Genomic DNA, 224,298 nt, shown 5'->3' with positions numbered 1-224,298 from the left:
GGATCATGGCGCGCATCAGAAGGTGTACCCCACCTTGGCTTCGCGATTGTCGAGCTGGTCAAGCAGGCGCAGTAGCGGCTTGAACACCCCGTAGCGCTGCGCCACCTGGCGGACGTAACCGTTCACGCGCGGGATGTGCGCCAGGTAGGCCGGCTTGCCGTCGCGATGATGCAGCCGCGCGAAAACACCCAGTATGCGCAGATTGCGCTGCAGGCTCATCCATTCGTAGGCCTGGTGGAAGTTCGCGAAGTCGCTGTCTACGGGCAGGCCGGCCGCGCGCGCCATTTCCCAGTAGCGTACCGCCCAGTCGAGCTGTTGCGGTTCTTCCCATGTGGTGCGCGCATCGGTGACAAGCGAGGCCAGGTCATAGGTCAGCGGGCCCGCCAGGGCATCCTGGAAATCCAGCACGCCCGGGTTGGGGCCGCAGGCGGGATCGTCGCACACCATCAGGTTGGGCGAATGGAAGTCGCGATGCACCAGTACCGTGCTCTGCGCGCCGTTGGCGCGTGAGAGCAGGGCGAAGATCTGTTGCAATGCCGCAGAGGTCTTGTCGTCCAGCTCCACACCGTGGTGCCGCTGCACGTACCACTCGGGGAACAGGTCGAGTTCGGCCGCCAGGCGGCCCTGGTCGTAGACGGGCAGCCCATCGGTGCGGGCCTGCTGCATGCGCACCAGCGCAGCCAGGGCGTCGCGGTACAGCGTCTGCAGGTCAGCGTCGGCCAGGCCGTCCTGGATGCGTTGATAGTAGGTGTCGCGCCCGAGGTCGGACAGCAGCAGCAGGCCCCGCGGCGGATCTTGCGCGAGCACCTGCGGCACATTCAGGCCCGCCTGCCGCAGCAGGCCGCCAACGTGCAGGAAGGGGGTCACGTCTTCATGGGGCGGGGGCGCGTCCATGACGATCAGCGTCCGTGCGCCCGCGTTCAGGCGAAAATAGCGCCGGAAACTCGCGTCGCTGGACGCCGGCTGCAGGGTGTCGAGGTTGAGTTCCAGGCTGGCGGGCAGGGTGCGCAGCCATGCAAGTAGCTGTTCCAGGCGGGGATCGTGGTGAGTGCTCAAAGTGCCGTCTCAGAGTGCTGTAGAGTTTCGTTGCGGCCATTGGCGCCCCCATTGGAGGCGATGGCGCGCGGCTTCTCTATAATACCGGGTCGCTCCCGTTGGCACGCTGACCCGCGTGCAGGGCTGGGTCGCCCGTTGCCATGCGCATCCGCGCCCGGGCGGGAAGTTCTATCGATAAGGTTTTCATTCACGGTGCGTATGGTCCGGTGGTTGATCCTCTCTGCTGTCAGCTTGGCCGGGGCCGTGCATGCCCAGGGCAGCCAGCGCACCGTTCCTGTCTCCGATGCTCCGGCAGCGGCGCCATCGTCCGAAAGCATTCAGTTGCGCAGCTCAACGGGCTTGCGCATGCATCGCCTGCCCGACGGCCAGATCCCTGCCTATACCGAATCCGACCAGCTGCAAGGCGACCCCGACTCCAACGTCACGCTGACGGGCTTGGCCCAGGTGCGCCGCATCGACGGCGTGGTCAAGGGTGACCGCATCGAATATGGCAGCGCCACGGGCGACGTCGACATCGAAGGCAACGCGCGCATGATGCGCGATGGCACCCTGGTCACGGGCCCCCGTGCACAGTTCAATCTCGACACCGATAGCGGCGAGATCGAATCCCCCGACTTCTGGATAGGCGCAAGCGGAGGCCACGCACGCGCCGACCACGCCCAGATCTTCAGCCGTTCGCAAATGCGGCTGACCACGGTGCAGTACAGCGGCTGCCCATGCCCCAATCCGTCCTGGTATATCAAGGCCGACAGCGTCGACCTCGACTTTGACGAGAACGAAGGGGTGGCGCGCAACGGGGTGCTGTACTTCAAAGACGTGCCCCTCCTGGCATCGCCTTACCTGACCTTTCCGGTCAAGAAAGAGCGCAAGTCGGGCTTCTTGGTGCCCACCTATGGCATTACCAGCAATAGCGGACTGGACCTGTCGGTACCGTATTACTTCAATCTGGCGCCCAACTACGACCTGACGCTGCAGCCGCGCTACCTGAGCAAGCGCGGGCCGCAACTGGGCGGCGAGTTCCGCTACATGGGCCGTACCTACAACGGCAACGTGGTCGGCACTTATTTGTCCAGCGATGCGCAGACCGGCGAATCGCGCTGGATGTTCCGTTCGCAGCACCAGCAGTTGCTGGGGGGCGGGTTCTATACCGACTGGGATGTCGCCAAGGTCTCCGACGACGATTATTTCCGCGACTTTTCCACCTTGGGCCTGAACGAGGCTTCCACGACCTATCTGCCGCAACGCGGCCGGGTGGGCTGGAGCAGCCGATACTGGCAAACCTACGCGCAGGTCTACAAGTACCAGACGCTGCAGGATCCCGACGCCCCCCTTGCGCCGCCCTACGACAAACTGCCCGAGCTGTACCTGAAGGGCGCGCGCTACGACATGAACGGCTTCGACGTCGAGTTCACGAACACCGCTGTGCGCTTTCGCCAGCCGCTGCTCGATGGCCGGCGCCTGGGGCCCGATGGCGATCGTTTCCAGTCCTATCTGAGCGCTGCCTATCCGATCGTGCGGCCGGGCTGGTTCCTGACGCCCAAGGTCGGCCTGAACTACACCCAGTACCAAACCGACTGGTACAGGCTTTCCGACAATCCGCGCACGATGTCCCGGTCGCTGCCCATCTTCTCGGTGGACGCGGGCCTGGTCTTCGAACGCGACACCACCCTGTTCGGCAACGATTCCATCCAGACCCTCGAACCTCGCCTGTACTATCTGCGCGTGCCGTACCGCGACCAGTCGAAGATGCCGGTGTACGACACCACGCTGGCCAATTTCAGCTTCGACCAGGCCTTCGAGGAAAACATCTACACCGGCGGCTGGGACCGCATCGCCAACGCCAACCAGCTCACCGCGGCCCTGACCACGCGCTGGCTCGACGCGGACACGGGTTTCGAGCGGCTGTCGCTGTCGGCGGCGCAACGCCTGTATTTCGAAGACCAGCGCGTCACCCTGCCGGGTGAAACGCCGCGCGACAACGTCCGTTCCGATTTCCTGGTGGCCGCCAGCGCCGCCCTGACGGACACGCTCAGCACCGAAGTGGCTGCCCAGTACGACCCTTACCGCAACAACTGGTCCCGCGGGCTGATCAGCGCGCGCTGGCGCCCGCAGCGCCTGACTTCGGTGGCGCTGTCGTATCGCTACCAGCGCGACCCCTTGCCCGGCGTGGCCTATCAGCCGCGCGGCCAGGATCAACTCAGCCTGGCGTTCCAGTGGCCCTTCACCGACCGCTGGTATGGCGTCGGGCGCATCGACTATTCGCTGCGCACCGAAGATGCCACCGACACCGCGGCGAAGGAATCGCCTCGCGTGACGCAGGCGATCGCCGGGGTCGAATACAAAGGCGATTGCTGCTGGACCGGCCGCGTGGTGTTCCAGCGCTACGCGGTGTCGGCCAACGACGCCAACACCGCCGTGTTTTTCCAGCTTGAACTGACCGGCCTGGGTTCCCTGGGCACCGATCCCATGAGCCTGCTGAACAAGAGCATCCCGGGCTACCAGTCCGTCACGCCCCCGACGCCTCAGGGCACCACATTTGAAAGGTATGAATGATGCGTAGCTTGCACCTCTTGCGCCGGCTGCCCGGTAACCTGCTGGTCGTGGCTGCGTGCACCGGCGTCAGCGCCGTGCAGGCGCAGAAGCCGCCTGCTCCGGCCGCGGCGCCGGCCGCGCCGGCCCAGCCTCGCGAGCAGTTCGTCGACGGCATTGCGGCGGTGGTCAACAAAGACGTGATCACCCTTCGCGAGGTCGAGAACGCGTCGGTGAGAGCCGCGGGCGACCTGAAGCAGCGCGGCATCCAGGTGCCGCCGCAAGACATCCTGCGCAGGCAGGTGCTGCAAAGCCTCATCATGGACCGCCTGCAGAAGCAGGAAGCAGACCGCCTGGGCATACGCGTCAACGATGCGCAGATCAATCAGGCTGTCGAGACCATTGCCGAACGCAATCGCATTTCGGTGGCCGCGATGCGCGCCGAAATCGAGAAAACCGGCATCAGCTGGGACTACTACCGCCAATCCATCGGCAACGATATCCGCATGAACCGCCTGCGGCAGCGTGCGGTCGACTCGAACATCATCATTACCGACGCCGAAGTCGACGCCTTTCTGAAAGACCGCGCCCATAACCCGGCGCTGGGCGCCAACAGCCCCGCGCAAGGCCGGCCGGTGCCGCAGGCGGCGCCCGCCGCGGCGGGTGGCCCCGAGGTCGTCGCGCTGGCGCAGATTCTGGTACGCGTGCCCGAAGGCGCCAGCCCCAGCGAAGTGGCGAGCCTGCGTAAAAAGGCCGAGACCCTGCTGGCCCAATTGAAGCAGGGCGGCGATTTCGCCAGCCTGGCGGCAGCATCGTCCGACGGCCCCGAGGCCTTGCAGGGCGGCGTGATGGGCGCCCGCCCGGTCGACGGATGGCCGGACCTCTTCGTGCAGGCCATTTCGTCGGTGCCGCAAGGCCAGGTCAGTGGCATCATCCAGAGCGGCAATGGCTTCCATATTCTGAAGGTGCTCGAACGCGCCGGCGGCCGGCAGGCCGCGGCCCAGCCCGCACCGGCGCCGCAAGCCCCGCTGCAACCGCAGCCGGGCGCGGACATGCCGCCGGCCAATCAGGGTCCTGTCCAGGTTACGCAGACGCACGCACGGCACATTCTCATCAAGACCTCGGCCGTCATCAACGACGACCAGGCCCGGCAACGCCTGGCGCAGATACGCCAGCGCGTCGCCAACGGAGGCGCATCGTTCGCCGACATGGCCCGCCAGTATTCGCAGGACGCCAATGCGCCCCAGGGCGGCGACCTGGGCTGGGTGAATCCCGGAGAAATGGTGCCCGCCTTCGAACAAGCCATGAACGCACTGCCCGAAGGGGGCATCAGCGAACCTGTGTTGTCGCCATTCGGCTGGCACCTCATCCTGGTCGAGGGGCGTCGCGAGCACGATGTCAGCGACGAGTTGCAACGCATGCAGGCGCGGCAGATTCTCTTCGAACGCCGCGCCGAGCCCGCCTTCGAAGACTGGCTTGCACAGCTGCGCAACGAGGCCTACATCGACAACCGTCTCGAAAAGCAAGAGCAGATCGAGCAGAACAACCGCTGACCGAGGCTGCGAGCCACCCATGAGCAGGCACCAGGCGCGCAAGCGCTTCGGACAACACTTTCTGACCGACGAAAGCGTGGTCGAAGGCATCGTGCGCGCCATCGCGCCTGCGCGCGAAGACCGCGTGGTCGAGATCGGACCGGGCCTGTCTGCGCTGACCCAGCCGTTGCTGCGCAGCCTCGACCACCTCACCGTCATCGAGATCGACCGCGACCTGGCGGCGCGCCTGCGCAAGCAGCATCCGCCAGAACGGCTGACCATCATTGAAGCCGACGCCCTGACCATTGACGTCGCGACGCTGGGCGCCGGCCTGAGGGTGGTGGGCAACCTGCCCTACAACATCTCGAGCCCGTTGCTGTTTCACCTGATGGCGGCCGCGGACACCGTGCGCGACCAGCATTTCATGCTGCAGCGCGAGGTCATCGACCGCATGGTGGCGCTGCCTGGCGCGGCCGATTACGGCCGCCTGTCAGTGATGCTGCAATCGCGCTATCGCATGGAGAAGCTGTTCGACGTTCCGCCCGAGGCTTTCGATCCGCCGCCTCGCGTCGTCTCGGCCGTGGTGCGCATGGTGCCGCTGCCCGCCGACCGGCTGCGCCCGGCCAGCGATGCGGCCCTGCAGGCGGTGGTGGCGCGCGCTTTCGCCCAACGTCGCAAGATGCTGCGGCGTGCGCTGGGCGACTGGGCCGTGCACGTGCCCTGGGAAGCGCTGGACATTGCACCCACTGCGCGCGCCGAAGAAGTGTCGGTCGAGAAATTCATCAAACTGACCGACGCCTTGATGCAGGCAGGCATTTCTCCGGTTTCGGCGTAGCGCTGCAGGTGCGGTTCGGGCCGGGCTGATGCGCGGCGTGTCGTGCAGGCAGGCGCATCGGGGCGGGCCAGGCCGCGTGGTGGCGGCTCGACTACAGCCGGCGCTTGCCGGCTGCCAGCCATAGTTGCATGATGTCTCGCGCGCGGTCGCCCAGATATTGGCCGGCGTTGTCGCACGCCTGCTGCAAGGTGACCGGCCCGGGCGCCAGACTGAATGCCGCGGTGATGCCCCCGGCATGCAAGGCCTGGTATCCGTCGCCCAGCGACCCGGCCAGCGCGATGACCGGCACACCTGCCCGCTGCGCAATGCGCGCCACGCCTGCGGGCGTCTTGCCGCGCAGGGTCTGCGCATCCATGCGGCCTTCGCCGGTGAAAGCGAGAGCCGCCCCTTGCATGGCCTGGGCCAGATTGCCAAGCTCTGCCACGACTTCCACGCCGGGACGAAAGTCGGCGTTCAGGAAGGCATGCGCGGCGTAACCCAGACCGCCTGCCGCGCCCGATCCCGGGGTATCGCGCACGTCGCGACCGAGCGTTGCCGCGCAGATGTCCGCCAAACGTGCCAGGCCACGGTCCAGCAATTCGACTTGCTCGGGCGATGCGCCCTTCTGCGGGCCGAAAGTGTGCGCGGCGCCTTGCGGGCCGCACAATGGGTTGTCGACATCCGAAGCGATGACGATTTCGACTTGAGCCAGGCGCGCGTCGAATTGCCGTAGGTCGACGCGGTGCAGGTGAAGCAGGCCGCCGCCGCCCGGCGGCACGTCGCGGCCGTCGGCGTCGAGAAAACGCACACCCAGCGCAGCCAATAATCCGGTGCCGCCGTCAGTGGTGGAGGATCCGCCCAGTCCGAGGATCAGGCGGCGTGCCCCGGCGTCGAGCGCGGCACGCACGAGTTCGCCCACCCCCCGGCTGCTGGCCCGTAGCGGCTCACGCTGCGCCGCCGGCGTTTGTTCGAGCCCCGCCGCGGCGGCCATTTCGATCACGGCAGTGCCATCGGGCAGCCACCCCCAGGCCGCTTGCAGCGACTCGCCGAGTGCGCCGTGCACAGCTGCCGTGCGCCATTGGCCGCCAGTGGCGGCCAGCACGGCGGCGACGGTGCCTTCGCCGCCGTCTGCCATGGGTACGCACAGGGTCTGCGCGCCAGGGCAGGCCTGCTTGACGCCGCGCTCGATGGCGGCGGCGGCGTCGGGCGCGGAAAGGCTTTCTTTGAAGGAGTCGGGGGCGATGACGATTTTCACGGGTAGGGTGGTCCGGTTGCAACGCGGCCGTAGAGATTATTCCCATAATACCCGCGGTATCGGTGCCCGTCGTACCATAGCGCTTTGTTTGTCAGCCTGAGGGTGATCCATGTCCGTTATGCGCCGCACCAAAATCGTTGCCACGCTGGGGCCTTCCACGTCCACGCCCGAACAGCTAGAAGCGCTGGTACGGGCCGGCGTCGACGTGGCGCGGCTGAATTTCTCGCATGGCACCGCCGACGACCACCGCGAGCGTGCGCGGCTGGTTCGCGAGATCGCGGCGCGCCAGGGCCGGTTCGTCGCCATCATGGGCGATCTGCAGGGGCCCAAGATCCGCATTGCCCGCTTTACCGACAAGCAGGTCGTCCTGCGTGCTGGCCAGCCCTTCATCCTGTCGAACAGCCATCCCAAAGACAGCGGCGACGCCAGTATCGTCGGTATCGATTACCCCGAACTGGTGCAGGACTGCAAACCGGGCGACGAACTGCTGCTCGACGACGGCCGCGTGGTGCTGGTGGTCGATCGCATCGTCGACGATGCGGTCCACACGACGGTCACCGTGGGCGGGCCTCTGTCGAACAACAAGGGTATCAATCGGCGCGGCGGCGGCCTGTCGGCTCCCAGCCTCACCGACAAAGACCGCGCCGACATCCTGGTGGCAGCCGAGCTCGAACTCGACTACGTGGCCGTCTCGTTCCCCCGCTATGGCCGCGATATCGAAGAGGCTCGGCAACTGGTGCGGGCGGCCGGCAGCGAGGCCTGGATCATTGCCAAGATCGAGCGCGCAGAGGCTGTGGTCGACGACGAGGCGCTCGACTCGCTGGTGCGCGCCAGCGACGGCGTCATGGTGGCGCGCGGCGACCTGGGCGTGGAAGTGGGCGATGCCGAACTGGTGGGCATCCAGAAGCGCATCATCCAGCACGCGCGCACACAGAACAAGGTGGTCATCACGGCCACGCAGATGATGGAATCCATGATTTCGAGCCCCTTGCCTACGCGGGCCGAGGTGTCGGACGTGGCCAATGCGGTGCTGGACTACACCGACGCGGTCATGCTGTCGGCGGAAAGCGCGTCGGGGCAGTATCCCACTGAAGCCGTGCAGGCCATGGCGCGCGTCTGCCTGGGCGCCGAGAAGCATCCCACGACGACGCGATCCCATCACCGGCTGGGCGAGACCTTTACCCGCTGCGATGAAACCATCGCCCTCGCGGCCATGTACGCGGCCAACCATTTTCCGGGGGTCAAGGCCATCATTGCCCTGACCGAAAGCGGGCACACGCCGCTCATCATGTCGCGCATACGCTCGGGCGTGCCCATTTATTGTTATAGCCCGCATCCCAAGACCCAACATCGCGTGGCCATGTTCCGCGGTGTCTACACCGTGCCGTTCGATGCGTCGATCTACGACCCTGCCGACCTCAGCAACGCCGCCATCGACGAACTGAAAAAGCGCGGCCGTGTGCAACCCGGGGATTGGATCATCCTGACCAAGGGCGATTTCTACCGAGACAGCGGCGGCACGAATGGCATGAAGATCCTGATGGTCGAATAACGGTCAGGCGCCGTCCCGAGGCCGGCTCGCGCGTCGAGCGCGGCCAGCCGGGGTCGCAGGCGCTATCGTTATCGGCCCCGCAGTCCGACCGGGCCTTCGTCCAGCGGCGCGGCCAGGTGAAAGAGGCCGTCGCCGCGCGCGCATAGCGTGGGAAAACGGCGGCATGACACGACGCCGTCTGCACTGAAGTGCAGGGTCAGCGGCTCCGCCAGCGGGTCTTCCAGGTAATGCAGGCGCAGCGCGGGCTGGCCCGCCCGCACGCGTTCGCCCACTTTTGCAAGCGGCTCCATCATGCCCGCGCAGGGCGCATAGATGGCATGGCGGGGGCCGAGCGAGCTCAGCAGCTGGGTGGCGGGGGCGGGCTCGCATGCCAGCCCGGGTGCGATGCCGTAATGGCGCAGCACGCGTCTGACCCCCTGTTCGGCAATCGCCAGGCCCTGGGCATCCAGCGTGGCGCCGCTGCCCAGTTCAGTGGTCAGCGCCGGAATGCCGCGCTTCGATGCCGCCGCGTACAGGGTCGTGGCGCCGCCGCCGCCCGATCCTGAAGTCAGTACGCTGTGCGGCGCGCCAAACGTGGCCAGCAAAGTGCGCAGCGCCTGATCCTGCGAAGCATCGGGCACGCGCTGCGCCAGGGCAGTGTGCGCGTAATCGAGCGAGCGGCCTCCCGAGTGCAGGTCGATCACGACGTCGGCCAGCGGGAACAGCACCGTGTCGACGTAGTGAGCAATCATCTCCGTTGCCGTGCCGTTGGCGCGGCCGGGGAACAGCCGATTGAGGTTGCCTTCGTCGACCGGCGAGGCGCGTCTTCCAGCCTCGACGGCGGGGTAATTCAGCGACGGCACGATGATGACGCGGCCGCTCAGATCTTCGGGGCGCAGTGCCTGTGCCAGCTTGCGCAGCGCGATCTGGCCTTCATATTCGTCCCCGTGGTTGCCCGCGGTGAGCAGGGCCGTGGGGCCATCGCCATTGCGGATGCAGACGATAGGCACCTGGATCATCGCGTAGGCCGACAGGTCTATGGAGTGCGGCACATGCAGATTGCCCGCCTGCTTGCCGTCCTGGTTGAAATCGATTTGGGTCCAGATGCGACTTGAGTCCGCCATGGGGAGTCCTTGCTTTGCGGTGGGTTGCCTGGCCTACAGAAGCTGGCTCAAGAACTGTTGGGCGCGAGGGTGCGCCGGAGATTCGAAGAAGGTCTGGGGGTCGGCCTGTTCGACGATGCGGCCGGCATCCATGAACACCACTCTGTCGGCCACGGTGCGAGCGAAGTTCATCTCGTGGGTGACGCATATCATCGTCATGCCTTCGCGCGCCAGGTCGGTCATGACGTCCAGCACTTCCTTGATCATCTCCGGGTCCAGCGCGGAGGTGGGTTCGTCGAACAGCATGACTTTCGGGTTCATGCACAGGGCTCGGGCGATGGCCACGCGTTGTTGCTGTCCGCCGGATAGCTGGCCCGGATACTTGTTCTGCTGCTCGGGTATGCGGACCCTGTGCAGATATTGTCTGGCCACCTCCTGGGCCTGAACCGGGGTCATGCCGCGCGCTTTGCGCAATGCAAGCGTGCAGTTCTCCAGTACGGTGAGGTGCGGGAACAGGTTGAAATGCTGGAAGACCATGCCGATATCGCGGCGTACGATATGCATCCGAGGGGTGGATCTGCCGACCGGCTGCCCATTGACTTCAATGGTGCCCCGGTCGTGGGTCTCCAGCTGGTTGATGCAGCGTATCAGGGTCGATTTGCCCGAGCCGGACGGGCCGCAGATAACGATGCGTTCATTGGCCTGCACGGTCAGATCGATATCGTGCAATACCTGGAAATTGCCGTACCACTTCTGCAATCCGTCGATGCGTACCGCGGGCGCGCGAGTCATAGGGGTCATGGTCTGGGTCCTTGGCACAGCTCAGCGCTCATGTGCAGTCTGCAGCCGGCGTTCGAGCCGGCGTACCAGGAAATTGATGCAGAGCGCGAGAATCAGGAAGATGATGCCGACCGACACCATGGGCTCGGCATAGCGGAAGGAATTCGCGCCGACTTCCATGGCGAGCCCGAGCATCTCGGGAACCGCAATCACGGCAAGATAAGGCGTGGCTTTCAGCGCAGAGACGAAGTAATTCCCCATGGGGGCGGCTACATTGCGCAGCATCTGCGGCAGTATCACCGATAGGATGACGTCGTGCCGGCGCAGGCCCAGGGCCTTGCCTGCTTCGAACTGGCCTGAGTCGATGCTGTCGATACCGCCCTTGAATACTTCGGCCAGATAGCCGCTGTAATAGATGGACAGGCCCAGCACGCCGGAAGCCACCGCCGGCAAGGTCAGGCCATAGACGGGAAGCACGAAGTAAATGAAGTACAGCTGCACCAGTACCGGCGTGGACCGGATGGCGTCGATGATGAAGCGCATCACATAACCCACCCAGCGGTTACTGCGCCTCAGGATCTCCAGGATGAAACCCAGCACCGCTGCGCCCAGGGAGGCCGCCACGGTGATCCAGAGCGTAGTGCCCAGTCCGGTCAGGATGGTAGGCACGACCGACACCGCGAACTCAGGATCAAATCTCACGGCGGCCCCGGCCCTTGATCTGAACGCGATTCTCCAGATGCCGCCCCAGCAGGGTGGCCGGGTAGCACACGATCAGATATGCAATCATCAGCGCGGTATAGACGCCCACCGGGTTGTACTGGAGTTCGGCGATCTGCTTCGCACGGAAAGTCATGTCGGTCAGCGTGATCAGCGACACGATGGCGGTGCCCTTTACCAGCTGGATGAACTGATTCACGAATGTCGGCATCATGGCCGACAGGGCTTGCGGCAGCTCGATCAGCCAGAGAATATGCAGGCGATGCAGCCCCAGGGCGCGGCCCGCCTCGACCTGGCCGCGATCAAGCGATTGCAGCGCCGCCCGCACGGCCTGGCTGCCGTATCCCCCGATGTTCAGGCCCAGCGCCATGGCGCCCACCGTCATGCTGGACAGCCGTATGCCGAAATCGGGCAGCGCGTAGTACAGCACGAACAACAGGATCAGCACGGGCGAACTGCGCCAGAACTCGATCACGCACGTCACGGCGAAGCGGATGCCGCCCCGAGTGAAGTACTGCAGCACGCCCATGATCAGGGCAAACGGCACGGCCCACATCATGCCGTACAGGGTTACCAGCGCGGTCACTCGAAAGCCCTCGAGTATGCCGGCCAGGATGTCGAAACCTTCCATGGGCGATGCCGGTGCCGGAATCAGTATTTGCCGGCGCAGACCTGCTCGGTCGTCACGGCCGGGTCGACCTTGTCGTCGTCGGTGAAGCCGTACTTGTCGCGCAGTCTGTCCACGGTGCCGTCAGCCTTCAGGGCTCTCAACTGTTCGTCATAGGCATCGCGCAGGGCGGTGTCGTCGGAGCGGAACGCGATGGCCGTGTACATCATCGCGGGCACGCCGTTGCGTACCAGCCCGGTGAAGGGGCTGGCCCTCTCGACGCCCTGCAGCTTGGGATCCTGCAACAGGCCTGCGACGCTGGGCGCCGACAGGGTGGCGGCGTCGACGCGGTTGGCCAGCAGCGCCGACAGCATCGCCTGGGCATCGCCCAGATACGTGATCTGCGAGGTGGGCACTCCGGCGTCGACCGCATTCTTGGTGTTCAGGGTGCCTCGGCCTCCGGCCAGCCGCACCTTCGGGTTCGCCACGATATCGGCATAGCTGTGCAGGTTCAGGGGGTTGCCCTTCTTGACGATCAGGCTGTCGCCGACGGCGAGGTCGGGCTCGCTGAAGATCACCACCTTGCAGCGCTCGGGCGTGATGGCGATTCCCGAGGCAACCATGTCGAACCGTCCCGCGTTCAGCCCGGGAATCAAGGCGCCGAACTCGGTGATGACGAAATCGACCTGCTTCACGCCCAGACGTTCGAAGGCGGCGCGGATGATGTCCGGGTGAAATCCGGCGGCAGACCCGTCTTCGGCGCGAAAACCCCAGGGCTGGCGGTTGTGGATGCCGATGGTGACTTTCTTGCTTTCAAGAATGGTGTTTTTGGTGTCGGCGACGGCGGGCGCGCTCGACAGCGACATTGCCACGGCCAGGCCGGCAGCCCATTTGGCGTAGTGATTGATCATGATGGTTTCCTCTTGATTTGTGATTATGGCGGCAGGGCAGGCCCCGCCGGTAGGTCGTCAAGCCTGTTCTCGGGCCTTGGCGTACGCCGCCAGCGCGCTTTCCAGGTCGGACTGGAGGACATCGCGATCTTCCAGCCCGATCGACAGGCGCACCAGCGGCTGGTCGGTCGCCGGGTACTGCCGGCTGCTTTGCAGTTCCGCAGGATAGAAGGCCGCCAGGCTATGCACACCGCCCCAACTGGCCCCGATCGCGAAATGTCGCAGGCTGTCGAAAAATGCGCGGTACGCCGGCTCACGGGCGGGCGACAGCTGTAAAGAGAACAGGCATCCCTTGCTGCGGAAATCGCGCTTCCACAGGGCGTGGCCCGCGTCGGTCGGCAAAGGCGGATACCAGACCCGATCGACCAGCGGATGCTGCGCGAGCCATGCAGCAATCGCCGCGGTGGATTCGCCTTGCGCCTGCACGCGCAAGGAAAGCGTTTCCAGGCCGCGCAGGACGAGGAAGCAATCGTCGGGGCTGACCTGCTGGCCCAGCGTGCTCTGCGCGTCGCGCAGCACGGCGTAATGCTCAGGGTCATTGGTGGCGATGCTGCCCATCAGCACGTCCGAATGACCGCTGAAGAACTTTGTTGCGGCCTCGACACTGAAGTCGACTCCATGGTCCAGCGGTCGGAATCCCAGCGGGCTGGCCCAGGTGTTGTCCATCATGGTCAGAACGCCGCGTTGCCGGGCGACAGCGGCAATGGCCGGCACGTCGCACATTTCCATGGTGAGGCTGCCCGGCGATTCAAGGCAGATCATGCGGGTATTGGGGCGTAACAGGGCCTCAATGTCGGCGCCGATGCCGGGCGCGTAGTATTCGATCTCGACTCCCAGCGCGGCGAGCCATTTGTCGGCGAATGATGCCAACGATCCATAGCAGGCCGCGGACAGCAGCAGATGGTCGCCCGCGCGTACGAACGCCATTACGGCGGTCATCAGCGCCGCCGCGCCCGAGGGCGTGATCACGCAATGTCGCCCGTTTTCGAGCGCGGCGATGCGGTCTTCCAGCAGCCGGGCGGTGGGGGTACCCGTGACGCCGTAGCTGTAGCCATCAGGTTGGCGGTGCTTGCGCGCGGCGAAGTCGTCCAGTGAATCGAACACCACGGTCGAGCCTCGCCAGACGGCAGGCGAAAGGCTGGAATAGGCGCGACCCGCGCTGGCGGGGGTGTCGGGGGAAAAAGGCATCGGGACAGACCGCGCGGGCGGCTTCATCAGTTTTGATGGCGCAGTGTGTGTCGTCCATACTATTATTTCAATGCTAATTACTACTTAAACGATAAGTAGCTGTTATGGAAATGCGGGACATCCAGATTTTTCGTGCCGTCATGCGCGCCGGCACGACCAGCAAGGCGGCCGTGCTGCTGAATATCTCGCAGCCTGCCGTCAGCCAGGCAATACGCCGCCTGGAAAACCATGCGGATCTGCGGCTGTTCGATCGCGTGCGCAACCGCCTGGTGCCCACCCAGGAGGCCGACGCGTTGTTGGTGGAAGTTGATCGGTGCTTCGCCGGTTTCGAGCAGATTGAACATCGCATTCGCAGCCTGAAGTCGTTCGGCGTCGGCCGCATGATCATCGGCTCGCTGCCGGCGCTGGGGGTGGGATTCATGCCGCGGGCCATTGCGGCTTTCAACCCGCCTTCGCGGGGCGTGCAGATGTCCTTCCAGATCCTGAGCTCGCGCGAAGTGTTGCAGCAGGTGGGCGCCGGGCAGCTCGACTTCGGGTTGATGGCCGATGAAATCGAAGTGATCGGCCTGGAGCATTCTCCGTTTATCGAAATGCCCGGGGTGATCGCGATGGGGCCGGGGCATCCTCTGGCGCAGTACCAGACCGTGTCGCCGGAACGGCTGGTGGCGCACGACTTCATCGCGCTGAACCCCGAAGATGCCAGCCGCCGCCGCCTCGAGGCCATGCTGTGCGAACGGGGGCTGACGCTGCGACCGGTCCTGGAAACGCCTTATGCGTTCTCGGTGTGCGAACTGGTGCTGCAGGGCATGGGCGTGGGTCTCATCCACCCCATGACCGCGGTGGACTACCTGCCGCGCGGGCTGGTCATCAGGCGCCTTGCGATAGACGTCGCCTTCCGGTCATTGCTGGTGTTCAGGCCCGGCAAGCCGCTGTCGCAGAATGCTCGCGACCTGCTCAGCCAGATGCGCATCCAGGCCGGGCATGATCTGACGCGGATCGAGGCCGCGCTGCGCTGACGCAGGCGGCGGGCTGGCATGCAGCAAGGCCCCGCCGCCTGCCCGCAGCGCCGGGGCCGGCGGCGTGCCGGGGGGGCGACTGATTACCGGTTCAGCCGAAGAACCAGTAGCATACGCCGATGGCGGCCAGCACGCCGGCCAGGTCGGCGATCAGCGCGCACCCTACGGCGTGGCGGGCGCGCAGGATGCCCACCGAACCGAAATACACCGCCAGCACATAGAACGTGGTTTCCGTGCTGCCCTGCATGACGGCCGCGAGCAGGGCCGGGAAGCTGTCGACTCCGAAATGCCCCATGGTTTCCAGCATCATGGCCCGCGCGGCACTTCCCGAAAACGGCTTTACCAACGCCGTGGGCAGGGCGTCGACGAAACGCGTGTCCCAGCCGGCGGCGTGCGCCATCCAGCGTACACCATCCAGCACCATGTCGAGGGCGCCCGAGGCACGCAGCACCCCGACGGCGCACAGCATGGCCACCAGATACGGCAGCAGGCTCTTTGCGACATCGAAACCTTCTTTGGCGCCGGCGATGAAGGTCTCGTAGACGGGCACGCGCTTGCAGGCTCCCACCAGCAGGAAGGCGAGCAAAACGCCGAACAAAGTGACATTGCCCAACAGCGACGAAAGGTTGGCGATGGCGGTGGCCGACAGGCCCGCAAGCAGCGCCATGAAACCCCCCAGCAGCAGCGCTGCGCCGCCCAGCCATGCCAGGGCCACCGGATCGTGCAGCCTGAGCCGTTGGCAGGCGGCCACCGAGAGCAGGCCCGCCAGTGTCGATGCGCTGGTAGCCAACAGGATGGGCAGGAAGACCAAGGTGGGATCGGCGGCGCCCTGCTGGGCGCGGAACATGAACAGGGTGACTGGCAGCAGCGTGAGTGATGAAGCGTTGAGTACCAGGAACAGGATCTGGGCGTTGGTGGCCGTTTCGGGCGCGGGATTCAGCGTTTGCAGTTCGCGCATGGCGCGCAGGCCGATCGGCGTGGCCGCATTGTCGAGGCCCAGGCCATTGGCCGCGAAGTTCAACGTGATCAGCCCTATGGCCGGGTGCCCGCGGGGCACTTCAGGCATCAGCCGCGCGAACAGCGGCCCGAGCAGGGCGGCGAGTTTCTCGACAAGTCCGGCGGCTTCCGCGATGCGCAGGAATCCCAGCCAGAGTGTCAGCGTGCCGAACAGCAGCACCATGACTTCGACCGACACGCGAGCCATGTCGAACAGGCTGGCGACGATTTCGCGGAACACATCGACATCGCCAAGCGCGAACCAGCGATACAGGCCCGCCGCGGCGGCGGCCAGAAAGAAACCCAACCAGAGCTTATTGAGCATGACGGAACACAAGGGCTGCATGGAAACCGCCGGCAGCGGCGACGCTCATTGTCGCAGACTTGGCCCGCGGGGGATGCCCGCCAGCCGCCAATTCTGTTAACTTGCGCCGGTAAGTGCACTTCCATAAAAGGTTGACATGGACTTCAACGCATGGCGACGCCGCCGCATCTCTGATCCTGCCTACCGTTGGGCCCGGCGAGCCATGCCGGGACTGTCCGACACCGAGCGCGACGCCATCGAGGCGGGCGATGTCTGGTGGGATGCCGACCTTTTTACGGGCGACCCCAGCTGGACCAAGCTGCTGTCCGTGCCGCCGGCCGCGCTCACGCCGGCCGAGCAGAAGTTCATCGATGGTCCCGTGGCCCAGCTCTGCGCCATGCTGAACGAATGGGACATCACCTGGGAACACGGCGACCTGCCCGAGCCCGTATGGCGCTTCATGCGCGAGCAGCGCTTCTTCGGCATGATCATTCCCGAGTCGTACGGCGGCCTGGGGTTCTCGCCTTACGCGCATTCCGAAGTGGTGCGCCGCATTTCGGCCTACTCGGTCACGGCAGGCGTGACCGTGATGGTGCCCAACTCGCTGGGGCCCGGCGAACTGCTGCTGCAGTTCGGCACGCCCGCGCAACGCGACTACTGGTTGCCAAGGCTGGCCGATGGCACCGAAGTGCCGTGCTTCGGTCTCACCAGCCCCGAGGCTGGATCCGACGCCGCGTCGATGACCGATACCGGCGTGGTCTGCCGCGAAATGATCGACGGCCAGGAGGTCCTGGGCATCCGACTCAATTGGCACAAGCGCTACATCACGCTCGGGCCCGTGGCGACCGTGCTGGGGCTGGCGTTCAAGCTGCAGGACCCTGACGGCCTGCTGGGCGGGCCCGCCGAGGTTGGCATCTCAGTGGCGCTGGTGCCGACCGAGGCGCCCGGCGTCACTATCGGCCGCCGCCACCTGCCATCCATGCAGGCGTTCCAGAACGGACCCAACCAGGGCAAGAATGTCTTCGTTCCCATCGACGCGCTGATAGGCGGTCCGGCGAAGGCCGGGCAGGGCTGGCAGATGCTGATGAGTGCGCTGGCTGCGGGCAGGGGTATTTCGCTGCCTTCACTGTCGGCCGCGGCAGCGGTCTATTGCGCGCACGTCAGCGGCATGTACGCCCGCGTTCGGCAGCAGTTCGGTATTGCGGTGGGCCGATTCGAGGGCGTGCAGGAAAAACTGGGGCGCCTGGCCGCCAATGCGTACCTGGTCGAGGCCGCGCGCCGCCTCACCTGCGCGGCCCTGAACCAGGGCCAGAAGCCGGCGGTGGTATCGGCCATCATGAAGTACCACGCCACCGAACGCATGCGCGAGTCCGTGAACGACGCCATGGATATTCACGGCGGCAAGGCAGTCATCGACGGGCCGTCGAATTACCTCGGGCCGCTGTATCGGGCGGTGCCCATCGCCATTACCGTCGAGGGCGCCAACATCCTGACGCGCTGCCTGATCATTTTCGGGCAGGGGGCCATACGTGCGCACCCCTACCTGATGCGCGAGGTGATGGCCCTGGGTGACCCCGACGACGATCGGGGAGCGCAGACTTTCCACGAAGTGTTCTGGAAACACCTGGGCCACGCCGTCAGGAACGCCATGCGTGCTTGGGGCCGCGCATGGACCGGCGGGCTGCTGGCGCGCGCGCCCGTGGCCGGGCCCACGGCGCGTCACTATCGGCGGCTGAGCCGCTATGCCTCGGCGTTTGCGTTGTTGGCCGACGCAGCCCTGGGTTCCATGGGCGGGGCGCTGAAACGCCGGGAAATGCTGTCGGCGCGGCTGGGCGATATTCTTGCCGAGCTCTACCTGTTGTCGGCCGTGCTCAAGCGCTGGGAAGATGAAGGCCGCCGCCATGTCGACCTGCCTCTCGTGCACTGGTGCATGGATGACGGCTGCGCCCGCCTCGAGACCCGCATCGACCAGGTGCTGGCCAATCTGCCGGCGCGCCCCCTGGCCTGGGTCCTGCGGGCCATGGTGCTGCCCGTGCGCCTGAACCGCGGGCCCAGCGATGCCCTGACTCGCGAATGCGCAGACCTGCTGCTGGCGCCGTCGCCTACGCGCGACCGCCTGGCAGCCGACCTGCAGCGGGGTGAGGGCACCGATGTGCTGGCCCAGCTGGAACGAGCCTTTGCTCTGGTGAACGCCGTCCAGCCCTTGCACGATCGGCTGCGCCGCGAAGGCGTGCGCGACTGGCGTGACGCGCATCGCGGCGGGGCCATCACCGATGAGCAGGCGCAGCAGATCCAGGCCGCCGAAGCCGCGGTGGCGCAGGTGGTGGCGGTCGACGACTTCGCGCCGGGCGAGTTCGTGCGCCGGCCGGCGCGGCCCGAAAGCTAGGTCGTCACCCCCAATTGCCACGGCACGAATTCGTTCTGGCCGTAGCCGTGCTGCTCGCTGCGAGTCTTGCGTCCCGAAGCGGTGGCAAGCATGGCCTGGAAGATGAGTTCGCCTGCCTGTGCGAGGCTTGCCGTTCCGTCGAGCACGGTGCCGCAATTGATGTCGATGTCGTCCTGCTGCCTGCGCCACAGCTCTGTGTTGGTGGCGAGCTTCAGTGATGGCGCGGGCGCGCAGCCGTAGGCCGAGCCCCGGCCGGTGGTAAAGCACAACAGGTTCGCGCCACCCGCGACCTGCCCCGTCGCCGAGACGGGGTCGTAGCCGGGCGTATCCATGAAAACCAGCCCGCGCGCGGTGACCGCTTGCGCATACTCGTAGACTTCCATCAGGGCAGTGGTGCCGCCCTTTGCTACCGCGCCCAGGGACTTCTCGAGAATCGTGCTCAGGCCACCGGCCTTGTTGCCCGCCGACGGGTTGTTGTCCAGGCTGGCGCCGTGCTGTGCGCAATGCGCTTCCCACCACGCGATGCGTGCCATCAACTTGTGGGCAATGTCCGGGTTGGCCGCTCTTTGCGTCAGCAGGTGCTCCGCGCCGTATATTTCGGGGGTCTCCGACAATATGGCCGTACCGCCATGTTGCACAAGCATATCGACGGCCACGCCCAGGGCGGGATTCGCCGTGATGCCGGAGTAGCCATCCGACCCGCCGCATTGCAGGCCCACCACCAGATGGCTGGCCGGCACCGCGACCCGCCGTGCCTGGTTGGCCTTCGGCAGCAGGCTACGCACCTGTTCGACGCCGGCCTGCACGGCGGCCGTGGTGCCGCCCGCCTGCTGGATGGTGTACGCATGCAGCAGGGGGCCTGCCTCCAGGGAATGTTCGGACATCAGGCCGGCGATCTGGTTGGTTTCGCAGCCCAGGCCGACGATCAGCACCGCGGCGAAGTTGGGATGCCGCGCGTACCCGGCCAGCGTACGCCGCAATATCGCCAGCCCTTCTCCGTCCGCATCGACCGCACATCCCTGCGCATGGGTCAGCGCAACCACGCCGTCCACCTGGGGGTAGTCCGCCAATTCATGCGGGTACAGGTCGGACCTGAAACGATCGGCGATGGCTCGAGCCACTGTAGCGGAGCAATTCACCGAGGTCAGCACGCCGATATAGTTGCGCGTGGCGACCCGGCCGTCTGCGCGCACGATGCCTTCGAACCGTGCCGGCTCCGTGGGGGGCGCCACGGAATGCGGCTTCGGCGCGGGCAGGGCGTCGCGGTCGTGGGGGGTCATGGCCATATTGTGGACATGCACGTGCTGCCCGGGCGCGATATCGCGCGTGGCCACGCCGATGATCTGGCCATAGCGCCGTATCGCCGTGCCGGCCGGCAGGCTGCGGACAGCTGCCTTATGCCCCGCGGGTATCAGCCCGGCGACGGTCAGTTGCGGAGCGACGCACTGCGTGCCGGCAACCAGCTGGTGGCGGGCGATGGCGACATCATCGTCGGGGTGCAGCAGGATCAGGGGTTCGAGTCGGGACATGACGGCTTCGCGAACGGGAAAGGCGCGGCTCAGCGCAGCGGCGAATAGGGCGTGGGTTCCAGCAACTGGTTCTCGATGCGCGCCACGATGGGGCCTTCGGCTTCGTAGCGTTCGCGCGCCTGCAGCCATTCCGGGTCTTGCGAGAACGCGTTCCATATGCGCTCGCGTTCGGCCAGGCTGTTCCAGCGCAGCATGAAGGTCAAGGACTGGTTGGTAGGGCCTACCACCGTCGTCCAGAACCCGATGGCCTGCACGCCGTGCTTGCGCCACAAAGGCAGCGTGGCATCCTGGAAGCGCGCGTGCAGGGCCGGCAGGCGACCCTGCGCGCAATGGTAGATGCGCAGCTCGTGGATCATGGTTGATTGGGGGCCGGCAGGTCGACCCCGTTGTACTTCTTGAAGATGGCGTTGAGCTTGCCGTTGGCCCGGTTCTCGGCCACCCAGCGGTTGACCCAGTCCAGCAGCGCGGGTTCCCCCTTGCGCATGCCGATTCCCAGGTCGAAATTCTTCACCACGAATTTGGTCTCGAGCTGGGCATTGGGATTCTTGGCCTGGATCTCACGCAGCAGGGTCGTCGCCGTGGAGACGATGGTGGCCTGGCCCGTGATGCCGGCCGTGACCAGTGTGGCGTCGTCGTCGTAGCGCACGATCTGCGCACCCACGGCGCGCTTCATCAGTTCGGGCTCTTGTACGTTGCCGCGCGTGATGGCGATCGACTTGCCCTTGAGATCAGCGAAATCTTTGATAACCATATCTTTGGGGGCGGCCACGACAATCTGCACCGCGGAATACGGTGCAGAAAAATCAATGACCTTTGCCCGGGCCGGGCTGATCGACAACGTAGCGATCGCAAGGTCTGCCTTGTTGGTTTGCAGGTAGGGAATGCGGGTCGGGCCGGTGACGGGCACGATTTCCAGTGCCACGCCGAGGTCATTCGCTAGCTGTCGTGCCGTGTCCACATCCGAGCCGGTGGGTTCCAGCGCACTGTTCATCATGCCGTATGGAGGCAGCGACAGCTCGATGGCCACGCGGATTTTCTTGGCTTTCTGGATGTCGGCCAGCAGGTCGGCGTGAGCCGGGGCAGCGGCCATGGCGGCCAGGCCAAAGGCTAGGCCGCACTTGAGTGCCTGTTTTGCGATGAAGTGGTGCATGGTCTGTCTCCTGTGTAGGTATAGGTGCGAATCCTTGCTGGGTACCGCCATGCGCGGCCGGTGGCGGGCCTAGAGGCCGCCGCCGACGAACTTGCGCAATTCCTGGGTCTGGGGCGCGCGCAGAATGGAAGCGTCGCCCGCTTCATGGACCTTGCCGTCGTGCATATAGATGACCTGGTCCGCGACCTTGGCGGCGAACGCCATTTCGTGGGTTACCAGAATCATGGTCATGCCTGCGCGGGCCAATTGCTCCATGACCTGCAGCACCTCGCCCGTGAGTTCCGGATCGAGCGCGGAGGTCACTTCGTCGAACAGCATCAGTTGCGGTTCCATGGCCAGCGAACGGGCGATTGCCACGCGTTGCTGCTGGCCGCCGGATAATTGTTCCGGGTAGCTGAGCGCCTTGTCCTGCATGCCGACCTGCGCAAGCACGCGTGCCACGATGGTCGCCGCTTCGGCGCGCGCAAGCCTGCGCACCAGTTTCAGCGCGAGCGAGATATTCTGTTCCACCGTCAGGTGCGGGAACAGGTTGTAACTCTGAAACACGATGCCGACGTCGCGGCGCAGGGTCTTCAGGTCTAGATCGTTGTCGTGCAGGCGGTGGCCGCACACCGTGATACGGCCGCTGTCGATCGACTCGAGCCGATTGATGCAGCGTAGCGCGGTGCTCTTGCCCGATCCGCTCTTGCCGATGATGGCCACGACCTGTCCTTTGGCAACCTCGAAAGACACTCCTTTCAGAACCGGTGTGGGCCCGAAGCATTTGTGCAGGTCTTCTACTTTGACGATGCTGGTCATAGCGGTGATTCCTCAGGGAGCCAGGCGCTGGCGGCGGCCGGTTTGCAGGCGCCGCTCGAGTGCCCGGCTCCAGCGCGACAGCGGATAGCACATCGCGAAATAAAGTACGGCCATCAGGCTGAACACCAGGAACGGTTCGAACAGGGTGTTGTTCACCATTTGTCCGGCCCGGACGAGTTCGACAAAGCCCACCACCGACGCCAGCGATGTGTTCTTCACGATCTGCACCAGGAAGCCCACCGTGCTGGGGGTGGCGAGGCGCAGGGCTTGCGGCACGACGACACAGCGCATGCGCTGCAGGGACGACAGCCCAAGGCATTCCGCCGCTTCCCATTGGGCGCGCGGCACGGCTTGAAGGCAGCCGCGCCAGATCTCGCCCAGGTAGGCGCTGGCGTATACCGACATGGCGCACCCGGCCGCCACCAGGGGCGGCACGTTGAGCCCCATCAGTCCCAAGCCGAAGTAGAAGAGGAACATCAGCACCAGCAGCGGAATGCCCTGGACGATCTGGATGTACAGGGCGGCCAGCCATCGTACGGGCGCGCGGCGCGATATGCGCGCGAGCGCGACCACGGCGCCCAGCAGGCCGCCTCCGGCAAAGCCCAGCGCCGATAGCCCGATGGTCCATGCGGCGCCTTGCAGCATGTATCCGAAGTAAGCCAGGTTGAAGCCCGAATCTTCCATGTTGCCCGCCTCAGATCGGGGTGCCGAGTTTGCGGCGACGCGGGAACAGCACGAGGCCGAGCATCGCGAAACCCGCGCGCATCAGCAGCGCCAGGCACAGGTAAAGCGCTGCCGTGACCAGGTAAGTTTCAAACGCGCGGTAAGTCATGGATTGGACGAGATTGGCCACGGCCGTCAGTTCCTCGGTCGAAATCTGTGACGTGATGGAGGTCGCGAGCATCATCAGCACGAACTGGCTGGTCAGTGCCGGGTACACGCGTTCCATTGCGGGGCGCAGGATGACGTGCCAGTAAACCTGCAGGCGCGAAAGGCCAAGGCATTCCGCGGCTTCGATCTGGCCCGGCGGCACCGAATCCATGCCGGCTCGCATGATTTCCGTGGTGTAGGCGCCCACGTTGACCACCAGCGTGGCCATCGCCGCCACCGTGGCGGTCAGCGGCAGTCCGATGCTCGAGAGGCCGAAGTACACCAGGAACAGCTGCACCAGCAAGGGCGTATTGCGTATGACCTCGACGTAGGCGCCCACCACGCGCGACAGCCAGCGCGACCGGCCGTTGGCGGCGGCGGCGCAGAGGGCTCCCACGGCAAATCCCAGCACCGTTGCGCCGAACGACAGCTGGATACTGAGCCATGCGCCGTGCAGGAACTCTGGCCAATATTCCAGTACGCCCGAATAGTCGAAGCTATACGCCATGACGCTACACCGTCGCCACGGGGGTGGCCGGCGAGCCCACCGCGCCCGGCAGGCGCAGCGGCGGGGCCGTCAGCAGAAAGCGATATCGGTTTTGCCGGCGCAGGTAGTGCGCCAGCGGAGTCAGGTGCCACAACTCGCCCAGGTGTATGCCCAGCTTGAAGAGGCAATGCGCGTGCAGCGGCAATGCCGCGCAGCAGCCGTCGGCATGGCCGGCGGGCAGCGCCTCGACCGCAATATTGTCCGAGATCAGGGCCGCCAGGCCGCTGTCGGTAATCCAGTTCAACAGCCGGGTGTCGCGCCCGTCGAGTTCGGCGCCGATACCGTCCAGCAAGGCAGCGCTGGGCCGGCGGTCCTGCGCCAGCAGCGCATCGGCAAACCCGGTGTGCAGGCACACCATGTCGCCCACCTCGATTTCCAGCCTGTCGTGATCGATGATGCGCATGAGCGCGTCATAGCCGACGCGCGTGCGCCGTTCGCCCAGGTGGGCGTGCAGATCGATCAGGGCGGCGCGCCCCTGCACGCAGCGCTCGGCCATGTTCTCGATGCCCAGGGCATGCGCGGCAGAGGTGGACTGCGATGGCATGCCCCGCGGAACGCCAGCCGCGTCGGCCGATTCGGGCCCGACGATATCCACCCCGGCCCGATAGCCGTTGTAGAACACCGGTTCCGGCACGCCGTCGCCATCGGCGTCGAACATCTGGCCGATATGGGCCAGCGAGTCCCACTGCGTCGAGTATTGAAGGTGCAGGATGGCCAGGTCGTCGCACACCACGTCAGTGAGATGACTCTGCTCGTCCTGCATGCGGTAGTTCATGTTGGGGTGGCCGTTGCGCAGAGTGGGCCGCAGCACCGGCGGATGGCGTTTCTCGTTCAACGCATTGCCGCCTGGAAAATCGAGCGGCAGGCTCAGGCAGAAAGTCTTGCCTTCCCGCACTTCCGCCAAGCCCTGCAACACTTTCTCTCGCGTGACGAGATTCATCCGCCCGGCCTGATCATCGGCACCGAAGTCCCCCCAGTTGGACCCTTCAGGTCGATGCTTCCAACGCGTGGTGCGAGTAGGGGGCGGGGCAGAAGTGGATAGCACGATTGTCTCAATTTTTATACTTGATCTAATTATTGATTGACCGCGCTACCGCCGTAATAGGTATTAACCCGCGCTCGTATAGTGATCGCTCTATCGGCTGCCCGGCGGTTTTTGATTGTGGGCCGGGTAGGGAGCGCATGCACCCGGGGCAAGATGATGTCTTTTTTTTGATACAGTGTGAAGGTTCCGAGATCGTTCACGAACGCCGCCAAGGCGGACAGGCATCGAAGCATGGGTATGGGATTCAATCTGGCCGAGATCGGCGCGCGGGTGCGCGCATACCGATTGGGGGCGGGCTATAACGCCGACCAGCTGGCCTCGCGCCTGGGCGTGTCGCGCGCGGCGTTGTACCGCATCGAGCAGGGCGATATTGTCAAAGTCGATGTGCTCGAAAGCATTGCTGGCATTCTGGGCACCAGCCTGGCGTCGCTGTTGGGCGCCGGGGCCGAATATCATTCCAATGCGTCCAGCTACCAGGCCCGCATGCAGCAGCTGGAAGAAAACGCCAGCCATATTGTGGCATTGTTCAGCCCGCTTTCTTATCTGCTGACCACCGAACACTACGACCACGACCTGGCTGTGATGCTGCAGGAATCCGTCACTGACGCCGAGCAGCGCGCCGACCGCCAGCTCGAGCAGCGCGCGCTGCTGCGCACGCTGAGCGAACGGCGCAAACAGGCGCGCGAGCGCAAACCCTCGATCACTTGCCTGACCTCGCTGGAGGAACTGCGCCGCCTGGTGACGCTGGGCCTGGTGGGGCGCCTAGGCCTGCCCGACGAGGTGGTGGCCCAGCGGCGACAGGCCGCGCGCCGCGAAGTGCAGCATCTGGCCAATATGATGAAGTCCGAGCCCGTTGGCGTACAGATAGGCCTGGTCGAGGACATCGTGCCGAATGTGGCGTTCCAGCTGTTCTACAAAGGCAATGAAGTGCTGCTGGGCACCAGCCCTTTCCGCATTGCCGAGCTGCCCAACCTGCACGTCGGCGTGGCCAGCATCACTTCCAACCCCGAGGCTGTGGAGCTGCATGTGCAGCTGTTCGACCGTCTCTGGAGCATCTGCAAGCGGGGTTCGGAAGGCGCGCGCCTGCTCGAGAACATGCTGGCGCAGCAGCCCTGAGTCTGCGTGCGGCGGGCTCAGTCGTCGCGGTTCGGGTCCATGCCCGGGAACAGCACTTCAGTGAATCCGAACTTCGAGAAGTCTTCGATGCGCGAGGGGTACAGGCGCCCGATGAGATGGTCGCATTCGTGCTGCACGACGCGCGCGTGGAATCCCTCGGCGACGCGCTCGATGGGGTTGCCATGCGGATCGCGGCCGGTGTACCGGATGTGCCGGTAGCGCGGCACGACGCCCCGCAGGCCCGGAACCGACAGGCAGCCTTCCCAGCCTTCTTCGCGCTCGTCGGACAGCGGCGTGATCACCGGGTTGCACAGGACGGTCTGGGGCACGGGCGGCGCGTCGGGATAGCGTTCATTGTGCTCGAAGCCGAAGATCACCAGTTGCAGGTCGATGCCGATCTGGGGAGCGGCCAGGCCCACGCCCTGGGCGTGCACCATGGTGTCGAACATGTCGGCGACCAGGGCGTGCAGCTCAGGGGTGTCGAAATGCTCGACGGGTTGCGCGACCCGCAGCAGCCGCGGGTCGCCCATTTTGAGGATGGTGTGGATCATGGCCGCAACCTGTCAGTCGTTGCGGTCTTTGCGCTGGATGAACTCGATCTTGTAGCCGTCGGGGTCTTCAACGAATGCGATGACCGTGGTGCCATGCTTCATCGGGCCGGCTTCGCGCGTGACCTTCCCGCCTTTCTGCTTGACCTTTTCACAGGCGTCGTAGGCGTCCTCGACTTCCAGCGCGATGTGGCCGTAGCCGTTGCCGAGGTCGTAGCTGGCAGTGTCCCAGTTGTGGGTGAGCTCGATGACGGCGCCTTCGCTTTCGTCCTGGTAGCCCACGAAAGCCAGCGTGAATTTGCCGTCCGGGTAGTCTTTGCGGCGCAGTACCCGCATACCCAGGACGTTGGTGTAGAAATCGAGGGATTTGTCCAGGTTGCCGACACGCAGCATGGTATGCAATAGACGCATGGGTAATTCCTTGTGCTAGAGAGGGGCCTGGTAAGAGGCCAGGCCCCCATCGTAGCAAAACTGCCCCATGCCGATGGCCCGGGCGCGGCTTCGCGCTCAGTTGGCCGTGGCGCCCGAGGCGTCGACCGCTTTGGCCCAGGCTTCGATTTCCTGCTTGATGAAATCTCCGAAAGCGGCGGTGTGCAGGCCGGCGGCTTCCGCGCCTTCTTCCATCAGCCGCTGCCGCACCTGTTCCGAGGCAAGCGCCTTCGAGAAAGCCTGGTTCAGCGTGTCGACCACGGCTGGCGGCGTACCCGCCGGCGCAACAATGCCATGCCAGGAAATCGCCTGGAATCCCGGCAGTCCGGATTCGGCCGTGGTGGGCAGTTCGGGCAGCGCCGGCGACCGGCGCGGCGATGTCACGGCCAGCGCCCTCAGGGTGCCGGCCTTGATGTTGGGCAGAGCGCCGGGAATCGTGGTGAACAGGAACTGGACCTGGCCGCCGATGAGATCGGCAATGGCCGGGCTGCCTCCCTTGTAGGGCACATGCACGAACTCCAGCCCCGCGCGCTGCTTGAACATTTCGCCCGCCAGGTGGCCCGGTGTGCCCGCGCCGGCCGAGGCCATGTTGAAGGCGCCGCCGTCGGCCTTGATCTCGGCGATGAGCTCCTGCACATCGGTGGCCTGCACCTGGGGATTGACCACCAGCACGTTGGGCACGGTGGCCAAGAGAGTGACGGGGGTGAAGTCCTTGATGGCGTCGTACTGCAGCTTCTTGTACAGCGCCGGGTTGATGCCGTGCGTGCTGGCCGTGGCCAGCAGCAGGGTGTGGCCATCGGGTGCTGCCGTGGCCACAGACTTGGCGGCAATCGAGCCGTTGGCGCCGCCTTTGTTGTCGATGACAATGGTCTGACCCAGTGTCTTGGCGACGACGCTGGCGATAGTGCGGGCCAGAATATCGGATGTGCCGCCGGCCGAGTGCGGCACGACCAGCGTGATGGTGCGTTCAGGGAAGGTTTGGGCACTGGCCGCCCCCCCGGCACACGCGGCAGCCGCCAGGGCCGCCGAGCAGGCGGTCCGGGTCAGGAATCTCTTCATTGGTGTCTCCAGTATCGAAGTGAGAATGCGCGCCCGCGTTGCGGGCGCAGGGGTCAGTCGGAACCCAGCTTCAGGTGATCTGGCTGGCGTTTCTCGATAGACCATTTCAGCAGCGCGGCGCTGCGGAAAATGCCGTGGGCGAATTTGCCGTAGGGCAGGGTCAGGAACAGCGCCATCACGACCCCCAGATGCACGGCCAGCAACAGGCCCATGGCCCGCGTATCGCGCAGCGCCAACAGCACCAGCCCCGTGAGGCTGACCAGGAACAGCAGCACGATGAAGCCCCGGTCCATGGGGCGCTGAGCCGCGTCGCCGTGCTCGGCGGGGCGCTTGAAGTTCAGCCACAGCAGGCCCGCCGGGCCGATCAGCAACCCCACTCCCCCTACGGTGCCCAGCATCACGGGCAGGCTCAGCACCGGATAGGGCGCCTGCCAGCCGAAGGCATAGTGATACAGCGTGGCCACGCAGGTGGCCGCGAAGCACAGCATGAACCCGTAGAACGTCAGGTGGTGATAGCGGCGGCGTGCCAGCGTGAACGCATCGTCGGCCTCGTTGCAACCCTTGCCATGGCCGCCGTCGAGGTACTTCAGGCGCAGGACGTCGTGAGTGGCCTCCGCCACGGCGGCTCCGCTGGCTTTCCCCGGCGACACATGGCGCCAGAAGCGTGTGACGCCCACGCCAAGCGCCAGCATGGCGAACCCGAACACGGCGCCAAACATCAGGGCCAGGGTGTTATGCGGAAATATCGCGTAGAAATTGCCCTGCAGCGGCTCGTGAAGCAGGCCTCCGGTGGACGCGACCGCCAGCACCAGGAACAGCGCCAGCGCGGCTGCCGTGGCCAGGGACAGCGTCAGGCCGTTGCGCTGGTACAGCCTGCCCATGGCAGCCGGCCAGGCGTAATCGGTATAGGTCTGGATGCGGACGCGCGCCATGGCTTGCGAGACGTTCACGGCGAATTCGTGCGGCGGCGCGTACTGGCACGCGTGCAGGCAGGCGCCGCAGTTGTGGCACAGATTGGCCAGGTAATGGATGTCTGCCTTGCCGAATTCCAGGCGCTTGGTCATGGCCGGGAATACCGCACAGAAACCTTCGCAATAGCGGCATGCGTTGCAGATCTGCATGACCCGTCCCACTTCGGTTTCATCCTTGCCAAGGGCGGCGGGCATACTGTCCGCCCGGCCATGCCAGTGCACGGTCTGTTCTGCGGGGCCGCCGGATCCGGCGGTGGCGCGCGCCTGTCGGGCGAGTTCTTCAAGCTGCTTCACGTTGTGCTCCGTTTGCACGCTGCGCCCGCGCGGCGGCGGCGGCTCTTGTGCCGGCAATGCGGCCAAACGCCGTGCCGATGGACATTCCAACGCCGGCGGTGTAGCCCTTGCCCAATACATTGCCGGCCATCATTTCGCCCGCAACGAACAGGTTGCCGCTGGGGCGGTCGTTGAACCGCACGGCAGCCGTCTCGTCGACCTTCAGCCCGAGATAAGTAAAGGTGATCCCGGGACGCAGCGCATAACCGTAGAAGGGCGGCGTGTCGATGGGCCGCGCCCAGTGTGTCTTGGCGGGTTGCACACCCTCGGTGTGGCAATCGTCCAGCCGGGTGTGATCGAACGTGCCGACCCGGCAGGCGCTGTTGTAGGCGTCGAGGGTCTGCATGAAGCGTGTTTCGTCGAGCCCCAGCCTTCGGGCAAGTTCAGGCAGGCTGTCGGCCTGGACGCCCGGGAATACGGGTGGCATGAAGCGCCCGACCGCCTTGGCGTCAATGATCGAATACGCGATCTGCCCGGGCTGCATGGCGGTCAGGCGGCCCCAGATGGCGTAGCGCTTGGGCCAGAAGTCTTCACCTTCATCGTAGAAGCGCTCGGCTTCGCGATTGACCACTACGCCAAGCGACACGCAGTCGATGCGTGTACAGATGCCGCCGTCGTACAGCGGGGCGCGCGCATCGATGGCCACGCAGTGCGATTGCGATGGGTCGCCGATAACATCGGCGCCGGCGTCGATCATGAACTTAAGCAGCACGCCGGTATTGAATCGCGTGCCCCGGATGAGGAAGTTGTCGGCCGGCCATTCACCGCGCTCGTTCTGGCCCCAGGCTTCGCGCAGCCAGTCGCGGTTCGACTCGAAGCCACCGGCGGCCAGTACGCACGTCCGCGCCGCGAAGCGCTCGTTTCCCGCGCGCGCCGCGATGAACTGCCCATTGTCGAGTTCCAGCGAGTCGACCAGTGTGTCGTAGCGGATCTGTACGCCCAGGGCCTCGGCGCTGCGGTAGTAGGCGTTGACCAACGCTTTGCCGCCCCCCATGAAGAACGCGTTGGTGCGTGCAACGTGCAGGGCGCCGGACAGTGGAGGCTGGAAGTTGACCCCGTGCTTGCGCATCCAGTCGCGGCAGGTGGACGACGCCCGTATCACCAGCCGGGCCAGATGCTCGTTGGTGAGGCCGCCGGTCACCTTGAGCAGGTCCTGCCAATATTCTTCTTCGGGATAGGACTCCACCAGCACGTCCTGCGGAGCATCGTGCATGCAGCGCAGGTTGCGCGTGTGCTGCGAGTTGCCGCCGCGCCATTCGCGGGGCGCGGCTTCCAGCAGCAGGACGCTGGCGCCGGCTTCGCGCGCCATCAGCGCCGCGCACAGCGCCGCGTTGCCTCCGCCTATCACCAGTACATCGATCATTGAAGCTTTCCTAGAGTCGGTGGCCGACTATAGGGCGGCAGCGTACTGGCCCGCTACACCGGTATCGTCAACGGCTGTTCACGGTTTGTGAAGAGTGGCCCCCGGCCAGCCTCCGGATCGCACCAGCTCATCGGCCGTGCGCGCCAGCAGCACGCGAGCCGCCAGTGCGGCCGGCGACAGCTCGTCGTCGGACAGGCTGACCAGCAGGTTGTGGCGCCTGAGGTGGCGATCGGCGATCAGGCGCAATGCCAGCGGCTCGCCCTGCAGGCGCACCGTGGCCGCCCCGGGCTGGATGGTGGCGCCGAATCCATTGCGCACCAGATCCATCAGCACGTCCAGGCCATCGATCTCGGCCACGAGGTTCGGCTCGACATGAAGCCGGTTGAAGCCGGTGTTGACCAGCGCCCGCAGGCCGTGCGATATGCCGGGCAGCAGATAGGGCAGGGCGGCGACGTCCCGCATCCGTACCGGACCTTCGGGGGGCAGGCCGGGCAGGTCGGGGCGTGCAATGAGGAACAGGCGTTCGTCGACGAGCGGCAACACGCTCCAGCGACGAGCCGATTCGGCGCCGAAGACAATGGCCAGGTCGAGCTGCCGCGCATTGAGCATGCTGGTCAGGTAGCCCGACAGGGTCTCGACCAGCCGCACGCGTACATCCGGATAGCGTTCGCGCATGGCACGCATGAACGGCAGGGCCAGTACCGAGGCCGTGGTGGCCGGCAGTCCGATGCTGACCTGCCCGGTCAGCCGGGATTCCTTGGCAGCCTGTGCGGCGGCGTCGGCATGCCGCAGCGCCAGCTGGGCCTGGCGCAGGAAGGCCAGCCCGGCGTCGGTGGGCGTCACGCCGGTAGAGGTGCGCGTCAGCAGCCGCGTGGACAATTCGCTTTCCAGCCGGCTGATCTGTTGGCTGAGCGCCGATGTGACCACCCCCAGGTCGGCGGCGGCGCGCCCCATGCTGCAGCATTCGGCCACCTTGGCAAAATAGCGCAGCTGCCGCAGCTCCATGTGCGCCTCTAGAATTGCGGAAGCGTGGCGGGATCATGCCGCCGCAGCACGTTCTTGGCGGCTTCGAAGTCGGGCATGATGTTGCCCACTTCGGCCCAGAAATCGCGGCTGTGGTTCATTTCGCGCAAATGGGCCAGTTCGTGCGCGATGACGTAGTCGATGATGGACGGCGCGAAATGGATCAGGCGCCAATTCAGCATGATGTTGCCGTCGCTGGTACATGACCCCCACCGCGTGGCCGCGGACGACAGCCGCCAGCGGCGTATCTTCAGGCCGCTGACCTGCAGGAAGTGCGCCAGCCGGGCACCGAACACCGCCCCCGCGCGCTGCTGCAGCCAGGCCTGGGCGGCGTCGCGCACGCGCGACTGATCGGCATCGGCCGGCAGGGGCAGCCAGAGCGTGTCGCCGTCGTTGGGCGCGTCGGCATCGCCGGTGAGGCCGGGTTGCCGATGATCTGCTCCCAGGGCCAGCACGATGCGCTTGCCCAGGTAGGGCAGTTCGCCGCCATGTTGCCAGCGGGTCTGGGCCATGGCCAATTGCTCTTTGCGCGCCTGCCATTCGCGCAGCTTGGCCAGAATCCAGCGGGCTTTTTCGCGCACCGCGTCGTCGATCTGCCCGAGCGTGACCCAGTTCGGCGCCGTGACGCGCAGGCCGTCGTCGGCGATAACGAAGCCGATGCTGCGCCGGCGGGAGCGAAGCAGCACGAAGCCTATGGTCTGCTGTTCGGTGGCGACCTCGCGCCAGCGAGCGCCGGCGGGCAGCGGATCGGGCCGCGGCGTGGCGACCAGGGCAGGGCCGGGAGGGGGGGAGGCCGCGGGCGGGGCCGCGGCCGGCGTAGGGAGGATGGGCGCGGTATCGACCGTCGCGGTGTCGACCGCCGCGGTATCGACCGCCGCGGTATCGACCGCCGCGGTATCGACCGCAGCGGTATCGACCGCAGCGGTGCCCGCCGGAGGCGGGCTTAGCGGGCGGGCGGCCTCTGGCGCGCAGGGCGCCGGGCCTGCGGGGGCGGCAAACAGCAGTTCAAGCTGACCGTTGGTCGACATACCTTTCGGGATTGAGTTGGCGCATCTCGCCTTCGATCCAGGCCTGGACCTTGGCGTTCAGCGCCTCAGGGGTAAGCCCCTCTGATTCTATCGCGGGCCCGAAAGAAACCGTGACCATGCCCGGCTTCTTGACGAAGGCGTTACGGGGCCAGCATTCGCCCGCGTTGAGTGCAACGGGAACCACGATTGCGCCCGTGCGCGAGGCGAGCAAGGCGCCGCCCATCTTGAAGCGCGCTGTCTGCCCCGGGGCAATGCGGGTGCCCTCCGGAAACAGCAGCGGCCAGCGGCCTTCCTGCAGACGTACCGAGCCCTGGCGGATGACCTGCTCGAAAGCATCGCGGCCCTTCGCGCGATCGATGGGAATCATGCGCAGCAGGGCCAGCCCCCATCCGAAGAAGGGCAGCATATGCAGTTCGCGCTTGTAGACGTAGCAAACCTCGCGCGGCATGTGCGCGGGGAAGAACAGGGTTTCCCAGGCCGACTGGTGCTTGGATAGCAAGATGCAGGGCCCGTCGGGCAGGTTTTCGGCACCCTTGATCTGCCAGCGTATGCCGCAGAACACTTTCGCGCCCCAGATGGCCAGGCGGGGCCAGCCTACCGTGAGCTTGTAGCGCCAGTGCTGGGGAAGCGGTGCCCACAGCATGCAGGCGAAGGCATACGGGATCACGGTGACGATCAAGAACACCATGTACAGAAATGAACGCAACCAGGCCATGGATCAGGCTTCCTGCAGCAATGCATCGGCAACGGCCGACAAGTCGTTGGCAATACGGGTGCCGGGGGGCAGGCCGGCTTGCTGGGTCTTCGCCCCGTTACCGGTAAGCACCAGCCACGGTGCGCAGCCGGCCGCGGCGGCTGCCTGCAGGTCGCGCAGCGAATCGCCCACGGCGGGCACGCCGGCCAAGTCGGCGTCGTAGCGATAGGCGATGTCGTGGAACATGCCTGGCAGAGGCTTGCGGCAGGCGCAGCCATCGTCCGGGCCATGCGGGCACAGGAAGATGGAGTCAATGACCCCGCCAGCCTGGGCCAGTTCGCGGTGCAGCTTGGCGTGGATGGCGTTGAGCGTGGCCATGTCGAACAGTCCGCGGGCCAGGCCAGACTGGTTGGTGGCCACCACCACCGTATAGCCCGCCTGCGACAGGCGGGCTATGGCGGACAGGCTGCCGGGCAGCGCGATCCATTCGTCGGGCGATTTGACGAAGGCCGCGCTGTCCTGATTGATGACGCCGTCGCGATCGAGAACGATGAGCTTCACTGTGCCAACCTGGAAATGTCGGCCACCTGGTTCATCAGGCCATGCAGCTGGGCCAGCAGCGCCAGCCGGTTGGCGCGCACGGCAGGGTCGTCGGCCATGACCATGACATCGGCGAAAAAGGCATCGACCGGTTCGCGCGCCTGCGCCAGCGTGCTGAGGCTGCCTGCGAAGTCGCCGGCCCGCAGCTGAGCCTGCGCCTGCGGCTCAAGCGTCGCCATCGCGGCGGCGAGCGCCTGCTCGGCGGGCTCGGACAGGCGGGTGGCGTCGACGGCAGCAATCTCGCCTTCGGCTTTCTTGAGCAGGTTGCCTATGCGCTTGTTCGCGGCGGCCAGGCTGGCCGCCTCGGGCAGTTGGCTGAAAGCCGTGACGGCGCGCACGCGCGCGCCCAGCTGGTGCAGCGGCGGCGCCAGCGCAATGACGGCATCGACGGCGTTGCGGTCGAATTCGGCGGCCAGCTGGTTGCGATAGCGCTCGTAGATAAAGGCGCGCACTTCGGACACGGTGCTCGGCGGGATCTTGTCGGCGGCATAGGTACCGGCGGCCAGGGCCAGCAGGCCGTCGAGCGTGAGGGGGCCATCGGCGCTGGTGGCCAGCATGCCACCAGCGGCCAGTTGCTCGAATGCGCTGATCAAACCCAACGCCGCGCGGCGCAGGCCGAAGGGATCGCGTTCGCCGGTGGGCGCCAGCCCGATGCCCCAGATGCCGACCAGGGTTTCCGCGCGTTCGGCGATGAACAACGTGGCGGCGATCAACGACTCGGCCGTGACCGGGGCGTCGAGGCGGATACGGTATTGTTCGCGCAGCGCCCGCACGACGCTGGGCGCTTCGCCGTCACCTGTCGCGTAGTAGGCGCCCATGACGCCCTGCAGTTCGGGGAATTCGCCCACCATGTTTGTGCCAAGGTCGGCCTTGGCCAGCAGGGCGGCACGGTCGGCCGCGGCCACGTCGCCGCCCAGTTGCTCGGCCACGCCGCGGGCGATGGCCCGAACGCGTTCGACGCGTTCGAGTTGGGTACCCAGCTTGTTGTGATAGACGATGCTGCCCAGCTGGGGCACGCGGGCGGCCAAGGGCGTCTTGCGGTCGGTGTCGAAGAAGAACTGCGCATCGGCCAGGCGCGGGCGTACCACGCGCTGGTTGCCTTCGACGATGTTGGTGGGATCGTCGGTTTGCATGTTGCTGACGATGAGAAAACGGTGCGTCAGCTTGCCCGAGTCCGGGTCGAATAGCGGGAAATACTTTTGATTCAGCCGCATGGTGAGAATCAGGCATTCCTGCGGCACCTGAAGAAACTGTTCGTCGAACTGGCCCACGTAGACCGTGGGATGTTCGACCAGCGCGGTGACTTCATCGAGCAGCGCGGCCACGTCTGGGTCGGTGCCCAGGGTGGCGCCCAGACGCGCCGCGTGTTCCTGCAACTGGCTGTCGATGGCGGCGCGGCGCACCTCGAACGAAGCAATCACGCGGCCCAGCTCGGCCAGCATGGCTTCGTAAGCATCGGCGTGCGCCACGTCGATGGGGGCGTCGGTCATGAAGCGGTGGCCCAGGGTGCGGCGGCCCGCCGTGAGGCCCAGGGCAGTGACGGGCACTACCTGACTGCCGTGCAGGGCAATGAGCCCGTGCGCCGGACGCACGAACTTCACGGTGGTGACGCCATCGGCCAGCTGGTAACGCATGACCTTGGGGATGGGCAGGCCATCTATGGCCGCCTGCAGGCCTTCCTGCAGGCCGTCGGCCAGGCGGGCGCCGGGTGCGGTGCCGCGGGCCACCAGGTAGTCCTGTTTGCCGTCTGATTCGCGCGCCAATTGGCCGGGCTCGGTATTTTCGAGGCCCTTGGCGGCCAGCTTCTTCAGCAGGGCGGGCGTGGCCCGCCCTTCGGCGTCGAGCCCCACCTTCACGGGCATGAGCTTTTCGGCGTAAGTCTGGTCGGGCGCCTGCGCGCGCACCTGCGACAGGTGCACCGCCAGGCGGCGCGGGGTGGCGTAGGCAGCGATTGCGCAGTCATCGGCCAGCAGGGCGTGTTTTTGCAGCGTGGCGCGCAGCCCTTCGGCAAATGCCTGGCCCAGTTTCTGCAGGGCCTTGGGCGGAAGTTCTTCGGTCAGCAGTTCGACCAGCAGGGGTTGTGGGTTCGTCGTCATTTCAGCGGCCAGCCAGCATGGGAAAGCCCAATCGTTCGCGGGAATCGTAATAAGCCTGCGCCACTGCGCGCGACAGGTTGCGTATGCGGCCGATATAGGCCGCGCGCTCGGTGACGCTGATCGCGCCGCGCGCATCGAGCAGGTTGAAGGTGTGCGCCGCCTTCAGCGCTGCCTCGTAGGCCGGCAGGGCCAGCGGCACTTCCATCAGGCGCTTGGCTTCGGCTTCGTAATCGGCGAAGTGCGAGAACAGCATGTCGGCCGACGCATGCTCGAAGTTGTAGGTGGACTGTTCGACTTCGTTCTGGTGGAACACATCGCGGTACAGCACGCGGTTGCCGTTCACGCCTTCTGTCCAGACCAGGTCGTAGACGCTTTCGACGCCCTGCAGGTACATGGCCAGACGCTCGAGGCCGTAGGTGATTTCACCGGTGGTGGGGGTGCAATCGAGCCCGCCCACTTGCTGGAAGTACGTGAACTGGGTGACTTCCATGCCGTTCAGCCAGACTTCCCATCCCAGACCCCATGCGCCCAGGGTGGGGTTTTCCCAGTCGTCTTCGACAAAGCGGATATCGTGCTGAGCGGGGTCGATGCCCAACGCTTTCAGCGAGCCTATGTAAAGGTCGAGGATCTCGGGGGGCGCGGGCTTGAGCACGACCTGGTACTGGTAATAGTGCTGAAGCCGGTTGGGGTTTTCGCCGTAGCGGCCGTCTTTGGGACGCCGAGAGGGCTGCACGTAGGCCGCACGCCAGGGTTCGGGCCCGATGGCGCGCAGGAATGTGGCGGTGTGGGAAGTGCCCGCGCCGACTTCCATGTCGTAGGGCTGCAGCAGGGCGCAGCCCTGCTTGTCCCAGTAGTCCTGGAGCGTGAGGATGATTTGCTGAAAGGTGAGCATAGGATTCTTGGAATTCGGAGCACCGTGCGAAGTGGCCGGCGCACGGGCGTGCAACGACCCCTGGCGCAGGAAACCGGCCATTTTAACTGGCCTGGGGCCGGGCGGGGATGATGGGGCGCGGGGTGCGCAATGCCGGCGGCGCCGGCGGCAATGCCGCGGGCCGGCGCGGGCCGTTTCGGCAGGGCGTGGGCAGTCCGTGCGAGCGCTCAGTCCGGCTCGGGGCCCGTGTCGTCGAGTTCGAACCGCGGCAGCAGCCGATCGCCGGCGGGCTCGTAGCACATGCGCACGCCGCGGCCGATCCAGTCTCCGGGCCCGGGCTCGGCGCCGGACAGGTTCGATATCATCACGGGGCCTTCATCCAGGGCGACCGCGATCACCGTGTATGGCGCAGGATATGCGGGCAGATAGGTGCGGTGGAAACGCGTCCAGGAAAGAATGCGACCGCGTCCGGACAGCGCCCGCCACGGCAGGTCGAACCGCAGACAGCGCGGGCAGCAGGAGGCCGGCGGATAGATCGCCCGGCTGCAGTCCGGACAATAAGGCAGTTCCATGGCCCGCATCGACACCGACTCCCACATGCGGTCTTCCAGCAGGCCGCCCACCGGGGCGGGAAATTCCGAGGTCGCGTTCATGCTGCCTCCCGGGCGGCGAGGATGATTGATATGGCCTTGCCGGCGACGTCAGAGGTGTAGTGGGCGTGTCGGGCGCGCGCCACCTGGCGCGCACCGGCCTGTCGCCGCAGTTGGCGCACGCATTCCACGTAGTGGCCCCAACCCTGCATGTACGAGTCCGACAGATGCCCGCCACTGGTGTTCGTGGGCAGCCGGCCATCCGGCCCTATGCCCGATTCGGCCAGGAATCGCGCCGCGTCGCCGTGGCCGCAGTAGCCATAGCCTTCCAGCGCCAGCACCACGTGCATCGAGAAGCTGTCGTAGACCGAGAACACGTCGATGTCCCGCTGTGACACGCCGGCCATCGCGAATGACGCCTCGCCGGCGATGCGCTGGGCATCGCGGTAGAAGCCCGCAAGCCGGGGCGCCAGGCTGCTGGCCTGCTGGTTCAGGTCGTGTCGACCGTACCCCGTGATGTGCACCGGCTCGGACGCCAGCCGCGCGGCCCGGTCGGCGCTGGTGACGATCAGCGCCACGCCGCCATCATTGACCATGCAATAGTCGTACAGGCGCAATGGCTCGCAGATGTAGTCGGCCGCGAGGTAGTCGTCCAGCGTGATCGGTTTGCGCAGGATCGCTTCCGGATTCAGGCCCGCCCAGCCGCGTTGCGCCACGGCCACGCGTCCCAGGTCGGCCTCGCGCATGCCGCTTTCGTGCATATAGGCGTGTGCCGTCAGGGCATAGAGCGCGCCCTGCGAAGTCAGGCCCCACGGGGCGTGATACACGTAAGCGAGAAACAGGTCGCCGCCCATCGCGCCGGGGCCGCCATACTGGACCTTGGCCGAGCGCTGGTTGTTGCCGTAGACCAGGGCCACGGTGTCGGCCATGCCCGAGCGGATCGCGGCGATGGCCTTGAGCAGCGCGGTGGGTGCGTCGGCCTGGTCGCCCCAGCGCACGTCCAGCCCCAGGACTTCGGCCGTGCGTTCGTAAGCCGTGGACTGGCCGACAATCAGGCCGTCGATGTCGCCGCGTTGCAGGCCGGCATCGTCCAGAGCGCTCGCGAATGCCCGCGCGGCGTAGCCGTACTGGTCAAAGCGCACCTTGCCTTCACGCACGGTGCGCCAGTCGGCCGCCCAGTCGGTGGTGCCGATGCCGACGATGCTGCCCAGCGCCTCAGCCATTTCCGTCCTGCGCCGCGAATACCACGCCCGCGCTGATCAGGGCGTCGATCTCGTGCTCCGGATGGCCGGCTTCACGCAATACTTCGACCGAGTGTTCGCCGAAGTCCGGCGGCGGCCGCGAGACGCCGGTACGCAGCGCGCTGTTGATCGGGAACGCAGGCACGCGGAACTCCTTGCCCTGGCGGGTCTGTACGGTCTCGACCAATTTCAGGTGCGCCAGTTGCGGGTTCTGTTCCAGGTCACGGTATGTGGCGACGCGGCCGCAGATGATGTCGGCCGACGACAGGACCTCCAGCCAGTGATCGACGCTGCGGCGGGCGAATGCCGGCCCCAGCAGCTCGCGCATGCGGGTACGCTGCTGGACGCGCGTATCCAGGTCGGCAAGCGCCGCTGCGTCCGGGTGGTCTGCCACCCCCAGGGCCTGGCACAGGCGTTCCCAACGCCCGCCGTTGTAGGCGGCCACCATGAGCCAGCCGTCGGCGGCCTCGAATGCTTCGTTCGGCGCGGCGTAGGGCGCGGAACTGCCGGCCTTCACGGGCAACTGTCGCGAGCCGAAGTACTCCGTCAGCGCCGATTGCTGCAGCGCGACGGCCGATGCGAACAAGCTGGTATCCAGCCGCTGGCCCACACCGCTGCGCTCGCGCTCGAACAAGGCCCCCAGCACCCCCACGGTGGCCACGATGCCGGTGGTCACATCGGCAATGGGAGCTTGTACCTTGCAAGGCTCCTGGCCGGGAAAACCGATCAGGCTCATCAGGCCAGATTCGCCCTGCACGATGCCGTCCACACCGGGCTTGGCGGCGTCCGGCCCCGTCTGGCCAAACGCCGAGACCGAGCAATAGACCAGCCGCGGGTTGTAGGCACGGACCTCTTCATAGCCCAGGCCCAGGCGGGCCATGACGTCGGGCCGGAAGCTCTCGACCAGGACGTCGGCCCGCGCGACCAGCCCGCGCACCAGCTCTCGGCCCCGAGGCGATTTCATATCGATGGCGATGCTGCGCTTGTTGCGATTGAACGCGACATGCACCGGACTTTCGTCCAGGACCCACGGCCGTCCCAGCTTGCGGCCGAGGTCGCCCGCCGGGGATTCGATCTTGACGACATCGGCGCCCATGTCGCCAAGGTACATCGAGCAGGTGGGGCCGGCGCCAATCTGCGAAAAGTCGACGACGCGTACCCCTTCCAGGCTGGCATTCAACAATTGATGCTCCTTACTCTACCTTGATGCCCACGTTCTTGATGATCGCGGCCCACTTGGCTTCGTCGGAGTCCATGACCTGCTTCATGGCGTCCGGATCCAGGTAGCGGGTTTCATAGCCCAGCTTGCTGAGCTGGTCCTGGAACGACTGCGATTTGACGATGCGCTCCAGAGCGTTCGCGTACACCTTGATGACGTCGTCCGGCGTCTGGGACGGTGCCAGCAGGCCGTACCAGGTGGAGGACTCGTAGTCTTTCACGCCCGATTCGGCCAGCGTGGGTACGTCGGGCAACAGGGCCGAGCGCGCCTTGCCGGTCACCGCGAGGGCGGTGAGCTTCTGGGCCTGCACGTGCGGCGCGACGGCCGGCAGTGTGGCGAATGCGAGCTCGATGTGGCCGCCCAGCACGTCGGCGATCGCCGGGCCCGAGCCTCGATACGGCACGTGGGTCAGCGGCGCCTTCGCCAACGCGCCGAACAATTCGGCCGACAGGTGTTGCGGCGTACCGTTGCCCGGCGTGCCATGGTTGATCAGGGCGCCGCCCTTGACCCGTTCAATGACGTCGGATGCCTGCTTGAGCCCCGTGGCCGGGTTGGACACCAGCAGGAACTGGACGTCGGCGATCATCGACACCGGCCGCAAATCCTTGTGCAGGTCGAAACCCACGTCCGTATAAAGCGAGGTGTTGATGACGACCTGGTTCGATGCAATCACCACCGTGTAGCCGTCGGGCTTGGCGCGCGCCACCAGTCCGGTACCGATGTTGCCGCCCGCACCACCCTTGTTTTCAATGACGACCGGTACTTTCAGTTCCTTGGACAGATGCTCGCCGACCAGGCGGCCGATCTGGTCATTGCCACCGCCGGGAGGGAAGGGCACGACCAGTGTGATGGGCTTGGTGGGGAATGCCGCTGCCAGCATGGGCGCCAGCGCGCAGGCCGCGGTGGCGGCCCATTTCAGGAAGCGGTGTTGAGGGATGCGACGCATATTGGGTCTCCTGTGTATGGATGGCTTTATTTGCCCGTGTAGCGAGGCGGGCGTTTTTCTGCGAAGGCCTTGCGGCCTTCGATGCGGTCTTCCGAGGCATGCAGGTGCCCCCAGACCAGTTCTTCGATTTCCAGGGCCTCTTTGACCGGCAGGTCCAGCGCCTTCTGCGCCAGATACTTGAGTGCGCGCACCGCCAGAGGTGCATTGGCGGCGATCTGCCCGGCGATCTCCTCGGCCCGCTGCAGCAGCGTCCCCTCGGGGGCGATCTCGGCCGCGATGCCGTACGCCTGCGCCGTGTTCGCGTCGATGATTTCACCGGTCAGCAACAGCTTCATGGCCAGCGGCCGGGGCAGGGACTGCATCAGGCGCTGAATCCCCGACACAGCGGGAATGCTGCCCACCCGGGGTTCGGTCAGCCCGAAGCGGGCCTTCGGGGAACAGATGCAGATGTCGGCATTGAGCGCCAGTTCCATGCCGCCGCCCACCGCCACGCCATTGACCGCCGCGATCACAGGCTTGGTCAGACCCAGGCGGGGCAGCGACAAGTTGCGCACGTACAGCGGGTGGCCGGCGTCGACCTCGCGGTCGAACAGGCCCGACACGTAAGGACGGGTCGGCAGCGTCTGCTTCAGGTCTGCGCCCGCGCAGAACGCGCGTTCGCCGGCCCCCGTCAGAATGGCCACACGCAGATCGGGATCCTGCTCGAACGCCAACAAGGCGTCGCGCAGCGCCACCATGCTGCCCGGGTCGAGCGCGTTCATGCTCTCGGGCCGGTTGATGGTGATGGTGGCGATGTGTCCCTGCGCCGAATAATCGATGGCCATGCGCGTCTCCCCGTGCTTGTGCCTGTAAATGGCGGCATCTTAGGTCTAAAATTACATTGGATAAATCAATTTATTATCATCAATAAACATTTGAAAATCTTATGTTCAAGCCCACGCTGGTGCACCTGGAAACCGTCGTCTGGATCGCCCGTCTTGGCACCTACGCGGCCGCCGCGGCCCGCCTGAACACGACCCAGCCGACGGTGTCGCTGCGCGTCAAAGAGCTCGAAGATCGACTGGGGATCGAGGTGTTCGAGAAGGTGGGCCGTCGGATGGTGCTTACCGTCAAGGGGCGCACCCTGGTCGACCGCTACGCGCCCCTGCTCGATGAAATGGAGAATGTGCTGCGCAGCGTGACCGACACGCGCGACATGCGCGGCACGGTACGGCTGGGATGCGGCGAGATCTATGCCCTGACCGGAATGCCGGCCCTGCTGCGGCATGCTCGCGTGGCCATGCCGCACGTCCATTGGGAAGTCGATGTCGATCTCACCATCAACCTGTCCGGCAAGCTGTCGCGCGCCGTGCTGGACCTCGCCATCATGGTGTCTCCGCAGGACCGCACGCTCGAGACCGCATGCCTGAGCCGCCTGAACCTCACGTGGATGGCGCACCGTTCTATGGTCCGGGAATTGCGCCTGCGGCATGGGCGCGACGACCTGGCGCGGGTGCCCGTCTGGACCCTGTCGCGACCCTCGCTGCAATACGAACTGACCACCGCCTGCCTGCCCGGCCAGGGCGTGCACGCGCAGCTGAACACCTGCAACCATGTCAAGGCCCTGATAGAAACGATTGCCGGCGGGGCAGGCGTGGCCATGCTGCCCGACGTCCTGGTCGACGGCAATCCGCGCTACCGCGACCTGACCCGGATTTTCCCCGACCTGCAGCCGGTGCCCATCGAGTTCCACCTGGCCCGGCGGCGCGATACCCACGACAGCCTGGTGCTCGCGGCCTACGATCTGATCCGCGGCCAGGCGCACTGAACGCGCTACGATGGCGATGGATATCCCGGGATCTCGCCGGCCGCGGCGCAAGGAGCGGCCGGGCGGGTCTGCAACGCTTCGAGAGGTGATTTCATGTCTTCCGCGATCAGCGAACGGGTCAGGGCGCTGGGCCTGACCCTGGAACCCGCCGGCAGCCCGGCCGCCAATTATGTGTCGAAGGTGCAGGTCGGCGACCTGCTGTTCATTTCGGGGCAGGTGCCTCGCCAGGATGGACAGGCGGTGTGGCTGGGGCGCGTAGGCGATACCCTCACCGAAGACGAGGGGCGCCAGGCCGCGCGGCAGGCTGCCCTGGGCGTGCTGGCGCATCTGGCCGACGCGGTGGGCGACAATCTGGCGCGCGTGGTACGCGTGGTGAGGTTGGGCGTGTTCGTGGCGTGCACGCCCGATTTCCAGCGGCAGAGCATGGTTGCCGACGGCGCCTCCGATCTCATGGTCGACGCCCTGGGCGAAGCCGGCCGGCATTCCCGGACAGCGGTGGGCGTGGCGTCGCTGCCGCGCGGAGTGGCCGTCGAGGTCGAGGCCATCATCCAGATCGAGCCCTAGCATGCAAGCGCGCCAGTCCGCACTTACCGACGCCGATGTCGAACGGCTGCGCCAGGCTACGCCGGGCCTGTCGCAGGTCGTGCACTTCAACCATGCGGCAGCCTCGCCGTCGTCGGCCGCGACTGTGCGCGCCGTGGTCGAGCATTTGCAGCGCGAATCCTGTATGGGCCCCATGGAAGCCGCGCAGGCCGCGCAGGAAACGCTGGACCTCGTCCGCCAGCGCGCCGCCCGCCTGATAGGCGCCCGGCCAGACGAAATCGCCTACGCCGCGGGTTGCTCGGACGCCTGGGGCCGCGCCTTCGCTGCACTCGGGCCATGGGCGCCGGGCGACCGCATCCTGGTGGGGCGGCACGAATGGGGCGGCAACCTGGCCACCATGCAGCAAGTGGCCGGCCGGGCGGGCGCGCGCATCGAGCCGATTCCCTGCGATGCCGACGGGCGCGTCGATCCCGCGGCGCTGCTTGCCATGCTGGACCGTCACGTCAGGCTGATTTCCCTGACCTGGCTGCCCGCCAATGGCGGCCTGATCAATCCCGCCGCCGAGATCGGCGCCATCGCGCGCCGGCACGGCATTCCCTATATCGTGGATGCGGCCCAGGCGCTGGGTCAGCTGCCCATCGATGTGACGGCCCTGGGCTGCGATGTGCTGGTGGCCCCGTCGCGCAAGCATCTGCGCGGCCCGCGCGGGCCGGCCCTGCTCTATGTCCGCCATGATGCCGCTGCAAAGCTGGCGCCGGCCTTTGTGGACACTTCGTCGGCGCCGATCGGCCTGGATGGGTCGTCGACGCTGCGCGCCGGCGCACGGGCCCTGGAATCCAGCGAACAGCCCGTGGCCTTGCTGTGTGGCCTGGCCAACGCCTTGCAGGAAGCGCTGGACCTGGGGGTCGACGCCATCCGGGCGCGTGTGGACGCCAATGCCAGCACGCTGCGGTCGAGGCTGGGTGAGATTCCCGGCCTTACCGTGCACGACCTCGGGCCGGCATGTTCGGGGCTGGTGTCGTTCAACCTGGAAGGCTGGGCGGCGGCCGATATGCGCCTGGCACTGCGCGAACAGAGTATCAACATCGCCGCCAATGGCGTGCCGTACACACCGCTAGACATGCTGGCGCGCGGCCTGGACAGCGTGGCGCGGGCATCGGTCAGCTATCTGACCTCCCCCGCCGAGCTCGACCGGCTGGTGGCCGCCATCAGCGCGCTGCAACGGCGCTGACGCCCCGCCGGATCGCCGGCAAGTGGAAGGGCCGGCGCCCTGCCGCGCCGGATGGTCGTATGATTAGGCATCCCTCAGTCTTATAGATAACCGCGGGCGCCATGCCCGCCAGGAGTCCTGCATGTCCGAGCTGATCAAGGTGGAAGTGGTCGACGGTATCCAGATCATCACCATCAACCGTCCCGAAGCCAAGAACGCCATCAATCTGGAAACTGCCCAGGCCATGGCGGCCGCGCTGGACCAACTGGACAGCCGCGACGATATCCGCATAGGCATTCTTACCGGCGCCGGCGGCACGTTCTCTTCCGGCATGGATCTGAAGGCCTTCGCGCAAAGCCGCGAACGCCCGCTGGTGGAAGGGCGCGGCTTCGCCGGGCTGAATGAGCGTCCGCCCCGCAAGCCTCTGATTGCGGCGGTGGAGGGTTATGCCTTGGCCGGCGGCTGCGAAATGGCGCTGGCCGCCGACCTGATCGTCGCGGCGCGCAATGCCACGTTCGGCCTGCCGGAAGTCAAGCGCGGCCTGGTGGCGGGATCCGGCGGCCTGCTGCGTCTGCCGCGCCGCTTGCCGTATCACATCGCCATGGAAATCATTCTTACGGGCGATATGTTCAGCGCCGAACGCGCCCACGGCTACGGGCTGGTGAACCGCCTGACCGAACCGGGCCAGGCGCTCGAAGGTGCCCTGGAACTGGCGCGCGTCATTGTGCAGAACGGGCCCCTGGCCGTGCAGACTGCCAAGAGTATCGTGTCGCAGGCCACCGACTGGGAACAGGAGGGCATGTTCGATCGCCAGCGTCCGCTGATCGCCCATATTTTTTCGTCGGCCGACGCCAAGGAAGGCGCCACCGCCTTTGCCGAAAAGCGCAAGCCCGTGTGGCAAGGCAAATAGGCCATCGTGCAGCAGTCCTAAAATAGGCTGTTTGTCGCGCGCTGCCTGGCCTCCCGCCAGGCTTGCGCCATGGCGCCGTCCCGCCTTCACCAGTGGGTCTGCGGCGCTTCTCTTTCAATTACTGCTTCGGCTTCCAACGTCATGTCCGTCCTCATCAAAGAAGAAGACTTCATTCAGTCTATCGCTGATGGCATCCAGTTCATCAGCTTCTACCATCCGGTCGATTACATCCGCCACCTGGCGCGTGCCTACGAACGCGAAGAAAGCCCGGCCGCGCGTGACGCGATGGCGCAGATCCTGACCAACTCACGCATGTGCGCCGAGGGCAAGCGTCCGCTGTGCCAGGACACCGGCATCGTCAACGTCTTCCTGAAAGTGGGCATGGACGTGCGTTTCGAGACGCGCCGCACTCTGCAGGAACTGTGCGATGAAGGCGTGCGGCGCGGCTATACCAATCCCGACAACCCTCTGCGCGCGTCGGTTCTCGACGATCCCATCTTCGCCCGCAAGAACACGCGCGACAATACGCCCTGTATCCTGCACGTCGAACTGGTGCCCGGCGACAAGGTCGACGTGCAGGTCGCCTCGAAGGGTGGCGGCTCTGAAAACAAATCGAAGTTCGCCATGCTGAATCCCAGCGATTCGCTGGTCGACTGGGTGCTCAAGACCGTGCCGACCATGGGCGCCGGCTGGTGTCCGCCGGGCATGCTGGGCATAGGCGTGGGCGGCACTGCCGAGAAAGCCATGCTGATGGCCAAGCAGTCGCTCATGGACGACATCGACATGTACGAACTGCTGGCCCGCGGCCCGCAGAGCAAGCTCGAAGAACTGCGCATCGAGCTCTACGAGAAGGTCAACGCGCTGGGTATAGGCGCACAGGGCCTGGGTGGGCTGACCACGGTGCTCGACGTCAAGATCAACACCTACCCCACGCACGCGGCGTCCAAGCCGGTGGCCATGATTCCCAATTGCGCGGCTACGCGCCATGCGCATTTCGTGCTCGATGGTTCGGGCCCCGCACGCCTCGATCCGCCGTCGCTGTCCGAATGGCCGGAAGTGCACTGGGCGCCCGATTACAACAAGTCCAGGCAGGTCGACCTGAACACGCTGACGCCGGCCGAAGTGGCCAGCTGGAAACCCGGCCAGACCCTGCTGCTGTCCGGCAAGATGCTGACGGGGCGCGACGCCGCGCACAAGCGCATCCAGGACATGCTGGCCAAGGGCGAGCCCCTGCCGGTCGACTTCACAAACCGTGTCATCTATTACGTGGGCCCGGTCGATCCGGTGCGCGACGAAGTGGTTGGTCCGGCCGGCCCCACCACCGCCACGCGCATGGACAAATTCACCGACATGATGCTGGCCCAGACCGGCCTTATTGCCATGATCGGCAAATCCGAACGCGGCCCGGTGGCCATCGAGGCCATTCGCAAGCACAAGTCGGCTTACCTGATGGCAGTGGGCGGCGCGGCCTACCTGGTGTCCAAGGCCATACGCGAGGCCCGCGTGCTGGCCTTCGACGACCTGGGCATGGAAGCCATATACGAATTCGACGTGAAAGACATGCCGGTCACCGTGGCCGTCGATTCGCAAGGCACCTCGGTGCACACCACCGGCCCGCAAGAGTGGCAGGCGCGCATCGGCAAGATACCGGTGGCGGTGGCCTGAGGCGCGCCGGGGCGTCGATGGCGCGGCCCCGCGTCCTCCCGATTGCCACGGCGCCGCCGCGTTTCGGGGGCGCCAGGCGTCGGCCCGGGCATGGCGGCGTGCAAGCCGTCGCGAGGCGCCGTCCAGGCCGAATCTGTGGCGGCGCGGCCCTCGCACGCTTTGCAGGGCCTCGTTATTGACGTAAAAAGTCGGAAAGCCGATTGCGTTCGATGCTCGGCTTGCCGCACGGCGCTGACCGGCGGAACCCTGCCTTCGGCACGCACCCGGAAGAGACGCCATGACCGCCCCCACGACCCGCCGTCGTTCTGCATCAAGTCAACCCCTCGGCACGGCCGAAGGCAGGAAGCCTGTCGGTTCACCCGGCAAGAGTGCAGGGTCGCCGGCCGGGGCTTCGCGCGATGGCGCGGCCGCGCCGCGGCTGCTGTCCGGAGGCAATCCGCAAATTCCGAAAGGCGCGGGCGACGCACCGGTGCAGGCTTATATTGCCGCCATGCCGGGATGGAAACGCGCGGTGGGACGCCGGCTCGACGAGCTGATCGTGCGCGCCGTGCCCCAGGTGAGCAAAGCCGTCAAATGGAATTCGCCGCTTTACGGCCTGGAAGGCCAGGGGTGGTTCCTGAGCATGCATTGCTTCACGAAGTACATCAAGGTGGCTTTCTTCCGGGGCACATCGCTGCAACCCATGCCGGACGTCGAGTCCCGCACTCCGGAAACTCGATATCTGCACATCCACGAGCACGAGGCCCTGGATGAAGCGCAGTTTTCCGATTGGGTGCGGCAGGCCAGCCGTCTGCCCGGCGAACGTATGTAGGCGTCGGGTGCGCCGCGCGCTTATTCGGGCATGTCGGCCTCTGGCTGCACCACCGCGGCCAGCAGATCGTCCGTGTGCACCATCAACGCCCGGGCATCATGCAGCATGGGGTATTGATGCAGCACTTTCCGCCAGGCCGGTGCGTGCAGCAAGGTACGCCATACCGGTTTGAGCAGGCTCGCGTCCGCCGGCAGACCCAACGCCACGCGGCTGGCGTAGTGCAGGCTCGGCGGGGCGGACAGCAACTGCATGCGGCTGGCCGCGCCCAGCAGCCGGGCCCCGTCCGCGGGTGCATTGCAACAGTACAGCACCGATCCGGCCAGGTCGCCGATGGCCGTGGGAAGCGTGCGCAGCGAATCGCCCCGCAGTTTGACCACCCCTTCGCGGCTGGAAAATGCGTAGGTGCCGCCAGCGTCGGCCTGGGCCAGCAGGCGCAGGCCGCGCAGCAATCGCGGCAGATCGGTCGCGGCGGCATCTGGTGAGGCCTTGGCTTCCAGCAGCAGGCAGACGTTCCACCCGGCGGGCGCCTGCCGGGCGCGGCTCAGCAGCACGGCGTCCCACTCGCTCTTTGCCCGCTGCGCGCTGGCGGGCATGGACGCGGGCACGCGCAGCGACGTCACGACGCGCCAGGCGGGTGCGGCACCATGGTCCTGGTTCAATCTGGCCGCCACGGCCTGCAGGGCCCGTGTCGCCAAGGCCTCGACGTCGGCGCCGCGCCTTCGCGCGACCGCGCCTTGCGCCGTGGCGGCGGCGCTGCCTTGCCTGGGGCCGTTCTGGTCGCACAGTGCCTGATAACGCTGTACCTCTGGGTTGGCCAGCAAGACTTCCAGCCGCTGCAGCCGTACGATCGCGCGATCTTGCAGCAGGCGGTCCAGGCCGGCAATAAGGCCGGGAATCTCGGCCGCTTCCGGAACGTCGCGGATGCGTTCAGCCTGGTCGGCCAGCGCGCCATATGACGCCGTGGCATGCAAGGCAGCCAGGGTGTCTCGCATGGGCGAGGGCGCCATGCGCACCTGCCGGGCGGGGTGCGCCACGGCGTCGATTGCGATACGGATGGAACGCCGGTCCTGCCGCGCGCGGGCCAGCAGCGACGCGTACTCGCGTACTGGGTCGGACATGTGCCGCATTACCAGCGCCTGGTAGGCCGCGTCTCCAGGCTCGTCGCCCATCGCTTCGTCGATCAGCCGGGCCAGCGCCTCGGCAAACTGGGTTTCCAGCTGCCGGTCCGGCACCTCGTGTCGGGTGGCCGCCATGCGCGCCTGTTCGATCAGAGCGGCCAGCGCCGTGGCCGGTCCGGACAGTTGCCAGGACGTGGACGCGTGCAGTGTCTGCGGCAGGCGGTATCGACGCGCCACGCGCTGCAGTACCTGCGTCAGCAAGGCGGACGAAAGGGGCGGTGACATAATGATTTAGCATACTGCCAGCCGCCGGTTCGCGCGTGCCTGGCGCGCGAGTCCGGCGGGCCGGTGGGGGCGGGCGGCGCGGGCGGGGTTTTGCGGCAAGCGCCCGGATAACGCGGCCGCCGCCCAGGCAGCCGGCGCCGGCATGCGCTGGCTGGCGGGCATGGAACCGCGGCCTTGCACCTTCAGCTGTTCAGCCCTGCCGCCGCTTGAGCACCAGCACCTCGCTGCTGCCATCCTGGACCGTGTCGCCGTGCTGGTTCAGCAGCCGCATGCGGCGGTCGATGGCGCCGACACGTGCGCTGGTTCCCGGCTTGACCTCCAGAATGTCCAGCACCAGGTGCAGGGTGTCACCCACCAGTATCGGCTTGAGGAATTTCCAGTCGCGCAAGGACAGCATCGCCACGACGGAGCGGTGAAAAATGCCCAGTTCGTGCATCATGCCGGTGGCGATGGCAATGCCCAGCGTGCCGTGCACCAGCCGCTGCCCGAACTTGGTGCCGGCCGCGAACACGGCGTCGGCGTGTATCGGATTCCAGTCACCGGAGACCATCGAGAACATGGTCAGGTCGGTCTCGGTGATCGTACGGCCCCCGCTCTGGAAGGTCTGGCCAGGCTGGAAGTCTTCGAAGTAAAGCGTGTGGTCTGTCATGGGGCATCCGATCGGTGCCGGGTTTCAGGCCGGCATTTCCTGGCGCAGGCGCTCTTCGGCCATCTGCCTCAGCCGTGCGCGCTGGATCTTGAAACCGTTGGCGCTGGCCGCGGTGGGGAATTCATTCACCAGCCAGAGCCGCGCAGGCACCTTGAAGGGCGCCAATGTTGCGCCGAGATGTGCAAGCAGATCGTCTCCGTGAACTCCGGCGGCGGCAATGACGAAGGCGGCGGCGCGCGGCTGGCCATCCAGCGTAATGCCCACGACCTGGGCGTTCTGCACCCCCGGCAGCATCGCCAATGCGTGCTCGATTTCCGCCGGATCAACCAGGAAGCCTCCCAGGCGCAGGGCATCGCCCATGCGCGCCAGGTACACGAAGCTGCCATCGGGGCGCAGATAGCCGAGGTCGCCTGTACGGAAATAGCCGTCGTCAGTGCATGCGGCGCGTGTGGCCTCGGGGTTGTCCAGGTAGCCCAGAAAGTTGCCCGGCGCCAGGATCTCGATCTCGCCCTGCACGCCCGGGGGGCACAGCGCACCGGTCGCGGGGTCCCGCACGCGGACGCGGGCGCCGGCGTCGGCGGGCATGCCTCCGCCCAGCGCGCGTTCGGGCACGGGCAGGTTGCCGGATTGCAAGGAGAACAGCGCCTGCACTTCGCTGGACCCGTACAGGCCGCGCAGCGGCATGCCCCGCTGTTGCAGCGTGTCGACCAGCTCGGCAGCGCCCGGGCTGAAGCTGGCGAAGCCGAAGACGCGCGCTGCAGGGAAGGGGTGTGCGACGGGGGCCGCGTCGGCGATTCGGCGCATCATCTCGTCGCTGCCGAATGCATGCGTGATGCGCTCCGTGTGCAGCAGTTGTGCGGCGCGCGGCGCATCGAACAGATCCATCATCACCACGGTCGCGCCGCCGTGCAGCGCGGCCAGCACCCCGTTCAGGCCGAATACGCCGCACAGCGGCAGGGCGGCCAGCAGGCGGGCGCCGGGCTGGTCCAGGCCATAGGCCTTGCTGACGGCGCGGTTGTGCGCCAGCAGGGTGCCGACGCTGTGCATTACCAGCTTGGGGCCCTTGGTGGTGCCCGAGGTCGTGAACAGGATGACCGGCCGTGCAGGGTCGTCCGGTGCCGCCATCGGAGCGTCGTGCGTGAACGGCTCGGGCCGGCATGCAATCGTGGGGCGTTCCAGCACAGGTTCGGGCGGCGCCTCGCCGGCATCGACGATGGCAACGCCAAGCAGATCGGGCAGGGCGGAAGGTTCCACCGCCGACAGCACGGCGGGAAAGTCGATCTTGCGGAACGAGGGCTGCATGATCAGCAGCCGCGATCGCGAGCGGCCGAGGATGTATTCGAGTTCGGCGCTGCGGTAGCGTGTGTTGATGGCGACCAGCGTGGCCCCCAGTCGCGCCAGGCCGAAGAGCAGTGCCAGCCATATGCGGCGGTTGGGCAGCCACACCGCCACCCTGTCGCCCGCGCCGATGCCCTGCGCGGCCAGCCAGGCGGCCGTGCTGGCGCACAGGGCGTCGAATTCGCGGTACGACATGGGCCCGTCGTCGTCGATCAGCGCAATGTCGTCGGCCCGTGCGGACAGCTGCGAGTGGTACAGCTCGGCCAGCCCGGCACATCCCGGCAAGGCGGGTTCCGGCATCAGTACAGCTCCATCAATTCGGCATTGTCGGCGAAATCGGCAGGCACGCCGCTGCGGATCAGCACGCCTGACTTCATCACAATGACCCGGTCTGCGATTTTCAAGGCCTCGCGCACGTTCTGCTCCACGATCAGGATCGACATGCCGCGTTGCTGCTGCAGCGCGCGCACGGGCCCCATCAAGTCCTGGAACAACTTGGGCGCGAGCCCGATCGATGGCTCATCCAGCAGCAGGCAGCGCGGCTGGCTGAGCAGGGCGCGCGCCAGCGACACCATTTGCTGCTGCCCGCCCGACAGCGTGCCGGCCCGCTGGCTGTAGAACTTGCGCAGGGCGGGCAGTACCTGCATCACCCATTCAAGGCGGTCGGCGTGGTCGGCCTTGGGAACCCCCGCCGACCACAGGCCCAGGCGCATGGTTTCCGCCACGGTCAGGCCAGGAAAAATGCCTCGCCCTTCGGGCACCATCGAAATGCCGGCGGCGGCGAGGCGGCGCGGATCGCTGCGCGTGACGGGCTGGCCGTCCAGCAGCACGCTGCCTCCTTCCGGCACGATCAAGCCGAACAAGGCCTTGAGCAGGGTGGATTTGCCGGCGCCGTTGTGCCCGATCAGGCAAAGCACTTCGTTGGCGTCCAGCCGCACATCCACGCCGTCGAGCACGGGCCGTTCGCCATAGCCGGCGCGCAGCCCGCGCGCCTCGAGTACCGGGGGCGTGACGGCGTTCATGCGCGTTCTCCGAAATATATGGCGGCCAGCTGGGGGTCTTTCAGGATGCCGGCGGGGTCGCCGCAAGCCAGCAGCTTGCCCTGGTCGAGGAACGCCACGCGGTCGGACAGCTGCGTGACGAGGTCCAGGTTGTGTTCGATGATGCAAATGGTGATGCCCCGGCCGGCATAATTGCGCAGCAGTGCCACGAAGCGGTCGAACGAGCGGGGGTCCAGCCCCGAGGCCGGCTCATCCAGGAGCCAAAGCGAGGCTTCGCTGGCCATGATGCGGGCCAGGCTCAGGAACTTGCGTTCCGCATAGGCGAGGTCCGCCGCCCGTTCATGCCGCTTGCTCCATAGCCCCGCGTCATTCAGCACGGCCTCGATCCGGCCCGCATCGCTGCGCCGCTGCCACAGCCAGCTGCTGCGTTCGGTCACCGTCATGACATTTTCCAGCACGCTCATGTGCGTGAACAGACGCAGGTCCTGGAACGTACGGCCCACGCCACGCCGGGCGATCTGCCACGGCGCCATGCGCGCCAGTGGTTTGCCATGCAGGTGCACTGTGCCGGCCGTGGGCGCCAGATGGCCGGTGATCATGTTAAACAGTGTGGTCTTGCCTGCGCCGTTGGGGCCCACCAGGGTGGTGATCAGGCCCGCCGGCAGATCCATCGACACATCCGTGATGGCCTGCAGTCCGCCAAAACGCTTCGAGAGGCCCTGCATGCGCAGCAACACGGGCGCGTCGGATGCCGCGCCGGCGAGGGCGGCGGGCTGGCGCGCGGCCTCGGGTGCGGCAGGAATCGATTGTGACGAGTTCATGCCTTGCTCTCTTTGCGGCGCCCGCCGCCGACCAGGCCGCCCGGGCGGAACATCATCAGCAACACCATGATGGTGCCGTACACGATCTGCTGTACCGTGCCCAGTTCAGAGGGCGGCAGAAAAGGCAGATACGTCAGCGCGGCCGGCAGCAGCATCAGCAGGGCTGCGCCGATGATGGGGCCGAGCACCGTGCCCGTGCCGCCGATGATCACCATTGCCATCAGCAGGATCGAGGTCTCGAGCATGAAGCCTTCGACGTTGATGAAGCTCATGTAGAACGCATAAATGGTGCCCGCCACGGCGGCAAGCCCCGAAGATACGGCCACCGACAGGGTCTTGATGGCGGCCACCCACTTGCCGGCCGCCTGGGCTGCCGACTCGCTGTCGCGGATCGCCATGAGGCTGCGCCCGAAGCTGCCCCGCAACAGGGCCGTCGTAATGACCAGCACGGCGGCCAGTCCCGCGACTGCCAGGCCCAGAAACTCTGCAGGAGTCGTGAGCGCATGGCCGAACACTGTGGGGGGCGGTATGCCTACCAATCCGCCCAGTCCGCCTGTGACGCCTTTCCATTCCGAGAAAATCGTCACGCCGATGACTTGCAGCCCTAATGAGGCAGCGACGAAATACTCGCCGCGCACGCGCAGCGCCGGCAGGGCCAGCATCATCGACAGCGTGCCCGACACCATTACCGCCGCGCCGATGCAAACCAGCAGCGAATCGCTGAAGTGCATGGCGATGTTGGCCGCGGTATAGGCGCCCACGCCAAAGAAAATGGCATGCGCAAGCGAGAAAATGCCCGCGTAGCCCATGATGAAGTTCAGCGTTACGGCCAGCATGGCGTTCACGCAGAAGAGCACGGCAATGTTCAGGAGGTAGGCCAGCATGTGTTGCCCTGTAGACGAACCTATGACGTGACCGCGCGGCCATACACGCCGCCGGGCCGGAACAGAATGAACAGGAACAGCACCACGAAGGTGACCGCCTCGCTCCATTGCGGATCGATCCACGCCAGCGACAGGTTTTCGGCCATGCCCAGCAGCAGGCCGGCGACTGCCGCGCCACGCAGGCTGCCGACGCCTCCCACGATCGTCGCGGCGATGCTGATCAGCATGATGTGATGTCCCATCGACGGATTCAGCCCGGACGTGGTCGCGGTGAGTATCGCCGCAGGCACGGCGAGCAGCGAGCCGATCAGGAACACATACTGAGACAGTCCGCGCGGAGTCAGGCCGTAGACGCGGACCAGTTCGGGGTTTTCACCCAGCGCCCGCAGCGCCAGGCCCAGGTTGGTGTGCGAGAGCAGCCAGTGCAGCACGCCAAAGGCCGCGATGGCGCACAGCACCGCAACCGCGGCCATGGGCGCCACATACAGGCCGGGCACCAGTTCAAGGCTCTTGCTCAACGGTGTGGGCACGGTGACCAGGCCGCGGCCGAAACCGATGGCGATCAGGTTCTGCACCACGATGGCCAGGCCGAACGACGCCACGAACACCGTGAAGAAAGCCCCTTCGTGGCGCTGTATTACCGAATACACGTAGCGGTCGACGAGCACCCCGAACAGGGCGGCGGCCAGCGCCGCCCCAAGCGCGGCCAGTGGCCAGGCCCAGGCCAGCACCGTGTACAGCTCGTAGAAAATAAAGCCGGCCAGGGTGAAGGTGGCGCCATGCGCCACGTGGAAGACGCGGGTAGTGCCGAAGATCAGCGAGAAACCCGCGGCAATAAGGGCATACAGGGCGCCGGTCTGTATGCCGTTGATGAAAAGCTGGATAAACAGCATGGCCGGTCGGGACAGGACTTATTGGGCCGCGTCGGCGACGGGCTTGGGGCCGCCTTCGCCGATCTCGTTGATCTGTATGGGGGCCTGTATCGTGCCGTTGTCGGCAAACGAAACGGTGGCGCCCACGAAATCGAAAGTCTTGGTCGCCTTGCGTTGTTCCAGCAGGTTCTCGCCGGTGATGGGCTTGCCGGCCTTCTCGAGCGCCGCGGCCAGCACGCCGAACGTACGGACTGCGTTGTAGTAATTCAATACGTACATGTTGGGCGCCTTGCCGTGCTGCTTCTTGTAGTCTTCCAGCATGCGCTGCGTAATGTCGTCGGCCTTGTCCCAATCCACTTTCTGGCTGGTGAAGAGCGCTCCGCGCGACTCAGGCAGCGACAGCGTGGAAGGAATGGCGAACGCCGAATAGCTGGCAATCTGCTGCTGCGACACGCCGTTGTCGCGCAACTGCTTCATGATCTGGCCCTGCTGGCTGCCGTACGAGGCAATGTATACGGCGTCCGGCTTGACATCGCGCACCCGGGCGGCCACGCCCGAAAACTGCTGTGCCGTGGCGGGCACCGAAAAACTACCCACCAGTTCGCCGCCGGCCTTGCCAAGTTCGGACTCCAGCTCCTTCACCACCGACTGCCCCAGCGGGTCGTCCACATACACCAGCGCCACGCGCTTGAAACCGCGCTCCTTGACCAGGTAGGGCACCATTGCGCGAACTTCGAAGTCGACCAGCGGGATGGTGTTCCAGAAGTATTCGCCCAGCTCGGCAAGGTCGGGTCCCACGCCGCCGCCGTTGACCATCACGGTCTTGGTGCGCGTGCCGATGGGAGCAATAGCCTTGGACACGCCGGTGAATGCGCTGAGCACGAAAGGCACTTTGGTCACGTTGACCAGCTTGTTCATGCCTATGACGCCCTGCATGGGCAGGGCCTGGCTGTCTTCGTACACGATGGTCAGCTTGCCGGACAGCATCTTGGAAGCATTGATGTGCTCAACCGCCAGATTGGCGCCGGAGCTGAAGATCTGGCCGTATTCCGCGTTGCTGCCGCTCATGGGGATCAAGCCCCCTATGGTCAGGTCGGCCGCCGTGGCCTGCGAGAAAACTGTAAAGCTCTGGCAAAGCGCCAGCCCGACAAGCAGCTTCTTCATGAATGTCTCCACACGGTGTCGTGGTTTATTGTGCGCCGCAGCGTCTGGCAGGGCCGCCGGCGGCTGTGAAAATGCTAGCCAGACTCCATCATGCGACCTATTCGGATTTGCTTAACTGCGGGTTTTCCCGCCCGGAGCGGGCGCGACGCCGGCAAGAGTGTTCGAAAAGCGAACGCCCATGGCGCTCGCGCGCGGCTCGGACATCGAAGGGCCCACCGTCGGCCCGGTGGCATTGCTACGAGGCGCGATAGGCGGCGATGCCGGCTTCGTCCTTGCCCAGCACTTCACGCAAGATCTCCGCCGTATGCTGGCCCAGCAAGGGCGGCGCGTTGCGATAAACCACCGGAGAAGCCGAAAAGCGTAGCGGGCTGGCCGTCACGCTGGCCGTGCCGCCCAGCGCGTGCGGCAAGTCACGGCGCAATTCGCGCGCCTGGGCCTGCGGGTGCGCGAAAGCCTGCGCGATGTTGTTGATGGGGCCGCAGGGCACCCCGACGGCTTCGAGTCTGGCGATCCAGTCGTCGCGCCGGCCCCGCTTCATGATGTCGGTCAGCAGGGCGATGAGTTCGGTACGGTGGGTGACGCGCAACTTGTTCGTGGCAAATCGGGGGTCGTCGCCCAGCTCGGGCGCGCCTATGGCTTTGCAGTAGGCACGGTACTGGGATTCGTTGCCCGTGGCCACGATCAGGTGGCCGTCGCTGGCGGCGAATACCTGGTAGGGCACGACGTTCTGATGGGCATTGCCTGCCCGCGTCGGGGCGATGCCGGAGGCGAAGTAATTGGAATTCTGGTTGGCCAGCATGGCCACGTGGCAGTCGAACAGGGCGATGTCCAGATGCTGGCCCAGCCCGCTGCGGTGGCGTTCCTGCAAGGCCGCCAATATCGCCACGCTGGCATACATGCCGGTGATGATGTCGGTGACCGCAACGCCCGCCTTCTGCGGCCCGCCGCCGGGAAGGTCGTCGCGCTCGCCGGTGATGCTCATCAGGCCCCCCAGCCCCTGGATCATGAAATCGTATCCCGGAAGCTGGGCGCACGGACCGTCCTGGCCGAAGCCGGTCACCGAACAGTAGATCAGGCGGGGGTTCAGGTCGCGCAGGCTGGCGTAGTCCAGGCCGTACTTGCGCAGGCCGCCCACTTTGAAGTTCTCGACAAGGATGTCGCAGTGCGCGACCAGCTCGCGCACCAGCGCCGCTCCTGCCGGGGTGGAGATGTCGGCCTCCAGCGAACGCTTGTTGCGATTGGCGCTGAGGTAGTAAGCCGCTTCGGAGGTGTCATGGCCCTGCGCGTCTTTCAGGTAGGGCGGCCCCCAGTGGCGAGTGTCGTCGCCGGTGCCGGGACGCTCGACCTTGATGACGTCGGCGCCCAGGTCGGCCAGGTTCTGGGTGCACCAGGGGCCAGCCAGGATGCGGCTGAGGTCCAGCACGCGGATGCCTTCAAGAGGAGGAGGACGTGTCGCCATGGAAATGCCGCTCTTTGCGCCGACGGGCGCTGCTAAGGTGTGATGGTGGCGGTGCCGTGGCTCATGACCACGACATCGCGCGCGCTGGCGCGCACGATGAACTGCAACGCGCCCGGGTCGTCTTGCCACATCTCGAACTGCAGGGCTTCGCCCGGAAACACGGGTGACGAGAACCGTGCATTCAGGGTGGTGAGCCTTGCCGCATCGTAATCGCACCAGGTTTTCACGATGGCGTGCGCCGCCATTCCATAGGTGCACAAGCCATGCAGAATCGGTTGCGGATACCCGGCTTTGCGGGCCACCTCCGGGTCGGCATGCAGGGGATTGCGGTCGGCGCTGAGCCGATACAGCAAGGCCGCGTTGGGTGCGACGCTGAGCGTGCAACGGCGGTCGGGACCGCGCGACGGAGCCGCGGGCAGCGGCGCAGGGCTGGTGTCGCCGCCGCCGAAGCCGCCGTCGCCGCGGCAGAAGGTGGTTTGCTGCAAAGTGGCCAGACACCCGCCCGCTTCGTCGTGCAAAGTGCGTTCGGTGATCACCAGCGCGCCTTTGTCGGCACCCTTGTCGATGACATGGGTCACGCGGCTCTTGCCAACCACCGTGCCGGCAGCCGGCAATGGCGCATGCAAGGCCAGCCGCTGCTCGCCGTGAACCAGCCGCACCCAGTCTATGCCCGCCCGAGGGTCGCTCATCCAGAAGCCGGGGTATCCCAGCACCGTGGCCTGGGTGGGAAAGCATTGCAGACCCTGTTCATATACGTAGCGCAACTGCCCCGCGTCGAGCGGGTCGTGGCCCAGGCCTATGCCCAAGGCGTAAAGCATGGTGTCCTTCTCATCGTAGCGGTGATGCACATCCTCGAACCGCCAGTTCCTGATCGTGTCGTAATCCATGTGGTGCAGCCTCAGATCGGGTCCCAGTCGATGACGTCGGGTGAGCGTTCCAGGGCGTGGAACTGCTTGCGCATGGCGGGTATGGCGATTTCGCCGATCGATTCAGGGGTCCAGCCCTCGCTCTGGTGCACGCTGCGTACGGGCCGGGGCTGGCTGAACAGCATGATTTCGTTGGCGCGCACCGCAAAGATCTGGGCGGTGACTTCGCGCGCTTCGTCGCTGGCGAGATATACGGCCAGCGGCGCGACCTTGCCCGCCTCCATTTTCTTCAGCTTCTCGACGCGCGCCTTCTCGGCTTCGGTCTCGGCGGGGATGGAGCTGGTCATGCGGCTCCAGGCGAAAGGGGCGATGCAGTTCGAGCGCACGTTGTACCGGGCCATGTCCAGCGCAATGGATTTCGACAAGGCCACGATGCCCAGCTTGGCGGCGGAATAATTCGCCTGGCCAAAATTGCCGATGAGCCCCGAGGTGGACGTCATGTGTACGAAGGCTCCCGACTCCTGCTCGCGAAAATAGGGCGCGGCCGCTCGGCTCATGAAGAACGTGCCGTTCAGGTGAACGTCGAGCACTTGGCGCCACTCTTCTTCGCTCATTTTGTGAAAGACGCGGTCGCGCAGATTGCCGGCGTTGTTCACGACGGCATCGATGCGTCCGAATGCGTCCACCGCCGTCTTGATGATGTTGTGCGCGCCTTCGTAGCTGGCCACGCTGTCCGTGTTGGGGCAGGCCTGGCCGCCGGCGGCCAGGATCTCGTCGACCACGGATTGCGCCGGCCCGGCTCCGCCGCCTTCGCCCTGCAGCGAGACGCCGATGTCGTTGACCACTACCTTGGCGCCCGCTGCCGCCATCGCCAGCGCGACCCCCCGGCCGATACCGCCGCCCGCTCCCGTGACGACAACGACTTTTCCTTCAACGATACCGCTCATGATGTCTCCTGTGCGGGCCGTATCGGCCCCAATTGTGTGCATGGTAGATTCCAGGGCAGGGCAGCGGAATTCAATATTCAAGACACCCCCCTTTTGTGTGGCGGAACATGAGACACGACCTCACCGACCTGCGCTTGTTTGTCAACGTAGGCGAAACCCTGAACCTGACCCGGGCGGCCGAACGCACTTTCCTGTCTTTGCCCGCGGCCAGTGCGCGCATCAAGAACATGGAAGAGGCCTTCAAGGCCCGGCTGCTGGTGCGTCAGGCCACCGGCGTGGCGCTGACCCCCGCAGGTGAGGTTCTGCTCAGGCACGCCCACGCGGTATTCCGTCAGCTCGAATGCCTGAACGCCGACCTGCAACCCTATGCCAGCGGCATCAAGGGGCGCCTGCGCCTTCTGGCCAATACTACAGCCACCAACTCGTTCCTGGCCGATGCAATGTCCACGTTCCTGGCCGAGAATCCCGACGTGGACATCGAACTCGAAGAAAAGATCTCGGGCGATATCGTGCTGGCCATCCGGGCCGGGGCCGCCGACCTCGGACTGGTGGCCGGCAATATCGACGTCGAGGGCCTGGACGTCATGCCCTTGTTCCGCGATGAACTTGCCATCGTGACTTCACTGGGGCACCCGCTCGCGCAAATCGAATCGGTGCGCTTCCTCGACGTGATCGACTCTTATCAGTTCGTCGGCATCCATCCCAACAGTGCCATCCAGACCTTTCTGGAAGATATCGCGTCCGGGCTTGGCAAACGCCTTTGCCAGCGGGTGCACGTGGGCAGTTTCGAAGCGGTTTGCCGCATGGTCGAGGCGGGGGCGGGCATTGCGGTTATCCCCCGGGCCTGCGCGGTCCGCTACAGTCGAGCGCAGGCCTTGCACGTGGTGCGCCTGCAGGACAGCTGGGCGCAGCGCGACCGGCTGCTGTGCCGCCAGCGCGGCCGAGACCTGCCTCGCTTTGTCGAGGAATTCATCGCCCACGTGCAGGCCGCGGCGCGCGCCTCGTGAGGTCGGCGGGCCGGGCGCGGCGGCACCGCTGCGGCGCCGGGGCGAAAGGCCGTTTCCGGCGGGGCTGAACAGGGGGTTCGGCAAATAAGAATCGGCAAGCCGCCAGAGCCGCGCGAATAATAGCGGCACGCGCTGCGCAGCACCACGCGTGCCTACAAAAAAACCGGAGACTCACCTATGCATGATCCGCAACGCCGCCGCCTGATGGCGGCGCTGGGTGCCGCCTGGGCGGCTGCCAGCCTTCCCCTGCAGGCCAGTGCGGCCAAGTGGCCCGAGCGGCCTGTCAATTTCATCGTGCCCTTTCCGCCCGGGGGGCCTGTCGATACCACTGCCCGCCTGGCGACCCAGCCCATAGGCAAGGTCTGGCAGATGCCCGTGGTGGTCGACAACAAGGCCGGCGCCGGCGGCATCGTGGGCGCGCAGGCGGCGGCCAAGTCCGAGCCGGATGGCTACCATTATTTCTTTGCATCCATCCACCACGCGGTGTTGCCCAGCTTGCGCAGCAACCTCAGCTACGACATCACGACCGACTTCGTGCCGGTGGGCATGGGGGCTGTCTTCCCCATCGTCCTGGTCGTGCACGAATCATTGCCGGTGAAGACGGTCGAGGAATTGATCGCATATGCCAAGCAGAATCCGGGCAAGCTGTCGTTTGGTTCTTCAGGCACCGGCGGTGGCACGCACCTGGCCGGAGAGCTTTTCAACAGCATGACCGGCACGCGCATCCAGCACGTGCCCTACCGAGGCAGTGCGCCAGCCATGCAGGATCTGCTGGGCGGACAGGTGCAGGTGATGTTCGCGGATGGGCCTTCGGCGCGCCCGCATCTGGAAGGCGGCAGGATCCGGCCTTTGGGCGTGGGCAATCCGGAACCGTCGGCCCTGTTCCCCGGCATTCCGACCATCGCCTCGTCGGGCGTGCCCGGCTACGAGGCGTACTCGTGGACCGGCCTGCTGGCACCCCGTGGCACGTCCCCCGAGGCTGTCAGGCAGGTCAACGCCGACCTGGTGCGTGCGCTCAGCGATCCTGAAACCGCCAAGAGCATGCTGGCCGCGGGAGCCGAGCCCAAACCCGGGACGCCAGACGAGTTCGGCGCCTTCCTGCGCGCCGAAATAGACAAGTGGGGCAAGGTCATCAAGGAAGCCGGCGTCAAGATGGAATGAGCCGTCGAGGCGGCTCATTCCGAGTGCGCATCGCGCGGCACGTTCCGCCGCGCGGTGCGGCGTGTGCCTCGCGAGCGCCAATGGGCCTGCGCTTCAGGCCGGCGCCCGCCCGTTGATGGCCTGTCGCGCTTCATTGAATTCACTGGCCAGCTGGTCCACCAGCGCCCGGGCCGACAGGACTTCCTGCACGGCGCCCACGCCCTGTCCGGCGCTCCAGACCTCTTTCCAGGCCTTGGGCCGGTTGCGTTTGGCCAGGTCTATGCCCGGACCTTCGCGCGGCCCCAACGCCGCCGGGTCCAGCCCCGCGGCCACGATGCTGGGAATCAGGTAGTTGGCGGGCACGCCCGAGAAGAACGGCGTGTAGAGCACGTCGTCCACGCAGGCCTTCAACACCATTTCGCGATAACGGTCCGAGGCGAGGGATTCTTGCGTGGCGATGAAACGCGTGCCCATGTAGGCAAAATCGCAGCCCATGGCAAGCGCCGCCAGCACGTCTTTGCCGTGACTGATGCACCCCGACAATGCGAGAGGGCCGTCGTAGAAGGCGCGCACCTCGTTGACCAGGGCGATAGGATTCAACGCGCCGGCATGTCCACCGGCGCCCGCCGCCACGAGTATCAAGCCATCGACGCCGGCCTCGAGGGCGCGCCGCGCATGCCGCACCGTGGTCACATCATGAAAGACCAGTCCGCCATAAGGGCGTACGGCCTGCACGACAGTATCAGGGGCGTGCAGCGAGGTCACGATCAGCGGCACTTGGTGAGCCACGCAGATGTCCAGGTCGCCCCGCCAGCGCGGGTTGGACGGGTGGACGATGAGGTTCACGCCATACGGGGCCGGCACGGCACCGGGGTGGTCCCTCCGGTATGCAGCCAGCCCGGCCTCGATGCGCGAAAGCCAGTCGTCCAGGGCTTCCTGCGGCCGCGCGTTCAGCGAAGGAAAGGTGCCCACGATGCCCGCCGTGCACTGGGCGATGACCAGGTCGGGACCCGATACCAGGAACATCGGCGCTCCGATCACTGGCAGGCGGGTGTGAGCGCGCAGGAAGTGCAAGGCGGACATCGGCAAAGCCTGCAATCAGTTGGTCTGGATATTGGCAGACTTGATCACGTCGGCCCACATGGCATATTCGCGATCGATGCGCTGCTGTACCGCATTGCCATCACCGTCATTGACGGTGTAGCCGCCGTCGATCATGGCCTTGCGGAACGCCGGGTCGGACGACACCTGCGACAGGGCTGCGGCGAGCCGCGCGCGGATGGCGTCGGGCAATTTCGGCGGGGCCATCAGTGCATACCACCCCACCACCTCGTAATCCTTGAGGCCGGCCTCTATCATGGTCGGCACGTCAGGCAGTTCTGCATTGCGGGTGCGCGACGTTACGGCCAGCGCGCGCGCCTTGCCGCTCTTGATGAACGGAATGGCCGTGCTGGTGATATCGAACATGAAGGTGATCTTGCCGCTCACCACGTCCATCATGGCGGGCGAATTGCCCCGGTAGGGCACGTGCAGCATGGGCGCGTTCGCCTGCAGTTTCAGAAGCTCGGCGGACAAGTGGTTCGACGCGCCGACCCCGGCCGATCCGAAACTCACGGCCTCAGGGTTCGCTTTGGCGTGGTCGATCAGTTCGGCCACGCTCTTTGCGGGAATCTGCGGCCCGACCAGCAGCACATTGGTGTAGTCGACCACCATGCCTATGGGGGTGAAGTCCTTGCGCGGGTCGAACAGCTTGCTGTTCTGCACCAGCGGAGAAATCGTCAGCGTGGGGCTGGCCGCGAAGCTCAGCATATAGCCGTCGGGCGTCGCCTTCGCGGTGGCATCGGACGCGATCATCCCGCTGGCCCCCGCGCGGTTCTCCACAACGACCGGTTGACCGAGTTTGTCGCCCAGGTACTTGGCGAAGACGCGTGCGGTGGTGTCCACCGGGCCGCCGGGCGCATAGCCCACCAGCAGGCGCAGCGGGCGCTCCGGGAACTGGCTGTCGGCGCGCGAGCCGGCCGCGACGCTGCAAAGCGCCAGGGCCAGGGCGCCGCCCTGCAGCAGGGATTTCATGTTCATGCCTGTCTCCTTGTTGTGCTGTTATTGCGAGGGGTACTGTATTGACTCAAGCCGTTCTCGCAGCGGCTGTTTAAGGATTTTCCCGCTGACCGTGGTGGGCATGGCGTCGATGGGAAGAATGCGCGCGGGCCGCTTATAGGGCGCCAACTCGCCGCGCAGGTGTGCCATCAGCGCCGCAGTGTCGATGCGCACGCCGGGCTGTGCCTCGACAAATGCCACCACCTCCTCGTTCTGGTCGGCTTCGGTTCGTCCCAGCACCGCCGAGAGGCGCACGCCGGGAAATGCGTTGATCACGGCTTCGACTTCGGCGGGATACACGTTGAAGCCCGACCGGATGATCAGGTCTTTCGAGCGCCCGGCAACGAACAGCGCACCCCCGTCGTCGACATAGCCGATGTCGCCGGTGTTCAGCCAGCCACCCGGCAGGAGCGCCTGCGCGGTCTGTTCGGCATTTCGGTAATAGCCCAGCATGACGCCCGGGCCCCGCACCAGGATGTCGCCTCGTTCTCCAGGCCGGGGCGGACCCGCATCGGGGGCGCCCAGCCTCAGTTCGACCCCCTCGACCGCGTGCCCGGTGCCGCAGTCGGACCGTGGCGCGTCGATATCGGTGATGAACAGCGAGCCCGCATATTCGGTTATGCCGTAGCCATGATGCAGCGGCAGTCCGAAATGGCTTTCCATCTGCCGCTTCAGCGTGGGGTCGAGCGCCGCGCCGCCGGTGTACAGGTAGCGCAGCCGGGGCGCATGAGCGGCGGTGCCCTGCGCCACCGCGAGCAGGCGGGTGAACATGGTGGGCACGCCCTGCAGGATGCTCAGGCCGGGTGATGCCAATGCGCGCAGTACGTCCTGCGGATCGTAGCGGCTGCGCAGCACCAGGCTGGCGCCGCCATGGACTGTGGCCATCAGTACGGTGGCAATGCCGAAAATGTGTGACAGCGGCAAGGCCGCGTAGCCGATGTCGTCGGGCGTGAGCCGGCGGGACGCGGCCGAGATTCGCGCGAAGTGCAGCAGCCCGCGATGCGGCACCATGACTCCCTTGGGTGCGCCGGTGGTGCCTGATGTATAGATCAGCGTGGCGACCTGGCTGGCCAGGCCGGTTTCCGCGCTGGGGCGCTGTGTGGGCAGAGCGTATTCGTTGCCGGGCCCCCAGACTTCGGCAGGGGCCTCGGTGGCGTCCGCGCTGCGCGCATGCGTGGCGGCCGAACTCGAGATAGCACTGGTGTACAGCGTGAGCGCCGGCTCGGCATGCCGCAGGATCACGTCGACTTCACGCCTGCTCAATCGCGCGTTCAGGCCGACCGGCCATGCGCCAAGCAGGCTGCAGGCGAACAGGGCCTGAATCATTTCAGCGCAGTTTTCGCCGACGACCGCGACGCGGTCACCGGGCCGCACGCCGCGCTCGTTGAGCCAGTCGCGCGCTTTTTCAACGCGGGTCCACATTTCGCCATAGCTCAAGGTGGCGCCGCTTTCTTCATACAGGAGCACAGCATCGGGCTGTTGCGCCGCCTGTTGCTGCAATAGTTGGTGGATACGCTCGGGCATCTGGACGGTTCGGTGTTGTACGCAGGATTAATGCGGCAAGTGTCCGGCGCGCAGGGGCACTTGACCATTCTTCATTGCCGAAGCAGGGGTTTTGCCCGGCGAGACGCTGCCGAGGGGCCGCGCTTCATTTGCGCGGAAGCCCCGCTTCCACAGAGGCAGATTGCCGTGCGGTCGAGCCCGTGGCTAGATACGGGCTGAAGGAGACATCTATGGACTTGAGCTGGACGCCCGAAGAACGCAGCTTTCGCGACACCGTGCGCGCGTTCGCACAGGAAAAGCTGCCGAGCGACATACGTGACAAGGTTTTGCGCCACCAGCGCCTCGAGCGCGATGACTACATCCGCTGGCACCGCATCCTCGACGCCCAGGGCTGGGGCGCTCCGACCTGGCCGGTTGCCTTTGGCGGCACCGGCTGGAACGCCATCCAGCGCCTGATCTTCGAGGTCGAGTGTTTCAAGGCCGGCGCGCCGCGCCTGCTGCCCTTTGGCTTGAGCATGATCGGTCCCGTGCTGATGAAGTACGGCAGCCGCGAGCAGCAGCAACGTCTGCTGCCTCGCATTATCCGTGTCGACGACTGGTGGTGCCAGGGCTACTCCGAGCCTGGCTCCGGGTCGGACCTGGCGTCGCTGAAAACCCGCGCCGAGATCGACGGCGAGCACTACGTGGTGAATGGCCAGAAAACCTGGACCACGCTGGCCCAGTATGCAGACTGGATGTTCTGCCTGGCGCGCACCGATCCCGAGGTGAAGCCGCAATGCGGCATTTCGATGCTGCTGATCGATATGCGGTCTCCGGGCGTCACCGTCAGGCCCATCCGCACGCTCGACGGCGGGCACGACGTGAACGAGGTGTGGCTGGAAGACGTGCGCGTGCCGGTGGCCAACCGTGTCGGTGAAGAAGGGCAGGGGTGGACCTACGCCAAGTACTTGCTTGGCCATGAACGCACCGGCATTGCCGGCCTGGGGCATTGCCACCGCGAACTTGCGATCCTGAAAGACATGGCGAGCCGCACGCAGTCGCGGGGCCGGCCCATTCTCCTGGACACCCGCATGCGTGATCGGATCTCTCGCGTCGAGGTCGACATCATGGCGCTGGAAATGCTGCTGTTCCGCGTGGCGGCGGCGCGCGGAGACACGCCGGGGCCAGAGGCTTCGGTGCTGAAGATCCGCGGCTCCGAGATCCAGCAGGATCTTGCCATGCTGCAGATGGAGATCGCCGGGCCCGACGCCTGGCCGTATGACCCCGACTGGATGCATGCGGACGCCACTTTCCACGGACCCGGGCCGGATATGGCGGCCGCCGCGGGCGCCGGCTATGCCGACATGCGCAAGACCACGATCTATGGCGGCACCACTGAAGTGCAGAAGGGCATCATCGCCCGCATGATGCTGGGCCTGTAGGGCTCGTTACGCAACGGAACACGACTATGGATTTCGCGTATACCGAAGAACAGCGCATGCTGGCGGACAGCTTGCGGCGGCTGGTGCAAGACCAATGGAGTTTCGCCGCGCGGCGGGCGCGGGCGGCCAACCCACAGTTCGATGCCGGCGCCTGGGCGCAGCTGGCGGGGCTGGGGGTGCTGGGCCTGAACATCGCGGCCGAACATGGCGGGTTCGGCGAGCCGCCCGCCAGCCTGCTGCCGGTGCATCTCGAACTGGGCCGGGGCCTGGTGTCGGAACCCGTCATACCGAGCGCGGTGATGGCGGCGGCGCTGATCGCCGCGTGCGCCGACGAGGCCACGCAGCGCGCCTGCCTTCCGGCGCTGGCTGCCGGTGATGCCATCATGGCGGTGGCCTACCAGGAACCGGGCCGGCGCTACGACACCGAGCCCGAGCTGTGCCGCGTACGCCCGGCGGCCGACCGCATCCTCGAGCTTTCCGGGGCCAAGCACCTGGTGTGGCATGGCGCGGCGGCGCACGCCTGGATCGTGTCGGCCCGCGATATCGACGACGAGCTAGTCCTGTTGAAGGTGCCGGCCGATGCGCCGGGCGTGACGCTGCTCGACACGCCCACCCTTGATCGCGCCCGGTGTGCACGCATCGATTTCGATCGGACCCCGCTGCAGGCCGATGCGGTGCTGGCGCAAGGCCTGCAAGCGCGCGCAGCCCTGGGCACCGCGCTGGACTGGGGCGTCGCGGCCCTGTGCGCGCACGCCGCCGGCGCCATGGAGCGCTTGCTCGAGATCACCACCGATTACCTCAAGACGCGCCGGCAATTTGGTCAACCGCTGGCCGCGTTCCAGGTGCTGCAGCATCGCCTGGCCGATATGCTGGTGGCCAAGGAAATGGCGCTTTCCATGGCCTATGTCGCGGCCGCGGCGCTCAGCGAACCCGATGCGGCCCAGCGTCGCCGCATGCTGGCGGGTGCCAAGCTCGAAGCGGCGCGCGCCGGCCGTTACGTCGCCCAGAGCGCGGTGCAGTTGCATGGCGGCATGGGCATGACCGATGAACTCGAAGTCGGCGACTACTTCAAGCGCCTGACCATGATCGACCAGCTGCTGGGCGACACCGCCGAGCAATTCGCCGTGCTCGAGGAACTGGCATGACGCATCCCTTTGAACAGATCCGGTTCACCCTGCAAGACGGCGTGGGCATGATCACGCTGAACCGTCCGGAACGCCTCAACAGTTTCACCGCGGTCATGCACGCCGAACTCGCGCGTGCCCTCGACACTCTCGAGGCCAGCCCGCAATTGCGTGGCGTGGTCATCACTGGCGCGGGGCGCGGTTTCTGCGCCGGCCAGGACCTGGGCGAGCGCAAACCGCTGCCGGCGGGGCAGCGCCGCGACCTGAGCGAGGGCTTGCGCAATTACTATCGGCCGCTGGTGATGCGACTGCGCGCCTTGCCGGTGCCGGTCGTGTGCCTGGTCAACGGGGTGGCTGCGGGGGCAGGGGCCAGCCTGGTGCTGGCCTGCGATGTGGTCTACGCGGTGGAGTCGGCACGCTTCGTCCAGGCCTTCAGCAAGATCGGCTTGCTGCCCGACGCAGGCGGAACCTGGTTTCTGCCAAGGCTGGTCGGCTCGGCGCGCGCCATGGGCGCCGCGCTGTTCGGCGATGCGATCTCCGCGCGGCAGGCCGAGCAATGGGGCCTGATCTGGCGGTGTATTCCCGATGAAGAGCTCGATGCCACACGCGCGCAGGTGCTGGCCACGCTGGCGAACGGCCCCACGCGCGCCTATGGCGCCACCAAGCGTGCGCTGCAGGCTGCCAGCGGCAATACGCTGGCGCAGCAGTTCGATCTCGAATGCGAACTGCAGCAGCAATTGGGGTATACCGACGATTATCTCGAAGGCATGAGGGCGTTTGCCGAAAAGCGTCCACCGGCGTTCCAGGGCCGCTAGCCCGGACGGGCGGATTCCGGCCTCTTGAACCCCGCCTTGTAGAAATACGAATTCACAAACGTCCGAGGGGCGGGCATGCTTGCGGTTGCAACGACATTGCCAAGGAACCCAACATGACGTCATCCAACCCCGCGGCCTGGATCGGCCGCGGCGAGTCCGTGGCCGACAACCTCGACGCCGGCCATGCCGCCCGTATCGCCGCCACGCTGGGCGGGGCCGCGCCGGCCGTGGGCGCGCCCTTGCCGCCGCTGTGGCATTGGGCATTTTTCATCAGCCCCGTCGGCCTCGATGGCGTGGGGCCGGACGGCCACCCGGCCCGCGGCGGTTTCCTGCCGCCCGCCGACGACCGCAACCGCATGTGGGCCGGCGGCCGGGTTGACTTCCATGCGCCGCTGCGGGTCGGCGTACCCGCTGAACGCCGTTCCACCGTAGCCGACGTCCGCGAAAAAACCGGCCGGACCGGCGCGCTGCTGTTCGTTACCGTGCGGCACGAATACCACCAGGAAGGCACGCTGGCCATCCAGGAAGAACAAGACATCGTTTACCGGCAGCCTTCTCCGCCCAAGCTGGTCGGCACTGACGCGCCGCCGGCGCCGCAATGGCGCGAATCGGTCGATCCCGACCCCGTCCTGCTGTTCCGCTATTCGGCCGTGACCTTCAACGGGCACCGCATCCATTACGACCACCCCTATGTGACTGGCACCGAAGGCTATCCCGGACTGGTCGTGCATGGCCCCATGATCGCCACCCTGATGGTCGCCGCATTCCGCAATGCCCATCCGGGCGCCACGCTGCAGCAACTGTCGTATCGGGGCTTGCGGCCGCTCATCGCTCCCAAACCCTTCGACGTCGCCGGTCGCGTGGGCGAACCGGGCCTGGCGGAGCTCTGGGCCGAACAGGACGGCACGCTGGCGCACCAGGCGCAACTGAGGTTCTCCGCATGAATGCCGCTGCCTCCGTCCGTCCGCTCGACGGCATCACCGTCATCAGCCTCGAGCACGCCATCGCGGCCCCGTTCTGCACGCGCCAGCTGGCCGACATGGGCGCGCGGGTCATCAAGATCGAACGTCCTGGCGCAGGAGATTTCGCGCGCGGCTACGATGAGCGCGTGCGCGGAATGTCGTCGCACTTCGTCTGGACCAACCGTTCCAAGGAAAGTCTCACGCTCGACCTCAAGCATCCGGATGCCGCCGAGGTCATGCAGCGCCTGCTCGAGTCGGCCGACGTGCTGGTTCAGAACCTCGCCCCCGGCGCCGCCGATCGTCTCGGCCTGTCGTTCGATACCCTGCACGCCCGGCATCCCCGGCTGATCGTGTGCGACATCTCGGGCTACGGCGAAGGCGGCCCTTACGAACGCAAGAAAGCGTACGACCTGCTCATCCAGAGCGAAAGCGGCTTCGTGTCGGTAACGGGTTCGGCTGCCGAGCCCGCCAAGGCCGGCTGCTCGATCTCCGACATCGCCGCAGGCATGTATGCATATTCGTCCATCCTGAATGCGCTACTGCTGCGCCAGCGCACGGGCCTGGGCAGCCGGCTCGATGTGTCCATGCTCGAAAGCATGGTCGAATGGATGGGCTACCCCATGTATTACGCGTTCGAGGGCGCCACGCCGCCCACGCGCGCCGGCGCGGCCCATGCCACCATCTATCCGTACGGGCCGTTTCCGGTGGGCGACGGCGCCACCATCATGCTGGGCCTGCAGAACGAACGCGAGTGGCGCGTGTTCTGCGATCGCGTGCTCGCCCAGCCCGAGCTGGCCGACGACGAACGCTTCGCGTCCAATTCCCGGCGCGCGGCCAATCGCGATGCCCTGCGCGCCCTGATCGTGCAGGCCTTTGCCGGCATGACCATCGAGCAGGTCACCGAGCGCCTGGAATCCGCGCAGATCGCCAACGCGCGCGTGAACGAGATGAAAGATGTCTGGGCCCACCCGCAGTTGCAGGCACGCGATCGCTGGCGTGAAATCGACAGCCCCGCGGGCAGGCTGCCGGCACTGCTGCCGCCGGCTTCCAGCAGCGCGTTCACGCCACGCATGGACCCGGTGCCCGATGTAGGCGAAAGCACCGACGCGGTGCTAGCATCGCTGGGATACGCGCCCGCCGATGTGGCGCGCCTGCGAGCCGCGGAGGTCGTCTGATGCAAGCTGTAGTCCGTACCGCCCTGTTCGTGCCCGCCAGCCGCCCGGAGCGCATCCCCAAGGCCCTGGCCAGCGGCGCGGACACGGTCATCGTCGACCTCGAAGACGCGGTCGAACACCTGGCCAAGGCCGGCGCCCGCGAGGCCCTGTGCGATTTCCTGGGCACCCAGCCGGGTGTGCGGCTCTGGGTCCGCGTGAACGACGCTTCCACGCCCTGGCACGACGACGACCTCAAGGCCTGCCGCAACCATCCGGGCGTGGCGGCCATCGTCCTGCCCAAGGCCGAGACGGCCGCTCAGGTGCGGCATGCCGCGCAAACCGGCATCGCCATCGTGCCCATTCTGGAAACCGCCGACGGCGTGCTGAACACCGCCGAGATCGCCGCCACGCCCGGGGTGCAGCGCCTGGCGTTCGGCAGTCTCGACTACGGCCTCGACCTGGGGCTCACCACCGATTCAGAGGGCGCCGAGGTCGTGCTCGATCACGCCCGCGTGCAGGTCCTGCTGCACAGCAGGGCCGCGGGCCTGGCGCCGCCGCTCGATGGCGTCTTCCCGGGCGTGCAAGACACCACCGGCATGCGCGCCGCCGCCTGCCGGTCGCGCGACATGGGCTTTGGCGGCATGCTCTGCATACACCCCACGCAGGTCGCCATCATCCACGGCGCCTTCGCGCCGCCGGCCGCCGACCTGGAATGGGCGCGCCGCGTGGTGGCCGTGCATCGCGACAGCGGTGCGGGTACGTTCATGCTGGACGGAAAGATGGTCGATGCGCCTGTCATCGCGCGTGCCCGCCAGCTGTTGCAGCGGGCCGGCGAACAGGCCTAGCGGGGCCTGGCGGCCAGCACGTCCGGCTTCAGCCCGGCAAGCGCTCGACAGGCTGGTCGCCCAGTCGCGAAATGAGCGCGGGCAGGGGTCCGGCCGGCAATACGAGATCTGGCGTAAGCTCGGCCAGCGGCACCAGCACGAAGGCGCGCTGGTGCATGCGCGGATGCGGCAAAGCGAGTCTGGGCGTATCCATGGTGGAATTGCCATGCAGCAGCAAGTCCAGATCCAGCGTGCGCGGTGCGTTCCTGTAAGGCCGCTCCCGGCCGTGCCGGGTTTCAAGGGCTTGCAGCACGTCCAGCAGCGCCAGCGGCGCCAGGGTGGTGTCCACGCACGCGACGGCATTGATGAAATCAGGCCCGTCGGCGTCCACCGGCGCGCTGCGATAGAAGCTCGAAGGGCGGCAGCCCACGATGCCCGGCGCGGCCGCAAGTTCGTCCAAGGCGATGCGCAAGGTGGCGACGGCGTCGCCCAGGTTGGCGCCCAGGCCGACGTAGGCGCGGGCGGGGCGCGTCATTCGGTGGCTTGCGGCGCAGCGGCGCGGCGAGGGCGGCGGCGGCGTTTGCGCGGCGCGCCGGCTTCGGCCGGATCGCGCGGCAACTTCGAGAGCGCTTCGATCATGTCGGCGCGGGTGGCATCATCGCCATTGGCCAGGTCCATCCACCACTGCGCCAGCACGCTGTCGAATTCGCCTGCGGCGGCACGCAATTGCAGGAAATCGCAGGCGGCGCGAAAGCGCGGCTGTTCGATCATGCGGTAGATGGTCTTGCCCGAGCGCCGCTCGAAGCGCGGCTGCATGAACCAGATCTCGCGCATATCCGAAGAGAACCGGCGCTGGATCGCCAGCTTTTCGGTTTGTTCGTCGAGCACCGAATCGGCCGCGCTGACCAGCGCCGGAATGGTGTGTTCGCCGTCGGCTCGCAATTGCTTCCAGCGCGAATCCACCTGCTGCCACAGCAGCGCCGCAAACAGGAAGCTGGGGCTGATGCTCTTGCCGGTACGTACGCGCTTGTCGGTGCGTTCGAGCGCCAGTTCCACGAAGTGCTCGCCACCCGGCTGTTCAAGCACCACGTCCAGCAACGGCAGCATGCCGTGATGCAGGCCATCGGCGCGCAACTGCCGCAAACAATCCATGGCATGGCCGCAGGTCAGCAGCTTGAGCATTTCGTCGAACAGGCGCGACGCCGGCACGTTCTCGATCAGCGACGCCATGGTGCCGATGGGCTGGCGCGTGGCCGGATCGATGGTGCCGTTGAGCTTGGCGGCGAAGCGTACCGCCCGCAGCATGCGCACCGGGTCTTCGCGGTAGCGCTGCACCGGATCGCCGATGATGCGCACCTGGCGCTTCTTCAGGTCTTGCACGCCCTGGTGGAAGTCGATGACCTCTTCGGTGTGCGGGTCGTAGTACAGCGCGTTCATGGTGAAATCGCGCCGTGCGGCATCTTCTTCGTGGGTGCCGAATACGTTGTCGCGCAAGATGCGGCCGTGTTCGTCGGTCTCCTGGTCTTGCGAGGCCGGCGCCCGGAACGTCGACGTTTCAATGATTTCGGGTCCGAACACCACGTGGACGAGCTGGAAGCGGCGGCCGATGATGCGGGCCCGCCGGAACAGCGGCCGGATCTGTTCGGGCGTGGCGTTCGTGGCCACGTCGAAGTCCTTGGGTTCCAGGCCGACGATCAGGTCGCGTACGGCGCCGCCGACGATATAGGCGGCATAGCCATGCTGGCGCAGGACGTCGCATACCTTGATGGCATGCCGGGACACATTGCGGCGATCAATGCCGTGCTTGTCGCGCCCGATGCGCTGTGGCCCCCGGGCGGCCGGCATGAACAGCCGGCCGACGAATTTTTTTATGGTGTCGGTGATCATTTAGGATTTAGCGTCTTCCATGTGCTCGAACAGATCGAGCACCTGCCAGCCGCGGGCTTGGGCGATCTCTCGCAACGACGGGCTGGGATTGGTGGCTATCGGCCGGGTGACGGCCTCGAGCAGCGGTACATCGTTGGTCGAATCGCTATAAAAGAACGATTCGGAAAAATCCGCAAGCGTGAGCCCCATTCCTGCGAGCCACTCGTTCACGCGAACGACCTTGCCATGCTGAAAGCTGGGCGTGCCGTAGATGCGGCCGGTGTAGCGTCCATTGAGGTATTCAGGGTCGGTGGCGATCAGGTGCGTGACGCCGAATGCGCGCGCGATGGGCGCCGTGACAAAACTGTTGGTGGCCGTGACCAGTGCGCACAGGTCGCCTGCCGCCAGGTGCCGATCGACCAGTTGCAGGGCCTGAGGCGTGATGTCGGGCCGCACCACTTCGGCCATGAACTCTTCGTGCCAGGCGGCCAGATCGAATGGTGTGTGGGCGGCCAGCAGGCCCAGCATGAATTCGGCGGCCTGGTCGGCGGTGAGCTGCCCCTGGTTGTAGCGCACCATGAGGTCGTCGTTGCGCCGGCGCGCTTCTTCAGGATCGCCGGCGCGCCCGGTGCGTGCCAGGAAATCGGCCCATTGGTAGTCGCTGTCGAGCGGCAGCAGCGTGTGGTCCAGGTCGAACAGCGCGAGTCGTCGGGGCTTCATGGCGTTTGTGTATCGGGGTCTGCCAGCATGGCGCGCAGCAGCGGAATGGTAATGGCCCGGCCAGTGGCCAGGGAATAGCGGTCCAGGGCGTCGAGCAGCGCGGCCAGCTTGCGGATGTCGCGTTCACGATGCGTGAGCATCCACTGGATGACCTCGGGAGCCAGTTGCAGCCCTCGGTCGGCGGCCTGCGCCGCCAGCGCGGCCACCTTGTCAGCATCGGAAAGCGGTTCAAGCCGGAAGACCAGGTCCCAGCCCAGGCGGGTGCGTAGGTCTTCGCGCAACGGCATGGACAGGGGCGCGCGGTCGCCCGCGATCGCCAAGACGAATGCGCGGCCGGTGGCCGCGCATTCGCGCCACCGATTGTACAAGGCGAACAGCGCGGCCTGGCCTGCTTCGTTCATGCGATGCACATCATCGACGGCCGCCAGGGGCGGCATGACTGCCGAAGAGTCGGCATCGGCCAATTGCCGCAACGCCTGTGGCGCCTGCGCGGCGTCGATATAAACGGCGCCCGGGCGGGCGGCCAGGCCGCGCAGCAGATGGCTGCGGCCGCAGCCGGCGGCGCCCCACAGATACATGGCGCGGCCCGGCGCCAGGTCGCGTGCGGCGGCCAGCGCCTCGGTATTGGGGCCTGCGATGTAGTTCTGCAGCGTGGGAGCGGGTGCGGGCAGTACGTCGAGCAGCAGCTGGCGAGTCATGGACGAAAATATGGACGTGGCGGGGTCGCAAGGCCGTGGCCGGCCGCATCGCACGATAGCAAACGCCAGGGCATCGTAAAATGCCGGATCGGCACCCCGTAAACCCTGCAATTGTTACATACCCCACGGTTTTTCTCATGACTACTCAACCTTCCGCCCCCCTGACGTACCGCGACGCCGGCGTCGATATCGACGCGGGCGATGCCCTGGTCGACCGCATCAAGCCCCTGGCTGCGCGCACCATGCGTCCCGGCGTCCTGGCCGGCATCGGCGGGTTCGGCGCCTTGTTCCAGGTGCCCGGGAAGTACCGCGAGCCCGTGCTGGTTTCCGGCACCGACGGCGTGGGCACCAAGCTGCGCCTGGCCTTCGAATGGAACCGCCACGACACCGTGGGCGTGGATCTGGTCGCCATGAGCGTCAACGATATCCTGGTGCAGGGTGCCGAGCCGCTGTTCTTCCTGGATTACTTCGCCTGCGGCAGGCTGTCCGTGGACACCGCCGCCGCCGTGGTGGGCGGCATTGCCCGGGGTTGCGAGCTCGCGGGCTGCGCGCTGATCGGGGGCGAAACGGCCGAAATGCCCGGCATGTACCCCGACGGAGAATACGACCTGGCCGGATTCGCCGTGGGCGCGGTCGAAAAATCGGAAATCCTCGATGGCAAGTCCATCCAGCCCGGCGACGTCGTGCTCGGTCTGGCCTCGAGCGGCGCACACTCCAACGGTTATTCGCTGGTGCGCAAAATCATCGAACGCGCGGGCGCGCGTCCCGACCAGGACTTCCACGGGCAGCCGCTGGTCGACGTGGTCATGGCCCCCACGCGCATCTATGTGAAGCAGGTGCTGGCCGCGATGGCCGCGCACGCGGGCGGCATCAAGGGCCTGGCCCATATCACGGGCGGCGGCCTGCTCGATAACGTGCCGCGCATTCTTCAACCCGGTCTCGCGGCCCGCCTGCATCGCGATGCCTGGCAGATGCCGCCCCTGTTCCAGTGGCTGCAGCAGCAGGGCAACGTAGCCGATTCCGAAATGCACCGCGTGTTCAACTGCGGCATCGGCATGGTCATCGTCGTGGCCGCAGACCAGGCCGACGCGGTTGCCGCCACCTTGCAGTCGCAGGGTGAAACCGTCAGCCGCATCGGCGAGATCGTGGCGCAGCAAGACGGCGAAGCCCAGACCGTGGTGGTCTGAGTCCGGTGCCGCGCCGCGGGCCCCCTTGAGCGGGTGCGCCGCTCGCGCATGCCGGGCGCGGCCGGCGCCGCCGCCTTCCTACCCGCCAACAGGCGTCATCCGTTCTTCAGCGCAACGGCCACCGCATCGACGGTGCGTGATACCGCCTCGCTGGCAAGGCAATCCACGACGACGCGTTCGGGCTGTGCGCGCAGCCAGGTCAGCTGCCGTTTCGCGAGCTGGCGGGTCGCTGCAATGGCCTGTTCGCGCGCGGTCGCGAGATCGACCTCGCCGTCCAGATGGGCCCACATCTGCCGGTAGCCCACGCATCGCACCGAGGGCAGGCCCGGATGCAGGTCGCCGCGTGCACGCAGGGTCCTCACTTCATCCAGCAAGCCGCTCGCGAGCATGTCGTCGTAACGCTGTGCGATGCGCGCATGCAGCGCGGCGCGATCGCCGGGTTCCAGGCTGATGGTCAGGTAGCGGTGTGTGGACGGCCTGTCGGCCTGCAGCCTGTGCCGCGTCAGCAGCGCCGACATGGGCTGCCCGCTCAGCAGGCAGATTTCCAGCGCACGCTGTATGCGCTGGCTGTCGTTGGGCGCCAGGCGCGCGGCGGTAGGCGGATCCAGCGCGGCCAGCTCGGAGTGCAGGGCGGGCCAGCCCAGACGTTCCGCCCGTTCTTCGAGTTCGGCACGCAGCGCGGGGTCGGCCTGGGGCAGGTCGTCCAGACCGTCGCGCAGCGCCTTGTAGTACATCATGGTGCCGCCGGCCAACAGCGGCATGCGTCCGCGCGAGCGGATGTCCGCGATCAGCCGCAAGGCGTCGGACCGGAACTCGGCAGCCGAATACGACTGCGCGGGGTCACGGATGTCGAGCAAGTGCTGTAGCACCTGTGCCCGCTCGTCGGCCGATGGCTTGGCCGTGCCGATATCCATGCCCTGGTAGATGGTGGCCGAATCGACGTTGACGACTTCCAGAGGCCAGCGCTGCGCCAGTGCCAGCGTGGCGGCGCTCTTGCCCGCGGCCGTGGGCCCGGCCAGGCAGATGATGGGTGCGTCGGCGCTCATTCGGTCGGAAACGTCGTGCCGGGGCCGGTCAACAAGCGTGCCATGTTTACTGACCACGCAGGAAAAGTTTGTCCAGGTCGGTTACCGACCATTGCACCCAGGTGGGGCGGCCGTGATTGCACTGGTCGGCGCGCTCGGTCACTTCCATCTGGCGCAGCAGGGCGTTCATTTCTTCTATGGTCAGGCGCCGGTTGGCGCGTACTGACCCATGGCACGCCATGGTCGAGAGCAGTTCGTTGCGCTGTTCGGTCAGCAGGCGCGAAACGCCTACCGCGCCAAGGTCGCGCAGCACGGCGCGCGCCAGGGTCTCGATGTCGCCACGCGCCAGCAGCGCCGGCACCGAACGCACGGCGATCGAGGTGGGGCCGGTGGGCCGCATATCGAAGCCCAGTCCGGCCAGCTCGTCCTGGTGTTCTTCTGCGAGGGCGACGTCTTTTTCCTGCGCGTGGAACACCACTGGAACCAACAGGTCCTGGCGGGGCAGGTCACGGGCGTCCAGGGCACGCTTGAGTTGTTCGTACACCACCCGCTCATGCGCCGCGTGCATGTCTACCAGCACCAGCCCGCGCCGATTTTGCGCCAGGATATAGACGCCATGCAACTGTGCCAGCGCCATGCCCAGCGGATGTTCTTCGTCGGCCGGCAAGGATGCGGGCGTGGGCGAGGCTTCGCGCAATTCAGCTGGCGCGGGCTGCGCGCCTTCGAGCGGGCGGTACAGCGAACGCCAGTCGGCGGCCGGAATGCCCGCGGGTTCGGCGTGCAGCCGGAACGGCATCTGTGAATGCGGCCGTACGGCGGCCGGGGCCGGTGCAGCCGGGGCCTTCCAGGCCGGCTCGCCGCGGCCGGCGGCGGGCGAATCGTGCGATGCTGTGGCGGTCGGCGCGGCAGCGAGCGCACCCGTACCCGCGTCGGCGCCGGGGGTGGCTTGCCCGGGCGCGTCGGAGGGCGCCACCGCCACGGCCGAGGCGCCGCCGGTCTGCGCCAAGGCCTGGGCCACCACTTGCCCGACAAAGCGATGCACCGCGCCGCTGTCCCGGAAACGCACTTCGGATTTGGCGGGATGCACGTTGACGTCGACCGCGCCGGGGTCGATGTCCAGGTACAGCACATAGGCGGGCTGACGGTCGCCGTGCAGCACGTCGGCGTACGCCGCGCGCAGCGCGTGGCTGACGGTGCGATCACGCACATAGCGGCCGTTGACATACAGATACTGGCGGTCGGCGCGGGCGCGTGCGGCGGTAGGCCGCGTGACCATGCCCGACAGGCTGATGGCGCCTGCCGAGGCACTCAGGGGCAGCCCATGTTCTGCGAACTCGGCGCCCAGCACATCGCGTATGCGTTGTCCGGGGTCCGCGGGCAGCCACTGGCGCTGTGCACGGTCGTGATGGAACAGCCGGAAGGCGATGTGGGGGTGGGCCAGCGCGATGCGTTCCATGGCATCGACGCAGTGGCCGAACTCGGTGGCTTCGGCGCGCAGGAACTTGCGGCGCGCGGGCACTGAGTCAAAGAGCTGGCGCACGTCGATGGTGGTGCCGGGAGGACCCGAAGCGGGCGTGACCTGCAGGCTGCCGCCATCGATCTGCCACGCGTTCGGGGCCTGTCGGGTGCGTGAAATCAGGCTGACCTGCGCCACCGAAGCGATGGAGGCAAGCGCCTCGCCGCGGAAACCCATCGAGGCGACGGATTCCAGTTCGTCGAGCGACCGGATCTTGCTGGTGGCATGGCGGGTCAGTGCCAGCGGCAACTCTTCAGGCGGAATGCCCACGCCGTCATCGGTGACGGCAATGCGCCGAATGCCGCCGCCCTCCAGCCGCACTTCAATGGCGCGCGCGCCGGCATCGATGGCGTTCTCGAGCACTTCCTTCAGTACCGAGGCGGGCCGCTCGATCACTTCGCCCGCGGCGATCTGGCTGATCAGCAGGTCGGGCAGGGCGGCGATGGCGCGGCGATCGGACATGGAAAGCGGCTGGGACGAATGGGACATGCGCCAATTTTAGCCCGCCGCCTCTGGCGTCTCGCGGGACAGCCCGCGGCCCCGCGTGCGTTATAGTCGTAGCCTGTTCAAGCCGCGAGGCGTACGGGCGCCCGGGCGCAGCACGGCCGCGATGCCGATGCGCGGCCGCGCGTAGACTGTGGGCCGCGCTGCCCGGCCGCCGTGACCCTGCCGGGCTGGCGCCGCCGGCGTCGTCGCCGCGCCGTCATGGCGCGCGCGGGACCGGATGAGCGCCCGGCATGCCGGGCCCCGCCGCAACCCGCGCGCGGCTGCGAGGCCCGGCCGCGTCATCGCGCTCGGCTACGCCTTCCTGCCATTTGCCGGCGCTTTCCACATCCCGATTGCATGCTCGATTTTTTTCAGATGGTGTTGCATATCGACCAGACGCTGGGTATCTGGGTCGACCAATACGGCACTTCGGTTTATCTGGTTCTGTTCTTGATTGTTTTTGCCGAGACCGGGTTGGTGGTGTTGCCTTTCCTGCCCGGCGATTCTCTGCTGTTCATCGCCGGGGCCATCGGAGCCACGGGTGGGCTCGATCCCCTCTGGCTGGGCGCATCGCTGGTGCTGGCCGCTGCGGCCGGCAACACCGTCAACTACGCTATCGGACGCAAGGTGGGGCCGCGCGTCTTCACCATGAGTTCGCATATCCTGGATCGCGCGGCGCTCATGCGCACGCACCGGTTCTACGCAAAACACGGCGGCAAGACCATCGTGATGGCGCGCTTCCTGCCGGTGGTCCGCACGTTCGCGCCTTTCGTGGCGGGGGTGGCGGCGATGGACTGGCTGCGTTTCCAGATCTTCAACGTGGGCGGAGCCGTGTTGTGGGTCGCGGGGCTGATTGCGGCCGGGTTCTTTTTCGGCAATATCCCGGTCGTGAAAGATCACCTCAACACCATCGTGCTGCTGGGCATCGCGGCTGCCATCGTTCCCGTGGCCATTGCCGCCCTGTTGAAGGGGGCACGCGGCCTTCGCGCCGGCCCGCGCCGCTGAGCGTCCGCCGACGCGATGTCAGCCGGGGTGATCGGCGGGCGGTCCGCCCGCCTTCGGCCAGTAGCTGCCGAATGTCCACAGGTTGTTTTCCGGATCGCGGCACGAAAACTCACGGCTGCCGTAGTCGGTATCGGAGATTTCTTTCTCGATCACAGTGCCCGCGTCGACCACCTTGGTGTATAGCGCATCGGGGTCATCCACGGCCATGTACAGCGAATCGGTGCGTCGGCCATCGAGGCTGCCCACCAGCTTGCTGTAGGCGTGATCACGGTGCTGCCCCAGCATCAGGATGGAAGAGCCATACACCAGTTCGGCGTGCACCACCATGCCGGCGTGCCGGTACACCACGTGTTCGGTATAGCCCAGGATGTCCTTCAGCCATCGGATCATTTGCTCGGCGTCGCGGCAGAGCATGGTCGGAAACAGGCGCGGCGGTTCGAGGGATGGGGCGTTCATGATCTTGTTCCGGCCGGGGGGAACTGCAATCATATGCCTTGCGCCCCGGCCCGGTCAGGATTTATGAGACCGGGCGCGTACCGGGGCGGGCGGCCTGCGGAAAATGGCGCCATGCTGGTTACACCGGCCTGTGCGCTCCGCAGGCGTGCCGGGACACGCGGCGGTGCACGGCCGGGATCAGCTGGCGTCGGCGATGTGGGCCAGCGGCGGATTTGCCACGAAGTATTGCTGGATGCCGGTCAGCATGGCCTGGGCCAGCTTCTGCTGGTGGCTGCCCGAGCGCAGCAGCTCTTCTTCGCGCGGATTGCTGATGAAAGCGGTCTCGACGAGTATGGACGGAATATCGGGTGCCTTGAGCACGGCGAAGCCGGCCTGTTCGACTTGCCGCTTGTGCAGCCGGTTGATCTTCTTGATCTCGTCCAGGAAGGCGGCGCCCAGCCGCAGCGAATCATTGATCTGCGCCGTCGTGGACAGGTCGAGCAACACCTTGGCCACCTGTTTGTCGTGGCTTCCCAGGTTCACGCCGCCGATCAGGTCGGCCGCGTTTTCCTTGTTCGCCAGCCAGCGCGCCTGCGTGCTGGTGGCGCCGCGCTCGGACAGCGCGAACACCGATGAGCCGCTGGCCGTGGGCTTGATCCAGGCGTCGGCGTGGATGGAAATGAACAGGTCGGCCCGCACGCGGCGGGCCTTCTGCACGCGCACATGCAGCGGCACGAAGTAGTCGTCGTCGCGGGTCAGGTAGGCGCGCATGTTGGGCTGGTCGTCGATCAGCGCCTTCAGCCGGCGCGCGATGCGCAGCACCACGTCTTTTTCGCGCAGGCCCGACTTGCCGATGGCGCCGGGATCTTCGCCACCGTGGCCCGGGTCGAGCGCGATGGTGACCATGCGCTTGCGGCGGCCCGGGCGGGTGGGCTCGGGCGCGGGCTTCGGCATGGCGATGGCAGGCGGCGGTTCTTGCCCCTGAGCTTGCGGCGCGGGGGCTGTGGGCGTGACCGGATTGCGTGCGATGTCTTCGAGAATGCGCGCGAGCGGATCGTCGACGTCAGGCCCCGCCTGCTTTTTCAGCATGGCCATCAACGGGTCTTGCGCCACCTTGGGATACAGGTCGAGCACCAGCCGGTATTGATAGTCGCCCACCGGCTTGAGCGTGAACACCTGCGGCGCCACGCCCTGCTTGAGATCAAAGACCAGGCGCACGACATTGGGGCGGTTCTGAGCCACCCTCAGGGCCTGGATGTACGGGTCGTCGGGGCGCACCTTGGAGATGAGCTGGTTCAGCGCGGTGCTGACTTGCAGCCCTTCGATATCGACCACCAGGCGGTGCGGGTTTTCCAGCGTGAAATGTTCGGCTTTGAGTTCGCTGTCGAGTTCCAGCGTGACGCGCGTGTACTCGTCGGCTGGCCAGGTACGCACGGCCAGGATCGTGGCGGCGCTGGCCAGTCGGGGCAGCACCGGCAGGACGAGCAGCGTCGTGGCGACGCTGATCAGGCGTCGGCGTTGGGCGCCGCGGGGGGAAAGGGCGCCTGGGGCATTGGGACAATCGCGTTCAACCATGTTTGTCCTCGGGCGGTATGGGCAGTCAGGGTGACGTCGCGGCCCGGTTCGGCATAAACCAGCGAAATCTGCATGTCGGGCGGGGGAAGCACCCCCTCCGCACGCTCGGGCCATTCGATCAAAACGACGGCGTCATCGCGCAGTAAATCTCGAAAACCTGCGTCCAGCCATTCGCGCGGATCGCTAAATCTATAAAAATCAAAGTGATAGAAGTATAAGTTAGAAACTTTATAAGATTCAAGCAGGGCATAGCTGGGGCTTTTGATCCGCCCCGATATGCCGCATCCGCGCAACAGTGCCCGGGTGAACGCCGTTTTGCCGGCGCCCAGGTCTCCTTGCAGGTAGATTCGTCCCCCTGGCGGCAGGCTGGCCGCCCCGCTTACCAGGGGCGCCAGCTGGCGCGCCAGCGCCTCGGTGGCGGCTTCGTCGGGCAAATGCAGGGATAGGCTGCTCGCGGGAACGGACATAGTGGGAGTCGAGTGGTAAAACAGGGAGAACGTGTCCCGATTATAGGGAGCGGCCCCGGCGCAGCCAGCCGCCTGCTAGCATCGTATTGCGCTCAATTCCCGTTCAAGCCCATGCCCGCGCCAGTGCCGCGCGGGCCTCGCCAGGATGCAATCGCCATGAAACACCGTATCGAAAAAGATACCTTCGGTCCGATAGAAGTGCCCGCCGACCACTTATGGGGCGCCCAGACCCAGCGTTCCCTGCAGTTTTTCGCGATATCCACCGAGCGCATGCCGGTACCCCTGGTGCAAGCCATGGCGCAATTGAAGCGAGCGGCTGCAAAGGTCAACGCCGACCTGGGCGAGCTCGATGCCACGATCGCCGATGCCATCACGCGCGCGGCCGATGAGGTCATCGCCGGCAAGTGGCCCGATGAGTTTCCCCTGTCGGTATGGCAGACCGGCTCCGGTACGCAGAGCAATATGAACATCAACGAGGTGCTGGCCAACCGCGCCTCCGAACTATTGGGTGGCGAACGTGGCGAAGCGCGCAAGGTGCATCCCAACGACCACGTGAATCGGGGGCAGTCGTCCAACGACACCTTTCCCACCGCCATGCACGTGGCCGCGGCCCTTCAGGTCGAACATCATCTGCTGCCGGCCTTGAAGGCCCTGCGCGGCACGCTGGCGGCCAAAAGCGCGGCGTTCTATGACATTGTGAAGATCGGCCGCACGCACCTGCAGGACGCCACCCCTCTGACGCTTGGACAGGAGCTCTCGGGCCACGTGGCCCAACTGGACCTGGCCGAGCAACAGCTGCGCGCGGCGCTGCCGGGGCTGCACCAGCTGGCCATCGGAGGCACCGCGGTCGGTACCGGCCTGAACGCGCACCCCGAGTTCAGCGCGAAAGTGTGCGCCGAACTGGCGCACGAAACCGGCTCGCCATTCGTGTCGGCTCCCAACAAGTTCCAGGCATTGGCTTCGCACGAAGCGCTGCTGTTCGCCCATGGCGCGCTGAAGTCGCTGGCGGCCGGATTGATGAAAATTGCGAACGACGTGCGTTGGCTGGCCAGCGGGCCGCGTTCGGGCCTGGGCGAGATCAGCATTCCGGAAAACGAACCGGGCAGCTCGATCATGCCGGGCAAGGTGAACCCGACGCAATGCGAAGCGATCACCATGCTGGCCGCGCAGGTCATGGGCAATGACGTCGCCATCAATATCGGCGGCGCCAGCGGCAACTTCGAACTCAATGTGTTCAAGCCGCTCGTCATTCACAACTTTCTGCAATCGGTACGCTTGCTGGCCGACGGCATGTCGAGCTTCGACCGCCATTGTGCCGCCGGCATCGAGCCCAATCGTGAGCGCATCGCCGAGCTGGTCGATCGTTCGCTGATGCTGGTCACCGCCCTGAACCCGCACATCGGTTACGACAAAGCCGCGCAGATCGCCAAGAAGGCGCACAAAGAAAACCTGTCGCTGAAAGACTCGGCATTGGCGCTGGGCTATGTCACTGAAGAGCAGTTTGCGCAGTGGGTCGTACCCGCTGACATGACCAACTCGCGCAGGTAGCCGGGGCGCCTGCGCCCCTGGGCAGGACCATGGCGACGCGCGGCCGCGACTGGCTGCGACGCCCCGCGGCCCGGAAGATCCGGCTTGCGCCGGGATCGCGATTTGCCGGGCGGGTCAGTCCGGCGTGCGGCCATGGCCTGCGCCCGCGCGCGGCGTGGAAGCATCGGCCACGACAGTCCCCGCAAATGGACTACCCGGCGGCCACCGCGACCCAGGCGGGGATGGTCACGATCGAGAGCAGGGTGCCGAGCGAAATCAACAACGACACCATGCGTCCGTCGCCACCCATGCGCATGGCCAGCACATAGGCGGCCGACGCCGTGGGCAGCGCCGCGAACAACAGCAGCATGCGGGCCTCATTGGCGGGCAGCTCCCAGAGGCGGGCCGCGCCCAGCGCTGCCAGCGGCAGCAACAACAGCTTCACCACGAGGATCCAGGCGATCAGCCGGCCCTGCTGCTGGCCGCCCTGCCAGGAAAGGCTCGCCCCTACGCAGAGAATGCCCAGGGCCAGCGAGGCCGCACCCAGGCGCGACAGCACTGAATCGAGCGGGCCGGGCAACTGCAGGCCGCCGAGGTTGCCGGCCAGGCCCAGCAGCGTGGCCACCAGCAGCGGATTGCGCAGCAGTTCCCGCCACAGCCCGCTGCCGCCATGGCGCGCCAGGCCGTATACGGCGGCGATGTTGGCCAGAGGCACGGCAAAGCCCACAATCAGCGCCATGGTGGTCTGGCCCTGCGGGCCGCCCAGGCTCGCCGCGAGCGCCAGGCCGATATAGGTGTTGAAACGGAATCCGCACTGGGCCGCCGACGCCAGGGCGAGCGGCGCCGCTCCCAGGCCGCGGCCGCCTGCCCAGGCCAGCACCACGCCGGCGGCCACCACCAAGGCGGTGGCCTGCAGCAGCGTCAGTGCGTCACCCGCGGTAATGGGCGTGCGCAGGATGGCCAGGAACAGCATTGCCGGGAAAAGCACGAAATACACCATGCGTTCCGTCCCGGCAAAAAATTCGCGATTGAAGCCCAGCTTGTGCCGCATCAGCCAACCCAGGGCAACCAGCAGGAAATCGGGCAGGACGAGCAAGGCGACCGACATGGGAATCCGGAAAAATTGGGGAAACTACGGCATATTTCGCCCGCGCGGCGCGCCGATTTGCTGCTATTCTCCCCGAAATCGGCAGCGCGCGTGCGCCATCAGCGCACCAGTTTTTTATATACTCCGCTCGCCTCATTTTCACAGCACACGGCTTATCGGCCGTCCGCTGAAGCCTGCACTATCGGTTCCCATACGGGGGGCCCGCACTTGGAGGAAATACAAGAATGATGATCAAAGCACGTACCCTGGCCACGGCCATCGCGCTTGCCACGGGCCTGGCCGCCACGTCCGCCGCGCTCGCCGCAGATGCCTATCCCAACAAGCCTATCCGTGTGATCGTGCCGTTCGCGCCCGGTGGCTCCACCGACATCATCGCGCGCCTGGTCACACAACGCATGAGCCAGGAACTCGGCCAGCCCATGGTCGTCGAGAACAAGGGCGGAGCCGGCGGCGCCATCGGCGCGGCCGAAGCAGCGCGTGCCGAACCCGACGGCTACACCTTGTCCATCGCCACGGTGTCCACCATGGCGGTGAACTCGGCCTGCCGTCCCGACGACCTGCCTTACGACCCGATCAAGGACTTCCAGCCCGTGACCAACTTCGCCAACACGGCCAACGTCGTGTCGGTGAACCCGAAGTTTCCCGCCAAGGACTTCAAGGGCTTCCTCGAAGAGCTGAAGAAGAACCCGGGCAAGTATTCGTACGGCAGCTCGGGCACCTGCGGGGTGCTGCACCTGATGGGCGAATCTTTCAAGATCGCCACGGGTACCGACATCGTGCATGTGCCGTATAAGGGTTCGGGCCCGGCCGTTGCCGACGCCGTGGGCGGCCAGATCGAAATCCTGTTCGACAACCTGCCGTCGTCGATGCCGCAGATCCAGGCGGGCAAGCTGCGCGCCATGGCCATCGCGTGGCCCGAGCGCATTGAAACCATCAAAGACGTGCCCACCTTCAAAGACGTCGATTTCGCTCAGCTGAACCAGCCGGTGTGGTACGGCCTGCTGGCCCCCAAGGGCACACCCATGGACATCGTGAACAAGCTGCGCGATGCCGCCGTGGTGGCCTTGAAAGACCCGAAGGTCATCGAGGCGCTCGACAAGCAGGGCTCGGCACCGTCGGGCAACACGCCTGAAGAGTTCGCCAAGGAAATCCAGGAACAATACGACTGGGCGAAGGAAATCGTGAAGAAGAGCAATATCTCGCTCAACTGAACGGGCGGCGAAGCGGCCGGCATGCGTCATGCCGGCCCCCTCGCCCATGAAAACGGGGCGCCTCATGGGCGCCCCGTTTTCATGAGGCCGCCGGGAAATCCTGTTCGAGTTCGGCGCATGCCTGCCGCAGGCGCTCGATGAGCTCGCGATGCAGGGCCGACAGCGGATCCTGCGTATGCGTGAGTATGCTGAGCGGCACCCTGAGCGGCGGGTCGAGCCGACGCACCACCATGCCGGGCCGCAGCATGCCTCGTACTGTGATGGCGTCGACGATGGCCTCGCCGCAGCCGGCTTCGGCAAGGGCGCATGCCACATAGTGGGTCTGGACCTGGATCGCCACACTGGGGTTCAGGCCCTGTGCATCCAGGGCCATCTGCAGCAGCGACCCTGAGGCATCGCGCGAGTCGAGCAGGATCAGCGAGTCGTCGACCAGGTCTGCGAGGCGGGTGGTGCCGCCGCCGGGCTTGCGCCCCAGGTGCACCAGTTCGGTATGACCCAGCGGCGCGCGCGTCAGGCCCGGGTAGTCGTGCATATCGAAGGTGACGGCCAGGTCGAGTTCGCGTGCCAGCAAGCCCTGGACAAGCTCGGCGCTGTGATACGTGTGGATGTCGAAGGTGATGCCCGGCCGGGCTTCCCGGCTGGCCCGCACCACCTGCGGGAGCAGGCCCAGCCCCAGTGCCGGGGCGCAGCCTACGCGCAAGTGGCCGTGGGGGCGCTCGCGCAGGCTGGCCGCCAGGCGGCGCACGCTGTTCAGGTCCTGGTTCAGGCGCGTGACTTCGGGCGTGAGGATCTCTGCTTCGCGCGTGGCGACCAGCCGGCCCTTGACGCGTTCAAACAATTTGAAGCCCAGCTGCGCCTCGGCGTTGGCCAGGAGCTTGCTTGCGGCCGGCTGCGATATATGCAGCGCGGCCGCGGCTTCGGTCAATGAACCGGTGCGGCGGATGGCTTCGAAAATTTCTATGTGGCGCAGGCGCATGGCGCAATCCTAGGCGAGGGCAGTGGCCTTGCGCATTCTATTGCGATAATGCCTGTGGCGGCCGCCAGACCGGCGTCGCACCTCGCAGGAGAAGTCCGATGCGCGTTCTACCATGGCTGGGCGCTAGTTGCGCCGCATTGTGGTGCGGAATGGCGATCAGCCAGCCCGCCGCTCACGAGAACATCAACCCCGAAGCTGCCACGGGATACGAGGCCCGCGCGGCCGTCACCGCGCAACGCTACATGGTGGCCACAGCCAATGCCCTGGCGACGCAGGCCGGCTATCGCATGTTGCAGGCGGGCGGCAGCGCGGTAGATGCGGCGATCGCGGCGCAACTGGTGCTGGGCCTGACCGAGCCGCAGTCGTCGGGATTGGGCGGCGGCGCGTTCATGGTGCATTACGCCGCGCGCGACCGGCAGCTGCGGGTCTACGATGCGCGCGAAACCGCCCCTGCCGCGGCGCGCGCCGAACGCTTCATGCGCGATGGCAAGCCTCTGCCATTCAATCAGGCCGTCAACAGCGGCATGTCGGTTGGCACGCCGGGGCTGCTGCGCGGGCTCGAGGTGGCACATGCGCAGCAGGGCAAGCTGCCCTGGCGCTCGCTCTTCGAACCCGCCATCGCGCTCGCCACCGACGGTTTTGCCGTATCGCCGCGCCTGCACGCCATGCTGGCCGAATCGCGTGCCGACCTGCTGGCGCAACCCGCTGCGGCGCGCTACTTCTTTGGCCCCGACCAACGACCCTGGCCAGTGGGCCATGTGTTGAAGAATCCCGACTATGCCGCCGTGTTGCGCCGCGTGGCCGACAAGGGGGCCACCGCCTTCTATCACGGCGATATTGCGCACGACATCGTGGCGGCGGTACGCGCGCACGCCGTTCCCGGCGACCTGAGCGTGGCCGACCTTGCCGGCTATCGGGCCCGTACGCGCGATGCCGTTTGCGGCCATTACCGGGCGTACCGCCTGTGCGGGCCGCCGCCTCCCAGCAGCGGGCCCCTGGCCGTGCTGCAGATGCTGGGCATCCTGCAGCACTTTCCCATCGACAAGCTGGGGCCGCGCAGTGTCGAGGCCGTGCATTACTTTTCAGAGGCCGGGCGGCTGGCGTTTGCCGACCGGGGGTTCTACGTGGCCGATCCCGACTTCGCGACGGTGCCCGTGCAGGCCATGCTCGAGCCGGCCTACCTGGCAAGGCGTGCAGCGCTCATCCGCAACGATCGCAGCCTGGGCACGGCGCTGCCGGGCAACCCGGCAGAATTGCTGGCGCTGCGCGGCGCCGACGATGCGCCCGAACTGCCGTCCACCTCGCACATCGTGGCGGTCGACGAGCAGGGCAACGTCATATCGATGACGAGCTCCATTGAGGCGGCATTCGGCAGCAAGATCTTCGTGCGCGGCTTCCTGCTCAACAATGAGCTCACGGACTTTTCCCTCTCGGCGCAGGACCCTGAAGGGCGCATGGTCGCCAACCGTGTCCAGCCAGGCAAGCGGCCCCGCAGTTCGATGGCGCCCATGATCGTGTTCCGCGACGGGCTTCCCTACATGGCCGTGGGGTCGCCCGGCGGCAGCGCCATCATTAACTACGTGGCCAAGACCCTGGTGGGCGTGCTGGACTGGAAACTGGATATCCAGCAGGCGATCGCATTGCCCAACATGGGCAGCCGCAATCAGGCCACCGAGGTTGAGCGCGGCACCGTGCTCGAAGACATGATGCCCGCCTTGCGCGGCATGTCCCACGAGGTGAAGGCGGTGGATTTTCCCAGTGGCATCCAGGGCATCGTCATCGAGGACGGACGCCTGGTGGGTGGCGCCGATCCGCGCCGGGAAGGCCTGGTCATGGGCGACTAGCGCCGTGCATGCCGGCGCGCCGCCTGCCGCACCGCCTCATCGCGCGCGCGGAGCGACCCGCCCGGCCGCCTCGGCGCGGATCTCTTGCTCATGCTCGCCGAGCTCGGGCGGGGGGCGGCGGAACGTGGCCGGGGTGCGGGACAACTTGATGGGCGATCCCACGCCGCGGTAGCTGCCTGCTTCCACCACCATGGCGCGATGTCGCGTATGCGGATGGTGCAGTACGTCTTCCACGTTCTGGACGGCCGCGGCGGGTACGCCCTGGCGCAGCAGCTGCTCGGCCAGGCCGGCGGCGTCGTGGCCGGCGAGCAGCGAGGCCAGTTCCGTGCGCAATGCCTCGCGGTGCTTCAGGCGTTCGGCGTTGCTGGCAAACCGCGGGTCCTCGGCCAGCCGCGGGGCCTGCAGCGCCTGCGCCAGCGCGGCGAACTGGCGGTTATTGCCCACGGCCAGGAAGATCGGGCCGCTGCGCGTAGGCAGCGTTTCATAGGGGGCGATGTTGGGATGCGCGTTGCCCGTGCGGCCGGGCACTTTACCGCTGTAGAAATAGTTGGCGGCGTGAGGATGCAGCAACGACACCGCGCAGTCGTACAGCGTAATGTCCAGGAATTGGCCCAGCCCGCTGCGCACGCGCTCATTCAGTGCCAGCAGCACTGCCACCGCCGCGTTCAGTCCCGTCACCATGTCCACTACCGGCAGGCCCACGCGGGTGGCCTCGCCGTCGGCGTCTCCGTTCACGCTCATCAAGCCGCACATGGCCTGGGCGCAGGCATCGTACCCGGGCAGGCCGCCCAGCGGTCCGTCGGCGCCAAATCCGCTGACCCGGCAATGGATCAGCCGTGGGAACTCGGCGCTGAGCGCCTGGTAGCCCAAGCCCCATTTTTCCAGAGTGCCGGGTTTGAAGTTCTCGACCAGCACGTCGGCTTGCGCAAGCAACCGGCGCAGCAACTCCTGGCCCGCTGGCTCGGCCAGGTCGAGCACCATGCCGCGCTTGTTGCGATTGACGCCGACGAAATAGGAAGCCGTGTCGCCCTGAAAAGGCGGCCCCCAGCCACGGGTTTCGTCACCGGATGGCGGTTCGATCTTGATGACGTCGGCGCCATGGTCGGCCAGCAGCTGGGTGCAATACGGGCCGCCCAGTACGCGCGACAAGTCGATGACACGGCAGCCGGCAAGGGCACCGGCCGGCAGGGCAGGAATAGGCATGCGAAGTGGCTCCTCAGTCCAGGGCGACGCGCGCGTCCTGGATGACGCCACGCCACTTGGGCACTTGTTCACTGATGAATGCGGCCAGTCCTTGGGGCGTCTGGTCGGCGGCCGGCACGATGCCTTGTTTGTGCAGCGTCTGCTTGATGCCGGGATCGGCCAGCGCGGCGACAAACGCACGGTTCAGCGTGGCCACGGTTTCGGCGGGCGTGCCGCGCGGCGCGACGATGCCGAAGAACACGCTGACGTCATAGCCTTGCAGGCCCTGTTCGGCCAGGGTGGGCAACTCGGGCAGGGCATCCGAACGTTGCGCACTGGCCAGGCCGATGGCGCGCAGCGTGCCCGCCTGCACGTGCGGCAGGGCGGTCAGGATATCGGTGAACGACATGGACACCTGGCCGCCCAGCAGATCGTTCAGGGCTGGCCCTGTGCCCTTGTAGGGCACGTGCAGTATCTGGGTTCCCGCCATCTTGTTGAACAGTATGCCGGCCAGGTGTGACGAGGCGCCATTGCCCGACGAGGCGTAGCTGAGCCGATCAGGATGCTGCCTGGCATAGGCGATCAGCTCGTTCATATTTGAAGCGGGCACCGAAGGGTGCACCACCAGGATATTGGGCAAGTGGCCGATGCGCACCACAGGCGCGAAGCTTTGCTGCGGGTCGTACTGCTGGTTCTTGTACAGGCTCACATTGATGGCAAGGGGGCCCGACGTGCCGAACAGGATCGTGTAGCCGTCCGGTTTGGCGTTGGCGACGTATTCGGCGCCGATGTTGCCGCCCGCTCCGCCGCGGTTTTCCACGACGACGGTCCGGCCCAGCTGGTCTTTCAGGCCTTCGGCCAGGCGCCGCGCCATGGCATCGGTGGGGCCGCCCGGCGGGAAGGGTACGACCAGCGTGACCGGGCGGCCGGGGAACGGCGGGTTCGCCCAGGCGGGCGTGGCGCACAGGGCGGCGGCGCTGGCCAGGGCCAGGCAGAATAAGCGACGTTGCATGATCTCTCTCCAGGGTAAGGCGCGTTCTCGCCCGCTGCCGGGTCGGATGCGCTGTTGTAGGCCGGCTGCCATCAACCAGCCGCAGAAATTCAGGCGTCAGGCCGGATTGCGTAGGCCAGCATGGCGCGGCAGGCGTCATCTTCATTGGCCGGCACGGCGCACGGGTCGCGAGGCATCAGGCGGTGAAGCAGTACCTGGTCGGCCAACACGGCGCGGTCGGCCAGGCCGGGGGCTTGAGCCTCGTGCCGCAAAGCGGCCATCGACAGCGCGTGGTACAGCGCCGAAGCGGCCTGACGTGCCAGTTCGGCACGCTCTTGCCCCGCGGCGTGGCGGGCCAGCGCGAAGGCGCTGTCGACCGCGCGCGATTGCGCGTCGGCCAGGCCGGCTGCGCATGGGGCGCCTTCCTGAAGCAAAGTCTCGGTATGGCGACGCAGGGCATCCAGGGCGTCGGTCTTCTGAATGGCCCGCAGTACGTCCAGCGCGACGATATTGCTGGTGCCTTCCCAGATGGATCCCAGATGCGCGTCGCGCACCAGTCGCGCTTCGACGAATTCTTCGATATAGCCGCAGCCGCCGCGCACCTCCATTGCGTCGCCGGTCACTTTGCGTGCATCGCGGCAAGCGCGAAACTTGATCAGCGGCGTCATGATGCGAGCCAGCGCGGCGGCATCGCTGCTCCGATCGGCGTTTGCAAGGGCCGCCGCGGTCTGGAACATGACGCTGCGCGACTGCTCGGCCCACACATTCATCTTGGCCAGCTGACGGCGCATCAGAGGCATGTCGATCAGCCGCTTGCCGAAGGCCCGCCGGTGCTGCGCGAAGTGCACCGCCTCAGTGACGGCGCGGCGCATCAATCCCGCAGCGCGCATGCCGTTGGACAGGCGCGAGTTGTTGATCATGTCGGCCATCTGCTTGAAGCCTTGACCACGCTCACCCACCAGCCAGGCTTGCGCACCGTCCAGGCGAATCTCGCCACTGGCCATGGAGCGCGTGCCCAATTTGTTCTTCAACCTCAGGATGCGGTAGGCATTTTGCCGGCCATCGGGCAGGTCACGCGGCAGCAGAAACAGCGATACACCCTTCAGGCCCGCCACAGGCTCGCTGCGCGCCAGCACCATGGCGTAGCCCGCGTCGGGATTCGAGCAGAACCATTTGTCGCCGTACAGACGCCACGTGCCGTCCGGATCCTGCTCTGCGCGCGTCGTCGTGGCGCTGACATCGGATCCCGCGCCTTGCTCAGTCATGAACATGGCGCCCTGGTGCAATGCGTCGAGGTCCTGCGATACCACCTGAGGCAGCACGCGCTCGACCAGGGCCGGGTCGCCATAGCGGCGCAGCGTGCGTGCCAGCGAATCGGTCATGCTGACCGGGCAGCACAAGCCGAATTCCCCCTGCACGAACAAATGGCTCAAGGCGTACTTGGCGGCGGGCGGCATGGGTTCGGGCCATTGCAGCACGCCGCCGCGATGCGACAGTGCTGCCAAACCGAACTCACCGTAAGCCAGCTGTTCCAGCTCGACATACGCCGGATGCTTGTGGATGCGCGATTCGTCCTGGCCGGTGCGGCTGCGCACCGACAGCGTTGGCGGGTTCTGGTCCGCCACCGCGGCCAGTTCGTCGATGCGGCCGCCGGCCAGTGCGCCCAGCCGGTCCAGGTGAGGAAGCAGGTGCCGGTAGAGCGCGGGCGGCAGGTACAGCGCGCACAGCGCCGCTGCGTAAGGGTCGGCGCGGAACAGATTCAAGCCCCGCGAATCGGGCACATCGGTCGTGGAGGCGGCAGAAGTCGGCATTGCAAGCTCAGGCAAACTCTTGAAAGGCCATGTTCGCGCACGAAACCTATCTATACAAATACCGAATTAATGTAGAACAATATAAAACAGGTATAGATCGTGATCCGGAGTCGTCGTGGACCTTGAACCTCGCCTGTTGCGCTATTTCATCGCGGTCGCGGAAGAACGCCATTTCAGCCGCGCGGCGGCCCGGCTGCATCTGTCGCAGCCGCCGCTGAGCTACGCGATCAGGCAGCTGGAAGCCAATCTGGGTGTGCGATTGCTGGAGCGCACCAGCCGGCACGTGGCTCTGACCGAGGCGGGCCGGGTGCTATACCGCGAAGCCCAGGCGCTGCTGCGCCAGTCCGAAGCGGTCGGCACGCTGGTGCAACGCGTGGACGCCGGGCTGCGCGGCCGATTGCGCATTGGATTCGTGGGTTCGATGTTGTATCGGGGATTGCCGGGCCTGCTGACCGCCATGCGGGCGGACCTGCCCGACGTGGAGCACGTGCTCACCGAACTGAATTCGCACGATCAACTCGAGGCGGTGCGCCGTGGCGAGCAAGACCTGGGCTTTATCCACGCCAATCCCGCGCCCGACGGTGTTCAGACGCTGGACCTCGTGGCCGAGCCATTCATGCTGTGCGTGCCGGCCGACCATCCCGCCGCGCGGCGCCGGCGCGTCAGCCTGGCTGCGCTGGCGCGCGAAGACTTCATCCTGTTCGCGCGCGCGGCGTCGCCCAGTTATCACGAGACCGTTCTGTCGTTGTGCGTCACGGCCGGATTCCATCCAGCCATCCGCCACGAGGTGCGCCATTGGCTCAGCGTTGCCGCACTTGTGTCGCAGGGGCTGGGGGTATCCATCGTGCCGGCGTGCCTGGCCCGCAGTGGCCTGGCGGGCACGCGCTTCCTGACTTTCGACCACGGGGTGCGTTCGGTCAGCCAGGCCATATGGTCCGCCGATGCCGACTCGCCGCTGTTGCGCAAGGCTCTGGAACTGGTGCGGCGGGAATACGGGCTTTGAGTGGCAAGTCGGGCGCCTTGTGATGGTAGGCGCTCATCAAGTCTGGATCGAACGCCGTGAGGCAGTTCAGAGAGCGTAGAGCGACATTTATTTTGGCATCACGATAAACCCATTGTCGCCCGCCAGCGCTTTTGCCGGGGCAAGAATCGTTTCTTGCGCGCCATCCTGATCAACGGTGACGCCGGTCGGCGATATAGAGACCAGATTCACGCCTGGCGCCAGTGTGTCGCCCGGCCGGAACGCGCGTGCCGGCTGTCCGTTGACGGACAACACTGCGGCTCCGCCCACGCCATTGCTGTTGGCGATCAGACCAGACACCAAGATGCGCACTCGTAAGGCTTCGCCGCCGAACCATCGGGCGATCGCAGTTGTGTCGGAAACCTGATCGGCCGCCGTGGGCAGAAAGGGGGGCGCCGGCCGCGGCCCGGGCGCCAACAGAAGCGCCGCCCAAGTGCCCAACCCCGTCGCGCAGAGCATCATGCCGGCGCGGCGCGCCCAGCGCCACCTCGCCGCAGCAATTAAGCGGGAATCGACGGGCAGCGCCGCGATGGTGGAAGCAGTAGTAACCAAATTTTCACTCATCAAAAAAGGTGCCGACGAAGCGGGTCGACTGTCCTATATACTTGCTCACCCTTCGAAACACCCCGTAATTCTAGGCGAACATCCCGGGACCTCCACACCACAAGACGCACCTGATGCCATTCAGTCCAAACCTATCGCGCCACTGCACACGGAGAAGCGAGGCCGGATTTTCGCTCATCGAAGTCATGATCGTCGTTGTGATCATGGGCGTATTGGCGACGCTGATCGTGCCGAGTCTGATCGATCGCCCCGACCAGGCGCGCGTGGTGGCTGCGCGGCATGATGTGTCGGCCATCATGCAGGCGCTCAAGCTTTATCGGCTGGACCATGGCCGATATCCCAGCGCCGAAGAGGGTTTGGCGGTGTTGGCCAGGCCGGCGCCGGCACAGGCGTCCCAGGGGCGCGTGTACATGGATCGTCTGCCGTTGGATCCATTCGGTCACCCCTATCAATACCTGAACCCCGGGGTCTATGGCGAAATAGACGTGCTTTCCCTCGGCGGCGATGGCAAGCCGGGAGGCGAGGGCATCAATGCCGACATTGGCTCCTGGTAGAGGCCCGCGTCAGCGGGGGTTCTCGCTGCTTGAGATGCTGGTCACAGTCGCTGTGATTGCAATCACAACGGCCATGGCTGGCATGTACGCCTGGCCCGATGGCGACCTGCGCGTCTTGCGGCAGGATGCTCAGCGGCTGGCGCAGTTGTTCACGGCCGCACATGCCGAAGCGCGTCGCGCCGATGGACAGATCATCTGGACGGCCGATGGTCAAGGGTATGCATTCACTGCGGCCGCGCGCGATGACTTTCTGCCTGCGGTCTTGCAGAGCGGCGCGACTACCCCGTGCGCTCGGGCATTTGCCGATCCGGATCCATTGCGACCCCGCGCCTGGTCCTCGCCTAATGTGGTCACAGTCAGCATAGAGCCGCCGGGGGCCGCTTCTTTCAGCGCCGAATGGACCTCCGGCCCCCGGTCGGTTGAACTGCATGACGGTACGCATACGGTTCGCATTGAGCGCTCGGAGGCGGGACACTATCGGGTGCGGCTGTGAGACTTGGCGCGGGGCAGCAAGGGTTCAGCCTGTTGGAAGTGTTGATTGCGCTCACCATCGTCAGCGTGGCGCTGGCGGCTGCCGTAAGGGCAATCGGCGTAGCATCGGACAATGCGCGAGGCATTCATCAAAGCAGCCTGGCCATCCAGGCGGCCCAGAATCTATTGACCGAACTGCGCCTCTCGCGCGCTTTTCCCATCGCGGGGCGCTCGACTGAGCCTTGCCCGCAGGGGCCGCTCGATCTCGTGTGCGAGAAGGAATTCCAGAATACCGGCAACAGCAGCCTCAGGCTGGCGACGATCCGTGCGCGGCTGGGCGAAGGACCGGTGCTGGCACAGCTGCATGGCTTGCTCTCGAGGCTTCCATGAGAATGTCTCGCGCGCGCCAGCAGGGTTTTACGCTGATCGAAGTCATGGTTGCATTGGCGTTGATGGCTTTGCTCAGTGTGATTTCCTGGCGCGCGTTGGATTCGGTAGAGCGCTCGAATCAACAGCTCATCGCCAACACCGACGATGTGCTCGCCTTGGTGCGCGTGTTGGACCAGCTGGAATCTGATGTCGCGCACCACGCGGGCCCCGCGGTTCTGGCTTCCTATCCACGCTGGGATCCGGCGGCCAAGGCCGGCGCGCTGCTGCCGCCGGGCATTCACTGGGTCGATGCCCAACTGGCGATTGTGCGCTCGGCCCGGGAGGGCCGCTGGCAGAACGTGGTGTGGAAGACCGCCGATGGCTCGCTACAGCGGTGGGTGGGGCCTGCAGAGCGCAACCTGCCGCTGCCCGCCGCGTCGAGCCGTGAAGTGATGTTGATCGGCGTGCGCGAAATTTCCGCGCGACTGTGGATACCCGGGCAGGGATGGACCGCGCCGGATCGGGCCTTGACCGCGCAGCGGTCTGCGACCGGCCTGGAAATCACAATCGGACGCGAGATCAACGGCAAAACTGAACGCTACCGCAAGGTGGTGGCCTTGCCATGATGAAGCCCGCGTTGCCAGCCCCCAGACGAATGCACCCACGCCAGTCCCCCCTCGCCGAGCAGGGCATGGCGGTGATCGCCGCGCTGGTCGTGGTGGCGGCCGCCTCGATCGCAGCTGTTGCGATTCTCGACCGTCAGGCGCTGTTGGTGGACACCCTGACCGTGGACCGTGATCGCGGGGATGCGCAAAGGGTGCTGCAAGGCGGCATTGAATGGGCGCGAGTGATTCTGCAAAGTGATGCGCGCGGCAGCGCCATCACGCACGCGAACGCGGTCTGGGCGCAACCCCTTGTTGGGCTAGAGATCCACACCCCCGATCGGGCGCGCACGGCGACTTTTTCCGGCGTCATTGAAGATGAACAGGGCAAGCTCAACCTCGGGCGCGTCGCCGTGCAGGGTAGGGTTCAGCGCGGCGAGCTGGAGGTGCTGCAACGGTTACTGAGCGTGCTGGACTTACCCGTCTCGCTGGCACGCCCGATCGCGCAGCGAATCGCTGACGCGCAAGGATCGGCGGATCGGCCGATGGTGGCGCCCGGACTGACTGGGCTGCCGGATTTGATGGGCGTGGACGGCGTGACGCCTGAGGTCCTGCGCGCACTGTCTCCTCACGTGACCGTGTTGCCCGTCAGAACCGGGATCAACGTCAACACTGCCAGCGCGGTGGTACTGAGCGCGCTCTTGCCCGGCCTGTCTCTCGCGCAGGCGCGCGATCTGGTTCGTGAAAGGGACCGGGGGCAGTGGTTTATTGACGCTAAGGACTTTTTGAACCGTCTGCCGGCACAAGGCCCGGCACCCTCGCAGCCCGTGCATGTGCGCAGCGCCTGGTTCCTGGTGTCGGGCGTAACGGTCATTCGTGGCGTGGCGCACAGGATGCAGGCGCTGCTCAGCCGCCAGGAGGACGCGGCTCCGAGGGTTATCTGGGTGAGAGGCTGATATCAAACACAAACTACGAATCTCTTTACCGCGTTTGGCCTCGTTGACGCCGCAGACGGTCGTCGCCTTTGCGTGTATAAGCCGCAAGGGTCAGATACTGCGAGCGGGCGAGTTGCGCATTGAGCAGCTGGCGTCGAGCCTCAACGTTCATCAGGTCGATGCTGTCCTGCATCCCGACGATGCGACCGTAATGACGCTGACGCTGCCTCCATTGGCCGGGCGGCGTTTGACGGCCGCCGTCGTAAGCAGTGTCGAGCCTTTGGCGCTCAGCGATGTCTCGGCGCTGTGTATCGCGCATGGCCCCCGGGCCGCCGACGGCAGGGTTTGCGTGGCGTGGGCGGATAACGAACGTATTGCACTCGCCTGGAAATACCTGGCCGAGGCAGGGTTGAAGGTCGGTAATCTGGTGCCGCACGTGCTGGCCTTGCCGCCGGGGGATGCGCAGCCGGAACGCGTACTGGCGCTGCCGGCCGACGCCCGCTGGCTGACGCCCTTGCCGTCCTGGTCCTTGGCCGTGCCGGAGTGTCGTCCTGCGACTGCGCGGCGGCCGTGGCGCGGCGCCGCGCTCTGGTCAGGCGCGGGGGCATTGATCTGGATCGTAGGGTTGAACTTGTATGCGGCGCAATTGCAAAGCGAGGTGCGCGCACTGACGGCGGCGATGGAACAGGCCGTGCGCGCCGCGTTTCCGTCTATCCAGCTCGTGATCGATCCGGTACGACAGGTTCAGAAGATGCGCGACCAGCTGGCCGTGTCCGACTCGACAGGGGGCGCAGACGATGTCATGTCGCTATTGACCGATACCGCGGCAGCGATGGATTTCGCTGCCGGGCAGGTCGCATCGCTGCGCTATGACGCCGGCGTACTCACGGTGGTGCTGGTGGATGGCGACGCGCCGCGCGCCCGCGACGCCGCGCTGAAGCAAGCTTTTGCTGCCAGGGCGCTGGAGCTCGTCAAACAGGACAAGGCTCGAAGCACTTGGCAAATCCGTCGTGCCAGCACGGCGCTGCCAGCCGAGAGCCGCTCATGAGCGCGCCGTTCGATACCGCGGCCCCGGCCCAACCATCGCGCGCGCAGACGTCGCAGCGTCTACGGCAAAAGCTAACGGCATGGTGGCACTTGCGCACGCTACGTGAACAGCGCCTGCTGCGGTTGGCCGTCGCGGTTCTGGGGGTGGGGCTCGTCTGGACACTTGCGGTGCAGCCGGCTTGGCGCACGCTTACGGTCGCCCGTGAACAAATACCCCGCCTGCACGCTCAGGCGGCTCGTGTCGATGCGTTGATCAACCAGACGCATGCGCTGAGTCAACGGAATCATGGGGCCGATTATGCGCGCCTGAAAGATGCGTTGATCGCATCGCTGAATCGCGCCGGGCTTGCCGGCGCCGCACGCGTCAGTGCAGAGCCCGCGGACGATGCGGAGGCTCAGACGGAGTGGACGGTCGCATTCCAGAATGCGGATGTGGCGCGTGTCATGCAATGGATGGCCGATCTGCCTCATGTGTTGCATGTTCAACCCCACTACGTCGAATTAGAGCGATCAACGATAGGCGGCAGGCAACGCGCAGGGAGTGTCAGCGGGTTGCTGCGCATCGCCGTGCCCGGGCAGGGGGCCTCATGAAGCCGTCACGTCTGGTCTTCGCCGGCTCTGGCCTGGCAGCATTGGCACTCATCAGTGCATTCATTGTCGCGCCTGCACGATGGGTCATATTGATGATGCCCGAGAATGCGCCGTTGACGGTGGTTGATGCGCGCGGCACGCTCTGGTCGGGTTCTGCGAACGTGGCCGTGGGTGCCTCCAGTCATCGCCGCCTGTTGCCGGATCCGGTTTACTGGAAGATGGCGTGGCTGCCAACGCCCCGCGTCAGCGTGACGCACGCCTGGTTGAGCGGGCCCGTAGAGATATCGCTGCGCGGCTCGGGCCTGAACATCGCGGGCCAGAGCCTGCATATGCCTGCGGCGGTGCTGAGCACGATGGACGCCCGGATGGCGGCGCTCGCCCCCGGTGGCGATCTGGTGGCGAAATGGCCGGTCCTGACGCTCGGCATCGATGGCGCTTTGTCCGCTGCATCCCCCATGGACTTGCAATGGCGGCAGGCCACGTCGGCCCTCAGTACCGTCCGCCCCCTGGGCAGCTATCGGCTGATAGCCTCGCCCGGCGACGGGGAAGGGTGGCGGCTGCAACTCAAGACACTGCAGGGCCCGCTCATGCTCGACGGCGCAGGCAGTGTGACCGGTTCAGGTATCCGGCTCGACGGCAATGCCCGCACCGACCGGGACGCATCAGCGGATATGCATGCACGACTCACAGACTTGCTGGCCGCCATCGGCCCTAGAAAGAATGATCAAACGCTCTTCAGTATTCGTTAGCGCTCCTTTCACCGGCACCGGCATGGACAGCTCTCCTTCTGCTGTGTATCCCTGCGTCGGCCTGCGACTGGCCCTCGTCTTGGCTATGGCCAGCGCCATTGGCGGTTGCGCTGCCCCGTCAGGGACGGCCGAAGGGAAAAAGGATTCGACGCCATTGATCGTGTACACCTCTACTGGTTCGACATGGCGCGAGGCCCCTGCATCCCGGCCGCGGCCGCTGGCCGATCGCGCGCGTTCGGGTCCGCAGCCTGGAGGCAGGTCCGAGATTGCATCACCGCGCGACACTCGCACGCATGCTGCCGCGGCTGGCGTCGGCGACGCACAGGGGAGTGGTACGCCTGGCGACACCATGCTCAACTTTAATGACGTTGACTTGCAAAGCGTCATTCGCGCGCTGGCGCACTTTACCGGCCGCAATGTGGTGGTCGATCCACGGGTAAAGGGCAAGCTGACCTTGGTGTCCGAGCGGCCCGTGAACCGCGCCACGGCCTATACCATGCTGCTGAGCGCGTTGCGCATGCAAGGTTATTCCGTGGTGGAATCCGGGGGTGTGACGCGTGTCGTGCCCGAAGCGGAGGCCAAGGTGCAAGGCATGACGGTGACCAGCGGTCCGACGGGCGACCCGCTGCAGCCGGGCGGGGAGTTGATTACTCGTGTATTCCAACTGCGTTATGAGAATGCCAACAATCTGATGCCGGTGCTGCGGCCCATGATTGCACCTAACAATTCCATCAACGTCTACCCCGCCAACAACACGCTGGTGATTACGGATTATGCCGATAACCTCAATCGGATTGCCGACGTCATCGCCAGCATCGATACGCCGGACTCATTCAGTACCGATATCGTTCCGATTGACTATGGCATCGCATCGGACATCGCCGCTCTGGTCTCCCAAATGCTCAATGCACCTGGCGCCGCCCGCGGCACGCAGCCAATCACCGTCGTGGCCGATCCGCGTAGCAATTCGATTCTGTTGCGCGCCAGTAGCCCGGAAAAGCTGAGCCAGGCACGAGCGCTCATCCGCCGTATCGACAGCGCAGACGCCCGCGCCGGCAATCTGCACGTGGTGTATCTGCGCAATGCGCAGGCGAGCCAACTTGCCGAGGTGCTGCGCGGCGTGCTTGGCGGGCAGAGCGCCGAGAGGACCGTGCCGCCGGGTGAGACCTCGTTGAGTCCGATGTCCAGCACGTCGCCGATGAACTCGGCGTCCGTCTCGCTGACGGGCGCGGACCGAAGCGCCATGCTGGCCGACGGTGGCTCCGGCGCCGCCAGCATGGGCATGGAGGCTTCGGGCAGCGCGCGGCCCGTGGCCTTCACGGCCGGTGGCGCCACGGTGCAGGCCGACCCCACCACCAATACTCTGTTGATTTCCGCGCCACCACCGTTGTATCGCAGTTTGCGCGAAGTGATCGATCAGCTCGATCAAAGGCGCGCGCAGGTGCTGGTGGAAAGCCTGATCGTGGAGGTCACCGACGAGAACAAGGCGATGTTTGGCGTGCAGTGGATCACGGGTGGCAGCGGGATGGAGTCGGGTGGTTCCAGCTTTATCGGCGGCACGAACTGGGATGGCAGCGGGCTGAACCCGAACGGCGCCACCACGATCGATTCCTTGGCGCAGGGCCTGACACTGGGCGTGGTCAAAGGATCGGTGAACGTTCTGGGTAATGAGATCATCAACCTCAGTGTGCTGGCGCGCGCCCTGGAGTCGACCGGCGGCGCCAATATTCTGTCCACGCCGAACTTGCTGACTCTGGACAACGAGGCGGCCAGCATTATGGTGGGCCGAACAGTGCCGTTTGTGACCGGGCGCTATACCACCTCGGGCGATGGCGCGAGTAATCCCTTCCAAACGGTGTCGCGCGAAGATGTCGGCCTGACGCTACGCATCCGGCCGCAGATCTCAGAAGGTGGCACGGTCAAGCTTGCGCTCTATCAAGAGGTCAGCAGTATCGATACGGCCGCCTCGAGCGCCGCTGGCGGGCTGGTGACGCGCAAGCGTGCGCTCGAGACGAATGTGTTGGTCGACGACAGCCAGATCATTGTGCTGGGCGGACTGATCGAGGATTCGATTTCCGATACGACCAATGCGGTGCCTATTCTGAGCAAGATCCCGCTGTTGGGCAGCCTTTTTCGCTATGAAAGCCGTAGCCGCACCAAGACCAACCTGATGGTGTTCCTGCGACCACATATTCTGCGCAACTCCCAGGATAATGCCAGCATCACCCTGGACCGCTACACCCACATGCGTGCGATGCAGAACGATCTGCCGGAGCGTTCGACCTGGTTCGCGCCGAATCTGGGGTCGAGTGTGTTGCCTCAGATCACGCGGAACCCTGACACGGGTTTGCTGGACTTGCGCGGAGAAGATCCAGCCTCGTCGTCCGAGGCGAACGCCCAACCTATTCCGGCAGCCATCCCGGATCGGCCGCAGCCTGCCAGCGGGAGTGCATTGCAGTGATTCCGCGTCTGCCTTATGCATGGGCACGGGCGCAGCGCGTGCTGTTGGAGACTTCCGCTTCGGCGGGCGTGCGCGTGACCACGTCGGCGCTCACGCCCGCCTGGGCTCTGGCCGAGATTCGCCGCTGCCACGGCGAACTGGCGCAGCAGGTCGTCACTGATGAGGAGTTGGATCTCATGCTGACGGCGGCGTATGCGCAGACCGGCGACGCGGCGGCCATCGTCGATGAAGCCGCCAGCGAGGTCGATCTGGATCGACTGATGCACGAAATCCCCGCAGTCGAGGATCTGCTCGACTCACAGGACGACGCGCCTATCATTCGCATGATCAATGCGCTTCTGACGCAGGCCAGCCGCGATGGTGCGAGCGACATTCATCTGGAAGTCTTCGAAACGCATTCGATGGTGCGCTATCGCGTTGACGGTATGCTGCGCGATATCGTCAGCCCTCAGCGTGCGCTGCACAACGCGCTGGTTTCGCGCATCAAGATCATGGCGCACCTGGATATTGCCGAAAAGCGATTACCCCAGGATGGTCGAATTACGCTGCGCGTGGGAGGGCGCCCCATCGATGTGCGCGTCTCGACATTGCCCACGGGGCACGGGGAGCGCGCCGTATTGCGTCTGCTGGAAAAAGGCAAGGGTCAGAACGATTTGAATCAGCTCGGCATGGCCGAGGACGTGCGCACGCAGCTGGATGCGCTGATCCATCGCCCGCATGGAATTGTGCTGGTCACCGGGCCCACGGGTAGCGGAAAAAGCACGACCCTGTACGCGGCGTTGGGGCGCTTGGATACCGACACAACCAATATCCTGACCGTCGAGGACCCGATCGAGTATGACTTGCCGGGCGTGGGTCAAACGCAGGTCAACAGCAAGATAAACCTGAGCTTTGCCATGGCGCTGCGGGCCATCCTGCGCCAGGACCCCGATGTCATCATGATCGGCGAAATCCGCGACCTGGAGACCGCGCGCATCGCCGTGCAGGCCTCGCTCACCGGCCATCTGGTCCTGGCGACCCTGCACACCAATGACGCGGTATCGGCAGTGACGCGACTGATCGACATGGGGGTCGAGCCGTTCCTGTTGGCCTCTACCTTGCAGGGAGTGCTGGCCCAACGCCTGGTGCGCAAGCTTTGCCCGCGGTGCAAGACACGCTGCCCGCTCACCGGGGCCTGGCTGCATCGTGGCTGCGCGTCTTGCAACCACACGGGGTTTAGCGGTCGTACCGGCATACATGAGTTGTTTTGTGTGGACGACGCCGCTCGCGCGTTGATCCATGATGGCAGCGACGAACAGGCGCTACGTGGGGCGGCGGCCCAGAGCGGCATGCGCGCCTTGCGTCAGGATGGGCTACGGTGGGTGAGGCAAGGCGTCACCACCGAGGCAGAGATCTCTCGCGTTACCAACGAACACTAGTGACGAGGCGCCCAGACAATGCCAGCCTTTCGATATGAAGCCAGCGACGAACGGGGTCGCGTCGAGCGCGGCCTGATCGAGGCGGAAAGCGATCGCGCGGCCAGGCACGCGCTGCGTGCGCGCGGGCTGGTGCCCCTGACGGTAATGCCTGTCCATCCGGGATCAACTTCAAATGCCGTACGCCGCGGACGCCGACGGACCAAGGACGCCGAGCTGTGCTGGATGACGCGGCAGCTTGCCAGTCTGCTGGGAGCCGGTCTGCCTCTGGATACCGCGCTCAGTGCCACCCTGGAGCAGGCGCAGGGCCGTCATCTGACCGGTCTGTTGGCCAGCATCCGGGCCGACGTACGCGCCGGACACAGACTTGGGCAGGCGCTTTCCGCGCATCCCGCCGAGTTCCCGTCAATTTATCGTGCGCTCATCGATGCGGGCGAAGCGTCGGGCGATCTGTCGCGCGTCATGGAGAACCTGGCCGAGTATCTGGAGTCGCGCAGTAACCTGCGCAACAAGATCCTGACCGCGTTTATTTATCCCGCCATTGTGACGCTGGTATCGATCGGGATCGTGATTTTTCTGCTGAGTTATGTAGTGCCGCAGGTGGTGGGGGCGTTCGCGCAAACGAATCAGGCGCTGCCACTTTTGACGCGCCTCATGCTTGCCGCGAGCGATGCGATCCGAGAATGGGGCCCGTGGGCTGCGGTGATCTTTGCAGTCGCCCTGGCGATGTGGCGCTGGCAGTTGCGCAGACCTTCGGTGCAACTGTCGTGGCATTCAACCCTGCTGCGCGTGCCCCTGGCAGGCTATTTTGTATCGGGCGTGAATACGGCGCGTTACGCGGCCACCCTGGCTATCCTGACCGGAGGGGGGGTGCCGCTTCTGGCGGCCTTGGACGCCGCGAGCCGCACGCTGAGCAACGCAAAGATGCGCCTGGCCGCCGATGATGCCGCGCAGCGTGTCCGTGCAGGCAGCGCGCTGACGACGGCATTGCAGGCGCAGCAGACTTTTCCCGCGCTCTTGACCTACCTGGTCAGTAGCGGCGAACGCACTGGCGATCTCCCCGCCATGTTGCAGCGCGCTTCGCAGACCCTGTCTGCCCAGCTGGAACGGCGCGCAATGACCATGACCGCGCTGCTCGAACCGCTGATGATCCTGCTCATGGGGGCCATCGTGCTCGTGATCGTGCTGGCAGTGATGATGCCGATTATTGAGATTAATCATATGAGCTTCTGACTGCGGACGGCGCGGCTGGCGAGGCGACGACTGGGGGCGGGGCGTCGATGACCAGCCGGAATCCCACATGCGACATCGGGCTGTACGGATCGGCGCCCTGGCGCGCGCTTGGCCGATACGACAGACAGTAGTTCTCGTTGCAAAGAAACGACCCTCCGCGTATGACCCGCTTGGGCGCATGGGCCGGTACACCCGGATCCGAGTAATCGTGGGGTTGCGCCGGGCCTTGTGGATTCACCATGGTGGCGTTGTGGCGGGCCTGATGCGTAAAGTGATCGACCCCGTACCAGTCGGCCACCCATTGCCAGGCGTTGCCTGTCATATCGTGCAGGCCATAACCGTTGGCGGGGAACGTGCCCGCCGCCACGGTGGCGTTGGCGCCGCCTGCAGCCGGACTTACGACGGGAAATCGCTGTGTTGTCGCGTCCCAGTAGTTCGCCATGCGCTGGCCTTCGGGTTCGAGCACATCCCCCCAGACATAGGTAGCCTGTTCAAGCCCGCCGCGGGCCGCATATTCCCACTCGGCTTCCGTGGGCAGGCGCTTGCCGGCCCACCTGGCATACGCCAACGCGTCGGCATAGCTCACCTGTACAACCGGATGGTCGGCCTTGCCCGTGATCGTGCTGCCAGGACCCTGCGGTTGACGCCAGTTTGCGCCAGGCACATAGCGCCACCAACTTGCGTAATTGGCCAGATTGACAGGCCTATGCGTGCCGACGAATACCATTGCGCCGGGGACCAGCGCGCCGTCGGGCGGGCGCGGTGTGTGAGGAGGCAATTGGACTCGCACCGTTTCCCAGTCCGGCACCTGTTCGGCTGTCGTAACGTAACCCGTCTGACGCACGAACACGGCGAACTGGTCGTTCGTCACATGGGTGATGTCCATCCAGAACCCATCCACGCGAACCGGATGAGCCGGACGCTCGTTGGGCTGCGCTAGCTTGCTGTTGCTGCCCATCAGAAAATCGCCCCCCGGCACCCAGGCCATGTTCACGGGTCCGATCACGCCATCGCCGAGGGTGATGCCGGGGCGCGACGGTTTATCGTTCTCATCGCTGCCCCATAAGGCCATGCCCGCCAAGGCAGTCGCCGCCGTTGCGACGGCCACGCCCGCCGTCATTGCGAGCCTGGCTGGTTTAGTAAATCGCATACGACGGCGGGCAACTGGTGTTCAGGTTGTTCTGAACAATTGTCTCGTCCACGTGGTTGGTCAAACCGTCGGGCAAGCCATTGACAAAGAAGTCATACACGCTGGACAGCCCCCAGTTATGCGCGATCGCGCGCCAGTTGTCCAGGTCCTGGGCATTGACGATGCCATCCTTGTTTCCATCACCCGGGCAAGATGGCTCGGACGCCAGCATACGATCCATGGTCGCGCGCAACTCATCGTAGACGGCCAGGGTGTCGGCGTCGGGGTTGCTCGCCAGCAGGTTACGGTCGGGCGTGTCCAGCAAAGGTACGGGGACCGCCTGGTTGATCTCATACAACTCGTCGACTACATCGGTCTTGCGGCCCTGGGTAGTCGGTTCGAAATTCTGCGTGGTGTTGCGCACGAGCTTGTACTGATCGTTGCGTACCGCGATGGAGGTCTCGGGCATGATGTCGAGCATGTCGCGGCCGGCGCCGTAGAGTGCGCGATTGACGTCGGCGCACATCTTATAGCCTTCGCCATCATTGGGAATCACCGACGCATCGGTATAACCGGGGCCCCAATACACGCCCTGGTTATCTTCGCACACGGCCTTGGTCGTCGGGATCTGCGTGCAAGTCGTATTGATCACGCAGGGCGCATTTCTGGCGCCATTGGCTTGATAGTTCACGCTACCCATCGTGAAGTTGATGTTGCGCAAGCTCGATTGCTCGGGATTGGTCAGATAAGGCAGCAGCGCAACCGAGTCGATGGTGCGTGGCACTTCTTTATGCACATCCAACCCCGCAATTTCACCAAAGAACTGATAAAGATCCACCGCGTTGACCATGTGATCCACTTGGCGGCCGGGCTGCACCACATGAGGGCCGGCCACGATCAGCGGATCCCACACCCCAGTCTGGTACGCAGTGCCTTTGGCTTGCGATCCCACAAAGGGCAGTTTCACGGCCGAGCCCAAGGTGCCGTTATCGCCCACGATGACAATCACGGTATTCGAGGCGTTGGGGTCGTAGACCAAGCTGCCATCCGCGGCGCGACTGGCAAGACCGGTCTCGACCAGGATGCGGCCGAACTCCTTATCCATTGCTTCGGTCATCTGGTTCTGCAGCTGACGGCCCGTCGCCGTTGCCTGGCAGCTCCAACCATCCGAGGCAAAGTCCTTGGGACCATCTACCAGTGAACCGGGTGGCTGTTGCCAGGGCGTGTGCGCCGCGCTGAAGCTGACCGTGGCCATCCATGGTTTGGCGCCGGATCGGGACTTGATCCACTCGATCGCGGCATCGGCCTCGGTGATGGTGCGGTACTGGCGCGAGCGCGCATCGCTCAGCGGCACCTGTTCCAGGTGTTCGCCATCGATGATCACCAGCGGAGACACGTAGTAGCCGTTCTCGCGGTTGAAATTTAGGCTCGGCGCCGGCGTGCCGCAGCTTTCATCCGGCACGAAGATGCCGCCCGAGCTCAGGCACTGCAGCCCGGCTGCGTCTTGCGACAACGCGGTGCGCTTGATTTCACGGCAGTGATTGTCGGGCTGGTAGCAAGCGCCGCTATCCGCGCCACCGGCGTGCTTGCCGGGCACGAAGCCACAAGAATAGGTGCTTTCCGGGGCGATCCCGCCGGCCGTGGTGTCAATCGAGCCAGGCAGCCCGCCAATCCAGCCATAGAAATAATCCCAGCCCAACACGCTGGGTGTCATATTCTCGGCTTGGTTGTTCTCGGGCCCGGCAAGGTGGAACTTGCCGAACATGCCGTTCTCGTAACCCGCGCGTTTGAGCAGCTTCGGTACGGTCACGTCATAAGGCGAGACTTGTGAATTCGCCAGGTCGTTCGGCCCGATTGCCTGATAGATGCCGGTACGGAAAGGATAGCGTCCGACGAAGAACGACGCCCGTCCTGGGGAACACTCGGGCATGGACCACGTGTTGTGGAACCGAAGCCCGGCTTGCGCCACCGCGCCGATATTGGGCAGGTTCGGCGGGGTCGCTCCGCCATATCCAAATGCGGCCATCTGATCGATGCCCACATCATCCATGATCATGAACAGAATATTGGATGCCTGAGGGCCAACCGGCGCGGGATCCGGCGCATGGTGTGAACCACCGCCGTCGCATGCAGCGAGCACGAGCGTAATTAATCCTGCCAGTGGCAGCGTACACAGCCTGTTCTTCACGGAGCCCTCTTCTGCTAGAACTGCACAACTCGAGGACTGACGCCAAGCCGCGACGACTTGCCCCTCGTATATATTCGGAATTAATTTGGAGCAGAAGTTTACCGGAGCGCGGCGGGGGTAGAAGGATCAGTCGCGAATATTTATCGCGCGGTCGGTCCGATGACGCGAGCGCAGGCGTGCATTCGATGTTGGAACAACGGCGACGCCGCTGATTCAGGCAATACATCCAGCCGCGCTCGACGGAGACGAACTCCCGCAACCCGGTTCGGCCTGTGAATACTCGCGGCGTATCGCCTGCGCCATCCGGCGCGTACAGACGGTCACTTCGTCATCGTCATTGTCGCGAGTGTCACGCTGCGTCGTTTGAGAAAGGGAGCCAGGGCCGCCCGGGCTCGAGTTGCTGCAACGCACGATAGAAAGCGATTGACAGGACGACTTGCTTTGACCGAGTATTTGTCCAGACAAAGTGCCAAACAGGACAAAGGAGGGGCAATGGAGGTCAAGGCCGTGGGACCCAAGCGCTACCGCTTCAGCTTCGGGCGCTACCTGGAAGAGTTCGAGTTGGGGGCCGTGTACGAACATCGGCCCGGGCGCACGTTGACCGACGCCGACAACATTCAGTTTTCATTGATGACGATGAATTTTCATCCCATGCACTGCGACGTGGCTCATGCCAGCCAAAGCGAGTTCGGCAAGCTGCTGGTCAACAGCGGGTTGACCGTGGCGGTGGTGCTGGGCATGACGGTGGCCGACATCAGCGGCAAGGCCATCGCCAACCTGGGTTGGAAAGAAATCAATCTGACGGCGCCCGTTTTCGCCGGCGACACGCTGTACGCCGAATCGGAAGTGCTGGAGATACGCGAGTCGCGCAGCCGGCCCACCCAAGGCATCGTCACGACGCTGACCCGCGCCTATAACCAGGATGGTGTCGAAGTCATGAACTTCATACGCATGAGCCTGATTCCCAAGCGGGGCCACGGGGTCGGCGAGCAATAACGATTACAGGCCTTGGGCCGCGCGGGCGCCGTCCGCGCTGCATTGCAGTACTCATCAAAGGAGATATTGCCATGTCGTATTCAGTCTGGCGCCGCGCGGCGCTGCTGATAGCGCTGTCGGTCCCGCTGGCGGCGGGTGCCGTCGAAATGGTGCTGACCTCGGAAGTCGCGGCTTCGCATTGGAAGACGCGCTACATGAACGAGTTCGCCGCGGACGTTGCCAGGCGCACGAACGGCGAAGTGCAGGTCAAGGTGTTCCCGGCATCGCAGCTCTACAACGACCAGGACGGCCTGGCGGCCATCGGCACCGGCGCGGTGCACATGGTATGGCCGGTTTCGGTGCGGCTCGAGACTCTGGATCCGGCGCTGGGGTATGTGAATCTGCCGTTCGGCCTTTCGGACGAGATGATGGCCAACGAATGCTTTGCGACCGGCCTGACCGAACTGATGTCCGAGCGCCTGAAGTCGCGCCAGTTGCAGGTGCTGGGCCTGCTGCGCACCGCCGACCTGTTTTTCATTTTCCGGGATCGCTATGTGAAGTCGCTGGCCGATATGCGCGGAGCAAAGCTGCGCGTGACGGGTGGCCGCATCTTCCTGGACATGGTGCGCAGCTTCGATGCCAGCCCCGTGTCGATGGCGGCGTCCGAAATGAGCACCGCGCTGGCACAGGGCGCGATAGACGGCGTGCTGACCTCGCCGGCCGGCTGGGCCGAGATGATAGGCAAGACCGGCAAGTATGCGTTCCATGTGCCGGGCATGTCACTGGCCACCTATGCCGTGGTGGCAGATCGACGCTGGATGGACGCCCTGACGCCAGCGCAGCGTCAGGCGGTCTCCGACAGCCTGAACGAGATCATCCAGCGGCAATGGGAGGAGGCCCGCGCTGCGGACGCCAAGGCAGTCAGGCAGATGGAGGAACAGGGCTCGGTATATCGCCTCGCCGACGAAGCGGGGGCTGCTGAGTGGAAGGCCCGTGCCGACTCCGCCAAGAAGGTCTATACCGAGAAATACGGCGACGTGGTCAGGCAGGTCGAGGCCATCGGCCAGCGTTGCGGGGCCTGAGATGGACGACCTGATCGAATCGGCGCGCGCCTGGTCGCAGGCGCGCGGCTTACCTCTGGACGAGGCGGACCTGCCGGACCTGGCCGCCGCGGCGGCCGGTCTCGCCAAGGCAGTGGAGAACGAGTCCGGGGTGCTGGATATGGCCACGGTCGCCGCGCCTTTCGGACAGGTGCTGCGGGCGATGGCGCCCGAGCCGTGGGCCGAGGGACCGGCGCAATCCTGTCCCGACGCGATCGGCAGCGAGGCGTGGACGCTGGCGAGCCTGTCCCGGATCGACCGCGCCGCGCCTGGCCGGCTCGCGTGGATGGACGTGGACGCGGATGCTGCCCTGGCCGAGGCGCGGGTGCTCGACGACGAACGCCGGAGGGGCCGGGTACGTGGCCCTCTGCACGGCATGCCGGTCGGCATCAAGGACATGTTCGACCGGCAAGGGCGCGTTGCCGGGTGGGGCACGCCCCTGCGCAGCCACTGCGCGCCGGCCGTCGCCGACTCCGCGGTCGTGGCACGCCTGCGCGCGGCAGGCGCCGTCATCCTGGGCACGCAACACATGGCCGAATTCGCCATGTCACCCACGGGGTGGAATGCAACCTACGGACCGGGGCGCAACCCCTGGAACACCGACCACGTGTCGGGCGGCAGCTCGAGCGGCGCCGCCATGTCCGTCGCGGCCGGCCATGTGCCGCTGGCCATCGGTTCGGACACCGGCGGTTCGGTGCGGCTCCCGGCAGCGCTGTGCGGACTGACGGGCCTGAAGCCGACCCAATACCGCATCAGCGTGGCCGGCGCGATGCCGCTGTCGGCAAGCCTGGACTGCATAGGTCCGCTTGCCTGGTCGGCAGAACTGTGCGGACAGGCGTACCGCGCGTTGGCCGGCGCCGACGGCGTGGACCTGACGTGCCTGGACGCCCCCGTGGCGCTGGGTCGGCCGCCGCGCCGCATGCGCGTTGCCGTGCCGCGCTGGCGCGACGACGACCCCATGTCAGGCGACATGCGTCAGGCCCTGGATGAGGCCGTGCGCGTGCTGCGCGCCGAGGGGGTGGAGTGCGTTCAGGTTCCTTCGCCCTTCTTGCTGCTGCAGTGCGCCGGACAACTGGCGTCCATCGTTCTGGCGGTGGAGGCGGCCGCGCTGCATCGGCGCTGGCTTCGCGAGTATGGCGCGGAATATGGCCACCAGGTTCGTCGTCGCATTGCGCGCGGCCTGCTGGTGTCAGGCGTCGATTTTTGCGATGCCCTACGGCTGCGCGGCCCTTTCCTGCGGCACTACCTGCGGGACGTGCAGGCCGGCGTCGATGCATTGCTGCTGCCCTGCACGCCTGACGTGGCGCCCCGCGTGGAAGACACCCATGGCGGCGATCAGGCCAGGCTCGAGCACGAGTTTGCGCGCTTGTCGGCATGGACCCGCGGCATCAATTACCTGGGCCTGCCCGCGCTGACGCTTCCGGTCGGTGCGGGCGCGGGCGGCCTGCCCCTGGGCATGCAGCTGGTCGGGCCGCCACTGGGAGAAGACAGGGTGCTGGCGCTGGGACAGTTGTTCCAGCAGGCCACCTCATGGCATGCGCGTCGCCCGGCGGCATGCGCGCAGGCCGGTCTGCGGGCCGCCGACAAGGAGACGACATGAGGGCAATCTGGAAAGCGGCGGCGCCGTGGTGCGCCGCACTGGCGATGGGATGGTGCGGCACCTCGGCCGCGACGGACATGGTCATTACCAGCGAGATCCCGTTGGCCACCAATCCCAGTCCGTACATCGAACAGTTCATCGCCGACGTGGCCAAGCGCACGGATGGCGCCATCCAGGGCAAGTATTTTCCGGCCTCGCAGCTGTACAACGACCGGGACGGTCTTGCCGCGTTGGGCACCGGTGCGGTGCAGATGGTGTGGCCGGTGTCGTCCCGCCTTGAACAGTTCGATCCTCGCGTGGGGGTGGCCAGCCTGCCCTTTGCGCTGAGCACGGAGGAAATGACCAATCCATGCTTCGCGGCCGGATTCACCCGCATGATTTCCGGCTATCTGGAACCGCGCGGCATAAAGGTGCTGGGCTTCCTGCGCACGGCCGACCTGATATTCCTGATGAAAGATCGCGACATCCAGCAGGTGGCCGACCTGAAGGGCCAGAAGGTGCGCGTGATAGGCGGACAGATCATGCTGGATGCCATGCGTTCGGTGCAGGCCAGTCCCATCTCGATGTCGGCCTCCGAGATGTCGGCGGCGCTGTCGCAAGGCGCCATCGACGGCGCGATGACCTCTCCGGCCGGCTGGGTGGATGTGCTGGGCAGCACGGCGCGTTATGCGACGCTGGCGCCCGGCATGGGCCTGGCCACTTCAGCGGTCACGGTGGACAAGGCCTGGCTGGATGGCCTGCCCGACGCACAGCGCGAGGCCATCGAAGCGTCCCTGGCCGAGATCATCTCCAGGCAGTGGCGCGAAACCGTGGACAAGGACCGGCAATTGATCGAACAGATGGTGGCCAAGGGCGGGACCTACCGTGTCATGTCCGAGTCAGAAGTCGACAAGCTCAAGGCGCGTTTCGTGGCGGCGGGCGAGGGCTTCCGCAACAAGCACGCGGCCGCCGTCGCGCAACTCGAGGCCGTACGCAAGGAGTGCATTCATGATGGCAAGTGAACTGGAATCCCCAGCCTTGCCGGTACGGGCGGGCCAGGGCGAGGCGAGGCGGACCGCCCCGGAGTTCGGCAGGTTGGGCTGGATCTCGCGCTTGGTGCTGGCGCTGGCCACGATACTGGCACTGGGCGCGACCTGCATCATGATTCTCGAAGGCTTCAGCCGCTATGTGCTGAACGTCAGTTACTTCTGGGCGGAAGAGTCCGTGCGGTTCCTGATGGTGTGGGCGTTCTTTCTGACGCTGGGCATCGCAGGTTTCCGCCATTGCCACATCCGCACCGAGCTGCTGGTGCAGCGCCTGCCCGGCCCGTTGCAGCGTGTCGCGTGGCTGCTGTCTTGCGCGGTGGGCATGCTGTTCGCCTTCATCCTGGCGTATTCATCCATCCCGCAAGTGCACCGTTTCTACACCATGGGCATGGTGTCCGAGTCATCGCTGGAACTGCCTATGTGGATGTTGTTCCTGGCCATGCCGGTGGGCGGCATCGCGCTGTTCGCGTATTACGCCTGCGCCGCCTGGTACGCCTGGCGCTGGGGCGACCCTTTCCAGCCCGCTCCGGTTGACGACGAGCCGGACGCCGGGGTAGCCGCCGCCATTTCACGCCAGGAGCCGCCGCTATGACATTGGGACTCTCCGTAATCGGGCTGCTGGTGCTGCTGGCGCTGGGCGCCCATGTGGGAACGGCCATGGGCCTGATGTCCAGCGCGCTCGTCATGTCGGTAGACGGCGTGCCCCTGACCGTGGTCGCGCAGACTGCATTCAAGTCGATCAACAGCTATCCGCTGATGGCCATACCGATGTTCGTGCTGATGGGCAACCTGATGATGCGCGGCAATATCGTCGCGGTGATGATCGAACTGATCGGCAGCCTGGTGCGTTGCGTGCGGGGAGGCCTGGCGCTGACGGTAATGCTGGCCTGCGTGTTCTTCGCCGCGGTGTCGGGGTCGAGCGTGGGGTCGGCGGCCGCCATCGGCGCCGCCACGGTCGATGGACTGAAGCGCGAGAACTACCCGCCGCGGTTCTCCGCCGCGTTGGTGGCGGTGGGAGGCACGCTGGGCCTGATGATCCCGCCATCCTTGGGATTCATCCTGATCGGATCCATTGTGGGCTTGCCGGTCGACCGCCTGTTCGTGGCCGGCATTATCCCCGGCCTGATGGAAGCCGCGCTGCTGCTGTCGACCACTGTCTGGCTGACACGCCGCCACGGCTATGGAGCCACCACGGGCAAGCCGGACCTGGCCGGGTTTGCGAGACGCCTGCCGAAGGCAGCGGGCGCGCTTTCGATGCCGGTACTGGTGCTGGGCAGCATCTACATGGGAATCTTCACGCCTACCGAAGTGTCGGCCGTGGCGGCCGGCTATGCCGCGCTGCTGTGCGTACTGGTGTATCGCACCATGAACTGGGCCGCCGTCTGGAAGGTGTCGCAAGAGTCCCTGCTGCAGTCCACCATGATTTTCATGGTGGTGATGGGAGGCAGCCTGATCGGCTTCATTCTGGCCCGCATGGGTGTTTCGGCGTCGCTGATCGGCTTCATGGAACGCATGGACATGTCGGCGTGGCAGTTCCTGCTGCTGGCCAATGCCGTGCTGCTGCTGTTGGGCATGTTCCTCGACGGCGTGGCCATGATCGTACTGACGGCGCCATTGCTGTTTCCGATGGCCATGCACTTGGGCATCGACCCTGTGCACTTCGCCGTCATCATGGTCGCCAATGTCGAGATCGCCACGCTCACGCCTCCCATCGGGCTGAATCTGTTTGTCATGAGCGGCATCGCGCGCATACCGGTCGAGCAGGTGGCCCGCGGCGTGTTGCCGTTCTACGTCACGCGCCTGGTGTCGCTGGGCCTGATCACTTTTGTACCGTCGCTGTCGCTGGTGCTGCTGAATTGAATACAGGAGAATGGCTATGAAAGACCAAGTTCAATCGCCCGCCGCGCTGGCGCTATCCGAATCGCTGGCGCAGTTCGCCGCCGGCTTCGACGCAGCCGGCATTCCGGCTCAGGTGCGCGAGCGAGCCCGGCTGCTGATGCTGGATTCCATCGGTATTGCGCTGGCCTCGCACGGTTATGAGTTTTCGCGTCGCGCGCTCGCCGCGATCGGCGAACTCGACAGCGGTGGCGACAGCGTCGTCATCGGCTCGGGGCTGCGCATGGACGTGCGCAACGCGGCGTTGGCCAACGGTGTGCTGATCCACGGCCTCGATTACGACGACACCCACGCCCGCGGTGTGATTCATGCCACGGCGTCTGTCCTGCCGACCGTTCTGGCGCTCGCGGCGCGCGATGACCGTTCCGGTTCCGATATGGTCGCCGCCTACGTGCTGGGCATGGAAGCGGCCACCCGGCTTGGGGCCGTGGCCAAAGGTGGGTTCCACCAGGTGGGCTTTCATCCGACCGGCCTGATCGGCACGTTCGGATGCACGCTGGCCGCCGGCTGGCTGCTCGGGCTCAATGCGCAGCAGCTGGCAGATGCACAGGGCATTGCGCTGTCCACCGCTTCGGGCAGTCTCGAGTTCCTGAACGACGGCGCATGGAACAAGCGTATGCATCCGGGATGGGCCGCGTCAGCCGGCATCACGGCAGCCACCTTCGGCAAGCACCGCTACACGGGCACCCGCCTGGCCTACGAAGGGCGCTTCGGCCTGTACGCCAGTCATCTGGGCGCGCGCGAGTACGACCTGGGATTGGCCACCGCCGGCCTGGGCACGCTGTGGGAAGTGGAGCGCGTGTCGGTCAAGCCCTTGCCGGCCTGCCACTTCACGCATGCGGCGATCGACGCGGCCGTCCGGCTGCATGCCCAGGGCGTGCGTCCGGACCAGATCCGGCGCATCACCGTACTGGTGCCGGAACAAGTCGTGAAGACTGTCTGCGAGCCCGAGGCGGCCAAGCGCAAGCCCGCCAATAGCTACGAGGCACAGTTCAGCATTCCTTATCTGGTCGGCACCGCGCTGTGCAAGGGCCGGCTGACGCTCGACGACCTGGAAGAAACTGCCTTGCGCGACGCCACGGTGCTGGGGCTGGCGGCCATCACCGATTATGGCCACGACCCGGCAAGCGACTTTCCGCTGCACTACGGCGGGGAAGTCATTGTCGAACTGCACGACGGACGCACCTTGCGCGAGCGCGAAGCCATCAATCGGGGCGCGGAAGACCGGCCGCTCACGGCAACCGACATCCGCGCGAAATTCCACGACAACGCCCGGCGGCAGGTGTCCGCCGAGCGCGCCACGGCCATCGAGTCCGGCGTGCTGCAACTCGAACAGGGGTCGGCGCGACAGCTTGCCGCCAGCCTGGCGCAGCAATGACTGAAAGCATCACTCGGAGAAACTGCATGACCACGCATGATGAAGGCCAGGAACAACTCATTCTGGATATGGTGAGCCGCTTCCTCGAACAAGAGGTGCGGCCGCACGTCTGGCAATTCGAACATGACGACACCTATCCGGTGGAGATCGTCGAGAAAATGAAGGAAATGGGCCTGTTCGGTTGCCTGATTGCGCCCGAATACGGCGGGCTGGGCCTTTCCACCGTCACCTACGCAAAGATCATCGAACGCATTTCAGAAGAATGGATGTCGCTGTCGGGCATTTTGAACTCGCACTTGATCATGGCGGCCGCAGTGCAGCGCAACGGCACTGAAGCGCAGAAGCAGGCCTACCTGCCGCGCTTTGCCACCGGTGAGCTGCGCGGCGGCATCGGCCTGACCGAGCCCGATTGCGGTACGGATCTGCAGGCCATCCGCACGGTGGCGCGCCGCGATGGCGACGAATATGTCGTCAATGGCAGCAAGATGTGGATCACCAATGGCTATCACGGCAACTGCTTTGCGCTGCTGGTCAAAACCGACCCGCAGGCCGAACCTCGCCACCGCGGAATGAGCCTGTTCATCGCCGAGAAAGGCCCGGGTTTCACCGTCAGTCGTCAGCTGGAAAAGCTGGGCTACAAGGGCATCGATTCCACCGAGCTGGTGTTCGAGAACTACCGCATTCCGGCCGACCGGCTGGTGGGCGGTGTCGAAGGGCGCGGCCTGCAAATGGTGTTGAACGGCCTGGAGCTCGGACGCATCAACGTCGCGGCGCGCGGCGTGGGCGTGGCGCAGGCGGCGCTGCGCGAGGCCGTCAGGTACTCGCAGCAGCGCAAGACGTTCGGCAAGCCCATTTGCGAACATCAGGCCATACAGACCAAGCTGGGCGACATGGCCACGCGCACCGAGGCGTCACGGTTGCTCACGCTGCGCGCGGCCGAAGCCTATGACCGCGGCGACCGCTGCGACATGGAAGCCGGCATGGCCAAATTGTTTGCTACCGAGACAGCCGTCGAGAACAGCCTGGAGGCCATGCGCATCCATGGCGGCTACGGCTATTCCAAAGAGTACCTCGTGGAACGCTTTTACCGCGACGCGCCGCTGCTGGTGATAGGCGAGGGCACCAATGAAATGCAGCGCATCATCATCGCCCGACAGCTGGTGCAAAGGAACCGCATATGAGTCTGCCGCTGACAGGATTGCGTATTGTCTCGGTAGAGCAGTACGGTGCGGGGCCATTCGGCACGCAGCATCTGGCCGACCTGGGCGCCGAAGTCATCAAGATCGAGAATCCGCGCGATGGCGGCGATGTCGGCCGCGCCGTGGGCCCGCACTACTTCGGGCCCGGCAACAGCCATTTCTACCAGGCGTTCAATCGCAACAAGAAAAGCGTCACGCTGGACCTGAAGCATCCGGACGGGCGGCTGGTGCTGCACGACCTGTGCCAGCACGCCGATGCGGTATTCAACAATTTGCGCGGGGACTTGCCCGGCAGGCTGGGCCTGACTTACGAGGCGCTGAGCCGCATACGCCGCGACATTGTCTGCGTGCACCTGTCTGCGTACGGCCGCGAGGGCGAGCGCGCCAGTTGGCCCGGCTACGACTACCTGATGCAGGCCGAAGCCGGGTATCTGTCGCTGACGGGCGAGCCCGACGGGCCGCCGGCCCGCTTCGGCCTGTCCATCATAGACCTGATGACGGGCACCACCGCCGCCCTGGGCCTGGTATCTGCCGTGCTGGGCGCGCGCCAGACCGGGCAGGGCCGAGATGTCGATATCAGTCTGTTCGACGTGGCATTGCACAACCTTTGCTACGTGGCCACCTGGTACCTCAACGGCGGGCACCAGACCGGCCGGGCGCCGCGCTCGGCGCATCCGTCGCTGGTGCCCAGCCAGATGTATCGCACCGCAGACAGCTGGATCTTCGTGATGTGCAACAAAGAGAAGTTCTGGCCCTTGCTCGCCGAGGCCATGGGGCACCCGGAATGGGCCGAAAACCCCGACTACCGCAGCTTTGCCGACCGCCTGAGAAACCGCGAGCGCTTCAACCAGGAGCTCGAGGCCGTGTTCATGACGCACAACACTGATCACTGGATGGCCCGGTTCGCGGGCAGGGTTCCGGCGGCCCCGGTTTATGATGTGGCGCAAGCGCTGGAGAACCCCTTCGTGCGCGCCCAGGGTTGCCTGCTCGATGCCCACGATGCAGAAGGCCGTGCCGTGAAGAGCGTGGCCTCGCCGATCCGCTGCCCCGGTGAAGCGCCATTGGCCAGAGCGGCGCCGGCGATGGGCGCCGATACCGATGAACTGCTGGCGCAGGCCGGGTACGAGCCCGAACACATCGCCAGACTCAGGAAAACCGCAGTTCTATGACCTTGAAGATCGAAGCGCCCGGCGGCCGGCCGCGCTACCTGCAGTTGGCCACGACGCTGGTCCACGAGATCCGTGGAGGACGTTATCCGGTGGGCAGCCTGCTGCCCACCGAGTTCGAACTGTGCGACCAGTTCGGCGTGTCGCGCTTTACCGTGCGAGAGGCGGTGAAGCAATTGGTGCAAATGGGCATGGTGACCCGGCAGCCCGGCGTGGGCAGCCGCGTGCTGGCGGCCGCGCCGGTCACGCAATATACGCAGACCATGTCGGGCATTACCGACCTGCGGCAGTATGCCTACGACACGACTCTCGAAATAGAAGGGCAGGCGCTGCTGGAAGTCGAGGGATCACTGGCCGACACTCTCGACGCCTCCACTGGCGAAACCTGGTTGCATATCTGGGGACTGCGCTATACCGAAGCGCACGATGCCCCCATCTGCATGACCGACGTCTACATCGCGCCCGCGTTCCGCTCGGTGTCGGGCCTGCAGGGGCGCATGACGCGCGCCCTGTACGCCGTGCTCGAAGAGCAGTTCGACCTGCAGATCAAGACGGTGCATCAGGACATACGCGCCGTCGTGCTGGACAAGGCGGCGGCACGCCGGCTCGAGGTCAAGCCGGGCACTGCCGGCCTGCGGCTCGAACGCCGCTACCTCGATGCGCGCGACGGGCTGGTGGAATTGGCGATCAGCGTGCATCCGGCTGATCGCTTCAGCTACCGCGAATCGTTCCGGCGCGACTGGCAGGTATCGGCGTGAAAGCATCGGGAGCGGGCGTACTGGCCATTACCCTGGCGGTCCAGTCACTGGTGGCAGCCGCAGCCCTGGTGGTGCCGGTGCTTGCGCCGGTGATCAGCGTATCGGCAGGGGTTGCCGCGGAGCTGGTGGGAATTTATGTGGCGCTGGTGTATGTGGGGGCGATGGCGGGCAGCCTCACCGCCGGCAGCTGGGTCGCCCGCGTGGGCGCCATACGCGCCAGCCAATGGGGGCTGGTGCTGTGTGCGGCCGGCCTGTTGTGCAGCCTGTCCGGCCACGTTGCGCTGCTGGCGCTCGGGGCCGTGCTGCTGGGCCTGGGCTACGGGCCCATTACGCCGGCGAGTTCGCATCTGCTGATCCGTACCACGCCCGTTCATCGCATGTCGTTTGTGTTCTCCGTCAAGCAGACCGGCGTGCCCCTGGGCGGCGTGCTGGCCGGGCTGCTCGCCCCCAAGATGGAAATCGCCATGGGGTGGCGAGGCGCCATGCTGGCAACGGCGTTGGGGTGCCTGGCCTGCGCGGCTCTGGCCCAATGCGTCCGCGCCGAACTCGACGCCGATCGGCGTCCGGGCCGCGGCGCCCGGCTGGGCGACCTGGCGGCGCCGCTTGCCCTGATCTTCTCGCGCCGCCCCTTGGCTCTGCTGGCCGGCGTGTCGCTATGCTTTTCTGCGGTGCAATGGTCGTTCAGCGCGTACGTCGTCACGTATCTGCACGATGACCTGGCCTACACCCTGGTTGCTGCGGGCGTGATGCTGTCGCTGGGCCAGGCGGCCGGCGTCGCCGGCCGCCTGCTGTGGGGCTGGTGCGCCGACCGCTACCTGGGTCCGGTGCTGATGCTGGCCTTATTGGCGCTGATGATGGCGCTCGGCATCCTGGCGCTGATTTTGCTGCCGGCCGGCGCGCCCGTTGCCGTTGTGGCCGTGGCGCTGATGGTATCGGGCGCGGCCGCCGTGGGATGGAATGGCGTTTATCTGGCGGAAGTCGCCCGGCAGGCCCCGGCCGGCAAGGCCAGCTTAGCAACCGGAGGGGCGCTCACTTGCACCTTCCTGGGCGTGGTGCTGGGGCCGCCGGTGTTTGGCGCGATGGCGTCGCTGCTCGGCAGCTATCGCATTGCATTCGTCTTGATCGTGCTTCCCGCGTTGTTGTTCGGCTTGTTGCTGGCTACGCAACGGCGTCATTTCGTGGCCCTGGAGCCTTCTGCGCATGTCTCGTCTTCGTAGCCTGCTGTTCGTGCCGGGCGATCGGCCCGAACGTTTCGACAAAGCGGCCGCCGCCGGTGCCGATGCCATCATTCTGGACCTCGAAGACGCGGTAATGCCCGACTCCAAGACTGGCGCTCGCGGCATGGTGGCGGCTTGGCTGTCCACCAGCCGGCGACCCGCCATCGTGCGCGTCAACGCTGCCGATACGCCGTGGTTCGACGACGACCTGCGCGTTCTGGCGCAATCGGGCTGCCGGGCTGCAATGCTGCCCAAGGCGGAATCGCCCGAAACGCTCGCCCGCGTGCGAGCGCAGTTGGGCGATTCGGCGGCGCTGTTTCCGCTGATCGAGACTGCGCGGGGGGTGGAGCAGGCGCGTGCCCTGGCCGATGCCCCTGGCGTCGAGCGGCTGGTGTTCGGCAGCGTGGACTACGCGCGCGATACGGGTATCCAGGATGAACTGGGCTGGTTGCCTGCCCGCGTCGGCCTGGTGCTGGCTTCACGTCTGGCCGGACGTGCGGCGCCCATCGACGGCGCCATTTTGCACTGGGACGACGCGCAGCTCGTCCAGGCGTCGGCCGCGGCCTCGCGCCGCATGGGTTTCGCGGGGCAGCTGTGCATCCATCCACGCCAGGTCGCGCCGGTAAACCAGGGCTTTCTTCCGTCTGAAGACGAACTGGCCTGGGCACGCCGTGTAGTCCAGGCCGTGGCCCAGGAAGGGCGCGGCGCGGTGAGCGTCGATGGCAAACTGGTCGACAAGCCGCTGCATGACCTCGCACTTGCCTGGCTGGGCCAGGTGCAGTAGCGTCTGCCGCAGCGGTTATCTTGGGGCGCGCGCCACGTCCGTGGCGCGCATGCCTATCTCGACGTCATTGTCCGGCGGCGAACTCGGCGCGGATTTTCTCGGTGTGTTCTCCCAGCGCGGGGATGGGCCCGTATTGCCTGGGTTCGCCGCGTATGATGGCCGGGGGTGCCACCACCGCTACCGGACCGTTGCGCGCGGGCACTTCGACGCGGCGCAGGTGCGGGTGTTTCGTCAATTGTTCGACGCCGTTGACCTGCGCAAACGCCACCTGGGCGGCGCGCATGCGCGTGCAGACCTGCTCCACGCTCAAGCCGGCAAGCACGGCGCGAATTTCGGCATCGAGTTCCGAGCGGTTGGTCACGCGCTGCATATTCGTCGCGTAGGATTCATTTTCGAGCAGGTTCGGGCGCTCGAGCACCTGCGTCGCGAACCGGCGCCATTCTCCGTCGTTCTGTACGCCGACCAGGACGGTGGCGGGCGCGCCCAGCGCGGCGCCGACCTCGTAGGCGCCATACGGTGCGATGGTCGGGTGCGCCAGGCCTACTCGGGGCCAGACCGTCCCGGCATAGTCATAGTGCAGCAGCGGTACGGTCATCCAGTCGCACATCGAATCGAACAGCGACACGTGGATAGCGCTGCCCTGGCCGGTGCGTTCACGTTCCAGCAGTGCTTCCAGTATGGCGGCGTGGGCATACATGCCCGTGCCGACGTCGCATGCCGATATGCCGATGCGCCCGGCGGCTTCGGGCGTGCCCGTCACCGACGCGATGCCGCTTTCGGCCTGCACCAGCAGATCGTAGGCGCGCATGTCGGCGTATGGCCCTGTCTCGCCATACCCCGTAATGTCGCAGGTGATCAAGCGAGGATGCAGCTGACGCATTTTCTCCCACCCGAATCCGGCGCGCGTGGCCGCGCCGGGTCCCAGGTTCTGTATCAGTACGTCAGCGCTGGCGATCAGCTTCTGCAAGAGCTCGGCATCGGCCGGCTGCGTGTAGTCGAGCACTATGGATTCCTTGCCCCGGTTCAGCCACACAAAGTAGGTGCTGTCTCCGTGGACGGCGTTGTCGTAACCCCGCGCGAAGTCGCCCTGGGGCCTCTCGATCTTGATGACTCGTGCGCCCGCGTCCGCCAGGCGGCTGGACGCGTAAGGCGCTGCCGCCGCCTGTTCCACCGCCACTACGGTGATGCCTTTAAGGGGGTATCCCATTTTCACTCCCGTCTTCTGGTCTAGTTGCCAAGCGGCCATGCCGCCGGGTTGGAAATTTTCGCAACGCCCGACGTCAGCGCAAGGCAGTCGCGCTCTAGCACGCGACACTCGAAAAGCAATGCCCCGGCGTCGCGCCAGATGGCAATGTCCAGGGTCTCGCCCGGGTACACCACGCCGAAATAGTTGGCGGAAAGGCCGGACAATCGGGCGGGGTCACCGGCGCATACTGCGCTGATCAAGGTGTGGCCGCAAATGGCCAGCGTGCACAGTCCGTGCAGTATCGGACGCTCGAAGCCGGCCTGTCGGGCCACTTCCGGGTCCGAATGAAGCGGGTTGAAATCGCCGGACAGGCGATAGATCAGCCCCTGCGACGTCGAAGTCTGCCAGCGCAAGCGCAGGTCCGGGTCTCGCGAAGGTGTCGCGGGCGCCGCACGCGCGGGCGCCGGGCGGCCACCGAATTCGCCGTTGCCGCGCAGCAGCGCCGTGCCTTGCATGGTGGCCCAGTGCGCGCCGGATCCGGCGTCTTCCAGTTGCCGGCTCCATTGCAGCAGGGCGCCCTTGGGGCCGAGGTCGTATACCGCGTCGACCCGTACCGTCGAGCGCGCGGTGCCGCGAGGGGGCATGGCCTGGTGGAACTCGAGGCGATGCGACAGGGCCACGAGCTGGCGCCACTGTATGCCCAGCGAGGGGTCTCGCATCCAGCCCGTGGGATTGGCCAGTACGGCCGACAGCGTCGGCAATACGCGCAGCTCGCTTTCGTATACATACTGCAGTTGACCGGGTGCGCACGGGTCCTGCCCCAGGCCCAGTCCCAGTGCGTACAGCATGCAATCGCGCTCGGTATAGGCCTGCGTCGTGGCAGGAAAAATGTGGCCGGTCAATCGCGCGAGGTCGGGAGGACGCGCGCCGTCCGCATCATGATTCATGAGTGTTTCCCGCCGGTTCAATCGAGCCGCCCAGTACTTGAGCACTGTGCTCCCCCAGCTTGGGCGGCAGCCGGCGTATCGAAGCCGGCGTGGCCGAAAAACGGGGCCCTGCCTGGGGCATGACCAGGCGGCCCTCGGTGGGATGTTCCAGCGGCTGGAAGAAACCGGTCTGCCGCAGATGCGGGTCCTGGCGCAGGTTCTCCAGGCTGTGGATAGGCCCGGCCGGAATATCGGCGTTGGCGAGCCACTCCAGCCATGTTTGCGTTGTCTGGCTGGCCAGGCACTGTTCCACGATCTCGTACAGTTCGCCGATATGACGGATGCGTTCGCCGATGGTGCGAAAGCGTGGGTCGTCTGTCAGTTCCGGCTTGCCGATAAGGTCGAACAGGCGCTTCCATTGGGCATTGGTGTTCGCCACGATGGCGATGTATCCGTCGCGCGTGGCCAGGGGGCGATGGTGCGTGCTCTGCACCCGCAGATAGCCCCGCCATGCCGGCTCAGGCTCGGCAGCGTCCGCGAATACGCCATCGGCGAGATGTTCCAGCAGATTGAAAGCGGCCATCGTCTCGAACATTGGCACCTCGACCTTCTGTGCCTCGCCGGTACGCTCGCGATGCAGCAGTGCGCTGGTGATGGCGTTGGCCAGGTAGACGCCGCAGAGCTTGTCGGAAATGAGCGCCGGCCAGTACGACGGCTTGCCATCGGCGTAGGCGTTGATGCCGGCGATGCCGCTCAGCCCCTGGATCACGTCATCATAGGCCGGGCGGTCGAAATAATCGCCCCCTTCGCCGAATCCCTGCGCGGATGCATGGATAAGCCGAGGGAATTCATGCTGCAGCGCTTCGTAGTCCAGGCCCAGGCGGGCCAGCGCCGTGCTGCGCATATTGTGCACGAACACATCGGCGCGCCCCAGAAGCCCACGCATCTGCTGCCTTCCCGCGTCGGATTTCAGATCCAGCACCACGCTGCGCTTGTTTCGATTCAGGTTCAGGAAGAACGACCCCATTCCCGCGCTGCGCGACGCGCCGATGCCTCGGGTGGGGTCGCCTTCCGGCGGCTCGATCTTGATGACATCCGCGCCCATGTCCCCCAGCATCTGCGTGGCAACCGGGCCGAATACGAAATTCGAGGCGTCCATCACGACGATGCCCGACAATGCACCTTTTTCATTCATTGATTCCGCTCCTGCAGGCTGTGGGTGAGTTCGGTGCTGTTGCGCGGCAGCCGGCCTGATTTCAGCACGTCGTTTCCGATGATGATCTGCTGGACCTCGGTGGCCCCCTCGTATATGCGCAGGGCGCGCACGTCGCGGTACAGGCGCTCAACCACGGATCCGACCTGCACGCCCAGCCCGCCATGCAGCTGCACGGCGGCGTCCACGGCGTACTGCGCCGCCTCTGTGGCCTCGAGCTTGGCCATCGCCGCCGCGCGCGTCACGGGCATGCCATGGTCGCTCATCCACGCCGCCCGGTAAACCAGCAGCGCCGAGGCGTCGATGCGCGTGGCCATCTGCGCGATTTTCGCCTGAGACAATTGCATTGCGCCAAGCGTCGAGCCGAACATGCCGCGATGGGTGGCGTGTTCGACGGCGGCCTGCAGGGCGCATCGCGCGAAGCCCAGCGCCGCTGCGCCCACCGATGTCCGGAAGATGTCCAGGGTGCGCATGGCCAGCTTGAAACCCTCGCCGGGCTGGCCGAGCAACTGGCCGGGGCCGACCCGGCACTGGTTCAACCTGATGCGGGCCAGCGGATGCGGCGACATGACGTCGATTCTTTCCGCCACTTCGAGCCCCGGGGTGTCGGCATCCACGATAAACGCCGAAATGCCCTTGGAGCGGGCGGTGCCGGGTTCGCGAGCGAACACCACGTAGAAGTCGGCGATTCCGCCGTTCGATATCCACATCTTCTCGCCGTCCAGCACATAGCCGTCGCCCTCGGCGCGTGCGGTGCTGGTCATGGCGCCCGCATCGGACCCGGCAGCGGATTCGGACAGGGCAAACGCCGGGATGAGCGTTCCGGCCGCGACCTGGGGCAGGTATCGGGCCCGCTGCGCGGGCGTACCGGCAAGCGAAATTGCGCCCGAGCCCAGCCCCTGCATGGCGAAGCTGAAATCCAGCAGGGCATGCCGGCGCGCCAGCACCTCGCGCGCCAGGCAGATGGACCGGCTGTCCAGTCTTGCCGATTCCGCGTCCTTATCGTTGACGCACAGGCGCAACAGCCCCGACGACCCAAGGGCCGCCACGATGTGGCGGCACAGCTCGTCGACCTGTGCGATCGCCGGCCGGGCCGGGTCGGTAACCGGCATTGGGAAGTCGAGCGCCCATCCTTCCAGTTCATGCGCGAGCTCGGCGTGCATGGGGTCGAAGAAGGGCCAGCAGCTTGGCGCGCCGTCCTGGGTAGCAGGCGTCATCAGGTATCTCCGTGTGTCTGGACAGATTATTATTCTACGTCGTAGAATAATTATATGCGTGCTTCGCGCGTCGATCCAGTATGGATCGCACGGGCGGGCATGGTCGGAAAAGGAGAAAAGTCTTGGGCAGAAAGCGCGAAATCGGCACGCCTGCGGGCGATGAAAAAGAACTGGCGATCCTCGACGCAGCGGCCGCCGTCTTCATGAAGCAGGGGTTCGCCGCGACTTCGCTCGACGACATCAGCGACAACTATGGCGCCTCGAAAGGGGTGATCTATTACCACTTCCGCAACAAGACGAAATTGTTCTTCGCGGTGCAGCGCCGCGCCATGGAGCTCACTCGCGCGGCGATCATCGATATCGCCGCCGGCAAAGGCAGCCCTCGCGAGCGCCTGAAGGCCATGGCTGTCGCGCATACGCTGCTCATGATGGAACATCTCGACTATCTGCGGGTCGCCGCGCAAGGCCTCGAGATGCACCTGAGCGGACGCACGACCGAAGAAGAAAGACAGGAGATCGCCAGCATTACCGCGCTGCGCGATGGCAACGAAAGGCTCTACCTCGAAGTGATCGAAGCCGGTGTGGCGGCGGGCGACTTCCGCCAGGTCAATGCGCGCGTGGCGGTCAAGCCGCTGCTGGGCGCGTTGAACTGGACCTCGCGCTGGTATCACCCGCGCAAAGGAGAAACCCGCGCCGATCGCAGCGCTCTCGCGGAAGAAATCGCCAACTTCGCTGTGCACGCGCTGCTTCCCGAACGCGTCCTGAAGGCGGTCAAATGAGCGAAAAAATCCAGGTCGAGAAGAACGGGCCGGTGACCACCATCATCATCAATCGGCCCGAGGTCAGGAACGCGCTGGACTGCGAAGCCACGGCTGCGCTGGGTGTCGCATTGCGGGCGTTCGAAGACGACGAAGAGGCCCGCGTTGCCGTGCTCTGGGGAAGGGGCGGCGCATTCTGTGCCGGGGCCGACCTGAAAGAGCTGGCGGGCGGCGCAGTCTATGAAGCCTGGGCGGGGCAGGACGGGCCGTTGTCTCGCCCCGCGCGCAAACCCGTCATTGCCGCCATCGCCGGCCATGCCTGCGCGGGCGGCCTGGGCCTGGCGCTATGGTGCGATTTGCGGGTGGCGGAGCGCTCGGCATCGTTCGCCGTGTTGTCGCGCCGCTGGGGCGTGCCCATGAGCGACGGAACGACCGTGCGCCTGCCGCGCCTGATCGGCATGAGCCGCGCGATCGACATGCTGCTTACTGCGCGCATGGTGTCGGCCGACGAGGCCCTGACCATGGGGCTGGCCAATCGCGTGGTGGCCGAGGGCACGGCGCGAGCTGAGGCCGAGAAACTCGCCCGCACGATGTGCGACTTCCCGCCCATCGCAATGGCATCGGACAGGGCCTCTGCCTATCACCAGGAATCGCTGTCGCTGCACGACGCACTGATCGCCGAGAGCGATTTCGCCTCCCGGGCCAAGGCACAGGAAGCGATGCCGGGCGCTGCGCGGTTTGCGTCCGGCGACGGGCGGCACGGAAAGCTGCCATGAAAGCGGTCGTCGTTGAACAGTATGGCCTCGCGCACACCCGTCTCATGGATGTCGCCAGGCCGGCGATGGTGCCGGGCGGCGTGCGCATCGCAGTGCATTCTGCCGGGGTCAGTTTCGCCAATCTCCTGGCCATCGAAGGCAAGCATCAGAATCGGGCCGAACCGCCCTTCACACCGGGCACCGAGGTTGCCGGCGTGGTCGTGGAATGCGGCCCCGACGTCAGCCACTTCAAGCAGGGCGATCGCGTGGTCGCCGGGGTGCGCCGAGGGGGCTTCGGCGAAGAGGTCGTGGCGCCGGAATGCAATGTGTTCGCCCTGCCGGACGCGGTGTCGTTCGACCAGGCCGTGCATTTCCCGACCATCTACGCCACTGCCTACGCCGCGCTGAAGTGGCGGGCGCAGATACAGCCCGGAGAAACCTTGCTGGTGCACGGCGCGGCGGGGGGCAGCGGCCTGGCCGCCATCGAGCTGGGCAAGGTCATGCAGGCCCGCGTCATCGCCAGCGCCAGCAGCCCGGAGAAATTGCGTGTCGCGGCAGCCCACGGCGCCGACATCTGCATCGACTACACGAAGCAGAGCTTTCGCGATGTGGTGCTCGAATCAACGCAGGGCCGCGGGGCCGACGTCATCTTCGACCCCGTGGGCGGGGACGCCTTCGACCAGTCGCTGCGCTGCATCGCGCCCGACGGCAGGATCATTCCGATGGGCTTCGCAAGCGGCCGCATACCCTCGGTTCCCGCCAACATCGCACTGGTCAAGAACATTACGGTCATTGGCCTGTACTGGGGCTACTACATGGGCTGGGGCCGTCAGGCGCCGCCGCCCGGCAACGACGCGCGTGTGCGCGCAGCGTTCCGCGAACTGCTCGAGTGGACATCCACAGGGCAACTCAAGCCACGTACGCATTCCGCTTATCCGCTCCCGGACTTCCGCAAGGCGCTGGAAGATCTGTCGGGGCGGCAGGTGATCGGAAGAACCGTGCTGCACCCGTAGGGGCGGCCGATTTTCAGAAAAGAGAGGAGACCTCATGAAGAAGTTGATTATTGCAGTCGCGTCGGTAATGTTGTCGGTGGGCGCCTTGGCGGCGCCCGCGCATGCCGCGTTTCCCGAGAAACCGATGAAATTCATCGTTCCGTATCCGCCTGGCTCGGGCACGGACACGATCGCCAGGTACACCGCGCGGCGGCTGGAAGCCAAGCTGGGCCAGCCCGTGGTCGTAGAGAACCGTACCGGAGGCAATGCGATCATCGCCGCCCAGGCGGTGATCAACTCGCCGGCGGACGGGTACACCTTGCTGTGGGCGGCCAACGGGCCGGTCACGACGAATGTCGCTCTATACAAAAAGCTGCCCTATGATCCGCTGACCGACCTGGTGCCGGTGGCGCGGGTGGCCTATTCGCCCATGGGGCTGTTCGTGCCGCAGAATTCGCCGTACAAGACCGCCAGCGAGCTGCTGGACAGCACCAAGAACGAGCCCATGAAGCTCAACTACGGCAGCGGCAGCGCAACGTACAACATCGCCACCGAATGGTTGCTGTCGATCGCCGGCGGGCAGGCCAATCCCATCAACTACAAGGGGTCGGCGCCCACCATCGCCGATCTGGCAGGCGGTCAGGTCGACTTCACGATTGTGGAATTGAGCGCGGCGTTGCCCCTGGTCCAGGCCGGTAAAGTCAGGCTGCTTGCGGTGACCTCCGAGAAGCGCATGTCCTCGTTGCCTGAGGTTCCTACGCTGCAGGAGCTCGGTTATGGCGATTTCTTCCAGGTAGCGTGGTGGGGCGTGTTCGCGCCTAAGAACACCCCGTCCGACGTCGTGGGCAAGCTCGAAGCGTCGCTGCTCGACATCTACTCGGATGCGCAGAGCAAGCGATATCTCGACGAGAGCAACTTCAGTGGCTTCACCGCCGGGTCGCAGCAGCTGCGCGACTTCCAGGAAGCCGAGATCAAGCGCGAAACCAGCTTGGTCGAGAAGTTCAATATTCCGCGGCTCTGAGCCTGCGCGAAATTCCCGGCCCCGTGTCTCAACGCGACGCGGGGCCGGGACGCGGCCGGCAGGCGCGCCGGGAGATCGGCCAGGCGGCGCATCGAGCGCCGCCTGGCCGTTGTAAGGGGCCTGTGACGGCGGGCTCAACGAAGGTACAGGCGCTCGATCTCGCGCATTTGCGCATCGCCTTGTAGTTCAATGATGTCTTTCACACTGGGCATGCTGGCGTCTGCGTGCTGGATGCCGCCGTCCGCGCGGATCTGTGCGAAAACGCGCTGCATGGCGCCAACTGCGGCGCGTATCGCGTGATTGCCATAGATGACTATGCCTACTTTCCGCTCGGCCGCGACGTCGGCCTCTGTAAGCTGGGGGTAAGCCGTGGGCACCAGCACCAGCGGCACGTTGCCGGGCCATGCACGGATAAAGGTCAGTATCTCGTCGGGCGTTTTCTGCTTGGAGTGGATCAGGATCGCATCTGCGCCTGCATCGGCATAGGCGAGTCCTCGGCGGATGGCTTCGTCCTGGCCCAAGCCTGCGATCAGGGCTTCGACACGGGCGATCACCACGAAGTCGGGATCACGGCGTGCCATCGCCGCCGCCGCGATTTTTCCCTGAAATTCGTCGATGCGCACCAGCTCCTGCCGGCCGTCGGCCCGCAGACTTGTGTCTTTGGGAAAGGTCTTGTCTTCCATCACGATGGCCGATGCGCCCGCGGCCTCGTACAGCGGCACCAGGTAATGCACGTTGACGGCGTTGCCGTAGCCGGTGTCGATGTCGGCGATCAGTGGCACCGAGACGGTTTGGGCAATGGCGCGCATCATCTCCAGATGCGTGCTCATCGAAAGGATGTTGGCATCGGGCACCGCGTAGCTGGCGGAAAGTTCGAAGCCGCTGCCCCAGATGCCGCCAAAGCCGGCCCTTTCGGCCAACTTGGCTGACAATGGGTTGTGCGCGGCCATCGCCGTAAAAAGATTTCCGCTGGCCAGGGCAGTCCGCAGTGTTTGGTTCTTAGTCATGAGTTCTCTCTTCAGGATGCAATGGGTTGAAGTGGCCGCGGATTAACGCAGCTGAGCGCAGGCCTGCGCCACGCGCGCAAGGGCAAGCTGCAACTCGTTGTCTGAAGCCGCATAGGAGATACGCAAGTGTCCCGGCAGGCCGAACGCAGATCCGGGCACCAGCGCCACCCCGGCCACGCGCAGCAGATACAGGGCCAGGTCGCTGTCAGTGGAAATAAGGTTGTTGCTCGCATCGCGCCGGCCGAGCAAGTCCATGCAACCGGGAAATGCATAGAATGCCCCAGGCGGCAAGTTGCAGGCGAATCCGTGTATGGAATTCACTGCGGCAACAACATGTCTCGCCGGCGGCGGAAAGACTGGATGAAGCCCGAAAGGAAGTCCATGGGCCCGTCCAGCGCCGCGACTGCGGCCGCCTGGCTGATCGAGCTGGTGTGCGAAGTCGACTGGGACTGCACCAGGTTCATCGCCTTGATCAGTTCGAGAGGGCCCGCCCCGAATCCCACGCGCCATCCGGTCATGGCATAGGCTTTGGATACGCCGTTGATGGTGAGCGTGCGTTCCGCCAGCTCCGGCATGACAGCCGCCGGGGTGGCGAAGGGTGTATCTTCGTACCGGATTTTCTCGTAGATGTCGTCCGCCATGACCCATACGTGGGGATGGTGCCGCAGCACCTCGCCCAGTGCGTTCAGTTCGTCGTGGGTGTAGACCGCGCCGCTCGGATTCGAAGGGGAATTCAGCATCAGCCATTTGGTGCGCGGCGTGATGGCCTCTTCCAATTGGGCGGGCGTGATCTTGAAACCCGCGCCCTGGCCGCATCGAACAATGATCGGCTTGCCGCCGGCAAGCAGCACCATTTCCGGATAGGAGACCCAGGCGGGAGTCGGAATGACCACTTCGTCGCCGGCGTTCAGCGTGGACTGGAGGGCGTTGTACAGCAGTTGCTTGGCGCCGCAGCCGACCTGTATCTGTTCGACGGAGTAAGCCAGGCCATGGTCACGCTCGAACTTGCGCACAATGGCCTCGCGCAAAACGCGGGTGCCGGCGACTTCGGTATAGCGGGATTCATTGCGGTCAATGGCTTGCTTGGCCGCTTCGCGCACGTGCTCGGGGGTAGGGAAGTCGGGCTCGCCCTGGCTCAACGTAATGACGTCGCGTCCCTCTCGGGCCAGTTGAGCCGCGAGGCGCGTCATCTCCTTCGTGGCCGAGGGCTTGGCGCCCAGGACGCGCTCAGCCAGGAACGGGTGATTGGAGGAGGCGGTAGATGGGTTCATTCCAGATTTCCAACTTTCAATTTGAAGACCCAGCGCGCCAGCGCCAGGGGGATGAAGATGGCCAGCAAGAGCACCAGGCTGTACGCGCAGGCCAGGGCCAGGCGTCCGCTATCGATTTGCTGGAATATTTCGATCGGCATGGTGTTCATGCCGCCGAAATACAGGACCACGGTGGCAGAGAGTTCGGACAGGGTGGTGATCCACATGAGCACGGCCGCGGCGATCACCGATGGCATGATGATGGGCAGCACCACTCGCGCGAAGCTGCCCATGGGACTGACGCCCAGGCTCATCGATGCTTCTTCGATGGAACCATTTAGGTTGTGTAGCGGCCCTGCCGCCGCCCGCACGCTGGTGGGCATGCGCCGCAGAAAGTACGCAAGGGCCATGATCACCCAGGTTCCGGTCAGCACGAGCCATCCGCCGTTGAACGAATTGATCAGCGCGATGCCCAGTACCGTGCCGGCAATGGTCAAGGGCAGCATGACCAGCACGTCCAGTCCATAAGTCAGCACAGAGCGCCGCTTCACGATCAGATACGCCGATACCACTGAAAACACCACGCCTGCCACCGTTGCCACGGAGGCAAGGAACAGAGAGTTGTACAGAGGCTGCGGCGCACGAACCAGCGCATGCTGCAAGTGTGCCAGCGTAAAGCCACCGTAGCGCAGCACCGGTCCGACTGATGGCGTGACGGCGGTTATTACGACGACAACCGCGGGCAGCAACGACAGCGCCACCATGGCGGCAACCACGCCGCTGGCGAGCCAGGCGCGCCATCCCTTCATCGGAAGGGCGGTGGGGCTGCGCCCGGAATCCATCTGGAACTGCCGGCGTTCCACAACCAGTTTCTGCACCAACAGCAGGCCGGCTCCCAGGAACACAAGCAGCGACGCCATAGTGGTCTGCATCTGCGGATTTCCGCCCATCTCGCTGACGAACTCGTTGTATGCCTTGACCGCCAGCACCGGCGTGCGAGCACCCAGGATGGCCGGCACGCCGAAGCTGCCGATCACGTGCGTAAAGACGATCAGCGCGCCGGCGAATACCGATGGCAGCAGCAAGGGCAGGGTCACGCCCGTCAGCACATGGCTCATCGGCCGGCCCAGGCTCAGGGCGGCTTCTTCCAGGTTGCGGTCCATCGAACGTAAACCGATCAGGACGGCCACGAACGCGTAGACGTAGTTGTTCAGGGTCATGACGAATATCAGGCCCCACCACGAATACAGCGACGGCAGTTCGAGCCCGAGCGGCGCCAGCGCCATGTTCACCAGCCCCTGTTTACCCAGCAGCAGGAGCCAGGCCGCCGCTACCACCACGTCGGGGATCACCAGCGTCACCAGGGGCAGCGCCGTCACCAGGCCGGAGAGTGGAAACCTGCACCGCGCAACCACGACCGCAAGCCCCCCGCCCAGCAGCATGGAACCTGCCGTCACGGCGGCGCCGAGTATCAGGGTGTTGAAAAACACCTCGCGATATGAAGCATCGGTGAAGAACCGGACGTAGCTGTCCAGCGTGAACTCGCCATTGGCGTTCGCGAACGACTTGCCCAACATGCCCGCGAGGGGCCAGATCAGGAATATGGCAAGCAGCCCGATGGATATGACGCCCAGCGACAGCCAGGCGGGATCGCGCCGTAATGTCCCCAGCATCATGATGGTTCCACGATCTGTACGTTGCGCGGAACCTGCAGCACAGCCACTTCACCACGCTGGCGCATGCGCGGCTCAGCCGCCGTGCGCAAGTCGACCCGTAGCGGTCCGGCTTCGGTGCGCACGACATATCCGGTCGTGCTGCCGCGGAACTCTACGAACTCAATGACACCTGACAGTGTGCCCTCGTGCCCGGCATGCATGCCGCAGAACTGAATTTCTTCGCTGCGTACCGCCAGCAGCGAACCGGCACGTATCGGCGCCCGATTGTCGGACAGCACGACACCCGCTGCGGTACGCAGTCGCCGGGCGCCGTCCTGGCCGGCCGGTAGCTCCTGCTCGATCGCAAGCAGGTTCGCGTTGCCGACGAAGTCGGCCGCGAATGCGGTGCGCGGGCGGGTGTATATCTCGCGCGGCTCACCTACCTGAACAATACGGCCTCGATCCATCACCGCGATCAGGTCAGACATTGCCAGGGCCTCTTCCTGGTCGTGCGTCACAAACACCGTGGTGATTCCTGCTTCGAGTTGCAAAGCCCGGATCATGCCGCGCAGCTCGACGCGCAGTTTCACATCCAGTGCCGACAGAGGCTCGTCCAGCAACAACAGCTTGGGTTCGATGACGAGCGACCGAGCCATGGCGACGCGCTGTCGCTGCCCGCCGGAGAGGGCAGCCGGCGTCCGGTCGGCATAGTCGGCCAGGCCCACTCGCCGCAGCATGGCCAGAGCGCGATCGCGGGCTTCGGAGCGGGATACGCCGCGGGCGGCGAGTCCGTAGCAAACATTCGCCAGCACCGAGCGGTCTGGAAACAAGGCGTAGTCCTGGAAGACCATGCCAACGCCGCGGTGGTGTACCGGCACGTGGGTCACGTCTTTGTCGCCGAACAGGATCTGTCCGGCGTCGGGGCTGACGAATCCGCCCAGCATCCGCAGCAGCGTGGTCTTACCGCATCCGGAAGGGCCCAGCAAGGTGCAGAATTTTCCGCTAGGCAGGGTTAGGTTCAGGTCGCGAAATAGCGTCTGTCCGCCGTAGCTTTGGTTGATCGATCTGAATGAAACTTGCATCAGTGGTCTCCGCTGGATTTTCACGTTCAGCGTGCGCTGGCCAACTGACGCCACTGCGCGATAAAAGATGCGCGCTCCTGGCCCATTTCTTTGTCGTCCAGCGCCACCACCTTGATCGAGGACAGCGCGGGCAGATCGGAGAACTCGCTGGCGTCTATGTCAGTGCGCACCGGGCGGCGATATGAGCGCCGGAAAATTTCCAGCTGGGCATCGCGCGATGCCAGGAACTGGTACAGTTTTCGCGCGGCGTCCGGATGCCGGCCGCCCTTGATCAGTGCCATGCCCTCCGGAGACAGGAAGGTGCCTTCGGCCGGATACACCAGCTCGATCTCCTTCATGCCGCCTGCCACGTATTCGTACGCGGCGTACTCCATCGTGACGGCCACCGCGAACTCGCCTTTGGCCACGCCTTCGTATGCGGCCGACGTCGTGCCGACGATGACGGCATTGCGGGCGATGCGGCCCAGCACGTCGTCACCCAGCAGGGAGCGCAGCCCATATAGCGCTACAAAAGATGCGCTGCTCCGCTCCGGGTCGGGGATGACGATCTTGCCTTTCCACTGGGGCTCGGCCAGTTCCGCCCAGGTGCGCGGCGCCTTTCCGCCGGGAATCTGGCGCAGGTTGGACATCAGCACCGTCACGTGCGTATTGGTGCCCAGCCACTGGCCGCCCGGGCCTTGGTAGGCCGGCGGGACGGCCTGACTCAAAGGCGTCGGGTAGGGTTCGAAGTACTCGCGAAACTCGGCCAATGTGGATAGTCCGCCTGACCAGAAGATGTCCCCCAGCGGATTGGAGGCTTCGGCCTTGATGCGTTGCATCAGCGCGCCGGTCCCGGCGCGCACTACGGATATCTTGATATCCGGATACTTGCGGGTGAACTGGTCGATCACGTGGCTGACTGTTTCCACGTTATTCGATGAATACAGAACTACTTCACCTGCCCGCGCCACAGAGGCGTGCACGACAATGAGTAAAATACATAGTTTCCAGAACGTTCGAAGCAACATGGAAATCCCCTTGATGTATGTGATTCGTGGGATTTCATTCTCAAACAGTCATGGCTCGGCAACAACCACTGTTCGGGTCTCACTATTCCGAACGCGAGGCCAAGCATGAGTAATAGTCATGATGGAAAGCCATCTGATCTCCCGCTGACGGCATTGCGGGCGTTTGCCACGGTGGGGCGCCATGGCAATTTCACGCGTGCGGCTGCCGCCCTCGGCATTACCCAGGGCGCAGTAAGTCGTCACATCGCCACGCTGGAAGCCTATGCGGATTGCCGCCTGTTCGTGCGCAGGGGATCGACTATTGAGTTCACCGCCTCGGGCTTGCAGCTATATGAGGCTGTAAAGGACGCGGTGTCGACCATCGAGCTGACCATGCAGCTGCTGGCGCAGCGCGGCAGGCACCATGACCGCCTGAAGGTCAGGACATCGCTTCCTACTTTCGCTATGACGTTGGTCATTCCCGCACTGGGCACCTATACCGCGCGCACGGGTGTGCAGTTCGACCTGATTACCTCGTTGTCGCCACCTCAGCCCGCCGACGAGTTTGACGTCCTGATTTCGCGAGACTTGAGCCTGCCCGGAACGGAAAGCTGGGAGCTGGTCCGCGAGGAACTGGTATGCGTCGGTACGCCGGCCCTGGTAGCTGCGTATCGGGGCGAACCCGCCAACCAGTGGCCCATGGTGGCTGCCCGATCGCGACCCGATGTCATTCCTACTTGGGCGATCGCAGCAGGCATTGCGGTGGACGCGTTGCACGTAGCCGCGATCTACGATCATCTGTTCCTGGCTGCCACGGCCGCCACTGGGGGAGCCGGATTCCTGGTGGCGCCCTCCTGGCTTGTGCGAGACCAGTTGCGTAGCGGTGCGTTGGGGCTGGTCAATGAACAGAAAATTGGATCAGGGGCCAGCTACGTCGCCTACGTGCATAGGCACAGTGGCCATGCACAGGTTGCCGAAGCGTTCTGCCGCTGGCTCAAACGCGCTTTGCGGGAGCAGCTCTGAATCTTGAAACCGGCGAGGGAAATTGCATGGAACACTCCGAGGCACGCATTGCCTGCGAATTCGCTCGCAACCATGGTTAACGCTGCATTCAGCGGAAAACCACCGTCTTGCTGCGGTTCAGCAAGATGCGGTGCTCGACGTGGCTGCGCACCGCGCGGGCCAGCACCAGCGATTCCACGTCGCTGCCCACTTGCGTCAGGTCCTGCGCCGTCATGGTGTGGTCGACGCGTTCGATGTCCTGTTCGATGATGGGGCCTTCATCCAGATCCGATGTGACGTAGTGCGCCGTGGCGCCTATGATCTTCACGCCACGCGCGTGCGCCTGGTGATAGGGACGCGCGCCCTTGAAGCTGGGCAGGAAGCTGTGATGGATGTTGATGGCGCGTCCCGCCAGGGCCATGCACATCTCCGGCGACAGGATCTGCATGTAGCGCGCCAGCACCACCAGGTCGATCTGCTGGTTTTCCACCAGTTCCAGCACCTGTCTTTCCTGGTCCGCCTTGGTGTCCGCGGTAACAGGCAGGTAGTGAAACGGAATCTTGTACGAGGCCGCCAGGCCCGCGTAGTCGTTGTGGTTCGAGACGATGGCGGCGATCTCGGCGCGCAATTGACCGCTTTGCACGCGGAACAGCAGGTCATTCAGGCAATGGCCCTGCTTGCTGACCATGATCAGCAGGCGCGCCTTGCGATGCGCATCGTGAATCTGCCAGTCCATGCCGTATGCGCCCGCCAGGGTGGCGAACTGTGTCCGCAACTCGTGCTCGGTGGCCGAGGCGGGCAAGCTGAAATGCACCCGCAGAAAGAACCGATTGGTTTCGTCATCGCCGAATTGCTGTGAGTCGAGAATATTGCATCCCAGCTCGAACAGCAGGCCGCTGACGCGATAGACGATGCCGGTGCGGTCGGGGCAGGACAGGGTCAGGATGTAATCGTTTTGCTGCATGATGGGCTAGAAGATGGTCGATACGTTGGCACTACGGCGCCAGGCGCGCCAGCGTGGCGTCGGCGATGGCCAGGCTGGCGGTCAGCCCGGGGGATTCGATACCGAACAGGTTCACCAGGCCGGGAACGCCGTGCGTGGCAGGGCCGGCGATGACGAAGTCGGCAGCGGGTTCGTGCGGGCCGGAGATCTTCGGACGTATGCCGGTGTAGCCGGGCGTCAGCGCGCCATCCGGCAACTCGGGCCAGTAGGTGCGCACGGCATCATAGAACACGTCGGCGCGCGCCGGATCCAGCGTGTAGTCTTCGGTCTCCACCCATTCGGTATCGGGGCCGAACTTCGCCTGGCCGCCCAGGTCCAGCGTCAGGTGCACACCCAGGCCGGCATGCTGCGGCACCGGGTAGATCAGGTGCGAAAAAGGGGCGCGCCCAGCCAGCGTGAAGTAGCTGCCCTTGCACAGGTATTCGGCCGGGATGCTGGCCGCAGGCAGGCCCTGGATGCGGCGCGCCAGCATGGGGGCGTGGATGCCTGACGCATTGATCAGCACGTTGCACGACAGGCCCATCGCCTCGTCGCCACCGAATTGCACGTCGAACCCCCCTTGCGGCCTGACCTGGGCGGCCAGCATGGGGGTATGGAACACGCATTGGGCGCCGGCGTTCTCGGCGTCGCCCTGGTAGGCAAGCATCAGCGCATGGCTGTCGACGATGCCGGTGGAGGGCGACAGCAGGGCCGCGGTGCAGTGCAGCGCGGGCTCGAGCGCGCGAGCCTCGGCGGCATCCAGGCGGCGCATGTCGTCCACACCATTGGCGCGGGCCTTTTCGGCGATGCCATCCAGCGCCAGCGCCTCATCTTGCGAGGTCGCGACGATCAGCTTGCCCAGCCGTTGGTGCGGAATGCCGCGCTGCGCGCAATACTCGTACAACAGGTGTTTGCCGCGCACGCACAGGTCGGCCTTCAGGCTGCCTGCAGGGTAGTAGATGCCCGCATGTATGACTTCGGAATTGCGGGAACTGGTGCCGGTGCCGATGGCTTCGCTGGCCTCGGCCACCAGCACCTCGCGGCCGGCCAGGGCCAGCGCGCGTGCGACGGCGAGGCCGACGACGCCAGCGCCGACAACGATACAGTCGATGTCAGTATTCATGATTGGAAGCGATTATTCAGAATGCTTGTGCGCGGGCGTCAGGTCGAAGCCGCCCGCATGGAAAACCAGCGGCGACGCGGCGCTGTGGCCACAGCGCTCTACCTGCCCCACCATGATGACATGGTCGCCCTCGACGTAGCGGCTGCGGTTACGGCATTCAAACCAGGCAGCGCAAGGGGCGTCAAGCATGGGCGTGCCGCCCGGCGCGTGGCCGCAGGGCACGCCATTGAAGCGCTCGCGTGTGTGTCCCAAGGCAAAGCGGCGAGCCAGGGAAGCCTGGCCCGCCGACAGCACATTGACCACATAGCGCTCGCAGTGCTCGAAGATTTCGAGCGATGCCGAACTGCGTGACAGGCTCCAAAGTACCAGCGGCGGGTCGAGCGACACGGAATTGAACGAGCTGACGGTAAGGCCGATGGGCGCGCCGTCGGAAGCGGCGGTGGTCACCACCGTGACGCCGGTGGCGAATCGGCCCAGCGCGGTACGGAAGAAACGCGCGTCGAAATCAGGAACGGTATCGGACATGCAGCGGGCGCAACGGGCGCGGCTCAGGGCGAGAGCCGGTCGAGCGCCCAGCCACCCTGGCCGTCAGGCCGGTAGCGCAGGCGATCATGAAGACGCGACGGGCGCCCCTGCCAGAACTCGAATACCGTGGGTACGACGCGGTAGCCGCCCCAGTGCGGCGGGCGAGGGGGGGTGTCGCCATAACGTTCCCGGGTTGCTTGTTCGCGCGCTTCGAGCTCGGCTCGGGTGACCGGCTGGCTTTGCTGCGACGCCCAGGCGCCGATGCGCGAGCCCAGCGGGCGGCTCAGATAGTAGGCATCCGATTCCTCGGGCGTGGCCAGCTCGACGCGGCCCTCGATACGCACCTGGCGTTCGAGCTGCTGCCAGAAGAACAGCAGCGCGGCGCGCGGATTGGCGAGCAGGTCCGCGCCCTTGCGGGATTCGTAGTTCGTGTAGAAAACAAAACCGCGTTCGTCGTAGCCTTTGACCAGCACGATGCGGGCGGCCGGCTGGCCGTTGGCATCGACCGTGGCCAGGGTCATGGCATTGGGCTCGGGTACCTGGGCAGCCAGTGCCTCGGCGAACCACAAATTGAACTGTTCGAATGGCGAAGCGGCGGCCGCGTCTTCGAGCAAGATGCCTTTTTCGTAGCTTTGGCGCAGATCGGACACAGACATGAGAGCGCAGAGTGTAAGCAGGAGAGCCGACAGTTTACCGCCTTCGCCCCGGAGGCCGCGCCTCGATGCAAAGCTGCGCCTGGCAGACCCGGGCCTGGAGGGTCAGGGCAGGCTCCAGCGGTGAGGGTGCAGCCCCGGCGGGCTGGCGGGACAGGCGCGGGGGGGGGGCGGGCAGGGCGTCCGACAAGTAGCCGCTCAGCTGTCGGGCAAGGAATCGGCCGGTTCTTCGAGCAGGCGGGCAATGCGGTCGAGGTGGGCGTCATGAATGCCCGCGGCGCGCAGCGCCCGGGCGGTCTGCACGACATATTCCGTGCAGCGCCCGTAGCGGCCCGAGGCACGACGCACGATGGCCAGCAGCTCGGCGTCCGGCAGGGCCCGGATGTAGGCGGGATTGTCCCGGTTCATGACGAACACCAGGGCGCGCACGGGCCCCTGGTCGGTGGCGCAGTTGATCCAGCGGGGCAAATATGCCCCGGTGGACATTTCGCGGTCCCATAGCGCGGGAAAATAGTCGGGCACCGCCTGTCCGGCCAGGCGGTAGGCAACGCCGCGGCAGGAACCGCCGCGATCCAGCCCGAAGACCAGGCCCGGGCATTCCGGGGTGCCCCGATTGACCCGGGACCAGAGGCAGAGCGCGCGATGATGGCCGCGCAGCGTCGCCAGGCGCCGCTCCTGGAATTCGAAGTCGGGCCGCCAGATCAGCGAGCCATAGCCGTACACCCACACGTCTTCCCCCTGCCGCCAGTGCTTCAGCGCGTCTTGCAGCGACGCCCGCCGTTCTTCGGGCGTCCAGAGGCGAAAAGGCATGGTGGGGATGACGGGGTGCTGCGGATTCACGGCGCGGGCGTCTCGGCGTCTTGAGGAGGATGGCGGTTGGCCCAGCCGCCGGCGCCGAGCGCCAGGGCATAAGCCCAGAACAGGGGTGCCACGCCAATGATCGCACCCAGCGCGCCGAAAGCCAGCGGCAGCGACACCTGCGAGGCATTGATGAACGCCATGCGCAGCCCTACCGCTTCGGCGGCGCGGCCATGTGGCGTGTGTTGATGCAGCAGCGACAACATGCTGGGCTGGCTGCAGCCCAACGCCAGACCCAGTATAAAAGATAGCGCGATCAGAATGCCAACGTCGGTGAACAACGGATAAACCATGAAGTCCAGCGCCGTGACGACCATGCCTGTACGCACCAGGGTCCAGGACCTGACTCGGTTCTGGATGAAGGGCAGAAGCAGGCGGATGACGAACGTTCCCAGCGCGAAGGTGGCCAGTATGGTGCCGATGGTGGTCGCCGAAAGCCCGATCGCGACACCGAACAGCGGCACCACGAAAAGATGAGTGTCCCAGGCGCCCGAGAGGATCAGGTTGACCATCATGATGCGTCGCAGGGGCGGCAACTTCAACAGCTCGATGACGGGGCGGCGTTGCGCCTTGCGTACGGTAGGCGTCAAATTCCGGTCGACGGCGCGCAGCGCGGGCTGCAGCCGCCTCAGGCCTGCCAGGGCGAACAACGGGGCAATGGCCAGAATGCCGAACGCGACCCGCGAACCCAGATAATCGATGGACAGCCCGGCCAGCAACGGGCCACTGAAGCCCGAACAGGCCATCGCCAGCGAAAGCCAGGAGAAATTGCGCAGCCGCCGTTGCGGCTCGGCGTGGCCCAGAACATCCTGCGTGGCCACCTGGTGCAGCATGAAGCCCACCCCGATGAAGCATGCTGCCAGCATCAGCGCCCATTGCGTATGGAACGCGAAGGGCAGCACGGTGCCCACGACCACCAGCGAGTTGCCCAATATCACCGGACGCCGAACGCCCACGCGATCGATCCACTGGCCAGCCCGTACCGACATGAGCATCGGGATCACCGCGAATACCGCAACCAGCGCGCCCACGGTGAAGGTGGACAAACCCAGTTGCAGGGCGGTCAGCGATACCGTGATGCGTCCCCCGGTGAGCGCCACATGGTTCAACATGGCGACGACGCACAGCAATCCCGCTCCGGAGAAATCCGGCGCGGCGGAAGCAGGCGAAGGGGAAGGTGATTTGGCTGACACGGCGTTAACTTCAGGCATTCTGGCCTTTACTCGCAGGGGTGTCGAGCCGGCGGCCGGCCGGGCGTCGCACACGCCTCGATTTCCGGGAAGAGGCCGCAGGGCGCCTTATGCAGCCAACTAGAGGACGTTGGCAGGAAAATGCTGCGAGATCACGGCCGGTTCGACGTTCGATTAGATGTTGCATCAATAATTGATGTGTCTCGTTATTGCAACGGCGCCGGCGGCTGCCGTAAGCGCGGCATGGGAAAATGCGCCGATGAACGCCGATTCTGCTCCCTCTTTCATCAATCCCTCCGCCTCCTGCGAGATCGACGCCGAACGCCGTTTCGGCGGGCTGGCCCGCCTGTACGGGCCCGACGCGCCCGCCCGCCTGCGCGCCGCCCACGTGGCTGTGGCCGGCCTGGGCGGTGTGGGCTCATGGGCGGCCGAGGCGTTGGCCCGCTGCGGGGTGGGAGCCCTGACGCTGGTCGACCTGGACCATATTGCGGAGTCGAACATCAACCGGCAGGTCCACGCCCTGACCCCCACATTGGGGCAGTCCAAGGTGTCGGCTATGGCGCAGCGCATCCACGCCATCAATCCCGACTGTGTGCTCACTTGCGTCGACGACTTTGTCGAACCGGCCAATATCGAACAGGTGCTGCCCGGGCAATACACGGCGCTGGCCGACTGCACCGACCACGCGGCGGCCAAGATCGCCATGGTGCTGTATGCGCGGCAACGCGGTGTTCCGCTGCTGTTGTGCGGCGGGGCAGGTGGCAAGACCGATCCCCTGGCCTTGCGCACCGGCGACCTGTCGCAGGCGGTGAACGACGCGCTGTTGGCCAAGCTGCGCAACACCTTGCGTCGCCAGCACGGATTTCCCAAGGCCAGCGACGCCCGCGGCAAGGTGCTGAAGCGGGTGCCTCGGCTGGGAGTCAGGGCGTTTTGGTTCGATCAGCCGGCCATCTTGCCTGCAGCCTGGCAACGCCCCGACGAGGCCGGCGACGACCTCGGCCCCGTTACGCAGGCGGCGGCTCCGCAGGGACTTTCCTGCGCGGGCTACGGCTCGGTCGTCATGGTGACGGCGGCCATGGGCATGGCGGTGGCCAACGAGGCCGTGCGGCTGGCCCTGGCCCGCCGGGCCTGATCAGCGGGCCGCCAGCAGGTCGAATTCCATGCGTATCTTCTGGAATGGGAATTCCAGCCTGGCGAAGTACACCACGCGGCCGCCGATGGAGGCGTATCTTCTCAGCTCGGCCACCGGCGCCGAAACCGGTATCTGCAGGGCAACCGCCGACTCCCGTCCGGCTTCGATCACATGCAGCACCTGGCGCGCCTGGTCGATGCGGTTGCCATAGAACTGATCGAGCACCGGCGCGACTGTACTGCGGCGTATGCGGGAGCGGTGCCTGCGGTACACCGCGCTATCGAGAAACACCTCGCTGAAACAGAACGGCCCGGCATCGGTCACGTGTACGCGCCGCAGATATTGGAACTGGCCGTCGCGCGCCTGTTCACAGGGCATGCCCAGGTCATCGGGCAAGGCCACGCCGGCGCTGGACTCCATCAACGACACCGTGCCCAGCTGATTGCTCAGCGCAATGGTTTCTTCCCAGTTCTTGGGTATGAGCAAGGTGGGAGTGTGCGGCAAGGCGTCCGTCACAAACGTGCCCGAGCCGCGTGAGCGGCGGATCAACCCTTCGCTTTCCAGCAAGCCGAACGCCTGGCGAACCGTTGACCGCGCCACGCCATATTGCGACACCAGGGTTTCAAGCGGCGGCAACTGCTGGCCCGGCAGCCAGCGCCGGCTGTGGATGTTGCTGCGAAAGACGGCCGCAATCTGCAAGTACAGGGGCTGCGGACTGCGGGCATAAAGCTTGGTCGACGCCATGGAGTCAGCCGCCGGATGCGGATGCCGCCAGCCGTTCGGCGGCCATCTCGCGCAGCCTGTTTTTCTGGATCTTGGCGGAATTTGCGCTTTCCACCATGGGGAAGGCGGGCAATACCTCAAATCCCGCCGGGACTTTGAATCCGGCCAGCACGCGGCGGCACTCGTCGCGCCATGCGTCGCCGTCGGGCCGTGCCCCGTCGTTCAACAGCACGAAGGCGTACGGCACCGTTCTGCCCTGATGCACTGTACCCACGACCTGGCAGGCGCGCACACCTGGCATGGATTCGAGCACCTGCTCGATTTCCGCCGGATTCACCAGAAAGCCGCCCAGGCGCAGCGAGTCACCCAGCCGGGCCTCGAACACGAAATGCCTGGGACCCAGGGTGTAGCCCAGGTCGCCGGTCCTGAAATAACCATCGGTTGTGAGCGCCGCGGCCGTTGCCTGCGGGTTGTCGAGATAGCCACGCATGAGGCTCGGGGCATGGATCTGCAGTTCACCGGACTCGCCGTGCGGCAGCGCTTCGCCGCTGGCGGGGTCGCAGGCGCGAACACGGGCATCGTCATAGATGAGCAGGCCGCCCGCCCGATAGCGTACCGAGATATCGCCCTGCGCCGCATCTATGGGTTGCGCGGCGACCAGGGCGATCAATTCGCTCGAACCATACAGGCCGGTGAGCGGCACGCCGTGCATTTCAGCCAGTTCAAGCAGGTTGTCGAGCGCCGGCGCGAAACTGGCGAAGCCGACCAGGCGCAGGGAATCGAAGTCGCCCGGTTGCCCGGCCTGGAACAATTGCACCAGGGCCTCATTGTTGGCATAGGCATGGGTCACGGCGTGCCGCCGGATCGCCTGCACAGTATTACCGGTGTCGTAGACAGGTTCGCATACCACCGGCACGCCGCGCGCGAGCCCCCCCACCAGCATGGCAAAGCCGAATGCGCCGCAGAAGGGAGCGGCGGCCAGCACGCAGGTGTCGTGCCCGTAGCCATACGCATGGGCGATGGCATCGCCGTGGCGCAGCAGCGTACGCTGGTCATGCAGCACGAACTTGGGCAGCGAGGTGGTTCCCGACGTCGTGAAGCAAAGCACGCCCTCGTCTTCGGTGGCCGCCGGTACAGGGGGCGCCGCGCCGGCGGCGAGGTCGTGCCAGTTCAACACGATGCGGTCACGCAGCTTCGCCGGGCGAGCGCCTGACACGCCGAGGGCGATGGCGCCGATCAGAGGCTGCAGGGCGGCATCGGGCACGTCGTCGAGTATGGCGGCGAAGTCGATGCCCTTGAAGCCCGGCCAATACACCAGCCACTGTGCACGGCCGCGCCCCAGAATATCGGCCACTTCGGTCGCGCGGAAACGCGTGTTGACAGCCAGCACCAGCGCGCCCAGGTGCGCGCAGGCCAGGAAGGTGATGACCCATTCGGCGCAGTTCGGCAGCCACAGGGCCACGCGGCTTCCCGGCCCTACGCCGGCCTGTGACAGGCCCGCGGCCATGCGGTCCACGGCCGCCGCGAGCTCGGCGGTGGTCAGCGCCTGGCCGCGGTCGTACAGCGCAACGGCTTGCGGTTGGCGGCGCGCCAGGTCGGCGAGGCGGTCGGCGAAGGTATCGGCGGCAGAGCAGGGTGTTGTGAGCGGGAACATTGTTGTGGTTATATGATGAAAGTACGTATTTAAGTACTTTATTGAAAAGCCACAACAGAGACAAGCAGACCGGCGTGCTCGCGCGGGTATCTGCATCCGCCCGCATGCGGGCGGCCCTCCAGGAGACACTCCCATGCGTGTTCGTGTGCCGCTTCTTGTTCAAAGCTTGTTTGCCGCCGTCGCCCTGACCCTTGCATCGGCGCCGGTTTCGCAGGCCGCCAAGGCCTATCCCGATCACGCCGTCACGGTGGTGGTGCCATATCCGCCCGGCGGAGCGGCGGACATTTTCGGGCGGGCCATTGCGCACGCCATGGAACCGGGCCTGAAGCAAACCGTGCTGGTGGAAAACCGGCCGGGGGCGGGCGGCAACGTGGGCATGGCCTACGTCGCGCGCAGCACGCCCGACGGCTATACCCTGGGCCTTGGCACCATCGGCACGCAGAGTATCAACCAGTTCCTGTACGCCAGCATGCCGTTCGATCCCGCGCAGGACCTGGTGCCTATCGCGCTGGTGTCCACCACGCCGAACGTGCTGGCGGTCCGTACCGATTCGCCCTATAAATCGCTGGCGAACGTCATCGCCGCCGCGAAGGCCCGCAAAGACCAGAAGCTGACCTACGCGTCTCCGGGCGTCGGGTCTTCGGTCCATCTGACCGGCGCCTATTTCGAGGCGGTGGCGGGTATCGAGCTGCTGCACGTGCCGTTCAAGGGCACGTCGGCATCGCTGCCTGCCGTGGCCGGGGGGCAGGTGGATCTGCTGTTCGACAACTTGCCCGGTGCGCTGGCCCAGATCAAGGACGGCTCGCGCGTGCGCGGCATCGCCCTGACCTCGTCGCAGCGTGATCCCTCGGTGCCCGACCTGCCCACGTTCGATGAAGCCGGCCTGCCGGGCTTTGACGTGACGGCGTGGTTCGCGCTGTATGCACCTCGCGGCACGCCGCAGCCGGTGATAGACAAGTTGATCGCCGCGGCGCGCAGCGGTCTGCAGGCGCCCGCGCTGGCCAAGCAGTTTGCCGCCATGGGCGCGCGGCCAGGCGAAATGTTCGGTTCCGATCTCGCGGCCTTTGAACAGCGTGAACGCGAGCAGTGGGGCAGCCTGATCAAGCAACGGGGCATCGCCGCGCAATGAACAGCCCAGCTACTGTATTGATCACGGGCGCCAGCCGCGGAATCGGCCGCGCCATTGCCGCCTGCCTGCTCGAAGATGGCTACCACGTCATCAATTTCAGCCGGGGCGCGCCCGCGAATGTGCTGCCCGGCGAAACCTTTGTATCGGTCGACCTGTCCGATCCCGCGCGCACGCGCGAGGCCGTGGCGGATGTCGCCGTGCAACATCGCGTGCTGCATCTGGTGAACAATGCCGGCATGATCGAGGTGGCTGACATCGACGCCGTATCGGAAGAAGCGATGCATCGCACGATGGCGGTCAACCTGGTGGCCCCCTTGCTGCTGCTGCAGGGACTGTTGCCGGCGATGCGCGAACAGGGTTATGGACGCGTCATCAATGTGGGCAGCCGTGCGGCGCTGGGCAAACCGGGGCGTACCGCCTACGGCGCAAGCAAGGCAGGCCTTGAAGGCATGACCCGTACCTGGGCGCTCGAGCTGGCCGCCTCGGGCATCACGGTCAACGCCGTGGCGCCGGGACCCGTGGCCACCGAATTGTTCAATCAATCGAATCCGCCCGAACACCCGCGCACGCGCGAATTGGCGGCCTCCGTTCCGGTGGGGCGCATCGGCCAGCCTGAAGACGTGGCGCATGCGGTGGCGATGCTCATGGATGCGCGCGCCGGCTTCATCACCGGCCAGACCTTATATGTATGTGGGGGCCTGACGGTGGGCGTGGCGTGAAGGCGCCGTCGCCGGCGCCTGCGGCCCGGGTCAGGCCCTTTGCAGGCTGACGTCGAACCACCCTCGCAGGGCGTTCGACAGGCGCAGGGCCTCGGCGGCGTGCAGGTCGTCGAGGGTCAGCACGCGTTCCTGCACATGGCCGCTTTCCAGCAGCTGGGCACGCAGCACGCCGGGCAGGCAACCGCTTTCAACGGGCGGCGTGTACCAGACGCCATGCTGTCGCACATACACGTTGCTGCGGCTACCTTCGCAGACTTCGCCGCGCTGGTTCAGGAAAATGAGATCGAACACATCCGGGTGCAGGGGCAGCCAGGCCGCGGCTTCGGCGTACCAGGGGCGCTGGGTGGTCTTGTAACGCAGCAATGGTTCATCGGCATCCAGCAGCCGATCGGACAGCATCACGTGCGGGCCGGCGAGCAGAGGGGGCAGCGGCGCAGCCTGGATGTGGCAGCGCCCCGTGCGTTCCAGCAGCAGGCGCAGCCGGTGCGGCCCCGGCGTGGCAAGCGAAATGGCGGCCATGCGCAGATCGCGTTCGATGGCCCTGCCATCGTAGGGGTAGCCCAAGGCGACGCAGCTCTCTTGCAGGCGCCGCAGATGCCTGTCGAGCAGCGGGATTTCGCCATCGGCTTGCGCCAGCAGGGTTTCGATGAGTTCGGGCGACATGCGCAAGGCTCCGGAAAGTCGGCGGCAGCTTATTGCGGCATTTGCATGGCGTGCTGCAGAATGCGCGCCTTCCACAGGCATTCCTGCCATTCCTGCGGGGGATCCGAGTCGTGCACGATGCCGCCGCCCACACTGTAGACGCCGTGGCCCCGTTTATCCAGCACCAGGGTGCGTATGGCGACGTTGAGTGAGAAATCCCCGTTAGGCGACAACCACCCGATGGCGCCACAGTAGAGCCCGCGGGGGGAGGGCTCCAGCTGGCGGATCCTGCGCATGGCCGCCACCTTCGGCGCACCGGTGACCGAGCCGCACGGGAACAGAGCCTGAAGAACCTGCGACAGCGTGGCTTGCGGCGCCATGGCGGTCACGGTGGACGTCATGGTCCATACCGTAGGATATTTTTCCAGCGTGAACAGCGCCGGAACGTGCACCGATCCGGGCTGGGCGAGCCGGCCCAGATCGTTGCGCAGCAGGTCCACAATCATCAGGTTCTCGGCCCGGTTCTTCGCACTGGCATGCAGTTCAAGACCCAGGCGCTCGTCTTGTTCGGGGTCGGCATGACGCGGTGCGGTGCCTTTCATCGGACGGGTGGTGAGCAGGGGCCCGGTGCGCTGCACAAAGAGCTCGGGCGAAAAAGACAGCACCGTGCGGTCGGCATCTTCGATGTAGGCCGCGTGAGCGGCCGGTTGCAGCGCCGCGATCTGCCGGTACAGCTGGCTGGCGTCGCCCTCGGCACGCACGTCGAGCGGGTGCGTGTAGTTCAGCTGATACAGTTCGCCCGCTTCGATCAGGCCGCGCACGGATTCGATGTGACGCCGGTAGTCAGCCTCCGTCAGGCGAGGCTGCAACGAAAGGATTCGGGGCATGCCGTGCGACGGGCCGCCATCCCAGGGCGGTTCGAGGTCCATGCGGCCGAAGACCAGCGCGGTCAGGCGGGCGGTGTCGTCAGGCCGGGCGGCAGGCGCGGGGCCATCGGGCGGCGCGCATGTGGTTTCGGGCGACAGCCATTCCCCAAGTTCGTAGTCGAGCAGCAGGGCCACCCAGTGGCCGGCCCGACGCGCGGCGTCGATGGCGGCGTAGGCCAGCGGCAATTGGTCGGCCTGTCGCGCCTCGATGCGGTGCAGCGGGTCGGACAAAGCAATTGCTTTTCCAACCAGCCGGTCTTCAAAACGGCAGTGCATGGGATGTCTGGTTGTGGTGCAGCGGTTGGGAGTCGGGGGCGCGGCGCCGGGGAGCCTGCCGATGTGCCTGGGCGATGCGCGTACCAGGCCTCGGTGGGCGGTCGGTGCGGGCGCGTCTGGCGCGCACTGCACTGCCGCCCGCATCGTCCTGCGCAGCGCGAGCTTACATCAGCTTGTCTGTATCGCCGCCCCGTCGGCCTGCTGCGCCAGGAATTCCGCCAGTACTCGCCCGGTATGCGAAGTCTCGCGCAATGCCATCACGTGCTCGGGCGTGCCTTCAGCGACCAGCTTTCCACCGCCCGTGCCGCCTTCGGGCCCAAGGTCGAGCAGCCAGTCGGCTTCGGCTATGACATCCAGATTGTGTTCGATGACGACAACCGTGTTGCCCGCCGCCACCAGGCGGTGCAGGACATGGATGAGCTTCTCCACGTCGGCCATCGACAGGCCCACGGTGGGCTCGTCCAGCACATACAGGGTATGCGGGATACGCGACGCGCGGCCGGTGGTGATGACGCCTTCGGTCAGGCGGGCCTTGGACAGTTCGGTGACCAGCTTGATGCGCTGTGCCTCGCCGCCCGACAGCGTGGGCGAGGGCTGGCCCACCGTGAGATAGCCCAGCCCCACGTCGTGCATGAGCTGCAGCGGACGGTGGATCTTGGGATGCGCCGAGAAATACGCCAGCGCATCGTCGACTTCCATGCTGAGCAGTTCGCCCGCGTTCTTGCCGCGCATCTGCACCGACAGCGTGTCGGCATTGAAGCGCGCGCCATTGCAGGCATCGCATGGAACCTTGACGTCGGGCAGAAAGTTCATCTCGATGGTCCTCATGCCCTGGCCTTCGCAGATGGGGCAGCGGCCATCTCCGGTGTTGAACGAAAACCGCGCGGCGCCCCAGCCACGCATGCGCGCTTCGCGCGTGTCGGCAAACTGGCGCCGCACATCGTCCCAGAAGCCGATATAGGTGGCTGGGCAGGAACGGGGCGTCTTGCCGATGGGAGTCTGGTCGACTTCCAGTACGCGGGCTATGGTTTCCCAGCCGGTGATCCGTTCGCAGCCATGCCAGCGCGGCGCCTTGCCCTGTGCAACCGCTTGCAGCAGATTGTCGAGCAGCACTTCGCGCGCCAGCGTGGATTTTCCCGACCCCGATACGCCCGTGACCACGCTCAGCCGGCCCACCGGGATGCGGGCGTCGACCTGCCTCAGATTATGCAGCCGCGCGCCATGAATCTGGATCATGGGCGTGTCGTCTGTGATGGCACGCCGTCCCTGCAGCGGATGCGCGAGCGGCTTGGCCAGATAACGGCCCGTCACGGATTCAGGCGACGCGATCAGGTCCTGCACCGTACCCTGCGCCACGACGCGTCCGCCGCGCACGCCGGCGCCCGGCCCGATGTCGATGACGTGCGACGCGCGCCGGATGGTATCGTCATCGTGTTCCACCACCACCAGCGTATTGCCGTTGCCTTCGAGCCGCGCCAGCGCATCCAGCAGAATGCGGTTGTCGCGCGGGTGCAGGCCGATCGTGGGCTCGTCCAGCACGTAGCACACGCCCTGCAGGTTCGAGCCCAACTGGGCGGCCAGGCGGATGCGTTGCGCTTCGCCGCCCGACAGGGTTGGAGCGGCACGGTCCAGTGCAAGGTAGTCCAGGCCCACCTCTTTCATGAAGTTCAGCCGCCCGCGTATCTCGGCCAGGATATCGCGGGCGATCTCGGCCTCGCGCCCGCGTGCCACGAGCCCCGTGAAGAAGGTGTGCGCCTCGGACACGGGCATGGCGGCCAGTTCGGCGATCGAACGCTCTCGCCAGCGCACCGACAGTGCGACCTGGTTCAGCCGTTGTCCGTCGCAGATGGTGCAAGGCGAGGCCTCGCCTTCATAGCTGGCGTTCCAAGCACTCTCTTCCCCGGTCTGCTCGGCATCGAAATCCTGCAATTGCACGCCGGTGCCGAAGCACCCGGTGCACCAGCCATGCTTGGAGTTATACGAGAACATGCGCGGATCGGGTTCGGGAAAGCTGGTGCCGCACGAAGGGCATGCCCGCTTCACCGAGAAGTGCTGATGCTGCAGTTCGCTGTCGAGCGCCTCATGCAACCGGTTCACCGGCCACACCATGCTCAGCACGCCTTGGCCGTGCTCGAGCGCGCTCTTGACTGCCTGGCGCAACGCGCCTTCGTTGTCCGGATCGACCACCAGGTCGGCCACCGGGAGTTCGATAGTGTGTTCTTTGTAGCGGTCCAGGCGCGGCCAGGGGCTGACGGGGATGAATGCGCCGTCTACTCGCAGGTGCGTATATCCCTTGGAGCCCGCCCATTTGGCCAGGTCGGTGTAATAGCCCTTGCGCGCCGTGACCAGCGGGGCCAGCAGGCCGATGTGCTGGCCCTTGTGCTCGCGCAGCAAGCGCCCCACGATCTGGTCGGTGTTCTGGGGCTCCACAGGCACCTGGCAGTCGGGGCAATACTGTGTGCCGAGCTTGACGTACAGCAGGCGCAGAAAGTGGTGGATTTCCGTCATGGTGGCCACCGTCGACTTGCGGCCGCCGCGACTGGTGCGCTGCTCGATGGCCACCGTGGGCGGAATGCCGAATATGGCGTCGACGTCGGGCTTGCCGGCCGGCTGCACGATGGCGCGCGCATAGGCGTTGAGCGATTCGAGATATCGGCGCTGCCCTTCGTTGAACAGTATGTCGAAGGCCAGCGTCGATTTGCCCGAGCCTGAGACGCCCGTGATCACGGTGAACTTGTCGTGTGGAATTTCGACGTTGATGTTCTTCAGATTGTGTTCGCGCGCATTGCGGATCTCGATGGCCTGGCTATCGCGGCGGCCTCGCACTACCGATTGTAGTGGCGTGCCGGCGGCCTCGTCATAGGTGGCTACCGGCTCGGCCAGTACCGGCGCCAGGCCGGCCTGGCGTGCGATCTGGGCATCGGCATCGCTGTCGACCACCACATCACCGGGCAGCACGCTGATGGCGTAGTCGCGCAGTGCCGCGCCGGTATGCGAGGCCGGGTTGTCCATCAGGTCTTGCGGCGTACCCACGCCCAGCACCAGCCCGCCGGCGTCTCCGCCTTCAGGGCCAAGGTCGATCAGCCAGTCGGCGGCGCGGATCACATCCAGATTGTGTTCGATCACCAGCAGCGTGTGGCCCGCGGCCAGCAGTTTGCGGAAGGCGCGCATCAGACGCGCCACGTCATCGAAGTGCAGCCCGGTGGTCGGCTCGTCGAACAGGAACAGGCTGCCCTTCTTGGCCACCCGCGCCGTCGAGATTCCGCTGCGCGCGGCTTCGGCAAGGTGGCCGGCCAGCTTCAGGCGTTGCGCCTCGCCGCCCGACAGCGTGGGCACCGGCTGGCCCAGCCGCACATACTCCAGCCCCACATCGGCCAGTGGCGCCAGGCCGGCCTGCACGTCGCGCAGACCCTTGAAGAAGTCCAGCGCCTCGCTGACCGTCATTTCCAGCACTTGGTCGATCGACGCGCTCTTGCCCAGGTGCTCGACCCGCACGTCCAGGACCTCCGGGCGGAAGCGCCGGCCGTCGCAATCGGGGCAGCGCAAATACACGTCGGACAGGAACTGCATTTCAACGTGTTCGAATCCCGTGCCGCCGCAGGTGGGGCAGCGGCCATCGCCGCTGTTGAAGCTGAAGGTGCCGGCGGTATAGCCGCGCTCTTTGGCCACCGGCGCCTGGGCGAACAGCTTGCGTATGGCGTCGAAGGCGCCGACGTAGCTGGCCGGGTTCGAACGAGCCGTCTTGCCGATGGGGGTCTGGTCTACCATGACCACGTCGGCGATCTGTTCGGCGCCCAGCAGGCGTTCGAATGGCCCGGGCGATTCGGAAGGCTTGCCCTGGTACTTGAGCAGCGCGGGGTACAGCACGTCCTGCACCAGGGTGGATTTTCCCGAGCCCGACACGCCGGTGACGCACACCAGGCGCCCGAGCGGAATTTCCACCGAAACGTTGCGCAGATTGTGCGCCGTCACGCCTTCGAGCAGCAGGCGCGGCGTGTTGGCCGCCACCGGCATGGGGCGCGGCGCCTCGACCCGCAGGCGGCCGCCCAGGTAGTCGCCCGTCAGGGTGGCGCTGGCGCGCAATTGAGCCGGCGTGCCGTCGAATACGATCTGCCCGCCGCGTTCTCCCGGGCCGGGGCCGATGTCGATGATGCGGTCCGCGGCCACCATGACCTGGGGATCGTGCTCAACCACCACCAGTGTGTTGCCGGCGTTGCGCAGCCTGTGCATGACTTCGACCACCCGGTGCATGTCGCGGGGGTGCAGGCCGATGGACGGTTCGTCAAGCACAAACAGGGTGTTGACCAGTGAGGTGCCCAGCGCGGTGGTCAGGTTGATGCGCTGCACTTCGCCACCCGACAGGGTGCGGCTCTGCCGGTCCAGTGTGAGATAGCCCAGTCCCACATCGCACAGAAATTTCAGGCGCGCGCGCACTTCGGTCAGCAACAGGTCGGTGGCGGCGTCCAGCGCCCCGCTGAAAGACAGCGAGTCGAAGAATGTGCGTACCCGTTCGATGGGCAGCAGCATCATGTCGTGGATGGACAACCCGTCCAGCGTGTTCAGCAGGTCGCGGCTCCAGGTGGCTCCCACCGGCATGAAGCGCGGATAACGGCCGTCTTCCGCCTGCCCCTCTGCCGGCGCGTTGCCCAGCCGCCAGAGCAGGGCATCGGGTTTGAGCCGGGCGCCCTTGCAAGTGGGGCAGGGCGTGTAGCTGCGGTACTTCGACAGCAGCACGCGCACGTGCATCTTGTACGCGCGGCTTTCCAGCCAGGCAAAGAAGCGATGCACGCCGTACCACTGCGTCTTCCATGCCTGGTTGCCGCCTTTCCAGTCGGGGTCGCCGTGCAGCACCCAGTGGCGCTGCTCGTCCGTCAATGCCTTCCAGGGCACTGTCATGGGTACGCCAGCGCGCGGCGCGTACTTGGCCATGTCATCCTGGCATTCTTTGTACGAAGGGGTCTGCCAAGGCTTGATGGCGCCTTCGCGCAACGTTTTGCTCTCGTCGGGAATCACCAGGCCGTAATCGATGCCGATGACGCGCCCGAATCCGCGGCAGCTTTCGCACGCTCCGAGCGGCGAGTTGAACGAAAAGCTGCTGGGCAGCGGGTCGGTGTACTCGATATCGCAGTCGGCGCAATGCAGGCGATTGCTGTATTTCCAGACCTGCGCGTCGGCGCCGTCGTCGTCGAGGGCGTGCACGGCAAGGTGGCCGCCCCCCATGCGCAGGGCCGTGTCCAGCGCTTCCATCACCCGCTCGGGTTCGCTGCCCGCATGACGGAAACGGTCCTGCACCACGTGCAGGATGCGCCGGTCGCCGTCGTCGGCCGTGCCGACGGATTTGCCTTTGCCTTTGCCTTTGGCCTTGGCGCTTTGCGAGGCCGTTGCGCGTGCGCGCCCGGTTTCTTCGCGGTGCACCCGGGTATAGCCCTGCTGCTCCAGGAATCCGCGTACTTCCTCTTCAGTGAAATTGGCCGGCACGGCGATGGGGAACGTCACGACGAGGCGGGGGTCGCCGGCCGCCGGGGCCCGCAGGGCCAGCGACGCTGCAATCGATTCCGGCGAATCGCGCCGCACCAGTTTGCCGCAACCACGGCAATACAGCTTGGCGCCGCGCGCATACAACAGCTTCAGGTGGTCGTTGAGCTCGGTCATGGTGCCAACCGTGCTGCGCGAACTGCGCACAGGGTTGGTCTGGTCGATGGCGATGGCCGGCAGGATGCCTTCGATGCGGTCGACCTGGGGTTTGTCCATGCGGTCCAGGAACTGGCGCGCGTACGGCGAGAACGTCTCAACGTAGCGCCGTTGGCCTTCGGCATACAAGGTATCGAAGGCCAGCGAACTCTTGCCCGACCCGGACACGCCGGTGATGACCACCAGTTCGCCGGTGGCGAGAGTCAGGTCCAGGTTCTTCAGGTTGTTCTGGCGTGCGCCAACGATGCGGATATGCGAGCTCATGACGGAGGTGGGGTAGCGTGGACGGTCGGTCTTGCCGAAGGCGACAGCATATCGCTGAAGATATCTGTATATATAAACAGTATCTCAGATTCCGAAAATTCTCGGTAGCGCGCCTGGACAGGCGCCTCGGGCCCGGAGATAATGTCTATATTATGAAATTTTGTCCATAATATAGACGAACCTATGCCTGAACGTTCCGCAAAGGCCATGCCCGCCGCGGCCTCCGTCGCCGGAACGGCTGCCTTCGGTAAATTCATGCACGTGCTGCAGCTGGTGGCCGATGCGGCGCAGCCGCCCGGCATTGCAGAACTGGCCGCGCGCAGCGGTTACCCGCGGCCGACTGTGTACCGTATTGTGGCGGGCCTGCTCGAACACGGGATGGTCGCGGGCCAGCCCGGCGGCACGTACTGCCTGGGGCCGGGCCTGCTTCGCCTGGCCAGCCGCAGCTGGTCCCGTTTCGACATCCGCGAGCGCCTCTTGCCGCATCTGCAGGACTTGCGCGACAGTACCGGGCAAACCGTGCATCTTGCGGTGCCGATGGGCGATGTGATGGTCTATGTCGAGAAACTCGATGGCCCGGGCGCCGTTCGCATGGCGTCCCGCATAGGCGGCCAGTTGCCGATGCACAGCAGCGCGGTAGGCAAAGCCTGCCTGGCCACGCTGCCGCCGCCAGAACTCGATACCCGGCTGACGCGGCTTCCCATGCCACGCCTGACTCCCTCCACCATCACCTCGGCGCAGGCCCTGCTTGATGAGCTCGCGCAGGTGCGCCAGGCGGGCTATGCAGTGGATAATGAAGAAAACGAGCCCGGTATCGTCTGTTATGGCGTGGCGCTGTGCGATGCCGGCGGCAAGGCAGTCGCCGGCGTCAGTGTCAGTACGCTGCTCTTCCGCGACCCGCCCGTGGCGGCATCCGCCTGCATCCAGGCATTGCTGCGCATGCGCGAGGCGGCCGCCCCGCGCTTGGCGGGCGTGCCCCCTGCGCTGTCCGACCCCCTATCCTGACTCTTCTGCGATACGCCATGAACCCTACACCTGATCCCACCCCGATGGCGCGCCTGCTGGCCGATCGCGTCGTGCCCGTGCTGCGCTACGCCGATGCGGCCACGGCGGGCTACGCGGCCGAAATTGCCGTGCAGGCAGGATGCCGCACACTTGAACTCACCTGGACCATCCCCGGTGTCACTGATCTGGTGCGCGCGCTGCGCGATCGGCATGGCGATGCGATCACACTGGGTGTGGGCACCGTGCTCGATGAGTCCCAGGCGCGCGAAGCCCTGGTCGCGGGAGCTGACTTCCTGGTGGCGCCCGCCGTGGTTCAAGGCATCGGCGAAATGGCGCATGCTGCGGGCGCGCTCTGCCTGCTGGGCGCCTTCACGCCCACCGAAGTGCTGGCCGCGCGTCAGGCGGGCGCCGACATTGTGAAAATCTTTCCCGCTGAAACGGGCGGGCCGCGTCACCTTGCGGCCTTGAAGTCAGTGTTTCCCGATGTCGTGTTCTGCCCCACGGGCGGGGTCACTCAGCAGAACATGGCCGACTATTTCGCCGCCGGCGCCGGTCTGGTCGGTATCGGCAGCAATCTCTACGACAAGGCCGCGTTCGCCGCACGCGATACCGGCGCGCTGGTGCGCCAGATCATGCAGACCCGCGAGGCTGCCCATGGTTGAATTCGATGTCGTGGCCCTTGGCGAACCGCTGGTCGAGTTCAACCAGACGCGCGCCGGCGAGCCCCAATACCTGCAGGGCTTTGGCGGCGACACGTCCAACGCCGTCATCGCGGCGGCGCGCCAGGGCGCGCGTTGCGCCTACCTGACGCGCGTGGGCAACGATGCCTTTGGCGAGCAGGTGGTGCAGCTGTTGCGCAATGAGCGGGTCGACACGTCGGGGGTTCGGCTCGATGCCGACGGCCATACCGGCGTGTACTTTGTGCAGCATGGCCCCGACGGCCATGCATTCACCTATCTGCGCCGCGACTCCGCCGCCAGCCGCATGCAGCCGTCTGATCTCGACGGCGGGCCGCTGGCCAGCACCCGCTACCTGCATGTGTCGGGCATCAGCCTGGCCATCAGCGCCAGCGCATGCGATACCGTGTTCGCCGCCATCGAACGCACGCACCAGGCGGGCGGCCAGGTAAGCCTGGATTCGAACCTGCGCCTTCGCCTCTGGCCCGTTTCCCGTGCGCGCGCCATATTGCGCGAGGCGCTCGCTCAGGCTGACCTCTTTTTGCCCAGCCTCGACGACATGCGCCACCTGACCGGTCATGACGATCCCGGCCGCACGCTGGACTGGATACGCGCGGCCGGCGCGCCGGGCGTCGTCGTGCTGAAGCTGGGCAAAGACGGCGCGCTGATCGACGATGGGCAATCGCGCACCCCGGTGCCCGGACGGGTCGTGCAGGCGGTGGACGCCACCGGCGCGGGAGATTGCTTTGCCGGCAATCTGTTGGCGCGGCGCTGCGCCGGCGATGATTGGCTGGCCGCCGTGCGCTATGCCAATGCCGCGGCGGCTCTTTCCACCACGGGTTACGGGGCCGTGGGTCCGCTTCCGGACAGAGCTGCCGTCGTGGCCTTCCTGTCGCAGGACGACCGCGCGGACTAGCGGTTTGGCGGGGCAGGATGTTTCGGGCTAGAATACCGAGTTAACCCAGTTTTTGCCGCCAGCCTCGTGTCCGGATTCATGCCGGACTAGTCGGGCGGGTTTGGGCACCATCGAACCTTACCGGAGAACCATCATGGCTGAGCGCAAACGCGTGCGTCGCAACACCCTGGAACGCCGTTGCCTGGGCAAGGCGTTCAAGCGCCTGTTCGTCAACTCGCCCAAGGGCGTTTTCAAGATGCTGGAAAAAATCAAGCGCGTGTAAACGCTGCCTGATGCAAAAAAACCGCCGGTCTGCCGGCGGTTTTTTTATGCGCGCTGCACACGAGCAGGCCCATTCAAGTCGCGGGGTCGAGCCAGGGGCGCAGGAATTCCAGGAACACGCGGGTCTTGGCGGGCAGCACCGCGGACGGAAATATCGCATACACCGGCAGGGGATCGGTGGTCCATCCGGGCAGCACCCGCCGCAGATTGTTGCGCTCGATAATCGGAGCCAGCGCCCGGCAGTTGGGCAGGCGCGTGATGCCCAGGCCCAGGCCCGACAATGTGCCCATCACGCTGATGTTGTTGCCCGCGATCGCGCCGTGCACCGGCACCTGCTCGACACGCTCGCCGTTCTGCAGCATCCACACCGAATGTTCGGCGTCTATCGTGGTGCGCAGGCATTCGTGGTCGATCAGGTCGGCCGGTTGTCGGGGTTCGCCGTGCGCCTGCAGATAGCTGGCCGACGCATACAGATGGATATCCAGGCTTGTGACTTCCTGTACCAGCGTGGGCGTGGTGACGAGCTCCGCGGCGACTTGAGATCGGCCGAAGCGCAGCGTCAAGTCGAACGGCGCGCCCTGCGAATTCTCAACCGGCTTCAGGTTCAGGTCGAACTCGCATTCCAGGTCGGGATATTGTTCGGTAAAGGCTTTCAGCGCTTCCGGCAGCAGCCAGATGGCCATGCTGTAGGGAATAGAGATGCTCAGACGGCCCTGCGGGCGCGACGACAAGGCCAGCAATTGCTCGTGGGCAAGCCGTGCTTCATCGACCAGCGCTTCACAGCGGCGCAAGTAAGCCGCGCCCGCGTCGGTCAGTTCCAGGCGGCGCGTATTGCGGTTGATGAGCCGCAGGCCGATCGTTCGTTCCAGCTGCCCGATGCGCCGCGACAGGGTAGAAGTGGGCATGGCCAGCGCGCGGGCGGCCAGGCTGAAACTCTTGCGTCTCGCGACTTCGACGAACAGCGCGATGTCGTTCAGCTGGATGGTGGAGGGGTCCATGGATATCCCGGATGTGCCGCAAGTTTACCCGGGTAGCGCGGCGGGCCGGGATCCATGGTGCGCTGCGGGGCCGGGGCCGCCGTGTTTATGACGGGCTCGCGCAGCGAGCCAGGTAGGTATAAATATGGAAAGAGCAGACAAACTTAATTTCAAAATGGCCGTGCGCGAACGCCTGCGAAGTGCGCATATCTCATAAACTGGAGCCCAGTTTTTACCCGTAAGCAATTATCGGCTCAGCCTTGTCGCGTATCGGCCCCCCGCATGAGTGAACCGCATTACACGTTCACGGTACTGACGCCCACCTATAACCGGGCGGCCACGCTATACCGTGTGTATGAATCCCTACGACTGCAGACCTGTCGGGACTTCGAATGGCTGGTGGTCGACGACGGTTCGACCGACCGGACCCACGAAGCCGTGCTGGCCTGGCAGGCGCAGTCGGCGTTCCCCATACGCTATGTGTGGCAGAAGAATCAGCACAAGAAAACCGCCTTCAATCGCGGCGTGCGCGAGGCCAGAGGAGATTTCATCATCACGCTGGACAGCGATGATGAAATCCCGCCTGATGCGCTGGGCATATTGCAAGAGGCCTGGGAAGCCATCCCCATCGAGCAGCGCGAAGGCTATGTGGGAGTGACCGGCCTGTGCGCTCGGCCCGATGGCACCATCGTGGGAGACCGCTTTCCCCAGGATGTCTTCGATGCGAGCGCAGTCGAGATGTATTTCCGCCACCGCATCAAGGGCGAGAAATTCGGCAGCATGCGCACCGACGTGCTGCGCCGGTTCCCGTTTCCCGAAAACGTGGCGGGCTTTGTGCCCGAAAGCCTGATCTGGTGGGCCATGGCGCGCGCCGGGTACCAGAACCGCTGCATCAACCAGGTGGTGCGCATTTACCACCCCAGCGCCGACGGCCTGAGCCGAGGAGCGGTTTCTGTGCGCAACAACGCCCAGGGGTTGTATCTGCTGGCCTGGAACATACTGCAGCACCATATGGACTGGTTCCGGTTCAGGCCCAAAGACTTCATGATGGCTGCGGCGCGCTACACCCGGTTCAGGCTCGACCTGGAATACTCAGGGTTGCCGACGGCGGTACAGGCCTACAGGCTGACTCATCCCGCCGCGCGGGCGCTGGTGCTGCTCATGTGGCCGCTAGGGTACTTGCTGCATCGCCGCGACCGGCGGCGCGGCCTGGCCTAGCGGCGCCGCGCATCAGCGCGGCAACGCCGCGTCGTATTGATCGTCGTCCTCATCGTCATCTTCGTCGTCGTCGTCGTCGGGGTCGGGCAGCGGCTCATCGCCGAGCGCGAAGGGCAGCACGTCGGCGAGGTCGTCAGACCATGCGGCTTCATCGCCCGCCTGGTCGAGTTTCACGAAACGCTCGCCTTCGTTGAGCGTGATCTGCACCGCCCAGAGATAGAGGCAGTCGTAAGTATCATCGTCGGCCGGGTCGAGTCCGCCGCGATTGCCCAGCAGGCGTGCCCCGGCACCGCCCATCTGCACGTGGGGCTGATCGTCGGCGGGCGCCCCCTGCGCCACGGGCACACCAAAAGTGGCCCACTCGGTGCCTTCTTCGCCCTGCACCACCTCGGCCAGCACGGGCTTGCCGAGATAAGCGCTCAGCGCATCGGCCGTCTTGGCCAGCATGTCGAGTTCTTGCGGACTGAAGCGGGTCAGGTTGGCGGGCGGTTGGGCAGAGGCAGACATGAGGTGCGTTCCTGGTTGGCGCGGCCGCACGCGCGGGCGGCGGCAAAACCCACATTGTCGCGCGTTTTCGGGCGCCTTCGCCGGCGCCGGACCGCACAGGCGCTAATATCGCCACTTTGGATCGCCCCTCACCGCCATGCCCGCTGCACTTCCCGCGCCGTCTGCCCGCCACATGCTGTATCCCCTGGCTGCGGCGCTGATCTGGTCCCTGAACATGGTGGTGACCAAAATGGCGGCAAGCGTGATCGAGCCGGCGGTCATAGGTTTTTACCGGTGGGTGCTGGCCGCCGTGGTGCTGACTCCCTTCGTGCTGCCCCGTGTTGTGCGCGAGCGCCGCGCGATTGCCCCCCACCTCGGCAAACTCGCCGTACTGGGCGCGCTGGGCACGGCCATGTACCAGGGCCTGATGTATGTGGCGGCCGCCACCACCACCGCCACCAACATGGGCATCATCACCGCGATGGTGCCGCTGCTGACCATCATCCTGGGCTGCATCGTGCTGCGCGAACGCCCCGCATTCACGGCCGTCGCGGGCGGCGCGCTGTCCCTGGCCGGCCTGGGCGTGCTGCTGGGCGAGGGCGATCCATCGCGCCTGCTGTCAGTGGGGGGTAGCGTGGGCGACGGGCTGATGGGCCTGGCGGCGTTGTCGTACGCCCTGTATGGCGTGCTGTTGCGCCGCTGGTCCATGGCGGTGGGTGTGTGGCAGTCCCTTTATCTGCAGATTCTGTTCGGCATTCTGCTGCAGCTGCCTTCGTTCCTGCTGGCGCCCAGTTCACCTCTGAACGCCGCGAATGTGCCGCTTGTGCTGTACGCCGCGATTTTTCCATCGCTGTTCGCGCCGTATCTCTGGATGCAGGGAGTGCGTTACCTGGGGCCCAACCGCGCCAGCATTTTCCTGAACCTGATGCCGGTAGGCACCGTGGTCCTGGCCGCGTTCACGCTGGGCGAAGTGCCACACATCTACCACGTGACAGGCGGACTGATGGCCCTGGCCGGCGTCAGCCTGGCGCAATGGCGTCCGCGCCGCGCGGGACGGGCCACGTAGGCAGTTCCGGCCTACAATCATTGCTTCCCTCTGAATTTGTTTATTGCATACGAGCACATGGCCCAATACGTCTACACCATGAACCGCGTCGGCAAGATCGTGCCGCCCAAGCGGCAGATCCTGCGCGACATTTCCCTTTCGTTTTTCCCCGGCGCCAAGATCGGCGTACTGGGCCTGAACGGCTCGGGCAAGTCGACGTTGCTGAAGATCATGGCGGGCGTCGACAAGGACATCGAAGGCGAAGCCACGCCCATGCCGGGGCTGAATATCGGCTACCTGCCGCAAGAGCCGCAGCTCGACCCTGCGCACACGGTTCGCCAGTCAGTCGAAGAGGGGCTGGGCGCGGTCGTGCAGGCCAAGAAGCGTCTCGACGAGGTGTATGCCGCCTATGCCGAGCCCGATGCCGATTTCGACGCCCTGGCGGCCGAGCAGGCAGAGCTCGAGGCGGTGATCGCGGCTGCTGCATCCAGTGGCGCCGACGATATCGAGCACCAGATGGAAATTGCCGCCGATGCGCTGCGCCTGCCACCCTGGGATGCCGTCGTCGGCAATCTGTCCGGCGGTGAGAAGCGGCGCGTGGCATTGTGCCGCCTGCTGTTGTCCAAGCCCGACATGCTGCTGCTCGACGAACCCACCAACCACCTGGATGCCGAAAGCGTAGAGTGGCTCGAACAGTTCCTGCACAAATTCCCGGGCACCGTGGTGGGCGTCACCCACGACCGCTATTTCCTCGACAATGCGGCCGAATGGATCCTGGAACTCGACCGCGGCCACGGCATTCCCTGGAAGGGCAACTACAGTTCCTGGCTCGAACAGAAAGAGGCGCGCCTGAAGCAGGAAGAGGCGTCCGAATCGGCACGCCAGAAGACCATCAAGAAAGAACTGGAATGGGTGCGGCAGAATCCCAAAGGACGCCAGGCCAAGGCCAAGGCGCGCCTGTCGCGCTTCGAAGAGCTGTCCTCGCACGAATACCAGAAGCGCAATGAGACCCAGGAAATCTTCATTCCGGTGGGCGAGCGCCTGGGCAACGAGGTCATCGAGTTCACCAATGTCAGCAAGGCCTATGGTGACCGCCTGCTGATCGACAACCTCAGCTTCAAGATCCCGGCGGGCGCGATCGTGGGCATTATCGGCGCCAACGGTGCGGGTAAGTCCACATTATTCCGCATGATCGCCGGCCGCGAACAGCCGGACTCGGGCAGCATCTCCATCGGCCAGACGGTCAAGCTGGCTTTTGTCGATCAAGCGCGCGATTCGCTGCAAGACAACAAGACGGTTTTCGACGCCGTGTCCGACGGGGCCGACGTGCTGACGGTCGGCAAGTTCGAGATGTCGTCGCGCGCCTATCTGGGCCGCTTCAACTTCAAGGGCGCCGACCAGAACAAGATCGTCGGCCAGCTTTCCGGGGGTGAGCGCGGGCGCTTGCATCTGGCCAAGACCCTGATTGCCGGCGGCAACGTGCTGCTGCTCGACGAACCGTCCAACGACCTCGACGTGGAAACCCTGCGCGCGCTCGAAGATGCCCTGCTCGAGTTTCCGGGTAGCGTCATGGTGATCAGCCACGATCGGTGGTTCCTGGATCGTATCGCCACGCACATACTGGCCTTCGAAGGCGATTCGCAGGTGGTGTTCTTCGATGGCAATTACCAGGAATATGAAGCCGACAAGAAGCGCCGGCTGGGCGAAGAGGGCGCCAAGCCTCGCCGCCTGCGCTACAAGGCGCTGAAGTAACCCCGTGATCCCTGGCCATCGTGCCAGGGATCATTCTTTACTGCGAGACTGCCCATGTTGCTGCAAGCCGCTGATTCGACCCTGCTGATCGTCGACATGCAAGAGCGTCTGATGCCAGCTATTGCCGAAGGCAACGAGCTTGCCCGCACCGTTGACAAGCTCGCACGTGGCGCGCGCCTGCTGGATGTGCCCGTGGTGGCCACCGAGCAGAACGCGGCGGGGCTGGGGCCCACCATCGCGCCGCTGCGCGAGTCGGTCCAATCCGTTTTTCACAAGCGCCATTTTTCGGCCGTGCGCGAACCCGGCTTCGACGCCTGGCTGCCGTCCGCGCGGCGCACCGTGCTCGTAGTGGGATGGGAAGCTCACGTCTGTGTCCTGCAGACCATCGTGGGGCTGCGCGAGCTGGGCTACCAGGCGGTGCTGGTGTCGGACGCTGTCGGTTCGCGGCGGCATTCCGACCAGCACGCAGGCATGCGTCGCATGCGTGCAGCCGGAGCCACGGTGGTCACCGCGGAAATGGCGTTGTTCGAATGGATGGAAAGCTGCGATCATCCGCGATTCCGAGACGTGTTACGTTTAGTGAAATAACGCTGCCTCGGGGCAACACCTGCCGTGGGGTGGCGGCCCGTACCCTACCCATGGATACAATTTATGGGCATCGATAACAGTCACGAGCCGCGCTTTTTGCCATCCTGAAGGTGCATAACTTTTGTGAGGGACGCCGCAGTGCCTGATTCTGGCCCCGCCTGTTTCCAGCGCTGTCCCAGGCACAACCTAAGGAGCCTCATCATGATGAAAACTGGAACCTTCTCGAAAATCGGCATGGCCGTTTTGCTGTCGTTCACCATGGCGGGCTGTTCGTCCTGGGACGGCATGAACAAGCGTCAGAAAAGCACCGTGGGGGGAGCCGCGATAGGCGGCGTCGCCGGCGCGGTGATCAGTAACGGCGGTGTGCTGGGCACAGTCGGTGGCGCCGCGCTGGGTGGCATCATCGGCGACCAGGTCGGCAAATAACAGCACTACGCCGGCGCCACAGCCAGGCATAAGCCTGGCCCCGCAAGGCCTGATACCGGTTTAGCCGGGTCAGGCCTTTATTCTTGGTAGCGACCTCGCGAACGGGCCGGTGTCATCTTCCCTTCTTCATAAAAATATTCGATCATTCCCGATATAAACATTCAGTTATCTTTTATGGCTCCACCTTCCTAGAATCTCCCCACGGATTTTTCTAGAAGGCAGAGAGATGGATTGGCGAGTAGCTTCAGACGTAGGCGGCACATTTACGGATATTGCGCACGTCGATGAAAATGGCGTGTTGCACACGGCGAAGGTGCCGTCGATGCCGGAGAACTATGGGGAAGGTGTAGCGCGGGGGATCTCGACGCTGGCCACCTTCTGCGATTACCAGATCAGCAAGCTGGCAGAGGTGATGCATGGGTGCACCGTGGCGACCAACGCCATCCTGGAAGGAAAGGGTGCCCGCACTGCGCTGATCACAACGCAAGGCTTCAAAGATGTTCTTGAGCTTCGGCGGATCAGGGTGCCGCGCCTGTATGAGCCCCTGTATGTCAAGCCAGCGCCGCTGTGTCCGCGTGATCTTCGCTTTGAAGTGACTGAGCGTATCGGCGCGGCTGGTGAGGTGGTGCGTGAGCTGGCGGCCGCGGAAGTCGAGGCGTTGGCCGAGCAGTTGAAGGGCCACGATATCGAAGCCGTTGCGGTGTGCCTGCTGCACTCTTATGTCAACGACAGGCATGAACGCCTGATCGGCGATATCCTGCGCCGTGCGCTGCCCGATGCGTTCATCACCTTGTCGGTGGATGTCTTGCCGCAAATCCGCGAATACGAAAGAACGTCGACTACCGTCGTCAACGCCTACGTCGGTCCGGTGGTGAAAAAATACCTGGATGGCCTGGACCGCGAGCTGCACAGAATGGGCAGTAAGGCTCCCGTGTATGTCATGCAATCTTCGGGCGGTCAATTGCATAGCGAGGCCGTCAAAGTACTGCCCGCGCAGATCGTGGAGTGCGGTCCCGCCGCCGGCGTGATCGGCGCGCAGTACGTAGCGGAGAAGTTGAATGAGCCCAATGTCATCACCTTCGATATGGGCGGAACAACGGCCAAGGCCTCGATGATCGAGAAGGGTCGGCTGACGTATTCGGAAGACTACGAAGTGGGCTCGTCGATGAGCAACTCGGGAACCATCGCCGGAGGGGGCGGCTACTCGTTACGGCTGCCGGTGATCAATATTGCCGAGGTGGGCGCAGGCGGCGGGTCTATCGTTTCTATCGACAAGGCAGGCGGTCTGAAGATCGGACCCGAAAGTGCCGGCGCTCATCCGGGCCCGGCCTGCTATGGCTTGCAGGACTCGTATGCCACCGTTACCGACGCCAATGTACTGCTGGGCTACCTGAATCCCCACCATCTGGCCGGCGGTACGGTAAAGATCGATCGGCAGCTGTCGTACCGCTGCATTACAGACAAGATCATGGTCGAACTGGGGCTCAACTCTGTGGAGGAAGCCGCTTATGGCGTCCACATGCTGGCCAATGAAAAAATGGTCAAGGCCATCAAGGCGGTCACGACCTATCGGGGCCGCGACCCGCGCGACTTCACGATGATTGCGTTCGGCGGAAATGGCGGTATCCACGGAACCGGCATTGCTCGCAGCCTGGGCATCAAGCGAGTCATCGTGCCGGTCTGCGCGGGCGTATTCAGCGCGGTGGGTTTGACCGTCGCAGAATGCAAGGTGACGCTGGCGTCCGCCTATCTGGTGTCGCTGCGCACGGCAGAAGAAGGCCGGGTGCAGGATATCTACGCGGACCTGCATCGCAGGGGCGCCGACCTGCTGGGCCGCTCGCTGCAACAGACGTCCTGCTTCATGCAGCTCGATCTGCGCGCACGCGGCCAGGCCTTCGAAATCACGGTCGATCTTGGACGGCCGTCTTTCTCGCACGACTGTGTACCGGACATCGTTGCAAGGTTCATTGACGAGTACGAGGTGAGGTATTGCCACAAACCGGACCCTTCCTCGGAAGTGGAAATAGTGGCTCTCCGTATGACCGTCAGCGACGACACTTACTCTGCCCCATCGTCATTGCGGATGAAGCTGGAAGATGGCCAGTTGCTGGGCAGCCGGCGGGTGTACTTCGGCAAGGGTCTCGACAGCGAGGCGCCCGTGGTCAATCGTGCCTATCTGCGCGGCAAAAAATTCACCGGGCCCATGATTGTTGAAGAGTATGAGGGAACAACCGTCATTCCGCCCGGCTCGTCAGTTTCGCTTGATGATATTGGCAATATTGTTATCGATCTCGACGGAGAACACTGATCATGCGCACTGAGCACTTCAAGCTCGAGGTCATCCGCAACGCATTGGAAATGATTGCCGAGGAGTTGACCTTAACCATCATTCGTACCGGCTATTCAAACATTGTCCGCGACAGCCTTGATTTCTCAACGGCGATTTGCGACAGGCAGGGCCGCACTTTGGCGCAGGGTTTGTGCACGCCGATGCACATGGGGGCATTCGAAGATGCGCTGGAGCTGTTGATACGCACCGAATCAGCCGAACTTCGCGATGGTGATGTGTTCATCATGAACGATCCGTACGCGGCCGCAGGGCAACATCTTCCCGACATTTATATCGTCAAGCCGGTCTATTTCGAGGGTTCGTTGTTGGGGTGGGCAGCTACATTGGCGCATCACTCCGATGTCGGCGGCATCGTGGCGGGTTCGAATGCACTGGGCGCCAGCGAGATCTGGCAGGAAGGGCTGCGCATTCCCATTCTGAAGCTGTATGCCGCAGGCGTCCGGAACCAGACGCTGATCGACATCATCAAGCTGAACGTGCGCACGCCTGAATGGGTGATTGGTGACCTGGAGGCTCAGGTCGCCGCCTGCCATACGGCAGACAAGTCCTTCAAGCGACTGTGCGAGCGCTATGGCGCCTCGGATCTGGACCAGGTGTTTGACGATCTTCACAACTATGCTCAGGCGTTGATCGAGGCCGAGCTGCTCGAGATTCCGGATGGCGAATACCAATTCACGGACCATATCGACGGTATCGGCGACAATCCCGAGCCCGTTACGCTGAAGGTCGCGGTAACGGTAGCCGGCAACCGCATCAAAGTGGATTGGTCTGGATCCTCCGCCCAGGTGGCGGGGGGAATCAATTCGCCGTTCCCGTTCAGCAAAGCGTGCGCATACGCGGCCATTCGATCGGTCATGGCCTCGGATATTCCGAACTGCCATGGATACACCCGAGCCATCGAGGTCGCTGCACCGGAGGGAACCGTGGTTCGCCCTCTGCCTCCTGCCGCTTGCGGGGCCCGGGGCATTACGGGCTATCGCCAGATTGACTGCCTTTTCGGCGCGTTGTCTCAGGCGCTGCCAGAAAAGGTGGCTGCCGACGGCTCGGGTGGTTCGACCTTGCCGACCATTTCGACGTATGTCGATGGCAAGGCGCTGATTTTTTGCGAGACGCTGATGGGTACGAATGGCGGGACGGCTTTGAGCGATGGGCAGGAAGGGGTGGCCCACATCGGGGCCAATCAGTCGAACGTTCCGGTTGAAATGATCGAACAGACGTACCCGATCCGTATCGAAGAATATGGCTACATCCCGGACAGCGGCGGGCCAGGTCGGCACCGTGGCGGTATGGCCATACGCCGTTCGTACCGGTTCCTGGCCGATACGGCCACGCTGAACGTGCGGTCAGACAAAAGAGACCACCCGCCGCATGGACTGTTCGGGGGCTTGAGCGGTCGTCCGTCGATGAACGTTCTCAGGCGTGCCAATGGCGATGAACAGATATTGCCCGTCATGCTGAAAGAACCGATATCCGTCTACAAGGACGACATGTTCATCCATGATATGGCGAGTGGCGGAGGATACGGTGCCCCTCACGAAAGGGCCGTTGACTTGGTACTTGAAGACGTGCGTCTCGGGCGGGTATCTGCGGAAAGCGCGGAGTCCGTTTATAAAGTCGCCGTGAAGCAGGCAATGGCGGGGTTCGAGATCGATTACGCCAGGACATTTCAGCTTCGATCGAAGTAAATGCAACACAGGAGGAGACAATCATGGGTTTGAGGAAAACAGTAATCGCGGGCTTGGTAGCAATGGCGGGTATGGCGGCCGCCCAGGTTCAGGCGGCGCCCGACAAGCTGCGCTATGTGGGAACCTGGAGCAGCATCAACCTGTACCAGGACTTCGAGAAGCCTTACTGGTCATCCGGGAAAGAGATTCTGGGTCGCGATCTGGACGTCAGCGTCACCAGCTTCGACCAGATGGGCCTGAACGGCAGCGAGATTTTCCGCATGTTGAGCCAAGGGATGTTCGACGTGGCATCCACGATGTCGGCTTATGCCATCGGTTCCGCGCCCGAGCTTGAAGGCGTGGATTTGCCGATGCTGGTCAGCACACCCGAGGCGTCACGTGAGATCATTGCGCGATACCGGCCGGAACTCGAGCGCATCATGCAAGAGCGTTTCCGGGGCGCAAAGCTTCTGGCGATCAGCCGGTTTCCGCAACAAGCGATTTTCTGTAATTTCCCGATCAAGCAATTGTCGGACTTGAAAGGGAAACGGATACGCGTGCCCGGGGGGACCTCGGCTGAGTTTGTCGAGGCGCTCGGGGCGTCGCCCATCAATATGCCTTTCGGCGAAGTCACCGCGGCGCTGGAGCGCAAGGCGCTGGACTGCGCCACTACCGGCATTTTGTCGGCTTATTCAGTGGGCTGGCATGAAGTGACGTCGCATTTCCTGCCCGTTTCGGTGGGCGGGTGGGGCTACGTCCTGACGGCAGCCAACGCCCGGACATGGAAGTCGTTGGCCGATGCCGATAAGCAGGCGCTGCTGACCAGCATCAAAGAAAAATACGAAGAGCCATCGCTGGCTAGCGCCGAGGCCGACGCGCAGGTGGGCATCGATTGCCTGACCGGGCGTGCATCGTGCCCCCATGGCAAAGCCGGGAATATGGTGATGAGCCCCGTGCTTCCGGAAGATCTCGAGCTGTCAAAGAAGATCCTCCAGGAAAAAATCATCCCCGGCTGGGCACGACGCATCTCGAAGTCGCAGCTGGACGCCTGGAACAGCACCATCGGTGAGTACACCGGATTGAGTTACACCGGCCCGGCAAAACCATAACGCACGGCAATAGGGGGAGGAATGGAACAAGCGTCTGGATTGGACAGGGTCGGCCGGGCAATCAAGGTGGCGGAAACTATCAGTTTACGCGTGGTGCAGGTTTTCGCGCTGCTGTTCGTGATCGCCATATTTGCCATCGTGATCGAAGTGGTGGCGCGATACAACGGGTTTGCCACCAGTTTCTCGGTGGAGTACTCGGGTTATGTCATGGCGAGCGTCATCTCGTGGGCATGCAGCTATGCGCTGCTGCAGAAGAGTCATATACGAATAGATTTTCTGTATACCAAACGGTCTGACTCGACCAAGAATGCCCTGGATGTGCTGTCGATTTTCCTGTTCTTTCTGGTCGCTGCGTTTCTTGCCTGGAGCAGCATCGCCATGACACTGGAATCGCTGGAGTTTGATTCCGTTTCAAACACCACGCTCAGGCTTCCTATGTGGATGCCGCAGGGAAGCTGGGCGTTGGGTTTCCTTTGGCTGTGCGTTTGTTCAGGGCTGCTTACGATCAAAGCAGTGATGGCGATGCGGCATCGAGACCGGGCCAGTATGGTCCGCTACGTCGGCACCGGCGAAGACGCGCGTTTCTGAGCGCACCAGGAGAATAGCCAATATGTTGACAGCGGCCATCGTTATTTTGCTGCTCATGATGGGGGCGACGATCCCGGTTGCCGTCGCCCTCATCGTTCTGGCCTTTGTGCTGGGTGGTCTTTTTTCCGATTTTCCGTTCTATCTCGCTGCGGGCGAGGTGTTGTGGACCAATTCAGAAAATTACACCCTGATCGCGATTCCCTTGTTTGTATTGATAGGTGAAATCCTGGTCCGATGTGGGAGCGCGCGCAAAGCCTATACCGTCATGGATTCGTGGCTGTCGTGGTTGCCGGGCGGGCTGGTCCACGCCAACGTGGGTGCGTCGGTACTGTTCTCGGCAACCAGCGGATCCAGCGTGGCGACTGCAGCCACTATCAGCACCATCGCGCTGCCGGAAGGGCGCAGGCTGGGCTACAGCGAGGGCATTTTCGCGGGCGCCGTTGCGGCCGGAGGCACGTTGGGAATCCTCATTCCACCCTCGATCAGCCTCATCATCTACGGAATATTTACCGAGACCTCCATTCCCCAGCTGTTCGCGGCCGGTGTCATTCCCGGGCTGATGCTGGCTGGATTGTTCTCCATCGCGGTGATCATCTGCAGCGTTATCAACCCCTCCATCAGCGGGCAACGGGCAAAGTACAGCTGGGGGACGCGGATAATGGGCCTGATCGGGCTCCTGCCGTTGCTATTGCTGTTCGTCGTGGTGGTGGGCTCGATCTATGCGGGCCTGGCGACGCCGACCGAAGCCGCCGCCATAGGAGTGATCGCGGCCATGGGTCTGGCAGTGGCAGCCAGGACATTCAGTATTGCCATGTTCATGGATGCGTTGCTGGCGACCCTGCGCACGACCGCAATGATCATGCTGATCGTGCTCGCTTCGTATTTTCTGAACTTTGTATTGTCCACCCTGGGTATCAACGATCAGATAGAGGCGTTGTTCGCAGGCTTGAACATCACCCCTCTGGAAACCCTGCTGATCGTTTTCGCAATCTATTTATTGCTTGGCATGTTCATCGAGACATTGTCGCTGATGGTCATTACGTTACCGGTGCTGGCGCCCATTGTGTTCGCGCAAGGCTACGACAAGGTGTGGTTTGGCGTGGTGGTCATCATCTTGATCGAGATGGCGCTGATAACGCCTCCTGTGGGCCTGAATTTATATGTGGTCCAGGGCGTCAGGAAGCGGGGCAGCATTCTGGACATCATCATCGGGGCTGTGCCTTTTGTGTTGGCGATGCTGTTCATGCTGTATCTGCTGGTGATGTTCCCCCAGCTCGCGCTCTACCTGCCGAATCAAATTTGAGCGTCTAAGCCTACGGAAGAATCAGCTGATCATGAGCCAACGTAAAGTCGTCGTGGTAGGGGCGGGGGTTGTGGGCGTCGTCACTGCCGAAGCCCTTGGCGAGCGAGGTTATGCCGTGACCGTGCTCGAACGCAACAGTGAGGCGGCCGCGGGAACCAGTGCCGGGAACGCCGGCCAGCTGTGCGGCGCCTTCTGTCTGCCATTCGGAGCACCAGGATTTTTCGCATCGTTCGTGCAAAGAACCCTGGCAGGGTTGGGGTCAGGCATGCGCCCTCTGGATGTCCTGAAGAATCTGCGGTGGCTGAGCAAATTCATCACGAACAGCGGGCAGGCAGCTTATGTGCGAAATAGCGAAACAATGCTGCAACTCGCTGCCGAGTCGGTGGGTGCGCTCGACGCGTTGCTGCGGCGTCAGCCGGTGGAGTTTGACTACAGAAAGCATTGCGGGAAGTTGTATCTTTACGAAGACCCCAAGGCGCTGGAGTCCGCCAACCTGCTGCTGGACCTGCGGCGGCGTGTGGGTTTCGACGCCCGTGCGGTCAGCGAGGAGGAGTGCAGGCAGATCGAACCCTTGCTGGCGCAGTCCCGTTATCGCTATGGGGGGGGCATCTATTCGACGGACTCCAGCGTCGGAAATTGCGCGCTGTTCACCCGCAATCTGGCGTCGCGACTGCAGGCGAACGGGGTCGTTTTCCGCTATGGGGCGGTCGCCGAACGCTTGGTCGTCCAGCAAGGCAAGGTGCGCGGTGTCGCCCTGCGCGATGAGGTGTTGGAAGCCGACCTGGTGGTTCTGGCCAGCGCAACGGGAACGCGTGCGTTGTTGCCTACGCGTCTGGCCCGGCGTTTTCCTGTGGCGCCGTTGAAGGGGTACAGCGTGAGTCTGCCTCTGCGAGGGCCTGCCCCGTCTGGCACGATCAGCGATACCAAGCGGGCGGTGGCCTTCAGTGTATTGGGCGACAAGCTGCGCGTCAGCGGGGGCGCTTACCTGAGCTCGTCGATGGACTCGTCCGGGCGCGAGATTGAACGCATTCTCGACGTGGCGCGACACAGCTTTCCCGATGCGGCCGACTACGACGCCGGAAGAAGACGTGGCTGGGCGGGCCTGCGTCCCGTGACGCCTACTTCCGCTCCGTATATCGGCCGCACCGATCTCCCAGGTCTGTATATGAATACCGGACACGGTGGGTTTGGGTGGACGTGTGCGGCGGCATCGGCTCAGCGTCTGGTTGCCGCCATCGAATAAGATATCGAATCGTTACAACATATCTTCGGTGGGCCAAGATCAGCGCCGGGCAACTGAGCGAGGCCGATCGTACGTATTCATGACGTTCGAACAACTTCATAGTTTCTACCTGGTTGCGACACTCGGCTCGTTTCAGAAGGCGGCCGAGCGGCTGCATGCCACGCAGCCCACGATTTCTGCCCGCGTCAAGACGCTTGAAGTGTCGATGAAGACCAAACTGTTCGACCGTCGCGGTTACCGTGCGGTGCTGACTTTGGACGGGCACCGGTTCCTGTCTTATGTCGAACGCTTGTTGAAGCTCAAAGACGCGGCCATGGCGGATATTGCCGGCCTGAACGTCGCGCAGAGCGCGATACGCGTGGGGGCGTCGGATTCCATGGCCAACACCTGGGTGCCGGATCTGATGCTGGAGCTGTCTACCGCCTACCGGGGTATCTGCTTCGATCTGAACGTGGCGGCATCTCCGCGTCTGTTGGAAGATGTCATGAACCAGCGCCTGGATATTGCTTTTCTGCTCCAGCCCGCTACCGCGGGAGCGTTGATAATCGAGCCGCTATGCAGTTTCGAGATGATTCTCGCGGCGTCGCCTGCGCTGGGTTTGCACGAAACGGTGTTGCGCTACGAAGATATCAACCACTGCAATGTGCTGACTTTCGACCGCAGTACCGAGCCTTATCTCACGCTCAAGAAAGATCTTGAAGCTGCCAATGTGTTGCCGCGACTGAGTGCGATATCTTCGCTGTACGCCGCCACGCTGCTGGCCGAGAAAGGCCTGGGCGTCGCGGCGCTGCCCAGACTCACGCTGGCAGACTCATTATCGAATGGCCGCCTGGTAGAGCTGAAAACAGAGCTTTCATTGACGCCGCTGGATTTCTGCGCAGCGTACTATGACGGGCCGTCAGCCCCCACCTTTGCCCTGCTGGCGAAATGGGCAGAGAAAGTGTGCCGCAGAGTGTGTGACGATCTTGCCGCGTCGGTCGCCGGGCAAGATGCCATCAGAGCCGTTGATCCCGCGCGGTAGTGTGCTGAGGTGCGATTGACGTTCGGCGCCCTGCAATTCCACGCAGAACGGCCCGGGCAAGCGTCGCGCTTGCCCGGGCCGACTGATCTGAAGCCGTTGTGCGTTCAGACTTCTTTCTGCGGCATCTCGATCTTGACTTCCAGGACTTCGAGCGTGTCCTGCCGTTCAAGGTGCACCTTGATGTCGTCGGGGTTGATGTTCACGTACTTCGAAATGACGGCGACCAGTTCCTGCTGCAATTGCGGCAGATAGTCGGGCGACGAGCCACGGCCCGTGCGTTCGTGGGCCAGGATGATTTGCAGGCGTTCCTTGGCGACGACCGCAGAGGTTTTCTTCTGGCCAAGCAGAAACGACAGGAAGGACATTGCTTACTTCCCTCCGAACAGGCGCTTGAACAGGCCGGGTTTTTCGTAATCGACAAAGCGCAGCGGCTTGTCTTCGCCCAGATAGCGGGCCACCACGTCTTTGTAGGCTTCGGCCACATCGGTCTCGCGCAGGTGAATGGCTGGCAGGCCCTGGTTCGAGGCCTGCAGAACGGCTTCGGATTCCGGGATCACGCCGATGAGCTTGATACGCAGGATGTCTTCGATGTCGGTCAAGGACAGCATTTCGCCATCGAGCACGCGCTTGGGGCTGTAGCGCGTGAGCAGCAGGAATTCCTTGACGGGCTCTTCGCCTTCGACGGCACGGCGCGATTTGGCGGACAAGATGCCCAGGATGCGATCGGAGTCGCGTACCGACGAGACTTCGGGGTTGGTGACGACCAGCGCATCGTCAGCGAAGTACGCGGCCATCAGGGCCCCGGTTTCGATGCCGGCGGGCGAGTCGCAGACGATGTACTCGAAGCCCATCTGCTTGAGGTCTTCGATGACCTTGCCCACGCCTTCCTGGGTGAGGGCGTCTTTATCGCGGGTCTGCGAGGCGGGCAGGATGAACAGGTTTTCGAGCTGCTTGTCCTTGATCAGCGCCTGGTTGAGCGTTGCTTCGCCCTGGATTACGTTGACGAAGTCATACACGACACGGCGTTCGCAGCCCATGATGAGATCGAGGTTGCGCAGGCCGACGTCGAAGTCGATGACGGCCGTTTTGTGGCCACGCATAGCCAAGCCGGCGGAAAAACTGGCGCTGCTGGTCGTCTTGCCAACCCCGCCCTTGCCGGAAGTCACCACAACAATTCGTGTCATGACCGTTTAACCCTTATGTTCGAATAAATCGCGTTATCGTAAAGCAAAAAGCCGCTGTAAGGCTTCTTACCAGATGTAGGCGGGGGCGTTGCTCCCCGCCCTTCATTATTTGCGCAAGGCCTCGAGGCGCAATGTTTCGCCATCGAGGTAGACCAGCGCGGGTTGGTTATGCAGGCTGCTGTCGAGCTTGGCCTCGACCACCCGGTACACACCCGCCACCGCCAGCAGCTCAGCGTCGAGCTGGGTGGTGAAGATGCGTGCCGACGTGTCGCCCCGCGCGCCGGCCATCGCCTTGCCGCGCAATGGACCATACACGTGCACATTGCCGTCGGCAATGACTTCGGCGCCCTGGCTGACCATGCCGATCACGACCAGGTCGGTATGGCGCGCATACACGCGCTGGCCCGAACGCAGCGGCTTGGTGATCACCAGCGCCGATGCGGGCAGCGTGGCGCCCGGTTGGGCATGCGCCGGCGCGATCTTGGCGGGCTCGGCGGCAGCAGGTTCGGACGCGGCATCATCGGCGGCCGGGGCGGCGGTTTCCAGTGCGGCCGCCGGCACCGCCGGAACGGGCGCGGCCAGATCGGCTGGCGCGGCGGTTTCCACGGCGGGCACGGGGCGTGCCGTGGGCGTGGAAAGTTCCACCATTGCCAGCCCGGCGTCCTGGGCTGCCTTCAGGTTCGCTCCCTCAGCGACCACGCCGATGGGGGGCAGGTTGTGACGGCGCAGGGCCTCCAGCAGCGCGGGCCAGTCGATGGGGCTGTCGACGCGGCTGGCGTCGATCACCACAGGTTCGTTCTCGAAGAAGCTGCCCGCATCGGCCATGCGGCGATCGAGCGCGGCGGACAACTGCTGCAGGTCGGCGCTGTGCAGCACCACCCGTACGGCGTACAGCGTGGCGCTTTTGAAGTCGAGGGCGAGGGGTTTGTCAGTGGTCATTGGAAACGTGTTCAGGCCGTGGCCCAGGAGTCGCGCAGCGTGACGATGCGGTTCAGTACCGGCGCCTCGGGGGTCGAGTCTTTGCTGTCTACCGTGAAATAGCCCAGCCGTTCGAACTGCCACGTGGCGCCCGCCTCGAGGGCAGTGCCCGGCTCGAGCCAGGCCTGCACGGTTTCGCGCGAATTCGGGTTCAGGCAGGCGATGAAGTCCTTGTCGCCGGTGTCGGGATAGGGATCGGAAAACAGGCGGTCGTACAGGTGCACGCTGGCCGGGACCGCGTGCGCCGCGCTGACCCAGGTGATGTTGCCTTTCACCTTGACGCTGTCGGCGCCCGGCGTGCCGCTCTTGGTGTCGGGCAGGTATTCGGCCTGCACTTCGATCACGCGGCCGGATTCGTCTTTGGTGCAGCCCGTGCAGCGCACGACGTAGCCGTACTTCAGACGCACCGTATTGCCGGGATACAGCCGGAAGTACTTCTTGGGCGGATCTTCCCGGAAATCGTCGCGCTCGATCCAGAGTTCGCGCGAGAAGGGGAATTCGCGCACGCCGGCAGCAGGGTCGTGCGGGTTGCGGGGCGCGGTGCAGGATTCCTGCTGGCCTTCGGGGTAGTTGGTGAGGACGAGCTTGAGCGGGTCGAGCACGGCCACCGAGCGGGGTGCAACGGGGTCGAGGTCGTCGCGCACCGCCTGTTCGAGCAGGCTGTAGTCGATGCGCGAGTCGGATTTCGACACGGCGGTGCGGTCGCAGAACAGGCGGATGGCCGAGGGCGTGTAGCCGCGCCGGCGAAGGCCGAACAGCGTGGGCATGCGGGGATCGTCCCAGCCGTCGACATAGCCTTCCCGCACCAGCTGCAACAGCTTGCGCTTGCTGGTGACCACGTAGGTGAGATTCAGGCGGGCGAACTCGTATTGGTGCGGCAAGGGCCGGGCCAGCTTGCCGAGTTCGGCCAGGCGCGCCAGGATCCAGTCATAGTAGGGGCGCTGGTCTTCGAATTCGAGCGTGCAGATGCTGTGGGTGATGCCTTCCAGGGCGTCCTCGACCGGATGGGCCCAGCTGTACAAGGGGTAGATGCACCACTGGTTTCCGGTGCGGTGGTGCGTGGCATGCCGCACGCGGTACATGACCGGGTCGCGCAGATTGATGTTGGGCGACGCCATGTCGATCTTGGCCCGCAGCACCAGGCTGCCGTCCGGATGCTTGCCGTCACGCATTTCGGCCAGCAGGGCCAGCGACTCACTGGCGGGCCGGTCGCGCCACGGGGAGGCCACGCCGGGTTCGGTCAGGGTGCCGCGATTGGCACGGATCTGCTCGGGCGACTGTTCGTCGACGTAGGCGTGGCCGGCCTCGATCAGGGCCTGCGCGAACTCGTACATGAAGCCGAAATAGTCGCTGGCGAAGTACAGGTGCTCGTTGCCGTTGGCGTTCCAGTCAAAGCCGAGCCAGCGGACCGCCTCGACGATGGCGTCGACGTATTCCTGGTCTTCCTTTTCGGGATTGGTGTCGTCGAAGCGCAGGTGGCATACGCCGCCGTATTCCCGGGCCAGGCCGAAATTCACGCAGATGCTCTTGGCATGGCCGATGTGCAGGTAGCCATTGGGCTCGGGCGGAAACCGCGTGCGGATGCGGGCGGGGTCGGGCGCGCCCTGCATTTGCACCGAGGCCGGGCCGGGGGCTCCCGCCCAGCGCTTGCCCTGAAAACGGTCGGCCTGCAGATCATCTTCGATAATGTTGCGCAGGAAATTGGTGGCTGCAGTCGGCGTGGGGGCGGTGGTCATGCTCGAGGAGTAGGAAAAGACAGCGGCAAAGCGTCAATTTTGCCACGTTCGCACCCCGATACCGTTGTAAACCTGTCCCCATCTGCCGGAAACTGGCTCTACACTACCGGCCATCATGGATATCGTCCCTCTGCTACTGGCCCGCATCCAGTTCACCGCCAGCCTGAGTTTCCTGGCGCTGTTCATGGCCCTGTCACTGGCCCTTTCCTGGTTGCTGCTGTTTTTCAAAGTGCGCGCGCACCGCAGCGGGCATCCCGGCTGGACGGCCGCATACCGGTTCTGGGTACGTTTTTTCGCCCTGTCCTTCGTGCTGGGCCTCGCCGCGGCGCTGCCCGTGCTGATCCAGCTGGGCAGCCTGTGGCCCGGCCTGATGGACAAGATCGGCAATGTGGCCGGGCCGCTCATCGGCTTCGGCGTGCTGTCGGTATTCATCCTGAAATCGTGCTTCCTGGGCGTGATGCTGTTCGGTCAGCGGCGCGTCTCCCAGGGCATGCACACCATGGCGGTGTTCATGGTGGCGGTGGGGCAGGCGGCGACCCTGTTCTGGGTGCTGGCACTGCAGTCATGGGTGCAGACCCCTGCCGGGGCCACTCTGATCGACGCACGCTACCAGGTGTACGACTGGCAGGCCGTGATCTTCAATCCGTCCCTGCCCTGGAATCTGGGCCTGATGGCCTTGTGGTCCGCCTTGGCGGCCGCCTTTCTGATCCTGGGCGTCACTGCGCTGCAGGCGCTGCGCCGCCGGCTCGACGACGGTGAACGATGCGCCTTCAGGACCGCGCTGGTGGTGGCGGTGGCCGCCTCACTGCTGCAGGGGCCGGTGCTGGACGGGGCCGGGCGCGTCATGGCTGAGCATCAGCCTGCCAAGGCAGCTGCCGCGGCGGGTTTCTGGCATAGCGGACCCGAGCCCGCCTGGACGGTGTTCGGATGGCCCGATGCCAGGGCGCAGGCCACGCGCGCCGAGCTGACGCTTGCCGGGACGGGCGGTGCCTGGCTGGGCCGTAACCCGCAGGGCCAGTACGAAGGACTGGACAAGTTCTCCGGCATGCAGCCGCCGGTCGCCATCACTTTCTGGTCGCTGCGGGTGGCCATGATGCTGGGCCTGGCCATGCTGTTCGTCTCGCTGCTCACGCTGGCCCTGACCGCCCGGCGCGGGCTCGACCCGTCGCTGCTGCCGTCCTGGTGGCTGCGCATTATCGTGGCCATGCTGTATGCCGGGGGCGCCGCGGTGCTGGCCGGCGGGGTTTTCTCAGTGGCCGGCATGCAGCCGTATGCCGTCAACGCCACCATTACGCAAACCGAAGTGCTGGGCGCGTCGGGGGTACCGGTGCTGGCAGCAAGCCTGGCGGGCTATCTGATCCTGTATGCCGTGCTGCTGACGGCGTTCAACGGCATGCTCTTTCACGCCGCGCGCTACGGCGTGGTGCCGGTGCGCAAACCCGGAGGATTGACGCAATGATCGACATGCTGGCCGCATCGCTGGGGGTCAACTCCAGCGATCCGACCTTCTGGATGCCTTTGGTGTTCATGGGTTTGCTGTTCCTGCTGATTGCCGGCGGCGTGGTGCTCGATGGTTTCGACCTGGGCGTGGGCATGCTGCTGCCGCTGGCGCCCACCGACGAGCGCGGCCGCATGATGGCCCTGCTCAGCCCCTGGCGCGACGCGAACGAGTTCTGGCCGCTGCTGGGCATCGGCCTGTTCGCATCGGCGTTTCCCCTGGCCTGGGGAGCCGTGTTCGGCAAGTTATATGGCCCGCTGGCGCTGATGGCGTTGGGCCTGGCGCTGCGCAGCGTGTCTTTTGAATTCCGCATCCGCGCTCGCAGCGAACTCAAGCCGCGCTGGATTTTCGGCTTCTGGCTCGGATCGGTGGCGACGGCTTTTGCGCAGGGCCTGATCCTGGGGCGTATCGCCACCGGCTACCAGACCGCGGCGGGCTACGGCTGGTTTGCCATCATTATGGGGCTGTGCGCCGTGGCCGCCTACGTATTGCTGGGCGCGGCCTGGCTCGTGATGCGGGTCGATGGCGAGCTGCAGCGGCGTGCGGCGCGGTGGGGGCGGCTGGCGATCCGCTGGACGGCGGTCGGCATGGTGGCGACATCGGTGATGCTGGGCCTGGCTAATGCGGGAATCTTCTACAAATGGAGCAATCCGCCGGGTCTGGTGGTGGCGGTGGTGGTATGGAGCTTGATGCTGCTGTGCCTGTCGAACATCGAGATGCGCCTTTCCCGCGTGCCCGGCAGGGGCGAACACCACAGCTGGCTGCCGTTCGTGCTCTGCATAGTGCTGTACCTGCTGATGCTGGCGGGCCTGGCCTACAGTCTGTTCCCGTACCTGATCCTGGACGACATGACGCTGTGGGACGGTACGGCGTCGATCGGGTCGATGCGTCTGGTGCTGGCGGGCGCCGTCATTGGCGTGCCGGTTGTGGTGATATTCAACCTGCTGGCCTATCGCTCGGTGTTCGGCAAGGAACGGCGCACGGCCTGAACGCGGGCGCTATGCCGTACGCGACCTGGTGTCGCCGGAGCCGTCTTGCAGCGGCAGGGTAATGCGCACCAGCAGGCCGCCGCTGTCGGCCTGGCGCAGTTCCAACGCACCGCCGTGGGCCCTGGCAATGGCTTCGGCCAAAGCCAGGCCCAGCCCGACATTGCCGCTGCGGGTTCGGGCATCGTCGAGACGCGCAAAGGGGCGCAATGCCTCGGCACGGCGCTCGGCGGCAATGCCGGGCCCGTGATCGGAAACCTCCAGCACGGCCTGCGCGCCGGACCGCTGCAGGTGGATATCGATCGGTGGCTTGCCATGGTGCAGGGCATTGCCGATGAGGTTGTCCAGCAGGCGGCCCAGCGCGACCGCGTCGGCGCGCAGCGTCATGGGTTCGTCCGGCACGGCCAGCGTGATGTCGGTGCCGGTGCTCTGCCAGCCCGCCACGCGTTCCGACAGCCATTCCGGCAACGCCAGCGCAGCATAGCGATACCCTGCGGGGTCGGTGCCGCGCACGAATCCGATGAACTGGTCCACCATGTGCTGCATGTCCTGCAAGTCTTTGCGCAGCCCTTCTTTCAGGACGGGGTCGTCCGCCATTTCGATGCGCAGCCACATGCGCGACAACGGGCCTTTCAGATCGTGCGGCAACCCGGACAGCAGCGTGCGCCGCACGGATTCCGATTCGGCCAGGGCGTCGAGCATGGCATTGAAGCGTTCGCCGAGTGCGCGGGTTTCGTGCGGACCAGAGGGTTCTACGCGTTGCGGCTGACCGGCAGCAAGTCGGTCGGCCGCTTCGGCCAGCCGCGTCAGCGGCCGGGTGATGTGCCAGGAAAAGCCGGCCGCCAGCAATAACACCAGGCCCATGCCTCCCAGCCATACGGCAAGCAGTGGCGTGGACACCGGCGGATCGAGCCGCTCAAGCGGGATGACCAGCCATTCCCGCAGGCGGGGGGCCTCTTCAGAATCGGGATTGCGTGCCAGTGAAATAAAGATCTCGGGCTCCGGGCCATGCGACAGCGCGACGCGCGTGCCGTCGTTGAGCCGGTCGTTCAGTTCGCGGATGAGACCGCGAAGTTCGCGCCGCAGGTCGTCAGGCTGCCCGTCGCGCGCATGCCGCGCGCGCTGGCGGTCACCGTCGTTGGCGCGCCCGGCATCGTCGCGCGCCCCTGCGCCAGACGCCGGGGTCCGTGTGAATCGTTGCAGGCGGGCGTCGGCGGGCAGCGTGCGCGACCACAGGCGCCACTGGTTCTGCGAGGCATTACGCACGAACTCCGCGCGATCTTCGGTGGGTATCTGCGACAGCGCCGCCCGCAGGGTGCGGATAGTGGTGGCGATGTAGCCGATGGCAACGTCTTCAAGGAATTTCTGGCGATAGTAAGACACCGTAGCCAGCGTGGCGGCCTGCGCCAGCAGCACGGCGCCCAGTACGAGCAGGATCAGGCGCGACCGCAGCGAACGCGGCAACAGGAAGCGGGTGAGGTTCATACAGCGCTGCGCGGGCTCAGGGCGAGAAACGGTACCCGATACCCCATACCGTCTGGATCCAGCGAGGTTGCTTCGGATCGTCTTCGATGGCGCGGCGCAGGCGCAGGATGGCGATGTCGATGGCGCGGTCGTTGCGCTCGCCGCCGTCGTCGTCGCGGGCCAGTGCCAGCAAGCGCTCGCGCGACAGGGGCTTGCCGGCATTGCGGACCAGCGCTTCCAGCAGATTGATTTCGCCGCCGGTCAGCTTGACGGGCTCGCCCTCGCGCAGCAGTTGCCGCAGCGCAGGGTCGAACACAAACGGACCGAAGCTGACCGGCACATCTTTGGTCAGCGCCGACGGTCCGCGTTTGCGGCGCAGCACCGCTTCGATGCGCGCCAGCAATTCGCGCGGGTCGAACGGCTTGCCCAGGTAGTCGTCGGCCCCGGCTTCCAGGCCGATGATGCGGTCCACGGCCTCGTCGCGCGCCGTCAGGAGGATCACCGGGATGTCTTCGCCTTGTTCGCGCAGGCGCCGGCAGGCGTCCGCGCCGTCGCCGCCCGGAAGCATGCGGTCGAGCACGAGCAGGTCGGGGGCGTAGCGCGCGATGCGCGCGGCAAGATCGCTGGCATCGGGCGCGAGCAGGGTGTCGTAGCCGTGCCGGTTCAGGTAGTCGGCCAGCAGCTGGCGCAGGGCGGGGTCGTCATCAACGACCAACAGCTTGGTATGCGGAGTATCCATGAGCGCCATAGTGGCCGGGCACGGCCGGTCCGGCAAGGGGCGGGAAATACATTGAAATATAACGCGCCCTGCGTGGAGCCGGCGGGGGCCACTAAAATAGCCGGCTTGAGTCTTTTTCGCCTGCCACGTTCGATCACGATGCCCCGATTCCCGGTCCTTGAACTGCCAGGTGTCATGGCCACGCGCAGATTGCGGCGCCCGTGGCTGGACCGGCCCCTGCTCGCGGGGCTCCTGGCATGCAGCATGACCCTGGGCGCTTGCGCCACGCTCGAGCCGTCCGCCGATGCGGGTTTCGCGGGCACGGCCGCGCCGGGCACCGGCGCGACGGGGGCCACGGCCACCACGGCCGCCGCGCAGGCGCCCGCCGAGAACGCCGCAACGGCCCCGGCGGCTGGCACTACAACCGGCGACGCCGCACGCAATGCTCCGGCCGCCGCGTGGGTGGGCGACGCCGAACGGGCCGCGCAATTCGGCATCGCAGTGCTGGCGCCGGCCCAACCCTTGCCAGTGACGCCGGCCGCCCTGTCCGAATCGCGCCCGCTCGACCTGGACGCCATGCCATGCCAGTTGTCACCCGCGGAAGGGTTGGTCGACTCGACGGTGCAGCCCGCCGGGGCCTTCGGCGCCGGCAAGCGGTCAGAAGGGCCCGATGACACGGGAACCGTCGATGCTGGTGCGGACGCCGTGGTTCCCGCGCCTCTGCCTGTGCAATGCGCGAACCTGTTTCCGGATATTCCCGATGTGCCCCGGCAGCGCTACACCTTCGGATTGGAAACCCGCGACCCGGCGCCGGGCGGTTCGGTCATGGTGGTCACGGGGGTGGGGCAGCGCGCCCATCCGGCGTTTGCCGTGTCGGGCACCCAGCAGGGGTTCAGCTTTTCGGGCGGGCGCTGGACATACCGCGATTCGGCCGGTCCGACCCTGGCCCTGGGTCACCTTACCGCCAATGCCCCGCTATGGGGCAGTGCGGTACCGATCGGTGGTCTGCAGGTTTCCGACTGGGCCGGCGGCATGCAGGTAGTGCCCAGCGGCCGGCTGGCGTATTCCTCTGCGGTCGGGGTGCTGAACTACACCGACACGGCGGCCAGGTCGGGCGCCATCGATTATGGCGTCACGGCCGGCAGCGGTACCCTGCGCTACGGCCTGACTCCGGTGCTCACCCTGGAAAGCCAGGTGCAGACGGCGCCGGACATCGCGACCCGGGGCCTGGGCACCACCTACTCGGCGGGCGATCTGGGCACATTCCAGTTGGGAGCCACGCAAAGCACGTTCGATAGCGTCAATGCCTGGCGGTATCGCTTTGGCTATAACGTCAATCTGCTTGAATCGGTCAGCCTGGCCGTCACTAACGAACAAATCGACGCCGGCTTTGGCGACCTGGCGCAGTATCGCGATGGCGCGGTGTCTGCCCCGCGCATGCGCAATACGCTGGCTGCGGGCATACCGATCTCCGGCTGGGGCACTGTCACGGGCACCTACACCGGGCTGCGCGAGTCCGGCGTGGCCATCGAACAGCGCTTCGGCCTGCAGCACAGCATGCTGGTGGCGCCCAGCGTGCGCCTCGCGGTCGGCGCCGACCGGGATGTGGTCACGGGAGACTACGAAATGCGGGCCGGCCTGACCATGCCCGTCGATGCATTTATGCTGGGCCGCTGGCTGCCCTGGTAGGCGGCTTTGTGCCCCCCGCCGTGCTGCCTTGCCAATGAGGCTTAAAATCGCCGCCATGACGCTTTTCCCCACTCCCCATGACTGACCCACGCGCCCAGGGCGTCCTGCAGCGCGTTTTCGGCTACGAATCTTTCCGCGGTGACCAGCAGGCCATCGTCGAGCACGTTATCCAGGGCGGCGACGCGCTGGTGCTGATGCCCACGGGCGGCGGCAAATCGTTGTGCTATCAGGTGCCCGCGCTGGTGCGAGAAGGCACCGGCGTGGTGGTGTCGCCGCTGATTGCGCTCATGCAGGACCAGGTCGATGCCCTGACCGAGCTGGGCGTGCGCGCGGCCTACCTGAATTCCACGCAAGACTGGCGCGTGGCGCGCGAAGTCGAACAGGCGTTTCTGGCCGGCGAGCTCGACTTGCTTTATGTTGCGCCCGAACGGCTGCTGACTGACCGATGCCTGCAGCTGCTCGAGCGCGGCCGCATAGCCCTGTTCGCCATCGATGAGGCCCACTGCGTGTCACAGTGGGGCCACGACTTCCGTCCGGAATACCTGGGCCTGTCGATGCTGCACGAGCGCTGGCCCGACGTGCCGCGCATTGCCCTGACGGCCACCGCCACCGCCGCCACCCGCGTCGAGATCGCCCAACGCCTGGCCTTGGATGAAGCGCGCCATTTCGTGGCGAGCTTCGACCGTCCCAATATCCGTTACCGCATCGTCGAGAAAAACGAGGTGCGGCGCCAGTTGCTCGAGTTGATCCGTAATGAACACGACGGCGATTCCGGCGTCGTGTATTGCCTGTCGCGGGCGCGCGTCGAAGAGACGGCCGATTTCCTGTGCCAGAATGGGGTGAATGCCCTGCCATACCATGCTGGGCTGAGTCCGGCGGTGCGTGCGGGCAACCAGTCGCGGTTCCTGCGTGAAGACGGCATCGTCATGGTGGCCACCATTGCGTTCGGCATGGGCATCGACAAGCCCGATGTGCGATTCGTGGCCCACATCGACCTGCCCAAATCGGTCGAAGGCTATTACCAGGAAACCGGCCGGGCCGGACGCGACGGTCTGCCTGCCACGGCCTGGCTGGCCTACGGTCTGCAAGACGTGGTGCAACAGCGCCGCATGATCGACGAATCGCCGGGCGATGAGCTCTACCGCCGGCGCCTGGGCCAGCAGCTCGAGGCCATGCTGGGCCTGTGCGAAACCGTGGAGTGCAGGCGTGTGCGGCTGCTGGCGTATTTCGGGCAGAACATCACCGCCTGTGGCAATTGCGACGTGTGCCTCGAGCCGCCGCAGTCGTGGGACGGCACCGTCGCCGCGCAGAAAGTGCTGTCGGCCGTCTATCGGCTCTGGAAGGAAAGAGGGCAGCGCTATGGCGCGGGCCACATCATCGACATCCTGCGGGGCAAAGACACCGAGCGTACCCGCCAGCACGGACACGAGACTCTCAGCGTCTTCGGCATCGGGGCCGACCTGTCCGAAAACGCCTGGCGTGGCGTTCTGCGGCAACTGCTGGCCCAGGGCCTGCTTGCCGTGGATACCGACGGCTATGGCACGCTGGCCCTCACGGAAGGTAGCCGCGCCGTGCTCAAGGGCGAACGCCAGCTGATGCTGCGGCGCGAGTCCGAGAAAAAAGCCCGCGCCGGCAAATCTGGCGGCCGTGCGCGCGCGGCCGTGATCGAACTTCCGCCGGAGGCCCAGCCGGTGTTCGAGGCCTTGCGCAATTGGCGAGGCGAGGTCGCCAAGAGTCATGGCGTGCCGGCGTACGTGATCTTTCACGACGCCACGTTGCGCGAAATCGCCCTGGCGCGGCCCGGTTCCATGAATGAACTGGCCCACATCAACGGCGTGGGCACGCGCAAGCTCGAGGCGTACGGCGACGACATCCTGCGGCTGGTGGCGTAGCGGCGCTGAGCAGCCGCGGGAACCTGCTACTTGAACAATTCGCCCGTGCCGGATGGCGGCGCCAGGCCCAGGTGCCGCCAGGTGGTCTGCGTGGCCATGCGTCCGCGCGGGGTGCGCTGCAGATAGCCGTGCTGGATCAGATAAGGCTCGATCACATCTTCGATAGTGTCGCGCTCTTCGCCTATGGCGGCCGCCAGGCTGTCAACCCCTACGGGGCCGCCATCGAACTTGTGAATAATGGCGTCCAGCAGCTTGCGGTCCATCAGGTCGAGGCCTTGCGGGTCGACCTCAAGCATGGCCAGCGCGCGGCCGGCCGAATCGGCATCGATGGTGCCATGCGACTTTACCTGGGCATAATCACGTACGCGGCGCAGCAGCCGGTTGGCAATGCGGGGCGTGCCGCGCGAGCGCCGCGCCACCTCGGCCGCGCCGTCCGGCGTGATCTCGACGTTGAGCAGGCCGGCGCTGCGCGTGACGATGCGCCCCAGGTCGTCGGCGTTATAGAACTCCAGCCGCGAGACGATGCCAAAGCGGTCGCGCAAGGGATTGGTCAGCATCCCGGCGCGGGTGGTCGCGCCTACCAGCGTGAACGGCTGCAGGTCCAGCTTGACGCTGCGCGCGGCCGGGCCTTCACCGATCAGGATATCGATCTGGAAGTCTTCGAGCGCCGGATAAAGAATTTCTTCGACCACGGGCGAAAGCCGATGGATCTCGTCGATGAACAGGACATCGTTCTTTTCAAGATTCGTCAGCAGTGCCGCGAGATCGCCCGGGCGTTCCAGCACCGGCCCGGAGGTCTGGCGCAGCTGCACACCCATTTCGTGCGCAATGATGTGTGCCAACGTGGTCTTGCCCAGGCCGGGAGGGCCAAACAACAACACGTGATCAAGCGCTTCGCCCCGCTTGCGGGCCGCGGCGATGAAGATCTCGAGCTGCTCGCGCGCACGGTGCTGCCCCACGTATTCCTGCAGCGCCTTTGGCCGCAGTGCGCGTTCGATGGATTCTTCATTGGGCGACACCGGCTGGGGCGTCACCAACCGGGGAGCGTCGGGCAGAGAGGAAAGCGAATCAGACTGGATGGCCATAATAAGAAATCAGGCTGGCGTGAGGGCAAAATATACGAGGCCAGCGCAAGCATCGTACACCACCGCGAAACGCCCCGGCACGGCCGCGCATCGCCACGCCTGCCCCCGGCGCGACATCCCGAGGCACCCGCGCGCGATTGCCTTGGCGGCGCCTGTCAGCCTGCCGATTGCCGCCGCCTTCCGTCCCGCGCGCCCCGGTTCAGGCGATATCATGCATTCGTTAGCCATTCGCATCGAAGGACCACCATGCCCGTTGACCTGCCCACATACGATGACGTCGTGCGCGCCAGCCAGACCCTGGATGGCGTGGCCCACCGCACCCCCGTGCTGCGTTCATCCACCGCCGATGCGCGCACCGGCGCCCAGATCTACTTCAAGTGCGAAAACTTCCAGCGGATGGGGGCCTTCAAATTCCGCGGCGGCTACAACGCCATTGCGCGCCTCAGCCCTTCGCAACGCGACGCCGGCGTCGTCACTTTTTCATCCGGCAATCACGCCCAGGCCATCGCGCTGGCCGCACGCCTGCTGGGCGTGCGGGCCACCATCATCATGCCGCACGATGCGCCGGCGGCCAAGCGCGCCGCCACCGAGGGGTATGGTGGCCATGTGGTCACCTACGACCGGTATACCGATGACCGCGAAGCCGTCGCCAGGGGCATCCAGGCCGAAACCGGCGCCACCCTCATTCCACCCTATGACCACGCCGATGTGATCGCAGGGCAGGGCACGGCCGCCAAGGAATTGTTTGAAGAAGTCGGCCCGCTGGACGCCTTGTTCGTATGCCTGGGCGGTGGCGGCCTGCTCGCCGGATCGGCCCTGTCAGCGCGCGCGCTCAGCCCCGGCTGCGCCGTATACGGCGTCGAACCGGAGGCTGGCAACGACGGACAGCAGTCACTGCGCAAGGGCGAGATCGTGCGTATCCCCACCCCCAAGTCGCTGGCCGACGGTGCCGTCACCACGCATCTGGGGCAGCTGACCTTTCCGATCATCCAGCAGCAGGTCGACGATATTGTTACGGTTACCGACGCACAATTGGTCGATACGATGCGATTCTTCGCCGAGCGCATGAAGATCGTGGTGGAACCCACCGGCTGCCTTTCCACCGCCGCGGTCTGGCACCAGGTGGTACCGGTGCCGGGCAAGCGGATCGGGGTCATAATCAGCGGGGGCAACGTCGATCTGCCCAATTACGCCCGCTTGCTGGCGGGTTGAACGGCATGCTTGCGGCGGCCTGTCCGCCCAGGCAGAATGAACCGACAGGTTTGATGTGACGAGGGCAGCGACTATGCGTATTCTGCTCGTTGGCGGTACCGGCTTTCTGGGCCGGCATGTGGCGGCGCGGCTGGCCGCAGAAGGCCAGATCGTACTCGTTCCCACGCGCCAGTATGCGCGTGGCCGTAATCTGCAATTGCTGCCCGGGCTGCACTTGCTCGAGGCCGATGTGCACGACGACGCCGCGCTCGATGGCCTGCTGCGTGAATGTGATGCGGTCATCAATCTGGCGGGCGTGCTGCACGGCGGTATCGGCCAACCCTATGGCGCGGGGTTTGCGCGCGTGCACGTCGAACTGCCACGGCGGATTGCCCAGGCTTGCCGCCGGCGGGGCATACGGCGCCTGCTGCACGTCAGCGCGCTGTGCGCAGATTCATCGGGCCCCAGCATGTACCTGCGATCCAAGGGCGATGGCGAAGCAGCCCTGCGCGACGCATTCGCCGACTGGCCCGAGGCTGCGTGCACCGTGTTCCGCCCGTCTGTGGTCTTCGGCCAGGACGACCGTTTCACCACGCTGTTCGCGCGGCTGGCGCGCTGGCTGCCCGTCATTCCGCTGGCCGGCGCCGAATCGCGCATGCAGCCGGTGTGGGTCGGCGATGTGGCCGGCGCCATCGTGGGTTCTCTGAACAACCCACTCACCTACGGCCGTACCTACGAACTGGCCGGCCCGCAGGTGCATACCCTGCGAGAAATCGTGCGCCTGTGCGCGCACTGGAGCGGCCATCCGCGGCCCGTGTGCGCGCTGCCCATGGGATTGGGCCGATTTCAGGCGTGGTGCTTCGAATGCATGCCTGGCGACCCGGTGATGTCGCGCGATAACCTGGCATCGCTCACGATCGACAATATCGGATCGGCCGCCATGGCCCCTGAACTGGGCGTGGTGCCCATCAGCATGGAAGCCGTCGTGCCGGGCTACCTGAAGCGAAGCCCGGCCCCGTAGGTCCAGGCAGGGCGCAGGCTGTCCGGGGCAAGTCTTTCAACGCACCAGCGCCTTCAATGCCAGGCGAATGCCGTCCGACACGCCGGTGCCTTCCGGCAGTTTCTTCAAGGCCGCCTGGGATTCTTTGTCGGAATAGCCGAGCGCCAGCAGCGCGTTCAGGATGTCGGCCTGGCTGTCGGGCACGGCATGGGAAGCGGCGCCGATGTCGGCGCCGAGCTTGCCGCGCATCTCCAGCAGCAGGCGCTCGGCGGTTTTCTTGCCTATGCCGGGCACGCGCGTGAGGCGGCCCGATTCCTGCAGGGTGATCGCCTGCGCCAGTTCGGCTACCGAAAGCCCAGACAATACCGACAGCGCGGTGCGTGCGCCGATGCCGCTTACCTTGATCAGTTCGCGGAAGGCACCGCGTTCGGCCGCCGTGGCGAAGCCATACAGAATGTGCGCGTCTTCGCGCACCGTCAGGTGTGTATGCAGCGTCACCCGTGCGCCGTTCTCGGGCAGGGCATACAGGGTGCTCATGGGCACCTCGATGTCATAGCCCAGGCCGTTGACGTCCACGCAGATGGTGGGCGGCAGTTTTTCGATCAGGGTTCCGGTAATGCGTCCGATCATGTGCAGGTGCCCGCCAATAAAAGAATGGCGCGCCGCGCGCGCCTGCCGGCATTCTAAACGGTGTGCACGCCAGGGTCAGCCTACCAGGCGGCCGCCACGCAGACGGGCGCCGCCGCGCAACCCGGTGCAGGACGACAGCGCGCCCAACCGGGACTGCAGGGGGCCTACGTGCGCGTGGCAGATGGCGCAGGCCAGCGCGTCGGCCGAGTCGGGAGCCGGCATGCCGTCGAGGGACAGCAGGCGCTGCACCATCATCTGGACTTGCTCTTTGGCGGCGCGGCCAGTGCCCACCACCGCCTTCTTGATTTGAAGCGCGGTGTATTCGTGCACTGCGAGCTGGCTGTCGGCCAAGGCGCACAGCGCCGCCCCGCGGGCCTGCCCCAGGAGCAGGGTAGACGCCGGGTTGGCGTTCAGGAACACGATTTCGAGCGCCGCCACGTCGGGGCGGGTGTCGCGGGCAACTTCGCGCAGATTGTCCAGAATGACCTTCAGCCGATCCGGCAGCGCCAGGGCCGGCGGCACGACGATGGTGCCGCTGGCCACATAGCGCAGCCGCGCGCCCTTGGCTTCGATGACACCGAAGCCGGTGCGGCGCAGGCCGGGGTCGATGCCGAGTACGCGCATCAGTGGCGGAAGTGACGCGTGCCGGTGAGCACCATGGCGATGCCATGCTCGTCGGCCGCCGCGATGACTTCGTCATCACGCACACTGCCACCGGGCTGGATCACGCAGGTGGCGCCGGCCGCCACGACCACGTCCAGGCCGTCGCGGAACGGGAAGAAGGCGTCGGAGGCCACCGCCGAACCCTGCAGCGTCAGGCCCGCGTGCTCCGCCTTGATGGAAGCAATGCGGGCCGAGTCGACCCGGCTCATCTGGCCGGCTCCCACGCCCAGCGTCATGCCATTGCCCGCGAAGACGATGGCGTTCGACTTCACGTACTTGGCCACTTTCCAGGCAAAGCTCAGATCGTTCATTTCCTGCTCGGTAGGCTGGCGCCGGGTCACCACCCTGAGCGCGTCGCGCGGCACGTTGTAGGAATCGGGCGTCTGCACCAGCCAGCCCCCGCCCACGCGCTTGATGTCGAACGCGTTGTGGCCGGCGCCGGCGGGAATCTCGAGGACGCGCACATTTTTCTTGGCGGCAAGCACGGCCAGGGCCGCGCCATCGTAGCCGGGGGCAAGCAGCACTTCCAGAAACTGGCCGCTGACGGCTTCGGCCGTGGCTGCGTCGACCGGTCGGTTGAACGCGATGATGCCGCCAAACGCCGACGTGGGGTCGGTCTTGAAGGCCTGCTGATAGGCGTTCAGGGTATCGGCCGCAACCGCTACGCCGCACGGATTGGCATGCTTGACGATAACGCACGCCGGGGTGTCGAAGCTGCGCACGCATTCCCAGGCGGCATCGGCGTCGGCGATGTTGTTGTACGACAGTTCCTTGCCTTGCAGTTGCCGGTAATTGCCGAGCAGGCCCGCGGGGCGCTGGCTGTCGACATAGAAGGCGGCCTGCTGGTGCGGGTTTTCGCCGTAGCGCAGTGCCTGCGCCTGCCGGACCTGCAACGTCAGGGTGCCGGGCCAGTCCTGGCGCGCCGGAGCGACGTCCTGCGCCGGCGCCGGTTCGGCCAGGCTGGTCAGGTAGCCGGCGATGGCACCGTCATAAGCGGCCGTGTGGGCATACGTTTTGGCGGCCAGCTCGAGACGCAGCGCGTATGACGTAGACCCGCCCTGATCCATCTCGGCGAGCACGCGCGAATAGTCGGCCGGGTCGATCACGACCGTGACCCCTCCGGCATCGGTGCCATGGTTCTTGGCTGCGGCGCGCAGCATGGCGGGGCCGCCGATGTCGATGTTCTCGACCGCGTCGGCAAAGCTGCAATCCGGGCGCGCAATGGTTTCGCGGAACGGATACAGGTTCACCACCAGCATGTCGATGCGGTCGATGCCGTGCTTGGCGATGGTGTCCAGGTGTTCGGCGCTGTCGCGGCGCGCCAGCAGGCCGCCATGGATCTTGGGGTGCAGCGTCTTGACCCGGCCATCGAGGATCTCGGGCGACCCGGTATGCGCAGCCACTTCGGTGACGGCCAGGCCGGACTCGGCCAGCAGGCGGGCGGTGCCGCCGGTGGAAAGCAGGCGTACGCCGCGCGCAGCCAGCGCGCGGGCGAATTCGACGATGCCGGTCTTGTCGGACACCGAGAGCAGGGCGGTTTCGATTTTCATGAGGGGGCGGCTGATTGAATGGAAAGCGGTCGCGAGCGCGGCTGGGCGCTCAGGGCTGGATGTTGTGGGCCTGCAGCTTCTTGCGCAGCGTATTGCGCGTGATGCCGAGCATTTCGGAGGCCCGCGACTGGTTGCCGCCCGAGCGCTCGAGGGCGACTTCGAGCACCGGGCGTTCGACGCAACGCATCACCATGTCCCACATATCGTGGGGCTGGGATTCGCCCAGGTCTTCGAAATAGCGCTCCAGGCTGGCGCGCACGCAGTCTTCCAGGACATCTTTCTTGCTCATGTGTACAAATTTTATAGTTGGAGGTGGGTGGCGGATCACGCCGCCAGCAGGGGTTGCGCGTCGGTGGCCCGAAGTACAGGGCCGCCGCGGACAATTTGGTCGAACCACTCGGACACGGCGCGCCATTGGTCGCGCGTGTTGTCGATGAGGTTCATGCGGTCGCGGAACGAATCCGCGCCCGGCAGGCCTTCTATATACCAGCCGATATGCTTGCGGGCCGAGCGCACGCCGGTGTGCTCGCCGTAGAAGCGGTAATGGTCTTCCAGGTGCTCGAGCAGCAGATCGCGCATTTCTTCGGGGGAAGGCGGCGCCAGCGTGTCGCCCGTGCGCAGGTAGTGATCGATTTCGCGGAATATCCAGGGTCGCCCCTGCGCCGCCCGGCCGATCATGACTGCATCGGCCCCAGTGTAATCCAGGACGTGGCGCGCTTTCCGGGGGCTGTCGATGTCGCCGTTGGCAATTACCGGAATGGACACCTCGGCCTTGACCGCGCGTATGGTGTCGTATTCCGCCTCGCCAGTGTAAAGGTCGGCGCGGGTTCGTCCGTGCAGCGCCAGGGCGGCGATCCCGGCATCCTGGGCGCGGCGGGCGACGCGCAGCGCATTGCGATGTTCGCGATCCCAGCCCGTGCGGGTCTTGAGCGTGACGGGAACACCCAGCGGCTCGCACGCCGCCACGACGGCATCGAGAATGCGGGCGACCAGATCTTCGTCGCGCAGCAGGGCCGACCCCGAAGCCAGGTTGCACACTTTTTTCACCGGGCAGCCCATGTTGATGTCGATGATGCGAGCGCCCCGCGCGGCGTTGAAGGCGGCCGCCTCGGCCATCATGGCCGGGTCTGCGCCGGCGATCTGTACGGCCACGGGCGCGATCTCGCCGTCATGGTTCAGGCGGCGGGAGGTCTTGACGCTATCCCATAGCCGCGGGTTGCTGGCGGCCATTTCAGATACAGCGTGGCCCGCGCCCAGCCGTTTGCATAACTGGCGGAAGGGCCGGTCGGTCACTCCCGCCATGGGAGCGACGAGCACGTTGTTGGGAAGGGTCCAGGGGCCGATGCGCATGGGCGGGATTTTACCCGCCTTCAATGCGGCCCCGTTTGACCGGCGCGCCTGCCCCCGCGCCCGCCTTTGCGCCGGCACCCGCCGCTGGTGCCACGCCAGCGGAGCGCGTGGCGGGCGGCCTGGTCGAGGGCCCGGCAGCGCCGGCGCCCGAACCTTAGGCGCGCAATCCCTGCAGCAGGTGCCGCGCCAGCGGTGCCCGCAGCGGGGCGGCCACGTCAAGGGCCAGTAAGCCCAGGCCGCACGCGTGTTCCAGCGGAGCCAGGCCGGTAGCGAACGCACGCGGCATCACGTCAGTCAGTCCGGCGGTAATCCAGCGGTCGGCGCGTCGGGACCGGCCGAATTCCGCCAACGCCGGCCGTGGGTCGGCGGCCGCGTCTGCCAGCCAGTCAGCCAGCGCCTGCGCCAGGCGCGCCGCGTCGCGCAGTCCGAGGTTCAGCCCCTGGCCGGCCACGGGATGCAAAGTCTGCGCTGCGTTGCCGATCGCGACCAGGCGGTCCTGCACCAACGTACGCCGTGCATTGAGCGCCAGAGGAAAGAGATGGCGTGGCGCCTGGCTGTGGAGCCGGCCCAGGCGGGTGCCGAATGCGCGGCTCAGCGCCGCGGAAAAAGCGGTGTTGTCCAGGTTCGCGAGTTCCGCGGCACGCCCGGGGCTGCTGCACCACACCACCGAATAAGCCCCGGGCTCGTGGGGGTGCGGCAGCAGCGCCAGCGGGCCTTCCCGGGTAAAGCGTTCCCATGCCCAGCCCGGACGGGGCAGGGCGGCCTGGGCGCTGGTGATCACGGCATGCTGGTCGTATTCGCGGCGCAAGTCGTCGCCGCCGCTGCCGTCCGACAATACCGCTACCGCGCACCGCAGTTCGGTGTCGCCTTGCCGCACGATGACGCTTTGGCCATCCTGGGCGTGCACTTGCGCCGCCGGGCCGTGCAGCACGGTCACGCCACTGGCTTGCACGCGTTCGAGAAGAACGCCGTGAAGGTCTGCATAAGAGACTGTGCTGCCCAGGCGCTCGACCTGGAAGTCGTCGCAGCGGATCAACGTGCTCCCGAGCCGCCCGCGTTGCGATACATGCACGGTGCGGATATCCGCGGCGCGGCCGGGCCAGGCCTGCATCGCTTCGAGCAGCACGCGGCTGCCATGGTTCAGCGCCAGTACGCGGGGGTCGGCAGCGGGCACGATGAGCGGCTCGGCCGTGCCGGGGGCCTGCTGGCGGCCTGCGTGCTGGCCAGCTGAGGTCGCATGCTGCCGGGTGGTCGTGCGGGCAGCGCCGCCACCCTGATCAGGCGCGCGGCCCTCAGAGGGCGCTGCCGCGGCGTCCGCGCCGGGCGCCGGCACGTCCCTCTTGGGCGCCGAGGTTCCTGCCAGCAGAACAATGCGCCCGGGCCGCGCCGTGAGGCGGGCCAGCAGCAGCGCCAGGGTCCGACCCACAGGGCCGGCGCCCAGGATGGCAATATCGTAGGCAGACTGATTCATGCTGGAATTCTACCGTCCACTACAATCGCGGGCATTCCGATCCAAGTCCGTCGCGCGGCGTTCGCGGGGCGTGGCCGGCGGCGCGGGTCGGCCACCTCATGGCGCCACCCCTGGGCCGGCGCCATGGCCCGGCTTCGGGCCAATGCCGTCGTTCGCGCCGCCCGGACTCCACCCGCCCGGCGGCGTCAAAAACCAGAATCGAGATCGTTCGCTATGTCGCCTGTGTCGTCTTCGTCGTCCGTTCCGTCGTCAGCGCCTCGCCGCAAGCTGCTGGCGGGCGTGCTTGCCTGCCTGTTCGGCTGGCTGGGCGCCCACTGGTGGTATCTGGGGCGCCGGCATGCCTGGATGGTCACGCTTGCCTCGCTGGCCTGTCTCGCGGCGGCCACGCAATTTCCGGTCTGGTACGACAATCCGGCGTTTTTCCTGTTGTTCATCCCCATGATCGATGGCTTTATCGAGGGGGTCGTGTTCAGCGTGATGCCGGATGAAAAATTCGATCGTCTGTACAACCCGGCGCACGGCCGCGTGAATCAGACCGGCTGGGGGCCGGTATTGGTGGCCATATTCGGCACGCTGGTTGGCGCGACCGCGGGCATCTTCGGTATTGCCATGGTCGTTGTCTACACCTGGACAGCCATGGGCTGGCTCGACGGCTACGTTTTCTGACGGCCCGGCGGCCGCCACCCGCTATTCACGCATCAACGCTTCGATCTCGCGCGCATCCACGGGTACTCCGCGCGTGATCAGTTCGCAACCTTCCTCGGTGACCAGCGCGTCGTCTTCGATGCGGATGCCGATGTCCCAAAAGGCGCGCGGCACATCTTCGGCAGCGCGCACGTAAATGCCGGGTTCGATCGTCAGCAGCATGCCGGGCGCAAGCGTACGCCACGGCCGCACGCCGTCGGCGGCAGGCGCGCCGCAGCGATAATCTCCCGCGTCGTGCACGTCCATGCCCAGCCAGTGGCCGGTGCGGTGCATGTAGAACCGGGTGTAGGCGCCGGATTCAATCACGCCGTCGAGCGAGCCCTGCAACAGCCCATTATCGAGCATGCCTTGCGCCAGCACCCGCACGGCCGCTTCGTGCGCGTCGTTGAAGCTGCGTCCGGGCGCCGTCGCGGCCACCGCGGCCGCCTGGGCTGCCTCGACAAGGTCGTACAGCGCCCGTTGCGGCCCGCTGAACCTGCCGTTGGCGGGAAACGTGCGCGTGATGTCGGCGGCGTATCCGTCCACTTCGCAGCCCGCGTCAATCAGCACCAGCTCGCCGTCGCGCAGCACCGTATCGCCGGCGGCGTAGTGCAGCACGCATGCATTGGCGCCAGCTGCCACGATGCTGGGATACGCTGGCGACTGGGCACCATGGCGCCGGAACTCGTACAGCAATTCGGCTTCCAGCTCGTATTCGTGCTGCCCGACGCGGGCAGCACGCATTGCGCGCGCATGGGCGCCCGCCGATATCCGTGCCGCGCGGCGCATGGTGGCGATCTCGGCCGGATCTTTCACCAGGCGCATCTCGGCCAGCAAGGGGCGCAGATCCTGCATGCGCGCCGGCGGCAGTCGCCGGCCCCGGCCTTGCTGTTCGGCAGCCGCCAGCCAGCGGCGCATCTTGCGTTGCGCCGCACCGCGCGCAGCGAAGGGCCGGTACAGAGTGGGCTGGTCCAGCAGCAGTTCGGGCAGCAATTGGTCGAGTTCGTCGATGCCATAGGCTTCGTCGAACCCGAACGCCGTGCGGGCGGCATCCGGCCCGAAGCGGTAACCTTCCCATATTTCCTGATCGGCATGCCGCGGCCGGCAGAACAGTATCGTCCGTTCGGTGGGGCCGGCTACCAGGACCAGCCAGGCTTCGGGTTCCGTGAACCCGGTCAGATAGAAAAAATCACTGTCATGGCGATAGGGATACTCGGTGTCGCGGTTGCGTAACGCCGGGGGCGCAGTCGCCACGACGGCGACGCCGCCGCCCGAACGGCGCATGTCGTCCAGCAGGCGGCGGCGACGTTCCACATAAGGGGCGATATCGGTGGGCGGCAGGCTCATGGCGCAGATTCTCATACCGGAAACAGGGCCGGCGCGGGCCGGGGGTACGCCTACTTTACCGCGCCCGCGGCCTGGCCGGTTGCAGGGACGCCTGCTACAATGCGCGCCACTGTCATTGGGGAGTAGCCATCCTTTGAATCCCCAAAGGAGTCAGCGTCAACAGACTTGGTGGTTTCGTACCCCATGGCGCTGACGGTTCCCGTGCTGCGGCCGTCTGCGCCGCACCGGGTCAGCCAGGCGAGACCTTTGGCCGCGTTGCGTATCCGCCAGCCGGGCGAGCCGCATCGTCGCGCCATGGGTTTCTGCTCGTCCGGCTCGCATCATGCTGCTCACCCTGTTCCTGTTTTTCCTGTCGGCCCTGGTCATCTACTTTGCCTGCGAATATTTCGTCAATGGCATCGAGTGGGTAGGCCATCGGATGAAATTGGGCGCCACGGCCACCGGCACCGTGCTGGCGGCGTTCGGCACCGCGCTGCCCGAAAGCGCAGTCACTTTCATGGCCGTGGTGTTTGGCACCACGCCCGAACAAAAAGATATCGGCGTGGGCGCCGCCATGGGAGGCCCCCTGGTGCTCGCCACCCTGGCTTACGCGGTAGTGGGGTGGGCATTGTGGCAAGGAGGGCGCAGCGCGGCCCGCATCAATGCAGACCAGCAGCGGCTGGCGCGCGACCAGGCCTGGTTCATGGGCGTGTTCGTCATCAAGCTGGGTCTGGGCCTGCTGGTGTTCGCCTGGAAACCCTGGCTGGGCCTGTTCTTTCTGGCGGTCTACGGGCTGTATGTGAAGCGCGAGCTCGCCAACGACGAGCCCTGCCTCGACTGCGACGACATCGAGCCGCTGAAGCTTCGCCCCCGCGATCCCTCGCCCTCGATGGCCTGGGCCACCGCCCAGACGGTGCTTGCACTGCTCGTGATCGCCGGCGCGTCGCATGTGTTTGTGCGCCAGATCGAGCTGCTGGGTATCGCCATGGGCGCGTCTGCCCACGTTGCCGCGCTGTTGCTGGCGCCCGTGGCCACCGAGCTTCCCGAAATCATGAACGCCCTGATCTGGGTACGGCAGGGGAAAGAGCGCCTGGCGCTCGCGAACATTTCCGGCGCCATGATGATCCAGGCGACGATACCCAGCGCGTTGGGCATATTCCTGACGCCCTGGCTGCTCGACGGCCCCCTGATCGCGGCCGGCCTGTTCACTCTGATGTCGATATCCCTGTTGTGGCTGCGGTTCCGTCGCGCGGGCATGAGCGTGCCCGTACTGTCGACGGTGGGCGGGTTCTATGGACTATTCGCCTTATACCTGGGCTGGCACTTCGTGCGCTGAGGCGCCTAGCATACAACGCCGGGAAAACCCTTGTGGATAAACAGTAAAGCGCGTAAAATCGATATGTTTACATCATACGGAGTTGCTCTGTGAATACCGATTCCGGCGACAGTTGTCGATCTTGCATCGACGTCGCTGCCTGACAGGATCCACGCAGAACTCCATCTGCCGCATCCTGTCAGCGCAGGGTGCGGTACGTGGCGGTAGGTTCTTTACCGCCATACTCCCGCAATAAACCGCCAGAACCGTTGCTGTGCCCACACGGCTCGCGTCGTCGTGCACGTCTCCCGTGCAGTCGCGTGCGCCGTGCAGACACGCGCGTTCGCACGAGCGCTCCCTGCTTCAGGGAGGTTGCCATGCGTTTATTCGACCTGTTCATGCGCCGTGCCGGCGTGGACCGCGCCGCGCTCACCCGCCGTGCAGGCACATCGCGCCTGACCATTGAGTGCCCGCGCGATGCGCTGGGCGCAGTGCGCAAGCAGATATGTCTGGATTTCGGCGCCGCGGGCATCGATGTGGCCCAGTTCCAGATCGATTCCGGTCACGATGCCGATTTCGCCTCGGCCTGCATCACGGTCAACTGTCCGCCCGAGTTGCGCCCCGAGCTCATGTCCCAGGCGCGTCGCCTGCGGGCCAATCCCGTCGTGCGCCACGTGCGGTTTGGCGCGTCGGCCCGAGCCTGACTCTCCCGAGGCCTCGCCCGTGGGCAGGTCAACTACAATGCCACCACGGGCGTGGCCCGCGTTTAGTCAGGTTTATCGGATTTCGGCATGGAATGGCTCGGCTGGCTCGTACCGTGGGAATTTTCCCCGGCCCTGGTGGCTGCCTTCGTGGCAAGCATTGTTCTCTTCGTACGGGGGCAGCGCGTCCATCGCGTGACGCGCGCGCGGCAATTCCTGTTCTGGTCCGGCCTGATCGTGCTGTACCTGTCCCTGCACACGCGCGTCGACTATTACGCCGAGCGCATGTTCTTCATTCACCGGGTTCAGCATCTGGTACTGCATCACCTGGGCCCATTGCTGGTCATGGCGGCCTTTCCCGGTTCAGTCATGCGTGCGGGCCTGCCCATGGCCTGGCGCATACGGCTGCGCGATTTCCTGCGCACCGCCAGCGGCCGCGCCGTGGTGGCGGTGCTGACCAACCCCTACTTCGTGCCCGCGCTGTTCGTCTTCCTGGTGCTGGTATGGCTGATTCCCTCGGTGCAGTTCTATTCCATGCTCGACTGGCGCCTGTACCGGCTCATGAACTGGTCGGTGGTGATCAGCGGGTTCATGTACTGGAACCTCATCCTCGACCGGCGGCCCAGCCCGCCCGCGGCGATGAGTCCGGGTGGCCGGGTGCTGTCTCCGGTGCTGACCATGGCCCCGCAGATGGTGGCGGGCGCGGTGATCACGTTCACCGAATACGACATCTACCCCCTGTTCGAGCTGTGCGGGCGGGCGATATCGATGTCGGCCCAGACTGACCAGACCATAGGCGGCCTGACCATGTGGATTCCGGCCGCCATGGTAGAAGTCTTCGGCCTGATGGTGGCGCTGGGCACATTGATGCGCTTGTCGGGCAAGGGCCGCCTGCGTCCCGAAGATCGCCAGGCGCGCGACCGTGTCCGCTCGCGCGAACGGGCTGAAGCCGCCGAGGCCGCCCGCGCGGCGTCTACCCACTGAGCCACGGATAAGCCTTGGGCTGCGACCCGCACCCTGGACGCCGGCAAGGTTTCTGATTTGACGGACTCGGCCCGGAATGGGCCGAGCGCAGTGAGCGAGCGGCCACTGGGCCACGGGCGGCGTCCGCCCCGACCCGGTGGCGCCGTTTGCCGGGCCGCAAGCACCGCGGGTGCAAGCGTCTGCGCCCGCCGCCCCGTTCCCCGTGCCCCTCAGGGCACCAGTCCGTGGTACTTGCCTCCCAGGGCGACGGTGGCCTGGAACATGCCCGCCTTGCTGCCGCAATCGTAACGCTGCCCCTCGTAGCGGTGCGCCAGCACCGTCCGCGTGCCCATCAGCGCGGCAATGCCATCGGTCAGCTGGATTTCATTGCCCGCGCCCGCCTGGGTGGCCCGCAACTGATCGAAAATCTGGGGTTCGAGCACATAGCGTCCCACCACCGCCAGCGTCGACGGGGCTTGCTCGGGCGCCGGCTTCTCGACCATATGCGTGACCCGTGCCGTGCGGTCGTCGAGCGGCTGAGCGGCCACGATGCCGTATTTCCGGGTTTCTTCGCGCGGGACGTCCTGAACGCCCAGCACGCTGGCCTCGTGGGCGTAGGCGGTATCCATCAATTGCTTCAGCACAGGCGTGTCGGCGTCGATCAGGTCGTCGGCCAGCAGCACGGCAAAAGGCTCATTGCCTACGGCCGGCTCGGCCGTCAGTACGGCGTGACCCAGCCCCAGCGGGGCGGACTGCCGGATGTACAGGCAATTGACGTGAGCCGGCAGTATGCCGCGCACCATCTCCAGCAGCTCGATCTTGCCCTTGCTTTCCAGGTCGGCCTCGAGCTCGGGTGCCGAATCGAAATGGTCTTCGATGGCGCGCTTGTTTCGTCCGGTGACGAAGATCAGGTCGGTAATGCCCGCCGCCACGGCTTCTTCCACGGCGTACTGGATCAGCGGCTTGTCCACCACCGGCAACATTTCCTTGGGCATGGCCTTGGTGGCGGGCAGGAAACGCGTGCCCATTCCGGCGACAGGGAAAACGGCTTTGCGGATTGGGCGCATGAGAACCTCGAGATAAAAATGTCAGGGCCGGCAAAACTTTTGCCGACGGTCGCTATCATATTGCAATGAACCGCAGGCCTATGACATTCAGAACCCCGATTTCGATTGTGCAGCGTGCGCTGGTCGGCGCCCTCAGCCTGGCATTGGCATTGCCAGTGGCGCCTGCGCTGGCGCAACCCGTGGGCCTGCCTTCAATGGGCGCGGCGTCCTCGGCCGACCTGCCCCCGGCGCTCGAACGCCAACTGGGCGAAGCCATCATGGCCCAGGGCCGGCGCGACCCAACCTACATCAACGATCCGGAACTGCGCCAATACCTGACCACCATGGCGCACAAGCTGGCCGCTTACGCGCCGGGGGCCGTCCCCGATGTCGAGGTATTCGGCGTGCGGGACCCCGATATCAATGCCTTCGCCATGCCGGGCGGATTCATCGGCGTCAATAGCGGCCTGATTGTCGCGTCTACCAGTGAATCTGAACTGGCATCGGTGCTGGCTCACGAAATCGGCCACGTCGTGCAACGCCACATAGCGCGAGGCATGACCCAGCAGAGCCAGACCGGCGTGGTCATGATGGCCAGCCTGGCCGCGGCCCTGCTCGCCGCGCTGGCAGGCGGGGGCGGCAATCTGGCGCTCGGCGTAGCCACATTCGGACAAGCCGCGGCCATCAATCGCCAGCTGGGTTTCTCGCGCGATGCCGAACGCGAGGCCGACCGAGCCGGCTTTCAGATGCTGACGCGGGCGGGGTACGACCCCCAGGGCATGGTACGCATGTTTTCCCGGCTGATGAGCGCTTCGCGCCTGAACGAGGGCATGGGCGGCGGCGCCTGGGCGTCGACCCACCCGTTGTCCATCGAGCGTATGTCCGACATCCAGAACCGCAGTCGCAGCCTGGCGTCGGAACGCCACCAGGACAGCGATGCCTTCTGGTATATGCGCGCCAAGATGCGGGTCATCCAGGGGCGCGACGCGGTCAGCCTGCGTACGGCCGGACAGCAGATGCAAGACGACGCTCGCACCCTGACCGGCGTGCAACAGTCGGCTGCCTATTACGGCCTGGCCCTGCAGGCGTTCCAGCGCAACAACCTGGAAGAGGCCCAGCGTTATCTCGACCAGGCCAGTGCCGGGCAGGCCAGCCCCTATCTTGCGCGCCTGGGTATCGATCTGGCCGCCGCGCGCAAAGACGCTGCGCGCGCGGTGGAGCTGGCTGGTGCGGCCATCAAGCGCTGGCCGCAGCAGCGGGCGCTCGGCATCGCCTACGCGCAGGCGCTGCAGGGCGCCGGGCGTCACGCCGAGGCTCAGGCTTATCTGCGCGAGCGCATCCAGCAATGGGGCGATGAAGAGCCTGGCCTGTACCAGATGCTGGCCCAGAGCGAAGACCGCAATGGCCAGCCCGTGCAGGCGCGGCGCGACATGGCGCGGTATTACGTGCTCACGGGGGCCTATGCGGCGGCGGAATCGCAGTTGCAGCAGGCCCGTTCGCTGTCTCGCGACTTTTACGAGCAATCGCAGATCGACGTGCAGATCCGCGACGTCAAAGAGAAGCTGACCGCCGAGCGCGAACTGCTGGAACGATTCAAGAGCTAGACGCGCGCGGCGACAGCCCCTGGTATGCCCCGGCCGGCCGAAGTGCCGGACCCATTCCGGGCGCCATCCCGCGCCGCGCTGCCTTACCGTCCGGTTTCAAAGAAGCGCCCCAGGCGCTGAGGCAGCCACCCCAGGTGGGCCGGGAAAGGGCCTGTCGGAAACCCGGCGTGGCCGCCTTCGGCCGGCTGGTGCAGCAGAACGTGGGCCGAGCAATCACGCGGTATGGGCAGCGCGCTCGCGGGCAGGAAGGGATCGTTGCGGGCGTTCAGTACCAGCGTGGGTACCTCGATGCTGGCCAGCCATGGTTTGCTGGACGCGCGCGTCCAGTAGTCGAGCGCATTGCGAAACCCGTGCATGGGCGCCGTATAGGCGTCGTCGAAGTCCCGCAGGTCGCGTGCGTGGGCAATGCGCATCACATCGATGGCGCCGGGAAAGCGACGCGCCTTCTCGAGCACCTTGTGCTTCATGGTTTTCAGGAAATGCGCGCTGTACAGGCGGCGATTGATGAACCCTTTCGACAGCGTGGTGCCCCCTGCGACGAGGTCGAGCGGCACGGAAACCCCCGCGCAGGCCGCCAGCCAGGACACGGCGCTGCCCTGTTCACCCAGGTGCTTGAGCAAGGCATTGCCGCCCAGCGATACGCCCACCGCGTGCCAGCGCGCATGTGGAATGCGCGCGCGTACGGTGTCGAGCATGAAGCCCACCTCGGTAGAGTCGCCGGAATAATAAGCGCGCGCCAGGCGGTTGGGTGCGCCCGAGCACCCCCGGAAGTGCGCCACGGCGACGATCCAGCCGCGCGCCCGGAAGTGGTGGGCGATAGATTGCGCATAGCGGCTGGTGCTGCCGCCTTCAAGCCCGTGCAACAGCAGCAGCGCGGGGGTATCCGGCGTTTGTGGCAGCGACAACCAGTCGGCATCGGTGATCCAGCGCGCGGCCGCCGTCTTGCCGGGCACCACGGGCGTGCGGTTGTTGATGGGCTGGCCGTCTGCGCTTTTGTGCGGGAACAGCCCGGGCCCGGTCCAGTCGATGTCGATGAAGTCGGTATCGGGCGTGTCCACCCGCTCGCGCACGAACGCGATGTGATGATGCTGCGCCACGAAGGCGGCGTAGATCGTCTGGCTGTGCCGATCGGGCAGCCAGGCGGGAACGGGGCAGGGCGAGGTATCGAGTCGGGCAGTGGTCAAGCGATCCACCCGCTCAGTGCAGCCGGTCGGGCACGTCGTGCAGATCGAGGACCCCGGCATCGGCGGGCGCCGGCGAGGCATGGTGCATGACCATGCGCCAGCCGGTGGGCCCCTTGTGGTAGATGTTGGTGGCGTAGCAGTTGGCGTGTTGCGTACCGCCGCGCGTACGCACCGTGACCTGTTCAACCAGCGTATGCACCGCACACATCATGCTTTGCATGACGACCGGGCGCATCGGGCGGATATGCAGCGGGCCCGCCGCCAGGGTTTGTTGCCACGATTCCTGTACGGCCATGTGGCCGACCACGCGCAGCCCGCCGGGATGGATGCAGACGACTTCTTCGTCGTCGGCCCAGATCTGCCGCAGGCGGTCGGTATCGGCTTGCTCGAGCGCTTCGTAGAAGGCTTGCTCGGCTTCTTCAGGAGTGGCGAACATGGCGTATCAGTGGCCCCGTACGACGGTGCCCGGCTTCAGCCGGTATTCGGCGCCGCAATAGGCACAGCGGGCCGACCCCGTGTGGGTGACGTCGAGAAACACGCGGGGATGCATGCTCCAGAGGGGGGCCTTGGGCCCCGGGCAGTACACGGGCAGGTCTTCGGCCCCGACTTCAATGGCTTCGGGGGAGGGCGCGGCGGCGGGAGCGGCTGCGTTCATGGGGTTTTCCTGAAAAGACATGGGTGAATGTGGGCTGCGGTCAGACCGGAGTGAGCCAGTGGGCGTATTTGGGGTTGCGCCCGCTGACCAGCTCGAAGAACGCGGTTTGCAGTTTCTCGGTGACCGGTCCGCGGCGGCCTTCGCCGATCTTGCGGTTGTCGACTTCGCGGATGGGCGTGACCTCGGCGGCCGTGCCGGTAAAGAAGGCTTCGTCGGCGATATAGATGTCGTCGCGCGTGAGGCGCCTGGTCACGACGGGTATGCCGAGGTCGCCGGCCAGCGCGTGCACGGTGGAGCGCGTGATGCCCGTTAGGGCCGACGCGATTTCGGGCTCGCACAGAATGCCGTCTTTGACGATGAAGACGTTCTCGCCGGCGCCTTCGGCCACGAACCCTTCGGTATCGAGCAGCAGGGCTTCGTCGTAGCCGTCGTGCAGGGCCTCGGCGTTGGCGATGATGGAATTGGCGTAGGTCGTGGCCACCTTGGCGCGCGGCATCGTGACGTTGACGTGCTGCCTCGCGAAAGACGACACTTTCACACGTATGCCCTGCGCAAGGGCCTCTTCGCCCAGGTAAGCGCCCCATGGCCAGGCGGCAATGGCAACGTGCACTTTGGCGCCTTTGGGCGACACGCCCATCTTTTCAGATCCGTAGAACACCAGCGGGCGCAGGTAGCAGGACTCGAGCTGGTTGGCCCGCACCACTTCGACCTGCGCGGCATTGAGGGTATCGGCGTCGAACGGAAGGGGAATCTGGTAGATGTGCGCCGAATTGCACAAGCGGCGCGTATGGTCCTGCAGGCGGAAAATGGCAGTGCCCGAGGCGGTCTGGTAGGCGCGCACGCCTTCGAACACCGACAATCCATAGTGCAGGGAGTGGGTCAGCACATGCGTGGTGGCGTCGCGCCAGGGCACGAGCTTGCCGTCGTACCAGATGTAGCCGTCGCGATCTGCCATCGACATGGTTGTTTCCCCCTGAAAGTGGCGCCTATTGTATCAAGCAGCAAGGGTACAATGCCGCTCTTTCAGCGCCAACGCAGAGGCCGGCGCCTCGCCTGTGGAACTTGCAGGCGTGAAGGTGCTTTTCTTTGATGAGTTCCATGCCGTCCAGTTCCACTTCCCAGCAAGCAATCCATGCTTCCTGATCCCGCCGGCCCATCCGAAGATCCCCGACTGGTGCGCCAGGAACGGCTGGCCGCGTTCCGCCAGGGTTTCAACGCCATTGTCCCGGCCCTTATCGCCACCGCCACATGGGGGCTGGTCACCGGGGTCGCGATGGTGAAGTCCGGCCTCACCGAATCGATGGCCCTGGCCATGACCCTGCTGCTGTATGCGGGGTCGGCGCAACTCACCTCCCTGCCGCTCATCGCCAGCGGGGCTCCGCTATGGCTCATCTTCATGGCGGGCTGCGTGGTCAACCTGCGCTTCATCATCTTTGGCGCCGCCCTGCATCCGTTTTTCCGGCACCTTTCATGGCCCCGCCGGCTTGGGTTGGGTTATTTCACCACCGATATGGGCTTTGTCCTGTTCATGCCGCGCTTTGGCGATGCGGCCGAGCGCGGCACGCGCCAGCAGCTCTGGTTCTTCCTGGGCACGATCGCGCCGGGATGGATCGTCTGGCAAAGCTCATCGATTGCCGGAATTTACCTGGGGGCACTGGTGCCCACTGCGTGGTCGCTCGATTTTGCCGCCGTCCTGGCGCTGCTGGCCATCACGGTGCCCTTGGCGAACTCCAAGCCGATGCTGGTTTCCATGCTGGCAGCAGGGCTCACGGCCTGGGTGGGGCAACTGCTGCCCCTGCGGCTCGGGCTCGCCGCGGCCGTCATCGCAGGCATATTGGCCGGCATCTGGGCCGAAAAATATTTCCGCAAAGTGGGGCGCACATGACGTTCTGGCCGTCCGAGATCTATGTGTATTCCGCCATACTGCTGCTGGCATTGTGCAGCGTGCTGACGCGGGCGGGTTACATGCTGTTCGGCGATTACCTGCCATTGCCCGACGGGGTGCGCCGCGCCTTGCGGTACGCGCCCGCGGCGGCCCTTACCGCCATCATCGTGCCCGACCTGCTGCCCTGGAAGGCCGGCGCTGGTCCGGCGTTCGACTACCGACTGGTGGCAGCCATGGTGGCGGTGGTGGTGTTCCTGAAAACGCGCAGCGCGGTGGCCGTCATTGTGGCGGGCATGATGGTGCTGTGGGCCCTGCGCTGGCTGGCCGGCTGAGTCCCGCTGCCGGCTGAGCTAAAATAAAGTTATCCACAGCAATCCGGGCTTGGCAGCATACTCGTTTTGTTCTTTTTCACTGCCCCGGCATCTGCCCATCCTGATGACTGACTCCAATACATCCGTAGCACCCAGGGCTGACGCCCCCACCCCGACTTTCGCCGACTTCGGACTGCATCCTCAACTGCTCGAGTCGGTGGTCGCCACCGGTTACACCACGCCCACGCCAATCCAGGCGCAAGCGTTGCCGCCGGTGATGGCGGGACGCGACGTCATGGGCGCCGCGCAAACCGGCACGGGCAAGACGGCGGCCTTCACGCTGCCCATTCTGCACAGGCTGATGCCCCTGGCCAACAGCAGCGCATCGCCCGCGCGCCATCCCGTGCGGGCCCTGATCCTCACGCCCACGCGCGAACTGGCCGACCAGGTGTACGAAAGCGTCAAGCGGTACAGCAAGCATACGCCGCTGCGCTCGGCGGTGGTGTTTGGCGGCGTCGACATCGGGCCGCAGAAAGAAGCGCTGCGGCGAGGTTGCGAAGTGCTGGTGGCCACGCCCGGGCGCCTGCTGGATCACGTCGAACAGAAAACCGTCAACCTGAGCCAGGTCGGCATCCTCGTCCTCGATGAAGCCGACCGCATGCTCGACATGGGCTTCCTGCCCGACCTCGACCGCATCGTCAGGCTGCTGCCCCAGCAGCGCCAGGGGCTGCTGTTCTCGGCCACATTCAGCAACGAGATCCGCAAGCTGGGCCGCACCTACCTGAATCAGCCGATCGAAATCGAAGTCGCGGCGCGCAACGCCACGGCCGACACGGTCAGCCAGATTGCCTACCAGATGCCCAGCGACGCCAAGCGCGCCGCCGTGGTACACCTGGTGAAGTCGCGCGGGCTGAAGCAGGTGATCGTGTTTTCGAATACCAAGATCGGCACCGCGCGCCTGGCGCGCGAGCTCGAACGCGATGGCGTGCGGGCCGAGTCCATCCATGGCGACAAGAGCCAGGCCGACCGCATGAAGGCTCTAGAGGCCTTCAAGGCCGGAGAACTGGAAGTGCTGGTCGCCACCGACGTGGCGGCGCGTGGCCTGGACGTGGCAGGGGTGCCCTGCGTCATCAACTACGATCTTCCGCACAACTCCGAAGATTACGTCCACCGTATCGGCCGCACCGGGCGTGCGGGCGCCTCGGGCGAAGCGATCGCGCTGTTCACCGCCGACGAGGCGCGTTACCTGCAAGATATCGAAAAGCTGATCAAGCGGCCGGTGCCGCGTGGCACGCTGGAAGTCCCTCAGGATCTTGTCGCCCGCAGTCATACCCGTGAACCGCGCGAGTCGCGCGCTCGCGGCAGCAGCGGCCGTGATCGCCGCGGCGCGTCGGCGTACGCCGCACCGCGCCAGCCGGTCGATGATTTCTTCTACAAGCCCTACGAGCCCTCTGAGTCGGCCTCGCAAGCGGCCGAGGCGCGGCCCGAGTCGCGGTCCAATACACCCAAGCGGCAGGTCGCCGTATTGCTGGGCGGCAGCCGCAAGCCCTGAGCGCCGGACTAGGCCGCCAGCAGCGCAGGCACGTCGGGCAACTGGGTTGCTATGGGCGGGCTGTCGGGCCCCAGGCTGTCGAGCAGGCGCTCGAGATGGCCGATATGCGGCGACATAGGGCCGTAGAACACCACCCGCGGCCCGATCTGCACCAGCAGCGTCGGAAAATTCTCGACGTCTTCGTCGCCCAGCAGGTCCGGGTGATCTTCGATATCGGCCCACACAAACACGCGTTGCGGCTGCGAGGCCGCCAGATCCGCCAGCCGGGGCCGGTACTGGCTGCAGGTATCGCACCAGGCCGCGCAGAAGCAGGCTATCAGCCAGGTGTCGGTGCTGCGTGCGGCCAGCGCCGCGCGCAATGCTGGGGTGTCGGATCCGGGAATAAGCAAGGACATGGCATCAGAATCGCAGCGTGTTTGCGACTATGATACCCGGCATGTCATCAGACAGGTTTACCTCATGATTCCTCCTCGTCCCGATACGTTGCCGTCCGGCGCACGCGCTGCCGCGGTCGGTGCCGCTGGCGTCGCCCAGGCCTTCAAGCGCGCGCTGGTGTCGCAGCTGCATCCCAGCATGCTGCTGGCCGTGCTGCTGCCGTTCGTGATCGCACTGCTGGGCGCTTTGCTGCTGGTATGGTTGTTCTGGACGCCGCTCACCGACTGGCTCAACGTCCAGGCTTCGGAATGGCAGGTCGTCAATAACGTCGACGCGTGGCTGGTTGGCGTTGGCCTGTTCTCTATCAAGCTGTATTTCATTCCCGTCATTGCAGCGGCCATCCTGTTGCCGGTGTCGGGCATCCTGGGGCTCGCGATTGCCGCGGTGTTCGTCATGCCGCTCGTGCTGCGTCATGTCGGCGCCCGCGAATACGCCACCGTGTCTCGCCAGGGCCGAAACGCTACCGCCTATAGCTTGTGGAACGCCGTCTGGGTCAGTGCCGTGTTCGCGGCAGGCTGGGTGCTGACCCTGCCGTTCTGGCTCATCCCCCCCATGGCAGTATTGCTCTCGGTTTTCTGGTGGGCGTTCGCCTTCACGCGCATGCTGCGCGTGGATGCCATCGTCGAGCACGCCAGTCCCGCCGAAAGGCGCGTACTGCTCGAGCGGCACAATACCGGTTTCTGGATCATCGGGCTGATCTGCTCGCTGCTGAATCTGCTGCCGCCGGCCTGGATAATCCTGCCTGTCTATTCGGGTCTGGTGTATGCACACTACGGCCTCGAGGCGCTGCGGCGCCTGCGCCAGGAACGCGTCATCGAAGCCTGATCATTCTCCCCGACACCATGGTTGATACCCCGTCCCGCCGCATTGGCCTCATCATCGTCGGCGATGAAATCCTGTCGGGTCGCCGGCAGGACAAACATTTCTCAAAAGTGGTCGAACTGCTGAACGCGCGTGGCCTGCGTCTTTCGCGCGCCGAAATCCTGGGCGACGACCGTGCGGCGCTCACGGACGCATTGCGCCGCAGCTTCAGTTCCGGCGACATCGTGCTGGTCTGCGGCGGTATTGGCGCCACACCCGACGATCACACCCGCCAGGCCGCGGCGGCAGCGCTGGATGTGCCGCTGTGCCTGCATCCCGAGGCCGAGGAGGCCATCACTCTGCGGGTGGCCGAAATGGCTGCCAAAGGGCAGGGCAGTCCCGATATGGCTGCCGCCGAGAACCAGCAGCGTCTGCAGATGGGGGTCTTCCCCGCCGGCAGCGAGATTGTGCCGAACCCGTACAACCGGATCCCCGGCTTCTTCATCCGCGACCACACCTTCGTTCCCGGTTTTCCGGTCATGGCCTGGCCCATGCTCGAATGGACGCTCGACACGCGTTATGCCGCGCTGCATCATCGAGAGGCGCATATCGAGCATTCCTTTCTGGTGTTCGGCCTGCCCGAATCCCGCGTGGCTCCCGTCATGCAGACGGTGGAAGAACGCTGGAATGCAGTGCGGGCCTTCAGTCTGCCCAGTGTGGGTACCGACGGGAGGCCGCCTCATATCGAACTGGGCGTCAAGGGCGACCCCGATCAGGCGGCGCAGGCGCTGGCCTTTCTGCAGCAAGAAGTCCTGCAGCTGGGCGGCCGTCTGAGCCCCTGACCCAGTGCCAGGGCCCACGCGCCCACGCGGACGCTTTCCGGCTGGCAGCCTACATTTCCCCTGATTCGGACCGCCGAAAGGCGCGTCGGCCTGCACTGTTGCGAGCCGACAGATCGGCGCGGCCGGGTGGTTTCGGTCGGGTCGATCCCGTGGTGAGGCCGGTCCCGGCGAAAATCGGGACCGAATATTCGTCCGATTGCAGTCCGCCGGGTTGCCAAAAACCCGGCAAGATTTCACAATACGGGAAGTTGGCTCCTGTTGCACTGCGGTAACGCTGCCTTTCCCTGACCAGACGGTCTATCCCGCTTTTACCACCATCGTGACTTCCACCATGTCAGCTAGCGTGCCGGGCTCGGACAGCGAGCATGCATCGGCCCAGTCTCCTATTGCGATCCAGGTGCTGGAGCGCGCCATGCGCCTGCTGGATGCGCTTGCCGCGCATTCCGATCCCGTGACTTTGAAAGAGCTGTCCGCCACCACTGGGCTGCATGCCTCGACCGCGCATCGCATACTCAACGATCTCGTAGTGGGGCGATACGTCGAGCGCGTCGATAACGGGCTGTACCAGCTCGGCATGCGCCTGCTTGAGCTTGGCTCTCTGGTGAAGGGGCGCCTGAACGTTCGCGAAGCCGCGATTTCGGCCATGCGCGCCTTGCACAAGCTTACGGGGCAAACCATCAACCTGTCGGTCCAGCAGGGCGACGAAATCGTCTATATCGACCGCGCCTGGAGCGAACGGTCGGGCATGCAGGTGGTGCGAGCCATTGGCGGGCGCGCGCCGCTGCATCTCACCTCTACCGGCAAGCTGTTCCTGTCCACGATCGATGCGCGCCAGGTGCGGGCCTATGCAATGCGCACGGGCCTTGCCGGGCATACGCGCAACAGCCTCACCGACCTCGACCGCCTTGAACGCGAACTTGCGCTGGTGCGCCGGCACGGGTATGCGCGCGATAACGAAGAACTCGAACTCGGCGTTCGCTGTATAGCGGCCGGAATTTTCGACGACACGGGCAAGCTGGTGGCCGGCCTGTCGATATCGGCGCCCGCCGAGCGGTTGCAGGACGAATGGATCCAGGCCCTCGTGGACGCCGCCCGCAATATTTCGGAAGCGCTCGGATACGAGCCCACCGTGGCGCCGAATGGGGCGGCCAAGGGGCTGACGCCCCATCCGGCGCGCGTGTGAAGCAGTCATGGTGGCTGCGTCTGGCTGCGGCTCGACCGCAGCAGTCGCGCAATAAAAAACCCCCGGCATTGCCAGGGGTTCAGGCGCCCGAAGGCAAGAATTATTAGTCTTATTGTTGCGGTACGCCGGCCTTCTTGAACAGTTCGGCCCACTGCGGAACCTGTTGCTTCACCTTGTCCTCGAGTGCCTTCGGGTTGGCGTCATCGTTGAGCACTTCGGCGCCCAGCCCGGCCATGCGTTCCTTGAACTTCGGATCGGCCATGCCGGTCTGCAAGGCCTTGACCAGCTTGTCGACCACGGGTTGCGGCGTGCCTTTGGGCACCCACATGCCGTGCCAGATACCCACTTGGAAGTCCTTGAACCCGGATTCGTCCATGGTGGGCAGATCGGGCAGGGTGGGCACGCGCTTCAGGCTGGTAACAGCATAGGCCTTTACCTTCTTGCCCTTGATGTGCTGGGTCGTGTTGGTGGTTTGGTCGCAAAGCATGTCGACCTGCTTGCCCAGCAGGTCGTTCATGGCGGGACCGGTGCCCTTGTACGGGATGGTGAGCAGGTCGACCCCCAGCGCGTCCACGAGCATGGTGCCGCACAGGTGGCTGGCGGCCCCGATCCCGGCGTTGGCCAGCGACACCTTGTCCTTGTTCTGCTTGACGTACTCGACCAGCTCGTTGATGTTGTTGGGCGGGAAGTCTTCGCGCGCAATCACCGTCATGGGAACGTCGACGACCAGGCCCACCGGAACAAAGCTATCGGTGGGGTCGTAGCCGGGATTTTTATACAGCGACGCAGCGGTGGTGAACCCCAGGTGCATCAGCAGGACGGTGTAGCCGTCGGGGTCGGCGCGCGCGACGTGCGACGTGCCGATGGTGCCGCCCGCGCCTGCCTTATTTTCGACGACCACCGTCTGCCCCAGCGTGGGCCGCATGGCTTCGGCCAGCGAGCGCGCCACGTTGTCGGTGGGGCCGCCGGCAGCGAACGGCACCACCATATTTATGGCCCGTTCCGGGTATTCAGCCTGAGCGGCGCCAGCAGCGAGCAGGGCGCTGGCGGCCAACATTGCCGAAAGCGTACGGGGTATAAATTTCATGAGGTCTCCTGTGCCGCATCGTGCGCGGCGGTGTTTGAACTGGGCGGACGGGCTCTCTTGGAGGGTCTTCGGCCGGTGGTCAGTGTAGAAAACAATATCCGCTCCGTCACCGGGTATTTCCCCCGAGTCTGCGCGGCCGCAAGCGTATTTTGCTGCGTTGCATCAAAAACACTTGACACGCCGGTCCATACCCGTAAAATGGAGTTTGTGCAGTGCAACAACGCGCCGGTGATGTGCAGCAAAAGCGATCCGCGCACGTAAGTTCATCGTCAAGCCTCGTTTTTTCTGCCGGGTCGCTTCCGGCCATTCTTTCCGGAGACCACCATGATCAATTTCCCCCAACAAATTCTGGACCAACAGAAATCCGCCCTGAACACTCTGGTTGCCACCCAGGCCACGCTGTTCGCCGGCTTTGAAAAGCTCGTCGACCTGAACCTGAAAGTGGTCAAGGCCACGCTGGACGAAGTCGCCCAGAATTCGCAGCAAGCCTTCAGCGTGAAAGATCCCCAGGAAGCCGCCGCTTACGCTGGCGCCCTGGTGCAGCCTGGCGCCGAAAAGGCCCTGGCCTATGGCAAGCATGTGTACGACATCGTCGCGGGCGTGCAAGGCGACCTGGCCAAGCTGGCCGAAGTGCAGATCGCCGAGGGTCAGCAACAGGTTGCCGACGCCGTCGAGCAGCTGTCGAAGAACGCGCCCGCTGGCTCGGAAAGCGCCGTCGCCCTGTTGAAGTCGTCGCTGGCCACCGCCAACGGTGCCTACGATTCGCTGACCAAGGCCGCCCGGCAAGCCGCCGAGGTTGCCGAGTCAAACATGAATGCCGCCGCGAACGCCACGTTCAAGGCCGCCACCGACGCCGCCGAGGCCGCGACCAAGACGGGTCGCAGCCGTCGCGCCGCCTGATACCACGGTAGGGTGTCCCTGGCGCCCATACTGTAGTACTGTTGAGTGACAGAGCAGAGCTGGAATTAGCCACCCCCCGGGGTGGCTTTTTTTTCGCCGGGCCGACAGCGATGGCCGCGTGGTGTTCAGGCGGTGGTGCCGGCCAGGGCCCGCACGCATTCCGACACCAGTGCCGGGCCTCGGTAAATGAGGCCGGTGTACAGCTGAACCGCATTGGCGCCGGCCGCGATTTTCTCGCGCGCCTGCGCGCCGGATAGTATGCCGCCCACGCCGATGATGGCCATGTCCGCGCCCATGCGTGCGCGCAGCCGGGCGATCACTGCCAGCGACAGGGCGTGCACCGGCGCTCCCGATACGCCGCCCGCTTCATTCGCATGGGGCAGCCCCGCGACGGCATCGCGCGACAGGGTGGTATTGGTTGCAATGACGCCGTCTATGCCGTAGCGCGGCAGTATGTCGGCGATGGCGTCGATCTGCGCTTCGGTCAGGTCAGGGGCGATTTTCACGGCCAGCGGCACGTGCCGCTGGTGCCGGTCGGCCAACTCGGCGCGCTTATCGCGCAGCCGGCCGAGCAGGGCCGACAGTTCATCGCCTCCTTGCAAGGCGCGCAGGTTTTGCGTATTGGGTGAGGAAATATTCACCGTGACGTAATCTGCGTGCGCATACACGCCTTCAAGGCCGATGACATAGTCTTCGGCCGCGCGTTCGATGGGCGTGTCGGCGTTCTTGCCGATGTTCAGCCCCAGTACGCCACCTTCGGAGCGCCACTGGCTGCGCTGCACATTGGCGACGAAGGCGGTCAGTCCCTGATTGTTGAAACCCAGGCGGTTGATCAGGGCGTGCGCGCGGGGCAGGCGAAACATGCGTGGCTTGGGGTTGCCGGGCTGCGGCCGGGGGGTGACCGTACCGACTTCGACGAATCCGAAGCCCAGGTTGCCCAATGCGTCGATATAGGCGCCATTCTTGTCCAGCCCCGCGGCCAGCCCGACCGGATTCTCGAGCGGCAGGCCCATCAGGGTGGCGCGTTCCTGTGGCCGTGCGCGCAGCATGCGGCGGGTAGCTCCGCAGTCGTAGGCGCGTTGCAGCCCCGCGAGCGTGACTTCATGAGCAGTTTCGGCGTCCAGCGCGAACAGGGCGCGGCGCGCAAGGGGATAGGCTTGGAACAGTATCGACATGGGGCGCAATTGTAGCCAGTTTGCCCACCGGCGCGGCGCGGCAGGGCGAGTATCGCCGGCGTCAGAGCAAGTGGGGCGGCGGCGGCTGCCAGGTGCCTTCAAGGTGCATCTGCAGCGGCCGGAACGCTGACTTGTAGGACATTTTGCGGCTATCGCGGATCCAGTAGCCCAGGTACAGCCAGGGCAGGTTCAGTGTGCGGCACTGTTCGATTTGCCAAAGCACGTTGTAGGTGCCCAGGCTGCCGCGTACGTCGGGGTCGTAGAAGGTGTAGACCGACGACAGGCCATCGTCCAGCACATCGATGATCGAAACCATGGCGAGCGCGCCGTCCGGGCTGCGGAATTCGACCAGGCGGGTATTGACCCGGCTGGTCAGCAGGAACTGCGCGTATTGGGTACGACTATCATCGTCCATGCCGCCGCCCGGATGGCGCCCTTGCTGATAGCGGGTATACAGCTCGTAGTGTTCGGGCGACCAGGCCAGCTCGGCCACGAAGGCGCGCAATCCCTGGTGAGCTCGCCAAGCACGGCGTTGGCTGCGGTTCGGTGTGAAGCCGGCCGTGTCGACGCGAACCGGCACACACGCCCGGCAGGTGTCGCAATGCGGGCGGTAAGTGAACAGCCCGCTGCGCCGGAAACCCTGCTCCACCAGCTGCGAATATGCGCCGGAATTGATCAGGTGCCCCGGCGCCGCGACCTGCGAACGTGCCTGCCGCCCGGGCAGGTAGCTGCACGGGTAGGGGGCAGTGGAATAGAACTGCAGCGTAGCGAAAGGTAATTCTTTGAGCTGGCTCATTCAGGCCTGGGCAATGGGTCGGGCACCGGGCAGGTATGGCTACATCTTAACGCCGAAGCAGCTCAGAACAACAATCCCGCCGTGGCCTCGGCATGCAGCGCCCCCTGGCTGTCGAGCCGGCCGCGCTGCCAGGCCGGTGCGGGGCCGACCACGGCGCCACGCACATGCTCGACGAAGCGCGCGCGGGGTATGGGCCGCGCGCCCAGGCTGGCCAGGTGCCGCGTCTGTTGCTGGCAGTCTATCCATTCCACACCGCTGCGCCGCAGGAACGCCACCAGGTAGGCCAATGCCACCTTCGATGCATTCGTCTCGCGGGAGAACATCGACTCACCAAAGAACATGCGGCCCAGGCTGATGCCGTACAGACCTCCGGCCAGTTCGCCGTCGATCCAGGTTTCCACACTGTGCACGACGCCGGCCGCATGCCAAGCGGCATACGCCTGCTGCATGGCCGGCGTGATCCAGGTTCCCGACTGGCCGTCCCGTGGGGCGGCGCAGCACGCCATCACGGTCGGGAAATCCGTATCCACCCGAACCTGCACCCGGGGCAGCAGGCTGTGTTCCTCACGAGCAATCTGACGCAACAGCTTGCGCAGTGAGTGCGAAGGCGAAAAATCGCCGCACACCAATACCATCCGCGGATCGGGGCTCCACCAAAGTATGGGTTCGCCCACGCTGTACCACGGGAAAATGCCGTTGGAGTAGGCGGCCGTCAGCCGCTCGATGGAAAGGTCTGCGCCCGCCGCCAGCAGGCCTGCAGGGTCGGCCAGTGCGTGCTCGACGGGTGGAAACGGCGTGTCGGGCGTGAGCCAGGGCAGCTTCAAGGTCAGCGGTGCGATTCGAGCGTGTAGTGATGGGTGTCGAAGTGCCCGCGACGGCGGTCTTCGAGATACTGCTTCAGGGTGGTGGCCACGGTACGAAAAGCCAGATCGCTCCAGGGGATGTCGGCCTCATCGTAATAGCGTGCTTCCAGGCTCTCCGGACCTGGATCCAGGTCCGGGTCCAGGGCCTGGGCCAGGTAGAAAACGTGGACCTGGTCGATCTGCGGCACATCGATCACGGTGAAAAGCTGGCCCATCTCGATGCGTGCGCCCGATTCTTCGAGAGTTTCGCGGGCGGCGCCCTGCGCCGTGCTTTCGCCCAGCTCCATGAATCCGGCGGGCAGCGTCCACGTGTTGTAGCGCGGCTCGATGGCGCGGCGGCACAGCAGAATGCGGTTTTCCCATACGGGAACCGTGCCGACCACCAGCCGAGGGTTCTGGTAATGAATGGCGCCGCAATGTTCACAGACGTCGCGTTCGCGGTTGTCGCCATCGGGCACCCGCCGCGTGATGGGCGTCGCGCACTGGCTGCAGAAGCGCGCGCGGCGCGGAGCGGGGAAATAATTCAAAGGCGGTTGGGCGGTCATGGCGTCGATTCTAACGGCAGTCGGCCCGCTGCGTAGCCTGGCTCAGGCCTGCGGGAGGGCAACAAAGCCCAGGCGCGCCGGCATGTCGGCGCGGGAAATCCGCCGGTGCAACGGCGCCGGCGTGGTCAGCGCCGGGTGAGAAAGTGGGGCGGGCTCGCCGCCCGCTTCCAGTACGTCGGTCAATAGCTGCCCATCGTGCGTGCGCAATTGCTCCAGCAGCGGCTGCAGGTCGCGGTCATCGACCATGGCCGGCCCGGCGTCCGTGCGTGCATACAGCCGGCCCGTGTCATCCAACAACCATTCCGTCACGACGCGCACCGGCAGGCCGGTGTGGGTGTTCAGCGACCGGCCATCTTCGGCAAGGCGCAGCACATGGGGCGCGGCGTCCAGGCGTACATACACCCGCTGCGGACCGTTCTGGAAAAACCATCGGCCTTCGGGGTCGGCGGCATAGTTTCGGCCAATGAAAGCAATGATCTGCGCATTGGAAATCGACTCGCCGGGCCCGCCTGTCGCGGCGTCGCCCTGGGGGTGCAGGCGCCACCGCCCTCGCTCGTCCAGCGACAACCAGCCGTACACGGCGGGCACATTCGGCCATTTGGCCAACGCTTCTTCGACGGATGAGTCCATGCCTGTCAACCCTGCGCGCGGGTGATGGCCGCGCTTAGTTCTATTTAACCAGATCGGCGGGGTTGCACTCGCACGCGTTCAAGTGGCGACTAGGCGCTGGACGCGGCCTCGCGCGCCATCGAAGACCACCCCAACGTCGCACCGCGCGAGATCGCGGCGTAGACGGCTTCGGTGCGGTTATGGACATGCAGGCGCTGATATACGGTTTCTGCATGCACTTTGGCGGTGGTGACCGCAATGTTCAACTGGCGGCCGATCGCTTTCAGGCTGTATCCGCGTGCCAGCAGCACCAGCACTTCGTATTGGCGTGGCGTCAGCCCCAGCACCATGCATTCCTCGCTCGGCGCGGAAGCAGGAGCCGGCAGCGGCGGGGCGGGCGGGGCTTCAGCAAGAATCTCGACGGCCTCGGCCGCAGCGGCTCCCGCATCGAACTGCGCGGGAAACCACATGCCGCCCGTGAGCACCAGCTTGATCGCGGCTTGCAGCATGTCCGTGCAAGCATAGTGCGGAATGCAACCCACGACGCCCAATGGCAGGCCCTGCGCCCATGTCGCCGGTCCGGCGTGGTCCGACAACAGCAGAATGGACTTCGGCAGGTAGGCGGCGCGCGCCATGGTGACAATCTGGTGGATGTCGAGATGGCTGGGAACCGACAGCACCATCAAGTCATACTCATGCCCAGGGGCCCTGCTGACCAGCTGCGGGGGCGGGGAGGCATTGTCGACACGCCAGCCCGGCATGGCCGAAGCGGTCGCCTCGGCCATGGCCCGCCGCAACGCGGCGTCGCTGGCAATAACGATGATCGTCGACACGATAGCTTCTCCTTTGGTGTTCCTAGTGAAGGAATTGTTCTTCAAGGAGGCACGCCAGAAGCAGTGACGAAGCCGGAAAACAGCCGCGGCGGGCTGATACGCGCTACCCGCGTTGGCCAGTGGCCTGGCAAGACGCACCAGGGCTTGTTAGAAAATTTAACTCCCCATAACAAAAATAGCAATAAGAGAAATTTTGTGCGAATACGAGCAGCGCTAATTCTTTACTGGATCCAGCAGTTCAGTTGCACCGGTTGCGGCTTGCTGTCCCAATTGACCGGGAAAGTTTCGAACCGTTCCGCAAAACAGGACGCCCGCAGGCTGTAGCCGGAGCGCGGCAGCCATTGATCCAGCAAATTTGCGTAGAGGCGCGACACGTCATGCGACGTGCAATCCGCCACGCAACTGGCAATTCGGCCCCCGGGCAGCGTGATCTCGAAGGCATCCTTGGGCTTGGGGCCGAAGCCCGGCGGGACCTGGACGCCGCAGTAGTAGCGTATGAACGGCGTGGGTACAAACATCGGGGTGTCGTAGGTCAGCCCGTAGAACGGCCCGGTGAGCATGTCGGCGCCCAGACGCGAGAACAGCCGGTGGAAGTCATTCCAGCACGCGTGCTTCTGGCTCGACATACCTTCATACCTGACAGCCCAGAACCGGGCCGGTGGCAGTTCGCGCAAACTGATCTGCATCTGGTTCTCGGGCAGGCTCCAGGTGCTGGCCGCCTCTTTGGCGGTCTCGTTGACCTTGGCGATATACATCGCATGCGCCTGGCGGAACTGCCCGGGCGGTATGCCCCAGTACCGCGTAAAAGCACGCGTGAACGCCTGCTGGCTGGAAAAGCCCATGTCGATGGCGATCGAGAACGGCGGCTGACGCGTGTGGGCCACCATGAGCGCACAGCGGCCCATCAAATTGCGATGGATGTAGTCGCGCGGGGAATGCTGAAAGTCCTTCAAGAAAAGGCGCGTGAGGTGGAACCGGCTCACTCTGACCTTCTGAGCCAATTCCTGAATCAATGCGTCGTGGACGCAGTGGTCGGTCGAGCCATGCAAGATCTGTTGTTCGATTTGCGTGACGCAATATTGAATACGAGGATCCATAAATATCCCTTCGCTGGTTGCCCAGTGCCCAATCCCTAGAGCTCTTAATTACCAGTCTGCTGGTAAACGAGGCCGCATAAAAAAATCCAAAACATCACAAACTGTAAATTTTGTGAATCAGAACTGCCTAGAATGAAATCCGTCGCGACACGCGGCTTGGGGCTGGGAAGCAATTTCGAATTAACGTTTTGCAGACGATGAAATTGCGCGAGATCGAACGTAAGAAGGCCGCAGGGATTTCGGGGAACAGATTATGCGTTGCACCTTGCTGGTATCAAATAGGCCGTTGGTAGTAAGGGTTCGCGCGTAGTTTTCCAATCGCGCAGCCTGACCAAACCAGAGTATCCGGGTTGACCCCGACTTATTAGGACGGGGCGGGGAAAGTGTTTGCGCGAAAACCCTAAGGTCGATTTAAGGCATGCCGAAAAGTCCGGGTTTTTACTGAAACGATTAATGAATTCCGCAGAAATAAATCGCCCGAATTGCCAAGATGTTTTCAGAACAATGCATCGCGGCAGTTCGGGCAATACCGGGCAGTACCGCATCGAGACGGATTCTCGAGTCTTCAGGAGGCAATAAATCATGAAAAAAGCACTTTTGGCGGCGGCCCTGGCCGTGAGTTCCATTGGCATGGCCCACGCGGCCGGATTTGCAATCGGGGGTTTTGTGGGCGGCGGCGCGTCCGGATCGTCCACGATGGGTGGCTCGCAAGCCACCAGCGGCAGTGGTTCGATGGGCTACGGCTCCGCGGTGCAAGGAACCCAGGCGACCAGCGCCACCAAGGCCAATTCCGGCGTCAAACTGACCCCGCAAGGCACCAGTACCTACGCCAACGGCGTGAGCGTCAACACGTCAGTGGGCGGCGGTTACACCAGCGGCTTCGCCGGTGGCAGCACCTCGGGCATGGCCGGAGGTGAATACACCAGCGGCGCTAACGGAGGGGTGGGCAGTATCGGTTTCGGCGGCTGGAGCTGGTAAGCCATCCGGAGCATCGATACCCGTCGTGCGGGGAAGCGTTGTCTTCCCCGCACGTAGGAGATTTGCGATGAAATCAGTATTTAACCTGGCCATCCTGAATTTGTCGGTGATGTGTGCGCTAACCGCTCAGCCGGCGCTGGCAAAGACACCTGGCGCGAATACAACGTGGGCCACGGTTTGCACGCCCAGCGACGCCCCACCGGCCTACACCGAGATAACAGAGTTCGCGGAGATGTCCGTGCCCGAATCTGGCTTCACGTATCCCGCCGAAGGATTTCCCGATTGCCGTGCAGATGCCGGGGAATTCACTAGCTTCGCCCAGGCGCGGCACGGCAACGGCGCCCGGCAAAGGGACTTGTGGGTGGTTAGAGCCCGATTGCTGCCCAGTTTCCCGCGCGCGGGTGAGCCTTCGTTGTTACCCCTGGGGTGGCAGTGGCTGGAAATCGATCGTCACGGCGGCCGCTGAGCCGGTGACGGAGCTATTTCCAATAAAAACGTCATGCATAGAAAACACGCACCAAAATGGTGTGGTTACATTTGCCTGTTATTTATTCATAAAAACTTATTACGCCCTTCTAGGAGTGCTGGTGATGGACGACAAACTTGACGAAGAAATCAAGAGATGGACGGTCAGGCGCAAAAGCGTGTTGGTCATGGACATAATCCAGGGCCGCACGACCGTGCGCGAGGCCAGCGAAACCTTCGGTCTCCCAGCCTCGGAAATTGAGCGATGGGTCGAAGATGGCAAACGCGGTCTAGAGAACGCACTTAGATCTAACCCATTGAACATAAAAGAATATTATGAAAAGCAGATCAAGGCTTTGCAGCAGGCGTACGGCGAAGCCATGCTCGAGCTGAGGATCCGGAGCAAGCAGAACGGCACGCCGAGCGACGACGACAAGTAGCTCGGTCAAATACAGCGGATCTAACTGTTCGGCCGCCGGGCGCCGGACATTTTTTTCGCCTTAAGAGGACAGAACTCTGTTTTTTTAAGATTTATGCGCCGTGATTTAAATAAAAATAGCGCACAAACTGGCAAAGGTTGTTTTATTTGTAACCATAAAATTAATTGCCATCGATCATCAAAGTTACAAATCATATGGCGCCATGGATTATCTGAACGGCTCCATGCCGTCAGCATAGGGTGGCTACATTCCAGGAGAAGAATCATGAAGCGGCTTGTATTCCTTACATTGGCCTTATGCACATTCACCGCGTATGGTCAGACAATCAATACGGGTGCCAGCGCGGGCTCGAACGCATCTAGCGGCGCCAATTCGAGCGCCCAGTCAGGAACCTCGCAGGTAGGGGTAAACGCCGAGATGGGAATGGGAAACATCACCTTCGAGGGATCTTCCCAGCGCAGGCACCAAAGCGTCTCGACGACGCCCAATGTCTACATCGCGCCCAGCATGTTCGGCGGCGCCAACAATTGCGGCCAAAGCAGCACCATGGGCGTGGGCGTGACAGGCTTCGGCATTGGTGGTTCGGTCGCCTCCGAGAGTGCGGCTTGTAACGCCCGCGAAGATACCGCCACCGCGTACAAGCTCGGCTACAAAGAAGTTGCCGACATGAGGTTTTTTTGCTTTGGCGAAGAAGAGAACCGTCTGGCCTGGGAAGCTACAGGCCACACTTGTCCGCCTACGGCGAAGCCGATTTCGCAGAATCGGCGTGGCGAGACAGTGGCCGCCGCTCCCAGCAGCGCGAGCTACGGGCCGGTGCAGGGGTACATTGAGCCCTGATCGGGACTGCGCCATCCGCGCCAAAGAAAAGGCCCTCTACCGAGGGTCTTTTTTCGCCTGTGCGCACATCTCGCCCCGGCCTGTCGCCTTCTCGAATGAGTCGATGTCCTGAGGCGCAGCAACTGTCGGCGAACATATAGACTGCTGCCGTGCGCCTGTTACTTTGTTGGCTGAGGATTCCCCGGCGCGCCGCGCTGGCCGATGAGGGATAGAGCTTCCTCCAGCGCACCCACATGGCGCGGTGCCGGAAACGCCAGGACGTCAATATTCAGCAGATCGCGAGCAGGCGAGGGCAGACAATCCCCACACAGCACCCCAAAAGAAAAAGGCCTTCATCGCTGAGAGCCTTATTTCTACTGGAGGCGCAAGCCGGAATCGAACCGACGTACACGGATTTGCAATCCGCTGCATAACCACTCTGCCATTGCGCCAAGTGCCAAGCCCGCGATTGTACAGGAATCTGAAAGCCCGTGCTGCGCGCGGGGCCGCAGCTAACGCTCCGACGGCCTTCGCGGGTGCGCGCGTATGCCACCCGCCAGCCGGAGACCGCAAGACGGCCCGCGCCACAAAACAAAAAGCCCCGACAGGGTCGGGGCGTTTCTCTTCGGGCTTTCTGTTAGGACCGGCCTGGCGCCATACCTGGAATTCTGGAGCGGGAGACGAGTCTCGAACTCGCGACCTCAACCTTGGCAAGGTTGCGCTCTACCAACTGAGCTACTCCCGCTTATTGGCGATGCCGGTATTAAATACTGGCTGTGTCCACCAAAGAAAAAAATTATAGCATCGTTTTTACGCTTCACCAACTGAGCTCAGCGCCGCATCCCGTTGTTCGCTTTCGCCGGTCGGCAGGCGCGTATAGAGTGGACAGGGCGATCCGCGAGCCGGGCTCTCACGCCTGTTGACGATCCGGCTGAACGCCTCGCCGGACCAGGCCGGGTGCACGAAACCGGCGCGCCGTTCGAAGTGCGACGAAGCAAACTACGTATCAACCGATACCTGTCCTATGACCATCGACACGATAGATTACGCCCTGCTATACAAACAGCATTTGGCCATGGCGCGGTCGAAGCCAAAGCCGCCTCAGGATTGGGACCGGCGCGCCAGCGAGATGGTGCAACGTGCGGGGCTGGGCCAGTATGCGCGGGACTTCATCGCGCACATGGACCTGGACGGTGCCCGCACGCTGCTCGACGTAGGTTGCGGTGCCGGTACGCTCGCGCTGCCTCTAGCGGCTCGGATGCAGCAGGTCGTGGCGCTGGACTACAGCTCCGGCATGCTGAAGGCGCTGTCGCAGCAGGCATGTTCGCAAGGGGTGCAGAACATTCGGCCGCTGTTGCGGGCCTGGGACGACGATTGGTCCGATGTGCCTGCGTGCGACATCGTGGTGGCCTCCCGATCGATGGTGGTGGCGGACATGGCGAGCGCTCTGGCCAAGCTCGACGCCCATGCACGCCGGCGGGTGTATCTGACGCATCTTGCTGGCGGGCACTTCATCGATCCGGCAATCCAGAAGATAGTCGGTCGGCAGAGGACTCCCATGCCGGATTACATCTACATCATCAATATCCTGCACGGCATGGGCATACATCCGCGGCTTGACTACCTGTGGGCGCCGAGCCAGCTGCGGGCCGCGTCAGACTTCCGCGACTACGCTGGCCGGGTGGCCAGGTCGATGGGCGGGCTGGACGACGATGAGTTTGAACGCCTGCGCATCTGGTACGACAGCGCCACGCCGGCCCAGCGCGCGGGGGCGCCGATGCGCTGGGCCCTCATACACTGGGAAAAGGACGATTCCTGCGTAGTAGAGCCTGGTCTGCCGGCATGACCCCGCCTAGCTGATGCGCCGGCCGCGCAGGCGACCCGGCCGCCAGGCAGGGCCTGGGTCGGGATAAGATGAGGCGCCCGGGAGGTCCTGACCTCAAACCAGGTAACGTTCGGCGTAGAGGCAAGAAATGAACTCGAATAACAGTGCTCCGGAACTGGGCACCAAAATAAAGATGATCTCCGATTCGATCCTGGCGTCAATTGCGTCGGGCGCGCTTCGAAACGGCGACAGGGTGCCTTCCGAGCGCAATCTGGCGAAGGAGTTCCAGGTCAGCATAGGCACTGTCCAGCGCGCGCTGCAGAAACTCGAGCAGCGCGGGATCCTCGCACGGGAACATGGCCGAGGAAATTTCGTGAGGGGGATGGGGGCGCCGTTGCATGCCCAGTATGTTCGCGTGCGCGACAAGCAGGGCAAAGACATGCAGCTCCTGTGGCATGTGGTCCGACAGCAGCGCAAGGTGCGGGCGACGCGCGAGCTCGCCAGTTTTTTCGGGTCCGCCGAGCCGCTGGCCCGTATCGACCGGCGCGTCGATGTCGCCGGCAGATTCGTCTTCTTCGGCCAGCTGTTCTTGATGCAGCCCGCCTTTGAGTCGCTCGAGGGCCAGGTGGCGGACAACACGAATTTTCGTGAGCTGGTGGCCGAGGGCATGGGTATGCCTATTCTTCGGGTCGAGCAGGCCATCGGGTTCTGTCCCGCGGCGCGGGATGTCGCGCAAGAGTTGGGCTGCGCCCCGAACAGCCCGTGCTTCGCGCTGGAACTGCGCAGCTACAGCGTCGACGACAAGCCCGTATCGTTCCAGCGGATCTATGGCGAACCCTTTCAC

The 224,298-nt window shown here is 65.3% G+C and carries 210 protein-coding genes, 2 tRNA genes, 1 pseudogene and 1 riboswitch (2 of these 214 only partly in view); of the genes and pseudogenes, 97 read left to right on the top strand and 116 right to left on the bottom strand.

What is annotated here, in order from left to right; all coding sequences use genetic code 11:
- Positions 1–16: the 5' portion of an N-acetylmuramate alpha-1-phosphate uridylyltransferase MurU gene (gene murU, locus ACV17W_RS09280; protein ID WP_462596135.1), read on the bottom strand. The gene continues 680 nt to the left of window position 1, outside the view; only the first 16 of its 696 coding nucleotides appear in the window; the start codon lies at positions 14–16; the stop codon falls past the left edge of the window.
- Complete coding sequence (locus ACV17W_RS09275) at positions 16–1,056, bottom strand: aminoglycoside phosphotransferase family protein (protein WP_462596134.1); 1,041 nt, start codon at positions 1,054–1,056, stop codon at positions 16–18. Before ACV17W_RS09275 ends, murU begins: the two co-directional genes overlap by 1 nt.
- Positions 1,057–1,248: 192 nt before the next feature.
- Between ACV17W_RS09275 and ACV17W_RS09270 the strand changes: the two genes are divergently transcribed.
- Genes ACV17W_RS09270 through rsmA form a run of 3 tightly spaced genes read left to right on the top strand, consistent with a single transcriptional unit; the run spans position 1,249 to position 5,952 of the window.
- The gene (locus ACV17W_RS09270) at positions 1,249–3,609 is read left to right on the top strand and encodes an LPS-assembly protein LptD (protein ID WP_462596133.1); all 2,361 of its coding nucleotides are present in this window, start codon (positions 1,249–1,251) and stop codon (positions 3,607–3,609) included.
- Positions 3,606–5,138 (top strand): peptidylprolyl isomerase, encoded by a 1,533-nt coding sequence (locus tag ACV17W_RS09265; protein WP_462596132.1) that lies wholly within the window; start codon positions 3,606–3,608, stop codon positions 5,136–5,138. Before ACV17W_RS09270 ends, ACV17W_RS09265 begins: the two co-directional genes overlap by 4 nt.
- Before the next feature lie 19 nt (positions 5,139–5,157).
- On the top strand, positions 5,158–5,952 hold the full coding sequence (gene rsmA / locus ACV17W_RS09260; protein ID WP_462596131.1) for a 16S rRNA (adenine(1518)-N(6)/adenine(1519)-N(6))-dimethyltransferase RsmA: 795 nt from the start codon (positions 5,158–5,160) through the stop codon (positions 5,950–5,952).
- Between the two features lie 91 nt (positions 5,953–6,043).
- Here rsmA and ACV17W_RS09255 read toward each other — a convergent pair whose 3' ends face one another.
- Positions 6,044–7,186, bottom strand: coding sequence for a glycerate kinase (locus tag ACV17W_RS09255; RefSeq protein ID WP_462596130.1), 1,143 nt, complete (start codon positions 7,184–7,186; stop codon positions 6,044–6,046).
- 109 nt (positions 7,187–7,295) lie between these two features.
- Between ACV17W_RS09255 and pyk the strand changes: the two genes are divergently transcribed.
- Entirely contained in the window at positions 7,296–8,738 is a 1,443-nt protein-coding gene (gene pyk / locus ACV17W_RS09250; RefSeq protein ID WP_462596129.1) for a pyruvate kinase, read from the top strand.
- Positions 8,739–8,806: 68 nt separating this feature from the next.
- Here pyk and ACV17W_RS09245 read toward each other — a convergent pair whose 3' ends face one another.
- Genes ACV17W_RS09245 through metC form a run of 6 tightly spaced genes read right to left on the bottom strand, consistent with a single transcriptional unit; the run spans position 8,807 to position 14,065 of the window.
- Positions 8,807–9,841, bottom strand: coding sequence for a succinylglutamate desuccinylase/aspartoacylase family protein (locus ACV17W_RS09245; protein ID WP_462596128.1), 1,035 nt, complete (start codon positions 9,839–9,841; stop codon positions 8,807–8,809).
- 33 nt (positions 9,842–9,874) lie between these two features.
- Positions 9,875–10,612, bottom strand: coding sequence for an amino acid ABC transporter ATP-binding protein (locus ACV17W_RS09240; RefSeq protein ID WP_462596507.1), 738 nt, complete (start codon positions 10,610–10,612; stop codon positions 9,875–9,877).
- Positions 10,613–10,642: 30 nt separating this feature from the next.
- Positions 10,643–11,302 (bottom strand): ectoine/hydroxyectoine ABC transporter permease subunit EhuD, encoded by a 660-nt coding sequence (ehuD, locus tag ACV17W_RS09235; protein ID WP_462596127.1) that lies wholly within the window; start codon positions 11,300–11,302, stop codon positions 10,643–10,645.
- Positions 11,292–11,951: an amino acid ABC transporter permease gene (locus tag ACV17W_RS09230; RefSeq protein ID WP_462596126.1), complete on the bottom strand. Its 660-nt coding sequence runs from the start codon at positions 11,949–11,951 to the stop codon at positions 11,292–11,294. Before ACV17W_RS09230 ends, ehuD begins: the two co-directional genes overlap by 11 nt.
- Positions 11,952–11,971: 20 nt before the next feature.
- Positions 11,972–12,838 (bottom strand): ectoine/hydroxyectoine ABC transporter substrate-binding protein EhuB, encoded by an 867-nt coding sequence (gene ehuB, locus ACV17W_RS09225; protein ID WP_462596125.1) that lies wholly within the window; start codon positions 12,836–12,838, stop codon positions 11,972–11,974.
- Positions 12,839–12,895: 57 nt separating this feature from the next.
- Complete coding sequence (metC, locus tag ACV17W_RS09220) at positions 12,896–14,065, bottom strand: cystathionine beta-lyase (protein ID WP_462596124.1); 1,170 nt, start codon at positions 14,063–14,065, stop codon at positions 12,896–12,898.
- 104 nt (positions 14,066–14,169) lie between these two features.
- Here metC and ACV17W_RS09215 point away from each other — a divergent pair, with 104 nt between their 5' ends.
- Positions 14,170–15,081, top strand: coding sequence for a LysR substrate-binding domain-containing protein (locus ACV17W_RS09215; protein WP_462596123.1), 912 nt, complete (start codon positions 14,170–14,172; stop codon positions 15,079–15,081).
- 91 nt (positions 15,082–15,172) lie between these two features.
- On the opposite strand, the gene ACV17W_RS09210 is transcribed toward ACV17W_RS09215, so the two are convergent.
- Positions 15,173–16,402: a nucleoside recognition domain-containing protein gene (locus tag ACV17W_RS09210; RefSeq protein ID WP_462596122.1), complete on the bottom strand. Its 1,230-nt coding sequence runs from the start codon at positions 16,400–16,402 to the stop codon at positions 15,173–15,175.
- 136 nt (positions 16,403–16,538) lie between these two features.
- Between ACV17W_RS09210 and ACV17W_RS09205 the strand changes: the two genes are divergently transcribed.
- Positions 16,539–18,767 carry an acyl-CoA dehydrogenase gene (locus ACV17W_RS09205; RefSeq protein WP_462596121.1) on the top strand — a complete coding sequence of 743 codons (2,229 nt, stop codon included), beginning with the start codon at positions 16,539–16,541 and terminating at the stop codon, positions 18,765–18,767.
- On the opposite strand, the gene ACV17W_RS09200 is transcribed toward ACV17W_RS09205, so the two are convergent.
- The 7 genes from ACV17W_RS09200 to ACV17W_RS09170 all read right to left on the bottom strand — a co-directional run bounded on the left by ACV17W_RS09200 (position 18,764) and on the right by ACV17W_RS09170 (position 24,601).
- Complete coding sequence (locus ACV17W_RS09200; protein ID WP_462596120.1) at positions 18,764–20,296, bottom strand: UxaA family hydrolase; 1,533 nt, start codon at positions 20,294–20,296, stop codon at positions 18,764–18,766. The two genes, ACV17W_RS09205 and ACV17W_RS09200, sit on opposite strands and share 4 nt — an antisense overlap.
- Positions 20,297–20,325: 29 nt before the next feature.
- Entirely contained in the window at positions 20,326–20,652 is a 327-nt protein-coding gene (locus ACV17W_RS09195) for an NIPSNAP family protein (RefSeq protein ID WP_462596119.1), read from the bottom strand.
- Positions 20,649–21,446 (bottom strand): transporter substrate-binding domain-containing protein, encoded by a 798-nt coding sequence (locus tag ACV17W_RS09190; protein WP_462596118.1) that lies wholly within the window; start codon positions 21,444–21,446, stop codon positions 20,649–20,651. Before ACV17W_RS09190 ends, ACV17W_RS09195 begins: the two co-directional genes overlap by 4 nt.
- A gap of 69 nt (positions 21,447–21,515) precedes the next feature.
- Positions 21,516–22,244, bottom strand: a complete 729-nt coding sequence (locus tag ACV17W_RS09185) for an amino acid ABC transporter ATP-binding protein (RefSeq protein WP_462596117.1) — start codon at positions 22,242–22,244, stop codon at positions 21,516–21,518.
- Positions 22,245–22,256: 12 nt separating this feature from the next.
- On the bottom strand, positions 22,257–22,928 hold the full coding sequence (locus ACV17W_RS09180; protein WP_462596116.1) for an amino acid ABC transporter permease: 672 nt from the start codon (positions 22,926–22,928) through the stop codon (positions 22,257–22,259).
- 10 nt (positions 22,929–22,938) lie between these two features.
- Positions 22,939–23,622 (bottom strand): amino acid ABC transporter permease, encoded by a 684-nt coding sequence (locus ACV17W_RS09175; protein ID WP_462596115.1) that lies wholly within the window; start codon positions 23,620–23,622, stop codon positions 22,939–22,941.
- A gap of 4 nt (positions 23,623–23,626) precedes the next feature.
- Positions 23,627–24,601, bottom strand: coding sequence for a cyclase family protein (locus ACV17W_RS09170; RefSeq protein WP_462596114.1), 975 nt, complete (start codon positions 24,599–24,601; stop codon positions 23,627–23,629).
- 342 nt (positions 24,602–24,943) lie between these two features.
- Between ACV17W_RS09170 and ACV17W_RS09165 the strand changes: the two genes are divergently transcribed.
- Complete coding sequence (locus ACV17W_RS09165) at positions 24,944–25,822, top strand: helix-turn-helix domain-containing protein (RefSeq protein ID WP_462596113.1); 879 nt, start codon at positions 24,944–24,946, stop codon at positions 25,820–25,822.
- Positions 25,823–25,839: 17 nt separating this feature from the next.
- Here the strand turns inward: ACV17W_RS09165 and def are convergent, their stop codons facing one another.
- The 16 genes from def to ACV17W_RS09085 all read right to left on the bottom strand — a co-directional run bounded on the left by def (position 25,840) and on the right by ACV17W_RS09085 (position 41,657).
- A complete protein-coding gene (def, locus tag ACV17W_RS09160; RefSeq protein WP_462596112.1) occupies positions 25,840–26,373 on the bottom strand; it encodes a peptide deformylase in 534 nt (177 codons plus the stop codon).
- A 12-nt stretch (positions 26,374–26,385) separates the two neighbouring features.
- Positions 26,386–26,781 (bottom strand): lactoylglutathione lyase, encoded by a 396-nt coding sequence (gene gloA, locus ACV17W_RS09155; RefSeq protein ID WP_462596111.1) that lies wholly within the window; start codon positions 26,779–26,781, stop codon positions 26,386–26,388.
- Positions 26,782–26,877: 96 nt separating this feature from the next.
- On the bottom strand, positions 26,878–27,858 hold the full coding sequence (locus ACV17W_RS09150) for a Bug family tripartite tricarboxylate transporter substrate binding protein (protein WP_462596110.1): 981 nt from the start codon (positions 27,856–27,858) through the stop codon (positions 26,878–26,880).
- A 53-nt stretch (positions 27,859–27,911) separates the two neighbouring features.
- Entirely contained in the window at positions 27,912–29,123 is a 1,212-nt protein-coding gene (tcuB, locus tag ACV17W_RS09145) for a tricarballylate utilization 4Fe-4S protein TcuB (protein ID WP_462596109.1), read from the bottom strand.
- A complete protein-coding gene (tcuA, locus tag ACV17W_RS09140) occupies positions 29,110–30,525 on the bottom strand; it encodes an FAD-dependent tricarballylate dehydrogenase TcuA (protein ID WP_462596108.1) in 1,416 nt (471 codons plus the stop codon). Before tcuA ends, tcuB begins: the two co-directional genes overlap by 14 nt.
- Positions 30,526–30,603: 78 nt before the next feature.
- Positions 30,604–31,530 (bottom strand): LysR family transcriptional regulator, encoded by a 927-nt coding sequence (locus ACV17W_RS09135; RefSeq protein WP_462596107.1) that lies wholly within the window; start codon positions 31,528–31,530, stop codon positions 30,604–30,606.
- 8 nt (positions 31,531–31,538) lie between these two features.
- Positions 31,539–32,576, bottom strand: coding sequence for a M48 family metallopeptidase (locus ACV17W_RS09130; protein WP_462596106.1), 1,038 nt, complete (start codon positions 32,574–32,576; stop codon positions 31,539–31,541).
- A complete protein-coding gene (locus ACV17W_RS09125) occupies positions 32,554–33,291 on the bottom strand; it encodes a lysophospholipid acyltransferase family protein (RefSeq protein WP_462596105.1) in 738 nt (245 codons plus the stop codon). Before ACV17W_RS09125 ends, ACV17W_RS09130 begins: the two co-directional genes overlap by 23 nt.
- Positions 33,292–33,294: 3 nt before the next feature.
- Positions 33,295–33,831, bottom strand: a complete 537-nt coding sequence (gmhB, locus tag ACV17W_RS09120) for a D-glycero-beta-D-manno-heptose 1,7-bisphosphate 7-phosphatase (protein ID WP_462596104.1) — start codon at positions 33,829–33,831, stop codon at positions 33,295–33,297.
- On the bottom strand, positions 33,828–35,966 hold the full coding sequence (gene glyS, locus ACV17W_RS09115) for a glycine--tRNA ligase subunit beta (RefSeq protein WP_462596103.1): 2,139 nt from the start codon (positions 35,964–35,966) through the stop codon (positions 33,828–33,830). The genes gmhB and glyS overlap by 4 nt, the downstream gene beginning before the upstream one ends.
- Before the next feature lies 1 nt (position 35,967).
- Positions 35,968–36,858: a glycine--tRNA ligase subunit alpha gene (glyQ, locus tag ACV17W_RS09110; RefSeq protein WP_462596506.1), complete on the bottom strand. Its 891-nt coding sequence runs from the start codon at positions 36,856–36,858 to the stop codon at positions 35,968–35,970.
- A gap of 206 nt (positions 36,859–37,064) precedes the next feature.
- The gene (locus ACV17W_RS09105) at positions 37,065–37,490 is read right to left on the bottom strand and encodes a Zn-ribbon domain-containing OB-fold protein (protein WP_462596102.1); all 426 of its coding nucleotides are present in this window, start codon (positions 37,488–37,490) and stop codon (positions 37,065–37,067) included.
- Positions 37,487–38,650 (bottom strand): thiolase family protein, encoded by a 1,164-nt coding sequence (locus ACV17W_RS09100; protein ID WP_462596101.1) that lies wholly within the window; start codon positions 38,648–38,650, stop codon positions 37,487–37,489. The genes ACV17W_RS09105 and ACV17W_RS09100 overlap by 4 nt, the downstream gene beginning before the upstream one ends.
- On the bottom strand, positions 38,643–39,851 hold the full coding sequence (locus ACV17W_RS09095) for a CaiB/BaiF CoA transferase family protein (RefSeq protein WP_462596100.1): 1,209 nt from the start codon (positions 39,849–39,851) through the stop codon (positions 38,643–38,645). Before ACV17W_RS09095 ends, ACV17W_RS09100 begins: the two co-directional genes overlap by 8 nt.
- Positions 39,852–39,861: 10 nt before the next feature.
- Positions 39,862–40,833 (bottom strand): Bug family tripartite tricarboxylate transporter substrate binding protein, encoded by a 972-nt coding sequence (locus tag ACV17W_RS09090; RefSeq protein ID WP_462596099.1) that lies wholly within the window; start codon positions 40,831–40,833, stop codon positions 39,862–39,864.
- A 26-nt stretch (positions 40,834–40,859) separates the two neighbouring features.
- Positions 40,860–41,657, bottom strand: coding sequence for an enoyl-CoA hydratase/isomerase family protein (locus ACV17W_RS09085; protein ID WP_462596098.1), 798 nt, complete (start codon positions 41,655–41,657; stop codon positions 40,860–40,862).
- Positions 41,658–41,758: 101 nt separating this feature from the next.
- Between ACV17W_RS09085 and ACV17W_RS09080 the strand changes: the two genes are divergently transcribed.
- The 6 genes from ACV17W_RS09080 (at position 41,759) to ACV17W_RS09055 (ending at position 47,779) form a co-directional block, all read left to right on the top strand.
- Entirely contained in the window at positions 41,759–42,640 is an 882-nt protein-coding gene (locus tag ACV17W_RS09080; protein WP_462596097.1) for a LysR family transcriptional regulator, read from the top strand.
- A 93-nt stretch (positions 42,641–42,733) separates the two neighbouring features.
- On the top strand, positions 42,734–43,204 hold the full coding sequence (locus ACV17W_RS09075; protein ID WP_462596096.1) for a RidA family protein: 471 nt from the start codon (positions 42,734–42,736) through the stop codon (positions 43,202–43,204).
- 1 nt (position 43,205) lies between these two features.
- Positions 43,206–44,414, top strand: coding sequence for an aminotransferase class V-fold PLP-dependent enzyme (locus ACV17W_RS09070; protein WP_462596095.1), 1,209 nt, complete (start codon positions 43,206–43,208; stop codon positions 44,412–44,414).
- Between the two features lie 121 nt (positions 44,415–44,535).
- Entirely contained in the window at positions 44,536–45,303 is a 768-nt protein-coding gene (locus ACV17W_RS09065) for a crotonase/enoyl-CoA hydratase family protein (RefSeq protein WP_462596094.1), read from the top strand.
- Between the two features lie 141 nt (positions 45,304–45,444).
- Positions 45,445–46,968: a fumarate hydratase gene (locus tag ACV17W_RS09060; protein ID WP_462596093.1), complete on the top strand. Its 1,524-nt coding sequence runs from the start codon at positions 45,445–45,447 to the stop codon at positions 46,966–46,968.
- Positions 46,969–47,245: 277 nt separating this feature from the next.
- Positions 47,246–47,779: a DUF1801 domain-containing protein gene (locus tag ACV17W_RS09055; RefSeq protein WP_462596092.1), complete on the top strand. Its 534-nt coding sequence runs from the start codon at positions 47,246–47,248 to the stop codon at positions 47,777–47,779.
- Positions 47,780–47,799: 20 nt separating this feature from the next.
- Here the strand turns inward: ACV17W_RS09055 and ACV17W_RS09050 are convergent, their stop codons facing one another.
- From ACV17W_RS09050 to ACV17W_RS09000, 11 genes are all read right to left on the bottom strand, one after another.
- Positions 47,800–49,182: a 3-deoxy-D-arabino-heptulosonate 7-phosphate synthase gene (locus ACV17W_RS09050; protein WP_462596091.1), complete on the bottom strand. Its 1,383-nt coding sequence runs from the start codon at positions 49,180–49,182 to the stop codon at positions 47,800–47,802.
- Positions 49,183–49,372: 190 nt separating this feature from the next.
- Positions 49,373–49,831, bottom strand: a complete 459-nt coding sequence (locus ACV17W_RS09045; protein ID WP_462596089.1) for a MaoC/PaaZ C-terminal domain-containing protein — start codon at positions 49,829–49,831, stop codon at positions 49,373–49,375.
- Between the two features lie 24 nt (positions 49,832–49,855).
- Positions 49,856–51,469, bottom strand: a complete 1,614-nt coding sequence (locus ACV17W_RS09040) for an AMP-binding protein (RefSeq protein WP_462596088.1) — start codon at positions 51,467–51,469, stop codon at positions 49,856–49,858.
- On the bottom strand, positions 51,469–52,191 hold the full coding sequence (locus tag ACV17W_RS09035; RefSeq protein WP_462596087.1) for an ABC transporter ATP-binding protein: 723 nt from the start codon (positions 52,189–52,191) through the stop codon (positions 51,469–51,471). The genes ACV17W_RS09040 and ACV17W_RS09035 overlap by 1 nt, the downstream gene beginning before the upstream one ends.
- Positions 52,188–52,991, bottom strand: coding sequence for an ABC transporter ATP-binding protein (locus ACV17W_RS09030; protein WP_462596086.1), 804 nt, complete (start codon positions 52,989–52,991; stop codon positions 52,188–52,190). The genes ACV17W_RS09035 and ACV17W_RS09030 overlap by 4 nt, the downstream gene beginning before the upstream one ends.
- Positions 52,988–53,875, bottom strand: coding sequence for a branched-chain amino acid ABC transporter permease (locus ACV17W_RS09025; RefSeq protein ID WP_462596085.1), 888 nt, complete (start codon positions 53,873–53,875; stop codon positions 52,988–52,990). Before ACV17W_RS09025 ends, ACV17W_RS09030 begins: the two co-directional genes overlap by 4 nt.
- A 20-nt stretch (positions 53,876–53,895) precedes the next feature.
- Complete coding sequence (locus ACV17W_RS09020) at positions 53,896–54,768, bottom strand: branched-chain amino acid ABC transporter permease (RefSeq protein ID WP_462596084.1); 873 nt, start codon at positions 54,766–54,768, stop codon at positions 53,896–53,898.
- 18 nt (positions 54,769–54,786) lie between these two features.
- The gene (locus ACV17W_RS09015) at positions 54,787–55,911 is read right to left on the bottom strand and encodes an ABC transporter substrate-binding protein (RefSeq protein ID WP_462596083.1); all 1,125 of its coding nucleotides are present in this window, start codon (positions 55,909–55,911) and stop codon (positions 54,787–54,789) included.
- 235 nt (positions 55,912–56,146) lie between these two features.
- Positions 56,147–57,370 (bottom strand): CaiB/BaiF CoA transferase family protein, encoded by a 1,224-nt coding sequence (locus tag ACV17W_RS09010; RefSeq protein WP_462596082.1) that lies wholly within the window; start codon positions 57,368–57,370, stop codon positions 56,147–56,149.
- Positions 57,371–57,402: 32 nt separating this feature from the next.
- Entirely contained in the window at positions 57,403–58,257 is an 855-nt protein-coding gene (locus ACV17W_RS09005) for a MaoC/PaaZ C-terminal domain-containing protein (RefSeq protein ID WP_462596081.1), read from the bottom strand.
- Between the two features lie 11 nt (positions 58,258–58,268).
- On the bottom strand, positions 58,269–59,183 hold the full coding sequence (locus tag ACV17W_RS09000; RefSeq protein ID WP_462596080.1) for an SDR family NAD(P)-dependent oxidoreductase: 915 nt from the start codon (positions 59,181–59,183) through the stop codon (positions 58,269–58,271).
- A gap of 107 nt (positions 59,184–59,290) precedes the next feature.
- Between ACV17W_RS09000 and ACV17W_RS08995 the strand changes: the two genes are divergently transcribed.
- Together ACV17W_RS08995 and ACV17W_RS08990 are read left to right on the top strand one after the other, a co-directional pair.
- Positions 59,291–60,190 (top strand): LysR family transcriptional regulator, encoded by a 900-nt coding sequence (locus ACV17W_RS08995; protein ID WP_462596079.1) that lies wholly within the window; start codon positions 59,291–59,293, stop codon positions 60,188–60,190.
- 177 nt (positions 60,191–60,367) lie between these two features.
- Complete coding sequence (locus ACV17W_RS08990) at positions 60,368–61,351, top strand: Bug family tripartite tricarboxylate transporter substrate binding protein (RefSeq protein WP_462596078.1); 984 nt, start codon at positions 60,368–60,370, stop codon at positions 61,349–61,351.
- Positions 61,352–61,444: 93 nt separating this feature from the next.
- On the opposite strand, the gene ACV17W_RS08985 is transcribed toward ACV17W_RS08990, so the two are convergent.
- From ACV17W_RS08985 to ACV17W_RS08975, 3 genes are read right to left on the bottom strand one after another with little or no spacing between them, the layout of a single operon-like run.
- Positions 61,445–62,413 carry an NAD(P)H-dependent flavin oxidoreductase gene (locus ACV17W_RS08985; protein WP_462596077.1) on the bottom strand — a complete coding sequence of 323 codons (969 nt, stop codon included), beginning with the start codon at positions 62,411–62,413 and terminating at the stop codon, positions 61,445–61,447.
- Between the two features lie 15 nt (positions 62,414–62,428).
- Positions 62,429–63,409 carry a Bug family tripartite tricarboxylate transporter substrate binding protein gene (locus ACV17W_RS08980; RefSeq protein WP_462596076.1) on the bottom strand — a complete coding sequence of 327 codons (981 nt, stop codon included), beginning with the start codon at positions 63,407–63,409 and terminating at the stop codon, positions 62,429–62,431.
- A gap of 21 nt (positions 63,410–63,430) precedes the next feature.
- On the bottom strand, positions 63,431–64,951 hold the full coding sequence (locus ACV17W_RS08975; RefSeq protein WP_462596075.1) for a class I adenylate-forming enzyme family protein: 1,521 nt from the start codon (positions 64,949–64,951) through the stop codon (positions 63,431–63,433).
- Positions 64,952–65,160: 209 nt separating this feature from the next.
- On the opposite strand from ACV17W_RS08975, the gene ACV17W_RS08970 reads away from it, so the two are divergent.
- From ACV17W_RS08970 to ACV17W_RS08945, 6 genes are all read left to right on the top strand, one after another.
- Positions 65,161–66,351 carry an acyl-CoA dehydrogenase family protein gene (locus tag ACV17W_RS08970; RefSeq protein ID WP_462596074.1) on the top strand — a complete coding sequence of 397 codons (1,191 nt, stop codon included), beginning with the start codon at positions 65,161–65,163 and terminating at the stop codon, positions 66,349–66,351.
- Between the two features lie 26 nt (positions 66,352–66,377).
- Entirely contained in the window at positions 66,378–67,496 is a 1,119-nt protein-coding gene (locus ACV17W_RS08965; protein WP_462596073.1) for an acyl-CoA dehydrogenase family protein, read from the top strand.
- Positions 67,493–68,290: a 2-(1,2-epoxy-1,2-dihydrophenyl)acetyl-CoA isomerase PaaG gene (paaG, locus tag ACV17W_RS08960; protein ID WP_462596071.1), complete on the top strand. Its 798-nt coding sequence runs from the start codon at positions 67,493–67,495 to the stop codon at positions 68,288–68,290. The genes ACV17W_RS08965 and paaG overlap by 4 nt, the downstream gene beginning before the upstream one ends.
- A 113-nt stretch (positions 68,291–68,403) precedes the next feature.
- On the top strand, positions 68,404–69,234 hold the full coding sequence (locus tag ACV17W_RS08955) for an HTD2 family dehydratase (RefSeq protein ID WP_462596070.1): 831 nt from the start codon (positions 68,404–68,406) through the stop codon (positions 69,232–69,234).
- Positions 69,231–70,427 (top strand): CaiB/BaiF CoA transferase family protein, encoded by a 1,197-nt coding sequence (locus tag ACV17W_RS08950; protein WP_462596069.1) that lies wholly within the window; start codon positions 69,231–69,233, stop codon positions 70,425–70,427. The genes ACV17W_RS08955 and ACV17W_RS08950 overlap by 4 nt, the downstream gene beginning before the upstream one ends.
- A complete protein-coding gene (locus ACV17W_RS08945) occupies positions 70,424–71,251 on the top strand; it encodes an HpcH/HpaI aldolase/citrate lyase family protein (RefSeq protein WP_462596505.1) in 828 nt (275 codons plus the stop codon). The genes ACV17W_RS08950 and ACV17W_RS08945 overlap by 4 nt, the downstream gene beginning before the upstream one ends.
- 28 nt (positions 71,252–71,279) lie before the next feature.
- Here the strand turns inward: ACV17W_RS08945 and ACV17W_RS08940 are convergent, their stop codons facing one another.
- Genes ACV17W_RS08940 through hda form a run of 4 tightly spaced genes read right to left on the bottom strand, consistent with a single transcriptional unit; the run spans position 71,280 to position 74,514 of the window.
- Entirely contained in the window at positions 71,280–71,765 is a 486-nt protein-coding gene (locus tag ACV17W_RS08940; protein ID WP_462596068.1) for a 2-amino-4-hydroxy-6-hydroxymethyldihydropteridine diphosphokinase, read from the bottom strand.
- Complete coding sequence (pcnB, locus tag ACV17W_RS08935) at positions 71,762–73,117, bottom strand: polynucleotide adenylyltransferase PcnB (protein ID WP_462596067.1); 1,356 nt, start codon at positions 73,115–73,117, stop codon at positions 71,762–71,764. Before pcnB ends, ACV17W_RS08940 begins: the two co-directional genes overlap by 4 nt.
- On the bottom strand, positions 73,118–73,816 hold the full coding sequence (locus ACV17W_RS08930) for an HAD family hydrolase (protein ID WP_462596066.1): 699 nt from the start codon (positions 73,814–73,816) through the stop codon (positions 73,118–73,120). It lies immediately after the preceding gene.
- Entirely contained in the window at positions 73,813–74,514 is a 702-nt protein-coding gene (gene hda, locus ACV17W_RS08925) for a DnaA regulatory inactivator Hda (protein WP_462596065.1), read from the bottom strand. The genes ACV17W_RS08930 and hda overlap by 4 nt, the downstream gene beginning before the upstream one ends.
- A 137-nt stretch (positions 74,515–74,651) precedes the next feature.
- Here hda and purM point away from each other — a divergent pair, with 137 nt between their 5' ends.
- Positions 74,652–75,701: a phosphoribosylformylglycinamidine cyclo-ligase gene (purM, locus tag ACV17W_RS08920; RefSeq protein WP_462596064.1), complete on the top strand. Its 1,050-nt coding sequence runs from the start codon at positions 74,652–74,654 to the stop codon at positions 75,699–75,701.
- Positions 75,702–75,796: 95 nt separating this feature from the next.
- Here purM and miaA read toward each other — a convergent pair whose 3' ends face one another.
- Together miaA and mutL are read right to left on the bottom strand one after the other, a co-directional pair.
- Positions 75,797–76,747 (bottom strand): tRNA (adenosine(37)-N6)-dimethylallyltransferase MiaA, encoded by a 951-nt coding sequence (gene miaA, locus ACV17W_RS08915; RefSeq protein ID WP_462596063.1) that lies wholly within the window; start codon positions 76,745–76,747, stop codon positions 75,797–75,799.
- Between the two features lie 46 nt (positions 76,748–76,793).
- Positions 76,794–78,704 (bottom strand): DNA mismatch repair endonuclease MutL, encoded by a 1,911-nt coding sequence (mutL, locus tag ACV17W_RS08910; RefSeq protein WP_462596504.1) that lies wholly within the window; start codon positions 78,702–78,704, stop codon positions 76,794–76,796.
- Between the two features lie 381 nt (positions 78,705–79,085).
- Here mutL and ACV17W_RS08905 point away from each other — a divergent pair, with 381 nt between their 5' ends.
- A complete protein-coding gene (locus tag ACV17W_RS08905; protein ID WP_462596062.1) occupies positions 79,086–79,733 on the top strand; it encodes a VTT domain-containing protein in 648 nt (215 codons plus the stop codon).
- An 18-nt stretch (positions 79,734–79,751) separates the two neighbouring features.
- On the opposite strand, the gene ACV17W_RS08900 is transcribed toward ACV17W_RS08905, so the two are convergent.
- The 3 genes from ACV17W_RS08900 to tsaE all read right to left on the bottom strand — a co-directional run bounded on the left by ACV17W_RS08900 (position 79,752) and on the right by tsaE (position 82,210).
- The gene (locus ACV17W_RS08900; RefSeq protein ID WP_462596061.1) at positions 79,752–80,189 is read right to left on the bottom strand and encodes a VOC family protein; all 438 of its coding nucleotides are present in this window, start codon (positions 80,187–80,189) and stop codon (positions 79,752–79,754) included.
- A gap of 177 nt (positions 80,190–80,366) precedes the next feature.
- The gene (locus tag ACV17W_RS08895; RefSeq protein WP_462596060.1) at positions 80,367–81,743 is read right to left on the bottom strand and encodes an N-acetylmuramoyl-L-alanine amidase; all 1,377 of its coding nucleotides are present in this window, start codon (positions 81,741–81,743) and stop codon (positions 80,367–80,369) included.
- Complete coding sequence (tsaE, locus tag ACV17W_RS08890) at positions 81,674–82,210, bottom strand: tRNA (adenosine(37)-N6)-threonylcarbamoyltransferase complex ATPase subunit type 1 TsaE (protein WP_462596059.1); 537 nt, start codon at positions 82,208–82,210, stop codon at positions 81,674–81,676. Before tsaE ends, ACV17W_RS08895 begins: the two co-directional genes overlap by 70 nt.
- A gap of 156 nt (positions 82,211–82,366) precedes the next feature.
- Here tsaE and fumC point away from each other — a divergent pair, with 156 nt between their 5' ends.
- Complete coding sequence (gene fumC, locus ACV17W_RS08885; RefSeq protein WP_462596058.1) at positions 82,367–83,758, top strand: class II fumarate hydratase; 1,392 nt, start codon at positions 82,367–82,369, stop codon at positions 83,756–83,758.
- Positions 83,759–83,948: 190 nt separating this feature from the next.
- Here the strand turns inward: fumC and ACV17W_RS08880 are convergent, their stop codons facing one another.
- Entirely contained in the window at positions 83,949–84,845 is an 897-nt protein-coding gene (locus ACV17W_RS08880) for an AEC family transporter (protein ID WP_462596057.1), read from the bottom strand.
- Positions 84,846–85,072: 227 nt separating this feature from the next.
- Between ACV17W_RS08880 and ACV17W_RS08875 the strand changes: the two genes are divergently transcribed.
- Complete coding sequence (locus tag ACV17W_RS08875; protein ID WP_462596503.1) at positions 85,073–86,056, top strand: tripartite tricarboxylate transporter substrate binding protein BugE; 984 nt, start codon at positions 85,073–85,075, stop codon at positions 86,054–86,056.
- Between the two features lie 79 nt (positions 86,057–86,135).
- Here ACV17W_RS08875 and ACV17W_RS08870 read toward each other — a convergent pair whose 3' ends face one another.
- Positions 86,136–87,032, bottom strand: a complete 897-nt coding sequence (locus ACV17W_RS08870) for a LysR family transcriptional regulator (RefSeq protein WP_462596056.1) — start codon at positions 87,030–87,032, stop codon at positions 86,136–86,138.
- A gap of 98 nt (positions 87,033–87,130) precedes the next feature.
- On the opposite strand from ACV17W_RS08870, the gene ggt reads away from it, so the two are divergent.
- Positions 87,131–88,876: a gamma-glutamyltransferase gene (ggt, locus tag ACV17W_RS08865; RefSeq protein WP_462596055.1), complete on the top strand. Its 1,746-nt coding sequence runs from the start codon at positions 87,131–87,133 to the stop codon at positions 88,874–88,876.
- A gap of 36 nt (positions 88,877–88,912) precedes the next feature.
- Here the strand turns inward: ggt and ACV17W_RS08860 are convergent, their stop codons facing one another.
- From ACV17W_RS08860 to ACV17W_RS08850, 3 genes are all read right to left on the bottom strand, one after another.
- The gene (locus ACV17W_RS08860; protein ID WP_462596054.1) at positions 88,913–90,079 is read right to left on the bottom strand and encodes a CaiB/BaiF CoA transferase family protein; all 1,167 of its coding nucleotides are present in this window, start codon (positions 90,077–90,079) and stop codon (positions 88,913–88,915) included.
- A 13-nt stretch (positions 90,080–90,092) separates the two neighbouring features.
- On the bottom strand, positions 90,093–91,070 hold the full coding sequence (locus ACV17W_RS08855; RefSeq protein WP_462596053.1) for a Bug family tripartite tricarboxylate transporter substrate binding protein: 978 nt from the start codon (positions 91,068–91,070) through the stop codon (positions 90,093–90,095).
- Between the two features lie 89 nt (positions 91,071–91,159).
- Positions 91,160–92,860 carry an acyl-CoA dehydrogenase family protein gene (locus ACV17W_RS08850; protein ID WP_462596052.1) on the bottom strand — a complete coding sequence of 567 codons (1,701 nt, stop codon included), beginning with the start codon at positions 92,858–92,860 and terminating at the stop codon, positions 91,160–91,162.
- Positions 92,861–92,975: 115 nt separating this feature from the next.
- Here ACV17W_RS08850 and ACV17W_RS08845 point away from each other — a divergent pair, with 115 nt between their 5' ends.
- Positions 92,976–93,863 carry a LysR family transcriptional regulator gene (locus tag ACV17W_RS08845; RefSeq protein ID WP_462596051.1) on the top strand — a complete coding sequence of 296 codons (888 nt, stop codon included), beginning with the start codon at positions 92,976–92,978 and terminating at the stop codon, positions 93,861–93,863.
- Between the two features lie 87 nt (positions 93,864–93,950).
- On the opposite strand, the gene ACV17W_RS08840 is transcribed toward ACV17W_RS08845, so the two are convergent.
- On the bottom strand, positions 93,951–94,445 hold the full coding sequence (locus ACV17W_RS08840) for a type II secretion system protein N (protein WP_462596050.1): 495 nt from the start codon (positions 94,443–94,445) through the stop codon (positions 93,951–93,953).
- A 113-nt stretch (positions 94,446–94,558) separates the two neighbouring features.
- Here ACV17W_RS08840 and gspG point away from each other — a divergent pair, with 113 nt between their 5' ends.
- The 11 genes from gspG to gspF all read left to right on the top strand — a co-directional run bounded on the left by gspG (position 94,559) and on the right by gspF (position 104,872).
- Entirely contained in the window at positions 94,559–94,999 is a 441-nt protein-coding gene (gspG, locus tag ACV17W_RS08835; protein ID WP_462596049.1) for a type II secretion system major pseudopilin GspG, read from the top strand.
- Positions 94,950–95,492, top strand: coding sequence for a prepilin-type N-terminal cleavage/methylation domain-containing protein (locus tag ACV17W_RS08830; protein WP_462596048.1), 543 nt, complete (start codon positions 94,950–94,952; stop codon positions 95,490–95,492). Before gspG ends, ACV17W_RS08830 begins: the two co-directional genes overlap by 50 nt.
- Positions 95,489–95,860 (top strand): type II secretion system minor pseudopilin GspI, encoded by a 372-nt coding sequence (gene gspI / locus ACV17W_RS08825; protein ID WP_462596047.1) that lies wholly within the window; start codon positions 95,489–95,491, stop codon positions 95,858–95,860. Before ACV17W_RS08830 ends, gspI begins: the two co-directional genes overlap by 4 nt.
- Positions 95,857–96,465 carry a PulJ/GspJ family protein gene (locus tag ACV17W_RS08820; protein WP_462596046.1) on the top strand — a complete coding sequence of 203 codons (609 nt, stop codon included), beginning with the start codon at positions 95,857–95,859 and terminating at the stop codon, positions 96,463–96,465. The genes gspI and ACV17W_RS08820 overlap by 4 nt, the downstream gene beginning before the upstream one ends.
- 65 nt (positions 96,466–96,530) lie before the next feature.
- Complete coding sequence (gspK, locus tag ACV17W_RS08815) at positions 96,531–97,397, top strand: type II secretion system minor pseudopilin GspK (protein WP_462596045.1); 867 nt, start codon at positions 96,531–96,533, stop codon at positions 97,395–97,397.
- A gap of 34 nt (positions 97,398–97,431) precedes the next feature.
- The gene (gene gspL, locus ACV17W_RS08810) at positions 97,432–98,424 is read left to right on the top strand and encodes a type II secretion system protein GspL (protein WP_462596044.1); all 993 of its coding nucleotides are present in this window, start codon (positions 97,432–97,434) and stop codon (positions 98,422–98,424) included.
- The gene (gspM, locus tag ACV17W_RS08805) at positions 98,421–99,014 is read left to right on the top strand and encodes a type II secretion system protein GspM (protein ID WP_462596043.1); all 594 of its coding nucleotides are present in this window, start codon (positions 98,421–98,423) and stop codon (positions 99,012–99,014) included. The genes gspL and gspM overlap by 4 nt, the downstream gene beginning before the upstream one ends.
- Positions 99,011–99,763, top strand: coding sequence for a type II secretion system protein N (gspN, locus tag ACV17W_RS08800; RefSeq protein WP_462596042.1), 753 nt, complete (start codon positions 99,011–99,013; stop codon positions 99,761–99,763). The genes gspM and gspN overlap by 4 nt, the downstream gene beginning before the upstream one ends.
- 349 nt (positions 99,764–100,112) lie before the next feature.
- Positions 100,113–102,224, top strand: coding sequence for a type II secretion system secretin GspD (gspD, locus tag ACV17W_RS08795; protein WP_462596041.1), 2,112 nt, complete (start codon positions 100,113–100,115; stop codon positions 102,222–102,224).
- Positions 102,221–103,642 carry a type II secretion system ATPase GspE gene (gene gspE / locus ACV17W_RS08790; RefSeq protein ID WP_462596040.1) on the top strand — a complete coding sequence of 474 codons (1,422 nt, stop codon included), beginning with the start codon at positions 102,221–102,223 and terminating at the stop codon, positions 103,640–103,642. Before gspD ends, gspE begins: the two co-directional genes overlap by 4 nt.
- Positions 103,643–103,660: 18 nt before the next feature.
- Positions 103,661–104,872, top strand: coding sequence for a type II secretion system inner membrane protein GspF (gene gspF, locus ACV17W_RS08785; RefSeq protein ID WP_462596039.1), 1,212 nt, complete (start codon positions 103,661–103,663; stop codon positions 104,870–104,872).
- Here the strand turns inward: gspF and ACV17W_RS08780 are convergent.
- Positions 104,853–106,022 (bottom strand): formylglycine-generating enzyme family protein, encoded by a 1,170-nt coding sequence (locus tag ACV17W_RS08780; protein ID WP_462596038.1) that lies wholly within the window; start codon positions 106,020–106,022, stop codon positions 104,853–104,855. The genes gspF and ACV17W_RS08780 overlap by 20 nt on opposite strands.
- Complete coding sequence (locus tag ACV17W_RS08775) at positions 106,009–108,189, bottom strand: sulfatase family protein (RefSeq protein WP_462596037.1); 2,181 nt, start codon at positions 108,187–108,189, stop codon at positions 106,009–106,011. The genes ACV17W_RS08780 and ACV17W_RS08775 overlap by 14 nt, the downstream gene beginning before the upstream one ends.
- Before the next feature lie 492 nt (positions 108,190–108,681).
- Between ACV17W_RS08775 and ACV17W_RS08770 the strand changes: the two genes are divergently transcribed.
- From ACV17W_RS08770 to ACV17W_RS08715, 12 genes are all read left to right on the top strand, one after another.
- Positions 108,682–109,185 carry a MaoC family dehydratase gene (locus ACV17W_RS08770; protein WP_462596036.1) on the top strand — a complete coding sequence of 168 codons (504 nt, stop codon included), beginning with the start codon at positions 108,682–108,684 and terminating at the stop codon, positions 109,183–109,185.
- 71 nt (positions 109,186–109,256) lie between these two features.
- The gene (gene dctP, locus ACV17W_RS08765) at positions 109,257–110,246 is read left to right on the top strand and encodes a TRAP transporter substrate-binding protein DctP (RefSeq protein WP_462596035.1); all 990 of its coding nucleotides are present in this window, start codon (positions 109,257–109,259) and stop codon (positions 110,244–110,246) included.
- A 1-nt stretch (position 110,247) separates the two neighbouring features.
- Positions 110,248–111,864, top strand: a complete 1,617-nt coding sequence (locus ACV17W_RS08760) for an amidase (protein WP_462596034.1) — start codon at positions 110,248–110,250, stop codon at positions 111,862–111,864.
- A complete protein-coding gene (dctP, locus tag ACV17W_RS08755) occupies positions 111,861–112,865 on the top strand; it encodes a TRAP transporter substrate-binding protein DctP (RefSeq protein WP_462596033.1) in 1,005 nt (334 codons plus the stop codon). The genes ACV17W_RS08760 and dctP (ACV17W_RS08755) overlap by 4 nt, the downstream gene beginning before the upstream one ends.
- Positions 112,852–113,481, top strand: coding sequence for a TRAP transporter small permease (locus tag ACV17W_RS08750; protein ID WP_462596032.1), 630 nt, complete (start codon positions 112,852–112,854; stop codon positions 113,479–113,481). The genes dctP (ACV17W_RS08755) and ACV17W_RS08750 overlap by 14 nt, the downstream gene beginning before the upstream one ends.
- Entirely contained in the window at positions 113,478–114,749 is a 1,272-nt protein-coding gene (locus ACV17W_RS08745; protein WP_462596031.1) for a TRAP transporter large permease, read from the top strand. Before ACV17W_RS08750 ends, ACV17W_RS08745 begins: the two co-directional genes overlap by 4 nt.
- Before the next feature lie 16 nt (positions 114,750–114,765).
- On the top strand, positions 114,766–116,163 hold the full coding sequence (locus ACV17W_RS08740) for an MmgE/PrpD family protein (RefSeq protein ID WP_462596030.1): 1,398 nt from the start codon (positions 114,766–114,768) through the stop codon (positions 116,161–116,163).
- Positions 116,164–116,189: 26 nt separating this feature from the next.
- Positions 116,190–117,344 (top strand): acyl-CoA dehydrogenase family protein, encoded by a 1,155-nt coding sequence (locus ACV17W_RS08735; protein ID WP_462596029.1) that lies wholly within the window; start codon positions 116,190–116,192, stop codon positions 117,342–117,344.
- Positions 117,341–118,531 carry a CaiB/BaiF CoA transferase family protein gene (locus ACV17W_RS08730; RefSeq protein WP_462596028.1) on the top strand — a complete coding sequence of 397 codons (1,191 nt, stop codon included), beginning with the start codon at positions 117,341–117,343 and terminating at the stop codon, positions 118,529–118,531. Before ACV17W_RS08735 ends, ACV17W_RS08730 begins: the two co-directional genes overlap by 4 nt.
- Positions 118,528–119,286 (top strand): GntR family transcriptional regulator, encoded by a 759-nt coding sequence (locus tag ACV17W_RS08725; RefSeq protein WP_462596027.1) that lies wholly within the window; start codon positions 118,528–118,530, stop codon positions 119,284–119,286. The genes ACV17W_RS08730 and ACV17W_RS08725 overlap by 4 nt, the downstream gene beginning before the upstream one ends.
- Positions 119,283–120,503 (top strand): MFS transporter, encoded by a 1,221-nt coding sequence (locus ACV17W_RS08720; protein ID WP_462596026.1) that lies wholly within the window; start codon positions 119,283–119,285, stop codon positions 120,501–120,503. Before ACV17W_RS08725 ends, ACV17W_RS08720 begins: the two co-directional genes overlap by 4 nt.
- Positions 120,487–121,287: an HpcH/HpaI aldolase/citrate lyase family protein gene (locus ACV17W_RS08715; RefSeq protein ID WP_462596025.1), complete on the top strand. Its 801-nt coding sequence runs from the start codon at positions 120,487–120,489 to the stop codon at positions 121,285–121,287. Before ACV17W_RS08720 ends, ACV17W_RS08715 begins: the two co-directional genes overlap by 17 nt.
- A gap of 64 nt (positions 121,288–121,351) precedes the next feature.
- Here ACV17W_RS08715 and ACV17W_RS08710 read toward each other — a convergent pair whose 3' ends face one another.
- The 4 genes from ACV17W_RS08710 to ACV17W_RS08695 are packed head-to-tail and all read right to left on the bottom strand — an operon-like array spanning position 121,352 to position 125,829.
- Complete coding sequence (locus ACV17W_RS08710) at positions 121,352–122,494, bottom strand: CaiB/BaiF CoA transferase family protein (protein ID WP_462596024.1); 1,143 nt, start codon at positions 122,492–122,494, stop codon at positions 121,352–121,354.
- Positions 122,495–122,514: 20 nt separating this feature from the next.
- Positions 122,515–123,420 (bottom strand): MaoC/PaaZ C-terminal domain-containing protein, encoded by a 906-nt coding sequence (locus ACV17W_RS08705; RefSeq protein WP_462596023.1) that lies wholly within the window; start codon positions 123,418–123,420, stop codon positions 122,515–122,517.
- On the bottom strand, positions 123,410–124,594 hold the full coding sequence (locus ACV17W_RS08700; protein WP_462596022.1) for a CaiB/BaiF CoA transferase family protein: 1,185 nt from the start codon (positions 124,592–124,594) through the stop codon (positions 123,410–123,412). Before ACV17W_RS08700 ends, ACV17W_RS08705 begins: the two co-directional genes overlap by 11 nt.
- Entirely contained in the window at positions 124,591–125,829 is a 1,239-nt protein-coding gene (locus ACV17W_RS08695) for an acyl-CoA dehydrogenase family protein (RefSeq protein WP_462596021.1), read from the bottom strand. Before ACV17W_RS08695 ends, ACV17W_RS08700 begins: the two co-directional genes overlap by 4 nt.
- A gap of 122 nt (positions 125,830–125,951) precedes the next feature.
- On the opposite strand from ACV17W_RS08695, the gene ACV17W_RS08690 reads away from it, so the two are divergent.
- Genes ACV17W_RS08690 through ACV17W_RS08675 form a run of 4 tightly spaced genes read left to right on the top strand, consistent with a single transcriptional unit; the run spans position 125,952 to position 129,355 of the window.
- Complete coding sequence (locus tag ACV17W_RS08690) at positions 125,952–126,608, top strand: TetR family transcriptional regulator (RefSeq protein WP_462596020.1); 657 nt, start codon at positions 125,952–125,954, stop codon at positions 126,606–126,608.
- Positions 126,605–127,363, top strand: a complete 759-nt coding sequence (locus ACV17W_RS08685; protein ID WP_462596019.1) for a crotonase/enoyl-CoA hydratase family protein — start codon at positions 126,605–126,607, stop codon at positions 127,361–127,363. Before ACV17W_RS08690 ends, ACV17W_RS08685 begins: the two co-directional genes overlap by 4 nt.
- Complete coding sequence (locus tag ACV17W_RS08680; protein ID WP_462596018.1) at positions 127,360–128,355, top strand: NADPH:quinone oxidoreductase family protein; 996 nt, start codon at positions 127,360–127,362, stop codon at positions 128,353–128,355. Before ACV17W_RS08685 ends, ACV17W_RS08680 begins: the two co-directional genes overlap by 4 nt.
- Positions 128,356–128,389: 34 nt before the next feature.
- Positions 128,390–129,355, top strand: a complete 966-nt coding sequence (locus tag ACV17W_RS08675; protein ID WP_462596017.1) for a Bug family tripartite tricarboxylate transporter substrate binding protein — start codon at positions 128,390–128,392, stop codon at positions 129,353–129,355.
- A gap of 134 nt (positions 129,356–129,489) precedes the next feature.
- Here ACV17W_RS08675 and ACV17W_RS08670 read toward each other — a convergent pair whose 3' ends face one another.
- The 5 genes and pseudogenes from ACV17W_RS08670 to ACV17W_RS08650 all read right to left on the bottom strand — a co-directional run bounded on the left by ACV17W_RS08670 (position 129,490) and on the right by ACV17W_RS08650 (position 135,356).
- The gene (locus tag ACV17W_RS08670) at positions 129,490–130,362 is read right to left on the bottom strand and encodes a phosphonopyruvate hydrolase (protein ID WP_462596016.1); all 873 of its coding nucleotides are present in this window, start codon (positions 130,360–130,362) and stop codon (positions 129,490–129,492) included.
- Positions 130,363–130,404: 42 nt separating this feature from the next.
- Positions 130,405–131,633 (bottom strand): annotated as a pseudogene (locus tag ACV17W_RS08665) (pyridoxal phosphate-dependent aminotransferase).
- Complete coding sequence (locus ACV17W_RS08660) at positions 131,630–133,288, bottom strand: ABC transporter permease (protein ID WP_462596015.1); 1,659 nt, start codon at positions 133,286–133,288, stop codon at positions 131,630–131,632. The pseudogene ACV17W_RS08665 and the gene ACV17W_RS08660 overlap by 4 nt, the downstream one beginning before the upstream one ends.
- The gene (locus ACV17W_RS08655; RefSeq protein WP_462596014.1) at positions 133,285–134,349 is read right to left on the bottom strand and encodes an ABC transporter ATP-binding protein; all 1,065 of its coding nucleotides are present in this window, start codon (positions 134,347–134,349) and stop codon (positions 133,285–133,287) included. The genes ACV17W_RS08660 and ACV17W_RS08655 overlap by 4 nt, the downstream gene beginning before the upstream one ends.
- Positions 134,350–134,375: 26 nt before the next feature.
- A complete protein-coding gene (locus ACV17W_RS08650) occupies positions 134,376–135,356 on the bottom strand; it encodes an ABC transporter substrate-binding protein (protein ID WP_462596013.1) in 981 nt (326 codons plus the stop codon).
- A 105-nt stretch (positions 135,357–135,461) separates the two neighbouring features.
- Here ACV17W_RS08650 and ACV17W_RS08645 point away from each other — a divergent pair, with 105 nt between their 5' ends.
- Complete coding sequence (locus tag ACV17W_RS08645) at positions 135,462–136,358, top strand: LysR family transcriptional regulator (protein ID WP_462596012.1); 897 nt, start codon at positions 135,462–135,464, stop codon at positions 136,356–136,358.
- Between the two features lie 88 nt (positions 136,359–136,446).
- Here ACV17W_RS08645 and purU read toward each other — a convergent pair whose 3' ends face one another.
- The 6 genes from purU to ACV17W_RS08615 form a co-directional block, all read right to left on the bottom strand.
- A complete protein-coding gene (gene purU, locus ACV17W_RS08640) occupies positions 136,447–137,301 on the bottom strand; it encodes a formyltetrahydrofolate deformylase (RefSeq protein ID WP_462596011.1) in 855 nt (284 codons plus the stop codon).
- A gap of 31 nt (positions 137,302–137,332) precedes the next feature.
- Positions 137,333–138,442 carry an NAD(P)/FAD-dependent oxidoreductase gene (locus tag ACV17W_RS08635; protein WP_462596010.1) on the bottom strand — a complete coding sequence of 370 codons (1,110 nt, stop codon included), beginning with the start codon at positions 138,440–138,442 and terminating at the stop codon, positions 137,333–137,335.
- 12 nt (positions 138,443–138,454) lie between these two features.
- Positions 138,455–138,967, bottom strand: coding sequence for a flavin reductase family protein (locus tag ACV17W_RS08630; RefSeq protein ID WP_462596009.1), 513 nt, complete (start codon positions 138,965–138,967; stop codon positions 138,455–138,457).
- A gap of 23 nt (positions 138,968–138,990) precedes the next feature.
- Complete coding sequence (gene pdxH / locus ACV17W_RS08625) at positions 138,991–139,623, bottom strand: pyridoxamine 5'-phosphate oxidase (RefSeq protein WP_462596008.1); 633 nt, start codon at positions 139,621–139,623, stop codon at positions 138,991–138,993.
- A 195-nt stretch (positions 139,624–139,818) separates the two neighbouring features.
- The gene (locus tag ACV17W_RS08620) at positions 139,819–140,430 is read right to left on the bottom strand and encodes a gamma-glutamylcyclotransferase (protein WP_462596502.1); all 612 of its coding nucleotides are present in this window, start codon (positions 140,428–140,430) and stop codon (positions 139,819–139,821) included.
- A 26-nt stretch (positions 140,431–140,456) separates the two neighbouring features.
- Positions 140,457–141,671, bottom strand: coding sequence for an MFS transporter (locus tag ACV17W_RS08615; protein ID WP_462596501.1), 1,215 nt, complete (start codon positions 141,669–141,671; stop codon positions 140,457–140,459).
- Positions 141,672–141,927: 256 nt separating this feature from the next.
- On the opposite strand from ACV17W_RS08615, the gene ACV17W_RS08610 reads away from it, so the two are divergent.
- A complete protein-coding gene (locus ACV17W_RS08610) occupies positions 141,928–142,800 on the top strand; it encodes a tRNA threonylcarbamoyladenosine dehydratase (RefSeq protein WP_462596007.1) in 873 nt (290 codons plus the stop codon).
- Here ACV17W_RS08610 and ACV17W_RS08605 read toward each other — a convergent pair whose 3' ends face one another.
- Both ACV17W_RS08605 and ACV17W_RS08600 read right to left on the bottom strand, forming a co-directional pair.
- Positions 142,801–143,544 (bottom strand): GntR family transcriptional regulator, encoded by a 744-nt coding sequence (locus ACV17W_RS08605; protein WP_462596006.1) that lies wholly within the window; start codon positions 143,542–143,544, stop codon positions 142,801–142,803. It abuts the gene before it with no gap.
- A gap of 4 nt (positions 143,545–143,548) precedes the next feature.
- Positions 143,549–145,177: an AMP-binding protein gene (locus ACV17W_RS08600; RefSeq protein WP_462596005.1), complete on the bottom strand. Its 1,629-nt coding sequence runs from the start codon at positions 145,175–145,177 to the stop codon at positions 143,549–143,551.
- A 133-nt stretch (positions 145,178–145,310) separates the two neighbouring features.
- On the opposite strand from ACV17W_RS08600, the gene ACV17W_RS08595 reads away from it, so the two are divergent.
- Complete coding sequence (locus tag ACV17W_RS08595; RefSeq protein ID WP_462596004.1) at positions 145,311–146,306, top strand: Bug family tripartite tricarboxylate transporter substrate binding protein; 996 nt, start codon at positions 145,311–145,313, stop codon at positions 146,304–146,306.
- Positions 146,303–147,025 (top strand): SDR family NAD(P)-dependent oxidoreductase, encoded by a 723-nt coding sequence (locus tag ACV17W_RS08590; RefSeq protein ID WP_462596003.1) that lies wholly within the window; start codon positions 146,303–146,305, stop codon positions 147,023–147,025. The genes ACV17W_RS08595 and ACV17W_RS08590 overlap by 4 nt, the downstream gene beginning before the upstream one ends.
- A 30-nt stretch (positions 147,026–147,055) precedes the next feature.
- Here ACV17W_RS08590 and ACV17W_RS08585 read toward each other — a convergent pair whose 3' ends face one another.
- The 3 genes from ACV17W_RS08585 to uvrA form a co-directional block, all read right to left on the bottom strand.
- Positions 147,056–147,688, bottom strand: a complete 633-nt coding sequence (locus tag ACV17W_RS08585; protein WP_462596002.1) for an aminotransferase class IV family protein — start codon at positions 147,686–147,688, stop codon at positions 147,056–147,058.
- A gap of 29 nt (positions 147,689–147,717) precedes the next feature.
- Entirely contained in the window at positions 147,718–148,869 is a 1,152-nt protein-coding gene (locus ACV17W_RS08580) for an aminodeoxychorismate synthase component I (protein ID WP_462596001.1), read from the bottom strand.
- A gap of 168 nt (positions 148,870–149,037) precedes the next feature.
- Positions 149,038–154,824 carry an excinuclease ABC subunit UvrA gene (gene uvrA / locus ACV17W_RS08575; protein ID WP_462596000.1) on the bottom strand — a complete coding sequence of 1,929 codons (5,787 nt, stop codon included), beginning with the start codon at positions 154,822–154,824 and terminating at the stop codon, positions 149,038–149,040.
- A 183-nt stretch (positions 154,825–155,007) separates the two neighbouring features.
- Here uvrA and ACV17W_RS08570 point away from each other — a divergent pair, with 183 nt between their 5' ends.
- The 4 genes from ACV17W_RS08570 to ACV17W_RS08555 all read left to right on the top strand — a co-directional run bounded on the left by ACV17W_RS08570 (position 155,008) and on the right by ACV17W_RS08555 (position 157,684).
- Positions 155,008–155,829 carry an IclR family transcriptional regulator gene (locus tag ACV17W_RS08570; protein WP_462595999.1) on the top strand — a complete coding sequence of 274 codons (822 nt, stop codon included), beginning with the start codon at positions 155,008–155,010 and terminating at the stop codon, positions 155,827–155,829.
- 17 nt (positions 155,830–155,846) lie between these two features.
- Entirely contained in the window at positions 155,847–156,491 is a 645-nt protein-coding gene (locus ACV17W_RS08565; RefSeq protein ID WP_462595998.1) for a bifunctional 4-hydroxy-2-oxoglutarate aldolase/2-dehydro-3-deoxy-phosphogluconate aldolase, read from the top strand.
- Positions 156,484–157,422, top strand: coding sequence for a sugar kinase (locus tag ACV17W_RS08560; protein WP_462595997.1), 939 nt, complete (start codon positions 156,484–156,486; stop codon positions 157,420–157,422). The genes ACV17W_RS08565 and ACV17W_RS08560 overlap by 8 nt, the downstream gene beginning before the upstream one ends.
- 133 nt (positions 157,423–157,555) lie before the next feature.
- The gene (locus tag ACV17W_RS08555; protein WP_268903484.1) at positions 157,556–157,684 is read left to right on the top strand and encodes a hypothetical protein; all 129 of its coding nucleotides are present in this window, start codon (positions 157,556–157,558) and stop codon (positions 157,682–157,684) included.
- Between the two features lie 73 nt (positions 157,685–157,757).
- Here ACV17W_RS08555 and ACV17W_RS08550 read toward each other — a convergent pair whose 3' ends face one another.
- Positions 157,758–158,681, bottom strand: coding sequence for a LysR family transcriptional regulator (locus ACV17W_RS08550; protein WP_462595996.1), 924 nt, complete (start codon positions 158,679–158,681; stop codon positions 157,758–157,760).
- Between the two features lie 261 nt (positions 158,682–158,942).
- Between ACV17W_RS08550 and ACV17W_RS08545 the strand changes: the two genes are divergently transcribed.
- A complete protein-coding gene (locus tag ACV17W_RS08545; RefSeq protein ID WP_462595995.1) occupies positions 158,943–159,878 on the top strand; it encodes a glycosyltransferase family 2 protein in 936 nt (311 codons plus the stop codon).
- 12 nt (positions 159,879–159,890) lie between these two features.
- Here ACV17W_RS08545 and ACV17W_RS08540 read toward each other — a convergent pair whose 3' ends face one another.
- Positions 159,891–160,385: a hypothetical protein gene (locus ACV17W_RS08540; protein ID WP_462595994.1), complete on the bottom strand. Its 495-nt coding sequence runs from the start codon at positions 160,383–160,385 to the stop codon at positions 159,891–159,893.
- Between the two features lie 136 nt (positions 160,386–160,521).
- On the opposite strand from ACV17W_RS08540, the gene ACV17W_RS08535 reads away from it, so the two are divergent.
- From ACV17W_RS08535 to ACV17W_RS08485, 11 genes are all read left to right on the top strand, one after another.
- Positions 160,522–161,430, top strand: a complete 909-nt coding sequence (locus ACV17W_RS08535; protein WP_462595993.1) for a DMT family transporter — start codon at positions 160,522–160,524, stop codon at positions 161,428–161,430.
- A 57-nt stretch (positions 161,431–161,487) separates the two neighbouring features.
- On the top strand, positions 161,488–163,161 hold the full coding sequence (ettA, locus tag ACV17W_RS08530; RefSeq protein WP_462595992.1) for an energy-dependent translational throttle protein EttA: 1,674 nt from the start codon (positions 161,488–161,490) through the stop codon (positions 163,159–163,161).
- A gap of 54 nt (positions 163,162–163,215) precedes the next feature.
- Complete coding sequence (locus ACV17W_RS08525) at positions 163,216–163,749, top strand: isochorismatase family protein (RefSeq protein ID WP_462595991.1); 534 nt, start codon at positions 163,216–163,218, stop codon at positions 163,747–163,749.
- 204 nt (positions 163,750–163,953) lie between these two features.
- Positions 163,954–164,175: a glycine zipper 2TM domain-containing protein gene (locus tag ACV17W_RS08520; protein WP_462596500.1), complete on the top strand. Its 222-nt coding sequence runs from the start codon at positions 163,954–163,956 to the stop codon at positions 164,173–164,175.
- Positions 164,176–164,401: 226 nt separating this feature from the next.
- Positions 164,402–166,483 carry a hydantoinase/oxoprolinase family protein gene (locus tag ACV17W_RS08515; RefSeq protein WP_462595990.1) on the top strand — a complete coding sequence of 694 codons (2,082 nt, stop codon included), beginning with the start codon at positions 164,402–164,404 and terminating at the stop codon, positions 166,481–166,483.
- 2 nt (positions 166,484–166,485) lie between these two features.
- Positions 166,486–168,210 carry a hydantoinase B/oxoprolinase family protein gene (locus tag ACV17W_RS08510; RefSeq protein WP_462595988.1) on the top strand — a complete coding sequence of 575 codons (1,725 nt, stop codon included), beginning with the start codon at positions 166,486–166,488 and terminating at the stop codon, positions 168,208–168,210.
- A gap of 23 nt (positions 168,211–168,233) precedes the next feature.
- Positions 168,234–169,298 (top strand): TRAP transporter substrate-binding protein, encoded by a 1,065-nt coding sequence (locus ACV17W_RS08505; protein ID WP_462595987.1) that lies wholly within the window; start codon positions 168,234–168,236, stop codon positions 169,296–169,298.
- A 21-nt stretch (positions 169,299–169,319) separates the two neighbouring features.
- Complete coding sequence (locus tag ACV17W_RS08500; protein WP_462595986.1) at positions 169,320–169,886, top strand: TRAP transporter small permease subunit; 567 nt, start codon at positions 169,320–169,322, stop codon at positions 169,884–169,886.
- 22 nt (positions 169,887–169,908) lie between these two features.
- Positions 169,909–171,189 (top strand): TRAP transporter large permease, encoded by a 1,281-nt coding sequence (locus tag ACV17W_RS08495; protein WP_462595985.1) that lies wholly within the window; start codon positions 169,909–169,911, stop codon positions 171,187–171,189.
- Complete coding sequence (locus ACV17W_RS08490) at positions 171,179–172,432, top strand: FAD-dependent oxidoreductase (protein WP_462596499.1); 1,254 nt, start codon at positions 171,179–171,181, stop codon at positions 172,430–172,432. Before ACV17W_RS08495 ends, ACV17W_RS08490 begins: the two co-directional genes overlap by 11 nt.
- A gap of 79 nt (positions 172,433–172,511) precedes the next feature.
- Positions 172,512–173,453, top strand: a complete 942-nt coding sequence (locus ACV17W_RS08485) for a LysR family transcriptional regulator (protein ID WP_462595984.1) — start codon at positions 172,512–172,514, stop codon at positions 173,451–173,453.
- 104 nt (positions 173,454–173,557) lie between these two features.
- On the opposite strand, the gene minE is transcribed toward ACV17W_RS08485, so the two are convergent.
- From minE to ACV17W_RS08465, 4 genes are all read right to left on the bottom strand, one after another.
- Positions 173,558–173,818 carry a cell division topological specificity factor MinE gene (gene minE, locus ACV17W_RS08480; protein ID WP_462595983.1) on the bottom strand — a complete coding sequence of 87 codons (261 nt, stop codon included), beginning with the start codon at positions 173,816–173,818 and terminating at the stop codon, positions 173,558–173,560.
- 3 nt (positions 173,819–173,821) lie between these two features.
- Positions 173,822–174,637 (bottom strand): septum site-determining protein MinD, encoded by an 816-nt coding sequence (minD, locus tag ACV17W_RS08475; protein WP_462595982.1) that lies wholly within the window; start codon positions 174,635–174,637, stop codon positions 173,822–173,824.
- A gap of 105 nt (positions 174,638–174,742) precedes the next feature.
- Positions 174,743–175,576: a septum site-determining protein MinC gene (gene minC, locus ACV17W_RS08470; RefSeq protein ID WP_462595981.1), complete on the bottom strand. Its 834-nt coding sequence runs from the start codon at positions 175,574–175,576 to the stop codon at positions 174,743–174,745.
- Between the two features lie 11 nt (positions 175,577–175,587).
- A complete protein-coding gene (locus ACV17W_RS08465) occupies positions 175,588–177,351 on the bottom strand; it encodes a glutamine--tRNA ligase/YqeY domain fusion protein (RefSeq protein ID WP_462595980.1) in 1,764 nt (587 codons plus the stop codon).
- 115 nt (positions 177,352–177,466) lie between these two features.
- On the opposite strand from ACV17W_RS08465, the gene ACV17W_RS08460 reads away from it, so the two are divergent.
- Positions 177,467–178,810, top strand: coding sequence for a cytochrome ubiquinol oxidase subunit I (locus ACV17W_RS08460; RefSeq protein WP_462595979.1), 1,344 nt, complete (start codon positions 177,467–177,469; stop codon positions 178,808–178,810).
- Complete coding sequence (locus ACV17W_RS08455; protein WP_462595978.1) at positions 178,807–179,838, top strand: cytochrome d ubiquinol oxidase subunit II; 1,032 nt, start codon at positions 178,807–178,809, stop codon at positions 179,836–179,838. Before ACV17W_RS08460 ends, ACV17W_RS08455 begins: the two co-directional genes overlap by 4 nt.
- A gap of 9 nt (positions 179,839–179,847) precedes the next feature.
- Here ACV17W_RS08455 and risK read toward each other — a convergent pair whose 3' ends face one another.
- Together risK and ACV17W_RS08445 are read right to left on the bottom strand one after the other, a co-directional pair.
- The gene (gene risK, locus ACV17W_RS08450; protein ID WP_462595977.1) at positions 179,848–181,320 is read right to left on the bottom strand and encodes a sensor histidine kinase RisK; all 1,473 of its coding nucleotides are present in this window, start codon (positions 181,318–181,320) and stop codon (positions 179,848–179,850) included.
- A gap of 16 nt (positions 181,321–181,336) precedes the next feature.
- On the bottom strand, positions 181,337–182,038 hold the full coding sequence (locus ACV17W_RS08445) for a response regulator (RefSeq protein ID WP_462595976.1): 702 nt from the start codon (positions 182,036–182,038) through the stop codon (positions 181,337–181,339).
- Between the two features lie 243 nt (positions 182,039–182,281).
- On the opposite strand from ACV17W_RS08445, the gene ACV17W_RS08440 reads away from it, so the two are divergent.
- Complete coding sequence (locus tag ACV17W_RS08440; protein WP_462595975.1) at positions 182,282–183,706, top strand: fimbrial protein; 1,425 nt, start codon at positions 182,282–182,284, stop codon at positions 183,704–183,706.
- A 77-nt stretch (positions 183,707–183,783) separates the two neighbouring features.
- Complete coding sequence (recQ, locus tag ACV17W_RS08435; protein WP_462595974.1) at positions 183,784–185,598, top strand: DNA helicase RecQ; 1,815 nt, start codon at positions 183,784–183,786, stop codon at positions 185,596–185,598.
- Between the two features lie 26 nt (positions 185,599–185,624).
- On the opposite strand, the gene ruvB is transcribed toward recQ, so the two are convergent.
- The gene (gene ruvB / locus ACV17W_RS08430) at positions 185,625–186,683 is read right to left on the bottom strand and encodes a Holliday junction branch migration DNA helicase RuvB (protein WP_462595973.1); all 1,059 of its coding nucleotides are present in this window, start codon (positions 186,681–186,683) and stop codon (positions 185,625–185,627) included.
- Between the two features lie 246 nt (positions 186,684–186,929).
- Here ruvB and ACV17W_RS08425 point away from each other — a divergent pair, with 246 nt between their 5' ends.
- Together ACV17W_RS08425 and ACV17W_RS08420 are read left to right on the top strand one after the other, a co-directional pair.
- A complete protein-coding gene (locus tag ACV17W_RS08425; protein WP_462595972.1) occupies positions 186,930–187,895 on the top strand; it encodes a threo-3-hydroxy-L-aspartate ammonia-lyase in 966 nt (321 codons plus the stop codon).
- Positions 187,896–187,968: 73 nt separating this feature from the next.
- A complete protein-coding gene (locus tag ACV17W_RS08420; RefSeq protein WP_462595971.1) occupies positions 187,969–188,895 on the top strand; it encodes a complex I NDUFA9 subunit family protein in 927 nt (308 codons plus the stop codon).
- A gap of 36 nt (positions 188,896–188,931) precedes the next feature.
- Here ACV17W_RS08420 and ruvA read toward each other — a convergent pair whose 3' ends face one another.
- The 6 genes from ruvA to ACV17W_RS08390 all read right to left on the bottom strand — a co-directional run bounded on the left by ruvA (position 188,932) and on the right by ACV17W_RS08390 (position 194,538).
- A complete protein-coding gene (gene ruvA / locus ACV17W_RS08415; RefSeq protein WP_462595970.1) occupies positions 188,932–189,504 on the bottom strand; it encodes a Holliday junction branch migration protein RuvA in 573 nt (190 codons plus the stop codon).
- Between the two features lie 75 nt (positions 189,505–189,579).
- The gene (ruvC, locus tag ACV17W_RS08410) at positions 189,580–190,128 is read right to left on the bottom strand and encodes a crossover junction endodeoxyribonuclease RuvC (RefSeq protein WP_462595969.1); all 549 of its coding nucleotides are present in this window, start codon (positions 190,126–190,128) and stop codon (positions 189,580–189,582) included.
- A complete protein-coding gene (gene purH, locus ACV17W_RS08405) occupies positions 190,128–191,717 on the bottom strand; it encodes a bifunctional phosphoribosylaminoimidazolecarboxamide formyltransferase/IMP cyclohydrolase (RefSeq protein ID WP_462595968.1) in 1,590 nt (529 codons plus the stop codon). Before purH ends, ruvC begins: the two co-directional genes overlap by 1 nt.
- 49 nt (positions 191,718–191,766) lie before the next feature.
- Positions 191,767–192,006: a helix-turn-helix domain-containing protein gene (locus tag ACV17W_RS08400; RefSeq protein WP_026639908.1), complete on the bottom strand. Its 240-nt coding sequence runs from the start codon at positions 192,004–192,006 to the stop codon at positions 191,767–191,769.
- 35 nt (positions 192,007–192,041) lie between these two features.
- Entirely contained in the window at positions 192,042–193,067 is a 1,026-nt protein-coding gene (dusB, locus tag ACV17W_RS08395) for a tRNA dihydrouridine synthase DusB (RefSeq protein WP_462595967.1), read from the bottom strand.
- 154 nt (positions 193,068–193,221) lie between these two features.
- Positions 193,222–194,538: an FAD-dependent monooxygenase gene (locus ACV17W_RS08390; protein WP_462595966.1), complete on the bottom strand. Its 1,317-nt coding sequence runs from the start codon at positions 194,536–194,538 to the stop codon at positions 193,222–193,224.
- 213 nt (positions 194,539–194,751) lie between these two features.
- On the opposite strand from ACV17W_RS08390, the gene ACV17W_RS08385 reads away from it, so the two are divergent.
- Entirely contained in the window at positions 194,752–195,204 is a 453-nt protein-coding gene (locus ACV17W_RS08385) for an NINE protein (protein ID WP_462595965.1), read from the top strand.
- Between the two features lie 21 nt (positions 195,205–195,225).
- Here ACV17W_RS08385 and ACV17W_RS08380 read toward each other — a convergent pair whose 3' ends face one another.
- Positions 195,226–196,569, bottom strand: coding sequence for an aminopeptidase P N-terminal domain-containing protein (locus ACV17W_RS08380; protein WP_462595964.1), 1,344 nt, complete (start codon positions 196,567–196,569; stop codon positions 195,226–195,228).
- A gap of 105 nt (positions 196,570–196,674) precedes the next feature.
- A riboswitch (yybP-ykoY riboswitch) is annotated at positions 196,675–196,850 on the top strand.
- A 41-nt stretch (positions 196,851–196,891) separates the two neighbouring features.
- On the opposite strand from ACV17W_RS08380, the gene ACV17W_RS08375 reads away from it, so the two are divergent.
- The 3 genes from ACV17W_RS08375 (at position 196,892) to ACV17W_RS08365 (ending at position 199,548) form a co-directional block, all read left to right on the top strand.
- A complete protein-coding gene (locus ACV17W_RS08375; RefSeq protein WP_462595963.1) occupies positions 196,892–197,884 on the top strand; it encodes a sodium:calcium antiporter in 993 nt (330 codons plus the stop codon).
- A 356-nt stretch (positions 197,885–198,240) separates the two neighbouring features.
- Positions 198,241–198,567 (top strand): hypothetical protein, encoded by a 327-nt coding sequence (locus ACV17W_RS08370; protein ID WP_462595962.1) that lies wholly within the window; start codon positions 198,241–198,243, stop codon positions 198,565–198,567.
- Positions 198,568–198,654: 87 nt separating this feature from the next.
- Positions 198,655–199,548 carry a cytochrome c oxidase assembly protein gene (locus tag ACV17W_RS08365; RefSeq protein WP_462595961.1) on the top strand — a complete coding sequence of 298 codons (894 nt, stop codon included), beginning with the start codon at positions 198,655–198,657 and terminating at the stop codon, positions 199,546–199,548.
- A 209-nt stretch (positions 199,549–199,757) separates the two neighbouring features.
- On the opposite strand, the gene galU is transcribed toward ACV17W_RS08365, so the two are convergent.
- Complete coding sequence (gene galU, locus ACV17W_RS08360; RefSeq protein ID WP_462595960.1) at positions 199,758–200,594, bottom strand: UTP--glucose-1-phosphate uridylyltransferase GalU; 837 nt, start codon at positions 200,592–200,594, stop codon at positions 199,758–199,760.
- A gap of 65 nt (positions 200,595–200,659) precedes the next feature.
- Here galU and ACV17W_RS08355 point away from each other — a divergent pair, with 65 nt between their 5' ends.
- Positions 200,660–202,177, top strand: coding sequence for a M48 family metalloprotease (locus ACV17W_RS08355; RefSeq protein WP_462595959.1), 1,518 nt, complete (start codon positions 200,660–200,662; stop codon positions 202,175–202,177).
- 83 nt (positions 202,178–202,260) lie between these two features.
- Here ACV17W_RS08355 and ACV17W_RS08350 read toward each other — a convergent pair whose 3' ends face one another.
- From ACV17W_RS08350 to ACV17W_RS08335, 4 genes are read right to left on the bottom strand one after another with little or no spacing between them, the layout of a single operon-like run.
- The gene (locus tag ACV17W_RS08350; RefSeq protein ID WP_462595958.1) at positions 202,261–203,361 is read right to left on the bottom strand and encodes a YheT family hydrolase; all 1,101 of its coding nucleotides are present in this window, start codon (positions 203,359–203,361) and stop codon (positions 202,261–202,263) included.
- A 13-nt stretch (positions 203,362–203,374) separates the two neighbouring features.
- The gene (locus ACV17W_RS08345; RefSeq protein ID WP_462595957.1) at positions 203,375–203,797 is read right to left on the bottom strand and encodes a YybH family protein; all 423 of its coding nucleotides are present in this window, start codon (positions 203,795–203,797) and stop codon (positions 203,375–203,377) included.
- Positions 203,798–203,803: 6 nt separating this feature from the next.
- Positions 203,804–204,016 (bottom strand): zinc-finger domain-containing protein, encoded by a 213-nt coding sequence (locus ACV17W_RS08340; protein ID WP_462595956.1) that lies wholly within the window; start codon positions 204,014–204,016, stop codon positions 203,804–203,806.
- 40 nt (positions 204,017–204,056) lie between these two features.
- The gene (locus ACV17W_RS08335; protein ID WP_462595954.1) at positions 204,057–204,977 is read right to left on the bottom strand and encodes a branched-chain amino acid transaminase; all 921 of its coding nucleotides are present in this window, start codon (positions 204,975–204,977) and stop codon (positions 204,057–204,059) included.
- A 171-nt stretch (positions 204,978–205,148) separates the two neighbouring features.
- Between ACV17W_RS08335 and ACV17W_RS08330 the strand changes: the two genes are divergently transcribed.
- The 3 genes from ACV17W_RS08330 to ACV17W_RS08320 all read left to right on the top strand — a co-directional run bounded on the left by ACV17W_RS08330 (position 205,149) and on the right by ACV17W_RS08320 (position 207,764).
- The gene (locus ACV17W_RS08330; RefSeq protein WP_462595953.1) at positions 205,149–205,901 is read left to right on the top strand and encodes an AzlC family ABC transporter permease; all 753 of its coding nucleotides are present in this window, start codon (positions 205,149–205,151) and stop codon (positions 205,899–205,901) included.
- Entirely contained in the window at positions 205,898–206,233 is a 336-nt protein-coding gene (locus tag ACV17W_RS08325) for an AzlD domain-containing protein (protein ID WP_462595952.1), read from the top strand. Before ACV17W_RS08330 ends, ACV17W_RS08325 begins: the two co-directional genes overlap by 4 nt.
- 103 nt (positions 206,234–206,336) lie before the next feature.
- A complete protein-coding gene (locus ACV17W_RS08320) occupies positions 206,337–207,764 on the top strand; it encodes a DEAD/DEAH box helicase (protein WP_462595951.1) in 1,428 nt (475 codons plus the stop codon).
- 8 nt (positions 207,765–207,772) lie between these two features.
- On the opposite strand, the gene ACV17W_RS08315 is transcribed toward ACV17W_RS08320, so the two are convergent.
- Positions 207,773–208,159: a thioredoxin family protein gene (locus ACV17W_RS08315; protein ID WP_462595950.1), complete on the bottom strand. Its 387-nt coding sequence runs from the start codon at positions 208,157–208,159 to the stop codon at positions 207,773–207,775.
- A 64-nt stretch (positions 208,160–208,223) separates the two neighbouring features.
- On the opposite strand from ACV17W_RS08315, the gene ACV17W_RS08310 reads away from it, so the two are divergent.
- The 3 genes from ACV17W_RS08310 to ACV17W_RS08300 all read left to right on the top strand — a co-directional run bounded on the left by ACV17W_RS08310 (position 208,224) and on the right by ACV17W_RS08300 (position 211,025).
- Complete coding sequence (locus tag ACV17W_RS08310) at positions 208,224–209,024, top strand: EI24 domain-containing protein (RefSeq protein WP_462595948.1); 801 nt, start codon at positions 208,224–208,226, stop codon at positions 209,022–209,024.
- Between the two features lie 17 nt (positions 209,025–209,041).
- Positions 209,042–209,842 (top strand): competence/damage-inducible protein A, encoded by an 801-nt coding sequence (locus tag ACV17W_RS08305; protein WP_462595947.1) that lies wholly within the window; start codon positions 209,042–209,044, stop codon positions 209,840–209,842.
- Between the two features lie 331 nt (positions 209,843–210,173).
- Entirely contained in the window at positions 210,174–211,025 is an 852-nt protein-coding gene (locus ACV17W_RS08300; protein WP_462595946.1) for an IclR family transcriptional regulator, read from the top strand.
- A gap of 109 nt (positions 211,026–211,134) precedes the next feature.
- Here the strand turns inward: ACV17W_RS08300 and ACV17W_RS08295 are convergent, their stop codons facing one another.
- The gene (locus ACV17W_RS08295) at positions 211,135–212,112 is read right to left on the bottom strand and encodes a tripartite tricarboxylate transporter substrate binding protein BugD (protein ID WP_462595945.1); all 978 of its coding nucleotides are present in this window, start codon (positions 212,110–212,112) and stop codon (positions 211,135–211,137) included.
- A gap of 324 nt (positions 212,113–212,436) precedes the next feature.
- Here ACV17W_RS08295 and phaP point away from each other — a divergent pair, with 324 nt between their 5' ends.
- Positions 212,437–213,012 carry a TIGR01841 family phasin gene (phaP, locus tag ACV17W_RS08290; RefSeq protein WP_462595944.1) on the top strand — a complete coding sequence of 192 codons (576 nt, stop codon included), beginning with the start codon at positions 212,437–212,439 and terminating at the stop codon, positions 213,010–213,012.
- 125 nt (positions 213,013–213,137) lie between these two features.
- Here the strand turns inward: phaP and ACV17W_RS08285 are convergent, their stop codons facing one another.
- The 7 genes from ACV17W_RS08285 to ACV17W_RS08255 all read right to left on the bottom strand — a co-directional run bounded on the left by ACV17W_RS08285 (position 213,138) and on the right by ACV17W_RS08255 (position 218,930).
- Entirely contained in the window at positions 213,138–214,187 is a 1,050-nt protein-coding gene (locus ACV17W_RS08285; RefSeq protein WP_462595943.1) for a quinone-dependent dihydroorotate dehydrogenase, read from the bottom strand.
- Positions 214,188–214,248: 61 nt separating this feature from the next.
- Positions 214,249–214,983: an arginyltransferase gene (locus tag ACV17W_RS08280; protein WP_462595942.1), complete on the bottom strand. Its 735-nt coding sequence runs from the start codon at positions 214,981–214,983 to the stop codon at positions 214,249–214,251.
- A gap of 62 nt (positions 214,984–215,045) precedes the next feature.
- On the bottom strand, positions 215,046–215,807 hold the full coding sequence (aat, locus tag ACV17W_RS08275; protein WP_462595941.1) for a leucyl/phenylalanyl-tRNA--protein transferase: 762 nt from the start codon (positions 215,805–215,807) through the stop codon (positions 215,046–215,048).
- Between the two features lie 2 nt (positions 215,808–215,809).
- The gene (locus ACV17W_RS08270; RefSeq protein WP_462595940.1) at positions 215,810–216,391 is read right to left on the bottom strand and encodes an NUDIX hydrolase; all 582 of its coding nucleotides are present in this window, start codon (positions 216,389–216,391) and stop codon (positions 215,810–215,812) included.
- 42 nt (positions 216,392–216,433) lie between these two features.
- The gene (locus ACV17W_RS08265; protein ID WP_462595939.1) at positions 216,434–217,021 is read right to left on the bottom strand and encodes a DUF2946 family protein; all 588 of its coding nucleotides are present in this window, start codon (positions 217,019–217,021) and stop codon (positions 216,434–216,436) included.
- Positions 217,022–217,110: 89 nt separating this feature from the next.
- Positions 217,111–217,833 (bottom strand): response regulator transcription factor, encoded by a 723-nt coding sequence (locus ACV17W_RS08260; RefSeq protein ID WP_462595938.1) that lies wholly within the window; start codon positions 217,831–217,833, stop codon positions 217,111–217,113.
- Between the two features lie 221 nt (positions 217,834–218,054).
- On the bottom strand, positions 218,055–218,930 hold the full coding sequence (locus ACV17W_RS08255) for an AraC family transcriptional regulator (RefSeq protein WP_462595937.1): 876 nt from the start codon (positions 218,928–218,930) through the stop codon (positions 218,055–218,057).
- A 582-nt stretch (positions 218,931–219,512) separates the two neighbouring features.
- Here ACV17W_RS08255 and ACV17W_RS08250 point away from each other — a divergent pair.
- From ACV17W_RS08250 to ACV17W_RS08240, 3 genes are all read left to right on the top strand, one after another.
- Entirely contained in the window at positions 219,513–219,908 is a 396-nt protein-coding gene (locus ACV17W_RS08250) for a hypothetical protein (protein WP_462595936.1), read from the top strand.
- Between the two features lie 590 nt (positions 219,909–220,498).
- A complete protein-coding gene (locus ACV17W_RS08245) occupies positions 220,499–220,813 on the top strand; it encodes a DUF1153 domain-containing protein (protein ID WP_462595935.1) in 315 nt (104 codons plus the stop codon).
- Positions 220,814–221,077: 264 nt separating this feature from the next.
- Entirely contained in the window at positions 221,078–221,650 is a 573-nt protein-coding gene (locus tag ACV17W_RS08240) for a hypothetical protein (RefSeq protein ID WP_462595934.1), read from the top strand.
- A 357-nt stretch (positions 221,651–222,007) separates the two neighbouring features.
- On the opposite strand, the gene ACV17W_RS08235 is transcribed toward ACV17W_RS08240, so the two are convergent.
- Positions 222,008–222,081, bottom strand: a tRNA-Cys gene (locus tag ACV17W_RS08235).
- Positions 222,082–222,298: 217 nt separating this feature from the next.
- A tRNA-Gly gene (locus ACV17W_RS08230) sits at positions 222,299–222,374 on the bottom strand.
- A 279-nt stretch (positions 222,375–222,653) separates the two neighbouring features.
- Here ACV17W_RS08230 and ACV17W_RS08225 point away from each other — a divergent pair.
- On the top strand, positions 222,654–223,475 hold the full coding sequence (locus tag ACV17W_RS08225; RefSeq protein WP_462595933.1) for a class I SAM-dependent methyltransferase: 822 nt from the start codon (positions 222,654–222,656) through the stop codon (positions 223,473–223,475).
- Between the two features lie 127 nt (positions 223,476–223,602).
- Positions 223,603–224,298, top strand: the 5' portion of a protein-coding gene (locus ACV17W_RS08220) for a GntR family transcriptional regulator (protein ID WP_462595932.1). Its footprint extends 39 nt past the window's final position; 696 of the gene's 735 nt are visible here — the first part of the coding sequence; its start codon is at positions 223,603–223,605; its stop codon lies beyond the right edge, outside the window.

The organism is Bordetella sp. MIP270_01_BMS (genome assembly GCF_054958705.1).
Note: the sequence above shows the minus strand (reverse complement) of the source record. Positions and strands in the feature narration are given on the sequence as shown.

Coding starts and splice junctions, on each gene's coding strand:
- ACV17W_RS08850 (WP_462596052.1), bottom strand. CDS start 92,860: ATGCCGACTTCTGCCGCCTCCACGACCGATGTGCCCGATTCGCGGGGC.
- purH (WP_462595968.1), bottom strand. CDS start 191,717: ATGAAAATCGAAACCGCCCTGCTCTCGGTGTCCGACAAGACCGGCATC.
- glyS (WP_462596103.1), bottom strand. CDS start 35,966: ATGACGACGAACCCACAACCCCTGCTGGTCGAACTGCTGACCGAAGAA.
- ACV17W_RS09085 (WP_462596098.1), bottom strand. CDS start 41,657: ATGGCCATCGATTATTCGGCGCAGGGACACATCGCCACCATCACCATC.
- gspG (WP_462596049.1), top strand. CDS start 94,559: ATGCCATTCAGTCCAAACCTATCGCGCCACTGCACACGGAGAAGCGAG.
- ACV17W_RS08330 (WP_462595953.1), top strand. CDS start 205,149: ATGCTTCCTGATCCCGCCGGCCCATCCGAAGATCCCCGACTGGTGCGC.
- ACV17W_RS08995 (WP_462596079.1), top strand. CDS start 59,291: ATGAGACACGACCTCACCGACCTGCGCTTGTTTGTCAACGTAGGCGAA.
- ACV17W_RS08760 (WP_462596034.1), top strand. CDS start 110,248: ATGGACGACCTGATCGAATCGGCGCGCGCCTGGTCGCAGGCGCGCGGC.
- ACV17W_RS08710 (WP_462596024.1), bottom strand. CDS start 122,494: ATGGGATACCCCCTTAAAGGCATCACCGTAGTGGCGGTGGAACAGGCG.
- ACV17W_RS08425 (WP_462595972.1), top strand. CDS start 186,930: ATGCCCGTTGACCTGCCCACATACGATGACGTCGTGCGCGCCAGCCAG.
- ACV17W_RS09065 (WP_462596094.1), top strand. CDS start 44,536: ATGTCCGAGCTGATCAAGGTGGAAGTGGTCGACGGTATCCAGATCATC.
- ACV17W_RS09090 (WP_462596099.1), bottom strand. CDS start 40,833: ATGCGTCGCATCCCTCAACACCGCTTCCTGAAATGGGCCGCCACCGCG.
- ACV17W_RS08670 (WP_462596016.1), bottom strand. CDS start 130,362: ATGACTAAGAACCAAACACTGCGGACTGCCCTGGCCAGCGGAAATCTT.
- ACV17W_RS08610 (WP_462596007.1), top strand. CDS start 141,928: ATGAACGCCGATTCTGCTCCCTCTTTCATCAATCCCTCCGCCTCCTGC.
- ACV17W_RS08355 (WP_462595959.1), top strand. CDS start 200,660: ATGAACCGCAGGCCTATGACATTCAGAACCCCGATTTCGATTGTGCAG.
- ACV17W_RS09200 (WP_462596120.1), bottom strand. CDS start 20,296: ATGTCCCGACTCGAACCCCTGATCCTGCTGCACCCCGACGATGATGTC.
- ACV17W_RS08315 (WP_462595950.1), bottom strand. CDS start 208,159: ATGTCCTTGCTTATTCCCGGATCCGACACCCCAGCATTGCGCGCGGCG.
- ACV17W_RS08535 (WP_462595993.1), top strand. CDS start 160,522: ATGCCCGCTGCACTTCCCGCGCCGTCTGCCCGCCACATGCTGTATCCC.
- ACV17W_RS08770 (WP_462596036.1), top strand. CDS start 108,682: ATGGAGGTCAAGGCCGTGGGACCCAAGCGCTACCGCTTCAGCTTCGGG.
- ggt (WP_462596055.1), top strand. CDS start 87,131: ATGCGCGTTCTACCATGGCTGGGCGCTAGTTGCGCCGCATTGTGGTGC.
- ruvA (WP_462595970.1), bottom strand. CDS start 189,504: ATGATCGGACGCATTACCGGAACCCTGATCGAAAAACTGCCGCCCACC.
- ACV17W_RS09245 (WP_462596128.1), bottom strand. CDS start 9,841: ATGGCGGACTCAAGTCGCATCTGGACCCAAATCGATTTCAACCAGGAC.
- ACV17W_RS09170 (WP_462596114.1), bottom strand. CDS start 24,601: ATGAATCTCGTCACGCGAGAGAAAGTGTTGCAGGGCTTGGCGGAAGTG.
- ACV17W_RS08455 (WP_462595978.1), top strand. CDS start 178,807: ATGATCGACATGCTGGCCGCATCGCTGGGGGTCAACTCCAGCGATCCG.
- pdxH (WP_462596008.1), bottom strand. CDS start 139,623: ATGTCTGTGTCCGATCTGCGCCAAAGCTACGAAAAAGGCATCTTGCTC.
- ACV17W_RS08740 (WP_462596030.1), top strand. CDS start 114,766: ATGAAAGACCAAGTTCAATCGCCCGCCGCGCTGGCGCTATCCGAATCG.
- ACV17W_RS08695 (WP_462596021.1), bottom strand. CDS start 125,829: ATGACGCCTGCTACCCAGGACGGCGCGCCAAGCTGCTGGCCCTTCTTC.
- ACV17W_RS08990 (WP_462596078.1), top strand. CDS start 60,368: ATGCATGATCCGCAACGCCGCCGCCTGATGGCGGCGCTGGGTGCCGCC.
- ACV17W_RS09075 (WP_462596096.1), top strand. CDS start 42,734: ATGTCTTCCGCGATCAGCGAACGGGTCAGGGCGCTGGGCCTGACCCTG.
- minE (WP_462595983.1), bottom strand. CDS start 173,818: ATGTCCTTCCTGTCGTTTCTGCTTGGCCAGAAGAAAACCTCTGCGGTC.
- ACV17W_RS08730 (WP_462596028.1), top strand. CDS start 117,341: ATGAGTCTGCCGCTGACAGGATTGCGTATTGTCTCGGTAGAGCAGTAC.
- ACV17W_RS08950 (WP_462596069.1), top strand. CDS start 69,231: ATGAATGCCGCTGCCTCCGTCCGTCCGCTCGACGGCATCACCGTCATC.
- ACV17W_RS08620 (WP_462596502.1), bottom strand. CDS start 140,430: ATGCCTTTTCGCCTCTGGACGCCCGAAGAACGGCGGGCGTCGCTGCAA.
- ACV17W_RS08985 (WP_462596077.1), bottom strand. CDS start 62,413: ATGTCCGCCTTGCACTTCCTGCGCGCTCACACCCGCCTGCCAGTGATC.
- ACV17W_RS08870 (WP_462596056.1), bottom strand. CDS start 87,032: ATGCGCCTGCGCCACATAGAAATTTTCGAAGCCATCCGCCGCACCGGT.
- ACV17W_RS09010 (WP_462596082.1), bottom strand. CDS start 57,370: ATGGCGACACGTCCTCCTCCTCTTGAAGGCATCCGCGTGCTGGACCTC.
- ACV17W_RS08895 (WP_462596060.1), bottom strand. CDS start 81,743: ATGGTTGAACGCGATTGTCCCAATGCCCCAGGCGCCCTTTCCCCCCGC.
- ACV17W_RS08970 (WP_462596074.1), top strand. CDS start 65,161: ATGGACTTGAGCTGGACGCCCGAAGAACGCAGCTTTCGCGACACCGTG.
- tcuA (WP_462596108.1), bottom strand. CDS start 30,525: ATGATCGATGTACTGGTGATAGGCGGAGGCAACGCGGCGCTGTGCGCG.
- ACV17W_RS08705 (WP_462596023.1), bottom strand. CDS start 123,420: ATGAATCATGATGCGGACGGCGCGCGTCCTCCCGACCTCGCGCGATTG.
- ACV17W_RS09015 (WP_462596083.1), bottom strand. CDS start 55,911: ATGAAGAAGCTGCTTGTCGGGCTGGCGCTTTGCCAGAGCTTTACAGTT.
- rsmA (WP_462596131.1), top strand. CDS start 5,158: ATGAGCAGGCACCAGGCGCGCAAGCGCTTCGGACAACACTTTCTGACC.
- ACV17W_RS08605 (WP_462596006.1), bottom strand. CDS start 143,544: ATGGCGTCGACCAAGCTTTATGCCCGCAGTCCGCAGCCCCTGTACTTG.
- ACV17W_RS08255 (WP_462595937.1), bottom strand. CDS start 218,930: ATGGATCCTCGTATTCAATATTGCGTCACGCAAATCGAACAACAGATC.
- ACV17W_RS08725 (WP_462596027.1), top strand. CDS start 118,528: ATGACCTTGAAGATCGAAGCGCCCGGCGGCCGGCCGCGCTACCTGCAG.
- ettA (WP_462595992.1), top strand. CDS start 161,488: ATGGCCCAATACGTCTACACCATGAACCGCGTCGGCAAGATCGTGCCG.
- ACV17W_RS08240 (WP_462595934.1), top strand. CDS start 221,078: ATGAAGCGGCTTGTATTCCTTACATTGGCCTTATGCACATTCACCGCG.
- ACV17W_RS09175 (WP_462596115.1), bottom strand. CDS start 23,622: ATGGCGTATAGCTTCGACTATTCGGGCGTACTGGAATATTGGCCAGAG.
- ACV17W_RS08675 (WP_462596017.1), top strand. CDS start 128,390: ATGAAGAAGTTGATTATTGCAGTCGCGTCGGTAATGTTGTCGGTGGGC.
- ACV17W_RS08940 (WP_462596068.1), bottom strand. CDS start 71,765: ATGACGCGCCCCGCCCGCGCCTACGTCGGCCTGGGCGCCAACCTGGGC.
- metC (WP_462596124.1), bottom strand. CDS start 14,065: ATGCCTTTTTCCCCCGACACCCCCGCCAGCGCGGGTCGCGCCTATTCC.
- ACV17W_RS08955 (WP_462596070.1), top strand. CDS start 68,404: ATGACGTCATCCAACCCCGCGGCCTGGATCGGCCGCGGCGAGTCCGTG.
- ACV17W_RS09210 (WP_462596122.1), bottom strand. CDS start 16,402: ATGCTCAATAAGCTCTGGTTGGGTTTCTTTCTGGCCGCCGCCGCGGCG.
- ACV17W_RS08635 (WP_462596010.1), bottom strand. CDS start 138,442: ATGAATACTGACATCGACTGTATCGTTGTCGGCGCTGGCGTCGTCGGC.
- ACV17W_RS08645 (WP_462596012.1), top strand. CDS start 135,462: ATGAGTAATAGTCATGATGGAAAGCCATCTGATCTCCCGCTGACGGCA.
- ACV17W_RS08555 (WP_268903484.1), top strand. CDS start 157,556: ATGGCTGAGCGCAAACGCGTGCGTCGCAACACCCTGGAACGCCGTTGC.
- ACV17W_RS08525 (WP_462595991.1), top strand. CDS start 163,216: ATGTTGCTGCAAGCCGCTGATTCGACCCTGCTGATCGTCGACATGCAA.
- ACV17W_RS08745 (WP_462596031.1), top strand. CDS start 113,478: ATGACATTGGGACTCTCCGTAATCGGGCTGCTGGTGCTGCTGGCGCTG.
- ACV17W_RS08840 (WP_462596050.1), bottom strand. CDS start 94,445: ATGAGTGAAAATTTGGTTACTACTGCTTCCACCATCGCGGCGCTGCCC.
- ACV17W_RS08875 (WP_462596503.1), top strand. CDS start 85,073: ATGATCAAAGCACGTACCCTGGCCACGGCCATCGCGCTTGCCACGGGC.
- gspN (WP_462596042.1), top strand. CDS start 99,011: ATGAAGCCGTCACGTCTGGTCTTCGCCGGCTCTGGCCTGGCAGCATTG.
- hda (WP_462596065.1), bottom strand. CDS start 74,514: ATGACTCGCCAGCTGCTGCTCGACGTACTGCCCGCACCCGCTCCCACG.
- ACV17W_RS08860 (WP_462596054.1), bottom strand. CDS start 90,079: ATGCCTATTCCTGCCCTGCCGGCCGGTGCCCTTGCCGGCTGCCGTGTC.
- ACV17W_RS08335 (WP_462595954.1), bottom strand. CDS start 204,977: ATGTCGATGGCAGATCGCGACGGCTACATCTGGTACGACGGCAAGCTC.
- ACV17W_RS08700 (WP_462596022.1), bottom strand. CDS start 124,594: ATGAATGAAAAAGGTGCATTGTCGGGCATCGTCGTGATGGACGCCTCG.
- miaA (WP_462596063.1), bottom strand. CDS start 76,747: ATGAGCGCCGACGCACCCATCATCTGCCTGGCCGGGCCCACGGCCGCG.
- ACV17W_RS08445 (WP_462595976.1), bottom strand. CDS start 182,038: ATGGATACTCCGCATACCAAGCTGTTGGTCGTTGATGACGACCCCGCC.
- glyQ (WP_462596506.1), bottom strand. CDS start 36,858: ATGCTCACCTTTCAGCAAATCATCCTCACGCTCCAGGACTACTGGGAC.
- ACV17W_RS08560 (WP_462595997.1), top strand. CDS start 156,484: ATGGTTGAATTCGATGTCGTGGCCCTTGGCGAACCGCTGGTCGAGTTC.
- ehuB (WP_462596125.1), bottom strand. CDS start 12,838: ATGATCAATCACTACGCCAAATGGGCTGCCGGCCTGGCCGTGGCAATG.
- ACV17W_RS08580 (WP_462596001.1), bottom strand. CDS start 148,869: ATGCACTGCCGTTTTGAAGACCGGCTGGTTGGAAAAGCAATTGCTTTG.
- ACV17W_RS08385 (WP_462595965.1), top strand. CDS start 194,752: ATGTCGCCTGTGTCGTCTTCGTCGTCCGTTCCGTCGTCAGCGCCTCGC.
- ACV17W_RS08900 (WP_462596061.1), bottom strand. CDS start 80,189: ATGAACGCCCCATCCCTCGAACCGCCGCGCCTGTTTCCGACCATGCTC.
- ACV17W_RS08930 (WP_462596066.1), bottom strand. CDS start 73,816: ATGAAGCCCCGACGACTCGCGCTGTTCGACCTGGACCACACGCTGCTG.
- ACV17W_RS08595 (WP_462596004.1), top strand. CDS start 145,311: ATGCGTGTTCGTGTGCCGCTTCTTGTTCAAAGCTTGTTTGCCGCCGTC.
- ACV17W_RS08365 (WP_462595961.1), top strand. CDS start 198,655: ATGGAATGGCTCGGCTGGCTCGTACCGTGGGAATTTTCCCCGGCCCTG.
- gspK (WP_462596045.1), top strand. CDS start 96,531: ATGGCGGTGATCGCCGCGCTGGTCGTGGTGGCGGCCGCCTCGATCGCA.
- ACV17W_RS08830 (WP_462596048.1), top strand. CDS start 94,950: ATGGCAAGCCGGGAGGCGAGGGCATCAATGCCGACATTGGCTCCTGGT.
- ACV17W_RS08280 (WP_462595942.1), bottom strand. CDS start 214,983: ATGAGCCAGCTCAAAGAATTACCTTTCGCTACGCTGCAGTTCTATTCC.
- ACV17W_RS08515 (WP_462595990.1), top strand. CDS start 164,402: ATGGATTGGCGAGTAGCTTCAGACGTAGGCGGCACATTTACGGATATT.
- ACV17W_RS09055 (WP_462596092.1), top strand. CDS start 47,246: ATGACCGCCCCCACGACCCGCCGTCGTTCTGCATCAAGTCAACCCCTC.
- ACV17W_RS08570 (WP_462595999.1), top strand. CDS start 155,008: ATGCCTGAACGTTCCGCAAAGGCCATGCCCGCCGCGGCCTCCGTCGCC.
- ACV17W_RS09190 (WP_462596118.1), bottom strand. CDS start 21,446: ATGCACCACTTCATCGCAAAACAGGCACTCAAGTGCGGCCTAGCCTTT.
- ACV17W_RS09135 (WP_462596107.1), bottom strand. CDS start 31,530: ATGGAGCTGCGGCAGCTGCGCTATTTTGCCAAGGTGGCCGAATGCTGC.
- ACV17W_RS08880 (WP_462596057.1), bottom strand. CDS start 84,845: ATGTCGGTCGCCTTGCTCGTCCTGCCCGATTTCCTGCTGGTTGCCCTG.
- ACV17W_RS08440 (WP_462595975.1), top strand. CDS start 182,282: ATGACCCTGGGCGCTTGCGCCACGCTCGAGCCGTCCGCCGATGCGGGT.
- minD (WP_462595982.1), bottom strand. CDS start 174,637: ATGACACGAATTGTTGTGGTGACTTCCGGCAAGGGCGGGGTTGGCAAG.
- ACV17W_RS09060 (WP_462596093.1), top strand. CDS start 45,445: ATGTCCGTCCTCATCAAAGAAGAAGACTTCATTCAGTCTATCGCTGAT.
- ACV17W_RS08590 (WP_462596003.1), top strand. CDS start 146,303: ATGAACAGCCCAGCTACTGTATTGATCACGGGCGCCAGCCGCGGAATC.
- gspM (WP_462596043.1), top strand. CDS start 98,421: ATGAGCGCGCCGTTCGATACCGCGGCCCCGGCCCAACCATCGCGCGCG.
- purM (WP_462596064.1), top strand. CDS start 74,652: ATGACTACTCAACCTTCCGCCCCCCTGACGTACCGCGACGCCGGCGTC.
- ACV17W_RS08300 (WP_462595946.1), top strand. CDS start 210,174: ATGTCAGCTAGCGTGCCGGGCTCGGACAGCGAGCATGCATCGGCCCAG.
- minC (WP_462595981.1), bottom strand. CDS start 175,576: ATGACCACTGACAAACCCCTCGCCCTCGACTTCAAAAGCGCCACGCTG.
- ACV17W_RS08735 (WP_462596029.1), top strand. CDS start 116,190: ATGACCACGCATGATGAAGGCCAGGAACAACTCATTCTGGATATGGTG.
- ACV17W_RS08465 (WP_462595980.1), bottom strand. CDS start 177,351: ATGACCACCGCCCCCACGCCGACTGCAGCCACCAATTTCCTGCGCAAC.
- ACV17W_RS09045 (WP_462596089.1), bottom strand. CDS start 49,831: ATGACAGACCACACGCTTTACTTCGAAGACTTCCAGCCTGGCCAGACC.
- dctP (WP_462596033.1), top strand. CDS start 111,861: ATGAGGGCAATCTGGAAAGCGGCGGCGCCGTGGTGCGCCGCACTGGCG.
- ACV17W_RS08320 (WP_462595951.1), top strand. CDS start 206,337: ATGACTGACTCCAATACATCCGTAGCACCCAGGGCTGACGCCCCCACC.
- ACV17W_RS08975 (WP_462596075.1), bottom strand. CDS start 64,951: ATGCCCGAGCGTATCCACCAACTATTGCAGCAACAGGCGGCGCAACAG.
- ACV17W_RS08980 (WP_462596076.1), bottom strand. CDS start 63,409: ATGAACATGAAATCCCTGCTGCAGGGCGGCGCCCTGGCCCTGGCGCTT.
- def (WP_462596112.1), bottom strand. CDS start 26,373: ATGATCCACACCATCCTCAAAATGGGCGACCCGCGGCTGCTGCGGGTC.
- ACV17W_RS09050 (WP_462596091.1), bottom strand. CDS start 49,182: ATGTCACCGCCCCTTTCGTCCGCCTTGCTGACGCAGGTACTGCAGCGC.
- ACV17W_RS08245 (WP_462595935.1), top strand. CDS start 220,499: ATGGACGACAAACTTGACGAAGAAATCAAGAGATGGACGGTCAGGCGC.
- ACV17W_RS08285 (WP_462595943.1), bottom strand. CDS start 214,187: ATGTCGATACTGTTCCAAGCCTATCCCCTTGCGCGCCGCGCCCTGTTC.
- ACV17W_RS09185 (WP_462596117.1), bottom strand. CDS start 22,244: ATGACCAGCATCGTCAAAGTAGAAGACCTGCACAAATGCTTCGGGCCC.
- galU (WP_462595960.1), bottom strand. CDS start 200,594: ATGCGCCCAATCCGCAAAGCCGTTTTCCCTGTCGCCGGAATGGGCACG.
- ACV17W_RS09025 (WP_462596085.1), bottom strand. CDS start 53,875: ATGCTGGCCTACCTCCTGAACATTGCCGTGCTCTTCTGCGTGAACGCC.
- ACV17W_RS08585 (WP_462596002.1), bottom strand. CDS start 147,688: ATGTCGCCCGAACTCATCGAAACCCTGCTGGCGCAAGCCGATGGCGAA.
- ACV17W_RS08685 (WP_462596019.1), top strand. CDS start 126,605: ATGAGCGAAAAAATCCAGGTCGAGAAGAACGGGCCGGTGACCACCATC.
- ACV17W_RS08305 (WP_462595947.1), top strand. CDS start 209,042: ATGGTTGATACCCCGTCCCGCCGCATTGGCCTCATCATCGTCGGCGAT.
- ACV17W_RS08540 (WP_462595994.1), bottom strand. CDS start 160,385: ATGTCTGCCTCTGCCCAACCGCCCGCCAACCTGACCCGCTTCAGTCCG.
- ACV17W_RS09105 (WP_462596102.1), bottom strand. CDS start 37,490: ATGAACGCGACCTCGGAATTTCCCGCCCCGGTGGGCGGCCTGCTGGAA.
- ACV17W_RS08660 (WP_462596015.1), bottom strand. CDS start 133,288: ATGATGCTGGGGACATTACGGCGCGATCCCGCCTGGCTGTCGCTGGGC.
- ACV17W_RS09265 (WP_462596132.1), top strand. CDS start 3,606: ATGATGCGTAGCTTGCACCTCTTGCGCCGGCTGCCCGGTAACCTGCTG.
- ACV17W_RS09030 (WP_462596086.1), bottom strand. CDS start 52,991: ATGAACTCGTCACAATCGATTCCTGCCGCACCCGAGGCCGCGCGCCAG.
- ACV17W_RS08345 (WP_462595957.1), bottom strand. CDS start 203,797: ATGTTCGCCACTCCTGAAGAAGCCGAGCAAGCCTTCTACGAAGCGCTC.
- ruvB (WP_462595973.1), bottom strand. CDS start 186,683: ATGGCCATCCAGTCTGATTCGCTTTCCTCTCTGCCCGACGCTCCCCGG.
- fumC (WP_462596058.1), top strand. CDS start 82,367: ATGAAACACCGTATCGAAAAAGATACCTTCGGTCCGATAGAAGTGCCC.
- recQ (WP_462595974.1), top strand. CDS start 183,784: ATGACTGACCCACGCGCCCAGGGCGTCCTGCAGCGCGTTTTCGGCTAC.
- risK (WP_462595977.1), bottom strand. CDS start 181,320: ATGAACCTCACCCGCTTCCTGTTGCCGCGTTCGCTGCGGTCGCGCCTG.
- ACV17W_RS09070 (WP_462596095.1), top strand. CDS start 43,206: ATGCAAGCGCGCCAGTCCGCACTTACCGACGCCGATGTCGAACGGCTG.
- ACV17W_RS08650 (WP_462596013.1), bottom strand. CDS start 135,356: ATGTTGCTTCGAACGTTCTGGAAACTATGTATTTTACTCATTGTCGTG.
- ACV17W_RS08750 (WP_462596032.1), top strand. CDS start 112,852: ATGATGGCAAGTGAACTGGAATCCCCAGCCTTGCCGGTACGGGCGGGC.
- ACV17W_RS09125 (WP_462596105.1), bottom strand. CDS start 33,291: ATGGCCTGGTTGCGTTCATTTCTGTACATGGTGTTCTTGATCGTCACC.
- ACV17W_RS08520 (WP_462596500.1), top strand. CDS start 163,954: ATGAAAACTGGAACCTTCTCGAAAATCGGCATGGCCGTTTTGCTGTCG.
- ACV17W_RS08460 (WP_462595979.1), top strand. CDS start 177,467: ATGGATATCGTCCCTCTGCTACTGGCCCGCATCCAGTTCACCGCCAGC.
- ruvC (WP_462595969.1), bottom strand. CDS start 190,128: ATGCGCGTACTCGGCATCGACCCCGGCCTGCGCCGCACCGGCTTCGGT.
- ACV17W_RS08680 (WP_462596018.1), top strand. CDS start 127,360: ATGAAAGCGGTCGTCGTTGAACAGTATGGCCTCGCGCACACCCGTCTC.
- ACV17W_RS08270 (WP_462595940.1), bottom strand. CDS start 216,391: ATGACCGCCCAACCGCCTTTGAATTATTTCCCCGCTCCGCGCCGCGCG.
- ACV17W_RS09150 (WP_462596110.1), bottom strand. CDS start 27,858: ATGAAGAGATTCCTGACCCGGACCGCCTGCTCGGCGGCCCTGGCGGCT.
- dctP (WP_462596035.1), top strand. CDS start 109,257: ATGTCGTATTCAGTCTGGCGCCGCGCGGCGCTGCTGATAGCGCTGTCG.
- ACV17W_RS08495 (WP_462595985.1), top strand. CDS start 169,909: ATGTTGACAGCGGCCATCGTTATTTTGCTGCTCATGATGGGGGCGACG.
- ACV17W_RS08250 (WP_462595936.1), top strand. CDS start 219,513: ATGAAAAAAGCACTTTTGGCGGCGGCCCTGGCCGTGAGTTCCATTGGC.
- ACV17W_RS08400 (WP_026639908.1), bottom strand. CDS start 192,006: ATGAGCAAGAAAGATGTCCTGGAAGACTGCGTGCGCGCCAGCCTGGAG.
- ACV17W_RS08310 (WP_462595948.1), top strand. CDS start 208,224: ATGATTCCTCCTCGTCCCGATACGTTGCCGTCCGGCGCACGCGCTGCC.
- ACV17W_RS08505 (WP_462595987.1), top strand. CDS start 168,234: ATGGGTTTGAGGAAAACAGTAATCGCGGGCTTGGTAGCAATGGCGGGT.
- ACV17W_RS09215 (WP_462596123.1), top strand. CDS start 14,170: ATGGAAATGCGGGACATCCAGATTTTTCGTGCCGTCATGCGCGCCGGC.
- ACV17W_RS08905 (WP_462596062.1), top strand. CDS start 79,086: ATGCTCGATTTTTTTCAGATGGTGTTGCATATCGACCAGACGCTGGGT.
- ACV17W_RS09020 (WP_462596084.1), bottom strand. CDS start 54,768: ATGCTGTTTATCCAGCTTTTCATCAACGGCATACAGACCGGCGCCCTG.
- pyk (WP_462596129.1), top strand. CDS start 7,296: ATGTCCGTTATGCGCCGCACCAAAATCGTTGCCACGCTGGGGCCTTCC.
- ACV17W_RS08820 (WP_462596046.1), top strand. CDS start 95,857: ATGAGAATGTCTCGCGCGCGCCAGCAGGGTTTTACGCTGATCGAAGTC.
- ACV17W_RS08380 (WP_462595964.1), bottom strand. CDS start 196,569: ATGAGCCTGCCGCCCACCGATATCGCCCCTTATGTGGAACGTCGCCGC.
- ACV17W_RS08370 (WP_462595962.1), top strand. CDS start 198,241: ATGCGTTTATTCGACCTGTTCATGCGCCGTGCCGGCGTGGACCGCGCC.
- ACV17W_RS08265 (WP_462595939.1), bottom strand. CDS start 217,021: ATGGACTCATCCGTCGAAGAAGCGTTGGCCAAATGGCCGAATGTGCCC.
- ACV17W_RS08325 (WP_462595952.1), top strand. CDS start 205,898: ATGACGTTCTGGCCGTCCGAGATCTATGTGTATTCCGCCATACTGCTG.
- ACV17W_RS09165 (WP_462596113.1), top strand. CDS start 24,944: ATGGGATTCAATCTGGCCGAGATCGGCGCGCGGGTGCGCGCATACCGA.
- ACV17W_RS09035 (WP_462596087.1), bottom strand. CDS start 52,191: ATGAACGCCGTCACGCCCCCGGTACTCGAGGCGCGCGGGCTGCGCGCC.
- ACV17W_RS08485 (WP_462595984.1), top strand. CDS start 172,512: ATGACGTTCGAACAACTTCATAGTTTCTACCTGGTTGCGACACTCGGC.
- ACV17W_RS08780 (WP_462596038.1), bottom strand. CDS start 106,022: ATGCGATTTACTAAACCAGCCAGGCTCGCAATGACGGCGGGCGTGGCC.
- ACV17W_RS09000 (WP_462596080.1), bottom strand. CDS start 59,183: ATGAGCGGTATCGTTGAAGGAAAAGTCGTTGTCGTCACGGGAGCGGGC.
- ACV17W_RS08855 (WP_462596053.1), bottom strand. CDS start 91,070: ATGCAACGTCGCTTATTCTGCCTGGCCCTGGCCAGCGCCGCCGCCCTG.
- ACV17W_RS08715 (WP_462596025.1), top strand. CDS start 120,487: ATGTCTCGTCTTCGTAGCCTGCTGTTCGTGCCGGGCGATCGGCCCGAA.
- ACV17W_RS08965 (WP_462596073.1), top strand. CDS start 66,378: ATGGATTTCGCGTATACCGAAGAACAGCGCATGCTGGCGGACAGCTTG.
- dusB (WP_462595967.1), bottom strand. CDS start 193,067: ATGCGCATCGGCCCCTGGACCCTTCCCAACAACGTGCTCGTCGCTCCC.
- ACV17W_RS08295 (WP_462595945.1), bottom strand. CDS start 212,112: ATGAAATTTATACCCCGTACGCTTTCGGCAATGTTGGCCGCCAGCGCC.
- purU (WP_462596011.1), bottom strand. CDS start 137,301: ATGCAGCAAAACGATTACATCCTGACCCTGTCCTGCCCCGACCGCACC.
- paaG (WP_462596071.1), top strand. CDS start 67,493: ATGACGCATCCCTTTGAACAGATCCGGTTCACCCTGCAAGACGGCGTG.
- ACV17W_RS08550 (WP_462595996.1), bottom strand. CDS start 158,681: ATGGACCCCTCCACCATCCAGCTGAACGACATCGCGCTGTTCGTCGAA.
- ACV17W_RS09040 (WP_462596088.1), bottom strand. CDS start 51,469: ATGCCGGAACCCGCCTTGCCGGGATGTGCCGGGCTGGCCGAGCTGTAC.
- gspD (WP_462596041.1), top strand. CDS start 100,113: ATGCTCAACTTTAATGACGTTGACTTGCAAAGCGTCATTCGCGCGCTG.
- phaP (WP_462595944.1), top strand. CDS start 212,437: ATGATCAATTTCCCCCAACAAATTCTGGACCAACAGAAATCCGCCCTG.
- gloA (WP_462596111.1), bottom strand. CDS start 26,781: ATGCGTCTATTGCATACCATGCTGCGTGTCGGCAACCTGGACAAATCC.
- ACV17W_RS09205 (WP_462596121.1), top strand. CDS start 16,539: ATGGACTTCAACGCATGGCGACGCCGCCGCATCTCTGATCCTGCCTAC.
- ACV17W_RS09240 (WP_462596507.1), bottom strand. CDS start 10,612: ATGACTCGCGCGCCCGCGGTACGCATCGACGGATTGCAGAAGTGGTAC.
- gspF (WP_462596039.1), top strand. CDS start 103,661: ATGCCAGCCTTTCGATATGAAGCCAGCGACGAACGGGGTCGCGTCGAG.
- ACV17W_RS08420 (WP_462595971.1), top strand. CDS start 187,969: ATGCGTATTCTGCTCGTTGGCGGTACCGGCTTTCTGGGCCGGCATGTG.
- ACV17W_RS08510 (WP_462595988.1), top strand. CDS start 166,486: ATGCGCACTGAGCACTTCAAGCTCGAGGTCATCCGCAACGCATTGGAA.
- uvrA (WP_462596000.1), bottom strand. CDS start 154,824: ATGAGCTCGCATATCCGCATCGTTGGCGCACGCCAGAACAACCTGAAG.
- ACV17W_RS09080 (WP_462596097.1), top strand. CDS start 41,759: ATGTTCAAGCCCACGCTGGTGCACCTGGAAACCGTCGTCTGGATCGCC.
- ACV17W_RS08545 (WP_462595995.1), top strand. CDS start 158,943: ATGAGTGAACCGCATTACACGTTCACGGTACTGACGCCCACCTATAAC.
- ACV17W_RS09180 (WP_462596116.1), bottom strand. CDS start 22,928: ATGGAAGATTCGGGCTTCAACCTGGCTTACTTCGGATACATGCTGCAA.
- ACV17W_RS08340 (WP_462595956.1), bottom strand. CDS start 204,016: ATGAACGCAGCCGCTCCCGCCGCCGCGCCCTCCCCCGAAGCCATTGAA.
- ACV17W_RS08375 (WP_462595963.1), top strand. CDS start 196,892: ATGCTGCTCACCCTGTTCCTGTTTTTCCTGTCGGCCCTGGTCATCTAC.
- ACV17W_RS08565 (WP_462595998.1), top strand. CDS start 155,847: ATGAACCCTACACCTGATCCCACCCCGATGGCGCGCCTGCTGGCCGAT.
- ACV17W_RS09230 (WP_462596126.1), bottom strand. CDS start 11,951: ATGGAAGGTTTCGACATCCTGGCCGGCATACTCGAGGGCTTTCGAGTG.
- tsaE (WP_462596059.1), bottom strand. CDS start 82,210: ATGTCCGTTCCCGCGAGCAGCCTATCCCTGCATTTGCCCGACGAAGCC.
- ACV17W_RS08225 (WP_462595933.1), top strand. CDS start 222,654: ATGACCATCGACACGATAGATTACGCCCTGCTATACAAACAGCATTTG.
- ACV17W_RS08390 (WP_462595966.1), bottom strand. CDS start 194,538: ATGAATCAGTCTGCCTACGATATTGCCATCCTGGGCGCCGGCCCTGTG.
- ACV17W_RS09130 (WP_462596106.1), bottom strand. CDS start 32,576: ATGTCGACCAACGGTCAGCTTGAACTGCTGTTTGCCGCCCCCGCAGGC.
- ACV17W_RS09195 (WP_462596119.1), bottom strand. CDS start 20,652: ATGATCCACGAGCTGCGCATCTACCATTGCGCGCAGGGTCGCCTGCCG.
- ACV17W_RS08600 (WP_462596005.1), bottom strand. CDS start 145,177: ATGTTCCCGCTCACAACACCCTGCTCTGCCGCCGATACCTTCGCCGAC.
- ACV17W_RS09100 (WP_462596101.1), bottom strand. CDS start 38,650: ATGGCTGAGGCGCTGGGCAGCATCGTCGGCATCGGCACCACCGACTGG.
- ACV17W_RS08500 (WP_462595986.1), top strand. CDS start 169,320: ATGGAACAAGCGTCTGGATTGGACAGGGTCGGCCGGGCAATCAAGGTG.
- pcnB (WP_462596067.1), bottom strand. CDS start 73,117: ATGATCACCGACACCATAAAAAAATTCGTCGGCCGGCTGTTCATGCCG.
- ACV17W_RS08655 (WP_462596014.1), bottom strand. CDS start 134,349: ATGCAAGTTTCATTCAGATCGATCAACCAAAGCTACGGCGGACAGACG.
- mutL (WP_462596504.1), bottom strand. CDS start 78,704: ATGTCCGATCGCCGCGCCATCGCCGCCCTGCCCGACCTGCTGATCAGC.
- ACV17W_RS09005 (WP_462596081.1), bottom strand. CDS start 58,257: ATGGATTACGACACGATCAGGAACTGGCGGTTCGAGGATGTGCATCAC.
- ACV17W_RS08630 (WP_462596009.1), bottom strand. CDS start 138,967: ATGTCCGATACCGTTCCTGATTTCGACGCGCGTTTCTTCCGTACCGCG.